This is a genomic window from Thermoleptolyngbya sichuanensis A183, from assembly GCF_013177315.1.
Lineage (GTDB): Bacteria > Cyanobacteriota > Cyanobacteriia > Elainellales > Elainellaceae > Thermoleptolyngbya > Thermoleptolyngbya sichuanensis.
The window spans coordinates 2183362-2414047 of sequence record NZ_CP053661.1 but is presented as its reverse complement, the minus strand read 5'-3'; the positions used below and the strand labels follow the sequence as shown (position 1 = coordinate 2414047).

The 230686-nt window shown below is 56.3% G+C and carries 192 protein-coding genes, 2 tRNA genes, 6 pseudogenes and 1 riboswitch (1 of these 201 cut by a window edge); of the genes and pseudogenes, 99 read left to right on the top strand and 101 right to left on the bottom strand.

All coding sequences use genetic code 11. The features are described 5' to 3' along the window. The first annotated feature begins 409 nt into the window (after positions 1-409). From HPC62_RS10145 to HPC62_RS10125, 5 genes are all read left to right on the top strand, one after another. The gene (locus HPC62_RS10145; RefSeq protein WP_172355338.1) at positions 410-763 is read left to right on the top strand and encodes a hypothetical protein; all 354 of its coding nucleotides are present in this window, start codon (positions 410-412) and stop codon (positions 761-763) included. A gap of 3 nt (positions 764-766) precedes the next feature. Continuing rightward, the gene (locus HPC62_RS10140) at positions 767-1432 is read left to right on the top strand and encodes a class I SAM-dependent methyltransferase (protein ID WP_172355336.1); all 666 of its coding nucleotides are present in this window, start codon (positions 767-769) and stop codon (positions 1430-1432) included. Between the two features lie 113 nt (positions 1433-1545). Further along, complete coding sequence (locus HPC62_RS10135) at positions 1546-2610, top strand: M42 family metallopeptidase (protein ID WP_172355334.1); 1065 nt, start codon at positions 1546-1548, stop codon at positions 2608-2610. A gap of 165 nt (positions 2611-2775) precedes the next feature. Next, positions 2776-3285: a hypothetical protein gene (locus HPC62_RS10130; protein WP_225906685.1), complete on the top strand. Its 510-nt coding sequence runs from the start codon at positions 2776-2778 to the stop codon at positions 3283-3285. Positions 3286-3586: 301 nt separating this feature from the next. Further along, positions 3587-4030, top strand: coding sequence for a pentapeptide repeat-containing protein (locus tag HPC62_RS10125; RefSeq protein WP_172355332.1), 444 nt, complete (start codon positions 3587-3589; stop codon positions 4028-4030). A 107-nt stretch (positions 4031-4137) separates the two neighbouring features. Here HPC62_RS10125 and HPC62_RS23720 read toward each other — a convergent pair whose 3' ends face one another. Continuing rightward, positions 4138-4566, bottom strand: coding sequence for a hypothetical protein (locus HPC62_RS23720; protein WP_228721744.1), 429 nt, complete (start codon positions 4564-4566; stop codon positions 4138-4140). Positions 4567-4750: 184 nt separating this feature from the next. Here HPC62_RS23720 and dcd point away from each other — a divergent pair, with 184 nt between their 5' ends. Further along, a complete protein-coding gene (gene dcd, locus HPC62_RS10115; RefSeq protein ID WP_068508153.1) occupies positions 4751-5332 on the top strand; it encodes a dCTP deaminase in 582 nt (193 codons plus the stop codon). A gap of 280 nt (positions 5333-5612) precedes the next feature. Then, the gene (locus HPC62_RS10110; RefSeq protein WP_172355330.1) at positions 5613-6272 is read left to right on the top strand and encodes a PPC domain-containing protein; all 660 of its coding nucleotides are present in this window, start codon (positions 5613-5615) and stop codon (positions 6270-6272) included. 123 nt (positions 6273-6395) lie between these two features. Here HPC62_RS10110 and HPC62_RS10105 read toward each other — a convergent pair whose 3' ends face one another. Continuing rightward, positions 6396-7343 carry an NAD-dependent epimerase/dehydratase family protein gene (locus tag HPC62_RS10105; RefSeq protein WP_172355328.1) on the bottom strand — a complete coding sequence of 316 codons (948 nt, stop codon included), beginning with the start codon at positions 7341-7343 and terminating at the stop codon, positions 6396-6398. A 282-nt stretch (positions 7344-7625) separates the two neighbouring features. Continuing rightward, positions 7626-7970: a hypothetical protein gene (locus tag HPC62_RS10100; protein WP_172355326.1), complete on the bottom strand. Its 345-nt coding sequence runs from the start codon at positions 7968-7970 to the stop codon at positions 7626-7628. Between the two features lie 804 nt (positions 7971-8774). On the opposite strand from HPC62_RS10100, the gene typA reads away from it, so the two are divergent. Next, complete coding sequence (gene typA, locus HPC62_RS10095) at positions 8775-10565, top strand: translational GTPase TypA (RefSeq protein ID WP_172355324.1); 1791 nt, start codon at positions 8775-8777, stop codon at positions 10563-10565. Between the two features lie 98 nt (positions 10566-10663). Here the strand turns inward: typA and HPC62_RS10090 are convergent, their stop codons facing one another. From HPC62_RS10090 to HPC62_RS23950, 3 genes are all read right to left on the bottom strand, one after another. Continuing rightward, a complete protein-coding gene (locus HPC62_RS10090) occupies positions 10664-11188 on the bottom strand; it encodes a YHS domain-containing (seleno)protein (protein WP_172355322.1) in 525 nt (174 codons plus the stop codon). 561 nt (positions 11189-11749) lie between these two features. Continuing rightward, positions 11750-12226: a DUF2721 domain-containing protein gene (locus HPC62_RS10085; RefSeq protein ID WP_172355320.1), complete on the bottom strand. Its 477-nt coding sequence runs from the start codon at positions 12224-12226 to the stop codon at positions 11750-11752. A gap of 264 nt (positions 12227-12490) precedes the next feature. Then, positions 12491-13276 (bottom strand): redoxin domain-containing protein, encoded by a 786-nt coding sequence (locus HPC62_RS23950; RefSeq protein ID WP_172355318.1) that lies wholly within the window; start codon positions 13274-13276, stop codon positions 12491-12493. Positions 13277-13415: 139 nt separating this feature from the next. Between HPC62_RS23950 and HPC62_RS10075 the strand changes: the two genes are divergently transcribed. Further along, complete coding sequence (locus tag HPC62_RS10075; RefSeq protein WP_172355316.1) at positions 13416-13847, top strand: GNAT family N-acetyltransferase; 432 nt, start codon at positions 13416-13418, stop codon at positions 13845-13847. Positions 13848-13920: 73 nt separating this feature from the next. On the opposite strand, the gene HPC62_RS10070 is transcribed toward HPC62_RS10075, so the two are convergent. Beyond that, positions 13921-15882: a DNA polymerase III subunit gamma/tau gene (locus tag HPC62_RS10070; protein ID WP_172355314.1), complete on the bottom strand. Its 1962-nt coding sequence runs from the start codon at positions 15880-15882 to the stop codon at positions 13921-13923. 264 nt (positions 15883-16146) lie between these two features. On the opposite strand from HPC62_RS10070, the gene tsaE reads away from it, so the two are divergent. The 6 genes from tsaE to psb35 all read left to right on the top strand — a co-directional run bounded on the left by tsaE (position 16147) and on the right by psb35 (position 23682). Further along, complete coding sequence (gene tsaE / locus HPC62_RS10065; RefSeq protein ID WP_172358884.1) at positions 16147-16620, top strand: tRNA (adenosine(37)-N6)-threonylcarbamoyltransferase complex ATPase subunit type 1 TsaE; 474 nt, start codon at positions 16147-16149, stop codon at positions 16618-16620. 1211 nt (positions 16621-17831) lie between these two features. Further along, positions 17832-17975 (top strand): hypothetical protein, encoded by a 144-nt coding sequence (locus tag HPC62_RS10060; RefSeq protein WP_172355312.1) that lies wholly within the window; start codon positions 17832-17834, stop codon positions 17973-17975. A 175-nt stretch (positions 17976-18150) separates the two neighbouring features. Then, positions 18151-19557, top strand: a complete 1407-nt coding sequence (locus HPC62_RS10055) for a glycoside hydrolase 100 family protein (protein WP_172355310.1) — start codon at positions 18151-18153, stop codon at positions 19555-19557. Positions 19558-19613: 56 nt separating this feature from the next. Next, positions 19614-20087 (top strand): nitrate reductase associated protein, encoded by a 474-nt coding sequence (locus HPC62_RS10050; protein ID WP_172355308.1) that lies wholly within the window; start codon positions 19614-19616, stop codon positions 20085-20087. Positions 20088-20628: 541 nt separating this feature from the next. After that, positions 20629-23226, top strand: a complete 2598-nt coding sequence (locus HPC62_RS10045) for a transglycosylase domain-containing protein (RefSeq protein WP_225910626.1) — start codon at positions 20629-20631, stop codon at positions 23224-23226. 267 nt (positions 23227-23493) lie between these two features. Then, positions 23494-23682, top strand: coding sequence for a photosystem II assembly protein Psb35 (gene psb35, locus HPC62_RS10040; protein WP_172355306.1), 189 nt, complete (start codon positions 23494-23496; stop codon positions 23680-23682). 163 nt (positions 23683-23845) lie between these two features. On the opposite strand, the gene HPC62_RS10035 is transcribed toward psb35, so the two are convergent. Together HPC62_RS10035 and HPC62_RS10030 are read right to left on the bottom strand one after the other, a co-directional pair. Beyond that, positions 23846-24583 (bottom strand): phycobilisome rod-core linker polypeptide, encoded by a 738-nt coding sequence (locus HPC62_RS10035; RefSeq protein WP_172355304.1) that lies wholly within the window; start codon positions 24581-24583, stop codon positions 23846-23848. Positions 24584-24614: 31 nt separating this feature from the next. Further along, positions 24615-25088 carry a globin family protein gene (locus HPC62_RS10030; RefSeq protein ID WP_172355302.1) on the bottom strand — a complete coding sequence of 158 codons (474 nt, stop codon included), beginning with the start codon at positions 25086-25088 and terminating at the stop codon, positions 24615-24617. 320 nt (positions 25089-25408) lie between these two features. Here HPC62_RS10030 and HPC62_RS10025 point away from each other — a divergent pair, with 320 nt between their 5' ends. Next, positions 25409-26314, top strand: a complete 906-nt coding sequence (locus tag HPC62_RS10025; RefSeq protein WP_205370107.1) for a formylglycine-generating enzyme family protein — start codon at positions 25409-25411, stop codon at positions 26312-26314. A gap of 49 nt (positions 26315-26363) precedes the next feature. Here the strand turns inward: HPC62_RS10025 and HPC62_RS10020 are convergent, their stop codons facing one another. Beyond that, positions 26364-27275, bottom strand: coding sequence for an alpha/beta fold hydrolase (locus HPC62_RS10020; protein ID WP_172355300.1), 912 nt, complete (start codon positions 27273-27275; stop codon positions 26364-26366). Positions 27276-27597: 322 nt separating this feature from the next. Here HPC62_RS10020 and HPC62_RS10015 point away from each other — a divergent pair, with 322 nt between their 5' ends. From HPC62_RS10015 to HPC62_RS10005, 3 genes are all read left to right on the top strand, one after another. Then, on the top strand, positions 27598-28908 hold the full coding sequence (locus tag HPC62_RS10015; RefSeq protein ID WP_172355298.1) for a hypothetical protein: 1311 nt from the start codon (positions 27598-27600) through the stop codon (positions 28906-28908). Between the two features lie 238 nt (positions 28909-29146). Next, positions 29147-29731 (top strand): TIGR04376 family protein, encoded by a 585-nt coding sequence (locus HPC62_RS10010; RefSeq protein ID WP_172355296.1) that lies wholly within the window; start codon positions 29147-29149, stop codon positions 29729-29731. A 98-nt stretch (positions 29732-29829) separates the two neighbouring features. Beyond that, positions 29830-30012 carry a hypothetical protein gene (locus HPC62_RS10005; RefSeq protein ID WP_172355294.1) on the top strand — a complete coding sequence of 61 codons (183 nt, stop codon included), beginning with the start codon at positions 29830-29832 and terminating at the stop codon, positions 30010-30012. A 578-nt stretch (positions 30013-30590) separates the two neighbouring features. Here HPC62_RS10005 and HPC62_RS10000 read toward each other — a convergent pair. Then, positions 30591-31542, bottom strand: a pseudogene (locus HPC62_RS10000) (transposase). A 61-nt stretch (positions 31543-31603) separates the two neighbouring features. Beyond that, positions 31604-32224, bottom strand: coding sequence for a helix-turn-helix domain-containing protein (locus tag HPC62_RS09995; RefSeq protein WP_172355292.1), 621 nt, complete (start codon positions 32222-32224; stop codon positions 31604-31606). 1068 nt (positions 32225-33292) lie between these two features. On the opposite strand from HPC62_RS09995, the gene HPC62_RS09990 reads away from it, so the two are divergent. From HPC62_RS09990 to HPC62_RS09975, 4 genes are all read left to right on the top strand, one after another. Beyond that, on the top strand, positions 33293-34783 hold the full coding sequence (locus HPC62_RS09990) for an arylsulfatase (protein ID WP_172355290.1): 1491 nt from the start codon (positions 33293-33295) through the stop codon (positions 34781-34783). A 101-nt stretch (positions 34784-34884) separates the two neighbouring features. Then, the gene (locus HPC62_RS09985; protein ID WP_172355288.1) at positions 34885-35805 is read left to right on the top strand and encodes an HAD family hydrolase; all 921 of its coding nucleotides are present in this window, start codon (positions 34885-34887) and stop codon (positions 35803-35805) included. Positions 35806-35976: 171 nt separating this feature from the next. Then, positions 35977-37016, top strand: a protein-coding gene (locus HPC62_RS09980; protein ID WP_172355286.1) for an ISKra4 family transposase whose coding sequence is annotated in 2 segments (ribosomal slippage) — positions 35977-36109 and positions 36109-37016 — 1041 coding nt in all. Because the reading frame shifts where the segments join, the coding sequence is not laid out codon by codon here. 130 nt (positions 37017-37146) lie between these two features. Then, a complete protein-coding gene (locus tag HPC62_RS09975; protein ID WP_255548818.1) occupies positions 37147-37410 on the top strand; it encodes a DUF29 domain-containing protein in 264 nt (87 codons plus the stop codon). 84 nt (positions 37411-37494) lie between these two features. Here HPC62_RS09975 and HPC62_RS09970 read toward each other — a convergent pair whose 3' ends face one another. Continuing rightward, a complete protein-coding gene (locus HPC62_RS09970; RefSeq protein ID WP_172355284.1) occupies positions 37495-37743 on the bottom strand; it encodes a hypothetical protein in 249 nt (82 codons plus the stop codon). Positions 37744-37931: 188 nt separating this feature from the next. Here HPC62_RS09970 and HPC62_RS09965 point away from each other — a divergent pair, with 188 nt between their 5' ends. From HPC62_RS09965 to HPC62_RS09930, 9 genes are all read left to right on the top strand, one after another. Then, positions 37932-39353 carry a DUF1254 domain-containing protein gene (locus HPC62_RS09965; protein ID WP_172355282.1) on the top strand — a complete coding sequence of 474 codons (1422 nt, stop codon included), beginning with the start codon at positions 37932-37934 and terminating at the stop codon, positions 39351-39353. A gap of 202 nt (positions 39354-39555) precedes the next feature. Further along, complete coding sequence (locus HPC62_RS09960; protein ID WP_172355280.1) at positions 39556-41910, top strand: arylsulfatase; 2355 nt, start codon at positions 39556-39558, stop codon at positions 41908-41910. Between the two features lie 244 nt (positions 41911-42154). Continuing rightward, positions 42155-43831: a SulP family inorganic anion transporter gene (locus HPC62_RS09955; protein ID WP_172355278.1), complete on the top strand. Its 1677-nt coding sequence runs from the start codon at positions 42155-42157 to the stop codon at positions 43829-43831. 378 nt (positions 43832-44209) lie between these two features. After that, positions 44210-45064, top strand: a complete 855-nt coding sequence (locus HPC62_RS09950; protein ID WP_172355276.1) for a bile acid:sodium symporter family protein — start codon at positions 44210-44212, stop codon at positions 45062-45064. A 132-nt stretch (positions 45065-45196) separates the two neighbouring features. After that, on the top strand, positions 45197-45478 hold the full coding sequence (locus HPC62_RS23110; RefSeq protein WP_205370114.1) for an LURP-one-related family protein: 282 nt from the start codon (positions 45197-45199) through the stop codon (positions 45476-45478). A gap of 194 nt (positions 45479-45672) precedes the next feature. Further along, on the top strand, positions 45673-46650 hold the full coding sequence (locus HPC62_RS09940) for a formylglycine-generating enzyme family protein (RefSeq protein WP_172355274.1): 978 nt from the start codon (positions 45673-45675) through the stop codon (positions 46648-46650). Continuing rightward, a complete protein-coding gene (locus tag HPC62_RS23105; RefSeq protein ID WP_205370116.1) occupies positions 46647-47003 on the top strand; it encodes a hypothetical protein in 357 nt (118 codons plus the stop codon). Before HPC62_RS09940 ends, HPC62_RS23105 begins: the two co-directional genes overlap by 4 nt. Next, positions 46979-47344 carry a hypothetical protein gene (locus tag HPC62_RS23100; protein ID WP_205370118.1) on the top strand — a complete coding sequence of 122 codons (366 nt, stop codon included), beginning with the start codon at positions 46979-46981 and terminating at the stop codon, positions 47342-47344. Before HPC62_RS23105 ends, HPC62_RS23100 begins: the two co-directional genes overlap by 25 nt. A gap of 68 nt (positions 47345-47412) precedes the next feature. Continuing rightward, positions 47413-47685, top strand: a complete 273-nt coding sequence (locus HPC62_RS09930; protein ID WP_172355272.1) for a DUF1622 domain-containing protein — start codon at positions 47413-47415, stop codon at positions 47683-47685. Positions 47686-47782: 97 nt separating this feature from the next. Here the strand turns inward: HPC62_RS09930 and HPC62_RS09925 are convergent, their stop codons facing one another. Then, positions 47783-49096, bottom strand: a complete 1314-nt coding sequence (locus tag HPC62_RS09925) for an NF041680 family putative transposase (protein ID WP_172353733.1) — start codon at positions 49094-49096, stop codon at positions 47783-47785. Positions 49097-49405: 309 nt separating this feature from the next. Here HPC62_RS09925 and HPC62_RS09920 point away from each other — a divergent pair, with 309 nt between their 5' ends. From HPC62_RS09920 to HPC62_RS09900, 5 genes are all read left to right on the top strand, one after another. Continuing rightward, on the top strand, positions 49406-49957 hold the full coding sequence (locus HPC62_RS09920) for a DUF2996 domain-containing protein (RefSeq protein WP_172355270.1): 552 nt from the start codon (positions 49406-49408) through the stop codon (positions 49955-49957). Positions 49958-50031: 74 nt separating this feature from the next. Then, on the top strand, positions 50032-52002 hold the full coding sequence (locus HPC62_RS09915; protein ID WP_172355268.1) for a M48 family metalloprotease: 1971 nt from the start codon (positions 50032-50034) through the stop codon (positions 52000-52002). A gap of 61 nt (positions 52003-52063) precedes the next feature. Continuing rightward, positions 52064-52612: a peptide deformylase gene (gene def / locus HPC62_RS09910; RefSeq protein WP_172355266.1), complete on the top strand. Its 549-nt coding sequence runs from the start codon at positions 52064-52066 to the stop codon at positions 52610-52612. A gap of 102 nt (positions 52613-52714) precedes the next feature. Further along, positions 52715-53680: an RnfABCDGE type electron transport complex subunit D gene (locus tag HPC62_RS09905; protein WP_172355264.1), complete on the top strand. Its 966-nt coding sequence runs from the start codon at positions 52715-52717 to the stop codon at positions 53678-53680. 41 nt (positions 53681-53721) lie between these two features. Beyond that, complete coding sequence (locus tag HPC62_RS09900) at positions 53722-55068, top strand: DUF2330 domain-containing protein (protein ID WP_390820253.1); 1347 nt, start codon at positions 53722-53724, stop codon at positions 55066-55068. 286 nt (positions 55069-55354) lie between these two features. Here the strand turns inward: HPC62_RS09900 and HPC62_RS09895 are convergent, their stop codons facing one another. The 4 genes from HPC62_RS09895 to HPC62_RS09880 form a co-directional block, all read right to left on the bottom strand. Continuing rightward, positions 55355-56839, bottom strand: a complete 1485-nt coding sequence (locus HPC62_RS09895) for a TldD/PmbA family protein (RefSeq protein ID WP_172355260.1) — start codon at positions 56837-56839, stop codon at positions 55355-55357. A gap of 66 nt (positions 56840-56905) precedes the next feature. Then, positions 56906-59674, bottom strand: coding sequence for a DUF3536 domain-containing protein (locus HPC62_RS09890; protein WP_172355258.1), 2769 nt, complete (start codon positions 59672-59674; stop codon positions 56906-56908). Between the two features lie 791 nt (positions 59675-60465). Continuing rightward, positions 60466-61413, bottom strand: coding sequence for a ribosome biogenesis GTPase YlqF (gene ylqF, locus HPC62_RS09885; RefSeq protein ID WP_172355256.1), 948 nt, complete (start codon positions 61411-61413; stop codon positions 60466-60468). A 79-nt stretch (positions 61414-61492) separates the two neighbouring features. Beyond that, positions 61493-62743 carry a GAF domain-containing sensor histidine kinase gene (locus HPC62_RS09880; protein ID WP_172355254.1) on the bottom strand — a complete coding sequence of 417 codons (1251 nt, stop codon included), beginning with the start codon at positions 62741-62743 and terminating at the stop codon, positions 61493-61495. 414 nt (positions 62744-63157) lie between these two features. Between HPC62_RS09880 and HPC62_RS24155 the strand changes: the two are divergent. Continuing rightward, a pseudogene (locus HPC62_RS24155) lies at positions 63158-63952 on the top strand (SDR family NAD(P)-dependent oxidoreductase). A 274-nt stretch (positions 63953-64226) separates the two neighbouring features. On the opposite strand, the gene HPC62_RS09870 reads toward HPC62_RS24155, so the two are convergent. Beyond that, positions 64227-65282: an ABC transporter substrate-binding protein gene (locus tag HPC62_RS09870; RefSeq protein ID WP_172355252.1), complete on the bottom strand. Its 1056-nt coding sequence runs from the start codon at positions 65280-65282 to the stop codon at positions 64227-64229. A 439-nt stretch (positions 65283-65721) separates the two neighbouring features. Further along, a complete protein-coding gene (locus HPC62_RS09865) occupies positions 65722-66294 on the bottom strand; it encodes a DUF1802 family protein (RefSeq protein WP_225906687.1) in 573 nt (190 codons plus the stop codon). A 402-nt stretch (positions 66295-66696) separates the two neighbouring features. Between HPC62_RS09865 and HPC62_RS09860 the strand changes: the two genes are divergently transcribed. Beyond that, positions 66697-67149 (top strand): YbjN domain-containing protein, encoded by a 453-nt coding sequence (locus HPC62_RS09860; RefSeq protein WP_172355250.1) that lies wholly within the window; start codon positions 66697-66699, stop codon positions 67147-67149. A 20-nt stretch (positions 67150-67169) separates the two neighbouring features. Next, positions 67170-67967, top strand: coding sequence for a lipoate--protein ligase family protein (locus HPC62_RS09855; protein WP_172355248.1), 798 nt, complete (start codon positions 67170-67172; stop codon positions 67965-67967). A gap of 133 nt (positions 67968-68100) precedes the next feature. Here HPC62_RS09855 and HPC62_RS09850 read toward each other — a convergent pair whose 3' ends face one another. After that, a complete protein-coding gene (locus HPC62_RS09850; RefSeq protein ID WP_172355246.1) occupies positions 68101-68415 on the bottom strand; it encodes a P-II family nitrogen regulator in 315 nt (104 codons plus the stop codon). A 759-nt stretch (positions 68416-69174) separates the two neighbouring features. Between HPC62_RS09850 and HPC62_RS09845 the strand changes: the two genes are divergently transcribed. Continuing rightward, the gene (locus HPC62_RS09845; protein WP_172355244.1) at positions 69175-70326 is read left to right on the top strand and encodes a sodium-dependent bicarbonate transport family permease; all 1152 of its coding nucleotides are present in this window, start codon (positions 69175-69177) and stop codon (positions 70324-70326) included. Positions 70327-70548: 222 nt separating this feature from the next. On the opposite strand, the gene HPC62_RS09840 is transcribed toward HPC62_RS09845, so the two are convergent. From HPC62_RS09840 to cobN, 4 genes are all read right to left on the bottom strand, one after another. After that, positions 70549-70953, bottom strand: a complete 405-nt coding sequence (locus HPC62_RS09840) for a hypothetical protein (protein ID WP_172355242.1) — start codon at positions 70951-70953, stop codon at positions 70549-70551. A 211-nt stretch (positions 70954-71164) separates the two neighbouring features. Then, positions 71165-72048 (bottom strand): IS630 family transposase gene (locus HPC62_RS09835; RefSeq protein ID WP_205370190.1). Its coding sequence is split into 2 segments (ribosomal slippage): positions 71165-71719 and positions 71722-72048, totalling 882 coding nucleotides; the frame shifts between segments, so codons are not numbered across the junction. A 75-nt stretch (positions 72049-72123) separates the two neighbouring features. Beyond that, on the bottom strand, positions 72124-73188 hold the full coding sequence (locus HPC62_RS09830) for a potassium channel family protein (protein ID WP_172355240.1): 1065 nt from the start codon (positions 73186-73188) through the stop codon (positions 72124-72126). A 189-nt stretch (positions 73189-73377) separates the two neighbouring features. Further along, positions 73378-77202 (bottom strand): cobaltochelatase subunit CobN, encoded by a 3825-nt coding sequence (gene cobN / locus HPC62_RS09825; RefSeq protein ID WP_172355238.1) that lies wholly within the window; start codon positions 77200-77202, stop codon positions 73378-73380. A 139-nt stretch (positions 77203-77341) separates the two neighbouring features. On the opposite strand from cobN, the gene HPC62_RS09820 reads away from it, so the two are divergent. Continuing rightward, positions 77342-79111, top strand: a complete 1770-nt coding sequence (locus HPC62_RS09820) for an ATP-binding response regulator (protein ID WP_172355236.1) — start codon at positions 77342-77344, stop codon at positions 79109-79111. Positions 79112-79321: 210 nt separating this feature from the next. On the opposite strand, the gene HPC62_RS09815 is transcribed toward HPC62_RS09820, so the two are convergent. Continuing rightward, complete coding sequence (locus tag HPC62_RS09815; RefSeq protein ID WP_172355234.1) at positions 79322-79528, bottom strand: chlorophyll a/b-binding protein; 207 nt, start codon at positions 79526-79528, stop codon at positions 79322-79324. 173 nt (positions 79529-79701) lie between these two features. On the opposite strand from HPC62_RS09815, the pseudogene HPC62_RS09810 reads away from it, so the two are divergent. The 4 genes and pseudogenes from HPC62_RS09810 (at position 79702) to HPC62_RS09795 (ending at position 83721) form a co-directional block, all read left to right on the top strand. Next, a pseudogene (locus HPC62_RS09810) lies at positions 79702-80265 on the top strand (DinB family protein). 162 nt (positions 80266-80427) lie between these two features. Then, positions 80428-81342, top strand: coding sequence for a hypothetical protein (locus HPC62_RS09805; protein ID WP_172355232.1), 915 nt, complete (start codon positions 80428-80430; stop codon positions 81340-81342). A 142-nt stretch (positions 81343-81484) separates the two neighbouring features. Then, positions 81485-81582, top strand: a riboswitch (TPP riboswitch). 7 nt (positions 81583-81589) lie between these two features. Continuing rightward, positions 81590-82963 carry a phosphomethylpyrimidine synthase gene (thiC, locus tag HPC62_RS09800; RefSeq protein WP_172355230.1) on the top strand — a complete coding sequence of 458 codons (1374 nt, stop codon included), beginning with the start codon at positions 81590-81592 and terminating at the stop codon, positions 82961-82963. An 89-nt stretch (positions 82964-83052) separates the two neighbouring features. Then, positions 83053-83721 (top strand): L,D-transpeptidase, encoded by a 669-nt coding sequence (locus HPC62_RS09795; RefSeq protein WP_225910625.1) that lies wholly within the window; start codon positions 83053-83055, stop codon positions 83719-83721. A gap of 99 nt (positions 83722-83820) precedes the next feature. Here HPC62_RS09795 and HPC62_RS09790 read toward each other — a convergent pair whose 3' ends face one another. After that, positions 83821-84564 carry a Uma2 family endonuclease gene (locus HPC62_RS09790; RefSeq protein WP_172355228.1) on the bottom strand — a complete coding sequence of 248 codons (744 nt, stop codon included), beginning with the start codon at positions 84562-84564 and terminating at the stop codon, positions 83821-83823. A 142-nt stretch (positions 84565-84706) separates the two neighbouring features. Here HPC62_RS09790 and argS point away from each other — a divergent pair, with 142 nt between their 5' ends. After that, positions 84707-86467, top strand: coding sequence for an arginine--tRNA ligase (gene argS / locus HPC62_RS09785; RefSeq protein ID WP_172355226.1), 1761 nt, complete (start codon positions 84707-84709; stop codon positions 86465-86467). A gap of 118 nt (positions 86468-86585) precedes the next feature. Here the strand turns inward: argS and HPC62_RS09780 are convergent, their stop codons facing one another. Further along, entirely contained in the window at positions 86586-88214 is a 1629-nt protein-coding gene (locus HPC62_RS09780) for a TIGR04222 domain-containing membrane protein (RefSeq protein WP_172355224.1), read from the bottom strand. Between the two features lie 379 nt (positions 88215-88593). On the opposite strand from HPC62_RS09780, the gene HPC62_RS09775 reads away from it, so the two are divergent. Both HPC62_RS09775 and HPC62_RS09770 read left to right on the top strand, forming a co-directional pair. Then, entirely contained in the window at positions 88594-89361 is a 768-nt protein-coding gene (locus HPC62_RS09775) for an alpha/beta fold hydrolase (RefSeq protein WP_225906885.1), read from the top strand. Then, on the top strand, positions 89339-91147 hold the full coding sequence (locus HPC62_RS09770; RefSeq protein WP_172355220.1) for a sensor histidine kinase: 1809 nt from the start codon (positions 89339-89341) through the stop codon (positions 91145-91147). Before HPC62_RS09775 ends, HPC62_RS09770 begins: the two co-directional genes overlap by 23 nt. On the opposite strand, the gene HPC62_RS23935 is transcribed toward HPC62_RS09770, so the two are convergent. Next, on the bottom strand, positions 91144-91269 hold the full coding sequence (locus HPC62_RS23935) for a hypothetical protein (RefSeq protein ID WP_255548819.1): 126 nt from the start codon (positions 91267-91269) through the stop codon (positions 91144-91146). The genes HPC62_RS09770 and HPC62_RS23935 overlap by 4 nt on opposite strands. Positions 91270-91382: 113 nt before the next feature. Between HPC62_RS23935 and HPC62_RS09765 the strand changes: the two genes are divergently transcribed. Beyond that, positions 91383-91961: a Uma2 family endonuclease gene (locus tag HPC62_RS09765; protein WP_172355218.1), complete on the top strand. Its 579-nt coding sequence runs from the start codon at positions 91383-91385 to the stop codon at positions 91959-91961. 312 nt (positions 91962-92273) lie between these two features. Here HPC62_RS09765 and HPC62_RS09760 read toward each other — a convergent pair whose 3' ends face one another. Next, positions 92274-93587: an NF041680 family putative transposase gene (locus tag HPC62_RS09760; protein WP_172353244.1), complete on the bottom strand. Its 1314-nt coding sequence runs from the start codon at positions 93585-93587 to the stop codon at positions 92274-92276. 332 nt (positions 93588-93919) lie between these two features. On the opposite strand from HPC62_RS09760, the gene HPC62_RS09755 reads away from it, so the two are divergent. From HPC62_RS09755 to HPC62_RS09740, 4 genes are all read left to right on the top strand, one after another. Beyond that, complete coding sequence (locus HPC62_RS09755) at positions 93920-94819, top strand: transporter substrate-binding domain-containing protein (protein WP_172355216.1); 900 nt, start codon at positions 93920-93922, stop codon at positions 94817-94819. Between the two features lie 193 nt (positions 94820-95012). After that, positions 95013-96710 carry a GH3 auxin-responsive promoter family protein gene (locus tag HPC62_RS09750; RefSeq protein WP_172355214.1) on the top strand — a complete coding sequence of 566 codons (1698 nt, stop codon included), beginning with the start codon at positions 95013-95015 and terminating at the stop codon, positions 96708-96710. 38 nt (positions 96711-96748) lie between these two features. Then, positions 96749-97462, top strand: coding sequence for an aspartyl/asparaginyl beta-hydroxylase domain-containing protein (locus HPC62_RS09745; RefSeq protein ID WP_172355212.1), 714 nt, complete (start codon positions 96749-96751; stop codon positions 97460-97462). 95 nt (positions 97463-97557) lie between these two features. Then, complete coding sequence (locus tag HPC62_RS09740) at positions 97558-99684, top strand: thioredoxin domain-containing protein (RefSeq protein WP_172358879.1); 2127 nt, start codon at positions 97558-97560, stop codon at positions 99682-99684. Between the two features lie 58 nt (positions 99685-99742). On the opposite strand, the gene cobD is transcribed toward HPC62_RS09740, so the two are convergent. From cobD to pilM, 6 genes are all read right to left on the bottom strand, one after another. After that, the gene (gene cobD / locus HPC62_RS09735) at positions 99743-100924 is read right to left on the bottom strand and encodes a threonine-phosphate decarboxylase CobD (protein WP_172358878.1); all 1182 of its coding nucleotides are present in this window, start codon (positions 100922-100924) and stop codon (positions 99743-99745) included. Positions 100925-100971: 47 nt separating this feature from the next. Beyond that, positions 100972-101247: an HU family DNA-binding protein gene (locus HPC62_RS09730; protein WP_068509653.1), complete on the bottom strand. Its 276-nt coding sequence runs from the start codon at positions 101245-101247 to the stop codon at positions 100972-100974. A gap of 360 nt (positions 101248-101607) precedes the next feature. Then, positions 101608-103824: an AMIN domain-containing protein gene (locus HPC62_RS09725; protein ID WP_228721742.1), complete on the bottom strand. Its 2217-nt coding sequence runs from the start codon at positions 103822-103824 to the stop codon at positions 101608-101610. 93 nt (positions 103825-103917) lie between these two features. Beyond that, positions 103918-104739, bottom strand: a complete 822-nt coding sequence (locus HPC62_RS09720; RefSeq protein ID WP_172355210.1) for a pilus assembly protein PilO — start codon at positions 104737-104739, stop codon at positions 103918-103920. Continuing rightward, positions 104736-105551 (bottom strand): PilN domain-containing protein, encoded by an 816-nt coding sequence (locus HPC62_RS09715; protein WP_172355208.1) that lies wholly within the window; start codon positions 105549-105551, stop codon positions 104736-104738. Before HPC62_RS09715 ends, HPC62_RS09720 begins: the two co-directional genes overlap by 4 nt. A 1-nt stretch (position 105552) precedes the next feature. Continuing rightward, the gene (pilM, locus tag HPC62_RS09710) at positions 105553-106608 is read right to left on the bottom strand and encodes a type IV pilus assembly protein PilM (protein ID WP_390820242.1); all 1056 of its coding nucleotides are present in this window, start codon (positions 106606-106608) and stop codon (positions 105553-105555) included. Positions 106609-107510: 902 nt separating this feature from the next. On the opposite strand from pilM, the gene HPC62_RS09705 reads away from it, so the two are divergent. Next, complete coding sequence (locus HPC62_RS09705; RefSeq protein ID WP_225906674.1) at positions 107511-108761, top strand: ABC transporter substrate-binding protein; 1251 nt, start codon at positions 107511-107513, stop codon at positions 108759-108761. Between the two features lie 172 nt (positions 108762-108933). Beyond that, the gene (locus HPC62_RS09700; RefSeq protein ID WP_172355203.1) at positions 108934-109050 is read left to right on the top strand and encodes a photosystem II protein Y; all 117 of its coding nucleotides are present in this window, start codon (positions 108934-108936) and stop codon (positions 109048-109050) included. Between the two features lie 253 nt (positions 109051-109303). Here the strand turns inward: HPC62_RS09700 and HPC62_RS09695 are convergent, their stop codons facing one another. Beyond that, entirely contained in the window at positions 109304-110152 is an 849-nt protein-coding gene (locus HPC62_RS09695; protein ID WP_228721741.1) for a tetratricopeptide repeat protein, read from the bottom strand. A gap of 487 nt (positions 110153-110639) precedes the next feature. Between HPC62_RS09695 and thyX the strand changes: the two genes are divergently transcribed. From thyX to HPC62_RS09680, 3 genes are all read left to right on the top strand, one after another. Then, entirely contained in the window at positions 110640-111365 is a 726-nt protein-coding gene (gene thyX / locus HPC62_RS09690; protein WP_172355202.1) for an FAD-dependent thymidylate synthase, read from the top strand. Positions 111366-111569: 204 nt separating this feature from the next. Further along, complete coding sequence (locus HPC62_RS09685; protein ID WP_068516242.1) at positions 111570-111767, top strand: NAD(P)H dehydrogenase subunit NdhS; 198 nt, start codon at positions 111570-111572, stop codon at positions 111765-111767. Positions 111768-111972: 205 nt separating this feature from the next. Then, entirely contained in the window at positions 111973-112653 is a 681-nt protein-coding gene (locus HPC62_RS09680; protein ID WP_172355197.1) for an HAS-barrel domain-containing protein, read from the top strand. Between the two features lie 16 nt (positions 112654-112669). Here HPC62_RS09680 and HPC62_RS09675 read toward each other — a convergent pair whose 3' ends face one another. The 5 genes from HPC62_RS09675 to HPC62_RS09655 all read right to left on the bottom strand — a co-directional run bounded on the left by HPC62_RS09675 (position 112670) and on the right by HPC62_RS09655 (position 123649). Then, positions 112670-113233 (bottom strand): pilus assembly FimT family protein, encoded by a 564-nt coding sequence (locus tag HPC62_RS09675; protein WP_172355195.1) that lies wholly within the window; start codon positions 113231-113233, stop codon positions 112670-112672. Between the two features lie 68 nt (positions 113234-113301). Further along, entirely contained in the window at positions 113302-114312 is a 1011-nt protein-coding gene (locus HPC62_RS09670) for a PilW family protein (protein WP_172355193.1), read from the bottom strand. Between the two features lie 188 nt (positions 114313-114500). After that, positions 114501-115304 (bottom strand): type II secretion system protein, encoded by an 804-nt coding sequence (locus HPC62_RS09665; protein WP_172355191.1) that lies wholly within the window; start codon positions 115302-115304, stop codon positions 114501-114503. Positions 115305-115321: 17 nt separating this feature from the next. Then, entirely contained in the window at positions 115322-120244 is a 4923-nt protein-coding gene (hpsA, locus tag HPC62_RS09660; protein WP_172355189.1) for a hormogonium polysaccharide biosynthesis protein HpsA, read from the bottom strand. A gap of 1257 nt (positions 120245-121501) precedes the next feature. Further along, complete coding sequence (locus HPC62_RS09655) at positions 121502-123649, bottom strand: NAD(P)/FAD-dependent oxidoreductase (RefSeq protein ID WP_225910624.1); 2148 nt, start codon at positions 123647-123649, stop codon at positions 121502-121504. A gap of 341 nt (positions 123650-123990) precedes the next feature. Between HPC62_RS09655 and HPC62_RS09650 the strand changes: the two genes are divergently transcribed. Continuing rightward, the gene (locus HPC62_RS09650; RefSeq protein WP_172355187.1) at positions 123991-124224 is read left to right on the top strand and encodes a hypothetical protein; all 234 of its coding nucleotides are present in this window, start codon (positions 123991-123993) and stop codon (positions 124222-124224) included. 204 nt (positions 124225-124428) lie between these two features. Continuing rightward, positions 124429-125025: a DNA starvation/stationary phase protection protein Dps gene (dps, locus tag HPC62_RS09645; RefSeq protein ID WP_172355185.1), complete on the top strand. Its 597-nt coding sequence runs from the start codon at positions 124429-124431 to the stop codon at positions 125023-125025. 42 nt (positions 125026-125067) lie between these two features. Here dps and lysS read toward each other — a convergent pair whose 3' ends face one another. From lysS to HPC62_RS09610, 7 genes are all read right to left on the bottom strand, one after another. Next, positions 125068-126576, bottom strand: coding sequence for a lysine--tRNA ligase (lysS, locus tag HPC62_RS09640; protein ID WP_172355183.1), 1509 nt, complete (start codon positions 126574-126576; stop codon positions 125068-125070). Between the two features lie 81 nt (positions 126577-126657). Then, a complete protein-coding gene (locus tag HPC62_RS09635; RefSeq protein ID WP_205371462.1) occupies positions 126658-127464 on the bottom strand; it encodes an ABC transporter permease in 807 nt (268 codons plus the stop codon). A gap of 348 nt (positions 127465-127812) precedes the next feature. Continuing rightward, positions 127813-128394 carry a thylakoid membrane photosystem I accumulation factor gene (locus HPC62_RS09630; RefSeq protein WP_172358875.1) on the bottom strand — a complete coding sequence of 194 codons (582 nt, stop codon included), beginning with the start codon at positions 128392-128394 and terminating at the stop codon, positions 127813-127815. 157 nt (positions 128395-128551) lie between these two features. Continuing rightward, entirely contained in the window at positions 128552-129145 is a 594-nt protein-coding gene (locus HPC62_RS09625) for a hypothetical protein (protein WP_172355179.1), read from the bottom strand. 69 nt (positions 129146-129214) lie between these two features. Then, a complete protein-coding gene (locus tag HPC62_RS09620) occupies positions 129215-131197 on the bottom strand; it encodes a DUF3685 domain-containing protein (RefSeq protein WP_172355177.1) in 1983 nt (660 codons plus the stop codon). Positions 131198-131321: 124 nt separating this feature from the next. Further along, entirely contained in the window at positions 131322-131813 is a 492-nt protein-coding gene (pgsA, locus tag HPC62_RS09615) for a CDP-diacylglycerol--glycerol-3-phosphate 3-phosphatidyltransferase (RefSeq protein WP_172355175.1), read from the bottom strand. Between the two features lie 125 nt (positions 131814-131938). Beyond that, positions 131939-132999, bottom strand: a protein-coding gene (locus tag HPC62_RS09610; RefSeq protein WP_172354997.1) for an ISKra4 family transposase whose coding sequence is annotated in 2 segments (ribosomal slippage) — positions 131939-132843 and positions 132843-132999 — 1062 coding nt in all. Because the reading frame shifts where the segments join, the coding sequence is not laid out codon by codon here. 590 nt (positions 133000-133589) lie between these two features. On the opposite strand from HPC62_RS09610, the gene HPC62_RS09605 reads away from it, so the two are divergent. Together HPC62_RS09605 and HPC62_RS09600 are read left to right on the top strand one after the other, a co-directional pair. After that, positions 133590-134102: a hypothetical protein gene (locus tag HPC62_RS09605; RefSeq protein ID WP_172355173.1), complete on the top strand. Its 513-nt coding sequence runs from the start codon at positions 133590-133592 to the stop codon at positions 134100-134102. 171 nt (positions 134103-134273) lie between these two features. Next, positions 134274-134906: a DNA-3-methyladenine glycosylase family protein gene (locus HPC62_RS09600; protein WP_172355171.1), complete on the top strand. Its 633-nt coding sequence runs from the start codon at positions 134274-134276 to the stop codon at positions 134904-134906. 147 nt (positions 134907-135053) lie between these two features. On the opposite strand, the gene HPC62_RS09595 is transcribed toward HPC62_RS09600, so the two are convergent. After that, positions 135054-135410, bottom strand: coding sequence for a Spx/MgsR family RNA polymerase-binding regulatory protein (locus tag HPC62_RS09595; protein ID WP_172355169.1), 357 nt, complete (start codon positions 135408-135410; stop codon positions 135054-135056). 140 nt (positions 135411-135550) lie between these two features. Between HPC62_RS09595 and HPC62_RS09590 the strand changes: the two genes are divergently transcribed. Further along, a protein-coding gene (locus tag HPC62_RS09590) for an IS630 family transposase (RefSeq protein ID WP_205370793.1) occupies positions 135551-136410 on the top strand; the annotation gives its coding sequence in 2 pieces (ribosomal slippage) (positions 135551-135853 and positions 135856-136410; 858 coding nt in all). Positions 136411-136616: 206 nt separating this feature from the next. Here the strand turns inward: HPC62_RS09590 and HPC62_RS09585 are convergent. Together HPC62_RS09585 and HPC62_RS09580 are read right to left on the bottom strand one after the other, a co-directional pair. Beyond that, on the bottom strand, positions 136617-137804 hold the full coding sequence (locus tag HPC62_RS09585) for a transposase (protein ID WP_172354921.1): 1188 nt from the start codon (positions 137802-137804) through the stop codon (positions 136617-136619). 234 nt (positions 137805-138038) lie between these two features. Beyond that, positions 138039-138200: pseudogene (locus HPC62_RS09580) on the bottom strand (ISKra4 family transposase); the annotation flags it as partial. Positions 138201-138289: 89 nt separating this feature from the next. On the opposite strand from HPC62_RS09580, the gene HPC62_RS09575 reads away from it, so the two are divergent. Continuing rightward, on the top strand, positions 138290-139603 hold the full coding sequence (locus tag HPC62_RS09575; RefSeq protein WP_172353733.1) for an NF041680 family putative transposase: 1314 nt from the start codon (positions 138290-138292) through the stop codon (positions 139601-139603). Between the two features lie 272 nt (positions 139604-139875). Here the strand turns inward: HPC62_RS09575 and HPC62_RS24290 are convergent. Beyond that, positions 139876-141533, bottom strand: a pseudogene (locus HPC62_RS24290) (ABC transporter permease subunit). A gap of 412 nt (positions 141534-141945) precedes the next feature. Here HPC62_RS24290 and HPC62_RS09560 point away from each other — a divergent pair. After that, on the top strand, positions 141946-142734 hold the full coding sequence (locus HPC62_RS09560; protein WP_172355163.1) for an amino acid ABC transporter ATP-binding protein: 789 nt from the start codon (positions 141946-141948) through the stop codon (positions 142732-142734). Positions 142735-142901: 167 nt separating this feature from the next. Beyond that, positions 142902-143951, top strand: a complete 1050-nt coding sequence (locus HPC62_RS09555; RefSeq protein ID WP_172355161.1) for a cysteine hydrolase family protein — start codon at positions 142902-142904, stop codon at positions 143949-143951. A 37-nt stretch (positions 143952-143988) separates the two neighbouring features. Here HPC62_RS09555 and HPC62_RS09550 read toward each other — a convergent pair whose 3' ends face one another. From HPC62_RS09550 to HPC62_RS09535, 4 genes are all read right to left on the bottom strand, one after another. Continuing rightward, positions 143989-144654 (bottom strand): shikimate kinase, encoded by a 666-nt coding sequence (locus HPC62_RS09550; protein ID WP_172355159.1) that lies wholly within the window; start codon positions 144652-144654, stop codon positions 143989-143991. Positions 144655-144729: 75 nt separating this feature from the next. Next, complete coding sequence (locus tag HPC62_RS09545) at positions 144730-146202, bottom strand: LapA family protein (RefSeq protein ID WP_172355157.1); 1473 nt, start codon at positions 146200-146202, stop codon at positions 144730-144732. A gap of 92 nt (positions 146203-146294) precedes the next feature. Beyond that, positions 146295-147569, bottom strand: coding sequence for a histidine--tRNA ligase (gene hisS / locus HPC62_RS09540; RefSeq protein WP_172355155.1), 1275 nt, complete (start codon positions 147567-147569; stop codon positions 146295-146297). A gap of 263 nt (positions 147570-147832) precedes the next feature. Further along, a complete protein-coding gene (locus HPC62_RS09535; RefSeq protein WP_172355153.1) occupies positions 147833-151516 on the bottom strand; it encodes a GUN4 domain-containing protein in 3684 nt (1227 codons plus the stop codon). A 574-nt stretch (positions 151517-152090) separates the two neighbouring features. Between HPC62_RS09535 and HPC62_RS09530 the strand changes: the two genes are divergently transcribed. Further along, positions 152091-153665, top strand: a complete 1575-nt coding sequence (locus HPC62_RS09530; RefSeq protein ID WP_172355151.1) for a B12-binding domain-containing radical SAM protein — start codon at positions 152091-152093, stop codon at positions 153663-153665. Between the two features lie 72 nt (positions 153666-153737). On the opposite strand, the gene HPC62_RS09525 is transcribed toward HPC62_RS09530, so the two are convergent. The 4 genes from HPC62_RS09525 to fraC form a co-directional block, all read right to left on the bottom strand. Next, the gene (locus HPC62_RS09525; RefSeq protein ID WP_172355149.1) at positions 153738-154781 is read right to left on the bottom strand and encodes a DUF1611 domain-containing protein; all 1044 of its coding nucleotides are present in this window, start codon (positions 154779-154781) and stop codon (positions 153738-153740) included. A 199-nt stretch (positions 154782-154980) separates the two neighbouring features. Continuing rightward, positions 154981-156255, bottom strand: coding sequence for a sensor histidine kinase (locus tag HPC62_RS09520; protein WP_172355147.1), 1275 nt, complete (start codon positions 156253-156255; stop codon positions 154981-154983). A 178-nt stretch (positions 156256-156433) separates the two neighbouring features. After that, positions 156434-157315: a peptidoglycan editing factor PgeF gene (gene pgeF / locus HPC62_RS09515; RefSeq protein ID WP_172355145.1), complete on the bottom strand. Its 882-nt coding sequence runs from the start codon at positions 157313-157315 to the stop codon at positions 156434-156436. Positions 157316-157379: 64 nt separating this feature from the next. Next, positions 157380-157967: a filament integrity protein FraC gene (gene fraC, locus HPC62_RS09510; protein WP_172355143.1), complete on the bottom strand. Its 588-nt coding sequence runs from the start codon at positions 157965-157967 to the stop codon at positions 157380-157382. A 203-nt stretch (positions 157968-158170) separates the two neighbouring features. Between fraC and HPC62_RS09505 the strand changes: the two genes are divergently transcribed. Continuing rightward, positions 158171-159304, top strand: coding sequence for a cob(I)yrinic acid a,c-diamide adenosyltransferase (locus tag HPC62_RS09505; protein WP_172355141.1), 1134 nt, complete (start codon positions 158171-158173; stop codon positions 159302-159304). Between the two features lie 553 nt (positions 159305-159857). Here the strand turns inward: HPC62_RS09505 and HPC62_RS09500 are convergent. After that, entirely contained in the window at positions 159858-161171 is a 1314-nt protein-coding gene (locus HPC62_RS09500; protein WP_172353244.1) for an NF041680 family putative transposase, read from the bottom strand. A gap of 458 nt (positions 161172-161629) precedes the next feature. Here HPC62_RS09500 and HPC62_RS09495 point away from each other — a divergent pair, with 458 nt between their 5' ends. After that, on the top strand, positions 161630-161929 hold the full coding sequence (locus tag HPC62_RS09495) for a hypothetical protein (RefSeq protein WP_172355139.1): 300 nt from the start codon (positions 161630-161632) through the stop codon (positions 161927-161929). On the opposite strand, the gene HPC62_RS09490 is transcribed toward HPC62_RS09495, so the two are convergent. After that, positions 161926-163641 (bottom strand): ShlB/FhaC/HecB family hemolysin secretion/activation protein, encoded by a 1716-nt coding sequence (locus tag HPC62_RS09490; RefSeq protein ID WP_172355137.1) that lies wholly within the window; start codon positions 163639-163641, stop codon positions 161926-161928. The genes HPC62_RS09495 and HPC62_RS09490 overlap by 4 nt on opposite strands. Positions 163642-163886: 245 nt before the next feature. Continuing rightward, on the bottom strand, positions 163887-165074 hold the full coding sequence (locus tag HPC62_RS09485; RefSeq protein ID WP_172355135.1) for a DNA double-strand break repair nuclease NurA: 1188 nt from the start codon (positions 165072-165074) through the stop codon (positions 163887-163889). Positions 165075-165731: 657 nt separating this feature from the next. Between HPC62_RS09485 and HPC62_RS09480 the strand changes: the two genes are divergently transcribed. Beyond that, complete coding sequence (locus HPC62_RS09480) at positions 165732-165950, top strand: hypothetical protein (RefSeq protein WP_172355133.1); 219 nt, start codon at positions 165732-165734, stop codon at positions 165948-165950. Between the two features lie 59 nt (positions 165951-166009). On the opposite strand, the gene HPC62_RS09475 is transcribed toward HPC62_RS09480, so the two are convergent. The 6 genes from HPC62_RS09475 to HPC62_RS09450 all read right to left on the bottom strand — a co-directional run bounded on the left by HPC62_RS09475 (position 166010) and on the right by HPC62_RS09450 (position 169929). Next, the gene (locus HPC62_RS09475) at positions 166010-166789 is read right to left on the bottom strand and encodes a dienelactone hydrolase family protein (RefSeq protein WP_172355131.1); all 780 of its coding nucleotides are present in this window, start codon (positions 166787-166789) and stop codon (positions 166010-166012) included. A 135-nt stretch (positions 166790-166924) separates the two neighbouring features. Then, complete coding sequence (locus tag HPC62_RS23705; RefSeq protein ID WP_228721739.1) at positions 166925-167506, bottom strand: hypothetical protein; 582 nt, start codon at positions 167504-167506, stop codon at positions 166925-166927. Positions 167507-167798: 292 nt separating this feature from the next. Beyond that, on the bottom strand, positions 167799-168818 hold the full coding sequence (locus tag HPC62_RS09465; RefSeq protein WP_216655348.1) for a DMT family transporter: 1020 nt from the start codon (positions 168816-168818) through the stop codon (positions 167799-167801). 111 nt (positions 168819-168929) lie between these two features. Next, on the bottom strand, positions 168930-169250 hold the full coding sequence (locus tag HPC62_RS09460) for a DUF6464 family protein (protein ID WP_216655393.1): 321 nt from the start codon (positions 169248-169250) through the stop codon (positions 168930-168932). Between the two features lie 51 nt (positions 169251-169301). Next, positions 169302-169496 carry a hypothetical protein gene (locus HPC62_RS09455; RefSeq protein WP_172355127.1) on the bottom strand — a complete coding sequence of 65 codons (195 nt, stop codon included), beginning with the start codon at positions 169494-169496 and terminating at the stop codon, positions 169302-169304. Positions 169497-169704: 208 nt separating this feature from the next. After that, positions 169705-169929 carry a Calvin cycle protein CP12 gene (locus HPC62_RS09450; RefSeq protein WP_172355125.1) on the bottom strand — a complete coding sequence of 75 codons (225 nt, stop codon included), beginning with the start codon at positions 169927-169929 and terminating at the stop codon, positions 169705-169707. Positions 169930-170385: 456 nt separating this feature from the next. Between HPC62_RS09450 and HPC62_RS09445 the strand changes: the two genes are divergently transcribed. After that, the gene (locus HPC62_RS09445; protein WP_172358872.1) at positions 170386-171621 is read left to right on the top strand and encodes an FIST signal transduction protein; all 1236 of its coding nucleotides are present in this window, start codon (positions 170386-170388) and stop codon (positions 171619-171621) included. A gap of 121 nt (positions 171622-171742) precedes the next feature. Here HPC62_RS09445 and pyrF read toward each other — a convergent pair whose 3' ends face one another. Continuing rightward, on the bottom strand, positions 171743-172555 hold the full coding sequence (pyrF, locus tag HPC62_RS09440) for an orotidine-5'-phosphate decarboxylase (protein WP_172355123.1): 813 nt from the start codon (positions 172553-172555) through the stop codon (positions 171743-171745). A gap of 164 nt (positions 172556-172719) precedes the next feature. On the opposite strand from pyrF, the gene HPC62_RS09435 reads away from it, so the two are divergent. Together HPC62_RS09435 and HPC62_RS09430 are read left to right on the top strand one after the other, a co-directional pair. Further along, complete coding sequence (locus HPC62_RS09435) at positions 172720-174417, top strand: SulP family inorganic anion transporter (RefSeq protein ID WP_228721738.1); 1698 nt, start codon at positions 172720-172722, stop codon at positions 174415-174417. 234 nt (positions 174418-174651) lie between these two features. Further along, complete coding sequence (locus tag HPC62_RS09430) at positions 174652-176043, top strand: malic enzyme-like NAD(P)-binding protein (RefSeq protein WP_172355121.1); 1392 nt, start codon at positions 174652-174654, stop codon at positions 176041-176043. 143 nt (positions 176044-176186) lie between these two features. Here HPC62_RS09430 and HPC62_RS09425 read toward each other — a convergent pair. After that, positions 176187-176258: transfer RNA gene (locus HPC62_RS09425), tRNA-Lys, on the bottom strand. A gap of 46 nt (positions 176259-176304) precedes the next feature. Here HPC62_RS09425 and HPC62_RS09420 point away from each other — a divergent pair. Next, complete coding sequence (locus HPC62_RS09420; RefSeq protein WP_390820356.1) at positions 176305-177540, top strand: anion transporter; 1236 nt, start codon at positions 176305-176307, stop codon at positions 177538-177540. Between the two features lie 78 nt (positions 177541-177618). Here HPC62_RS09420 and gatA read toward each other — a convergent pair whose 3' ends face one another. Further along, positions 177619-179076: an Asp-tRNA(Asn)/Glu-tRNA(Gln) amidotransferase subunit GatA gene (gene gatA / locus HPC62_RS09415; RefSeq protein WP_172355117.1), complete on the bottom strand. Its 1458-nt coding sequence runs from the start codon at positions 179074-179076 to the stop codon at positions 177619-177621. A gap of 465 nt (positions 179077-179541) precedes the next feature. Between gatA and HPC62_RS09410 the strand changes: the two genes are divergently transcribed. Further along, positions 179542-180879 (top strand): serine hydrolase, encoded by a 1338-nt coding sequence (locus HPC62_RS09410; RefSeq protein WP_172355115.1) that lies wholly within the window; start codon positions 179542-179544, stop codon positions 180877-180879. Further along, positions 180879-181772: a carbohydrate ABC transporter permease gene (locus tag HPC62_RS09405; RefSeq protein WP_172355113.1), complete on the top strand. Its 894-nt coding sequence runs from the start codon at positions 180879-180881 to the stop codon at positions 181770-181772. The genes HPC62_RS09410 and HPC62_RS09405 overlap by 1 nt, the downstream gene beginning before the upstream one ends. 274 nt (positions 181773-182046) lie before the next feature. On the opposite strand, the gene HPC62_RS09400 is transcribed toward HPC62_RS09405, so the two are convergent. Beyond that, positions 182047-183051, bottom strand: a complete 1005-nt coding sequence (locus tag HPC62_RS09400) for a hypothetical protein (protein WP_172355111.1) — start codon at positions 183049-183051, stop codon at positions 182047-182049. A gap of 431 nt (positions 183052-183482) precedes the next feature. Between HPC62_RS09400 and HPC62_RS09395 the strand changes: the two genes are divergently transcribed. Beyond that, positions 183483-184550: a pentapeptide repeat-containing protein gene (locus tag HPC62_RS09395; RefSeq protein ID WP_172355109.1), complete on the top strand. Its 1068-nt coding sequence runs from the start codon at positions 183483-183485 to the stop codon at positions 184548-184550. A 654-nt stretch (positions 184551-185204) separates the two neighbouring features. Next, a complete protein-coding gene (locus tag HPC62_RS09390) occupies positions 185205-188021 on the top strand; it encodes a calcium-binding protein (RefSeq protein WP_172355107.1) in 2817 nt (938 codons plus the stop codon). A gap of 67 nt (positions 188022-188088) precedes the next feature. Here HPC62_RS09390 and HPC62_RS09385 read toward each other — a convergent pair whose 3' ends face one another. Together HPC62_RS09385 and HPC62_RS09380 are read right to left on the bottom strand one after the other, a co-directional pair. Next, the gene (locus HPC62_RS09385; protein ID WP_172355105.1) at positions 188089-188772 is read right to left on the bottom strand and encodes a DUF4126 domain-containing protein; all 684 of its coding nucleotides are present in this window, start codon (positions 188770-188772) and stop codon (positions 188089-188091) included. 16 nt (positions 188773-188788) lie between these two features. Then, a complete protein-coding gene (locus HPC62_RS09380; protein ID WP_172355103.1) occupies positions 188789-190279 on the bottom strand; it encodes a sodium:solute symporter family transporter in 1491 nt (496 codons plus the stop codon). A 542-nt stretch (positions 190280-190821) separates the two neighbouring features. Between HPC62_RS09380 and HPC62_RS09375 the strand changes: the two genes are divergently transcribed. Continuing rightward, entirely contained in the window at positions 190822-191559 is a 738-nt protein-coding gene (locus HPC62_RS09375) for a Uma2 family endonuclease (protein WP_172355101.1), read from the top strand. Positions 191560-191613: 54 nt separating this feature from the next. On the opposite strand, the gene HPC62_RS09370 is transcribed toward HPC62_RS09375, so the two are convergent. Then, positions 191614-191784 (bottom strand): hypothetical protein, encoded by a 171-nt coding sequence (locus HPC62_RS09370; protein ID WP_172355099.1) that lies wholly within the window; start codon positions 191782-191784, stop codon positions 191614-191616. A gap of 349 nt (positions 191785-192133) precedes the next feature. Here HPC62_RS09370 and HPC62_RS09365 point away from each other — a divergent pair, with 349 nt between their 5' ends. Further along, entirely contained in the window at positions 192134-192430 is a 297-nt protein-coding gene (locus tag HPC62_RS09365; protein WP_172355097.1) for a YkvA family protein, read from the top strand. Positions 192431-192743: 313 nt separating this feature from the next. Here the strand turns inward: HPC62_RS09365 and HPC62_RS09360 are convergent, their stop codons facing one another. From HPC62_RS09360 to mgtE, 8 genes and pseudogenes are all read right to left on the bottom strand, one after another. After that, on the bottom strand, positions 192744-193406 hold the full coding sequence (locus HPC62_RS09360; protein ID WP_172355095.1) for a Na(+)/H(+) antiporter subunit B: 663 nt from the start codon (positions 193404-193406) through the stop codon (positions 192744-192746). Next, positions 193403-194059: a DUF4040 domain-containing protein gene (locus HPC62_RS09355; RefSeq protein WP_172358870.1), complete on the bottom strand. Its 657-nt coding sequence runs from the start codon at positions 194057-194059 to the stop codon at positions 193403-193405. Before HPC62_RS09355 ends, HPC62_RS09360 begins: the two co-directional genes overlap by 4 nt. A gap of 89 nt (positions 194060-194148) precedes the next feature. Then, positions 194149-194424: pseudogene (locus tag HPC62_RS09350) on the bottom strand (monovalent cation/H(+) antiporter subunit G); the annotation flags it as partial. 248 nt (positions 194425-194672) lie between these two features. Next, the gene (locus HPC62_RS09345) at positions 194673-194936 is read right to left on the bottom strand and encodes a hypothetical protein (protein ID WP_172355091.1); all 264 of its coding nucleotides are present in this window, start codon (positions 194934-194936) and stop codon (positions 194673-194675) included. Then, positions 194933-195331 (bottom strand): Na+/H+ antiporter subunit E, encoded by a 399-nt coding sequence (locus HPC62_RS09340; RefSeq protein ID WP_172355089.1) that lies wholly within the window; start codon positions 195329-195331, stop codon positions 194933-194935. Before HPC62_RS09340 ends, HPC62_RS09345 begins: the two co-directional genes overlap by 4 nt. Next, on the bottom strand, positions 195316-196773 hold the full coding sequence (locus tag HPC62_RS09335; protein WP_172358869.1) for a cation:proton antiporter: 1458 nt from the start codon (positions 196771-196773) through the stop codon (positions 195316-195318). The genes HPC62_RS09340 and HPC62_RS09335 overlap by 16 nt, the downstream gene beginning before the upstream one ends. 98 nt (positions 196774-196871) lie before the next feature. Beyond that, the gene (locus HPC62_RS09330; protein ID WP_172355087.1) at positions 196872-197219 is read right to left on the bottom strand and encodes a cation:proton antiporter subunit C; all 348 of its coding nucleotides are present in this window, start codon (positions 197217-197219) and stop codon (positions 196872-196874) included. Positions 197220-197491: 272 nt separating this feature from the next. Next, entirely contained in the window at positions 197492-198874 is a 1383-nt protein-coding gene (gene mgtE, locus HPC62_RS09325; RefSeq protein ID WP_172355085.1) for a magnesium transporter, read from the bottom strand. Positions 198875-199131: 257 nt separating this feature from the next. Here mgtE and HPC62_RS09320 point away from each other — a divergent pair. Both HPC62_RS09320 and HPC62_RS09315 read left to right on the top strand, forming a co-directional pair. Then, positions 199132-199208 (top strand) — tRNA-Met (locus HPC62_RS09320). Positions 199209-199554: 346 nt separating this feature from the next. After that, the gene (locus HPC62_RS09315; RefSeq protein ID WP_172355083.1) at positions 199555-201120 is read left to right on the top strand and encodes a slr1306 family protein; all 1566 of its coding nucleotides are present in this window, start codon (positions 199555-199557) and stop codon (positions 201118-201120) included. Positions 201121-201144: 24 nt separating this feature from the next. Here the strand turns inward: HPC62_RS09315 and HPC62_RS09310 are convergent, their stop codons facing one another. The 3 genes from HPC62_RS09310 to HPC62_RS09300 all read right to left on the bottom strand — a co-directional run bounded on the left by HPC62_RS09310 (position 201145) and on the right by HPC62_RS09300 (position 205407). Then, positions 201145-202695 carry an anthranilate synthase component I family protein gene (locus HPC62_RS09310; protein WP_172355081.1) on the bottom strand — a complete coding sequence of 517 codons (1551 nt, stop codon included), beginning with the start codon at positions 202693-202695 and terminating at the stop codon, positions 201145-201147. 244 nt (positions 202696-202939) lie between these two features. Then, complete coding sequence (gene psaD, locus HPC62_RS09305) at positions 202940-203368, bottom strand: photosystem I reaction center subunit II PsaD (protein ID WP_172355079.1); 429 nt, start codon at positions 203366-203368, stop codon at positions 202940-202942. A gap of 332 nt (positions 203369-203700) precedes the next feature. Then, a complete protein-coding gene (locus HPC62_RS09300; protein ID WP_172355077.1) occupies positions 203701-205407 on the bottom strand; it encodes a DUF6930 domain-containing protein in 1707 nt (568 codons plus the stop codon). Between the two features lie 297 nt (positions 205408-205704). Between HPC62_RS09300 and HPC62_RS09295 the strand changes: the two genes are divergently transcribed. The 6 genes from HPC62_RS09295 to HPC62_RS09270 all read left to right on the top strand — a co-directional run bounded on the left by HPC62_RS09295 (position 205705) and on the right by HPC62_RS09270 (position 210580). Then, entirely contained in the window at positions 205705-206061 is a 357-nt protein-coding gene (locus HPC62_RS09295) for a HesB/IscA family protein (protein ID WP_068516864.1), read from the top strand. Between the two features lie 116 nt (positions 206062-206177). Then, entirely contained in the window at positions 206178-206603 is a 426-nt protein-coding gene (locus HPC62_RS09290) for a tetratricopeptide repeat protein (protein ID WP_172355075.1), read from the top strand. A gap of 266 nt (positions 206604-206869) precedes the next feature. Beyond that, positions 206870-207055 (top strand): hypothetical protein, encoded by a 186-nt coding sequence (locus HPC62_RS09285; RefSeq protein ID WP_172355073.1) that lies wholly within the window; start codon positions 206870-206872, stop codon positions 207053-207055. A 469-nt stretch (positions 207056-207524) separates the two neighbouring features. Next, positions 207525-207779, top strand: coding sequence for a hypothetical protein (locus tag HPC62_RS09280; RefSeq protein ID WP_172353192.1), 255 nt, complete (start codon positions 207525-207527; stop codon positions 207777-207779). Positions 207780-208049: 270 nt separating this feature from the next. Further along, on the top strand, positions 208050-209810 hold the full coding sequence (locus tag HPC62_RS09275) for a GGDEF domain-containing protein (RefSeq protein ID WP_172355071.1): 1761 nt from the start codon (positions 208050-208052) through the stop codon (positions 209808-209810). 230 nt (positions 209811-210040) lie between these two features. After that, entirely contained in the window at positions 210041-210580 is a 540-nt protein-coding gene (locus tag HPC62_RS09270; protein WP_172355069.1) for a DoxX family protein, read from the top strand. A 190-nt stretch (positions 210581-210770) separates the two neighbouring features. Here the strand turns inward: HPC62_RS09270 and HPC62_RS09265 are convergent, their stop codons facing one another. The 5 genes from HPC62_RS09265 to HPC62_RS09245 all read right to left on the bottom strand — a co-directional run bounded on the left by HPC62_RS09265 (position 210771) and on the right by HPC62_RS09245 (position 215870). Further along, on the bottom strand, positions 210771-211406 hold the full coding sequence (locus tag HPC62_RS09265; protein ID WP_172355067.1) for a DUF3318 domain-containing protein: 636 nt from the start codon (positions 211404-211406) through the stop codon (positions 210771-210773). A gap of 321 nt (positions 211407-211727) precedes the next feature. Beyond that, positions 211728-212441, bottom strand: coding sequence for a rhomboid family intramembrane serine protease (locus HPC62_RS09260; protein ID WP_172355065.1), 714 nt, complete (start codon positions 212439-212441; stop codon positions 211728-211730). A gap of 303 nt (positions 212442-212744) precedes the next feature. Beyond that, the gene (petE, locus tag HPC62_RS09255; RefSeq protein ID WP_172355063.1) at positions 212745-213164 is read right to left on the bottom strand and encodes a plastocyanin; all 420 of its coding nucleotides are present in this window, start codon (positions 213162-213164) and stop codon (positions 212745-212747) included. A 226-nt stretch (positions 213165-213390) separates the two neighbouring features. Further along, a complete protein-coding gene (locus HPC62_RS09250) occupies positions 213391-214293 on the bottom strand; it encodes a cell division protein FtsX (RefSeq protein ID WP_172355061.1) in 903 nt (300 codons plus the stop codon). Between the two features lie 167 nt (positions 214294-214460). Further along, positions 214461-215870 (bottom strand): amidohydrolase, encoded by a 1410-nt coding sequence (locus tag HPC62_RS09245; protein WP_225906673.1) that lies wholly within the window; start codon positions 215868-215870, stop codon positions 214461-214463. Positions 215871-216682: 812 nt separating this feature from the next. Here HPC62_RS09245 and HPC62_RS09240 point away from each other — a divergent pair. The 5 genes from HPC62_RS09240 (at position 216683) to HPC62_RS23930 (ending at position 219673) form a co-directional block, all read left to right on the top strand. After that, complete coding sequence (locus tag HPC62_RS09240; protein ID WP_172355057.1) at positions 216683-217066, top strand: RidA family protein; 384 nt, start codon at positions 216683-216685, stop codon at positions 217064-217066. Between the two features lie 253 nt (positions 217067-217319). Continuing rightward, the gene (locus tag HPC62_RS09235; protein ID WP_172355055.1) at positions 217320-218075 is read left to right on the top strand and encodes a cysteine hydrolase family protein; all 756 of its coding nucleotides are present in this window, start codon (positions 217320-217322) and stop codon (positions 218073-218075) included. A gap of 56 nt (positions 218076-218131) precedes the next feature. Beyond that, on the top strand, positions 218132-218587 hold the full coding sequence (locus HPC62_RS09230; protein WP_172355053.1) for a cupin domain-containing protein: 456 nt from the start codon (positions 218132-218134) through the stop codon (positions 218585-218587). A gap of 353 nt (positions 218588-218940) precedes the next feature. Beyond that, entirely contained in the window at positions 218941-219237 is a 297-nt protein-coding gene (locus HPC62_RS09225) for a hypothetical protein (protein WP_225910623.1), read from the top strand. A gap of 313 nt (positions 219238-219550) precedes the next feature. Continuing rightward, positions 219551-219673: a hypothetical protein gene (locus HPC62_RS23930; RefSeq protein ID WP_267313435.1), complete on the top strand. Its 123-nt coding sequence runs from the start codon at positions 219551-219553 to the stop codon at positions 219671-219673. Between the two features lie 406 nt (positions 219674-220079). Here HPC62_RS23930 and HPC62_RS09215 read toward each other — a convergent pair whose 3' ends face one another. After that, positions 220080-220292, bottom strand: coding sequence for a hypothetical protein (locus HPC62_RS09215; RefSeq protein ID WP_172355051.1), 213 nt, complete (start codon positions 220290-220292; stop codon positions 220080-220082). 470 nt (positions 220293-220762) lie between these two features. Here HPC62_RS09215 and HPC62_RS24150 point away from each other — a divergent pair, with 470 nt between their 5' ends. The 3 genes from HPC62_RS24150 (at position 220763) to HPC62_RS09200 (ending at position 222355) form a co-directional block, all read left to right on the top strand. Further along, entirely contained in the window at positions 220763-221023 is a 261-nt protein-coding gene (locus HPC62_RS24150) for an element excision factor XisH family protein (RefSeq protein WP_225906671.1), read from the top strand. Beyond that, the gene (locus HPC62_RS09205) at positions 221011-221355 is read left to right on the top strand and encodes a XisI protein (RefSeq protein ID WP_172355049.1); all 345 of its coding nucleotides are present in this window, start codon (positions 221011-221013) and stop codon (positions 221353-221355) included. Before HPC62_RS24150 ends, HPC62_RS09205 begins: the two co-directional genes overlap by 13 nt. A gap of 247 nt (positions 221356-221602) precedes the next feature. Further along, on the top strand, positions 221603-222355 hold the full coding sequence (locus HPC62_RS09200; RefSeq protein ID WP_172355047.1) for a SinI family restriction endonuclease: 753 nt from the start codon (positions 221603-221605) through the stop codon (positions 222353-222355). On the opposite strand, the gene HPC62_RS09195 is transcribed toward HPC62_RS09200, so the two are convergent. Next, the gene (locus HPC62_RS09195; RefSeq protein WP_172355045.1) at positions 222347-223774 is read right to left on the bottom strand and encodes a DNA cytosine methyltransferase; all 1428 of its coding nucleotides are present in this window, start codon (positions 223772-223774) and stop codon (positions 222347-222349) included. The two genes, HPC62_RS09200 and HPC62_RS09195, sit on opposite strands and share 9 nt — an antisense overlap. Positions 223775-224089: 315 nt before the next feature. Beyond that, the gene (locus HPC62_RS09190) at positions 224090-224287 is read right to left on the bottom strand and encodes a hypothetical protein (RefSeq protein WP_172355043.1); all 198 of its coding nucleotides are present in this window, start codon (positions 224285-224287) and stop codon (positions 224090-224092) included. Positions 224288-224464: 177 nt separating this feature from the next. Here HPC62_RS09190 and asnS point away from each other — a divergent pair, with 177 nt between their 5' ends. Both asnS and HPC62_RS23925 read left to right on the top strand, forming a co-directional pair. Then, the gene (asnS, locus tag HPC62_RS09185) at positions 224465-225853 is read left to right on the top strand and encodes an asparagine--tRNA ligase (protein WP_172355041.1); all 1389 of its coding nucleotides are present in this window, start codon (positions 224465-224467) and stop codon (positions 225851-225853) included. Next, positions 225810-225938 carry a hypothetical protein gene (locus HPC62_RS23925; RefSeq protein ID WP_255548802.1) on the top strand — a complete coding sequence of 43 codons (129 nt, stop codon included), beginning with the start codon at positions 225810-225812 and terminating at the stop codon, positions 225936-225938. Before asnS ends, HPC62_RS23925 begins: the two co-directional genes overlap by 44 nt. A gap of 54 nt (positions 225939-225992) precedes the next feature. On the opposite strand, the gene HPC62_RS09180 is transcribed toward HPC62_RS23925, so the two are convergent. From HPC62_RS09180 to HPC62_RS09160, 5 genes are all read right to left on the bottom strand, one after another. Then, entirely contained in the window at positions 225993-226694 is a 702-nt protein-coding gene (locus HPC62_RS09180; RefSeq protein WP_172355039.1) for a cysteine hydrolase family protein, read from the bottom strand. 52 nt (positions 226695-226746) lie between these two features. Then, positions 226747-228294 carry an ABC transporter ATP-binding protein gene (locus tag HPC62_RS09175; protein WP_172355037.1) on the bottom strand — a complete coding sequence of 516 codons (1548 nt, stop codon included), beginning with the start codon at positions 228292-228294 and terminating at the stop codon, positions 226747-226749. A 130-nt stretch (positions 228295-228424) separates the two neighbouring features. Next, entirely contained in the window at positions 228425-229108 is a 684-nt protein-coding gene (gene biuH / locus HPC62_RS09170) for a biuret amidohydrolase (RefSeq protein ID WP_172358867.1), read from the bottom strand. Between the two features lie 15 nt (positions 229109-229123). Further along, entirely contained in the window at positions 229124-230056 is a 933-nt protein-coding gene (locus HPC62_RS09165) for an ABC transporter permease (RefSeq protein ID WP_172355035.1), read from the bottom strand. 361 nt (positions 230057-230417) lie between these two features. Then, a protein-coding gene (locus HPC62_RS09160; protein ID WP_172355033.1) for an ABC transporter permease crosses the window boundary here: on the bottom strand, positions 230418-230686 show its end. It continues 850 nt past the right edge of the window; the window shows 269 of its 1119 coding nt (coding positions 851-1119); its start codon lies beyond the right edge, outside the window — the gene reads right to left on this strand; the stop codon is at positions 230418-230420.

Below are 230686 nucleotides of genomic sequence, written 5' to 3'. Positions count from 1 at the left end.
CCCTTTGTTAGGTAGAGGAGAGGGCTGTGATTTCAGCAAATCTAGTAAATTTTGCATTGATCAAGGAATACTTTTCACCTGATTTCATCTGAAACTGGGCGACGCGGCAGCAGCGCTCAAATCAGAGACAAAAAGTTGCTGAATTCTGTACAGCAAAACCATTTTGTTCAGAAAGGGGCATGGTAGAATGCGCCAATAATTCGTTATGTTAATTTCTTTATCAACAGCCGCCGCACTCGGCACAGTCTGCTGCTCACTGCGTCTAGCGTCAGGGCATTGCGTTCTGGATTGTCCGGTAAAGTGTAACGTTCCGCAAGTCCTGCTAGGCGACTGCCCTTGCTGTCGTTTGACGGTTGACCGAATGAGTTTGCTATCATTTTTTAATTGCACTTGCGTGTCCGAGGTTACTATGGCTCGCTATACCCAGTTGTTCACGATTGCAACGCCGCTCGATCGCTTTCGGCAGTTGCTGGAGGACGTGCTCCAATCCTGCAACTGCGCGGTGATCTACGACGGTGAGGACTACATGGTGGCCCGCGAGAAACCCGGTGGCGTTACCTATGCCCAACTCGTTACGGTGGAGGTGCTGATCGATAAAACGGCGATCGCCACCCCCAAGGACGAAGTCCGCATGAATGTGGTAGTCAAAAACGAAGAACTGCCGCTCAAAAGCGATAATCACTGCTGGCGCATGTTTAGCTTGGTGAACCGTGCCGTTGCCGAGAATAATCACTGGAATCTGCTGAGCAGCACGGCGGGGTAAGGTTTGGCAACGATCCTGCGAGATCTGAGCTATCGCCATCAGTGGCTCTACGACAGCATTTCCCGTCTGGCGGCCGTGGCAGTGGGCGGCGAGGGCCGGTTTCGGCAGCTTGCGCTGGCGGGGCTAACTTTTGACAAAAGCACGCAGGTTCTCGATCTCTGCTGTGGTAGCGGGCAGACGACTCGATTTCTCCTAGAGCGATTTCCGCAGTCCGCTGATGAGCAAGCTCTGCCGGTTACCGGGCTGGATGCGTCTCCACTGTCCATTCGCCGCGCCCAGCAGAATGTTCCCCAGGCAACCTTCGTAGAGGCCTGGGCAGAAGACATGCCCTTTCCCGATGCTCAGTTTGACTTTGTTCACACCAGCGCCGCCCTGCACGAAATGCAGCCCGACCAACTTCGGCAAATCCTCAAAGAATGCTATCGCGTGCTAAAACCCGGTGGCATTTTTGCAGCCATTGATGTGCATAAGCCAACAAATCCGCTCTACATGCCGGGTCTAGCCGTCTTTTTCTGGCTATTTGAAACCGAAACCGCCTGGCAATTCATTCAAACCGATCTGCCCCAACTGCTGTCAGAGGTGGGCTTCCAGACGGTCACTCAGACGCTCCATGCAGGTGGGAGTTTGCAGGTTTTGCGGGGCGTGAAGCGCGGAGGCGGTTCGGAGTAAGAACGAAGAACGAAAAACGAAGAACGAAAAACGAAAAACGAAACTTCTTCTCTCTTCGTTCTTCTGTTTTCGTTCTTCCCTCTTCCCCTTCGCACACCGATCGCTCCCAAACCATGCCCTACGACGATCTGTTTCAGCAAATTTCCGATCTCGTCATGTGCCACTCGCCGAGCGGGGTAGAGGGCGAGGTGGATGCGTATTTGCTGGAGCGGTTTCGGGGGCTGGGCCTGGAGGCGTGGCTGGATGAAGCGGGCAATGCGATCGCCAAGATTCCGGGCCGCAACTCTGGAAAACAACCGGACGATGCGGCGCGTCCGGGGATTGCGATTACTGGCCACAAGGACGAAATTGGCGGCATTGTGAAATCGATCGGCGAGGCGGGGCGCGTGCAGGTGCGAAAGCTGGGCGGGGCGTTTCCCTGGGTCTATGGCGAGGGCGTGGTGGACTTGCTGGGCGATCGCACGACGCTGAGCGGCATCCTGAGCTTTGGGTCGCGCCATGTCTCGCACGAGTCGCCCCAAAAGGCGCAGCAAGAGGATCAGCCCGTGCGCTGGGAAGATGCCTGGGTCGAAACCAAGTGCAGCTTGCAGGAGTTGGAGGCAGCGGGTATTCGTCCGGGTACGCGCATGGTCGTGGGCAAGCACCGCAAGCGCCCTTTTCGGCTGGGCGACTATATCGCCAGCTATACGCTGGATAACAAAGCCTCGGTCGCCATTTTGCTAGAGCTAGCCAGGGTGCTGAAGGAACCCGCCCTGGACACCTATTTGGTCGCCTCTGCCAAAGAAGAAGTGGGCGCGGTCGGGGCGCTCTATTTCAGCCGGAATCGATCGCTGGCAGCGCTGATTGCCCTGGAGATTTGCCCGCTGTCTTCGGAATACCCGATCGCCGATGGAGAAGCGCCAGTGCTACTGTCGCAAGACGGCTACGGTCTCTACGACGAAGGGCTGAACCAGGAATTGCGCCAGTCCGCAGAGCAGGCGGGCGTTCCGCTCCAGCTTGCCGCCATCAGCGGATTTGGCAGCGATGCCTCAATTGCCATGAAAATGGGGCACGCCGCCCGCGCTGCCTGCCTCAGCTTTCCTACCCAAAACACGCACGGCTATGAGATTGCTCACTTGGGGGCGATCGCCAACTGTGTTCCCGTTTTGCAAGCCTACTGCGAGACAGACTGGCCATGAGGTGCTGCAAAAGGCGCTGCAAAGGCAGCCTTGGATTAAAGGAGCTTAAGGGAAGTCAAGAATACTCGGCTTTGGTAGACTCAATCGGGCGCAAACTAACGTAACTTGGACATTACTTGACATCAGCAGGTTTTCCACAGATCTTCCACCGCTTTCCCAAAACCCATGACGCAACCCCCTGCCCCCCAAACTGCAATAGCCCCTCCTTCCCCAGATTCAGATGCACCCCCCTCGCCATCGCCAGGATTTCCGCTTCGGCGCTGGCTCAAAAAGCTGCGCGGCGGGCTGGTGTTTGGGATTGGCTATATGCTGTCGCCACTCTCCTGGTGGAATGATCTGGTGTTTAACCTGCCCGTGGCCTATGGGTTTGGGTATGTGGTCAGCCGCTTTGCGCCAGAGACACTAATCCCCTGCACCATCGCCGGATACTGGCTCTCCAACGTGCTGGGCATTTTGATGATGCAGTGGGGAGTGCTAGACGTGGTGCAAAATCAGCCCCAGCCGCGACATCTCAAACGAGAACTGCTGGCCAGCCTGGCAACTTCCACAGTCTATACCGTGGTGATTTTGGCGCTGGTGCAGTTCAACGTGCTGCAACTGCCGGAGCTAATTGCCGACGATGGCTCGATTAACCTGCGGCCGCTGATGAGCTGGTTGGATTCGGTGTGGAGTTAGCGAACACTTCGGGATTGCGGTCGGGATTGCGGGGACTGTCTTGCTGCGATCGCCGCTCTCGTGTGCGGCCCGCTGATGCAGACAAAGCTTATGCAGGCAAAGCTAGTGCAGGCAAAGTTTGTGCAGCCCGCTAGTGCTGTCCAATTGTGCGGTCAGCGCAGGGTTCTGCCTATTGAGAGAGCAAAACCCCCGATCGCATCATCCACCCGCATGAGGGCAGTTTCGGTTGCCAGTGACATCGTAGAAGTAGGGGTGTATTACTCGACTTTTACGTATTGTCTATCGTCTTGGGAGGTCACTGATGACCCGCAACAAGCGCAACCGTTGGCTGGCGATCGCCCTCGTCTCCACGCCATTGCTAATCGCAACCCCTGCACAGGCCGAAAACCCGGATCACGTCCTCCAACTGCTGTCTACCGGAGCCTGTGCCCGCTGCGACCTACAGGGGGCTGATTTGCAAGGGGCCCATCTCATTGGAGCCGACCTGCGCGGAGCCAATTTGCAGAGCGCAAACCTGCAAAGTGCCAATCTGGAAGGGGCGGATCTAGAAGGCGCAAACCTGACCTCGGCAAACCTGACGGATGCCTATGCCACCAACGCCAGCTTTATCAAGGCCAACCTGACCAACGCCAACCTGACCAACGCAACGGTTTTCCACGCCCAAACAACGGGGGCAACGCTGCGAGGCATTAACCTGGCGGGTGCGGAGACTGCGGGCAGCAATCTGAGCGTCGGCGGTGACTAAACCTCTGTTCTCGCAACAAAACGCAGCCCAGCGCCAAACGCGCTGAATCTAACGCGCTAAATCCAACGCGCTGAGCCAAACACGCTGCATCCTAAAATAACCCGAACCTATCGCCTTAGCACCGACGTAACAATCACCGTCAGCGTTGCTGAGGCGATTAGCGTAAAGGCAAGCTGCACAACCCACTGGGTTGCCCGCTGATAGTCATTGAAGCGATCGTTGAAGCGCTCTTGCTCGTTATCCAGTTTCGTAAAGCCCTTGGACAACTGTTCAACATCCGTTGAGAGCGTATCCACCCGCGTCGAAAGCGTATCCACCCGCGTCGAGAGCGTATCCACCCGCGTCGAGAGCGTATCGACCTGGGTAGACAGCGTATCCACCTGCGTCGAGAGCGTATCCACCCGATTGGTCAGCGAGTTGAACTGGGTTGACATCCCAATGACCCCGGTCGAGAGCTGCTCTAGCTGGGCTAAGACCTGCTGCTCAAAATTGCTGCTGTTTTCGGATTGGTCTGGATGATCTGGATTAGTCGTCATGCCACTATCCTACCAAGCTGTTCTGCCTAGTGAAGGTGCTTCGAGTCGTCTCAAGGTTCCAAAAACTCCCAAAAATATCCTGAAGCGAGAGTGGGTACGACGCTAGATGTGGGATGATCTTGATTTACTTACGCTACGGGTTGTTTTATCAGGAGTTATTCTCCAAAGGACTGGGCAAGTGACAATGATTAAGAACGACACCTGGATTAAAGAACAAGCCGCCGCTGGGATGATTAAACCCTTCGAGCCAAAACTCGTGCGATCGCTCGACGGGTTTCCGGTTATCTCCTACGGCCTCAGCAGCTTTGGCTATGACGTGCGGCTCTCGCCCGTTGAGTTTCGCATTTTCCGCCACGTGCCGGGCACGGTGGTCGATCCCAAGCATTTCAACCCCGCCAATCTAGAAAGTACCGAGCTACACGAAGACGAGTCTGGCCAATATTTCGTGCTGCCGGCCCACAGCTATGGGCTGGGCGTGGCGCTAGAGCGGCTGGAAGTGCCCGACTATATCACCGTTATCTGCATGGGCAAAAGCACCTACGCCCGCTGCGGCATCATCGCCAACATCACGCCTGCCGAAGCCTCCTGGCGCGGACACTTAACCTTAGAATTTTCCAATTCTTCCAGCGCCGACTGCCGCATCTATGCTAATGAAGGCGTGGTGCAGCTTCTCTTTTTGGAAGGGGAACCCTGTGCTGTGAGTTATGAGACGCGACAAGGGAAATATCAAGATCAGTCTGAGGTGGTGACGCTGGCGCGAGTATAGGTTCCTGCTCTGCTCGTCCTGCGTGTTGCTTTTTTAACCCTTTCTGCCAAGATTTGTCAGGAAATCCCACCGCCGGGGCTGAAGTCTATGAGAGTCAATATGCAAAGTCTATTGGCAAATTTGCAAGATCATTAACAAGGTCAGTCAAGAGACACGGCGTTTCAGGAATCAGGGCCATGCCTTTGCCATCGGTGTCTTGTATGTGTCTTGTAGATGCCTTGTACGTGGCTTGTAGATGATCGAGCAGTCAAGTAACCCAGTCGAGGATATTGTGAGAACCATGCTAAAACGATTTGAAAAAGCGAGTGTGGTGTTGGCAACGGTGTTGGTTTTGGGCGGTGGGTCTTGGGTGGCGACGACTCGCCCGGCCGCTGCACAGGTGCTATTTGAGGAGCGGGGCAGCTTGGCCCCAATGCAGAATGAATACACCTTTGCGGGCAAGGCCGGCGACACGGTGACGATCTCTATGACCAGCACCGACTTTGACACATTTTTGGTGTTGCAGTCGCCCTCAGGGCAAGAAATCGCTAGCAACGATGACTACGCCCGCAGCCTGAATTCAACAATTGTGATTACGCTGCCTTCTAACGGCACGTACAAGGTGCTGGCTCGCTCCTTTTCGGGGCAGGGCGGCAATTATCTGGTGACAGTGCGCCCCGCAACGCCCTATGACCGGGCCTATTCTCGCGCGACCGAGGTGTATCGGACAGGGGACATGAACGCAGCGCTAACTGCGTTTAACGAAGCGATTCGTCTGGATTCCAGTCGTCCCGAAGCCTACCTCGATCGTGCTGATGTGCATTATGTCCAAGGCAACCTGAACGGCACGCGGGCAGATTATCAGCGGGCGATCGCCCTCTATGAGCAGCAGGGCAACAGCGATATGGCTCAGATGCTCCGCGAACAGTTGACCTATCTGGACGAGGTTCCCCCGCAGTAGGAACTTGCCCAGTTCGATAGGGTTCCTTTCGATGGGTTTCCTAAGGTTTTGCGATGACTTCTCGTGGGCACAACTCGCGAGAAGTCATTCAACTGAACCAGCCCCGACTCAGTAACCCTGACCCTAATAAAGCGCCTGAATCCACTCCCACTCTCGCGCCAGCCCTTCTTTTAGAGAAACCTGGGGGGCGTAGCCAAGGAGTTGCTTTGCCTTGGACACGTCGGCGGCGGTGTGGCGGGCATCTCCGGCGGCGTTGCCAACGTGCTTGCGGCGCAATGGTTTTCCAGTGATTTGGTCGATGGTGTCTAGCACGTCCGTCAGCACGACTCGGCTCCCGCCGCCGATGTTGAAGGTTTCGCCGATAGCAGCCTCTACGCTGGCAGCAGCTAGATTAGCGGCGATCGCATCGCTGACAAAGGTAAAATCCCGCGTCTGCTGCCCGTCGCCATAGATTGAAATCTCGCGGTCTTCCAGCACCGCCTTAAAAAACTTGTGAAACGCCATATCGCTGCGCTGGCGCGGCCCGTAGACTGTGAAATAGCGCAAAATGCTGACGGGCACATTGAAATTTTGATAATAAAGCTGACACAGATGTTCGCCTGCCAGTTTGGTAATGCCGTAGGGCGAAACAGGCTGTGGACAGAGCGTTTCAGCCGTCGGCAGGGTTTCTGCATTGCCATAGATCGAAGACGACGAAGCAAATACCAGCCGCTTTAAGCTGGGAGCTTGCTTAGCGGCCTCTAGCAAAATCTGCGTGGCGTTGACATTGCGCTCGGTATACAGGCGGAAGCCCTCGCCCCAGCTTGCCCGCACGCCGGCCTGTGCCGCCTGATGAAACACCACATCCACGCCTTCAAGCAGCATGATCCAATTCAGCGTTTGGATGTCGGCTTCGATCAGGTGGAAGTTGGGGTTTTGCTCCGCCGTGGCGATGTTCTTGCGCTTGAGCGCCGGGTCATAGTAGTCGTTAAATTCGTCGATGCCAATCACGCGATCGCCCCGATTGAGCAGCGCCTCCGTCAAATGCGACCCAATGAACCCCGCCGCCCCCGTCACCACACACGTCGCCATACCTGTTGCCCACTCCTCTGGAATCGCCTGCTGTGCTAACCCTGCGCTGCCGTTTCAACGGGCGATGCGCTTTCCGGCAAATCCAGATTCTACACCCCAGCCAGAGGTCTGGAAAGGGCACAGTGTGACGGTTTTGCCGTGACGGTTTTGCCGTGATGGTTTTCCAGCGACGGTTTCACTGCAACGGTTTTCCAGCGGCGGTTTTCCTAGCGCAAATTTCCCAAACTCGCGGTCAGGCTTGTTTCAGACTTATTTCAGACTTATTTCAGACTTGTTTCAACCTTATTGGGGCGGACGGTTTAGCAGCGCCTCAAACTCTTGCTGCATCGCCTGCACGTCGGCAACCCTGGCCACCAGGACGTTTTCTCTGCCCGCATCTTCGAGCCGCTGCCGCCAGTGGCGCACCTGTTCGCCATTGTTCAGCCAAAAGTTCACCACGCTGTCTACCACAGCATCCAGGTTCCAGCCTCGCTTTCGGGGCACCGTTTCCACGGATTCCAGAAATGCATCCAGCGTGCAGCGATAGGCTCCCAGATACTCTGCGCCCCGATGGGCAGGGGTGCTGTGCTGATGGCTAAAAAACGACAGAATGGGCGAAATGCCCACCAGTTCAAACGAGTAGTTCATAGCTGACTCTTACCGCTGGTTTAATCTCAGTGCTGATTGGTGAGGCGCGTTGATAGGCGCGTTTTTCAAAAAGGTGACGCAAACCGTAGATTGCTGAAGGGCTAAGTAAATGGAGAAAAAAGTATCAGAGACAACCCCGTGAGCAGCTTCAGCAAGAAGCGCGATCGCCCAGTTGGTATGGGATGTAACTGTTTGAAACCCCCCGTAACAACATCTTAAGCATGGGATTTTAATGGCTCTATCTGAGAATCGGAAGGCCCTAGCCGAGCAAGTTCAAAAAACTTTGAAATTCAGCGCTTCGACCTGAAACGCCATTCGGCTGTGGCCCGCGAAAAAGGCGAACGTCCGGCGTGTTGGGGATATTTTGCGGGCCGCTTTTGGGGAACTGGTTGTGCCTTGGGTGAGATTGGGCAATCTCAGCACAGCGGGGCAAGCGGATTGGGTAACGAATAAGCTAGAATCATTACGGCTTCTTTACACGGAATCTGGTGCTTCGGCAAGAAAGAATTTCTTAAGAGGTAGGGGCTAGAGACTGGAGCTAAGAGGCTAGAGCTTGGAGGCTAGAGCTTGGAGGCTAGAGCTTGGAGGCTAGAGCTTGGAGGCGATCGCCCCTGGCACCGCGTCCAGAACTTTTCCAGCAGCGTTCACCAGGCTTCTGTACCGACGGTTCCCTATAAAGGATTCCACAAAGATTCCTAAATCCTGCCCGCTGCTCTTTGCTAAACCACCCAGAGAGTGCTGGCACTGCCAGGTTTCAACCCACCCTATTCACGCATTATTCACTTTCAACCGGGACTTCTCCTTATGACACTGCCGATTCGCAATGTTGCCATCATTGCCCACGTTGACCACGGCAAGACCACGCTGGTAGACGCGCTGCTGAAACAGTCCGGCACCTTTCGAGAAGGCGAAGAAGTCCCTGACTGCGTGATGGACTCCAACGCCCTGGAGCGTGAGCGCGGCATCACCATCCTGGCGAAAAACACCGCTGTCCGCTACAAAGACACGCTGATCAACATTGTGGACACGCCTGGCCACGCTGACTTTGGGGGCGAGGTGGAGCGAGTGCTGGGCATGGTCGATGGCTGCGTGCTGATTGTAGACGCGAACGAAGGCCCGATGCCCCAAACCCGCTTTGTGCTGAAAAAGGCGCTAGAAAAGGGGCTACGTCCGGTGGTCGTGGTGAACAAAATCGACCGTCCCCAGGCAGATCCCTTCGGGGCGATCGACAAAGTGCTGGATCTCTTCCTGGAACTGGGCGCAGACGACGACCAGTGCGAGTTTCCCTATCTGTTTGCGTCGGGCCTGAGCGGCTTTGCCAAGAAGGATCTGGACGACGACAGCACTGATATGAAGCCCTTGTTTGAGGCAATTTTGGAGCATGTGCCCGCGCCCGTTGGCGACCCGGCTAAGCCGCTCCAGCTTCAGGTAACGACGCTCGACTACTCCGAGTATCTCGGTCGTATCGTTATTGGCCGCATCCACAACGGCACGATTCAGGCGGGGCAGCAGGCTGCGCTGGTGACGGAAACGGGGGCGGTGGTCAAGGCAAAAATCAGCAAGCTGCTGGGCTTTGAGGGGCTGAAGCGGGTAGAGCTAGAAAGTGCCACGGCGGGCAATATTGTCGCAGTGGCGGGCTTTGCCGATGCCAACATTGGCGAAACCATCACCGACCCCGAAAATCCCCAGGCGCTGCCGCTGATCAAAGTCGATGAACCGACGCTGCAAATGACCTTCTGGGTCAACGATTCTCCCTTTGCGGGCAAGGAAGGCAAGCTGGTTACGTCTCGCCAAGTGCGCGATCGCCTCATGCGCGAGCTAGAAACCAACGTCGCCCTGCGCGTCGAAGAAACCGACTCGCCCGACAAGTTTGCTGTGTCGGGTCGGGGTGAAATGCACTTGGGCATTTTGATCGAAACAATGCGCCGCGAAGGCTACGAGTTTCAGGTGTCTCAGCCGCAGGTCATCTATCGAGAAGTAAACGGGCAACCCTGCGAGCCGTTTGAACTGCTGGTGCTGGACGTGCCGGAAGAGAGCGTCGGCGGCTGCATCGAGCGGCTGGGTCAGCGGCGTGGCGAAATGCAGGATATGCGCGTCGGCGGCAACGGCCGCACGCAGTTGGAGTTCGTGATTCCGGCACGGGGGCTGATCGGCTTCCGGGGCGAGTTTATGCGGCTGACTCGCGGCGAAGGCATCATGAGCCACAGCTTTTTGGACTATCGCCCCCTGTCGGGTGAGGTGGAAACCCGTCGAAACGGCGTGCTGATTTCCTTTGAAGAGGGCGTGGCCACCTTCTACGCCATGAAAAATGCCGAAGACCGGGGTGTGTTCTTTATCACGCCAGGGACAAAGGTCTACAAAGGAATGATCATCGGCGAACACAATCGCCCCCAAGACCTGGAGCTAAACGTCTGCAAGACCAAGCAGTTGACCAACCACCGAGCATCGGGCGGCGACGAACTCGTGCAGCTTCAGGCCCCGGTGGAAATGAGCCTGGAGCGGGCGCTGGAATACATCGGCCCGGATGAACTGTTGGAGGTTACGCCAGAGTCGATTCGCCTGCGTAAGATGGTGAAAAAACTGGCAAAACGTTAGGATTCTCTGGAATTCTCGACCTCTTCCTTCGGAAACATAGCCAAAAGCGGGGTGAATTAGATTTCAACTCACCCCGCTTTTGTTTTTACCTGTCGAGATTACCGCTTGAGTGTCTCGTTGTCCAAAATCCCCGGCCAGTTGGCGTTGGCTTGAATGATCTTCGTCTCGGTGTCTTGCTGCCACTCCCGTTGGGCATCGGCGCTGTAGTTTAGATACAGCTTGCCGCCTCGCACTTCCCATGCTGTTGGAATTGTAGTTGCCAAGACACCACCTGCCGCAGCTTTGGCGCAATAGCCGCCGTATTGCGGGGCATATTGTCTAGGATTTTGAGCAAACAGGTCGCGGTTGGCGGCGCTAGAAAATAGCCACGTTGTGCCGTTCCATTGCAAGGAATAGGCGGTGCTGCCTTCGACTACGGCGCTTTGGGTGAAATAGGCAACAACGTCTTGACCATCCAACGCGACACCATTTTCGGTGTAGACGGCGGGATGGCGAGTCGCAGCGACTTGGGCGATCGCCTCAGGTTGCACCACATCAGCCACTACCGACCGATTCAGTTGATGTCCTAGGCTCACAACTGTAAGACCAGCGATCGCGAGAATTGCTAGATGCTTAGATTTCATGAATTCAACTATCCTTGAATAGATTGCAGAGTCGGGAACCAATGTGTTCTGGATGAACGTTAGAGATCTTGAATCAGAAGTGTTGAATCTTGATGGTAAAACTTTACAAAAAGCACTCTCAAGAGGCGGATTATTGAGAATGGAAGCAATAAGTAGGTCATTACAGGCAGAATTATAGATCTTTTGTACTGGATTCAGCTATGAACTTGCCCTGCTAACATTGCGTTCAACACTTCTGATCTTGAATCATTAAGTAATCGGTTTTCAGGGCGCTACATTAAGAGCTAATTTATGAAGCAAATCTTGAGAAGCCTGAAACTCCTGGCATGTGTGGCTTTGAGGTCATGTTTGCCCAGGAAAAGCGGTTTCTCGGAAATCCTTGATTAACAAGGCTTTCAGGCTCCTTTACAAATTAGCTCTAAGTTCATAAACCGTTTCAAACTCAAGGTCAGCGTAGCGGGCTGATTCTGGTATTAAGTGAGAGTTTGCTGAGAACCGTATAAAGAACAAGTAAGAAAGTATTTCCAAATCTGAAAGTGCTTTTAGGACTCCTGAAAATGCTCATCTTTCGAGTGAGGAAATGCGTCCAATCTCATAGCAAACGGCTCGATGGGATAGGCGGACTTCTCGAATAATTAAAAATACTCCTAGAACCAAGGTTCCGGTTCCCAAGAGAAATAATCCTAGCGTTAGAGTGGCGATCGCCGCTGCATTAGACGCAACCGCAAGGGCGATCGCTAACATGCTGATCAGAAATATTAAAACAGCGCTGTAAATAACAATCACCGTTTTTTGCAAAAGACGATGGTGCTGCGTCAGCAGGGGAATTTGGCGATCGATTTCCTGGAGTCGTTCGGCATAGAAATAGTCCTCTTTGGAACGCAGCAAATTGAGGCGCTCTAAGGCGAGCGATCGCATTGACTGACTAATGGCGGAGTAGCGCATCAACACAGCATTTTGAATCAGCGCACAGGCAGTGACTAAAACCACGGGGGCAATGATCAATTGAATGGTTTGGGCAACCTGCTGGGCGTTCATTTCAACCCCTCTAGTCCACTACTTTAAGCGAGAGAAATTATGCAGAATCACTCTCTTTTTGCACATTTCGAGCCGTGTCGCCAAAGCGGCCTTTGATTAACTCAAACCTGGTTGCCTGACACAAGTCCCGAAAGCCCAGAAAATTCGTTGTCTTGGGATCGAAGCGCATAGCTCCTGAGTTGGAGCCGGAGGGCTTGGTCAGAGGAGCTTTTGGGCCAGCGTCCCCTACGAGAAATCGGGGGTTTCCAGAGATGTGTCAGGCAGTCAGAACTCAAACTGCACCGCTGTTCCTGCCGTCAGGGTGCGATACCCTTCGCCAGGAATGGCTGTGAAGTTAAAAAACATGTCTTGTTCCCCGTCTTCCCTGGCGATCATGCCATTGCCCGATCGCAGGTCAAACCAGCGCACCACGCCACGCAACACGGGCAGCCCACTTTCTCCCAGGGTCGGCGTTCCGTTTGCCCAGGTCTGCTGCGGAATGCGAATCTGCTTTACCTCTGGCGCATCGTAGGCTTCGTAGGCATAGTCTACGCGGGTCTGCATGATGGCGCGGAGATCTTGCCGCAGTTTCTCTAGCGTGGGCCGTCCCACAAAAAACCAGCCATTGTAGAGGCTGTGAATCGTCAGGTCGGGACGCAGCACGAAGGTATAGGGCTGTGGACGGTAGGCATATTCGCCTTCGGTTTCGTCCAAAATATTGATTTGCCGCAAGAGCGATCGCCCTTTGTCGCAGAGAAACGGCCACTGCGCCCCCAGCCCTGCCCGAAACGCCGCCTGCACAATGGGCGGATCAACCGACACTGTGGCTAGCTTGCAATAATTCACTGCCAATTCGCTTTGAAACTGTACCAGTTGCGGAAGCTGCTGGCGATCGCGCGGGCAAAAAAAACCCCGATAGAACACCAAAATCAGCGGATAGCCGTCCGCAAAGCCCAGGTAGTGATCGACCAGCGCAGGCTGCGTCAGGCTAGAGAGGGTAATCGGTTCGCCGTTTTGGTTGGGCAGGGTTACGTCGGGAAAGCGATCGCCCACGGTTAGGGTGGTGGTCATGGCTGCGGCCCACGGCAGAGGGAACCTTCATGCTGACATGCCGCTCCAGCCCTAGAATGAGGAAATCCTGAGCGTTTTTCCTAAAGCTCAAAAGCCTGCCGGGAACAGCGCTATACCGATCGAAAACTGCTTCAGAAATATGCCCAACATTGCGATCGCCACCTCTGAGCTTGACCTGTTGCGCTGTTTTCCCGTGCTGTTAGAACTGCGGCCGCATTTAGTCGAAGCTGAATTTGTAGCGCAGGTACGGCGACAGGCACAGCACGGCTTTCGGATCGGCTATCTGAGCGAAGAGGATGCCGTAAAAGCCGTTGCCGGATTCCGCCTGACGGAATCGCTGTTTGCCGGGCCGTTTCTCTATGTGGATGACCTGATCACCACCGAGTCGGCCCGCTCCAAAGGCTATGGGGAGGCGCTGTTTGGCTGGCTGGTAGACTATGCCCGCGCCCACGGCTGCCGCTCGATAGAGCTAGATTCGGGGGTACAGCGGTTTGCAGCCCATCGGTTTTACTTGCGCCAGCGGATGGCGATCGCCGCTCACCATTTTTCTCTGCCGCTGACCCAGCGTTAACCTAGCGTTAACCCAGCGCTACCAAAGTCAGCCCATTGCCGAAGCAACGGGCGATCGCCCGCCCCAAAACCTGCTAAAACGGCACATCCTCCTCCTCTTCTGCGGCATCTGCGTCTCCAGAATCGGTGTTTGCGTTGGGCAACTCTCCGTCTAGATTGACCAATTGCCCATTAAACATCTGTGCCAGGCTCTTGGCCGCCCGCAGCACCTCGTCCTCGGCTTCCCAAGCTGGAATGGGTGGCGGCAGGGGTGAAATTTCGGGAAAGGGGTGGGATGGGGCGATCGCCGGAGTGGCGCGATCGGGTTCGGCAGCAGCGGGCGGCGGAGCAATTGGAGCAGTTGGGGCAGTTGGCGATTGCGGTGGCGCGGCTGGCACGGGTGGCACACTAGCAGGCGCTTTAGCAGGCGCACTGGCAGACCCACTGGCGGGCGCACCTGCAGAATTGGACGCTGCCATAGCCTCACCACCTGCGGCCACCTCCAGCGTCACGCGGATGGCTTCGTTCTGAAGCTTGGCAAAGGCTGCTTCGATATTGGGCAGCTTGCTCTTGGCCATGTTGAACAAAGGCTGCGAGTTCACGCCGATTCGCGCCGTCTGCCCGTCAAACCCCAGCAGGCGACACTGCTGCCGCAGCAGGATCGCAGTCGAAGGAGGGTGCATCAGGCTGAGAACGTCTTGCCAGATTTGGGCCAGGGCGACGGGTGGAGAAGCAGGAGGATTAGAGGGTTGGGGAGGTGGAGCGGGGAGATCCGCGGGTGAGGACGGGGCGGGCGCGGGGGCAGGCGGGGGAGCAGCGGCCGCGGGCGAAACGGCTGTCGGGGCTGGGCTGGGGGCGATCGCGGCAGGCGCAGGCACGGGTGTGGGAGGAGTCGGCGCGGGGGCAGGTGCGGGGGCAGGCGCAGCGATGACCTTGGGCACTATGCTTCCCGCCGACGGCAGCGACACCGCCGACGGCAGCAGTCCCATCAGCGCGACTTCAAGCCACAGGCGCGGCTGGCTGCTCTGGCGCAGGCGCGGCTCGTTTTCCTGCAAGCGCTGCTGCCCCTGTTGCAGCATCTCGATGGGCAGCGATGCGACAAACTCGCACATTTCTGCCCAGGTGTTGGGCGTGATGGCAACCAGGTCGCTGCGGCTGGGCGCGGTTTTGGCAATCAGCAGGTCGCGGTAGAAACTGGTCAGGTTTTGCAGCACGACAAGCGGTTCCCGTCCCCGATCCATTAGGCGGCGGGCGCTGTCGAGGACGGGGGCGGGCTGGTCAGCGGCGATCGCCCTCACCAGATCCAGCAAATCCCGCTCTGGCACAGCACCGACCAGATCCCACACTTTTTCCGTGGAGATTTCGCCCTCTAGCAGGCTGAGCTGGTCGAGTAAGCTCTCCGCATCGCGCAGCCCGCCCTGGGAGATTTGCGCCACCAGATGCAGCGCCTCTGGCGTGATGGGGATAGACTCGGCGCGGGCGATCGCCCCCAGATGCGTCACCATTGCCTCCAGCGGAATACGGCGAAAGTCAAACCGCTGGCAGCGCGAAATAATCGTCGGCAGCACCCGCTGTGGGTCGGTCGTCGCCAACACAAACACCACATGGGGCGGCGGCTCCTCCAGCGTCTTCAGCAGAGCATTAAACGCCGCATTGCTGAGCATATGACATTCATCGACAACATACACCTTGTAGCGACACTGGACTGGGGCAAACTGGGCCCGCTCAATCAGTTCACGAATGTTGTCTACGCCTGTATTGCTGGCGGCATCGATTTCGATCACGTCTAGCGCAGTGCCCTGAGCCACCATGCGGCAGACCTCACACTGACCGCAGGGCTTTTCGGTGGGCTGCCCGGCTTGCAGGCAGTTCAGCGATTTTGCCAAAATCCGGGCGCTGGAGGTTTTGCCTGTGCCGCGTGCCCCAGTGAACAGGTACGCCGGGGCGATCTTTTGCTGACGCAGGGCGTTGGTCAGCGTGGCGGCGATCGCCTCCTGGCCCACCAGTTCCGAAAAGGTCTGGGGACGATATTTGTGGTGCAGCGGTTCGTAGGTCACGGCGGCAAGGGGTGAACGCTCTTACTATTCTAAGGAGTCTGATCTAAACAGTCTGAGTTCTGAACAGTCTGAGTTCTAAACAGTCTGAGTTCTAGAGCCGCCGCAAGGCGGAGAATCCATGTTGACCTGTACCTCGCATAATGGGTTGCAGGCGCTAGCAAATCCTGAAGTTCCTAATATTTCTTGCCGTAATATTTCTTGCCGTAATATTTCCTGCTGTATTTATAGCCGCTGCGGTTCACCATGTCTGCTCAACTGTTGCCTTTGACCCTCGACCTGCCCGATGCTGCCGCTACCCAGCGCTTGGGAGAGCTTTTGGGGCGATCGCTCCCAGCGGGTAGCATTTTGCTGTTGGAAGGCGACCTCGGCGCAGGCAAAACCACGCTCGTCCAGGGCATTGGGCTTGGTTTAGGCATTTCAGACCCCATCGTCAGCCCCACGTTTACCCTCGTGAACGAATATACCGAGGGGCGCATCCCGCTCTATCACATGGATCTGTATCGACTGGAGCCAGCGGAAACAGAAGCGCTGTATCTAGACCAGTATTGGGCGGGGCAAGATTTGCCACTAGGCATTGTTGCCATTGAATGGGCCGAGCGCCTGATTGCTGTGCCTACGCCAAGTCTCCATCTGGCGCTCCAGACCTCGGCCTCCGCCAAACGGCGGGCCCGCCTCACTTCTGCTGGAGAATTTAACTGGGCGGCCTACCTGGGAAATCTACCAGCGCAATTTGCTTGAGCCATACGTCCAGACTCCATGACAGATGGATAAAGCTTTTATAGAAGGTTCCAGTTTTGTATTGGTTTTGTGACCTTAGCGCTTCATTCAGTCAAAAGGGCTACTAAAATATTACTTTAGATATATCGGAATTTTGCGTAGGGCTTTTCTCAGGGAAAACCCTACGATGCACTTCGCCTGATGATTCCTAGTTTGCCCTTTTGGGGATGACGAGTTCGATATATCCGCCGTTTGGCCGATGTCTATCGGGTTCTCAAAGGGGGAAATGGGGAATGGGTGGAGTGATTCACTAAGCCTGTGCGCCAACGGAGTCTGTGTGGGCATCTGAATGGCGGTCTGAACTGGCGCTATGTGTGAGTTTCAGCCTGTCCATCTTGACGCTGGCATACTTCTAGACCACGGTTTCGGGTGCATCTCTCGGCTCCTAAGAAAACTTACTTATGCTATCTCTGTAAAGTTGACGCTAAGATCGCCGCAAAAGAGCGATTGCAGTGTTCGAGTTTGCCAGGTCAGTAGCGTTGGTTCAGTATGGGGTCAAGCTTTGGCAATAACCTGCCAGGGTTAGCCCTTTGCTGAAGGTGGGTTTGATAGCAGTGCAAGGCATATTGCGCGATCGCCCAGTGTCCAGAAGCAGACTTCGAAGAATTCTCTGAATTCTCTCAAGGCTGTTTCTGTCAACGGAGAGTTGGGTAGCAATGAGCCGCGTCACGCTTTCAGACCAAAAATCTTGAAGCCCTTTACCAATTGCTAGGGCACGTTAAACGCTGTAGAGTTGCTGACTGAGGCAACCGCCTTCAAGCTAAATCGAATGGTCGTTTTTGTAGATCCACTGCGCGGCTACAGAATCGTCCTTTGTTATAGGCTTTTCGGCACTGCTGAAATCTGAGGCCAGCTTCTTTCCTGGCGGAACACGTTTTTAGGGGCGCACATTTCTAATGGGGATGTGTTCCTTTTCACAAGGGCGTGCTTCCGTAGGTTTATGTTTTCGTAAGCACGTTTTCCCAAACGTGTTTTCGCAAACATCTAACATTCGCCTGTCGCTCCTGGAAATCTCGTTGCTTTTATAGCGCTCCAAAGCCAAAGGGTTGTTTGTTTACAGTTTACAAGCGCCCCGGCAGCTTGCTGTTTCTGAACTTTTGGATCACCGGGTCTGTCTGCTTGGGACAGGAGTTGGGCGAGATTCGAGTTCGGAGGGTCAGGCAAGACTGCTTTTGCTGAATGCTTTGGGGGCGATCGCCCGGAAATGGGCCACGCCTCACTGCATCTGGCTAGGCACGTCGGGGGATGCTTTTGGTGATCAAATTCCTGTGGAATGGAAAAAGCGCCTCAATCCCCTCAACCCTGCCCACATTTAGAGCCTGTAGAAGAGCCGGTAGAACCTGAGGAACTGAGGTTCAGGGCGCGTCCTCCGCGCTTCCGGGACTGGTCTTGGCTCTGCATCTTTTTCAGTTAACTGGCTAGTTAATGATCTGCATCGTTTACTGAGTTCACCCTTCTAAATCCTTGTTTAAGCCACTTACAGGTTAGGCAATGAAGACTACGACAAATCTTGTAACAGAAGCCTGGCAACTCCTGGAGCGGTCGATTGTGTATTACGGCGATCGCCCCGTCGGCACCGTAGCAGCTTGTGACCCCAGCGTCGAAGCCCTGAACTACGATCAGTGCTTCGTGCGGGATTTTGTGTCCTCAGCGCTAGTGTTTCTCACCCACGGCCGCCCCGAAATTGTCCGAAACTTTTTGGTGGAGACTCTGGCACTCCAGAGCGGCGAGAAGCAGATGGACTACTTCTACGCTGGCCGGGGATTGATGCCCGCCAGTTTCAAAGTTGTCAGTGCCGAAGGCAAGCAATACCTGGTGGCAGATTTCGGTGAACACGCCATTGGCCGCGTCACGCCTGTCGATTCCTGCCTCTGGTGGATTATTCTGCTGCGGGCCTATGTCAAGGCAACGGGCGACCTGGATCTGGCCCACCAGCCAGAGTTTCAGCAGGGCATCCTGTGGATTCTCAAGCTCTGCATGGCCGATCGCTTCGACATGTATCCCACCATGCTTGTCCCCGACGGTGCGTTCATGATCGACCGCCGCATGGGCGTAGATGGGCATCCGCTAGAAATCCAAACCCTGTTCTATGCGGCGCTGATGTCGGCCCGGGAACTGCTGGCTCCGGGCCCGCGCAACGATATCCACATCCAGATCATCAACCAGCGCCTCAGCATTTTGAACTACCATATGCGCCAGTATTACTGGCTGGATGCGCGGCGGTTGAACACGATCTATCGCTACCACGGCGAAGAATTTGGCGAGGGCGCAGTCAACAAGTTCAATATCTATCCCGATTCAATTCCTGAATGGACATTTGACTGGATGCCCGATGAAGGCGGCTACCTGGCGGGCAACCTGGGCCCAGCCCGGCTAGACTTTCGCTTTTTTGCCTTGGGCAACCTGATGGCCGTCGTATCGTCGCTGACCAATGCCGAAGAGTCGCAGCAGGTGATGAACCTGATCGAGCAGCGCTGGGATGACCTGGTGGGGCAGATGCCCATGAAGATTTGCTATCCCGCCGTCGTGGATCAAGAGTGGAAAATTCTAACGGGCTGCGACCCGAAGAATGTGCCCTGGTCGTATCACAATGGCGGCAGTTGGCCGATGCTGCTGTGGCTGATGGCGGCGGCCTGCCAAAAAACGGGACGGACGGATCTGTGTCGCCGAGCCATGGCTATTGCCGAACGCCGCCTCAGTGAAGACGAGTGGCCAGAATACTATGACGGCAAGGCCGGACGCTACGTGGGCAAGGCCTCACGTAAGTATCAGACCTGGACGATTGCAGGCTATCTGCTGGCGCAAGATTTTCTGGACAACCCCAGCCATCTTGATCTAATCTGCTTTGACGAAGATCCGCAGTTTTTCGACTGGATGTATCGTCTGCAAGAGTTCTAGCCGGCCCCAAGGCGGCGGCTTTATGCAGCTACAGACCTGACAAGGGGGCTATACGGTTGAGCCAGGTTTTCCAATTTGAGCAGGATTTTGCCGATTCGCTGCGGTGCGTGCCCATGCGCGTCCGTTATAACCTCGACACTTGTGGGATAAAGCTGAAGCTGACCCATTGGCACGCGCTGCCTTGGGGCGATCGCCAACTGCTGCTCGACTTGCCCTGCCAAAGCGAGGCAGACATCGCCGCCTATCGCCAGCGAGTGTATGACCTGGTGGCTGCCCAAGGGGGCGATCGCCCAGCCGATTTGCCCCTCGATCCGCAGCCCGCCTGGCTCAATGCACACCAAATTCCCGACTCGGTGCAGCAGCAGGGGCAGCGCGTGGGTGTGTGCCTCACTACTGAACAGTGGAGCCGCCTCGATCCGCTCCAGCGATTTGCGTTGATCAAGCTTAGCCAGTCTAGCCATGAACATCAAAATTTTCTGCCTGCGCTGCGAGAATTTGGCGTGCTACAGAGTGCTGGGTCAGAGGCGTAGCGGTTGATTGAGGGCGATCGCTGGGCAAAGACTGGGGCGATCGCTGGGGCAAGTACTGGGACGAGTTTCTTGTAAATCCACTGTTGCATAACTGTCACAAAGGTTCATAGAACCCGATTTTTAGGTTAAGCTTTTGTTTGATTCATTTCTTTGGTTCGATAGATTGAAGTTGTTCTATTGCTGATAGCAAAGCAATAGCCAGTTTTCCAAGCTTGACTGCGCCCTACGGGCTAGTTTTTATCGTTAATCGATAGATCTGGACTTATGGGTCATCTCAGGCGCGATCGCAGACGGTTGGCGCTTATGTAGGTAACAATGTCATAGCAGCGTCATAGCAGTTCGCAATGTTATAGCAGTTCATAGCAGCAGGTTACGGCGTTGGGGTATAGCGGTGGCGGGGGCAACAATCTCAGGATTTGTGGTTTTGCAAATCTTCCGGGTCTGATCCAGCGCCACGATTGCAACTAGAGCAGTTCGATGAGTCCAAATCGGTCTTTTCTAACTTCGCTCTGTCTGTGCGGTTTCAGTGGGGAGAGTTAGCGTGACAGGTTTCTTTGATCGAGTTCAGGGCTGGGTCAAGCCAGAGGGCGACGCGCTACACAGCGGCAAGGACGACCGTCTGGCTCAAACCTCAAGCGGCTTGGGTGTCCCGTTTGCAGACGACACTTCGACGCAGGACACGCCAGCCGATCTGCCTGTAGAAGCTTCCACTCAGGCTCCTGTGGATGTGGCAGTGCCCGTTTCTCCGCCCCAGCCCGACCCGGCACTGGTGGAATGGTCAAAACCCAACCCCGATCTGGAGCCGCCTAAGCGATCGCCCCGTCGGTTCTATCAGGCCTGGTATGCCTGGGTGGTGATGGCTGCCCTGGCGGGTGCGGGCGGTTTTGGCATGGCGGCCATCGATACGGTGCGCCAGATCCAGAGCGAGCTACCCGACCCGGAAGACGCGCTGACCTATACCCGCGATGGCTCGATGACCATCAAGGCGGCAGACGGCACGGTGCTGCAACAGCTTGGGCCCGCAACGCGAGAAGCGCTCTCACTCGACCAGATCCCAGACACGATGATAAACGCCTTCATCGCTGCTGAGGACAAAAAGTTTTATGAACACAGTGGCGTGGACTATCGGGCGATCGCCCGGGCAGCCTTGGCAAACCTGTCGGCCGGCGAAGTGGTCGAAGGGGCTAGCACCATCACCCAGCAGGTGACGCGGATCGTCTTTCTGGGGCAGGAGCGCACCCTCGACCGCAAGCTGCGGGAGGCGCTGATGGCGCACAAAATGGAAAATGAGCTAACCAAGGATCAAATCCTGGAGCGCTACCTGAACTTGGTCTATCTGGGGTCAGGCGCGTATGGCGTGGGCGATGCCGCCTGGATTTATTTCAGCAAGCCGATTGGCGAGCTTTCTTTGTCTGAAACGGCCATGATTGCTGGGCTGGCCCCCGCCCCTAGCGAATACTCGCCGCTGGTGAACCCAGATCTGGCCCGCAGCCGCCGCGATATTGTTCTGGAGCGAATGTATGAGTCCGGATTCATCACCGCCGCAGAACTGGCGGAGGCAAAAGCAGCAGAAATTGAGCTAGCGCCCAGCCAGCCCCGTAACCTCATCAGCCAAACGCCCCACTTTACCTCCTACATCCTCCAGCAAGAACTGCCTCAGCGCGTTAGCCCGGAGGTGTTGGAAGTGGGCGGATTGACCATCGAGACGACGCTGAATCCCAGGTGGCAAGCTATTGCTCAGGAAACGGTCGCCAAAGCCGTCGAGCGCTATGGACGATGGGAGCGGTTTTCTGAAGCGGCTTTGGTGTCTATCGACCCCCGCACAGGCGAAATCAAGGCGCTGGTGGGCGGAAAGGATTTGATCGCGGGTCAGTTTAACCGGGCAACTCAGGCGCAGCGCCAGCCCGGATCGACCTTCAAGGCTTTTGTGTATACAGCGGCGATCGCCGCTGGATTCTCTCCGTACAAAAACTATCTAGACTCTAAGTTGGTTGTCGATGGTTATGAAGTCAAAAACTACAGCGAGAGACATGCGGGCGACGTATCTATGCGGGATGCGCTAGCCCGCTCAATCAATGTGGTTGCAGTCAAGGTAATGCTGGATGTAGGCTTCAACCCGGTGATAGAAACCGCCAAACGCATGGGCATTCAGTCTAAGCTGATTCCTGCCTACTCGCTGGCACTGGGCACGCTGGAGGTCAACCTGCTGGAACTCACCAGCGCCTACGGCACTCTCGCTGCTCAAGGGAAGCACATCGAGCCACACGGCATCACGCGCATCATCGACCGCTTTGGCAACGTGATTTATGAGGCAAACTTCACGCCAGAGCAGGCTGTAGATACCGACAGCGCCAATATCATGACCTGGATGCTGCGGGGCGTGGTGAATGGTGGCACAGGCGGCAACGCTGCATTGCAGGGTAGGCCCGTCGCTGGCAAAACGGGAACCACCGATGCTAAGCGCGACCTCTGGTTCATCGGCTATATTCCTCAACTGGTGACGGGGGTATGGCTGGGAAATGACAACAACCGCCCGACGGCAGGAGCCAGCAGCACGGCCGCCCTCGTATGGCGCAACTATATGGCGCAGGCAACCGAGGGAATGCCGGTCGAGTCGTTCCCGCAGCCCAACCTGCGCGGCGATCGCAAAGGTTCCATCAAGGCAGAGCGAATTCGCCCCCGGAGAATGTTCGTTGGCCCGACAACTGGAGGCGACGCGGAGGGAGAATCTTCTGGTTCTGGCAGCCGCTCTCGCCGTCGATCCGAGGAAGCAGCACCCGCGCGATCGCCCAGTTCTCCTGCGGCTCGCGAAGCCTCCCCAGATACTCGTTCCGAGCCTCGCAAGATTCGCAATAGTGACCCTGTGCAGGCAGCCCCATCGTCCCCTGAAGAGCCACCTGCTCGTCCACAGCCTCCAGCACCCCCTGTCGAGCCAGAGCCGCGTCCCGCAGAGCCGCGTCCTGAACCCGTGCGGGTCGAGCGTCCCCAACCAGAACCCGTGGAAGCTCGTCCAGCGCCGCCGCCACCGCCGCCACCGCCTGAGCGTCCTGCCCCGCCCCCTCGCCTGGAGCGGCCTCGCTCCGAGCCTGCGGCCCCAGCCCCGGCCCCGGCAGAAGCGCCCCCTCCTGCAACAGAGTAATTCCTGAAGGAACCTACACCTTGCAGCTAGTTGCGGCAAAGCACCCGATGCGGCTGTTCACAGGGCTGTTCCCGATCGGCCCTTGCCCAAAAATATTGGTGTGAGGGGTCGATTCTACGGAATGATGATTTTAGGAATAGGACTGACGCAGTTGGACGATTTCTTGCGGGCTGCGCCTGCGAGAAATCGTCCAAAACCCAGAAGACTTATTGCAAGTGCGTAAGTCCTGAGGAATCTGAAATTCTGAAATATTTGGAGCTTAGGGTTATGGTTCTGTTGATGGATGTAGCCGCAGGCGGCGGTTTTCCAGTTTGGTTTACGGCGGTCTACGTGGTGGGGTTTATTGCGGCCGTCACCATCGGCTCGATCGCCTGGTATAACTCGAAGCGGCCGCCGGGTTGGGAAGCCAAGGAGCGTCCAGACATCGTTCCGAAGATCGACGAAGACCCCAAGTAGACGCGGAAAAAGTAAGGAGTTGCTTAGTAAGGATTGCTTAGAAGGATTGCTGAGTTCAATCGGCAATCCGATAAAAAGTCCGATAAAAAATGGGATACAACGGCATTACCGCTATACCCCACTGCATAGTAGCTGCTCTAGGGAAAGGCTGAAGGGCCAGATCTCAACTCAGGATTGCCCGCTGGAGGGCTTTTCTTTGCTGCGGCGAGAGAGAAGCAACCAGTTCCCGAACCGTAGCCGTGTCTAGTTCCTGATTGTCTCCTCTAAGCAGCGCCAAGAAGGAGTCTGGCAAATGGTCGGCAATTCCTGGGAGCGGCGGCTCTAGGGCTTCGTCGGCCTCTGGGTGGCGGCATACGCCTGTGTCGCAGTTCAGCCCTAGCTCGTGCCAGATCAGGGTTGGCACGGCGTTGCCCCGTCGCCCTGCGTATTCCTGGTTTAGCACATGGGTTTCCAGGTAGGCTTTGGGCGATTCGTAGCACGACTGGGCGCGGGCATGGGGAATCGTGAACCCACCAAACGCCTTGCGATATTCTTCTGAGTCGAGCAGGGTCGAAATTAGCCCTGCTGCGCCCTGTCGGGCCAGAACGTTGCCATAGTGCTGCATTTCTTCATGGTTGAGGAGTGCCCGCCCCAAGAAATGCTTCAGACAGCGCTCTATAAATTTGTAGTTAGACGTATTGAAGTAAAAGGCGTTGAGATATACCTCGGACTGTCCCAGTTCGCGCAGAAACCGCCGTACCCCGATCCGGTTGGCCAGAAAGTCTTTTTCCAACCGTCCTAAAATTCGCCGCTCATAGCTGTAGGGCTGGCGTTCGAGGACTTGCCGATAGATTTGCTGGAGGGCGGCTTCGCGCTCGGTCTGAGAGGAATTGGGATGAATCGAAATGGGTGTGTGTTGCATATCGACCTCTGGAATGACCGCTAGACGTAGGCTAGGCGTGGGATTGTAGCGCTAGAACAACGCTATCCAAATACGGAGAAATGAGTGTGTTGGCGGCGGGCGAGAGGTTGGCGGCGATCGCCTCCTGGAGATAGCGATAGGCCGTGGCGCAGTGGCTATGGCGCTTGTGGGCCATCAGGATGGTGTCGAGCCAAGACATCATCTGCTCTTTGAAAAATGTCTCGTCATCTCGCAGCACCGAGAGGGCAATGTAGCGAACGACTTCGGTCATGTCATATAAACAGCGCTGTCCATGCTGCTGGATTAGCTCTGGATGCACCTGCGCCAGCTTCTTGAGCGCCTGGTGAATCATTGGCGTGCTGCGATCGCGCAATTGCTGATATGCATCTAGCCGGGTCTGATAGGTTTGCACGTAGGCACTCAGGATTTGCAGTCCTTGCTGATCCAGATAAGCGCCATCAGCGTTTCGCAAACTTCGGTCTAGGGTGTGGCTAAGGGTGAGCATAGGACAAAGACCATGCGATGGAGACGAGTGGGAAAAGGCGGATGGCGATCGCCCTGCACCCTCTCAACCGCTGCGGCGCTGAGCAACTTGCCATCCTTAGGATCAGATTGCCCACTCCGCAAAATAGCCCCCCATAAAGATGTATTTCTTAATACATCCTGGGGCGGGTTCAACGGTTTGGGGGCGGGATTGCTCTGGAAATCTGAATGCGGGTCTGGTTTGCCAATGCGCGGCTGGGAGAGCCGGAGAGCGGTTCGATCGTGCCGTATTTCGATCGCGCCGTATGATGAGGGGTGTAAAGCAATTAACCCCAGTCATCGATGTTCAATCAGAGTACACCGGAACTAACGCCGGTGGAGTTTGAAGTGCTAACCCTATTGCCGACGGGCGAAGTGGGCGATCGCCGCATGGGTCGAGCCAAGCTCTGGAAAGAATCTCTGGCTGCGGGCGTAGCGTTGGAGATGGTGATCTTGCCAGGAGGCCCGTTTACGATGGGCGCACCTAGAGAAGAGGAGGGCTGGCATCCCTCGCAAGGACCCCAGCGATCGGTTACGCTGCGGCCTTTTTCCTTGAGCAAGTATCCTGTGACACAGGCCCAATGGCGAGCAGTGGCGGCGCTGCCCGTGGTGGGGCGATCGCTCGACCCAGACCCCGCCCATTTCAAAGGCGATCACCATCCGGTGGAGCAGGTGTCGTGGCTGGAGGCGGTGGAATTTTGCGATCGCCTCACCGCGCACACGGGCCGTCCCTACCGCTTGCCCAGCGAGGCCGAGTGGGAATACGCCTGTCGCGGCGGCACAGAGACCCCCTTTCACGTCGGCGAAACCCTGACCACCGACCTGGCAAATTACTCCGGGGTGGACTGGGAGTATCAGGGGCGACTGTGCAACCGGGGCAGCTACGGGCGGGGCCCCCAGGGCGAAGACCGCCGCGAGACCGTGCCTGTGGGCTATTTTGCCCATGCCAATGCCTTTGGACTCTGCGACCTGCATGGCAATGTGCGTGAGTGGTGTCAGGATACCTGGCATGACACCTACGCCGATGCGCCGACAGACGGAACCGCGTGGGAAACAGGCGGCGACCCCAAACGGCGCATACTGCGAGGCGGCTCCTGGAACGTGGGGCCCCGCAGTTGTCGGTCTGCTTTTCGGTCGCGGGCTGAGGGCGATTGCGGCCTGTATGACATTGGCTTTCGGGTCGCCTGCGGCTGGGACGGATTTGCTTGAGGTTTTCCTGAGGTTTTCCTGAGCTTCTACATCCCGGCAAGTCGCAAGCCTACGCGGGATACGGCTGCCGCAAAAAGTTGAGCAGTTCGCGGTTGACTGTCTGGGGCACTTCCTGCTGAATCCAGTGGCCACAGTCGGCGATGCGAGTCAGGCGCAGCGGTGCTTTGACCAGCGCATCCAGGTTTTCCAAAAGAGATTGGCCCAGGAAATGGTCATCTTCGCCCCAGAGGACGAGGGTGGGCACGGTGACGGGCAGGGGCGATCGCCCCCATTCGCGCATCAGCCGTCGGGGCGACAGCAGTTGTCGATAGTAATTGATCGCTGCCGTCAGCACGCCTGGTTTCTCTAGCGCCGCCTGATAAATGTCCATATCTCGACGGCTAAAGGCTCCCTTGCGGATGCAGAATTCCTGCATAGCCGTCGTCACAAAGTTTCGCAGGTTTTGGCGAATTAGCCATTCCGGCAGCCCCGGCACCTGAAACGCCAGCATATACCAACTCCGCCGCAGTTGGTCGAGATTGCTCGACATCTCCTGCATCAAACGGTGGGGATGGGGCGCGTTTAGAATCGCCAGCCGATGCAGCCGCTGGGGAACGGTCTGCGCCAAGTGCCAGGCGATCGCCCCGCCCCAGTCGTGCCCAACGATATGCGCCTTCAGATAGCCCAGGTTCTCAATAATGCCCTGGATGTCGGCGCTGAGGGTATCCAGGTCGTAGCCCGCGCTGGGCTTGTCGGAATCGTTGTAGCCGCGCAGATCCGGCACGACGACTTTGAAATGTTTTGCCAGCGCTGGAATTTGGTGCCGCCAGGAATACCAGAACTCAGGAAACCCGTGCAGCAAGACTACCAGTTCGCCCTCTCCCTGCGTCACGCAGTGCAGACGGATGCGGTTTGTTTCAATAAAGCAGTGCTGCCAGCCATTGGTTTCGGGCGATCGCGGAGAGGAAAAATCGAGGGTCATGGAACGCTGCGTAGCGGAGATTACAAAAAGTACCTATTTTTTTAATTTTATGTCTGGAGGCGGAGGATGGGCCGACCGTGAATTTTCCCAGCCCTTCTTTAAGATTGGCAAACCTCTAAAAAGCGTTCCGTTTTGACGGGTTATTGCTACATTGAATAGCTATTGAATAGTCATTCCGCAGCCATTCCGAGTAGCCATCACGGCGGGGCTTGCTGTGCTATCGCTCAAGGGATTGCTCAGGCTCGGTTCATCAGGTTTCATTGCTCGAATTGCTCCAGTCGTCTTTACGCCAGTCGTCATCAGTCGTCATTTTGATTTCGCCATGTCTCAACCCACGTCTGCCCAGTCCCCTGCGCTAGAATCCCGGAATTCTCAAGAGCTTGCCGATCGAGAATCGAGGGCGATCGCCACGACTCGCGTTTCCGGCGCGTCGAGCGTCGCCACGGAGGCCGACCGCTTTTCCATCGAGCAATATGCCGACCAACTGATGGACGAGCTGTTTAGCGACTTACATGAAGCGCTAGAGCAGGGCAGACCCGTTTCGACGGAACTACCGGAAGAACTAGCCGCCAGCCGCACTCCCACCCCGGTCAGCGTCACGGATGTTACGATTCCGCCTGTGCTGGCCACCGTCTCCCAGGCACAGCGGCAAGACGGCTCAACCAACGTGCCCGATGCTGGCGTGACTCGCGATCCAACCTTTGTGCCAGAGCTAAACCCAGAACCCGCGCTGATTCCTCAGTTTGATCAGAGTTCTGGGCAGAGTTCTGTTCAGAGTTCTGGGCAGGTGGCCGTGGATAGCAGCCCAGAAGATGAGTTGGTCGCCGCAGCGCTCATGCCAAGACCCACTGGCGTAAAGCACAAATCGCTGGATGGGCTGCTGGCGCTGTTGGTCTGCGGATCTTTGGCGGCGGCCGTGGCGCTGTGGTATGCAATGCAGGGGCGCTGGCAGCAGGCGAATGCTCCCGACACGGCCGGCTCATCTGAGGTCGCCACCCAGCCAGCCTCGCCCGAAAACCGCGAATTTTTGGACTACATTCAGCGATCGCTCAGGGTATTGGAACAACGGTCGGCCCGTCGTCAAGCGGAAACCGCTGGCACAGAGGGCAACTTGCCGAGCGTGGCGGTGGCGGGCAATCCAGCCGCGACCAACTCAGCCCCCACCGACCCGCTGATTGTCCCGGTTTACCGGCCGCCCGCAGACATGGCGCTTCCCGGTCGCAGCGGCGGCAACAGTAGTGGCAGCAGCGGTGGCAGCAGTGGTGGCAATGGATTCCCCAGTCTGCCAGGGTTCAACCTGCCGGGGCGATCGCCCGCCGTTTCCACTGTCCCGTTGCCCACTACTGCGCCAGCCGCCCCATCTGCTGCCTCATCGACCGACAGCACGACCGATACACCCGCCGCCGCCCCCAATATCGCCGCCGTCTCGACCCATACCCTCGTTGGTGTTCTAGAACTCAGCGATCCGGCCCGTTCCGCTGCCCTGTTTGAAATCAACGGCACGACCCATCGCGTGCAGGTGGGCGAACCGATTGGAGCTAGCGGCTGGACGCTTGTTTCCGTGAAGGGCAATGAGGTGATGGTGCGACGCAACGGCGACGTGCGATCCATCTACACTGGACAGCAGTTCTGATCCCTTGATAGGGTTTGGGTGCGGTGTTTTGATGCCGAAGGCCTGTTGCTTACAAAATCGCTGCACGCGATCACGGTGTGAAATCGCTGCACGAGATCACGGTGCAAAATCACGGTGCAAAATCACGGTGCGAAGTCGCAGTGCGAAATCACAGTGCAAAATCGCTGCACGAGATCACGGTGCAAAATCACGGTGCGATCGCCCCAACCCTGCCCTATCCGCTCCATAGGAGTGTTCCATGAGCCTTTTTGACGACCTCAGCACGTTTCTAGAAGCCCGCCTGGACGAGTTTTTGCGCGATAACCCGCACCTGGAACTCCAGGCCATCGAGGACAACCTGCGGGATCAGGAAGAAGAAGCGATTCGCTTACTAGGTGACTTGCGGCTCAAGGAAAGTCGGCTCCAGCAGGAAATCTTGAACACGGCACAGGAAGTGCAACTCTGGCACACCCGCGTCGAAAAAGCAAAGGAAAAGGGGCGCATGGATCTGGCCCAGCCCGCCGAAGAACACGAAGCCACGCTGCTGCGCCAGGGAAATCAGCTTTGGGGACAAATGGAAGCCCTGCGCCAGCGGATTCAGGAAACCATCGACCTCCAGCGACAGATTCAGCAAAAGCGCAAGGAAGTATCGGCCCAGGCGGCCCAGGCAAGAGCCACCCGCACCACAACCTCGGTTGACCAGCAGTGGCAAACTGCTGGCTGGCAAAACTACAACGCCTCCCCCCCCGGTTCGTCCTCTCCCCAAGACCTGGAAAAAGCCTTTCGCCAATGGGAGATGGATGAAGAAATCGAAGAGTTGAAACGAAATATGGGCAAGGGCTAAGATGCTGAAATCAGAATCTTAACCTGTAAAAAAGTGAATATTTGGGCTGAGTCGTTCGATTTGCAGCCTAAACTGGAATCTACAGAGCGCTAGATGCCATGCCAGTGAATCTTCCTGCTATTCCTGCCAAGTTCCGCCTCCGCACAGCGCTCGTGGTTCCCTTTGTGTTGGAAATTGCGGCAGCAGTTGGGCTGGTGGGCTACCTGTCGTTTTTGGCGGCACGGCGGGCCGTAAATGACCTGACCTCCCAGCTTCGCACGGGCCTCTCTTCCCAGATTTAGCGCGAGCTAGAGAGCTACTTTACAGCGCCGCACGACATCAATCAGCTCAATGCGGCCGCGTTTACCCAGGGCAGCCTGGATTTCCAAAATCCCCAAAACATTGCCCAAATGCACCAGCAGGTGAGAATTTCGCCCTATATTTTGGCACCTATTGCGGCACAGAGCAGGGGGAATTTCTGGGGGCAGGGCGCTCGGAGGTCGGCAGTAAGGAGATTCGGCTCTGGCTGACCAATATGGCTACGCGGGGTCGTTTTCTCTCCTATGAGCTAGATAGTCGGGGAAATCGTCTGGCTTTCCTCACGGAGGATGGGGAATACGATCCGCGATCGCGCCCGTGGTATCAAGATGCACTTAAGACAAGAGGGGGCTGCTTGGAGCGAGATCTATTTAGACTTTGCAACTTTCTTGCCCGTGTTGACGGCTAGCCTTCCGGTATACAGCGAGGAGGGAACTGTCTTGGGGGTCTGTGCCACCGATGTGCAGCTTCCGGTAGAGTTTCGCCAGTTTCTCTCTAGCCTGAGAACTGGGCACTGGTCTTATGGGGAGATGCATTCAAACCCTCTCATGCAAAGGATTTGCTAGGTTGATAGGGGGCGGGGGCAGAGGCCTATCGCCATCGCCGGAGTCGTCTTTTTCCCTAATCCCCAATGCGGTCTCACCCAATTATGGATGATCCGCTGGATCTCCAAAACACGCTGTAATCCTTCCCGAGTCTTAGCGTAGAGATTCTGACGCCGACGATAGGCACTGCACCGTCGCCTCAAAGCCGCATTCTGAGCCTCATTATGATTGGCATGCACCTCTGCCCTAGGGCTAATGGCCGTAAAGGGATGCTCCGAGTTTACCCAGACCACCCGTCGCTGGCCTTGAGAACCTTTGATTTTCATCGCCACTTCGAGTCCTGCCCGCCAGACTTTTCGCGTGCGATAACTCGGACAATTGCGGAGCGCCAGATAGACGCTGGTCAAATCCTATAACACCTTGGCATAGCGCCGTTCACCGACGGTGAACCACCGAATGTAAGGACACGCTTGTGCCCACTGCCAAGCCTGCTGCGTCCCCCGTTGAAATAGCAGTTCGTCTTTGTGACCAGCCTGGGCCGAGACCCAGTAGCGACTGCTGCATTCGATAAAGTGAATCGTCCAACCCTCCGAGCTAGAGGGGGGGAAGGTTCTCGCCGACGCGAGTGTACACTTCATCCCCTTCTAGCGTCACCTCTCGTTCTGCTGGTGCCGGAGGTGACCAGGCGTCCGCCTGAACGGCCAGGCGGTCTTCCCACCGCAAAATCGTTGAGTGCGACTTGCCAAAAAGTCGACCTGCCGCGCGCACACCCAGGCCTTCGGTTCGACTATTCAGGGCTGTGGCCACGATTACACTGGGCGTTCGGAGGCGTGCCATCGGAGTGCCCGTGCGCTCGTTAAATTGCTTGCCGCACTCTCGACACCGATAGCGCTGCATCAGCATCCCGTTAGGGCGGGATTCACGTCCATTTTTCACGGTCTGTTGGCTCTGGCAGTGGGGACAGTCCATAGCGTGGGGGGGTAATTGCACTACAACCAGTTTACCTATCATCGCCTAGCAGACCAGTGCTCTATAGAAGCCCCTTCAACGTCTCCGATGGTGACTCGCCAAACATCTGCCGATAGTCACGAGAAAAATGACCCATGTGCCAAAAGCCATAACGGTTAGCGATTCCCAGCACAGTAGCTTGCGTGGGGTCGCTGGCTTTGAGGGCTCGGCGCACCTCATTTAGCCGCACGCTTTTAAGGTAGGCCATGGGGCTGAGGCCAAAAATTTCTTGAAAGCCGTAGGAGAGAGTACTTTTACTAGTTTTAACGGCTTTGCAAATCGCCTCTAGGGTAATGGGCTCATCAAGGTGGGCCAGCATATAGGCTTCGGCCTCTTGCACTAGGGTGGCTCGGCGAAAGGGGTGAGTGCAGAGGCGGGGGTAACTTTCGGTGCTAAAGCAGTTGACTAACAGGGGCAGCAGATCGCCCAAAAGGAGGGGATACGAACGCGCTAAAAAATCCGGGTTTTTAACTGCCAGGTAAAAGATTTGGTTGAGGTAGTCATGCAGATTGCCGAGCCGTTGGTCTTCAATTTGAATAACGTTTTGCCGAAAAAATTTGGTGTCTACATTGTCACGATCTACATCGTGTAGATACTGTTGCAAATGCAAACGGGCTAGGGCAGAAGTGTTGAATTGAGACATAAAACTTTACATTCAATCCTACGAACCTCCTACGAGTATCTCTGGCAGCAGATCGTAGCTCCAATGGACAATCGAACAACGACGACTCAATTCAAGTTGCAAATAGCGCAACTTATCGAGTAATTGATGACCATAGATAATTGATGACCATAGAACTCTGGAAGTTCTATCAATTGCAGAATCAGATAGGCAATCAACCCTTCAAAGCGTCCGGATTCTAGCTGGGTTAAGGAAAGTCCCTCGGCGTAAAAGGCTTGGCTAAAGGCATCAACATCCCGAAACTGACGATACAGGATAGAACTAGGGTGCTCTAAAGTACTCAACGCGTTGGGCCTATGGACTCAAAAACTGTGGTGTTAAGCATCGACTGATCGATTGCAGAGAGCAAACAGATCTCCCTCGGTTCACTGTGTATTAATCCACTGCATTAATCCACGCTTTGAAAATAACTACTAGGTTGGAATTTTTGAATGGTTGCAGATTTTGAAACCGATTATATTGCCTACATTTCTTCTATTATCAGCCCTGAATCTAAAATTTTCCTTTTGATCAACAGCAGGGGTCAGGTTAAACCTTGTCCAAGTCCAGACATAGAGTTTTGTCGGTTACGGAAACTTCACGTCTGGACTTGGTACAGCAACCCCCACATAGCCTAAGAGCAAAGGCACTGCCATGAGCTACACGATCAATTTTGTCGGCCTGGGGGCTACCGGGACGAGCGCCCCTGACTGCCCTCGCAGGAGTATTGCCTGGCCCCCTGACAGCCACTCTCATCAGCAATGTGCTGGCCCTTGAGGTTCACAGGCGCGATCGCCAAAGACCGTCCCCGAAGGCGATCGCCATTTCATAGGCTGGCGCTTTGTAAACAACTGTCGGGTTGGAATTTTGGGATATTCGCGAAAGGTGGAGAGCCTTATATTGGCACTGACATTGCGTCTCCAATACCAATTCTGCATCTAAAATCGCCGCTATTTCGGCAATGGCAAGTCTTACTTAAAAGCTTGCTTAGAGGCTTGCTTAGATCAGTCCCTGTCTGCTCTTAAAACACTTCATAAAGGGATAAAACCCATGCCCAACGGTAAACCCAACATTCTCATTCTTTGGGGTGACGATATCGGCTGGTGGAACATCAGCTACAACAGCCGGGGCCAGATGGGCTACCGCACCCCCAATATCGATCGCATCGCCAACGAAGGGGTAGCCTTCACCGACTACTACGGTCAACAGATCTGCACCGCTGGTCGGGCCGCCTTTATCTGCGGCCAAAACCCCATTCGCACCGGCCTCACCAAGGTAGGCATGCCGGGGGCCGATGTGGGTCTGCAAAAAGAAGACCCTACGATCGCCGAGCTGCTTAAGCCCTTAGGCTACACCACCGGCCAGTTTGGCAAAAACCACCTAGGCGACAGGGATGAATTTTTGCCCACCCTGCACGGCTTTGACGAGTTCTTTGGCAACCTCTACCACCTCAACGCCGAGGAAGAACCCGAAGACCCTGACTATCCCAAAGACCCGGCCTTTAAGCAGCGGTTTGGCCCGCGTGGGGTGCTGCACTGCCTGGCCGATGGCAAGGGCGGACAGACCATCGAAGACACCGGCCCGCTGACCAAAAGGCGCATGGAAACCATCGATGACGAGGTGACAGAGCGCGCCCTCGGCTTTATCGATAAGGCCCACCAAGACGGCAAGCCTTTCTTTGTGTGGTACAACACCACGGCCATGCACTTTCGCACCCACGTAGCCGATAAGAACAAGGGCAAGAGCGGCCAGGGCGACTATAACGATGCCATGGTGGCTCACGACAAGCACATCGGCGAAATGCTCGACAAGCTCGACGAGCTAGGCATTGCCGACGACACCATCGTCATGTACTCCACCGACAACGGTGTACACTATAACACCTGGCCTGATGCAGGCATCACCCCTTTCCGCAGCGAAAAAAACACCAACTGGGAAGGCGGCTGGCGGGTTCCGACCTTTTTCTGCTGGCCCGGTCACATCCCCGCCGGTTCAGTGGTGAATGGCATTGTCTCGCACCAAGATATTTTGCCGACCCTACTGGCGGCGGCAGGAGAACCTGACATTAAAGAAAAACTGCTGAATGGCCACACCATTGGCGATCGCACCTATAAGGTCCACCTCGACGGCTTCAACATGCTGCCCTACCTGTGTAGAGAGGTGGAGGAAAGCCACCGCAAATCTTTCTTCTACATCAGCGACGACGGCGACATTCTGGCGATTCGCGTTGGCGACTGGAAGACGGTGCTGATGGAGCAGCGGGCCAAGACTTTGCAATGCTGGTTTGAGCCTTTTGTGAAACTACGGGCACCCAAGATATTCAACCTGCGCCGCGACCCCTTTGAGCGGGCCGACGAGAACTCAAACACCTACTGGGATTGGGTGATCTCCCACACCTATTTAATTTACTGGATGCAGGCAGCAGTGGCGCAGCAGATCGAGGCGTTTACGCAATTTCCGCCCCGGCAAAAGCCCGCCTCGTTCAACCTGGATGCGGTGATGCGACAGCTAGAAGAAGCAGGCAGCAGCCGTTACCACTAGGCTGAAGAGACCCTTAAACTCCCCCCCGTTAAAGCTCCGAGGGGTTTTCAAAACCCCTCGGAGCTAAACCGCCGAGTACCCTACATCTACATATGTTTTCCATGACCGACCCCCTACCCGCTTGGAATGATGGGGCTGCCAAGCAGGCAATTCTCGACTTTGTGGCGCAAGTTACCACGGCCCACAGCCTCACTTTTGTGCCCCCCACCGATCGCATTGCCGTCTTCGACAACGACGGCACCCTTTGGTGCGAGTACCCGATGTACGTGCAGGCGTTTTTTGTCTTTGATCGCATCAAAGCCCTGGCCCCCCAGCACCCCGAGTGGCACACCCAGGAACCCTTTGCCTCGGTGCTGAAGGGTGACCTAGAGGCGGCCCTAGCGGGGGGGGAGCACGCGCTGGTGGAGCTGGTAATGGCCACCCACGCGGGCATGACCACCGACGAGTTTACGGCAATCGTCACTGATTGGCTGGCGACAGCAACGCACCCTACCACGCAAAGGCCGTTTACCGAGATGGTGTATCAGCCGATGGTGGAACTGCTGGACTATTTGCGATCGCACGACTTCAAAATCTTCATCGTCTCTGGCGGCGGCATTGAATTCATGCGTCCGTGGACAGAGCAGGTCTACGGCGTTCCCCCCGAGCAGGTGATTGGCAGCAGCATTAAAACAAAGTTCGAGATACGCGACGGACAGCCTGTGATTGTGCGCCTGCCGGAACTGCTTTTCTTGGACGACAAAGAAGGTAAACCAGCCGCGATTCAGCACTACATCGGGCGGCGACCGATCGCTGCCTTTGGCAACTCCGACGGCGACCTGCAAATGTTGCAGTGGACAAGCGCCGGAGTTGGGGCCAGCCTAGGGCTGATTGTGCGTCATACCGACGGCGATCGCGAGTTTGCCTACGACAAATCTGCTATGTGCAGTTTGGATGTCGCCCTAGCCGAGGCATCCCAACGGGGCTGGGTCGTAGTGGATATGAAGAACGATTGGACGCGGATATTTGCCTTTGAGTCGTAACGGGTACAGTGAAAAGAGCGACAGGAAAGTAGGTAGGTTCATGCAAACCACGACACTCTATGACCAGGATTTCTATGGGAGCATCCCACTTTCGCGAAAACAGTGCGAAGGGTGAGAATGGGAGGGTAGCCCCAGGGATGACTCACCAGGACACCTGAAGACCAAAAGCGATTGGAAGCTTGTACAGCAGAGATCGCCGAGATTTTGTATCGCAATAGCAACCGAGAGGGGCTCGATAGTCTAGAAGGCATCGAGCAGACTGTACGACGGCAAATGCTAGAGGAGGTGAGCCCTCGAGTTGCCCTTTTTTTGTCAACCAGAAAGCCTACCCCGCCCGAGGCCGGGTTCGCCGATTGAAGAGTTTAGTAGGGGTCCTTGAGATTCGTCAAAGTCAGGCAGAACGGTTAGGCGTAAAGGCTTACAGCCGTCTCAGTGGTGGCCTAGAGAAAGCCAACCTACGCTTAAGTGCCAACGAATCGTTTCAAGATGCAGAGGATGACATCGTAGCCCTGACCGGGATGCGGGTCGGGCACTCGACCCAACAACGTCTGGTGGGGCGTCAGTCGTTCGAGTCTGCCGAGGCTAAACAAGGCGTCAGTGAGGTCAGCATTGATGGCGGCAAAGTCCGTCTGCGTGACCTGCTAGAGTCCGATAGCCCGTGGCGAGACTACAAAGCGGTGCGGGTGGAGGGGATTTATTACAACGCCTTCTTCCAAGACAATGACAGCTTGATTGATTATCTCAGCGCTCAACGCTTGCTCTCCCCACTGGTCTGTCTGGGCGATGGTCACGCTGGGGTGTGGAATCTGTTTGCTCAACTCACCACCGTTGAGACCCGTTGGGAAATCCTCGATTGGTACCATCTCAAAGAAAACCTCTACAAAGTCGGTGGGTCGCTCAAGCGCTTAGCAGCGGCGGAAATGCTGTTATGGCAAGGTCAAGTGGAAGCCGCCAGGGCCCTCTTTGCCGACTGTCGGCGCAAGCAAGCCCGCAATTTTGAAGCCTATCTGAGCACCCATCGCTCTCGCATCGTGAATTATGGGTTCTACCAGGCTGAGCAACTCTGTTCTATTGGATCAGGAGCCGTAGAATCGGCTGTCAAACAGATTGGGCGACGCCTCCAAATTTCGGGTGCTCGCTGGAATACGGCCTCCGTTAATGCCATGTTGAGTCTGCGCTGTGCCTACCTCAATGGACAGCTCGCCAGTTGACTGTTTCATCGAAAGTGGGATGCTCCTATTTCTATGCCTGGCCTCAATGCCAAATAGATCTGCTGCAAGCCCAGCAGTGGAACTAGGTGGACATTGAAAACTTAAAAACTTAATCGAGGAGCTGGATGCGTTGGGCAAGCAGCAGCGCCAGGAGTTACGCAACCGTCTAGGGGTGCTGCTGGGGCATCTTCTTAAGAGCTGCCATCAACCTGAGGCTCGTTCCAAAAGTTGGTCTTACATCATCATAGATATGCGGGAGCGTATCCATGACCACCTGGCTGAAAATCCCAGCTTGAAACCTTACTTACCTGAAGCCATCACCAAAGCATACCAGGATGGATTGAACCTAATAGGGCAAGAAACACCACTCAATCCTAGACAACTCTCTCAATAGCTCCCTCAACTCTGTCCTTTCTCACCCGCTAGGGTCTCGTAGGAAACCCGGCAATCGCGAGAGATCGAATAGGGCCTTGGGCCTCTAGGATGCAGGCATAGGTAACAAAATTCTTGAATTTTTCGTCCAGGGAAAAGCTTGACAAGACGACTTGGCAAAGGTAACTTGAACCTCAGCAAAGGCAGCTAACATCAGATCAAAGTGCAGGCGATTGCAGCTCAGTTGCGTCATCTGCACCTTGGCGGAGACCTGTACCTGCTCGGTCAGGTGAGCGATATCGCTGAACTGGCGATGGTAGATGAGGCTACCTTTACCCTTGACTAGGGGCTTCATGTTAGCGATCAGGCTTAAGATAAGTTTTCAAATTAAACAATCTTAAAGCTAAAGCTCTTGACCTCACTGATCAAAAAGCAGTTTTGGAATACTTCTAGGCTTAACCCCTTCAGATAATCATTCTTACTGAGTGACTCCTCTGTTAGTCAGCTGCCATGCGAACTGATTACCAGCGTTAGGAGAACCCCATGCAGAACCTAACAACCCAGGCGCAAATACTACCCACGACTGGCAGCATCGATACCTCCATTGGGCGGTTGGCCTTTGAAGGGGGATATCCAACTTTTGAGAGCGTCGTCAAACTCTATGACGAACTCGACTTTCAGCGGGCGGTGCAGACCTACCTCTGGGCCATTCCCTTGGTCAGCTTCGCGGCTTGGCAGGAGGCTTACGAGACGGTGTTTGGTCAGCAGGATGGAGATCTGGTGCTGACCACTAGCTTCCGCGATAAACTCGGCCTCCTCACTGCCAATGCCACAACGCCCTACGTCATCGGTTTCCTCAACCTGCAACGGACGGGGCCCTTAGTGATCGATTATCCAAAAGGGCAGACCGCAGGCGGCATTCTGGATTTCTGGCAGCGTCCCATTACTGATATGGGGCTGACGGGGCCTGACCGAGGTACAGGCGGCAAGTACCTTGTGATTGCTGCCGGACAGGAGGTTCCCCAGGACGCCGAGGGCTATTGGGTGGTACAGTCACCGACCAACAATCTCTTCCATGCCTTTCGGGTGCTGTCCACCGAACCTCAGGAAGCCGAGGCGCTAACCGCTAGTTATCAGGTGTACTCCTATGCCCAGCGAGAAAACCCTCGCAAAACGCAGATTATCCCAGCAGCGGACAAACCCTGGAGTGGCTGGCCCGCTAGCAATATGGACTATTGGCGACTGCTGGCTAAAATGCTGAACGAAGAGCCGGTGCATGAGCGCGATCGCATGATGGTAGCCATGCTTAAACCCCTGGGCATTGAAAAGGGTCGGCCCTTCCAGCCCGATGCCCGTCAGCAGAAAATTCTGGAACAGGCGGCGATCGTCGGAGAGGCGACAGCCCGTTGCTTGAGCTATGCCAAGCGCCAGCCGGAAGCACACATCTGGCCCGGTACACAGTGGAAGAACGCAGTGCTACTGGAAGCAAATCAGGAAACGGAAAACCATACGGCTCTGGATGAACGCATAGCCTGGTTCTACGAGGCAGTGACTCTGACTGCCGGGATGACAACTAAGACCCCCGGCATGGGTCAGCAGTACATTGGCATCCAGAAAGACAAGGATGGTGATTGGCTCCAGGGCGACAACAACTACAGTCTGCGCGTTCCGCCCCATGTGCCCGTCAAACAATTCTGGTCAATCACGCTCTACGACACTGAAACCCGTTGTTTTATCGACACCCCACACAATATTGCCGGAGTAGATTCGCGCGGAGATTTAATTCAGAATGCCGATGGTTCCATAGATCTCTATTTTGGTCCCACCGCCCCACTGGGCCAGGAAACCAACTGGGCACCCACGGTACCGGGTCGGGGCTGGTTTGCCTACTTCCGGTTTTATGCGCCAACCGAACCCTACTTCGATCGCACCTGGTCACTTTCAGACATCGAAAAAGTAATCTAATCGAGCAAGGCGTTATGCAAGAGATTATTCAAGTCCTTGCCAACCTCAACACTCTGGTGTTTGTGGTGAGTAGTATGTCCTCTTTGGGGCTGAGTCTGGCGATTCAATAAACCTAGACCGTCAATTGCTAGCTCGGTTCGGGCTGGCGACCAACCATGATTTAACAGCAAACTCAACTAACTGCATATCAGGAGAAACATTCATGGCTCTCAAGGAATACAAATCTGGTACTGCTTTCCCCGGTGTGATTGGTCGCACTGCCGATGTGTCTACCCCCGCCTGGCCCCAGCCCAACCGGGCGAGAGATGGTGCGCCTAACGTGCTGTTCATTGTGCTGGATGACGTCGGCTTTGGCCAACTGGGCTGCTACGGTAGCCCAATCGCCACCCCTAATCTAGATGCCCTAGCGAGCGACGGGCTGCGCTACAACAACATGCACACCACGGCCCTGTGCTCGCCCTCCCGCTCCTGCATGTTGACCGGGCGCAACCACCACTCCAACGGCCTAGCCTGTATTACGGAGGGATCGACGGGCTATCCCGGTTCTAATGGCAACATTCCCTTTGAGAACGGGTTTCTGTCCGAAATTTTGCTGCAAAATGGCTACAACACCTATGCCGTTGGTAAGTGGCACCTGACCCCCGTTGAGCAGTGCAGCGCAGCGGGTCCTTACGATCGCTGGCCCCTAGGTCGCGGCTTTGAGCGCTTTTATGGCTTTTTAGGCGGCGACACCAACCAGTACTATCCTGAACTGGTACGCGACAACAGCCAAACTGAGCCCGAAAAAACGCCAGAAGAAGGCTATCACCTAACAGTAGACCTGGTAGAAAAAGCGAAGCGCATGATCGCAGATGCTAAGCAGGTGGCACCTAACAAGCCCTTCTTTATGTATTTCTGCACCGGAGCCATGCATGCACCGCACCACGTTCCTAAGGAGTGGGCTGATAAGTATAAGGGGCAGTTTGACGATGGTTGGGATGCCTACCGGGAAAAGACCTTTGCCAAGCAAAAAGAAATGGGAATTATTCCCCAAAACACGGTACTTTCCCGCCATGACCCCGATGTGCAGGATTGGAACTCCCTTTCGAATGGCGAACGCAAACTCTATGCCCGCATGATGGAGGTGTTTGCCGGATTTCTAGAGCACACGGATCACTACATTGGCGAATTGATCCAGTTTCTCAAGGATCTGGGGGAATACGAGAACACCCTGATTATGGTGATTTCAGATAATGGAGCCAGTGCCGAGGGTGGCCCGACGGGTTCAGTGAACGAAAATAAGTTTTTTAACAATGTGCCAGAGAACCTGGAGCAAAATCTGGCGGCGATCGATGACATCGGTGGCCCCAAGTTTTTCAACCATTACCCCTGGGGCTGGACTCACGCCGGCAATACGCCTTTCCGTCGCTGGAAGCGGGAAACCTACCGGGGTGGCACCAGCGATCCATTTATTGTGTGCTGGCCCAAAGGTATCAAAGCTAAAGGGGAGATTCGTTCTCAATATGCTCACGTGATCGATATGGTGCCCACCGTCCTCGATGCCCTGGGCATTGAGGCTCCCACGGTGATCAAGGGGGTGACCCAGTCGCCCATTGAGGGCTTTAGTCTGGCCTCATCCTTCGACGATGCCAGCGCCCCTTCTAAACACCTCACTCAGTACTTTGAGATGATGGGGCACCGATCGCTCTATCACGAGGGTTGGCGGGCCGTGTGCCCCTGGCCCGGCACCTCATTTGTAGAAGCGGGTATGGGCTTTGGTGCCCCAATCTCCTACGACAAGCTGGTTGAGCTAGATGCCCACGGTTGGGAACTGTACAACCTGACTGAAGACTTTGCGGAAACCAATAACTTGGCGGAGACCGAGCGCGATCGCCTGATTGCCATGATCGGCATGTGGTATGTGGAAGCCGGCAAATACAACGTTCTGCCAATCGATAGTCGCGGCACTCAGCGATTTATGGAAGAGCGTCCCCAAATCGCCGCCGATCGCAAAAAGTACGTTTACTATCCTGGCACTCAAGTTGTTCCCAGTAACGTTGCTCCCAGGGTGTTGAACTGTGCACACTCAATTTCCGTTGACGCAGTGGTACCAGAAGGGGGTGCCGAAGGGGTGCTTTTTAGTATGGGTGGCAATGACGGGGGCTTTTCGTTTTATGTGCAAAACGGCAAGTTGACCTATGGCTACAACTATGTGACTGAGAGTTATTTCAAGGTGGAGTCATCCCAACCGTTGCCTAGTGGTCGCCACATATTTAGTTTCCAATTTACTCCCACAGGCCCTGTCGATATAGCTCGCGGCAAAGGCACTCCAGCCAACATTGAACTGTTTGTGGATGGACAATTGGTGGGCACAGGCGAGCTGCCGGTGACGATTCCCCTATCGCTGGGGCTGGGTGCCGGTGTTGCTGTTGGAGCTGATCCAGGCTCTCCAACAATGCCTGACTATCAGCCACCTTTCAAGTTTACTGGACAGATCAATAAGGCATTGGTAGATGTCACGGGTGAAGCAGTTGAGAACCTGGAGGAGAAGATGCGAATGTATCTGGCTCGGCAGTAAGGAAAATCTCTCCCCGACACGGAGAGGAGAACTTGTTAACGCCTCCTTCCTGAGGGGGAAGGAGGTGAGGTTAGGTCTGAAATGATCTCAGCCAACTACCACCTAGGTAAATTGGCACTTTCTGAATATTGTGTGACTGATTTGAGTATAGATAATAAGGCCGCAGTTGGAAGAACGACTATGAGGCACTGGTACTTGCTGTACTGCTCTTCCAAGCTACTCCATAGGAGAAAGTAGGACAATCATGCAGCTTTTTCATGGCTTGCGGGGCGTCAAGCAAGCCGACCTACCCACCGAGATTTTGGCCGGGGTGACCCTGGCGGCATTGATGGTTCCGCTCAACATTGGCTATGCCCAAGTGGCGGGGCTACCGGCCACGGCGGGGCTATACTCGGCGATTTTGCCGATGGTTGCCTTTGCTATTTTCTGCACCTCCCGCCAGTTGGTCGCCAGCCCCGATGCGGCTCTGTCGGCGTTGCTCGGGGCCACCCTGGCTGGGCTAGCGGCACCCGATGATCCTCGCTACCTACAACTGGCCTTTGCCATCACCCTGCTTTGCGCCCTGGTCTTTTTTCTGTTTTGGTACTTTAGGCTGGGCTTTTTGGCCAACTTTCTCTCGAAGGCGGTGCTGGCGGGTTTTATTACCGGCCTGGGCATTGAGGTGCTGACCAGCCAGGTCAAAAAGATTATGGGCATCTCCGTAGAGGCGGAGGGCTGGTTTCGCGAAGTCGTTGAGATCATTGGCAAGGTGGTGGAGGCCAACCTCTACACCGTGGTGATCGGGGTGGGCAGCATTGTGATCATTCGGCTGCTAAAGCGGTTCGCCCCCCAGATTCCTGGTGCCTTGGTGGCCCTAGTGATCATGACGGCACTGGTGTCCGGGCTCAACCTCGATCGACAGGGGGTAAGCGTGCTGGGGCAAATTCCTGCTGGGCTGCCCAGCCTAACCTTTCCCCAGGTCACGCTGGGTGATTGGGGTAGCCTGTTGCCTGGAGCCTTGGCCATGTGCGCCATTACCCTGGCGGAGGGGTTACTCTTGGGGCGCAGCTATGCCCAACGGCGGGGCTACCCCATTGATGCCGACCAGGAGATGTTTGCTTTTGGGGCGGCCAACCTGGCCTCAGGGCTAACCGGCGGGTTCACTGCTGGAACTAGTGCCTCCCGTACGGCGGCGATGGATAGCAGCGGCTCCCGCAGCCAGGTGCCCAGCTTGGTGGGGGCGAGCGTGGTGGCGCTGGTGCTGCTGTTTTTTACAAACCAGCTGGCGCTGCTGCCCAATGCGGCTCTGGCGGGCATTGTGGCTAATGCGGTGCTGGGGCTGATAGAGGTGGGTGAACTAAAGACGCTATTTAGGGTGCGGCGATCGGAGTTTTGGGTGGCGATCGCCTGTCTGCTAAGCGTTTTGGTACTCGGGCCGCTGAAGGCGGTAGCGATCGCCTTTTTGCTGTCGATGATTGACCTCCTGGGGCGCGCCTCTAAGCCCCCCACTGCCTTGCTGGCCGGGACTCCGGGCAAAGCCCGCTTTGTCGCCGCCGCCCGCTACCCTGCGGCTACGCGCACCCCTGGGCTTCTGATCTACCGCTTTAGCGCTCCCCTGATTTTCGCCAATGCGGAGTTCTTTAAGACGCAGGTCGCTGACCTAGTCGCCACCGCTGAGCCGCCCGTGCAGTGGTTTGTGCTCGATGCCGAGGCCATCACCGATATCGATGTCACCGGGGCCGAGGCGCTGGAACAGGCGATCGCATCCCTAGAGCAGCGCCAGGTTGGCTTTGCCATGACCCGGGTGAGCCAACCCCTTCGGCAACTACTGACGACCTACGATCTGCTGCCCCATCCAATTTCCCCAGGCCGACTCTATGACACCAATCGCCAGGTCACCGAAGCATTTTTGCAACGGCCCCTGGCCCCAGAGGTGGTGTGACTGGCCATGCTCTGCGTCTCCCATGCCGCCGCCCGATGGCTCTCCCGTTGTCGTAACTTTTCTCCTAGTGTGATCTAGCCCCCTATCGTCGATGAAACCTCTTGAACCCCACACCTCTTGCTGCACCCTGGCCGATATTAAGCCCCTTCGACTCCTTATTTTGCTGGCAAGTGTGGCGGCCTTTGCCGCTAGCCTGCCCCAACAACCCGTCGAAGTGGGAGTGATGACTCCGGTGTATCGCATGGCCCCAAGGCATTTACGGCTGGTAAGGAGATGTTTAGTCCAGAAGAACCCTCCCTTGGCCAGTAATGCTGTGCTTTAGCCCGCAGGTGATCTGCTCTGTGCCACCCAATCCACTACCCATGCGTGAGAAACACGATGCAAGACGTGATTCAAGTTTTGGCCAATCTCAGCACCCTGGTGTTTGTGATCAGCAGCATGCTCTCTCTCGGGCTCAGCCTTACAGTGCCGCAAATTCTCGCCCCCCTCAAGGATGTGGGCCTGGTGCTGCGGATGCTGCTGGCCAACTTTGTGCTGGTGCCCCTGGTCGCCTACCTGCTCAAAACGTTGATTCCCCTGGATGACTCCCTGGCGATCGGGCTGATTTTGCTGGCCACTGCTGCTGGTGCGCCCTTTTTGCCTAAGCTGGCCCAGGCATCCAAAGGCAACGTGCCCCTAAGTGTGGGAATGATGGTGCTGCTGATGGTGGTGACGGTGATCTATGTGCCGGTGGTGCTGCCGCTGCTGCTGCCGGGCGTGCAGGTTAACCCGGCAGAAATAGCCCGATCGCTTGTTATCCTCATGCTGATTCCCCTGGCGATTGGACTATTTGTGAATGCTCGCTACGAGGCGATCGCCCACTCGCTGCAACCCCAGATGTCCCAGGCCTCTAGCACCAGTTTGCTGGCTGTTTTTGTGCTGATGCTGGTGCTGAATGTTGACAGCGTGCTGGGGGCCATTGGCAGCGGCGCAATTTTAGCAGCGGTGCTCTTGATTGCTGCTTCTTTAGCCATGGGCTACGCCTTGGGAGGGAAATCCTTCGAGGTCAAATCTGTTGTTGGCCTCGGCACCGCCCAACGCAACATTGCTGCAGCACTGGTGGTCGCCAACGGCAACTTTGCCGACGACCCCAACGTACTGACCACGATTTTGGTCGGTGCCCTGCTGATGCTGGTCATTCTCATGTTCCTAGCCGGAGAAATTGGCAAACGCAGGCCCAATCTCACAGCCTAGCCCCTTGACCTCCCATAGGGGCCCCTTATCTTTAACAAAGAAGCCCACCAAAACCGTCGTGAAGAGCACCAGCAAGACCACAGCTTTGGCAAGCGCAACAGCGGCAATACCGTCTACAAAACGAGGGAAAAAATGATTGCCATCGGCGATGATTTTTTCATCGAAAATTCGGACGGCGATCGCGTGTTTAAAGTCAACGGCAAAGCCCTGCGCGTGCGAGAAACCCTAATCTTTGAAGATTTCCACGGCAACGAACTGTGCAAGCTCCAAGAACGCCTAGTGCGAGTCAAGGACTCTATGGCCATTGAATCTCCAAAGGGCGACAAACTGGCCATGGTGAAAAAGGCGCTGATTGCTCCCCTGCAGGATCGCTGGGTGGTTAAAATTGGCGATGTCCCCGACCTGGAGGTATAGGGTAATATTTGGGGTCACGCGTACGGCATCGCAGCCGGACGCAACAAACTGGCGGAAGTCTCTAACCGCTGGTTTCGTCTGCGCGATACCGACGGTGTTGAAATCGAACCCGGTCAAAATGATGTGCCAATGCTGACGATTGCCGTTGCCATCGACATAATGGCTCACGAGTCCTAAAAACTGGAGAACATACCATGCCCCCGCTGCCCGAAGCTCTCACTAAACCACCCGGTCGCCCCCCCGCCAAAGACATGGTGTGGATACCGGGCGGCACCTTCACCATGGGATCTGACCACCACTACGCCGAAGAAGCCCCGGCCCACTCCGTCACCGTAGACGGCTTTTGGATGGATAAGTACCTGGTCACCAACGCCCAGTTTCAAAAGTTTGTCAAAGCCACGGGCCACGTCACCTTAGCTGAGCGTCCGGCTAATCCCGACCACTACCCCGGTGCTAAAACCGAGCTACTGCAACCCTCCTCCTGTGTGTTCGTCAAGCCCGATCGCCCCGTAGACAAAGGCAGCCACTACAACTGGTGGGCCTATATTGCTGGAGCCAACTGGCGGCACCCCGAAGGCCCCGGCAGCACCATCAAAGGGCGCGAAAATCATCCTGTAGTGCATGTCGCCTACGAAGATGTCGCTGCCTACGCCCAGTGGATTGGCAAAGATATTCCCACCGAGGCCGAGTGGGAGTTTGCCGCCTGGGGCGGGCGCGAAAACGCCGAGTTTGCCTGGGGCGACGAGCTACACCCCAACGGCAAAATGATGGCCAATACCTGGCAGGGCGAGTTTCCCTGGCAAAACCTGAAGACTGATGGCTACGAAGGCACTTCGCCAGTCGGGGTGTTTCCACCCAACGGCTATGGCCTCTACGACATCATCGGCAACACCTGGGAATGGACCGCCGACTGGTATCAGGAGCACAATCAGATCAAACAAGACGCCTGCTGTGGCGAACGGGTCAACCCGCGCGGCGGCAACCTTGAGGCCAGCTACGACCCGCAGACTCCCGAGATCAAAATTCCCCGCAAGGTGATCAAGGGTGGATCGTTTTTGTGTGCCCCCAGCTACTGCCGCCGCTACCGCCCCCCCGCCCGCATGGCCCAGCCAGTGGATACCTCCACCTGCCATTTGAGCTTTCGGCTGATCGTGCGACCGAGCACACCATGACCCTAGATACCCCCTTTCCCCAACGCGCCCGGCTTACCGCGCCGAAGGCCGCCGCCATTGCGGACATTATGTTTTCGGTGTTATTTATCGCCAGTTTGGTGCTCTTTTTGGTGGCCCTCCCCGCCACCATGGATAGCGCAGCGGTGTTTGATGCCTATCGGCAATCGCTGATTGTGGGGCTAAACCTGATACCCTTTGCAGGCATTGCCTTTCTGTGGTTTATGGGGGTGGTGCGCGATCGCCTAGGCAGCAACGAAGACCAGTTCTTTGCCATAGTGTTTCTTAGCAGTGGGCTGTTATTTATTGCCATGCTGTTTAATTTATTGCCATGCTGTTTACCAGTGCAGCGGTGACCGGCAGCCTGCTAACGCTCTACGCCAACGAGCCTAACCCGCAGATTGCGGCTAGCTACTATGCGATTGGTCGCGCCTTTGCCCATGAGATCATGATTAACTACGCCGTTAGGGTGGCCGGGGTGTTTATGATTTCCACCGCGACTCTGTTTTTGCACACCCAGATAGGACCCTGCTGGATGTCGTTTTTGGGCTATGGCCTGGCGCCAGCCATGCTGTTTCGGGTGAGCTACATTGATCGCTTGGGCTGGGTGGTGCTGTTTTTGCCCCTGTGGATACTGCTGATCAGCGTCTACGTGCTGATCGACAACTATCGCCGCCAGGTAAAGGCTACGCTCTGAGCGTGGCCCCAGGCCCCATTCTAGAATGCTAAAGCTGACGGAGAAATAGACTGGAATCTTTAGAACCCGTGATCAACCAAGTAGCGGGGTTGTTAGCGCTGATTTTGGAGGGCGTCTCGGTATTCTGCATTTTGGTAGGTTTGCTGTCTACCCTGCAACTGGCGGCCAAGCAGCGCTGGGGGCGATCGCCGCTGATTCAGCGCACCCCCTGTGATCCAGAATTGTCTCTGTCCAAAGTCAGTCTCAATTTTGACCTGTGGCTGTCGTTAACCTTAGAGTTTCAACTGGGGGCCGACATTGCCCATACCACCGTTGCTCCCTCCCACTTTAGTTTGGACTAACTGGCATCACAATAATGCTCAACAGGATGCCATAAAGAATCTGCTCAACCGTTCATAACAGTTGAACTTAAGGAATTGGATACAATCCTGCTCGCAGTTAAGCTGCTGTTGCAACCGGACTGTTCAGGGATTGTTCGGATGTCTTGCGTTTCGAGGCTCGTTTTTTGACCATCGGATAGCAGGGACGAGGAGTTGGCTTGTGCCCCTTGCCTCGTCCTGGCGATTTACCACGAGGTTTAGGCGCAGGAGCAGGGGTGCCAATCACTGCCAAAATGCCTGCAAACGCTTGTGCGACCCGACCCGGAGTCAACGTTTCTTGCGGTGCCTGCCAGGGCAAGGGGTGGTCAGTACAGTCCTTTCGCGCTAACCACAACTGCCAACTGAGCAACGGCATCAGGCTGCTCCACTGTTCGGTTGCCGATACAGAACTGAACTGGGGATGTGTCCAATATAGCCTCTGCTTGGCAAAGCGATACCAGTGTTCAATGGCAAAGCGACGGAGGTAGTGCAACCACAGGGTTTCTAACGGAGGCATCTGCTCACCCAGCCAAACTAACCACAAAGGAGCCAAGCGTCGCGTGCTGCTCTGTGTCTCCAGCACCTCCACGCGCAACACTTCCATTGCCCGTTTGGGGGATTTGCGGAAATGGTATGCACTCCAACGACTGACCCGCACTCGTCCCCAGTTGGGATCATCGACTTCAACGGTTTCGACCGGGACACTCCAAGTGTCAGGGTCATTGAGTTTCATCTTATGTCCATGCTTGGCAGGTGCGCCTCGCCCTCGATACGCTGGGGGCGCGCCATAGACACATCGATTGGATGTAACCCGCAGCAGCAAGTCTGCCTCAATCCCTGCCGTTTGGTTGACAAAACTGGCATTGCCGTACCCTCGGTCGTAGATCGCCAACGGACGCACCGCTAACTGCCGAGTCACTTGTTTGAGTTGGAATGCCGCTTTACTGGCGGGTGTTTCAAAGCTGGTGATGCGCTCATGCCGCAATGGTAATGCCCAACTGCCCCTGTCTTCAGCAATCCAGGCTAAGGTACTGTAGTTTTGTCCGGCTATCGGGGCATGTCCTGTTCTGCCTGATAAGGTGCGGTCTTTCAAACGCCTGGCAGCAGGACGGTTCCACCGACTCGCATCACCTGCCAACAACGGTTGCTGCTGAGTCGGTATCTGCTGCACCAACAGCTTCAGCACCTTTGATCGGGGTAGGCGGCTATCGCGCAACGCTTCATAGGTGCTCGACCACTGGCGACGAAAGACAGGACTCTGCGATAGCCTCACAAACGACACGATGCACGCACTCACTAACACGGCATCCATCAGATCAAACAGGGCATCTCTGGCGTTTCCCAAGCTGGCATACAACGTTTGGCGAAATTGCTGAAGTTCGTTGAAAATCATGGGGTCAATGTTGGTTGTACTTCATTGACCTTACGGCAGTCGGTGCTTCTCATTGACTGCCTTCCTCTTCACCATTAGTCCAAACTAAAGCGGAAGCTGACAGAACCAAAGCGCTGAGGGCGAACGGCCTGCGGCTCACTGGACGCAGACAACCTTTGCGACTCAGCCAATCAGCTTGGAGCGTTCCGGTGCAACGCGGTTGTTAGGCTACGGCTACTTCTGACGGCAGTTGGGCCGGGCGAACCGTTTCTGAATCGGTGACAACCCGGTACTATGGGAGTAATTTATGACGACTGATTGCAGATAGCCATGCCAGACGAAGCGACCAATCCTCCGGCTGAAGCCGCATCGACACCGACCGAGGCGCAACCCGCCTCCGACGCGCCCGCAGCGACCCCCGATGAAAAGAAGCCCCCCCGCGCACCCAAAGCGCAATCTGGGGATGGCGAAGCGCCCGCGGCCAAGCCCAAGAAAGAAAAGCCACCTGCGCTAGAAGACAAGCCCTTTGCAGACTTCATCACGCAGGACTATATGCCCAGCCTAAAAAAGGCAATGGCCGCCACAGGGTTTGACGACCTGGATCTGACATTTGAGAAGCTGCCGCTGCCGATCAAGGGCATGGAGGAACTCGGCGCTTGCTGGCAGGTGCAGGGCAAGTTTCAAGGTGGGCAGCACCAGTTTTTGGTGGGCTTTGTCAAGGAAGATATCCAAGGGCAAAAGGTCTTTAGCTGCGCTGGGAATGGCGCAAGCCCTAGCCTGCTAGAGTCGTTTATGATTGACGAACGCAAGGTAACGCTGGACTTGATGGTGCTCTACACGTTGCAGCGGCTAAACGGGCAGAAGTGGCTGGTAGGCAACTAGCGTCAGCCCTGGCCCCCGCGTCGGCGCTACCCAGCAATGTTCCTGACTTGTAGAATGCTGAGGAGGCGATCGCCATGTCCTCTCTTCTCCATCGTCTTTGGTTATGCAGCCTTTTGGCGATCCCGCTGTCCCTAGCAGAAGCGCTGGTGGAGGGGGCGATCGCCGCCCAGCCCAATGCGCCCGGTGCGTTGGGGCCAGTTGCGTCCGTTTCAGTCGCGCCTGTTTCAGAGGTTGTAGCGTCCGACGGTATCTCAGCGCCCGATTGGCTAGGGTCGCCCGTCACCGAAGCCTCGGCAGATCCTCCGTCGATGTTGCCCGTGGCCTCAGCAGACCTCGCCAATGCCTCATCGGCTTGGGTGCTAGAAGAATTTGGAGCAACCGCCGAAATTTCTCCCATTGCTGAAGTTCTGCTGGGAGCGGTGGATGAGCCTGCTGTGGCGGGAGAACGGGTTGACCCGATAGAGGCGAACCCAGGCCCTGCGCCAACCCTGAACACAGCCGATGAGCCATCTGCGGAGCCGCACCCTGAACTGGATACGCTGACGGAGCGAGTCGAGCCAGTCGTCACGGAGCCAGTCGTCACGGAGCCAGTCGTTACGGAGCCAGTCGCCGGGCCAGTCGCCGAGCCAGTCATTGCGCCAGCGATCGCCGCACCGGAACCCAGTGCTGCCCCGATCGACCCGGCGGTAGCGCTGGAACTGCTGCGAGAGGGGGATGCGCTGTGGCAGATGGGCCTGCGGCGCGAGGCGGAAGCCCGCTATCGGCTGGCAAAAGCGCCGTTTGATGAAGTGGATGTCGTCGAAGTGCCCCCGCTGGTCACCGAGCCAGAGGCGTTGCCGCCCGAAGGACAGGTCTACTGGCGCGAGGCAGAGGCGGGGCGATCGCAGAATTCTCGTCCGCGCATGGAGTCTGCCCTGCGGCTCTTGACTCAGCAGTATCCAGAGTTCATGTTGGGGCATCTGCGCTATGCCGAGGTGCTGGCGGCAGGCGATCGCTCGAACGAGGCGCTGGCGGTGCTGGAGCGGGCAGTGGGGCTATATCCCGACTCGGCAGAACTGGTGCAGGCACGGGTGGGGGCCCTGGCAACCAACGGGCAACTGGTGGAAGCGGCGATCGCGGCGCGGCAGTTTGCCCTGATGTATCCCGATGACCCGGCGGCGGCGGCGTTTGAAGCGCTGGCGGCTCAGCACGCCAGAACCTTCCGCAATCGGCTGGAGCGCGATTTGCGAGCCGGGGCGATCGCCAACTTGCTGACTGGGGCGCTGGGCTTTGCGCTGACGGGCAACCTGTTTGGCCCCATCTCTTCAATTCAGACCGGAATCGCGCTGCTGCGGGGCGAAGAGAACGTGGGAGAGGCGATCGCCCGTCGTGCCGCCCGCCAGTTGCCGCTCATTCAGGATGAAGCGGTGAATGCCTACGTCAACAACATTGGGCAGCGCCTCGCCGCGATGACGGGGCGGTCGGAATTTGAGTACGAGTTTTTCATTATCCGCGATCGCAGCCTCAACGCCTTTGCACTGCCGGGCGGCAAAATCTTCATCAACGCAGGCGCAATCCTGAAAGCCCGATCAGAAGCAGAGCTAGCCGGACTGATCGCCCACGAACTCGCCCACACCTCCCTCTCGCATGGCTTCCAGCTTGCGGTCGATGCCAACACCCTAGGCAACGCCTTCCAGCTCATTCCCTATGGCGGCTATGCGGCAAACCTGCTCTATTTCAACTACAGCCGCGACATGGAGCGCCAGGCCGATGCCTTTGGGACGCGACTGCTGTCCTCGGCAGGCTACGCAGCGGACGGGCTGCACGGGCTGATGGTAACGCTGGCAAAACAAGAGCGGCAAGTCGCCCCCTTTGAGTGGCTTTCTACCCACCCCGATACCCATGAGCGACAGCGCAACATCGAGCGACAAATCCGCCAGAACGGATATAACCGCTACGCCTACGAGGGCATCGATCGCCACGCCGCCATGCGCCTGCGGGTGCAGACCGAACTGGGGCTGACGCGCCTCCGCAAGCCCACCGCCGAGCGCCGTCCCAATCGCTAGCCTCAGCCTAGAGCAGGCAGCCCCGACACCCCAGTTTGCAAGTTTGTAACCCTCACCCGACATGACCCAAACTCACCCCTCCTCAAACTCCCGCCGCTTAGAAATCTTGCAGTTGGGCAATCCCAGGTTGAGAGACACAGCGCAGGCGATCGCCTCTTCCAGTGATCCTGCCCTGCAAGCCCTCATCGATCAGCTCTTGGTCACGATGCACGCATCAAACGGCGTGGGCATCGCTGCGCCCCAAGTCGGTCAGCCCATTTGTCTGGTCATCGTCGCGTCGCGCCCAAACCCGCGCTACCCCGATGCGCCAGAGATGGAGCCTGTGCCTATGCTGAACCCGCGCCTGCTGAGCCATTCCGACGAAACGGTAAAAGGCTGGGAGGGCTGCCTCAGCGTGCCAGGGATTCGCGGCCTCGTGCCCCGCTATCGAGAAATCGAGGTGGAATATGGCGATCGCCACGGCAATCTGCGCCGTCAGGTCTTTACCGATTTCGTCGCCCGCATTGTCCAGCACGAAGTCGATCACTTAAATGGTCTGGTGTTTGTCGATCGCGTGGAAACGACCCGTGACCTGATCACCGAGCAAGAATACCAAAAGCTGCTGTCGTAGGGAAACGCTGTAACTTACCTGCGGTTACAAAATCTGAAACAGACGATTAGCCGATGTAGCAGCGCGACATAATAGCTGCCAACGTTGCGGCGAAACCGAACGATGGTACAGGACGCGAGGCTTTATCAAATTGGCTTTTTGGCGCTGTTTTTGCTGTTGGGGGCGGGCACGCGGGACTGGTCGCTGAACCCGGTTGTGGTGCTGTCGGCGATCGCCACTTGCCTCATCACCCAGGCACTTTGCGGAGCCGTATTTTATCCATCAGATTCATTAGATCCAGAGACAGAAGATCCAGAAACAGAAGATCCAGCGACAGAAACAGCAAATCACGCAAATCACACAGGCGACTTCTGGGGGGCGATCGCCCTGCGGTGTCGCAATCCCAAAATTCTCTCCAGTCTGCCCAGTGCGCTGGTGACGGGGCTGGGAATGAGCCTGCTGCTGCGAGTCGATCATCCGCTGACAATGGCGCTGGCGGTGATAGGGGCGATCGCCAGCAAGTTTGTGCTGCGGCTACGGGGCGGGCATGTGTTTAATCCCGGCAATTTTGGCATTGTCATGGCGCTGCTGTGGTCGGGTGATGCGTGGGTTTCGCCGGGGCAGTGGGGCGAAAGCGGCTGGTATGGACTGCTGTTTTTGGGGGCGGGTGGGCTGGTGCTGCAAAAGGTGGGGCGCTGGGACACGTCGGCAGCGTTTCTCGGCAGCTATGCGGTGCTGGAGGCAGTGCGGAACCTGTGGCTGGGCTGGACGTGGGACGTATGGGCGCATCGGCTGATGAGCGGCTCGCTGCTGGTCTTTGCGCTGTTTATGATTACCGACCCGCGCACAATTCCCAATTCCCGCACCGGACGGCTGATCTGGGCAGGGGCGATCGCGCTTCTTACCTTTATATTGCGGAATGTCTTCTTTCTCTCCACGGCTCCCTTTTGGGCCCTGTTTGCCCTGGCTCCGCTGAGTCTGCTGCTGGACTGGCTGCTGCCTGCCGCCCGGTTCGAGTGGTCGCAGTCGGCGCTGCGGCTCCCGTTTTCTCCCCGACTTGCATCTCGACAAAAATACGTTCCTGAATAGGTGGTTCTATGAAATCTCTGCTTAAACATTCACTGAACTCTTTGCGGTCTTTTCGAGTGTGGGCGATCGCCCTCATAGCATTCTTGCTCACGTTCACAGTTTCATCCAAAGCACTGGCATTTTGCGGGTTTTATGTGGCAAAAGCCGATGCGAAGCTGTATAACCAGGCTTCTCAGGTGGCGATCGCCCGCAGTGGAAATCGCACGGTTCTCACGATGGCCAATGACTACCAGGGTGATGTCAAAAACTTTGCAATGGTTGTTCCAGTTCCCGTGATCTTGCAGCGCGAACAGGTGCAAATAGCCGATTCACGGATCATCGAGCGGCTCGATTCGTTTAGCGCACCGAGATTGGTGGAATACTTTGACCCTGATCCGTGCGCTCCGCCCATCTTCTGGAACCGCCCAATGGCCGCTCCGGCGATGGAAAGCGCCGCTCCTGGTCGGGCTGGACGCAGCAATCAGGCGCTAGGGGTGACGATAGAAGAACGGTTCACCGTCGGCGAGTACGATATTTTGATTCTCAGCGCCCGCGAGTCTGATGGATTGGAAACCTGGTTGGTGCAAAATGGCTACCGCATTCCCCAGGGTGCGCGAGACCTGCTGCGTCCCTACATTCGCCAGCAGATGAAGTTCTTTGTAGCAAAGGTGAATCTGGAGGAATACGAAAATTCGGGCTATCAGGCGTTGCGACCCCTGCAAATGACCTACGAATCGCCCCGATTTATGCTGCCGCTGCGGTTGGGCATGGTCAACGCAGAAAGTTCTCAGGATTTGCTGGTCTACATTTTGTCGCCGGAAGGGCAGGCAGAAGTCAGCAACTATCGCACGGTGAAGGTGCCGTCGGATGCAGAAATTCCGGTATACGTGAAGGACGAGTTTAGCGCCTTTTACAAAGCCATGTTCCAGACCAGCTACACTCGCGAGGGGCGCAATGTGGCGTTTTTGGAATATGCCTGGGATATGGGAAGCTGCGACCCCTGCTCGGCGGAGCCGCTGTCGCCAGAGGAACTGCGGCAGGCGGGGGTGTTTTGGACGCGCCCGGAGATGCCCAATAACGTATTCATCACGCGGCTGCATGTGCGCTATACCCGCGATAAGTTTCCGGAAGACCTGATTTTTCAGCAGACCAACAACCGCAGCCTATTTCAGGGGCGCTATATCCTACGGCATCCCTATACGGGCGAGATGGCGTGTGAGGCAGGGCGGCAATATCGGCGATCGCTCCGGCAGCGCTTCGAGCAAGAAGCCCAAACCCTGGCCCGACTCACGGGTTGGAATATCCGCGACATCCGCGATAAGTTACCCCAGATTCGGGCTGAGCAATTTCCGGCGTTGCCGTTGGTCGCACGATTGCAACAGTTGATGGGGCGAGTGATGGAGAGATAAGTAGGTAGACATTAATAAATATAAAACCCAAAGACCCTGCGTCGCCCGCTGCGCGGGCGGCGCAGGGTTCAGGATCTGTTTTTTAATCTGGTCTATCTACTTAGAAAAGTACGGATGAAGTGGTAAGGGGATGAGTCGGATCGGGTAGGCTTAGTCGCGATCCAATTAAATTACTCTAAGTTACTCTCAAGTGGCTCTCAAGTTACTCTCCTGATCGCCTCATCCCATCACCAGCCCGCACCCGCACTCTTATTTGAGCTACTTTGAGTATTTAAGCTACTTTGAGCTACCGTCCTCCGACCGTAATCGCATCGACCTTTAGGTGAGGCTGTCCGACGGTGACGTAGATGCCGCCGCTGATGGAGCCGCAGAAGCCCGCCGCCAGCCCCAAATCTTGGGAACACATGGAGATGCGCTGCATGATTTCTACCGCTTCACCAATCAGAGTTGCGCCCTTGAGGGGCTTGGTGATTTTGCCGTTTTCAATCAGATAGGCTTCGTCTACCGCAAAGTTAAACTGACCCGTTGCACCGACGCTGCCGCCGCCCATTTTTTTACAGTAAATCCCTTTGTCGATGGAAGCGAAGAGGTCGTCGAGAGAGTACGGCCCCGGCGCGATGTAGGTATTCCGCATTCGGCTGGCGGCGGCGTAGGTGTAGTTTTGGCGGCGGCCGCTGCCCGTGCGCGGGTGGCCGGTTCGCATAAACCCAGCGCGATCGCTCAGGAAGTTTTTCAGAATGCCGTTTTCGATCAGCAATGTGCGCTGAGCAGGCATCCCCTCATCGTCCATGTCGATCGTGCCAAAGGCGTTGGGCGATCGCCCTTCGTCCCAGGCGGTCAGCGCTTCATGGGCAATCTTCTCCCCTTTTTTGTCGATAAAGGGCGTAGTCTTGCGCTCGATCTGCGTCGTCTCTAGCAGGTGGCCGCAGGCTTCGTGGAAGATCACGCCGCCAAAGTGATTCGCCATCACCACCGGGTACGTGCCAGACTCGACATAATCGGCGTAGAGCATTTTTCCGGCAGACTCCGCCACTTCTTCGGCGGTGCTGTCCATATCCCAGGTGCGGAGAAAATCGGGCTGGCTGGTGCTGCCGATGCGCTGCCCGATGGAGGCACGGTGGTCGCCATCGGCGCAGAGCAGGCTAAACCCGGTGGATTGCGTCAGGCGAATATCTCGCGCAAAGGTGCCGTCGCTAGCGGCCACCAGCACTTCCTGCCAGTCGCGGAAGTAGGAGGCGCGGCGCGACTGGACATGGCTGGCTTTTTTGCCGAGGCGATCGCTCGCTGCCAGCAAAATTTCGCCCATCTCGCGAATCGAGCTACACTGCTCCAGCCAGGCTTCCTTGCCCTTGCGCGTACCATAGTCCCGCAGCGGCTCTAGCACCACTTCCGGGATGAACGCATTGCCGCTGGGCAGTTCTAGCCCCATGATGGACAACGCCTTTTCTAGCGCCAGCTTTAGCCCGCTAAAGGTCAGATCATTGGTGCTAACGTAGCAGTCGGCCTTGCCGCGAAACACGCGCACACCCGCGCCCGTGGTCAAGCTGGGCGAAATGCTGGTGATGGTATCGTCTTCGGCCAGGCAGTTAATATAGTTAACCCGTTCCAGGAAGAACTCGACAAAATCGGCTCCGGCCGCCCGACCCAGCCCCAGCAGCGTAGACAGCGGCGCATCCCACGACTCATCAAAGCGATCGCGCGGCGCGGCATAGCTGAGATGGGGCAGTTTCGCAGGGGTAAGCAGCGTATCGGGCAGGCTGGTCAATAGCATTAGGTGGTCCTCTCAGGGCGCAGCAGTCGGCGTTTCTCACAGTTTAGCAAGGAAGCCTGGGGAGCGTTATGCCAACGTCCCCAGCGGAACTTCAATACGCAGTGCCTTGCCCAGCGACAGCAGCGGTTGAAGCAGCGCCAGTTCAGCTTTGGCAGATGCATCAGAGTGTTGCTGTGCGACAGACCAGCGGGGCAGGAGGTAGCGGTGGAGCGATCGCCAGTACAACTCCTGCACTCGATCCAGCGCCAGTCCCAGATGAAGCTGTTCGCCGATGGCCAGCAGTTGCTCAATCCAGACCAGCGTTGGCTCCAGGGTGTCCAGTTCCGATTCGTTGAGAGCTTGCCACAGCAGCCGCAGGATCAGCCGCTCCAGGATTTGCTTGGCTGGGGTCACAGTCAGATGGCAGTGGAGTTGGTTGGCTTCGGCGGCGATCGCCTCTAGTTCCGACAAATAGCTGTCGCACAATTCGGGATTGGTGGGGGGCAAATCAGAGGTTTCGCGCTCTAGAGCTTGCAGGGAGTGGGTCAGCCGATGGGCGATCGCAATTTCGGCGGCCACTTGCAGTTCACGGGGCGGCTCCAGCGCATCCCGATGAAACGCCCGCAGCACGCCGTAGTTGTCCCGATAGACCTGGGTATACAGCTGATCCAGGCGGGTCAGGGTTTCCTGACTGAGCAGGTGCATCAGCCGATGACGCTCCTCAGCAAACAGATCTTGCAGGCTAAAGGAGCGATTCCCGCAGAGATCGCTTTGCGAGTCACCAAAGGTGCGCGTCATCGCCAAAATCACCTGCGCCGCACTGGCCAGGGACAGCGCCTCAAACAACTCATCCCGCAATTGCAAATAGGCGCGACGACCGCTGGCGGGCCGAATGCAGCAGTGAAAATCCCAGCCGCCCAGATGTAGCACCGCAAACTCCAGATTCACCACCTCGCGGGTGATCTCGGAGGTCAACTGCACCTGCCCCAAGGCTAGCGTCAGCGATCCCATGCGGCGAAGCTGATAGTCTAACCGCTGGACGCTATAGCAATAGAGACGCTGCTCCTGGGAATAGCTGTGGAAAAGGGAACTGATGGCATAGTGCGCGGCCACCTGCTCTGGCGTGATGCGGGCAGGCGCAACCAGTTGGCGATAGAGTTCCGCGCCGTTGCCAAACTGTTCCACATTGCTGGGGATCGCCGCCAGACGACGGACAAACTCTGGTTCCAGGCGAACTGCGGCAAGGTCTTCTGCCAGTTCCAGGGCGCGGGCAGCGTAGCGCAAAATCTGCGTCCCCTCCGGCCGCGACACCTCTTCAAAAAACCAGCCACAACTGGTGTACATTAGCAGGGCGTGGCGCTGCATTTCCAACAGCTTCAGCGCTTCGACCCGTTCGGACGGCATCAGATCGTGGCTTTGGTAAGCTGCGAAAAACGCATCGAGAACGGTATCAGAACGCTCGCCCAACACAGCGACATAGCCATCCCGCGCCGCCCAAGGATCGTGGAAAAACGAACCACCGGACTGTTCGTAAATTGCAATTAGCTGATCCCGCAGCCAGTCCAGCGCATCCCGCAGCGGCCGCCGCCATTTCTGATGCCACTCGCCGCCCCCACCACAGCCGCAGTCGTCTTGCCAGCGATCGACTCCGTGGGAACAACTCCACGCCGTCACGGGCTTCAGTTCCACTTCCCAAGTGGGCGGGTGCAGGCTGAGGTAGTGGGCAAAATTTGTCACCAGCCAGCCTCGCTGCGGAAACTCGTGGGTAAAGGCGTAGGCCAGCGCCTTTTCCGTGCCGCCTTTGTGGTGGCCAAAGGTTTCGCCGTCGGTGGCCACCGAGATCAACTGAGCAGGACGATGATCCCCGCGCACCGCCTGCCCGATGCGTCCCACAAAATGCTCGGAACTGCTCAGCACGTCGCTGAAGCCCATGTCGCGAGAAATGGGGCCATCGTAAAAGAAAATGTCGATGTAGGGCGTAGCAGCTCGGTTCGGGGCGGCTCCAGTTTCACCCAGCCCATCTTGCCCCAGGGTGCCGTCGCGCTGGAAATGGGGCGAATTCAAAAAGCAGCGATAGGGGCGCACGGGGTCGATCTGGCTGCCGCCGACTTCAATCCAGTGGGGATCGCGCTCGTCGGGCGTGGGCAGGGGACGGCAGCGCTGGGCCTGCGACGGAGCCAGGATAATGAAGCGAATGCCCTCTCCTGCCAGGATTCGCAGCGTCGAGTAGTCTACTGCTGTTTCTGCCAGCCACATGCCTTCGGGATCGCGCCCAAATCTGGCTTTGAAGTCTGCCTTGCCCCAGCGAATCTGGGTGCGCTTGTCGCGGTCGTTGGCCAGGGGCAGGATGATGTGGTTATAGACCTGGGCGATCGCATTTCCGTGGCCTCCCAGGCGATCGCAGCTTTTGCGGTCTGCGTCTAGAATGCGCTGGTAGACTTCAGGATCGGCATGTTCCAGCCAGCTCATCAGCGTCGGGCCAATGTTGAAGCTGAGGTACTCGTAGTTGTTGACGATCCCCAGCAGGTCGCCCTGGTCGCTTAGGACGCGGGCAAAGGCGTTAGGGCGATAGCACTCGTAGTGGATGCGCTCATTCCAGTCGTGATAAGGGGAGGCGCTGGGCTGCCGCTCGATAGCGTTCAGGTAGGGATTTTCGCGGGGCGGCTGGTAGAAATGCCCGTGGACGGTAACGTAAATCCCTGTTGCCGAACGCTCTCCCTGGGTATCGCAGGCAGGTGGGTCGGTGTGCAACTGCTGATTGAGCGCGGGATCGGCTAGGTCATTGAGTCGTAAACTATCGGTCTGAAACGCCAAAGCAGACCATTCGGAGCGAGAATCGTGGCGAGAAAAAGTCATGCAACGTGTCCAAAATCTACAGAACCCAAATACATCGCGGTTTGCTCAGGGATATTGCAAAGGGGCTGCAATGCTGGGCGATCGCCCATTGATTTGGGGGGTGAGGCTGGGGATCGGCTTCTAGCTAACAATTTGGTCAGTCATTTAGCCAATTATCCAGTCTGCAAAAGCTCAAAAATCAGGCATCGAACGAACTGATTAAGTCGATCAGATTTATCAGATCAGATTTAGTCGATCATCAGATTTATCAGATTTAGTCGATCAGATGATTGCTCAAATCATCTGATTAAAACCTGCTGATTAAAATCTGGTCACAATCCGGGGATCATCAAGAAACCTGTTAGAAACCTGTGGACAGTCGGGGCAATCTTTCAAAGTAATTTTTTCGGGGCAGTTTCAGGGCAGTTTCAGGGCAGTTTCAGGGCACTTTCAGGGCAGTTTCAGGGCACTTTCAGGGCACTTGCAGGGCACTTGTCACAGCAGTCTTTGAAAAATTCCTGAAGCGGCAAAGGGGCGATCGCGCTTGAGTCCTATATAAGTCCTTACACTACACTTGAGGCCTTATGAGTCTTTCAGTTAAGACTGCCTTGCAGGGTTCCACATTTACGATATATATCGCGAGTTTTTATACTCTGCATGGGATAACGCAATGTTTTCAAACTAAGTTCATGTTTTGTAATAAGAGCGATCGCCCGACTGCGCTGCAAAACGCTCAGTTTGTGTCTTTACCGATTCAGATTTTTAGGAAAAAGTAAACTCGCTTTATATTTCCTTACAAGGATCTCTGGGGGCTACTGTGCTCCAGAGTGTTCTCCGCTCTTTTCTTCAGCCCTTTCTTCAGCCCTTTCGTCAGGATTGCCCTGTCCCTCCGCTGCGATCGCTGCTGGCGGCAACTCCAGCGGCACGGCTCCCAGCAGCCCCTTGCGAAAATCATTCAGCAATTGTCGCGCGGCTCGCTCTACGTCATTCTGATAGCGATGCTCGGCCAGTTGCGCCAGGTAGGTTTCGCCTGTGACTCCAGACGGCGACAGCCCATAGCGAGTTTCCAGACCGCTGCCGATAAGAGTGGGCGCGGCTTCGGACAATTCTTTCCATAAGTCCACAAAGGCGGCGGCGACTCGCTGGTTGTCGTAAGCAGCTTCGCCAATGTCGTCGCAGATGGCCAGCTTCAGGGCGGCTTGCTGGTTCGTTAGCTTGGAGGGCAAAATTCCCGGCGCGTCCAGCAGTTCCAGCTCGTCGGAAATGCGAATCCACCGAAGCTGGCGCGTTACGCCGGGACGACGGGCACTCTCTACTACGCGCCGCTTCAGCAGTCGGTTGATCAGCGCCGACTTGCCCACGTTGGGAAAGCCGATGACCACCGCCCGCACCGGCCGAGGCAACATGCCGCGATCACGCCGTCGCTGGTTCATTTTTGCGCCCAAAGCCTGCGCCGCCCTAGACACTGCCTCCACGCCCTTGCCGTGGTTCGCGTCGGTAAAATACGCCGTGTCATCTTGCTTCTGAAACCAAGTACGCCAGTCCTGCTGCACCCCAGCGGGGATCATGTCCATGCGGTTCAGCACCAGCACCCGCTCTTTGTTGCCCAACCACTGCCCTATCTGCGGATGGCGCGTCGCTATTGGAATTCGCGCATCCCGCACCTCCAGCACAACATCGACTTTTTTAAGCTGTTCCAGAAGCGATCGCTCGGCTTTTGCAATATGACCGGGATACCACTGGATGGGGGGCGTGGACATGGGAAGAGGGAAGAGGGAAAAAGGAAGAACGAAAAAGGAAGAGGGAAAAATGAAGAACGAAGGGGGAAAAACGTAAGGCTTAGATTAGCAGGTGAAGGGTGACTGTGGTGCCCTCTGTGGCGGTGGATTGAATGGACAGGCTGCCGCCGTGGGCATCGATGATGCGTTTGACGAGGGCGAGGCCGAGGCCGGTGCCACCTGCTTTGGTGGAGTAGAAGGGGCGCGTCAGCTTGGGCAGGTCTTCGGGGGGAATTGGCGGGCCGCCGTTGTGGATGGATAGGCAGAGTCTCTGGGGCGACTGGGGTGTGTCGGCATCGGGCAACAGGGTGCAGCGAATGCGATCGCCCTCCATCACGGCTTCACAGGCGTTTCGCAGCAGGTTCAGGCAGACTTGCTTGAGCTTGTTGCGATCGCCCACCACGGGCGGCAGGTTTGGGGCGATCGCCAGTTCGATGATGCGTCCCTGCCCAATCGGCGTTTCCTGCACCTGCGTCACCACGTCTTGCAGCAGCGCCGCCAGGTTTACGGACTCTGTCTGCATGGCCCGCTGCGGCTTGGAAAACTGGAGAATCTCGTTTAGCAAGTCTTCCAAACGATTCGCTTCTTCGCTGGCCAGCGTCAGCCGCAGTTGGTCTGGCCCTGCCAGAGCCAGTCGTCCAAAGGCCTTTAAACCCATTTTTACTGTGGTTAGTGGGTTGCGAATTTCGTGGACGATCATAGCGGCAAATTCACCGATGGCGGCTAGCCGCTCTTGCTCGATGAGCTTTGCCTGGGCGGCGCGGAGTTCTTGGGTGCGCTTGAACACCTCTGCCTCCAGCAGTTCGTTAAACCGCTGCTGCTCCTGATAGAGGCGATAGTGGGCGATCGCCATCGCTGCCCGCTCAGCAAACAGTTCCACCGTCCGCACTTCTTCTTCTGCAAACCTGCGCGGCGAATAGCTAAAGGAACAAACCGTGCCAAGGATGTCGCCGTGGGGGGTGCGGAGAGGAACGCCGAGATAGCAGAGATAGCCGTCGGGAATTTCGCCTGCTTCGGGATTAAGGCGCGTGTCTTCTACCACAAGCGATCGCCCAGTGTCCACCACCGTTCCCGTTACTGTTCCGTGGAGCGTATAGAGCGTGTGATCTTCTTCGCCATCAGAGCTTGCAATGACGCGATCAAAGCCATTTCCTTCGCAGAGCGTAATCACAGTTACATCCATTCGGAGCAAGTGACAAACGCTAGACGCGATTCGTTCCAAATAGCGGTTCAGATCTCCAACATAGTCCAGCAGAGACGACAGCGCCTCAATCACCTGCTGGTCTCGTTGCCACCGAGCGCGGGATTGCATGAATCTGCTTGAGTGAGCGGATCGACGACTTGGACGATCTGCATGATCAGCGTGCTGTGGAATGAACGGTTCTTGCGGTTGACCCTGGACTGTCATGGATTGAAGCTCAAGATATTATGGCAGATTCGGTTGCGCTCCTTCTCGACTGCTCAGCAATAGTTCATCAACAGTGAATCAGTAACAGTGAGTCAGTAACAGTGAATCAGTAGTTCGTGGGTCTAGTCTGTCCTGCAATACCCCTGCGTTTAACTCAAGGTTCTGTCTACAGTCTGTCTACAGAAGTAGAAAAAACTCACCAGAATGCCTCTTTCGAGGATGGTCAGGGGGAGGCATTGCGTAACAAGATCTTGCTGTGAGGCAACAAAAACTCCATCAATCACAAGTATTTCTTAATAATCTCCTTGGGAGGCAGCCATGAAATTGGACGGAAAGGTTGCGCTGGTGACGGGCAGCACCACAGGCATCGGACAGGCGATCGCCCTTCGTCTGGCGGCTGATGGCGCTAGTGTGGTGATTGACCATCGCGCCGATCCAGAGGGCGCAGCCGAAACGCTGGGCAAGGTTGAGGCAGCAGGCGGCCGATGTTTTCAATATGGCTGCTCGGTCGAAGGGAAAATCGTGCAGGCTGACGTGAGCGACGTGGAGCAGGTGCGCCGGATGGTGGCAGAGTCCGTCGCTCACTTTGGTCGCCTGGATATTCTGGTCAACAATGCAGGCATCCAGAAGAAAGCATCATTTTGGGAAGTCACTGAGGAAGATTACGACCAGGTGATGGATGTGAACTTGAAGGGTGCTTTCTTTTCGGCGCAGGCTTTTGTCATCACTGCATGGCAGCCAAACACCCCGGCAAGATTATCAACATTAGCTCGGTGCATGAGGAACTGTCGTTTCCCGATTTTGCGTCCTATTGCGCCAGCAAGGGCGGCATGAAGATGATGACCTGCACGCTGGCAACGGAACTTGCGCCGCTGGGGATTACGATTAACAATGTCGCACCGGGGGCGATCGCCCCCGACAAAAACACCAGCCTGCAAGACGACTCAGACGAATCCAAAGAATTCCTCAAAAAAAATCCCCCTCCAGCGCATGGGCAATCCGGAGGAGGTTGCGTCTTTGGTTTCGTTTCTCTGTTCTGCCGAAGCAGACTACATTACGGGTTCTACGTTCCTGGTCGATGGCGGTCTGATGTGGACGTACCAAGAGCCGTAGCTGCTACCCATTTACGATTCTGGATTTTTACGATTCTGGATTGGCGATTTTGGATTGCCAGTCGGCATTTGCAGGGCTTTCAGCAATTTCGTTTGACTGAGGAATGCGGTACTGAGGATTGCAGTTGGGTGTATCCCACTTTTACAACCCTCACCCTATATCCCTCTCCCAAAGCGGGAGAGGGACTTCCAATCCGGCTCCCCTTCTCCTGCTCTGGGAGGAGGGGCTGGGGGATGACGGCAAACTTGCAGAACTAGGATGCGCCCAATGCAGTTTAGCTGCGAATCTCGTTCCAAAGCTGAACCCACTGGTCGTAGTTCTTTACGCTCTGCCACATGTTGATCTGCGAATGCAGCGACAGATCATCCATGAATAGCTCGTGCGCCTTTTCGGGGCCCACGGCCTCCGCGCCCAGCGTCGTTGCGCCAGAGTAGCCCGTCACGTCCATCACGCCCTTTTGCCCGTCGCCACTGAGGATAAAGTCAATCCACTGATAGGCTGCTTCGGGGTTCTTGGAATTTTTGGAAATCATCCAGGAATCTGTCCAGCCTGTCAGCTTGCCCTGGGGACTGACGGAGCCGATGGGATAGCCCTCGTTGCTGAGTTGGGTATAGGTCAGCGGCCAGGCGTGAGCCATTACGATTTCGCCCGACTGAAACAGGTTGGCCAGTTCGCCTGCTGTCGTCCAGAATTTGCGGATGTGTGGACGCAGTTCCAATAGCTTGGCTTTCACTTCGGCAAGATCTGCGTCGGTGAGATCATAGGGGTCAGATTTGCCCAGCCACAGCGCCACGTCGGCAATGGTCATGGGGTTGTCGGGCAGGGCAATTTTGCCAGAATATTTATCGTCAAATAAGATATCCCAGGACTTCGGCGCGGGTTTTACTTGCTTAGTGTTGTAAACCAGCACGTTGGGCCCCCAGGCAAAGGTTACGCCGTAGGGCTTGCCGCCGAAGGTGTTCCACTTGCCGTCCTGAAATGACTCGAATACGGCACTGTAATTTTGCAGCTTGCTGGTGTCGATGGGGCGCACCAGGCCTGCCTTGTAGAGCCGCTCGGTGATGTCGCCCGACGCAGAAACGAGGTCATAGTTTTTGCCGCCGCCTGCGCGGAACTTGGCGAACATCTCGTCGCTCGACCCGGCGTAGGTGGCTTTGATGGTGCAGCCTGTTTCTTGTTCAAAAATATCGGCAAAGGAAGAATCGGTATAGCCTTCCCAGACGATTGCCGTAAGGGTGCAGCCTGCGGCTTGGGCAGGTTGGGGCGCGGTCCACAACGGGATGAGTCCGAGCAGCCCAATCAAAACTGCGGTGAAGATGCGATGCAGCATGTTAGTAATCTCTTAGTTATGCCTCTAGCGGGGTTTCACAAGGTTCAGACTAGGCAAGAATGACCCGCCAGGGTGTGTTTCGCGGCACAGAACGGCTGCGCCAGCCCAATCTATTGCAGTAGCCAACCCCATGTAGCCAACTCCATAGTGTATCGCTGGGGCTTGGGGCGTGTGGGGACTGTGCAGCATTCTGTAAGAATTGGGCGGCTTGGATGGGGAAACTGGTCTGAATTGGTGAATGGGAGGGTAATTGGAGGGTGAGGAGAATCTTTCAGGTTTGTGTCACTACAAATCCAGTCAAATCTGGCACGGACAGTATCTCGACTGCATCGCCAAAACCGAGGTCGGAGGGGGTTTGGGGGACGCGCTTCGTCCCCCAAGCGGGGGTTTGGGGGGAAGCTCCCCCCAAGGCTTACTGGCTTGGCATCCGGAGCCTTCTCTACTGACCCAAAACCACCCGCTCAATCTCCTTAACACGGCTGTCGTATTGCTCCTGCGTCAGGACGGGCGCATCTGCAAAGGGATTGTCCACATACCCCGCAGGAAGTTCCACATCAATCCAGGATTTGCAGCCGCCGTAGGACTCTTGATAAGGCAACGTGAGAGATTCTGGGAACCGATGCACGCGCAGCAGCAGGACGTAGAGCGGCTGCTGAGGCTTCCATTTCAGCCGTTCTGTAGCTAGGGCGTTTGTCCAAATGTGAAACGGCAGCAGCGCCTCAACGGTTTCTGCGGTGGTGATTTGAAAGATGTGGGTGATGTCGGCCCAGGCGCAGAGGGTTACGGTGTTGGGATGCCAGCCGGAGGGGACGGGCTGCACTCGGTCGGCGTAGGGCGGCTTGAGCAGGTGTGGCTGCTGGTGTTCGTAGGTGGGGTAGAGCAGCACGCGGGACTGTGCCACGCTGAACCGACCGCCTGTTTCCCGGATGCCGCCTTTTCGCAACAGCAGAATAGTGTCGCCGCTGAGCAGGGCTTCGAGGGCGATCGCCCATTCCTTGAGCGCTGCAACCAACGATCTGGCATTCTCTGAAGAAGAGTCTGAAGAAAAGTCTGAAGAAGAGTCTGGACGTTGGGATGTGGAATTTTGGGGGACGTTCAGGCGGGTCATCGGCAGCACAGCGAGTGAGGACGGGAGGTGGCGTTGTGCCTAATCTAGCGCGTTGGGCGAGGCAGTGCGTCATGAAGTCCTGGGGCGATCGCCCGCTTTAGCCGCTTTAGAAAGAAACTTGGTAGAAACATGCAGGATTGCACCCTGAGCGGCTAAAGTTGTGAGTAGCCTTGCAAATCAGGCTGTAACCTAGGTTACACCCGAAGGTATTTCCTGGTTCTGCAATTTTCTTCGGCTATTTGTGTTCGTCTACGGTTATCCCCAATCCCCCAACCATTTGTCCACTCACTGAGCGACCTGCTTCCTATGGAACCTGAATCCAGCCAAGCTTTGACAGAAGAAATTATCGAAGCAACCAGCCATCTGGATGTCGTTGAAACTGTGATTTCCAGCCTGCAAGAAGACCAGAGCGCGATGGTCAGCCGATCTGACCAGGGCAATCTGTGGAAGTTCAAATATGGCAGTGTGGAAGTGTTTGTGCAGCTAACGGGCGAAACGGATGACGACATGCTGATCGTTTGGTCGCCAGTGCTGAGTTTGCCCGCCAAAAACGAGCTAGAACTCATGCGAAAGCTGCTGGAACTGAACTGGACGAGTACCTTCGAGTCTCACTTCGCCATCATGGATGGCAAGGTGATCGTCGCGGCGCAGCGCACGGTTGCGGAATTGTCCCCCGGTGAGGTGTCGCGCAACATTACGATGGTCGCTTCCGTCGCCGACAGCTACGACGAGATCCTTCAGGCCGAGTTTGGCGCTTGAACCTGGGCGGTTCCCCCGCCATGAACGCAAACGATGACGATTCTCGTTCTGTCTGGCGGCTTATTCCGCCGATGACCGCAGATGGCGCGACGCAAATGGCCGTCGATCGCTGGCTATTCGAGCAACACGCCCAGGGTTTGCATCCGCCGACGCTGCGGTTTTATACCTGGGAACCAGTCGCCCTTTCCCTTGGCTATCATCAGCGTCAGATTCCTGAACACTGGCGATCGCTCACTTACCAGAATCAGCCCATCGATCTGGTGCGTCGTCCTAGCGGCGGCCGTGCGGTGCTGCATCAGGGCGACCTAACCTATGCCGTCATCACGTCGGGGCTGGGGCCCAGCCGCAACGCCGCTTATGAGAAGATCTGCACGTTTTTAATCGAAGGCTGGCGATCGCTCGGCGTATCGCTCCACTACGGCACAGCCGGCCGCGGCTATATCCACAACCCCAACTGCTTTGGCACAGCGACTCGCGCGGATCTAGTCACCGACAGTGGCCACAAACTCATCGGCAGCGCCCAACTGCGGCGCGGCGAGTGCATTTTGCAACATGGCTCTATGCGCCTTTGCCCCGACTCCGATCTGTCTTATCAGGTCTTTGGCACAGCACCAGCAACGGATGGGGTGATCCAATCGGCCATCGGTGATCCGCCTGACCTCGCCACTATCATCACCACTCTGGCAACCGCAGCAGAACAGTGCTTTGGCATTTGCTTCGCTGCACAGCCCATCACCAATGCCGAATGGCGGCAAATCGACGCACTGCAAATTGATGCTCTGAGCAATACCCGTCAGAATTTTCACCAAAGCCTGTAGGCTTGCGACTTCAATAAGCCTGCTATTTACAAGCTTGCTACGGAGAGGCGATCGCCCCTGGAATGACCCAGAAAGAGCGATCGCCCTGACTGCCCTCGCCATGCGAGAACTGAGGCCGTCCCTAGATCCGGTACTAGAACTTGTGCGCGTGCAATACCTCCGCATCACAGAGATAAGCAATGCCTGAATAATCGTCAAAAAACTTCGTTGCAATGGTATCTGCGATGTTGAGAGCCATATCCCGACTGGCAGTGAGTACTTCGATCTTGATATTCGAGTAAACATCGCTAACGGTCGGCTGCCCTGACGAGCGCACGTTGCGACTGCCTTTCCCGCCAGCAGGCATCACCGTATAGCCAGCAGCCCCGGCTTCATCGATGATCTGGGTGATTTGTTTCAACAACAATTTTTCTGTAACAATGACGAGTTTGCTGGCTTTCTGAGTCATGTTTGGTCGCCTCCTAAAACGTCCTGCTGCAAAAATCCAAGGAATAAATCTATGATTTAGTCTTGTACCATATCACTGAGTTTATGGTGCGAGACTCACTTTGTTGAGAAGGATTGCCTCAGATTAGCGGAAACGTTTCATAAACAACGCTTATTCCTGGGGTATTCCGGAGGGCGATCGCCACGAGTCAGCCCCAGACAGCGCAAGCTTTCGCGCCCAGTTGCTGTCTCGGTCGAGATGAGCCAAACAACTTTGGGAACTCCATGAACTTAGGACTTACGCAGTTAGACAATTTCTCGCGGGCTGTGCCCGCGAGAAATCGTCCAAGACCCAGAAAGTTTAATCGCAAGTTCGTAAATCCTAGAACTATTAGGAAAAATCTATGATCTCGATTCACATTAACTAGATCTATATCAGAAAGCAGCAAGCAAAAGGAAAACTTATCGCATGGATTTGACATCGTAGTTCAAATCTACGTCGCAGGGGTGCAAAAATTTATTCATCTCAGGATAGACTTGAGTCCATGAAGATTTGAGTCTTAATAGACCTAAGTCTATGAAAGGTTATTCGGAACCGCGATCGCCTTTCAGATCTTTCAGAGAGCGCCCCCTCTCTCAACACCTTATCAGCAGGTTCTTGCGTAACGCCTTCGCTAGTAGGGGTGAAGCGCTTCACTCTTAAGCTCTTCGACTCTGTTAAATAAAGGCTCACCTGTCATACATCATCGCTCCTCGCCAGAGGAGACGGAAGGAGGTACCCGTGGATTTCTTATCCGGTTTCTTAATGCGTTTTATGGGACAGTTGCAGTCCCCGACACTCGGTTTTCTGATTGGCGGCATGGTTATTGCTTCCCTCGGTAGCCAACTGCAAATTCCAGATGCAATTTATAAATTCATTGTCTTCATGCTGCTCATGAAAGTGGGTCTGAGCGGCGGCATCGCAATCCGCAATGCCAATCTGTCGGAGATGCTGCTACCTGCACTGTTCGCTGCGGTCATGGGCATTCTTATCGTATTTATCGGGCGCTACACGCTCGCCAGAATGCCAAATGTTAAAGTTGTAGATGCTGTTGCTACTGCAGGCTTATTCGGTGCTGTGAGTGGTTCGACCCTCGCCGCCGCCCTGACGCTGCTAGAAGAGCAAGGCATTGAGTACGAAGCTTGGGCAGGGGCTCTCTATCCTTTTATGGATATCCCCGCGCTCGTGACGGCAATCGTTGTAGCCAGCATCTATCTCAGCAAGCGGAAGCGCGATAAGTATTATTTCAATGAGGAGTACGTTAGCAAGCAGTCCGTGGCTGTCGGTGGGTATACCGACGAAATCAGCGGCCCTGCAAGCAGGTATCCTGGTGGGTCGGGCATTACCGCAGCCGGGTATCCGAAAGATCCGGACACTACCCCAGGCAAGCGAGTTAGAATTTGGCCCATCGTGAAGGAAAGTCTTCAAGGTTCGGCGCTCTCGGCGCTGTTGCTCGGTATCGCTTTGGGCATCCTAACCCGTCCAGACAGCGTCTTTGAAAGTTTCTACGAGCCTCTCTTTCGGGGTCTGCTTTCTATTCTGATGCTGGTTATGGGAATGGAGGCCTGGTCCCGGCTTGGCGAACTGCGTAAGGTGGCTCAGTGGTACGCTGTCTATGCTGTAATAGCTCCACTGGTGCATGGGCTGATCGCCTTTGGTCTTGGCATGATTGCTCACTTTGTAACAGGGTTTAGCCTCGGCGGTGTTGTGATCCTGGCCGTCATTGCCTGCTCCAGTTCGGACATTTCGGGACCGCCCACCCTGCGAGCCGGTATCCCCTCAGCCAACCCTTCTGCCTACATCGGCGCGTCTACAGCCGTTGGAACACCAGTGGCGATCGCCCTTGGCATACCGCTTTACATTGGTCTTGCCCAGGCATTCATGGGTGGCTAATTCCTGCCGAATCGTGGTCTGCCGGTGTTCGTTGGACCCGGCGACCAACGCAGCGGCTATGCAGAGGTCTGCATTTTCTAGTCAATTTTGATGTACCAGCATCTTTCGGCGATCGCCCTTCATCTCCCTGCACCCGCACCTCTGGGCGATCGCCCCCGGATACCTTTTGGGACGTTGCACACTCACCCAAGTCTGTCGCGACTCAACCTTTGCGTCCGGTTGTCATAGCGTGTAGGGGCGCGACCACAGAAAATACCGGCGGGCGGGCGATAACTCAACTGATCCATTCTGCAAATCCAATCTCGTCCAACCACCCATACGACCGTCCAGGGTGCAATGCAAAAGGACGCGATCACTGAACAAAGCCTGGAGAAAATCCAGGACATCTTCGGTCACAATCTCATCTCTCTGCGGCTCTGAAAGCTTCTTGTCATAAGGATTGAAATGACTGTGCGTAATCTTCTCGATCAAAACTGTCGCCTCGTCGCCGTCGTCATAGACGAAAACTCTGCCGACAGCGGGCTGGGCCGCAGGGAAAGTAGCTATCGGCTGCGGCGGAGAGTCGAACTGAATCTCCCAACCAGCGAACTCGCGCTTCAAAGCTGGAATGAGGCGATCGCGAATCATGCGAGGGTTAAAAATATTACTAAGTAGATAGACCAGATTAAAAAACAGATCCTGAACCCTGTGCCGCCCGCTGCGCGGGCGGCACAGGTTCTTTGGGTTTTATATTTATTAATGTCCCACCTACTTAGACGGAAAGTTTCTAGATAGCTGCCCATCTAGGGGTGTTATACGAAAACCGTCGGGTTAATTCCAGATTTTAGGTGATATAGCCCTACGCAGTCACGTTAGGGCATTCTCTAAAAGCAGCATCCACACAATCGCGAAAGTTATCAAACTCATCCCAGCGTTGCCGCATCCAATTCTTCAGCACAAACCACCAATGCTCAATCTCGTTCAAGTCTGGGGAATAAGGGGGTAAATACCAAATCTCACACCCTGCTTGAGCCACGATCTCTTCAATGGTTTGAGAATGATGGAAACTGGCATTGTCAATCACAATCACATCTCCCGCTCGCAGTTGGGGGACTAAGCACTCCTCCAACCCCCTCTCCACTAAATCCCGGTTGCACGAGCCAGCAAAGGTCATTGGCGCAAAGAGGCTGTTCTCTCGTAAGGCCGCAATCCAACTGACTCGTTCGGTGCGTTTTCCTGATTTAAGCCCATAGAAGCGGTCTCCAACCTCGCAGTAGCCGTAGGGATACACGTCTCGATGATCAATGCCTGCTTCATCGACATAGACAACCTGATGTGGCAGCTTACTCCTCAAGCGCTCTTGAAACTCCTGTCGCTTCAGGTCGTCTCGTTCCCGATAGCCATAGGTCTTTTTTTTCGACTAAACCCAATCTTTCGCAAGGCTCGACTGATGTCCTGCTGTGTCACATTATCCCCCCACAGGGTTGCCAGTCTCGCTTGGGTCTGATCCCCATGCTGCTTGACAAACTCACGAAAGCGCGACCAGTCGGTAATCTTATGCCGATTTCCTCGCTGAAACCCAGTCATCGCTCGGCAATCTCCCGTTTCTTTTTCCCGTTTCAACCACAGGTCTAAGGTATTGCGACTGATGTTGAACATTCGACAGACATCAACTTTGCGGTGACCTTGTTTCACGGCTTCAATCGCTTTGCAACGCAAGTCGTAGCTGTAGGGGGCGGGCATAGGTGTTCCTAAACTCTCCTGATGGCTCTATGATAACGTCCTAACCCAAATACGTAGTGCTATACCATTCGTCTACTAAAGCTTTGCACCACGATAGCGAATTTGCCGTTTGAGCGACAGTTCTTCGGCCAGCTTGGGCATGTCGCCCCTGTGCCCCATCACAATCACCGTGTCATCCTCATGCAGCACAACGGTGGAACCAGGATTCATAATCAAGGTTCCGTCTGCTCGTCGCAGGGCCACAATCAGATAGGTGCGGCCGACCTGCCCGCGCCCCCGCACTTCTAGGTCTTTTACAAAGCTGCCAATTAGAGCCGAACCACGAGACACCCGCAACTCGTCGAGCTGCATGTCCAGATTTCCCAGCAATTCATTCAGTGTACTACTGCCGTCGTTGTGGTTCAGCAAGTCAAGGGAGGCCGGGTGCGTAATCATTTGGGACATTCGCATCGCGCAGATGGTGGCGGGCAGCACGACATGGTTTGCGCCCGCAAGCCGGAGTTTGCGCTCGGTGCTAGGATATTCCCCCCGCGCCAAAATGGACAGGGCCGGGTTCATGCCCCGCGATGTCAGCGTGATAAACACATTTGCCGCATCGTCTGGCAGGACGGTCGCCAAGTATCTGGCTCGCCGAATCCCTGCTAGCTCTAGCACTTCTTCATCCGTTGCGTTGCCGCTGATCACCAGATAGCTCATTTCCTGGGCCTCAACCACGCGGCCGGCATCGTTATCAACAATGACGAAGGGCTTTTGCTTGTCTTTCAGCTCCCGCGCCAGGATTTGCCCCATGCGCCCAAAGCCGCAAATAATCGTGTGATTTTCCAGGGTTTCAATGGCTTTTAGCATCCGTCTGACTCCCAGCGCCCGATTGATTTCTCCCTCAGTAATCATCTGCACAATTCCTCCCACGGCGTAGACTGCTGAGGAAGTGCCGCCAATAATGACCAGCATGGTAAATAGGCGCAGGGTTGGCGTTGTAATCGGATTCACTTCGCCAAAGCCAACGCCAAAGACCGTGATGACAACCTGATAAATCGCGTCTAGAAACGTCCAGCCCGCAACCATATATCCGGCCGTGGCCACGATGATGGTGATCAGGAACAAAACCGCGCCCGTGAGAACCCGGCGGAAGGGAGTCATGCGTTTAGGGAGGGCTGGCAAAAGATTAGAGATCTTGCCTGTATAGTAGCGCTTTCAAATCGGCTCAAAGCGTAATGCACATGGCAACGCCAAAGAACCGTATATGAATTTTCCTTTGCGAGATCTCTGTGTTCGAGAGATTTGCAGGTTGGGAGGCTTGCAGGTTGGGGGGCTTATGGGTTGGGAGACTTACAGGCGAGATTCGATGTGGGCCTCGGCCTGGAGGGCGATCGCCCTCAGTCGATTTAGCACATCCCCCGGAGCCTGCGCCCATAGCCCCCGCTGGTGCGCCTCCAGCAGCCGCTCGGCCATGTCGCGCAGGGCCCAAGGATTTTTGTCCTGCACAAACGCCTGCACTGTTTCATCCAGCACGTAGGCTTGTGCCACGCCTTCATACATATAGTCCGCCACGCAGCGGGTCGTCGCGTCGTAGGCAAACAGATAATCCACCGTCGCCGCCATCTCAAACGCGCCTTTATAGCCGTGCCGCATTACGCCCTCGATCCACTTGGGGTTAATCACGCGAGAGCGATAGACGCGGGCGATTTCTTCCTGCAAAGTGCGGATTTTGGGCGCTTCGGGTAGGGCATGGTCGCCAAAATAGATCTGCGGGGTTTGCCCCGTGAGGGCGCGGGTGGCCACCGTCATGCCGCCCTGAAACTGGTAATAGTCGTCTGAATCGAGCAGGTCATGTTCGCGGTTGTCCTGGTTGTGCAGCACGATTTGCAGGGATTTCAGGCGCGACTCAAGGGCTTCCGGCGCGGCGCGTCCCTCGCCCTGCCCCGTGTAGGCATAGCTGCTCCAATTGATATAGGCGCGGGCCAGGTCGGCGTCGGTCGTCCAGTTTTGCGCGTCGATTAGGCCCTGTAGCCCCGCGCCGTAGGCTCCTGGCTTGGAGCCAAAAATTCGGTAGCGCGATCGCCCTTCTGCCTGTTCTGGGGTCAGCCCCGCCGCCTGCCACTGGGTCGCCTCCTGTCGCACCCGCGCCGCTAGGGGATTGTCTGCGGGCGGCTCATCCAGTTGGGACACCGCCGTTACCGCTTGGTGAAACAGGTCGATTAGATTGGGAAAGGCATCGCGAAAAAAGCCGGAAATTCGCAGCGTTACATCCACCCGCGGCCGACCTAGCAGAGACACAGGCAGAATTTCAAAATCCACCACGCGCCGCGACGCGCCATCCCACACGGGCCGCACGCCCAGCAGCGCCAGCGCTTCCGCCAGGTCGTCGCCACCCGTCCGCATGGTCGCCGTGCCCCACATCGACAGCCCCAGCGTTTGTGGATAGTCGCCGTGTTCCTGGGTATAGCGTTCCACCAGCGCCTCTGCTGCTCTGCGGCCGACATCCCAGGCGCTTTCCGTCGGAATGGCGCGGATATCCACCGAGTAGAAATTGCGCCCCGTCGGCAGCACTTCAGGTCGCCCCCGCGTCGGCGCACCAGAAGCCCCACTAGGCACATAGCACCCGTCCAGCCCACGCAACAGGTGGATGAGTTCCTGGGGAGTGGCGCGGAGGGCGGGCAAGAGGTCTGGGGGGAGGGGATGCCTAGCTTCGTGATCTGTGTGCTCTGTGACTGGATGACCTGGATGTTGCTCCCCGATTTGATTTCCAACTTGATCTCCAAGGTCTCCAATGGCTCGTTCAACCTGGGCGGCGGCTTCTTGCTCGATCAGGTCGATCAGGTCGGCGGCGTTGCGGAGGGTGGCGGGGTTCGCAGCGAGTTTGGGGGCGGTGAGCGTCCGGTGGATTTGGTCTGGCGTGAGGGGCTGGGCGGGGTCGGCAGTGAGCGGATCGAGGTCGAGATGCCAGCGCACGGCGATCGCCCTTGTCAACCCGACGTATCCCGGTGTGGGATGGCGGGCGATCGCCACAACCAGATCTCGCAACTGCCGTCCGCTGGGGCATTGTCCTAGAATATGCAGCCCGTCGCGGATCTGGGCCTCTTTGAGTTCGCACAGATAGGTGTCGAGGTTGGGCAGGAGCGCCTCAATTTCCCTAGAATCGGCAGAGTCAGCCGTTAGCCCCAAATCCTGCAAAACCTGGGTTTGCTGGAACAGGGCTAGGAGGCGATCGCGGATAACAGGTAGCCGCGACGGGTCAAGGCTTTGCGCCTCGTAGTATTCATCCACCAGCGCCTCAAGCTGCTGGAGCGGGCCGTAAAGTTCGGCGCGGGTGAGGGGCGGCGTGAGGTGGTCAATAATCACCGCCTGGGCGCGGCGCTTTGCCTGGGAGCCTTCGCCCGGATCGTTGACGATAAAGGGATAGAGATGGGGCAGCGGGCCCAGGGCAATTTCGGGATAGCAGGTGGCCGATAGCGCCACGCTCTTGCCGGGTAGCCACTCCAGGTTGCCGTGCTTGCCCACATGAACGACGGCATGGGCCCCAAAGTGCGATCGCACCCAGTGATAAAACGCCAGGTACGCATGGGTTGGCTCCAGGTCTGGCGCGTGGTAGTTCAAGCTGGGGTCGAGGTCATAACCGCGACTGGGCTGGATGCCGATAAAAACATTGCCAAGCTGGATGCCGGGAATGGGAACGCCGTCCTGAGACTCCTGACACCACCCATCTCCCCAGCGATCGCCCAGTTGCGTTTGCACTGTCGGCGGCAGGGTTTGAAAATAGGCCCAGTAGTCGCTCAGGGAGAGGGATTGGGCGATAGGGCGGTGCTGGGCTTCGGGGTCGTTGGTGGGGCCGGCGGTGAGGCGGTGGATCAGGTCGTCGCCCGTGGCGGGAATATCGCTCAGGGTGTAGCCCGCTTGCTTCAGGGCCTTCAGGATTTCGACAGTGCTGGCGGGGGTGTCGAGGCCAACGCCGTTGGCAAGGCGGCCGTTGCGGGTGGGATAGTTGGCCAAGATCAGCGCAATGCGGCGCTCTGCGGGGGGCGTTTGGCGAAGGCGCACCCAGGCGGCGGCCAGATCGGCGACAAACTGGAGGCGATCGCCCACCGCTGCATACTCCACCACATCGGTTTCCAGCCCGTCATGTCGTGTCTGCACAGTTTTGAACGACACGGCCCGGCTGATAATCCGCCCATCCACCTCCGGCAACGCCACATTCATCGCTACGTCGCGCGGCGACAGCCCCCGGCTTTGAGCCTGCCACTGCTCCCGCGTGCCGCCGCTGAGAATGACCTGAAGCACGGGCGCATCCAGCCGGGTCCACAGGCTCACATCCGGCGCGTCGTCCTCCAGTCGTGCCAGCGAAAAGCTCGTCGTATTCAGCACCACCTGCACGGCTTCTTCGTCCTTGGGCTGGAGCAGCGTCAGCAGTTCCGCCTGCACGTCTGGATCGCGCAGCGAGGAGACAAATACCGGAATCGGCTGCATTCCTCGCGCCGCCAGCAGTTCGCACAGCGCCTCGATGGGCTGCGTGTTTCCTGCCAAGTAGTGGGCGCGGTAGAACAGGAGGGCGACGTTTGGGGCAGGCTGGGGGTTGGACGCTTGCCTGGGCGGTTTGCAAATGCCTGAAGCAGCGTACACGCCAATCTTAGGAACAGGCTGGGGAGGCGGTGGACTAAAGGACTGGCCAAAGCACTCGTCCGCCAGAAATAGCAGGGCATTGACCCAGTTTTCGCGGCCGCCTTCAGTGAGGTATCGCCAGAGACGGTGGACGGCAGCGAGGGGGGCGGTAGAGTGGCTGAGCAGATCAGGATCGGGGCGATCGTCTCCGGGCAGCACAAACAAGGTTGCGCCCGTTTGGGCAGCGGTTTGCTTTAGCACTTCTAGCCCGTAAGGCCAGTAGGCGCGGCCACCCAGCAGGCGCAGAATAATGACCTGGGCCTGGCTGAGGACTTCTTCGGCGTAGGTGTCAATGCTGAGCTGCTGCTGAAGCTGGAGGAGGCTGGCAACGCGCAGGGCCGGAACGCCAGCAGGCAGGTGGGGCAGGGCGTGGGCAAGGCTCTGGATATCCGTGTCGGCGGCAGTCAGGAAAACGATAGGCGCGGGCGTTTGCTCCAGAAAAATCACGCCCTCGGTGTCGGGATTCCAGCCTCCAGGGCTGGCGGCTAGTCGATGCATCGTATTGTTGAAAATCTATGCTCTGGGGTGAACATCTTTCAAAATCCTTATGCCTCCCAGCGCCAGGTAGACTCGCAGGATACCATAATGAACGGTTGTTAAACTCCTAGTCCAGAGTCCTCCTGTCTAGCGTTCCATCGTGCCCCCTGCATCTCATCTCCAGGCAGCGGAGAGAGACTGGTTTCCGTCGCTGCTGCACTCATCCCATATGCCCACGCCCGAACCGTCGGTTGATTCTCTGATTTTGCCGCTGGCAGTACTGCATCAGCTTCAGGATTTGCTTCAACAGATGGCGCTGTGGGTCCAGTCTTCTGGCGATGGGGCGCTGCTGTTGGGGGCGACGACGCTGCCGCTGGCAGTACAGACGCAACTGCCGGATGGCAAGCAGTTTATGGTGCTGGTGTCGCGCCCCTTTAGCGTGCTGCTGAGCGGCTGGCAGTCTGAGGGGACTAATGTGCCCGGACAGGCTGGTGATTTGGATGCTGCCGAGGAATCGCAGCGGGTGGATTTGACCTTTGATCCGGGGGCGATCGCCACCTTTTTGCAATCCCTGATGGAACTGTGTCAGACCGAGGCAGACCTAATGGCGGCGCTACAGGCGGCGGGCGATCGCCTCCAGCCCAACGATCCCCTCGCCCAGACGGAATTTACCCGGCGACTGGTAGCTCTGCTCACGAATCCTGAACTGTCGATAGAACCAGAGCGCTCGTCGCTAGAGCAGCAGGTCGTCGCCCGCACCCACGACTTGCAGGAGGCGGTGCTGGCAGCCCAGACCGCGAATCGCGCCAAGAGTGAGTTTCTGGCCGCAGTTAGCCATGAATTGCGAACCCCGCTAACCACCATTATTGGTATGTCTGCCACGCTGCTGCGCTGGTCTCTGGGGGAACTCAGTCCGCGTCAGCGCAGCTTTTTGCAGACGATTCATGACAGCGGGCAGCACTTGCTAGAACTCATCAACGACATCCTCGACCTGTCGCAGGTGGAGTCGGGGCGGGCCGTGCTAAAGCTGAGTCCATTTTCGCTGACGATGATGGCTCAGCAGAGCATGAAAACAGTCGAAGAAACTGCCCTGAAGCAGGGCGTAGAGCTGGCGCTGGATCTGCGAATTGACCCTAGCCGCGATCGCTTCGTCGCCGATCCGCATCGGGTCAAGCAGATTTTGCTGAATCTGCTCAGCAACGCCGTGAAGTTCACCGCAGCAGGCGGCAAGGTGACGCTGCGAGTGATGGCCGATCCTCAATACGCCATATTCCAGGTGATCGACACGGGCATCGGCATTCCCGAACAGCAGCGCCCCTTGCTCTTCCAGAAATTTCAGCAGCTTGATAGCTCCTACCAGCGGCTCTATCAGGGCACAGGCTTGGGGCTAGCGCTAACCAAGCAACTTGTGGATCTGCACGGTGGGCGGATTATGGTCGATTCTACGGTGGGCGTGGGGTCGGTGTTTACGGTTCAGCTTCCGGCCCGCTCAAAAGACGATGCAGCGGAGGCAACTGCGCCCATTCCGGCCTTGGATGGGCTGGGGCGCACCATTTTGGGACGGGTGGTGCTGGTGGAAAATGATGAGCTAACGGCCAACATCATCTGCGACATGCTGACGGCGGCAGGATATCAGGTGGTGTGGGTTCTAGAAGGCTCCACCGCCTTTAGCCAGATCGAGCTACTCCAGCCAGATGCGGTCATCGTTGATGTGCAGTCGCCCGAAAATGCGGGCGCGGAGCTAATTCACAACTTGCGCCATAGCCCAATTACCCAGCATTTGAAAGTGATTGCCCTGGCAAGTGATGAAGCTTCACCCTACGCAGCACCCGCGATCGCCGCTGCCGATTCTTGCATCACCAAACCGATTCAGCCGGAGGACGTGCTGCCGAGAGTGCTGTCTCTGGTGGCGATCGCCGAAACCTCTTGACCCGAACGTCCACCTTAACGTTCAAGGATCAGGGATAGGCAGGGTGATCCGGGCAATTCCCAATCCTTGACCCGAACGTCCACCTTAACGTTCAAGGATCAGCAGACCCAGTAGTAATCAAGAGAATCTGCAAAAATGAGCCAGACGGAAATGCCTCGTCTGGCCCACTTCAATTCATCTCTCAGTTCAAAGCAGTTGCCAACCAGAACCTTAGAGGTTTTGCAGGAGGCTGACCAATCCCTGGTGCGTGAGAGCTTCTAGCAGCAGCATCGATACAAAGCCAATCATCGCCAGCCGACCGTTGAGCTTTTCTGCATATTCCGTAAAGCCAGTCCGCGCTTCGCTATCTACATACATCTGCGGCTCAACAGCGTAAATATTTTGTCTGCCCTGCTCTTCGGTAACAACTCCTCTCATGTCAAACCTCCTTAAAACCTTATGTAAATAAATGTAACGCAAAAGTTAACAAATGTAAACTACTCTCAGGTTCGGTTTTCTTGAGTTCTGCAAGAAAGGCGATCGCTCCAGACTCTTGGCAGCCGCTGAGTTCCGCTAGCATAAAGGCGTTCAGGCTTGTGGGAGGGCGCTTTATGATTGATGTGGATTATTGCCAGATGATGGCGAAATACAACCAGTGGATGAACTTCAGGCTGTATGCCCTGTGCGCTGAGATGTCTGATGGCGATCGCCGTCAAGATCGGGGCGCATTTTTCAAGTCTATTCACGGCACGCTGAATCATTTGCTGTATGGCGATCGCGCTTGGCTAGGACGGTTTACCCATCAACCTCTGACGGGTTTGGCAATTGGGCAAGACCTTTATGAGAATTTTGACGAACTGCGACAGGCACGGGAACAGTGCGACAAGGAAATTCTGATCTGGGTTTAGAGGATTACAGCCGACTGGCTGGCACAACCCTTCACATTTCACAGCAAGGCTGATGGCAAAACGCATACGCTGCCGACTTGGACACTAGTGGTGCATCTGTTTAACCATCAAACGCACCACCGAGGACAGATCACTACGCTGCTATCACAGTTGGGCCTTGATCCGGGTGTCACGGATTTGCCCTGGCTGCCAGATCTGGCAACTGCCGTAGGTGCAGATATCGTAGGTGCAGATATCGGAGATCCGTCAGTAGACCCGTCCCTCTAGAACAGTCGCCAAAACAATCGCAAAAACAGTCGCAAAGGCAACGGCCTCAGTCGATATCATTGCCGACTATTGCAAGATAGATGCAGCATTTCATTTCTTGGGATATGGTGTAAGCAAGCCAAAATCCCGATACTGGCGGATTTCCCGACGATACTAAGCGTTATGACTCATCCAGCCCGCGACCCCGCCATTCTGGATGCCGTGGCACTGCTCAACGGCTACGGGTTTGACATGGACGGCTTCGCGGCGGACTATTTGGTGAGCTATTGGGCGGTCAACCACCCGGCACACTGGATTCGGGCAGCCATCGTCGAAGCGCTGTATCAAGGACGCTACCGAGCCGTATCAGTGGGGCAAATCTTGGCCGTGTGGCGGCGGCGGGGACAGCCCATTCCCCACTACACGCCAGATTTTGAACGAGTGGTGAGCGGTCGATTCGGCGGGTTTTCGGCGGCTCCCTCAGCCAGTGCTACTATTTCTCAATCATCGGTTTCTCAATCAACCGCTTCTCAAACGCCTGCTCGCCAAAACCAATCCACCTCCGTATTTTCTTCGGAGTCTGCACTGGATGAACCTGGTTCTGTGGATAGGGCGATCGCCCCACCCAGCGAATCTGAACTCGCAGACGCTGAACTGCCTGCGGATCAGTCTGATCCGAGCGCAGACTCCTCAGGTTCAGACTCTCAATTAGACTCTAGACTAGACCCTCAACCAAACCTCCAATCAGCCCCTCCGTTAGACCCTCAAGAGGCTTCGGAGCCGAGCAATATAGCTGCAACAAACGTAGCTGCGACAACCGAAGACCAGCCAGGCCCAACCGAGAACGAAGACGCTTTCGGCTGGTGGGGGCGGGGCAGCGTGGCCCAGAACCCAATCCATCAGTACGTGCCGATTATTCCCCGCATTGAAGCGTCGGCGTTTTATGCCAAACTGCGGGCCGTTGCCTGTGGCGGAGATGAGGCTGGCGAAGGCGCAGTCCTTGTGGCAGACGGTCAGCGGCTGGCGCAACCTTCCATTTTGCGGAATAGTCCGCTGCTGGACAGCATGGAGCAAGCCCAGTTGGGTGAACAGAACTAGGCGACCAGAACTAGGCGACCAGAACTAGACGCGACCAGGACTAGACGCGACCAGGACTGAACACCTGCGATCGAACGTTTTGCAAAGAATTCCTCTGTTTTGCAATCGGTTTCTTGGATTCTCCTGCCAGGAATGGTATAACAAACGCAGCTAGGGGTGCCTGAGCGATTCAGGCTGAGATTACACCCTGAGAACCTGAGACTGGTTAGCACCAGCGGAGGGAAGCTGTTTATCTGAGGAACTAAATATGAGAGCATCCTGGGTCGCCAAGCGACGCGGACAGAGCAACGTGTCTCAAATGCACTTTGCTCGACAAGGCGTTGTGACGGAAGAAATGCAGTTTGTGGCTGAGCGCGAGCAGTTGCCTGTGGAACTGATTCGCTCGGAAGTGGCGCGGGGACGGCTGATCATCCCTGCCAATGTGAATCATGTGAACCTGGAGCCGATGGGGATTGGCATAGCCACCCGCTGCAAGGTGAATGCAAACATCGGTGCGTCGCCCAATTCTTCGAGCCTACAAGAAGAAGTGGATAAGCTGAAACTGGCGGTGAAATATGGTGCAGATACGGTGATGGACTTGTCTACAGGCGGCGGCGATTTGGACGCGATTCGCTCGGCCATCATTGCTGCATCGCCTGTTCCCATCGGCACAGTGCCGATTTATCAAGCATTGGAAAGCGTCCACGGCAACATCGAAAAGCTGACCCCCGACGACTTTTTGCACGTCATTGAAAAGCACGCGCAGCAGGGTGTGGACTACATGACGATTCATGCGGGAATTTTGATTGAGCATTTGCCGCTGGTGCGCGATCGCCTCACGGGAATCGTCTCTCGCGGCGGCGGCATCATCGCCCGCTGGATGCTGGCCCACCACCAGCAAAACCCGCTTTACACGCACTTCCAAGACATTATCGAGATTTTCAAAAAGTACGATGTGTCATTTAGTCTGGGCGACTCGCTGCGGCCGGGCTGCCTGCACGATGCCTCTGATGCGGCCCAGCTTGCGGAACTGAAAACGCTTGGTCATCTCACGCGCAAAGCATGGGAATCGGACGTGCAGGTGATGGTTGAAGGCCCGGGCCATGTTCCGATGGATCAAATCGAATTTAACGTGAAAAAGCAGATGGAGGAATGCTCCGAAGCACCATTTTACGTATTGGGGCCGCTCGTGACGGATATTGCACCCGGATACGACCACATCACCTCTGCGATTGGGGCGGCGATCGCCGGATGGCACGGCACCGCGATGCTCTGCTACGTCACACCCAAGGAACACCTGGGGCTGCCCAATGCCGAAGACGTGCGAAACGGGCTGATTGCCTACAAAATTGCTGCTCATGCTGCCGATGTCGCCCGCCATCGCCCCCATGCCCGCGATCGCGACGATGAGCTATCTCGCGCCCGCTACCACTTCGACTGGAATCGCCAGTTTGACCTGTCGCTCGATCCAGAACGCGCCCGCGAGTATCACGACGAAACCCTGCCCGCCGATATCTATAAAACTGCTGAGTTTTGCTCGATGTGCGGGCCAAAGTTCTGCCCCATGCAGACCAAGGTGGATGCGGAAGCGCTGACGGAGTTGGAAAAGTTCCTGGCGAAGGAGCCTGCGGTAGGGCGATGAAGGAGACGGAGGGTTGGCGTTGTGTCTCTCCTGCGCCCACCCTCTAGGACTTTCCATCCCCAACCCCTGGGCTATACTAGGCTCAGTTTTTGCGTGGGGAGGCGGTGGTGCTGGTGCGTGGCGTTCGGCGGTTAGCAATACAGTTTGCGGCGGGGCTGGTTTCTCCGGCCATAGTAGGTCTGGTGGGGCTACGTCCGGCGATCGCCAATCCGGGAAGCTTGGTCGAGTGGGGGTCGCTGCGAACTGAACCCGTCGTAGCACCTGTCTCGCCGCCGCCCAGCGCCGTCCCCATCGCGCCCGCCGCCACCTGGCCTGATGTGCCTGCGCTGGGAGCCGCTGAGCCGTTTGTGCCAGAACCAGAAGGGCGATCGCCCGTGTCGCTGGTGGTCGATCTGAGCGATCGCCGCGTCTATGTCTACGAGCAAGAGCAGATTAAAGCTAGCTTTCGCATCGCGGTGGGTCGAGCGGGTTGGGAAACGCCGACCGGTCGCTACGAAGTCATCAGCATGGTGGAACACCCCACCTGGCAGCATCCGTTTACGGGCGAAATCGTGCCGCCAGGACACGGCAACCCGCTGGGAGTCCGCTGGATCGGTTTCTGGACAGACGGCAAAAACACCATCGGCTTTCACGGCACTCCCAACGAGGAAACTATCGGACGCGCTGCCTCCCACGGCTGCATCCGCATGTACAACGATGACGTGGTTGCCCTGTTTGAAATGGTGCAGGTTGGTACGCCAGTCCATGTGGTTCCCTAGTGGGGCTTCCTGGCGCAGCGTTTCCTAAAGCAGCGTTTCCTGAAGCAGTATTTCCTAAAAGTGCATTTCCTAAAAGTAGAGACTCCAGAGACTCCTCTCCTAAAACTGCCCGCTGCGCCGCGCCGCCAACTGCTGCACAAACTCGGCATGGGCGGAAGACTGGATGCCGGTCTGCAATCCCTGCATCACCTGCATCATGTCTCCCCCACAGAGCGCCACCACATCCAACCACAGCCCCGGAAAGATGCGGCTGCGAAGGAAGCCGTCGGCATCGGGCGGCAGCACAAGATATTCGCCTTCGTTCAAATAGAACCAGTCCAGCCCGTTTTCTAAGCTCCGCCACACAATATATTCTTGAACCCCGCTGCGGCGATAGACTTGCTTTTTGGTGTGGAGGTCGATGGAGGCGCTGCTGGCGGCAATCTCGACAATCAGTTCTGGTGCGCCCTCGATATAGTCATCTTCGCTAAGGCGGGACTGCCCACCAGCAGCCGGGTCAATCAGCAGCACAATATCTGGCTGGGGTTCATTGTCTAGGTCGAGCCGCACGGTTGGAGCATCTGCTACTTCTACGGCAGGTGTTGCAAGCCAATAGGTGGAAAGCCAAAGCATCATCTGAGCATGGGGTTTACCATGACTCCTAAAGCGGAGAGCAGCGGGCACGTAGACGACTCCTTCGATTAGTTCGGCTTTTTTGAGATGGGGCATCGCCTCGTAGCGCCGCTCAAACTCGGCCCGCGAGAGGTGGTCGCCGCTTTCCAGGGGCGGCAGTCTGCTGACGGGAGGAGAGGTGGGGCGATTCCCGTAGGGATCGCTTCGCGAATCGCGCTGGGTCTGCGTCATGATTGGGAGAGTTGACGTTTATAATCACTACGGATGAAGCGCATCCTGATAAAGCACGTTCTGAGACGTGGGGTCAGCCGCTTCACCAGAATTCTTCCTATTGTACGGTTGCTGCTCGGTTCCTCTGCCTGCCTAAAACGCCATGAATTCCACCCTTGCACTGTTGAGAAGCCGATTAGAAGCTGCACTGGTTGCGGCGTTTGGGCCGGACTTGGCTGATGCTGACCCGGTTCTGGTGCCTGCCAGCAATCCCAAATTTGGGGACTATCAGGCGAATGGCGCGATGGGACTGGCCAAGAGACTGGGCATGGCTCCGAAGGCGATCGCCTCTCAGCTTCTCGACCATCTGGACGTATCCGACCTATGCGACCCGCCAGAAGTAGCCGGGCCCGGCTTCATCAACCTGCGGCTCAAGCCAGAATACCTAGAAGCGCAACTCAAGGCCATTCAGGCAAACCCGCGCCTGGGCGTTGCGCCCGTGGCCAACCCGAAGCGGGTGATTGTCGATTACCCCAGTCCTAACATTGCCAAGGAGATGCATGTGGGCCACCTGCGCCCCTGCGTCATTGGCGATGCCCTGGCGCGAATTCTGGAGTTTCTCGGCCACGACGTGCTGCGGCTAAGTCACATCGGCGACTGGGGCACGCCCTTTGGAATGCTGATTGCCTATTTGCGCGAGGCCTATCCCGACGCGCTGGCGGGCGGCGAACTCGATCTGGGCGACCTGGCAACGTTTTACCGGGCCGCCAAAAAGCGGTTTGACGAAGACACGGACTTTCAGGAAGCCGCGCGGCTGGCGGTAGTGAAGCTTCAGGCGGGCGATCCAGAAACGATTCAGGCCTGGAAAGTCGTCTGCGATTTGTCGAATCGCACGAATCGCAAAATCTTTGACCTGATGGGTCTGTCGCCCAAGATTCAGGAGCGGGGCGAATCGTTCTACAACCCGCTCTTGCCCGATGTGATTGCAGAACTGGATCGGCTGGGGCTGCTGGTGGAAGACCAGGGCGCGAAGTGCGTGTTTTTAGACGGCTTTACCAACAAAGAGGGGAAGCCGCTGCCGCTGATTGTGCAAAAGTCGGACGGGGGCTATAACTACGCCACGACGGATCTAGCGGCGATTCGCTATCGCGTGACAGAAGACCGGGTGCAGCGGGTAATCTATCCCGTTGGCGCAGAACAAATCAATCACTTTGCCCAGATTTTTCAGGTGGGCAAGCGGGCGGGCTGGATTACCGATGAAACGGAGTTTGTGCATACACCGCTGGGCAATATTTTGGGCGAAGATGGCAAAAAGCTGAAGAGTCGCTCTGGCGAAGCGGCGCGGCTGGTGGACTTGCTGGAAGAGGCGATCGCCCGGGCCCGCGCCGACCTGGAAGCCCGCCTGACCGAAGAAAACCGCACCGAATCCGAGGACTTCATCGTCCATGTGGCCAACGTCGTCGGCATTGGCGCAATCAAATACGCCGACCTCAGCCAGAACCGCACCAGCAGCTACATCTTCAGCTACGACAAGATGCTGGCGCTGCAAGGCAACACCGCCCCCTACATGCTCTATGCCTACGTGCGGGTGCAGGGCATCAGCCGCAAGGGCGGAATCGACTTCGAGGCGCTGGGGGACAATAGCCGGGTCGTGCTGCAAGACGAGGCAGAGTTTGCCCTGGCCAAGTCGCTGCTGCAATTTGACGAAGTGCTGAGCGCAGTGGAGGCCGATCTGCTGCCCAACCGCCTGTGCGAATATCTCTTCGACCTCAGCAAGACCTTTAATCAGTTCTACGACCGCTGCCCCATTTTGCAGGCCGAAGACCCGCAGCGCACCTCGCGGCTGCTCCTGGCAGACCTGACCGCCCGCACGATCAAGCTGGGGCTATCGCTGTTGGGGATTCAAGTTTTGGAGCGGATGTAAAAAACGAAGAGGGAAGAACGAAGAACGGAAACCTGTTCTTCCCCAAGAAACAAGAAAAAAGAACGAAAACCGAAGAAAGATTCTTCCCTTTTCTCTCTTCTCTCTTTCCTCTTCGTTTCTAGCCCCCACAGCCCCCACAGCCCCCACACCCCCCGCAACCCCCCCCACCCCCGCCGCCGCCGTCGCCGCCGCCCCCATCACCACTCCAGCCATCGCTCCCCCAGGAAGACAAATATCCACTGCCACTTCCGGTGCTGGAAACAGGAGAGAGTGCAGCCCGTAAGCTGGCAAACTCTTTGCCGCGTAGTGCGGTGGTTCCGGATAGGGCAATGAGGAACAGAAATTGAGTTTGCTGCACGGCGCTGAGGTCGCGGGTGCGGAGCGTCATGGCGGATTGATGAGTCGCTCGGATCTGTTGCAAAGCGCGATCGCCATACCGACTCGATAGAGGCGGCAGTTGGAATATTGCGATAACAACCAGCCACACCACAATCATCATCAGCAGAAACCCAACGGGCCGCCCCCGCGAAAGGCCGACCAGCACCTTGGCAATGCCCAGCAACAGCGGCAACAGCAGCAGCAGCACGGGATAGAGTCGCGCTTTGGCAGCCTGGGCGGGCGACAGAGCCAGTCCAAGCGCCTGTAGGCGCGATCGCAGGGTTTCGGTCGCCCGCGCATTATTCCGACGGAGGCTCTGTACCGTGGCTTTTGAGCCATTCATGCTTTCCAGAATCGCCCGCTCTAGCGGGTGCTGCGACGGCTCCGGCGCAACCAGCGGCACCAGGAATCCCTCCTGGGCATCGATAGCAGGGAGTTGCGATCGCGCCATGCTTACAATTGCCGTATCAATCGCCCGATCTGCCCCACCCACCAGATAGGCAACGTCGTAGGGATCGAGCGTCGGCAGCGACTGTCCCTCCACGTTGCCAGGTTGTCGGAGCCATCGACGCAGCGCCCATGCCACCAGCAGCGTGCTGCCCAGCACGAAGAGATAAAACTGCAAAAACTCTGGCCCTCGAAGATCTAGCGGGTTGGGAATCGGGGCGATCGCCGCGCAGCTTGTTAGACTCAATGCCAGCACCACCAGGCCACCCAGCACCACCGGAGACTGCTGCACAAACTGCCAACCAGACCGCCAGCCAGACTGCCAGATCGCCGCCCACCGGCCTGCCCAGTCTGGTCGAGGCAGCACCCAATGCTGCTGCACATTGACCCGGCGGAATTGCAAATCTCGCCCAAACCGCAGGCTCGGATCGGGCCAGATGTCTGGGGGCGGTGCTTCCCCAAACCAGGCTTCGTAGCTCTGCAAGGTTTTGCGATACCAGTCGTTAAATTTGTGGTGTTCGGTCTGGCCGCCCTGGGTTGGCTCGTGGTGCAGCGGCATTTGCAGCACCTGTGGACAAAACACCTCCCAGTAGGAGCGGCTGTAGGTGAGATGCTGATGCCATGCCTGGTCTACCTGATCCGACGGCGTGACGGGATGCCCTGCACAGACTGCCAAAAACGCAAACTTTTTGTATTCCTCAATCACTCGCTGGGTATAGTTCAGAGACCAACAATTGTCGCGAGCAAGGCGCTGGCTAAAGCTGAGCGCTGCGCCGGGCTGGTCGAGCGAAAAGGCTTGCAGTCGGTCGTAGAGGGCTTGCTGTTGGGGCGTTGTCGAGTGGAGGGCGATCGCCCCCCGACCAGACCGGAGGGCGGCGCTAGAGAGATTTGAGGCATGGGGAAGATCCGGAGTAGGACTCATAGGCACCTAATCTAGGGAGTGTAGAAGAGGAGTGCAGAAAGGGTTCCCGATTGCTTTCGCTCTATTAAATTTTTCAGACGCGATTTGCCCGAAGAGATTTAGAATCTCTATCACTCAAGACTTGATATAAATACAGGCTGCACTGCTAGGCTTACGAAAATCGACCTTAAAGAATAAAGAATCGGTCTATCACCAGCTATCAATTTCAGCTATCAATTTCAACTACCCATTTCAGCTACCCATTTCAAAAATGACAAACCAACAGACAAACCAACTGATACCAAACGATTTTCCCGCCGACCCCCAACTTTCCCACCAGCGTCCCCAATCCATCCTTACTCGCAACAATGTCACTGTTTCAGGACAGGGCACTCAGCCGATGCTGTTTGCCCACGGCTTTGGCTGCGACCAAAATATGTGGCGACTCGTTACGCCAGCCTTCGCTGCCGACTATCAAATTGTGTTGTTTGACTATGTGGGGTCGGGCAAGTCGGACTTGCGAGCCTACGACCCAGAGCGCTACAGCCGCTTGGAGGGCTATGCTCAGGATGTCTTAGAGATTTGTGAAGCGCTGGATCTACAGAATGTCATGTTTGTAGGGCATTCGGTGAGCAGCGTGATTGGAATGCTGGCGGCGATGCAAGCCCCCCAGCGGTTTGAGCGGCTCATCCTGGTGGGGCCGTCGCCCTGCTACCTCAACGATCCGCCGGACTACTGTGGCGGTTTTGAGCGAGAGGATATTCTGGGATTGATGGATCTGATGGATAAGAATTATCTCGGATGGGCCAGCTTTTTGGCTCCCGTTATCATGAAAAACGAACAGCGTCCCTCACTCTCAAAGGAACTGGAAGAGAGCTTTTGCTCAACAGACCCAGTGATTGCACGGCGCTTTGCCGAGGCAACGTTTTTATCAGATTATCGGGGGATTCTGGCTGACATGACCGTACCTTCGCTGATCTTGCAGTGTGCCGAAGATGCGATCGCCCCTACAGAAGTCGGCCACTATCTCCATCGCCATCTCCCCCACAGCACCCTCAAGCTCATGCAGGCAACGGGTCACTGTCCCCACATGAGCCATCCCGACGAAACCATCCAGCTAATCCAAGATTATCTTTCCGCCGCTCATGTCATCAGAGCCGCACAATAAACCGCAGAATGAACCGCAGACCGCATCACCTGTCGAACGGTGTGCCTGCCATCTAGATGAATTGCTGGACACCGCGCCATGCGGTTTCCTGGCATTCACCGACGACGGCACAATCACCCTGACGAATGCTACCCTGCTGGAACTGCTGCAATGCGGTCTGGACGAGGTGAAAGGGCAGCGCCTAGAAGCCTTGCTGCCAACCGCTAGCCGCATTTTCTACCAAACTCATTTTTTTCCGCTGCTCAAGCTGCAAGGCAAGGTTGAAGAAATCTATCTTCCAGTTCGCTCTAGAACGGGGGAAAGCCTGCCGATGCTGGTGAATGCGACCCGCCATCAGCGCCAGGGGGAAGTGCTAAATGAGTGCGTTCTGATTCCGATCCAGCAGCGGAGCGAATATGAGGAGGCACTGCTGCAAGCCCGCCGCGATGCCGAAGCTGCCATGCAAGCTCAAATCCAGGCCAACGCCACGCTAGAGCAAACCCGGGCCGCCCTAGAGCAGAAGCAGACGGAGCTAGAAGCCCTGAATGCTCGGCTAGAAGATCTGGTGCAGCAGCGCACGGCCCAGCTAGAACAGGCGCTCGAGTTTGAGGCGCTGCTCAAGCGAATTACGGATCGGGTGCGTGATAGCCTGGATGAGGCGCAGATTTTGCAAACGGCAGTGCAGGAATTAGGGGCAGGGCTGGCGCTGGTGGGGTGCAATGCCGGGCTTTACAATGCGGCGCAAACGCAGGTAACGATTGACTATGAGTATCACCAGGATGGGGCTGTACAGTGTTGTAGGGTCGAGGATTTAACCATCGAATCGGCGACAATGTATGCGGCGATCGCGCAGGGGAACTCTGGCCCCTTTTGCTGTTATTTGCCTGAGTGCCCTCGATATGGAGCGGGCCATTGGGCGATTTTGGCGCGTCCGATTTATGACGATCAGGGCATTCTTGGCGATTTGTGGCTCTTTCGTCCGGCTGAGCAAACCTTCAGCGAGGCGGAGGATCGGCTGGTGCAGCAGGTGGCCAATCACTGTGCGATCGCCCTCCGCCAGTCTCACCTCTACCAAGCTGCTCAGCTTCAACTGCATGAACTGGAGGAGCTAAATCGGCTCAAGGACGATCTGCTGAACACCGTGTCTCATGAAATGCGATCGCCCATGTCCAATATCCTCATGGCAATCCAACTGCTGGAGGTGCATCTAGAACCCCTGGGTGTGTTCGCAGACGAAGCAGGAATCGTGAAGCGCTACTTTCGAGTGCTGCAAGACGAGAGCCAGCGCGAAATTCGGCTAATTAACAATTTGCTAGAGATGGCCCGCATAGAAGCAGGCACCGATCCGCTGAATATCAGCATGATTCCGCTCCAGTTTTTTATTCCCTACATTGCAGAACCCTATGTGGAGCGGGCTAGAAATCAGCAGCAGCAGCTAGAGATTCAGATTGAAGAGTCGCTTCCCTCTTTTTCCAGCGATTTATCGTATTTAGAGCGTATTCTCGGCGAATTGCTGAACAATGCCTGCAAGTACACCCCCGCTGGAGAGTACATTACTCTTTCTGTACAGTCTACGTCTGATGGGCTGCGGATTTGTGTTCGCAACACAGGAGTAGAAATTCCCGCGGCAGAGTGCGATCGCATTTTTGAAAAGTTTCACCGCATTCCTGATCACGACGTTTGGCATCAGGGCGGCACGGGGCTAGGGCTGGCACTGGTTAAGAAACTGGTGGAGCGGTTGGGGGCGACGATTCGCGTTGACAGTCGAGACGGTGCAACCAGTTTCATCGTGGAATTTAGTTACTAGGCGTTGGGCCCATCAGGATTAAGCCAGGGGTTCAGTCCAAATTTGCCAAACTGAGCCAAACTGAAGAAAAAAGCGGGCGATCGCTCGGCTCCATCTCCGCCGAAACTCGATGCAGCCAGCATTCGTTAATCCAAAACTTCTAGTCCCAAAGCCGCAGGCTCAACCCTCCAGCCAACCTCCATTTACCTTGCAGTAGCCCCCAACACTCCTTCCGCAGCGTTCTAGAACAAGCCCTATGATTGCTTCACCCCAGTTCATCAGCCCTGAGGAATATCTCCAACTCGAAGCCCAAAGCGCGATCAAGCACGAGTATCGAGATGGTGAAATCTATGCTATGGCGGGTGCGAACGATGCCCATGTGACGATTGCAGGAAATATTTTTGCGCTATTACGGGGGCACGTGCGCGGGACGGGTTGTCGGGTTTTCATTTCGGATATGAAGGCTCGCATCGAAGCGCGAAATTGTTATTACTATCCCGATGTAATGGTGACCTGCGATCCTCGCGATCAGCAAAATGAGACCTTTAAGCAGTTTCCCAGGCTGATTGTGGAGGTGTTATCAGACTCTACCGAAGCGTTTGATCGGGGCGATAAGTTTGCAGATTATCAACTGTTAGAAAGCCTGGAAGAATATGTTCTGATCAACACGCGCCACCAGCGGGTCGAGTGCTTTCGTCGCAATGAAGCTGGGCTATGGGTGCTGCAATACTACACGCCAGACACCGAGACGTTCCATTTAGAAAGTCTCAACTTTACCGATACGATTTCTGCACTCTATGAAGATGTTGTAATCAGCGCAGGAAAGATCGAGTAAAATTGCATTCAGATAGGCGTTCCAGCTTGATGCGCGATCGCATTCCAGGTCACATCCCAAAAGTGCTACATCCACACTGCGAAGATATATCCAAAATAGGCAAGATAAAGTAAGCCTGTGGTGGCGATCGCCCCTCTGCCCAGCCAGGTTTCATAGCTGTGCGGCCAGCAGAGCCAGCTTGCCTAGGGCTTCTAGGGAGCTTTAGTTTGGACTAACTGGCATCACAATAATGCTCAACAGGATGCCATAAAGAATCTGCTCAACCGTTCATAACAGTTGAACTTAAGGAATTGGATACAATCCTGCTCGCAGTTAAGCTGCTGTTGCAACCGGACTGTTCAGGGATTGTTCGGATGTCTTGCGTTTCGAGGCTCGTTTTTTGACCATCGGATAGCAGGGACGAGGAGTTGGCTTGTGCCCCTTGCCTCGTCCTGGCGATTTACCACGAGGTTTAGGCGCAGGAGCAGGGGTGCCAATCGCTGCCAAAATGCCTGCAAACGCTTGTGCGACCCGACCCGGAGTCAACGTTTCTTGCGGTGCCTGCCAGGGCAAGGGGTGGTCAGTACAGTCCTTTCGCGCTAACCACAACTGCCAACTGAGCAACGGCATCAGGCTGCTCCACTGTTCGGTTGCCGATACAGAACTGAACTGGGGATGTGTCCAATATAGCCTCTGCTTGGCAAAGCGATACCAGTGTTCAATGGCAAAGCGACGGAGGTAGTGCAACCACAGGGTTTCTAACGGAGGCATCTGCTCACCCAGCCAAACTAACCACAAAGGAGCCAAGCGTCGCGTGCTGCTCTGTGTCTCCAGCACCTCCACGCGCAACACTTCCATTGCCCGTTTGGGGGATTTGCGGAAATGGTATGCACTCCAACGACTGACCCGCACTCGTCCCCAGTTGGGATCATCGACTTCAACGGTTTCGACCGGGACACTCCAAGTGTCAGGGTCATTGAGTTTCATCTTATGTCCATGCTTGGCAGGTGCGCCTCGCCCTCGATACGCTGGGGGCGCGCCATAGACACATCGATTGGATGTAACCCGCAGCAGCAAGTCTGCCTCAATCCCTGCCGTTTGGTTGACAAAACTGGCATTGCCGTACCCTCGGTCGTAGATCGCCAACGGACGCACCGCTAACTGCCGAGTCACTTGTTTGAGTTGGAATGCCGCTTTACTGGCGGGTGTTTCAAAGCTGGTGATGCGCTCATGCCGCAATGGTAATGCCCAACTGCCCCTGTCTTCAGCAATCCAGGCTAAGGTACTGTAGTTTTGTCCGGCTATCGGGGCATGTCCTGTTCTGCCTGATAAGGTGCGGTCTTTCAAACGCCTGGCAGCAGGACGGTTCCACCGACTCGCATCACCTGCCAACAACGGTTGCTGCTGAGTCGGTATCTGCTGCACCAACAGCTTCAGCACCTTTGATCGGGGTAGGCGGCTATCGCGCAACGCTTCATAGGTGCTCGACCACTGGCGACGAAAGACAGGACTCTGCGATAGCCTCACAAACGACACGATGCACGCACTCACTAACACGGCATCCATCAGATCAAACAGGGCATCTCTGGCGTTTCCCAAGCTGGCATACAACGTTTGGCGAAATTGCTGAAGTTCGTTGAAAATCATGGGGTCAATGTTGGTTGTACTTCATTGACCTTACGGCAGTCGGTGCTTCTCATTGACTGCCTTCCTCTTCACCATTAGTCCAAACTAAAGTAAAAAATGTTGGCAGTTTTGCTAACCTGTGCAGAATCCATTCCACAATTAATTCACTCATTCCACAATTAATTCACTGAAGTGAATTATCACAATTTGGGCAGGGTTGGGCAGGGTCACAATTTGGGCACGGCGCGAGATCTCCGTTCCGCAATCTCCAACCCAAAATCCAAAACCCAAAATCCCCAATCCAAAATCCCCAATCCCGCTTGTAGTCCCCAGCGCCAGGAGACGTTGTTGCGATGGTTTTTCCTGATTTCGTCCGATTCCCCCGATTCGTGCGATCGCTCTTTTTTATCCTGCTGGGTCTAACGTTCACGGTTGCGATCGCCGCCTGTAGCGCCCCCACGCCGCAAGCCGTTGCACCGGGTTCGACGATGCGCGTTGCAGTTGTGCCCAACTATCCACCGTTCGCTTCTAAAACGGCGGATGGCCAGCTCCAGGGCTTTGAGATTGACTTGATGAATGCCTTTGCTGAAGCCACCCAAACCCAGATGGAATATGTGCCGCTGTCGTTCTTCGACGATGTGATGCGGGAGCTGTATGGCAACGAGGTCGATATGGCGATCGCCGCCATCACCATCACCCCCGAACGGCAGCGCGTCGCCGATTTTTCGCGCCCCTATTTCAAATCTGGCATGGCGATCGCCGTCCGCGACAGTGAAACCAGCATCACCAACCTGGACAGTTTGGCAGGCAAGCGCATCGGGGTTGAAACGGGAACCGTTCAAGCCAGCATTGCCCGCACCATCCCCAACGCCACCGTCATCGGCTATGACAGCAGCAAAACCGCCTGGAATGAACTGCTGCAAGGCAAAGTGGATGCCGTCATCAGCGGCGAAACCGCCGCCTCCTACGCCATCCAAACCGGCAGCGTGCGGGGTATGAAGCTTGCAGGCGAACCCTTTACTGACGAATTCTTGGGAATCGCCATGCCCAAAAACTCGCCCAACCGAGAGTTTGTCAACAGCGGCCTCGCCTCCCTGATCGACAGCGGCAAATACGCCGAACTCTATCGCAAATGGTTTGACCGAGAGCCGCGCCCGCTGCCTGAGAAAATTGAAGGCGTTGGCTCGGACGGCATACCCGATTTTCCCTCGCCTCGCCGCCCCGCCCGCTGGACGCTTCCCAAAGCGGCCTAATCACCCGTTTGCATGAATCGCCACTGTGTTCCAATCCATAGAATCTGACCATTCAAATCTGGATGGTGCAACGCCCACTTTTGTGGCTCTACCCAAAGTGGAACAGTTGTGTCAATTTCCAAGTCTTGTGAATGATAGATTGGCCTGCATCCTGCGGGATGAATACTTGTAACGTGGTGTGAGTTGCGAATTCATGGGGAGTCTTTTGCTTTCACTGGTGAAGGCTGCTGCGCGTCGGAAGAAAAATCGGTTTGTCCAGCAAACCAAGAATGTCGCAGCAGTTCAAGAGAAGTTTTTACTGGACTTATTGCGCTGCTATCAAAACACGGAACTAGGGCAGCACTTGGGGTTGGCAAGTATCAAAAGCGTAGAGCAGTTTCGACAGCAGGTGCCGATCTCGCCCTACACAGTCTATGAACCCTACGCTCAGCGCGTTGCCCAGGGCATTCCCAACGTCCTGACCCCCGACCCGGTGGTGTACATCAACATGACCAGCGGCACTACGGGACGGCAAAAGCTGATTCCGGCGACGAAGCGATCTCGCCGAATGCTCTCGAAGGCAAACCAGGTCAGCACTGGCTTTATGGTAGCCGCAGCGGAAGAACGCGGGCTACCGCTGGGCAAAATGCTGATGACCAGTTCGGCGCGGATATTCGGCACCACCGAAGGCGGTATTCCCTACGGCCCCATCAGTGCAGGCACCGTGATTCATAGCGGCTGGCTGTACAAGCAGATTTTTGCCCATCCCTATGAAACGCTGTTCATCGGCGACAGCACAGCACGGCATTATGTCTGTCTATTATTTGCGCTGCGGGATGCCAACCTGTCGCTGCTGGGGGCGACGTTCCCGGTGACGGCGCTGCAACTGTGCGACTATCTGGAGTGCTACGGCGCAGAGTTGGTTGAAGATTTGGATCAAGGGGCGATCGCCCCCTGGCTAGATCTAGAACCGCATCTCCGTGCCAAACTAGAACGCCAGCTCAAGCCCGCCCCCAAACGCGCTGCCCAACTGCGAGCCATCCTCAAAACCCACGGCACGCTCACGCCCAAACTTGCCTGGCCCAGGCTTTCCCTGATTGTCACTGCACGCGGCGGCACCTCCAGCTTCTACCTGGAGCGCTTCCCCCACTACTTCGGCAATACGCCCGTCTTTGGCGGCATCTATTCCTCCGCCGAAGCCACCTACGGCGTGTATCACGACATCGACCGCGATGGCACCGTCCTGGCTATCGAAAGCGGCTTTTTTGAATTTCTCCCCGAAGATCAGTGGGACTTGGAAAATCCTCAAACCCTACTGCCCCATGAGGTGCTGCTGGGCAAGCGCTATCGCATCGTCGTCACCAATTACAACGGGCTATACCGCTACGACAATGGCGATGTTGTAGAAATTCTCGGCTTCTACAACCAGGCTCCAATCGTCATCTTTCGCCATCGGTTGGGCGGGCTGCTGTCTTCCACGACCGAAAAAACAACCGAGTTTCACGCGATCCAGGTGATACAAGCCCTCCAGCACGAATTCGACCTGTCGCTGGCAAACTTCTGCATCACGCTATCCAAGCATGAAGTGCCACCCCACTATCTGGTCAACGTAGAACTGGCACCGGGGCAGACCCTCGCCGATCCAGAGCGATTCTTGCAGCGGTTCGACGAAATCTTAAAAGAGGTGCATCTGTCCTATGCCAAAAAGCGGGCAGATGTAGTGCCGCCGCCGCGCTTGCGGATCTTGGCACCGGGCAGCTTTGAAACGCTGCGTCAGCGCTTGCTCCAGCGGGGGATTCCCGAAGCCCATCTCAAGTTTCCCCACATCACCGAAGACCGCCAATATTTGGCAGGATTAACTGTAGAGCGCGAAATCCGCATGGCGGAAGAACGGGTTGGACTTAGAGGATAGCTACGGAGTCAGTCACAAAGGAAATATTAACCAGCACTATGGGAAACACGCTAACGGAAGTCGTCAAATTTATCGAGAGCAAGGTTCCGGAGTATTCGATCGTCGGCGAGTCGGTGTTCTTTAGCAAAGAGCAGTTTCCCTGGGCCGAGCGCCTGGAGGCAAACTGGCAGGTGATCCGCAAAGAACTGGATCAGGTGATGGAATATGCTGACGCACTGCCCAACTTTCAGGACATTTCGCCCCGGCAGCACCGCATCGCCAACGACGACCGCTGGAAGACCTTTTTCTTTTGGGCGTTTGGCTTTCGTTCGGAGCCAAACTGCAAGCGCTGCCCAGAAACCGTGAAGCTGCTGGAAACTATTCCAGGGCTAAAGGTCGCCTTCTTTTCGATCCTCGCGCCAGGGAAGCACATCCCGCTGCACCGGGGCAAGCATAAGGGACTGATCCGATATCACCTGGCGCTGAAGGTGCCCGAACCCCGCGAGAACTGCCGCATTGAAATCAATGGGCAAACCGCCTATTGGGAAGAAGGCAAGAGTCTGATTTTCGATGACACCTACTATCACCAGGTGTGGAACGACACGGATGACTATCGCGTGGTGCTGTTTCTCGACATTGCCCGCCCGCTACGTTTCCCGATGTCTCTGGTGAATTGGACGGTGAACAGTATTCTCGGCTATACGCCCGTTATTCAGGTGGCGCGGGGCAACCATCAGACCTGGGAGAAGCAGTTTGAGGAGATGTTGAAGTAAAAGAGAAGAGGGAAGAACGAAGAGGGAAAAGGGAAGAGGGTGGGATGATGGGGGGAGGGGAATCGACGACCCCGGTGTTCTAATACTCCCAATTTCTGATGAACCGACTTGCAAACGCCCAAAGCCTGTATCTGCGGAAGCACGCGGAGAATCCGATTGACTGGTGGCCGTGGTGCGACGAGGCGATCGCCTTGGCGCGGCGGGAGAGTTTGCCGATTTTTTTGTCGATTGGCTACTCAAGTTGTCACTGGTGTACGGTGATGGAGGGCGAGGCGTTTTCTAACCTGGAAATTGCCGACTATATAAATGCCCACTACGTTGCCATCAAGGTCGATCGGGAAGAGCGGCCAGACGTAGACAGCATCTACATGCAGGCGCTGCAAATGATGACCGGGGCGGGCGGCTGGCCGCTGAATGTGTTTCTCGATCCAGAAACGCTGCTGCCGTTTTATGGTGGGACTTATTTTCCAGTGAATCCGCGCTATGGGCGGCCGGGCTTTTTGCGGGTGTTGCAGGAGTTGAAGCGGATCTATGAGAGCGATCGCCCCCGTCTGCAATCCGTTCAGGCAGAGATTCAGGCGCGATTTCAGCAGACGGCAGCCCTGTCAGCGGTGGAGTCGCTGGACGATGTGCTGTTGCAAAAGGGCTTGCAATACTGCGCGGGCATCCTGTCGGCCAGAGACATGGGCCCCAGTTTTCCGATGATTCCCTACGCAGAGGCGGCGCTGCGGGGCATCCGGTTTGCCGACTCGGAACTGCTGGACGATGCAACCGTCCGCTATGATGCGCGGGAACAGTGCCGCCAGCGGGGGCTAGATCTGGCGCTGGGGGGCATTTTTGACCATGTGGCGGGTGGTTTTCATCGCTACACTGTAGACCCGACCTGGACTGTGCCCCACTTTGAAAAGATGCTCTACGACAATGGGCAAATTGTGGAGTATCTGGCGAACCTGTGGGCGGCGGGAATGCAGGAACCGGCCTTTGAACGGGCGATCGCCCTCACGGTGCAGTGGCTCCAGCGGGAAATGACCGCACCGGAGGGCTACTTCTACGCCGCGCAGGATGCCGATAGCTTTGTGAACGCAGACGATGGCGAACCGGAGGAGGGCGCGTTTTATGTGTGGCGCTATGCCGACCTGGAAACGCATCTCTCCGAACCTGCGCTGCAAGCCCTGACGGAACACTTCACGATCACGCCAGCGGGCAACTTTGAAGGGAAAATCGTGCTTCAGCGGCGGCAGCCGGGAAATCTACCCAATTCGGTCGAGGAATCCCTGGCGGCGCTGTTTGCGGTTCGCTACGGCAGCGCTCCGGGCGTTGCCCCCTTTCCGCCCGCCCGCAATAACAACGAAGCCAGAACCCACGCCTGGCCGGGCCGCATTCCCGCCGTCACCGACACCAAAATGATCGTCGCCTGGAATAGCCTGATGATTTCCGGGCTGGCCCGGGCGGCAGCGGTGCTTCAGCGAGAAGACTACTTTCACCTGGCCAACCGTGCTGCAGACTTTATCTGGCAGCATCAAATTGTCGGCGATCGCCTGCATCGGCTGAATTATGACGGCGCAGTGAGCGTGCTGGCCCAGTCCGAAGACTATGCCCTGCTGATCAAAGCGCTGCTGGATCTGGATCAGGCGGCGTTGGCACTAGCCTCGCGGAGCGATATCGCCCTTGCGCCCATTGCCTCCGGCGACCTGCCCCTCCATTTCCTCGATCGCGCCCTGACGCTGCAAGCCGAATTTGACGCATACCTGGGCAGCGACGAAGGCGGCTATTACAACACCGATGCCCGTGCGGATCTGATCCTCCGCGAACGCAGCTACGATGACAGCGCCGTGCCCGCGGCCAATGGCGTGGCGATCGCCAACCTGATCCGCTTGTTTCTCCGTGCCGGACGGCTGGACTATCTGGACAAAGCCCAGCACGCGCTCCAGAGTTTCGGCAGCGTCATGGAAAAAACGCCGCAGATCTGCCCCAGCCTGTTCATCGCGCTGGACTGGCTGCAAACCTATACGCTGGTCAAAACATCGGGCGATCGCCTCCCGTTCCTGCTGAGCCAGTACCATCCCACAACCATGTTCGCCGCAGAATCAAGCCTCCCCGCCGAGTCCATCGGCCTCGTTTGCCAGGGACTTAGCTGCAATGAGCCAGCCCGCAGTGTGGCCCAACTGCTGGAGCAGCTTTGGCAAAGTGAAAAACGGGGAGGGGAAAAGAGGGAAAAATGAAGAACGAAGAGAGAAGAGAGAAGAGAGAAGAGAGAAGAACATTTTCATTTTTCGTTCTTCATTCTTCGTTCTTCTCTCTTCCTTTTACCTCACTTCCCAGGGCTTCCAGCAATCGCTGATTCTCCGCCTTTGTCCGCACGGCAACGCGAAAGAAGCGATCGCCCAGTTCGGGAAAGCTGGTGCAGTGGCGAATCAAAATCTGGTGGTGCTGGAGCAGGTGGGCTTGCAAGTCAGTGGCAGAGATATCGGTTTGCACTAGAAGATAGTTGGCGGCACTAGGGAGGGGATGCAGACCCGGCAGAGCCGCGAGTCCGTCGAAAAGCTGCTGACGGGCAGGGGGCAGCCAACTCCAGGTGCGCTGCTGAAAGACTGTGTCGGTCAGGGCGGCGATCGCCGCTACAGAGGCCAGAGAATTCACACTCCAGGGATCGCGCCACTGCTGCCAACGCTGCAATCGGTCGGGATGGGCGATCGCATAGCCCAGGCGCAGCCCCGGCAGGCTATAAAACTTCGTGAGCGATCGCACGATCACTAAATTTGGATATTGCTCTACCCACGCCAGCAGGCTGGTTTGGGACTGTGCTTCCGGCGGCAAGAAGTCCATAAAAGCTTCGTCCAGCACCACCAGCGGCGACTCGTCCAGCAGCGCCCGGATAATTTCGCGGGATAGCAGGGTTCCGGTGGGGTTGTGGGGGCTGTTGAGCAGCCAGCCGGATTGAGGGTGGGGGCTTAGAGGCGTGGGGATGGCTTGCTCTAAGGCTCCATCCATCGTCAGGCGATCTACCGTCAGGCGATCTACCGTCAGGCGATCCACCGCTAGAGGGATTTTCTCCACGTTGGCCCCAAAGGCCCGCAGGGCGCGGAGATAGTCGCCAAAGGCAGGTGTAAGCAGCCGCACGGTGTCCAATGTGGCAAGATCGCGGGCGGCCCAGGTGAGCAGTTCGGCGGCTCCGTTTCCGGGCAAGATCCAGTCGGGGGAAAGATGGTGGAACGCGGCGATCGCCCGTCGCAGATCCGCATAGCTGGGGTCAGGATAGTGGCGCAGATCGCCCAGGTGAGCCTGGATCGCGGCGATCGCCGACGGGGGCGGCCCCAGCGGATTGATACTGGCCGAAAAGTCCAAAATTAAATGGGGAGAACAACCCGCCAGAGCCGCAGCCCAGGCAATGTTCCCCCCATGTGCAGGTTGGGCAGCCCCAGCGTGTTGAGAATCTGAGCGCTGCGAGTTGGATGGTGGCAGGTTGAGGTCTTGCCAGTCTTGCAACGAATTTTGCACGAGGCCGCTTGCTATTTTGCCACCAGGTCTTTGAACAGTTTGCCCGCCGAAAAGGCAGGCACTTTGGTCGCAGGAATTTTCATCGCCTCTCCCGTTTTGGGGTTGCGGCCTTCCCGCTCCTTGCGCTCACGGGGTTCAAAAGACCCAAACCCCACCAGCGTCACCTTCTCACCCTTCGACACCGCTTCCATGATCGAATCAATCGCGGCAGACAGCACTGCGTCGGCCTGTTTCTTCGTCACGTTTGCCTTTTCGGCTACGGCATCAACCAATTCACCTTTATTCATGAGAATCTCCTTCGATTAGATTATCCAGGATTCAAAATCTCTCAAATCTCGCAGATGCAGCTAGAGCAGTTGCAATCTGAACAACTCTCATCTGGAGATCGAGCAGCTAGACGTAGATAGACTTCATCGGCTTCAGGAAAAATCGCTGAAACCCTTGTCATCTCGAATTTTCAATGCCCTATTCTAAGGGCAACTCAGGGGTTCTGGATCGTTGAAACCTTTAATTTATGTGGATTTGAAGGATTTTTTTTTGGGTTTTTCATCCCGCAAATCGCTCGAAAGGCAGTCAAACTAATCCTGGAGGCGGGTTAGGGAACCGATGCACCCCCTCCAAACAAGCTGAAAACTCGGTATTCACCGCTAGCGTCTCCCCCGCTCCAAAATCTGCTGGACATCGCGGCTGGGCACGTAGCGATAGCCAAAGGTGGAGGTATCTGAGTCGTCGATAATCTGCGGCGTAAGCATCACGATCACTTCCTGCCGCTGATTCGTCCGCTGAGTCCGGCGGAACAGCGCACCCAAAATGGGGATATCGCCCAAGATGGGGACTTTCGTCACTTCAGCGCGATCGCTGTCTTGAATAATCCCCGACAAGATTAAGGTCTGCCCATCTCGCACCCGCACCAAGCCAGAAGACAGTCGCCGAATGGCCAGCAGCGTCACTCGCAGCACAGAATCCTGAATCTCGAAGGTTTCCACACGAGAAGGAGACGAAATCGTTGGACCAACCGAAAGGGTCACAAAGCCGTTGTCGTCAATCCCCTCTACACGCACGTTCAAAATCAGACCCGCAGGAGTAGTTTCTACCGTAATAGTCTGAGTGCGCTGGTTGCCCGTTCCCTCTGTCTCAATCTCAAAGTTCGTCACCACATCTTCCGTCAGTTGAACCTGCGCCTCTTGACCTTCTTGAACCACTAGCGTTGGATCGGTCAAAATCTTGGCATTGCCGCTGGTAACTGCAAAGCGCAGCTGGGCCAAGAAGTTTCGCGTGAAGTTAAACGCATTAGTGGGTTGGCCTACAATCAGTCCCCCCAACCCACCAATTTCAGTGACCGGACTCAAAATGCTTCCCGGTGTTCTGCCAGTATTCGGCCCACCAGAGCCAAAGTTGATAACCACTTGCCCACCGTCTTGAATGACGCGAGTATCATCGATACCAAAGGAGAAGCTGGTTCCAGCCCGATCGATTCCTAGCAGGTTCACGTCAATCACGCGGACATTAATCGCAACCTGGCGTTGACGAACATCAAGCTGGGAGAGTTGGGCCGTCGCAATCTCGATTTGCCGGGGCGTGCCCACCAGGGTAATGGAGCGCGTCCGCTCGTCGCCAATCACCTGTAGCCCGCGTAGCAGCGGCGTTGCGTCTCGATAATCTACCCGCTGCACTTCAATGCGATCTTCCTCGGTTGTTTGCACCTGAGTAGGCCCAGCAGCGGCCCCAGCGCCGATGTCGCTACCCTGCACGGGAACTGCCAGGGCGGTGACCACCTGACGACGACGGCTGACAGCGGTTTCTGCGCCCAAGCCCACCAGGAAATTCAGCGCAGCGCCGACGCTGGCCTGGTTGAGCCGGAGGGTTCGCGACACAACAGAGCGAGCGGAGTTGGGCAGGCGTGTGCCAACGAAGATGGTTCGTCCAACTAAATTGGCATCCAGCCCGCTAATTCGCAGCACGTAGTTAAACACGTTCTGCACGGGTTCGTTTTCGATGTCTAGCGAAATGCGAGCATCGGCGGCAGCAGAGGTCTCTTGGGCCGACTGGGCATCTACTCCTTCAGTTTGGGATGGTCGATCCAAATATGCTACGTTTAGCCCCGCAGCACGACCCAGCAGCGACAGCACATCCCGTACGGGCGCATCCCGCAGCACCAGGCGCGGCACGATCTCTGAAGTGCCCAGATCGATAACCGTGGGCGAAACATCGGTCGTAGCGACGGCAATATCCCCCACGGGTGGAGCCACTGCACGCGGCAGCAGCGGCGGCACCTGCCCTGGGAATGCGCCGGACGGGCTGACCGGGGTGCCATTGATTGAAACCTGCGGGTTGGGTACGAGTACCTGAGATGGCGGAATGGCGGGGTTAGACGGGAAGGTGCTTCCGCCGGGGAGTGTTGGTGGAGGAACTTGGGCAGAGGGGAAACTGGGCTGGCTAGGCAGGCTGCCGACACCTGTGCCGTCAGCAGTTAGGCTAAATACAATGGCGGTGCCGTCTTGCCGCACCTGGTTGGCTGGGGGAGCCGCCGTACCCATGACCGCGACGCGCACGCTGTTGGGATCGAGTTGCGTCACCATGACGGAGCTAATGCCAGGGGCGGGGTTGTTTTGCAAATAGCCATTGCCTTCGGGGAGACGCAGTTGAGCATTGGTGATATCGGCAACGAGGGTGTTGCCGCGATTGACGGCAAAGACTTGGGGGCGATCGCCATTTCGCGTTTGCAGCACCAACTCCATCCCAACGGCGGTTTGAAATACCTGTACACCCGTAATTTGGGTTGCAGCGGCTTGGGCTGGCTGGCTTGCCATCAGCACCACTGCACCACTCGTCACCAATCCAGCCAATCCAAGATGCGGTTTCACAGGTCACTCCTCCTTAACAAGCAGGCGAATTCTAAAGGATTAAGTCTTTGAGACAACAAAAGCAGGCATCAGCAGGGGGTAGTCCAGCAAACGCTACTGCGGGGGCGCGTTTGGGTCGGCAGCAGGCGCATTTGGATCAGCAGGCGGCGCAGGCGGGGCAGGCGGCTGGATCGGGGCGGGCATGAGCGCCTGCACCTGGAAACTGGTTCTCAGCCGAGGCTCCGTATCCTGATTCGGCAGCGGCCGTCCCTGCTGATTGAGCCGCAGCGTGGGCGGGTCAGTTGGGGTAGAGCTGAAGTTCCGCAGCACAAGCAGCGGCTGCAAGCGCTCAATGTTACGAATCACCGACTGCGCCTGAGCAAAGCTGCCCTCCATCTCCACGTTGTAGAGACGCTGGCGCAGCTTGTTGTTGACTGCAACGCCCAGAGAACCATCGGTCACCAGATCGCTGGGCTGACCGTCCGGCCCAGCCGGGGGTGGCACTAGCTCAAACTTTGACAGGGTGGCTCGACGATCGGGATCGGTAATGCGGGCATTTGCCGCCTGTACCCGCTCGTTCACGTCAATCAGCAGCGTATCCAGCCCTTCTTCATCAGCAAACAGCGCCAGCACATCAGCCCGGAGTTGCTCTGCCTCGGCTAGCTTGGCGCGGGCTTCTTCAATTTGCTGCTGCGCCTGCCCCTGGTTCACCAACTGCTGTTCTTTGGCGGCGATGTCTGCCCGCAGGGCTGCATTCTCTTCCCACTTGGGCAGCACAGCGTTAAACAGCAAGTAGCCAGCGCCCAGTAGCCCCGCTAGCGCCAGCAAAATCCCATTCACGCGGGGCGTGAGCCGCATCCCAAAGACAACGGGATAGCTCGGCTCTTCTAAAGCGCCGTACTCTTCTCCAGGAATGTAATCTCCACCCACGGTCATGGCGTTACAACCCCCAATTTGCGAAGCTGATCAATCCGAGCGGGCAAGCCCACCGATAGCGTGTTTTCCATATCTTGGAGCAGTTCAGAAGAAGGACGGGGCGTGAGTCCAGCGGTGATTTTGTACTGAACGACCTTAGGTAGCTGTACTTCCAATCCGTCAGGGCGATCGCCCTCACCCACAAACTCTGTCTGAATCGGGCTATCCACGAGCCGCGCATCCACTAGCCTCACCTCGCGGCTGTCCAAGAACGGCGACTGCTGAAGCAGCAGCATAAAGTCATTGGCTTCAGCAAAGGTGCGGGCGTTCCCCGAAATTTCCAATCGAGAAGGCGGCACCTCTGGGGGCGGCGGGGCGGGCTGGCTGGGGTCAGCGGGTGGGGGCGGCGGCGGAACAGCCTCCGGAGCCAACTGTGTCACGTTGGTCAACTGCACGCCCGCCGGAACCCGGCTGCGAATATCTTGCAAAATTGCCGACCAGGGGATAATCCGGTCAAAGACCTGAGCCAACGCTTGGTTCTCGGCATTCAGTTGTGCAACCTGAGCTTCGACATTCTGCACCTCCTGCATCGCCTGTTGCAGCGTTGCAAGCTGACTATCCAATTCTGCCTGTCGAGCCGTCAGCGAGGCCGTCTGGCTTTGCAAAAAGAGCCAGAACCCGCCCACCAACGCCGGAAGCAGCACCCCGATCGCCGCCCCCACATACATCGGACGCGGATCGTCCTGCACAACGGCCCTGCGGGCAGCAACCCCACCCCCATCCGTCGGGCGCTCTATGCGGTCATTGAGAAAATTGACATCCAGACTATACATCTCACCACGCCTCCCGTAAGCCCAAGCCCAACACCACTCCTAGTCCCGGACGCTGCAACTCAGGAATTTCCTGATCGACCTCCAGCGACAGCGCCGAAATCGGATCGACCTGGCTGGCGGGCAGGCTGAGCCGCTGCGAGAAAAACTCGTCAAGCTGCCCAATTGCCCCGCCCGGCCCCGCCAGCAGCAGTTGAGCCACTTCCAGGTTGTCGCCTTGATTCAGATAAAAGTCGATGGAGCGGCGCAACTCGTCCGCCAGTTCGCCCAACACGCGCAGCATCGCCGCCGTGCCAGGATTGGTTCCGGGTGCCTTGGGAGTGCCCATGCTGTCCATCGGCGCGATTGGCACCGTCATCCCCTGGAGCAATTCCGTGTTGCGCGAGGGGGGCAGGTTCATGGCGCGGCTCAGGGCAGATTGGATTTGGTAAGTGCCGATGGGAACCGTGCGGGAAAATTGGGGAACGCCATCCACCACAATGGAGATTTCAGTATTTTCAAATTCAATATCGACAATGGCCGCCGCCTCTTGGGGCGTGAACTGGCGCAACTGCTCTCGGATTGTGCGAATTAGCGCAAAGCTGCTGATTTCCAAAACATCTACGTCTAGCCCCGCCTGCTGAAACGTTGTCAAGTACGAGTCGGTCACTTCCTTGCGGGTGGCCACCAGCAGCACCTGCACCTTTTCGATGCCGTCTTCGTCTACAAAAAAGCCGAGCTTTTGATAGTCCACATCTGCTTCCTCACGGGGGAAGGGCAGGTATAGCCCAGCTTCCTGGTTCAGCACCATTTCGCGTAGTTCCCGGTCATCTAGCTCAGCGGGAACCGGAATGATGCGGGTTACGGTGTCTCGGCCACCCGGAATCGCGGTTGCGGCGTTTTTGACCTTGAGCTTGCTCTCACTCAGCACGGACTGAATGATTTCAGACATCGCGGCAGTGTCCAGGATTTGCCCTTCCTGGTAGATCCCCTCTGGCACCTCGGCCGAGGCCAGCGTGGTGAGCTGAAAGCCTTGCCCCTTTCGTTTCAGCCGGGCGACGTTGACACGCTCAGGGGTCAATTCAATGCCGACACCCTTTGTTTTTTTTGAAAATAATCCCTTGACGTTGCTAAACACAGTTTTAGGAATGAGGGTGGAGAGGGTCAGTATGGAAAGTGCCTGCAAACTTAGACCGTATCAAACTGCAAAACTGTGTCCGAAAACGAACACAACCCGGACTATTAACTGAGACTAAGTTTGGAGATCCTGAACACACATGCTACCCAATTTAATTCAGAATCATGCAGCCGAACACAAGAATATAGGCCTTCAAGCTAAAAAACCGCAAAGATCGCCGATCAAGCCAGAGAAATGGGTCTAAATACTCTAAGCACATCTCTCCTACAGCTTGCCCTCCATCGTTCAAACAGCAACGACCCACACAAACCGACACCCTGAATTGTCGAATCGGCTAACCTAAACCGACCTGCTGAACGAAATTTTTGAACCAAGCTGGCGATCGCCCGACAAAGGACACCAACCCGCCTCCCAAATCAACAGAGGAGAAATCTCCTGATGTAGCTACACTTAGCCAGCAATGGTACACGCAATTTAGAAAAATGGCACAGTTTATCTACAATTTGTGGAAAACTTGCGGAAACCCCAGGCTATATTTTGAGCAAAGGGTTAGGAAAAAACTGCCAGAACGCTTTCAGAGGGCTGTTTCTTGGGGTTCTTTGCGCGATTTTTGCTGGGTTGGCAGGGGCGGCGGGGTAGATTCGGTATGCGGCGACGGGCGCCTTTGGCGCTCGCGCTCCCGCTCGCTCACCCTGCGATGGGCGATCGCCCAGGAACTTTGCTACGGTAGCGCAATCTACGATAGGGTGAGCAATGCAGCAATCGAAACCTGCTCTAAACCACTGCCCTGAATGACCATGTACCTACGACACCCCTGGCGAAAACCCTGGAAATCTTTGAGCCTGATGACCCTGTTTGGACTGGTTTTGACCTGGGTCATTAGCTGTAGCCCCGGCGCACCGCCAACCGCGCGATCGCCCGAAGTCGAGTTTTGGACCATGCAGCTCCAGCCGCAGTTCACCGACTACTTCAATGAATTGATTGCCCGGTTTGAGCAAGAAAACCCCGGCGTTAAGGTCAAGTGGGTAGACGTGCCCTGGGGCGACATGCAGAGCAAAATTCTAACGGCCGTTTCCGCAGGCACTGCACCCGACGTGGTTAACCTCAACCCCGACTTTGCAGCCCAGCTAGCCGGACGCAACGCCTGGATGGCGCTCGATGACCAGGTGCCCGCCGAAGCCCGTCAGCAATATCTGCCCAAGATTTGGCAGGCGAACACGCTCGATGGCAAAACCTTTGGGCTGCCCTGGTATCTCACCACCAGCATCGCCATTTACAACCGGGATTTGCTCAATCAGGCCGGCGTGCAGCAGCCTCCGGCAAACTTTGCAGAACTGGCCCAGGTGGCTCGCCAAGTCAGAGAGCGCACAGGCAAGTACGCCACTTTTGTTACCTTTGTACCGACTGATTCAGCAGAAGTTCTGCAATCGCTGATTCAGATGGGCGTGTCGCTGATAGACGACAGCGGCAAGGCGGCGTTCAATACGCCCGAAGGACGCGCCGCCTTCCAGTATTGGGTGGACTTATATAAGGAAGGTCTGCTGCCCCAAGAAGTGCTAACCCAGGGACACCGCCGCGCCATTGAGCTATATCAGGCTGGGGAAATCGCCATCTTAAACTCCGGCCCGCAGTTTTTGAAGACTGTGGAAACCAATGCACCGGCGATCGCCCAAGTCTCCGCTGTTGCGCCCCAAATCACCGGAGACACAGGCAAAACCAACGTCGCTGTGATGAACCTCGTCGTTCCCCGCAGCACCGATGTCCCCGAAGCTGCCGTCAAGTTTGCCCTATTTGTCACCAATCCCGAAAACCAGCTTGCCTTTGCCAAAGCTGCGAACGTGCTGCCCTCTACGACGACCTCGCTGACCGATCCCTACTTCAGCACTGCCGCTGAAACGCCCGCCTCTACGCTCGACACCGCCCGCGCCGTCAGTGCCCGCCAGATGCAGTCTGCCGAAGTGCTGCTGCCCCGCATGGAGGATATCAAGGAACTGCAAAAGATTATCTACGACCAGCTTCAAGCCGCCATGCTGGGCGAAAAATCGGTCGATCAGGCCGTCAGCGATGCGGCCGCGACCTGGGATGCACGGTCATAAGGGGTGGCGATCCAGGAATAAACTGCGGGCAATGGGCACTCAGGAATGGTCGAAGTTCTTAACATTTCGCAATCAAAACCTCGCCCAAACCCTAGCAATCTGCGTCAGTTCATCGCAAAATAGAAATCAAAGATGAGAGCCTTTCACAAAACTTATAGAGGAGGATATCGACATGGACTGGCGTGTTCTGATTGTGTTGTTGCCCGTGATTCTTGCTGGTAGCTGGGCGGTTTACAACATTGGCCAAGCTGCCCTCCGCCAAGTCAAAGCGTTCATGGCCAGCAAGTAAGCTTTGGCAAGTGAGCTTCAGACATAGGTTTCTGCTAGGAACCCATCTACACTTCGCTCTAAGCTTTGCTCAATTCTTTGAATCACCCATTACTTTGAATCACCCATCAGAAGAGGTGGCTGCAAATTCTGAGGCAGTTGCCTCTTTTGTTTGTTTTTTCGCCTCTTTTGTGTATCGTCTAGCTTGAATCGCTAATCAAAAATCGCTAATCCAAAATTACCAATCCAAAATCCAAAATCGGAAATCTCCCCTGCTAACGCGTCACCTGCTGAAGTAGCTGGGCTGCGCTGTTGGCCCACTGAGCGTTGCCCTGAGAACTGTAGAGATCGCGGGCGTGCTGCAAGACGCGCTGGGCTTCGGCGTAGTTTTGCTGCTGAAGAAACACCAGGCCTGCGCCATAGTAGGCATTGGCGTAGGTCGCATTGGCATCGGTCGAGCGTCGGAAGGCATTGAGGGCGCTGCCGAGGTCGCCCTGCTGCATGAGGACGGAACCCAGGCTGTAATAAGCTTCGGCGTAGCGGGGGTTGATGGCGATCGCCCGCTGAAAGGCCTGGGCTGCCAGCGCCAACTGCCGCTGATCTTGATACGTCAGCCCCAGGTAGTAGGACGGTTCTGGCGCAGTGGGCGTAAGCTGGGCGGCCCGCTGAAAGCTGGCGATCGCCGCTGCTGCATTGCCCCGTCGCCGCTGCACCAGTCCCAGGTTGTAATACGCCAGCCCCAGATTTGGATCAAGCTGCACCGCCCGCTGGAGATACTGATTGGCAATATCGAGATTGTTGCCCTCCAGCAGCGCTGCACCCAGGTTTGCAAAGGCCAGCGCAAAGCCAGGATCGGCCTGGGCAGCGCGATAAAACGACTCCGCCGACGCTTGAAGCTGTCCCGTTTGTCGCAGCGCCAGGCCCAGGTTATAGTGCGCGGGAGCCAGTTGCGGATTGACCTGCACGGCCTGCCGAAAGGCGGCGATCGCCCCTTCCACCTGCCCCGCCTGAATCAGTTGCAGTCCCCGGTTTAGCTCCGCGACCCCTGCTTCGGCTTGCGCGACGCGCTGCGGGATTTGCTGCGGAGCTTGAATGGAGCGCTGCGTAGGGCGCAGTTGTGCCACGGTCCCTGTGGGTGTTGCGGATGTTGCACTTGTGAATGCCGGATCTGGTGATTCCAAACCTCTAGACACTGCACCCATAGATGCTGCACCCATAGATGCTGCACCTGTAGATGCTGCACCCATAGATGCTGCACCAGATGCTGCACCCAGCCACAGCAAGCTGCCTAGAAAACAACCGATTGAGCCACAGGAAACACGCATAGTTAAAACTCTAAACAGAAAGCAGAAGGCACCCTAAAGGTTTTATCTCAAATCGTTCCGCCCAAAGGTATAGGCTTAGACCATACAAAGGAGATGTTCTCAGGATCACAAATAGGAGGGAACAGCCTTCATTAACCACGCTTTGGACTCAGCCTAAAAGGGCTAAAACCATCTTTTGGGTTAATCAAGCAGCACCCAGACAAAGCTTAAATCTTGACGGGGAACGCCCCTGAGCAGCCTAGTGCGATCGCCTATAATGCAGTTTTGATCAAGCATACACGCGCTCATGGATAAATATTTTCGGATCGAGCTGCTGGAGCAAACCCCCAACCCCCAGCGCCTCATCTGGCGGTCGGCTCACCAATGCGTTTGCGAGGGCCCGGCCATCGATGACCCCGCGCCCGACGAAGAAAAAGCTGGGGAATATGCCGTGAAGCACCTGCTGGCGGGCGATCGCGGCCACTGGAGTCCGTTTGAAGCGCCGCAGATTTCGCTGAACGTCATCGGGTTTAATCATCGCACAATGCAGCAAATTACCCGCCACCGCGTCGGCGTGCATTTTTCGGTACAAAGCCTCCGCTATACCAGCGTCCGGTTTTGCGAGTTTGCCCAAAATCCTACCGTAGAAGACCTGGAATCGCTCGTGTATTTTCGTCCGGTTGGTGAGTATCGCGATCGCCAGGGCAAGCGCTACACCTACACCGAGGGCGATCGCCAGGCCGACATGGCTCTGGCCACCCAAATGCTCCAGCACTACGCCCGCAAGATAGATGCAGGCTATTCCGAAGAACATGCTGCGGGGCTACTGCCGATGGACACGCGCCAGCACTGGGTCATGAGCTTCAACGTGCGATCGCTCTGTCATCTGCTCGACCTGCGCTCCAAAGCCGATGCCCAACTCGAAATTCGCCAGCTCTGCGAACTGGTCTGGCCCCATTTTGAAGCCTGGGTTCCGGCGATTGCCCACTGGTACAAAACCAACCGCTGGGGCAAAGCCAAGCTCTCACCCTGAGGATTTCCTAATCGCAACGATTACGATTTCAAACTACGTTTGAGGGACAGAATCCTTTACCCTGAGTATCAGATGGTTCACTTGAAGAGTATCCGCCGTAAACTGCTAACGGGTGTCTAACGGTTGCCTCATGGTTCCTAACCGTTTCCTAATCGTTGGCAGTTTGCCCACTGTATCGCGTTTGACTGGGGATTTTTTACGATGCTGATTTTGCCAGGTTCTGCGGTTCGCGTAACAAATGTGGATGACACTTACTATGGCTTTCAAGGCTTGGTGCAGCGCATCAGCGACGGCAAAGCAGCAGTGCTGTTTGAAGGCGGAAACTGGGACAAGCTCATCACCTTCCGCCTGTCGGAACTGGAGCTCGTAGACGCAACAGCAGGCCGCAAAAAAGGGAAATAGGCGCAACGTTCTAGATAGGATTTTGCACAGAAACAGTTCAGATAATGAGGCGGACGCTGCTCAAATCCTGGACAAACTTGTACAAACTCGCCCAAAAAAGTGCATTTGTACGCTAGTTGCGGTATGAATGAGAAAGATTCTGGATTCAAGTTTGAAACTTAAGTCCAGAGCGTTCGTTCATGCTTGAACCCTGGATGGTTGACCGATGCGCCTGCCGCTGCCGGATGCTGCTCACCAAACGCGATCGCCCGATTACCTGGCCGAAGTCATCGAAACTGCTACCACGGAGTTTCTGGCCCAATGCCTGGAGCCGGATGATTTGAACTTTGCCGTGATGCCGCCCTTCGGCAGTTGGGTCAAGTCCAGCGACGAAGAATCGGGCAACCAAATCTATGCGGTGGTCTATCACGCCACCACCAGTCCCATCGATTCTGTCCACCGAGCGCGGGCGCTAGGCCTGTCGCTCGCCGACCTGCGAGAGCAGCAGCCGCAAATCTTTGCCATGCTGAAAACGGAGTTTCGGGCGGCGATCGTTGGCTTTCGTCCCCGCGCTTCCGGTCGCAATGGCAAGACCCGCCTCAGCGAGACGGTCTATCAGCACTTGCCGCCACGCCCGCCCCAGATTCACCAAGCGGTCTATGCCTGCACGCCAGCAGAAATCATCCACTTCAGCGAACAGTTCGACTTTTTGCGGACGCTGCTGCAAGTGAGCAATGCCCCCGTCGAAGCGCTGATCGCCGCCGCCATCCGCGATATTTACCAACTGCGAAAGGGCGATCGCCCCTGGCTGGTGCAAGCCGGCCGCAGCCTCAGCCAAATCTTAAAAGACGACTACGATCGCCTGCGGATTATCCTCAGCCAGATCTATCTGCAACCCGCAGAGTAACGGGATGACAGGCTCATTAAGAGCAGACATTTTCGCCCTGATTGGCCGTCCGCATTGCGCCCAATAGCGTCTCAATCACCACACAACGCCGTACCCCTCCGGTCGCGGGCACCGACAGCGTAATCACAATCGGCAAGTTGGTGGCAGGCGTAATGTCCTGAGGGCCAGCAATGGGACCACCCGTAATCCCAAACGTAATGGTAGTTGCAGCAGTAGAGGTAACCGTCATCCCCACGCTACCCTGGCCAATCCTCCGGACTTCGCTCAACACATTAATGGTCGGGTTTGCCCCTGTATTCAGGGTCACCTGCTGAGGATAGCGCGTCCGAATGGCTTCGTCCTGCGCCTGACGGAGAGCTTGCAGCACGTCATTAGTGGCGTTGCCCAATCGCTGACGATTCAGCAGGGCCACCCAACTCGGAGCTGCGATCGCCGCCAAAACAGATATCAGCACCACCACCACGATGACTTCGGTCAGAGTAAACCCTGCTGCTGCTTGATTATCAGATTTATCGGGTTTATCTAATCCAACTTGGGCTGAGGGCGATCGCCCAAAAGACCGCTGCAAAAACCAATTCATCACGCGCCTCCTGAGACTGGGATACCGCTCACACTGAACCGAACTGAGAAAGCAGAACAAACCTTGCGCTAGGGCCCCGCACCAGACGGATTCCGCTCCAGCACAGCACGACCCAACACGCGCGTTTGCAATGTCGTTGTAAACTCGCGGTCTGAATTAATGCCTGGTCGCCCGAAGGCATTCCCCCGAATAAACAGCGAAACGTCTCGGAATTGGCTAGTCAACGTTTCATTCGTCACACAGGCATACAGCCCGCCCCGGTAGGTTGTAGCCGCCGTTTCTGGAGAAATGTTGTATCCAGTTGGACAGTTCGGCGCAGGCACACCCAGCGCATTCGCCGCTTGCCCGTCATCCACAAAATCCACCAGAACGGCCCAATTGCCCCCAAGTGCTTCTCCAGTAGCAGGCTGCCACGAAGCAAACGCGCCACTGGCTGGAGCCGTATAGCCCCCTGTTTTACTCCAGTTCGCACCCGAACCTGTAAACTCCGGCAGCACATACCGCACAATTCGCGCCCGCCCCCGCCAAATTCCTGTGTTGCTCGTCGTCAGTGCATACACAATCAGAGAGTAGGAACTACCCGTAACGCAGGGCACTGGATAATTGCCTGCCACAACCTGGGTGGTTCGGCAGCGCTCCCGCAGCGCGTTGGGCAGGGGATCTTGCTTCCAAAAGCCGATAACGGGTGTGCTATTGGCAGGCAGTACGCCATTCAGCGCATTTTGCAATCCAGGGCAGCCCGGCTCCGGAGGCACAGCAGCCGGATTGGCCGCGATACCCGTGCCCAAACAGCGTCCTCGATAGACAAACGTCGCCTCGCGCAGTTCCGCAGAAATGTAATCCAGGGCTTGCTGCATTTCTCGCTGGGTTTCCGAGCGAGATGCCTCGCGCTGATCAGCGGTCAGCAACTCTACCACCAGATACATCAGCCCCGAAACGATAATGCTGCTGATAATCGCGACAACGAGCAGTTCTGAGATCGTGAAACCTGCTGTCGAAGCCCCTGGAGAACTTCGCCGCCGCTTCAACAACTCCCTAATCCCTGCTGCCAGACGATCCCCCATCCCCGTTTTAGCCATAGTCGCTGCTCTTCTCAAGATGTTCTCCAGATACTTGCCGGATGTTCGCGATAAGTCGCGCGGCATTCACGTAAACTTCGATTCACCTTCAATTCAGTAGACGGATTAATCGACTCGATGAACTAGCCAAATCTCATCACCAGGTTCACATCTCCCAAAGTAGCCCTTGCAGTGAGCCATGCCATGCATCAGGGACAAGGCGTGCCGCCCTGCTGGTGAAGCTGACAAAGCGTCGTCCCCTGATCGCTCCAGGTCATGCGCGGATACAGCGCCACCAGCGGACGTACTCGCTGACTGCCCGTGCCAGAGGTGATGTTGAGCGCCGCAGGCTGTACCGGAGTCGTCATGCTGCCAAAGTTGTCTCGAGCAATTGCTGAGTAGACACGAACGCCCAGAATGAAGCTGTTTTGCCTTGTGCCGCCGGGAGCGGTGTCATTTGGGCTGACGCTACGAAATACCTGCATATAAAACTCAGGCGCACAGGGGTCGCCGTTCACCGTAATGCCGTCGATGTCTATCGGGATAGCCTGGAGTACGCCTACCCCCGTGCCAGTGTATTGATTGGCTAAGCCCGTATTGACGCATTTCCGCACACCCGCAACCCCTGTTGGCGGGCCAACGTTTGCGCCGTTTGTGAATGCCCCTGCTGAGGTAGGCAGATTTGTGGCATTGTGTCGGCCGCTGGCAACCAGCGCCTGGATGCGATCGATCTCGTCTTGGGCAATCTGAAACGCCTGCTCAGCGCGACGGTTCTGCGCCCGCGAGGCAGACGCAATGAACAACGGCGGCAAGATCAGCGTCGCGGTTACGGCAATAATCGCGATGCCGACCAGACATTCCAGCAAAGTCACGCCTGCCTCGGACGAGCGGTTCGAGCCGGACAAGGACTGAAGCCGTCGGACGCACTGGCTCAACGCCTTGGCAAAAACGCGGCTCGTTGCATTTGTTCTCTCAGAGTCGAGCGTTGGAGAGTTCGCAGTTGAGAATTTCATGGTGATTGACCTCTCAATTACGCAGGACACGGACGACGGTTAGCAGCGGGCAACGCGCCCTGAATTGCGCCGCAAAGCTGCTGAATATAAGGGTCATTGGCAGGCGGTTCGCTGTAGAACTCGCTGCGGATTGAGCGAACGGTGACAAATCGCTGGGCGATTGGCCCCGCTGGCGCAAGCTGTAGACCCACGTCATACCCCCAGCGTCGCAGCGGCGGCACGTAATAGCGAATTGCCTCATTGACCACTGGGTTTGTCCCCACTTCCCAAGCATCCTGGTCAAAGGGAGCCGTCGCTTGCTGACTAAAGCTCAGTTGGAGTAGCGAACCCGAAATGAACAGGGGCGAGTTGTTTGTCCAGTCCTCATTAAATCGAGGGAAGTTGTGCAATCCGCCGTAGGACTGGTTTGCGCGAGAGGGAACTAGACCACTGATGATGATGGAATTCACCCGCGTATTTGGCAACGCTGGAATCAGAGGACGGTTATCCGTAATTGGATAGTAGGCTCCCAGGTAGCGAGGGTTCGCAGTGACCCCCAGAACAGCACGGAGAGGGACTCCCTGCGGATGAACAATGATGGGAGAGTCACCTTCTTGGGGCTTTAGCGTCGCTGTTGCCAGCGTTCTGAACATGCTGTCCGCGTAATTGGTTCGCATCCAGCGTGCGGTCGGGTTACCGTTCTGATCTCGAACAACGTCGAGCGTATTTGGTGCGGCAGCAGTCGTGCCCGTGGCAAACGCAGCAGAGGCAGGTCCTGCATCGCTGGGGCGCGAGAAATTTAGATAGGTCGTGCGATTGCCATTTCCCTGACAGCCGTATCGAGCAGAGGTTGCACCCACTCTTGCACCATTGCGCGCATCAGCCAAGGTTGCAGCTTGCCCGACCCCAACGGTCAAGAAGACATCCTGCATACTGCCGTCGCAGGAGTTATCTGACAGAATCGTGATCGCGTCTGCCAGAACCTCGCTGGGTCGCCACAAATCCCCGGCACGGGCAAAGTTGGTATCAATTTGAGCCAGGGTGCGGTTGTGGAAGTTGGCGTATCGCTGCTGTGCGTCGTAAGTCAACAGGTTCGTAAACTCTTGAAGTTCAGTTCCAGCAGCATTTTGGTGCAGGTTGAAGTTGCCCTGGATGTAAACTGGGTTATCAGAGATAAAGGACAAGCCACGCCCGTTATCTCCGGGACGATCAAGCCGAGAGCCGTTCTTGAGACGGAACCCGTTTGGACGACGATCCGGGTCGGGGTAGTAGTCCACCGGTTTCGGCGTCACACCGTTGTTTTCATTTAAAGGCGGGTCAGTTGATCTGAACGCATCCACATTCCCTGTGTTCATCCGACAAGTTGCGTCTGTTCGTAGGTTCTGTTCAGAGTCGCAGCTTGGCCAGTCTGCCGGAGATGGACGGACAATCGTTGCTTCAGAGACAGCATCTTCGCGGAAGGCGTAGACAATCCCTGTGACAGGTAGCCAGCGATCGCTCGTCAGTCCGTTTGTAGCCCGACGCAGCAAATCCAGATTCACGTCTAGCACGCGCACGCTGAGCAGTTCACGGCCGTTCATCAAGGCAGCATCTTTGAAGCCAACGCGGCGGAAAGTGCCGTTGGTGGGGCTACCTCCCAAGCTATAGCGAGAGCAATTCTCTGTGATACAAACCTTAATCAGAGTGTCGCGGTTGTTGTTTGGCGTTGATTCGGCCGTGCTGCCCGCAGGAGCCGCCGTCAGGTTTTCAAACGGCAGCACCCAGCTTGCAGCAGGACGAGGCAGCAGGCGCACTGCTTCCGGACGCACCGGCTGATAGGTGACACTGGCATTGCGAGCTAGCAGATAGGCATCGTTTGCCGCATCAGCCTGGTCACGGGCAACAGTGCCGCCACCGTTGGCCAGTGGGCCTGCGGCATCCGGGTGAGCGCCTGTGCCGGTATCCAGCGCACCCCCCAGCGTGGGAAACAGGTTGTAGAGCGAAGGATAGAAGGGGCGATTAGAGCAGAGATACTTGATGGAATCACCAGAGTTGACACCATTGTTGGCCCACATCTCGCGGCAAGTTTTGCCATCGCCATAGAAGCCTGCAACCTGCACCGCTCCTCCAGGCGCACGGGAAGCGTAGGTTTCCGCCGAGTCAGCCAGGTTATCGTAACCAAAGAAACCCCACTGGCGATCGCGCGCGACCTGCTCTTTGGAAATAATCATCTGAGCCAGTCGGATGTAGTTGTTCATCTGGTCAGCCGTCAGGGTTCCGCCGCCATTGGGGAAGCTGTAAGGCGTTCCAGATGCAACAATCTGATCGCGCCACTGCTGCATCAGGGCAATGATGGTTTCGGGCGATCGCGGACGTTCAATAGCACCTCGATCCTTCACCATGATGCCAAAGTCGTTGCTATTGGCTGCCGAAAGCGGGCCAAAGGGGCTGACTCCGCGATCGAGGGCGCGAATGACACCCCGAAGCCCTGCGTAGAACTGGGCAGACAAGGCTGGATTGGTGAAGGCCGTGTTTTCTTCTGCCTGAGTTGCATAGGCATTCCCCAGAGGTACTCCCGCCGCATTCGGATCAAATTTTTCCAAATAGTCCAGCTGATAGGCCAGCATCCCCATCGTGCAGGCAGAGGTATACAGCGTAGACTTATCTGCTGGGCTGAGGTTCGCGAAGGACGTACCTGCTGCCATCCGAGCAATGACCCGACGCAGGATTGAGAAGTCGCCCCACATCGAGAACCAGGGGTAGGGGTGAACCTGCTGATCTTGAACAGGCGTGAAGGATGGTGCGCCGCCGCGCGGATCGCCCGCAAAGTTGGCTAGGTTTTGCAGCGCCAGCATGGTTGGCGTATTTAGCGCACTGAATGCATTGGCAGGCGGGAGGTTGTATTCCCAGCCATTGGTTCCACGTCCCCGCAAAAAGTCAGAAATAACTGAACCTGGGGTGTTATACGGCGCTGAGAATCCGGCTTCTATATTGAGCGCCAGATTCTCGAAGGTGGCGCTGCGGTCGAGCGTGCCTGCCGTGCCAGGGTGAACCGTGAGGGCAAGACAGGCCGCAGGGCGATCGCGGTCGGCGGAGGTTTCTGCTGCGTTCCGATGGTAGATCGCGGCCCCCTGTACAGCGGGAAGGCTGTCGTAGAGCGATCGCCGCTGCCGAGCTTCATTACAACGGTTTGCATTGTTCGTCAAGCAACCTGGCCAGGGCTTCAGGGGTTCATGAATCGCCGTGTCTCTGGGGAACGGGCCACCCCAGCCTGCGGCATCCCCCAGTTCCAAGCGCTGCCCGACGATGATCCGCATTCCTTCATTGCGGGCGCGGCGTTCCCAATAGCCATCTAGACCCACCGCACTTTCATCCTGCCCAACGCCGGGCGTATTGCCGACGAGTCGAGTTTGGGTGGTGGGAATTTGCTCCCCAATCAGACCTGGGATTGAAGTCGCCGGGTCGTCTTCGCGTCCGCCATAGGTCGGCTTGGGCCCATAGCGGTCATCGGCGCGATAGGAATCATCCACATAAGGCGGGTTTTCCTGCGGCGGCTGAATCAATCGTCCCTGACCATTTCGATTGAGGACTGTACCTGCCCAGCCAGGACGCGAAGCCGTGGGGTTTGCCAAGCCCCGTGAGGCAGACCGAGCCTCAGTCTGCAAGATAACCGGGTCTAGCGCGTAGTCTACGGGTGTGTTATTTCCCAAGTTGACCGAGTGGGTCCCTGGGGTGAGGTTTGCGTTGCTGGGGTTAATCCCATAGCCTTCATAAAGCTCAAACGTTGAGTTGTCGTCATTAAGGCTGCTGTTGTTGTTCAGCTTCGCAGCTAGGAATTGCCCTCGAAAATCGATTTGCCCCGCAGCGTTTTTGGTTTCCACTGTACTCACCTCCGAGGCATCGGCGCTGTAGAGGCATGAAAACCGAGAGCTAATCATGTAGCTCCGGAAACTACCGTTGCCAATGATGATGTTGCCCTCGGAGTGCATCGCGCCGTTCCAGTTAAACGCAGGACCAGGGAAGATCTCCAAGTCATTGCGGAACCAAGCTCCCCATTTGTTGCCCTGCTCCACTGTGCGGTCTTGCTGAAACTCCAGCGCTGCCACAGGTCGGTTGGGCGTATTGGGCTGGACATATACGTCAACCTGGAAGTTTTTCCGCAGCAAGGAGGTATTGTTGCCATCTGGTAGCCAGCCCCGTCCCACACCGTCAGCAGTTGCGGCGACGGCTCCGGTAGAGCAGGCGTTATTTTGAGAACTGTTGTTGCTCAGGGGGCCGTTGCGAACCTCTTGGCGACGTGCCCGCCCTGGGTTTGTGCCACTGCCGCGAATCGCAGTGTCACTGGTGTCTTGAATATTGTTCAGGTCGGTTTTGTAGAGAATTGAGTAGGCAACCGTTGCGTCATTCGTGCCGTCGCCATCGGTGTCGGTTGGATAGCGCCACGCATTGTCCACAAGGCCGTCTCCGTCCAGGTCAATGCGCGTTTCACCCGGCAGTGTGTAGGGGTCAAAGGTAGGATTCGCCAAACTGGAAGGATGGCGAGGAACGGTGACAGTTGTTCCAGGAACGGCTGTACCTGTGTTTAGCATCATCCCCAGCAGCCAAGTTTCCGATGGAATACCACTGGGGAAGCGGGGGTCGCGGCGGGGGTCAAACAAATACTCTAGCTTTGCCTTGGCACGGTCAATCGTGGGTGTGGCGGTGTTATAAACGACGCGCTGCTGCCGTTCTCCAATTGTTTGCACCGTGCGCGTGTAGGTGCGGTAGCCAATCGAGCCAACCGTCAACAGCACCACCAGCAGCAGCAGAATAGTGGTTGGCAACACAAAGCCAGCCTTGGCTGAAGCGCGATTTAAGCTGAGCCAGTTGTGAAATAGCCAGAGGACACTGCGCCGGATGCCTCGCTGGATGCGCTGGGTGACGGCACGATGAACCTGATTCAAGCCGCTGTGGATGGCCCTGGTGAACTTGCGGGTTGACATAGCTGCCTTCCTCTTACCTTCCTTGTGGGACGGGTTGGTAGATAAACGTTGGGATTTACGAAACGAGATTGACTGCGCCTAAAGCCGAGGACGACAGGAACAGAGACGCTGCCGTGGAGAAATCGGATGAGGGAAGCAATTCAGGGAAACACTCTGGGGGAGACACGCTCTCTAGGAAGCGCTGACGCTGACTCTGGGGACACGCTGGATGCTGGGAAAAGCTGAATGGGCGATCGCCCCTGACCACACCCCAAGCCCAAAGCGGTAGCTTAGAAAACAACTCAAGAAACCACAGTGTTAACAATTGAACCGCGCAAAATCAACAGGGAAAACACGAAAATTTGCCAATGCAGGCACGAATGACCATCAGTACAGATCTCTAAAGCCAGTTATGAATAACACCAGGCATCAGTGATATCAGAGTTTAATATATCAAATCAACAGTGTTAAGGAATGTGGCCGCAGAAACCTCCAAACTTGTCTGGGCAGCTTGCACAAGTCAATTGCACTGATTGCACAAGCCAATTGCAAAGCGAAACTGCACGAGTAGAGCTTGCAAGTAAGGCTTGTTTAGTGGGCTTTAGGGAACAGAAGCAGAACTTGTTTCAAACTTCTTTTGAAAATGCCAAGATACCAAATGCAGGTCGCGCAATTTCCCTTTCGCAAGAGGTTTGGGACTGCATTTGAGCTAGCTTAGCAAGCAAAAGAGTACCCTCCTAAGGGTAAAAAACGATCAGTCTGGGAAGGGAAATTTGAGAGCCGCTCAGCTTGCTAGGCAGTGTCTTAAAACTTTCTAGGTCGTTGATTGCCTTGAGTCGATCCCCTTAGAGCTAATTTACTGGTTGCCTGACACAAGTCCCGAAAGCCCAGAAAATTCGTTGTCTTGGGATCGAAGCCCATAGCTCCTGAGTTGGAGCCGGAGGGCTTGGTCAGAGGAGCTTTTGGGCCAGCGTCCCCTACGAGAAATCAGGGGTTTCCAGAGATGTGTCAGGCAGTCAGGCTAATTTATGAAGCAAATCTTAAGAAGCCTGAAACTCTTGGCATGTGTGGCTTTGAGGTCATGTTTGCCCAGGAAAAGCGGTTTCTCGGAAATCCTTGATTAACAAGGCTTTCAGGCTCCTTTACAAATTAGCTCTTAAATCCCCTTTAATAAGGGAGACTTCTGGAGCGGTTCGGCTCGGTTCCTCCCCTTTTTTAAGGGGGGTTAAGGGGGGATCAAAGGGCTTCAAAACATGCCCTTGACTACCGAAACAGTATCTAGGATCTCGGCTCCACTGGCGTTTTGAGAGAAAGCGGGAGGGCACTGGATGCGGACGCAGCAGTGCTAGAAGGCGGCGGGGGTTGCCCCATCCCATAGGTGAGTGCGTAGCTCCGGGCAAGGAGCCATAGCCACAGCGACGGATAGCGTGGCTCAAGCCAGGGCTGGATCTGGCGGGCAAACCCTGGTAGCCATTGAAACAGCCAGCTCAGGAGTGCAGCTAGCGTAAAGCTGAGATAGCTGCCGACCCAGCGCAGCAGGTCTGCCGGGCCTGCTAATTCCCAAATCCACAGCAGCAGTGCGGGATTAGTGCGAGCTGCTTTAAGCGCCATGCGGTTAAATGGCACCCAACCCGCACGGTCTTTGATAAAGCGATCGCTCACTTGGGGATCTTCGTCTGCCAGGATGCCAAAGAACGTGTTGAGCATGGCGTTGACCCGTTGCGGCGCGACCCATTTCCCGGTCGGCACCATCATGCCTTTGGAAAATAGCCAGGTGACGGCGATGTTGCTCTGGAAGGCGCGAATTTGCTCTAAATGGCGGGCTTGCAGCAGATCATGGCGCAGGGCAGTGTCGAGCAAGTCCGTGAGCCGGGGCAAGTTTCGCACGAGCGATCCAAAGCCCGTGAACACCAGCGGCGACTGGAGCGATGCCGCATCGCCAATGGCAATCAGGCGGTCGAAGGCCACGCGGCGATCGCTCTTGATCCCGCTGAAATGTCCTGGAATGTAGCCAAACGTAGCCTTACGCCAGGTCAGCTTATCCAGATCACAGCGGCGATACTCTGGCAGGATGGCGAAGAAATCCTCATACATTTCCAGCAGAGAGCCGGGGTTGTCGGGATGCACCTGGTGGTAGTGGAACAGATAGAAAGTCAGTTCTTCCCCGCGCCCCGGAAACAGTTCCCAAATCAACTGTCGCCCGCGGGAAATGTCGCCGTGGCTAAACAGCACATCGCCATAGCGGGCATCCCATACGCCTGGTTCAAAGCCGCGCTCGACCACCGCGCCCACCGTGGGACATACGCTGTCAAACGTGCGATCGCCATTCAGTTGCCACGCAATGGGGGAAGCCGTGCCCATTGCGTCCACCAGCAGCCGCCCAGTCGCCGTGCGGGATGTGCCCGTTGGCAACTGCTTTACATAAACCGTCACGCCACCAAGCGCAACGTCCACGCGCTCAAACTCGGTTTCATCCCAGATCTCGCCGCCCGCCGTCCGCAGCTTGTCGCCACAGATCTTTAGCAGCTTTTCTGCATCAATACCCACATTCAAAACCGTTGGCGTATGCAGCACGGGCGCTTTTGCCTGGGGCGGATTGTTGGCATCAAAGAACTTGCTGAAGCCGTCTATATACTCCCGCGCAATTACGCTCTCAAACTCCGCAGGTGTGAACAGTTCCAGGTCAATCAGGCTTTGAAACTCGGCCCGCGAAATATTCCACTCGCGGTTCATCCGGCCAAAGGGCAGCCGCTCGACCAGCAGCACCCGATAGCCGCGTCGCGCCATCACCGCCGCATGAATAATGCCCAGCGCTCCGCCGATGTAAATCAGGTCGTAGGCAGGTTGCGTCCCTGTATCTGCGACCGCTTCGACCGCTTCGACTGCTTCCACCGCAAACACAACCTGCTTGGGCTGCTGGGGATTTCGCACGCTCTCGCGCCAGCGCTGTTCCCACCAGTAGACCCGGTTCAAGTCGTACTCCCCGTTCGGAATGCGCTGAAAGTATTTCACCGTCTGGGGATAGTAGGGCGCTAGGGCCTCAAAGATAGATTGATGAGACAGGTCAACCTGCGGCGGCGCGGGGTAGCGCCGGGGAAACTGGGCCCGGAGCGCCTGGGTCAACTGCTGCAAAACGGTGCTCTCGTCAGGAAAGGGGCGATCGCCCCAGCGAAACACCTTGAGATACGTTGTGCGCTGCACCGACCAGACAAACCCAGACAGCACTGGCGCGTCGAGGAAGTCATCTCCCAAGTTGCCGCTGGAACCGCTTCTGGCGACAGTTTCCGCCGTGATCAGGAAACCATCGGGGGTAGCAGAGGTATTGCCGACGGCGGGCTGAAACTGGTGCTGAAGCCAGCGACGCACGGCATCCAGGTCAGGCGTAGGCACCTCTAAGTAAAGTAGCTCTGTTAAAGAATCTTTCATCCGATGACGTTGATAACGGCTGGCGAATTCACTGGGCAAGCTCACTGGACAAGCTCACTGGGCGAATTCACTGGGCAAGTTCATTGGGCGAATTCACTGGGCAAGTTCATTAAGGAGGCAGAGTTGACAGAATTGAAAATTGCGCTACACTTCACCAATACAATCAGAACGCTTGAAGAAAGTTTAAGACTTCTCATTTTACCTTTTGACCTGCCGGCCATTTAAGGCTTCACGTCATCCAGCTTGTAAGCTCTGAGAACCTCAAGTCTGAGAACCTCAAGCCTGAGAACTTCAAGCCTGAGAGCGTGTCTTGTGATTACCTGGGGCATTTCTGCCTGACTATGAATTATCCCATTCCGAGTAGTTCTCAAGAAGTCGTTGCCCTCCGCCAGCAGCCCGTAGACGATGAGCTGATTGCCGCGGCGATCGCCGGAGTCATCTACGTCGCGCGATCGCAGGGACAAACGCTGCAAGATCTCACCGCCGAGGTTATGGCGGACGATCGCCTGCTGGATGCCGATTTGCGGCGTTGGCTCAGCGATATCGTCTCGCAGGCGTGGGATCAGCTTGCCTAGCGCCCAGAGGTGCGTCGTTTATCGACCCTGTGCTTTACGTAATAATCATTCTGTTGTGCAGAAGCATTTTGTTTTACAGGCTGTTTACAAGCTCTGTTCGTAACCCCTGTTTGTAACAACATCCTGTTTGTAACAACATTCTGTTTGTAACCAGAGGGAATACGCTATGCTGAGTGCTTGAACCTCTAGCCAGGATGCAGGCTCATGGGCAGCAACGGTCGCAGCACAAATGGCAAAAGCCAACCGCTTTACGCAACCCGGATTGACCTTTCCTCCGAACTTCGCACAAAAGTCATTGCTATTTTGAACCACTCCCTTGCCTCGACGCTGGATTTGAAAACCCAGGTCAAGCAGGCTCACTGGAACGTCAAGGGATTACAGTTCTACCAACTGCACCAGCTATTCGACGAGATGGCTTCGGAGCTAGAAGAGTATGTGGACATGGTGGCAGAGCGCGTCACGGCGCTGGGCGGGCTAGCCGTTGGGACTGCTCGCACTGCGGCATCTCAGTCTATTCTGCCAGAGTATCCCTTCGACATTTTGGACGGCAAAGATCACGTCATCGCTTTGGCAGAGCGCTATGCTGCCTATGGAAAGCTGGTGCGCGAGTCCATCGACGCGACCGATGACCTGGGTGATGCCGATACGGCTGACCTATACACCGAGATCTCGCGGGATATCGACAAGCGCCTTTGGTTCCTAGAAGCGCACCTACAAACTTCGGTGGAGGAAGGGGTGGCCGCCGCTGTGTCCGAAGTCGCAGAACCGAAAGCCAAGAAAACGGCGAAACGGGCAAAGTGAGCAACTGTTCGGATGAGTCTTAACTTGCCCATTACTCCTCCATTACTCCTCTCTTGCCTCCGGCTTTAGCAGGGGGAAGGCAATCACGTCGCGGATACTGGCAGAATCAGTCAGCAGCATGACAAGGCGGTCGATGCCTGTGCCCATGCCCATCGTGGGTGGCAGCCCATACTCCAGCGCCATCAGAAAGTCTTCGTCTACACCGTGGGCTTCCAGGTCGCCTGCGGCCTTGCGAGCCGCCTGGGCTTCGAGGCGCTGACGCTGATCCACCGGATCGGTTAGCTCAGAGTAGCCATTTGCCGTTTCGCGCCCTACGATGAATAGCTCGAATCGCTCCACCAGACCGGGTTTGCTGCGGTGCGCCTTAGCCAGGGGTGAGTTCTCGACTGGGTAATCTGTAACAAAGGTGGGCTGAATCAGTGTCGCCTCGACCTTTTGCTCAAAGGCTTCTATCAGCAGGCGACCGATCGAGTCGCACTTGTCTAAATCTTTGAGACCAGCGGCGATCGCCCCTTCTTTTGCCTCCTCCAGCGTCGTGAACTGGGTAAAATCCAGCCCCGTGTGTTCCTGCACTAGCTCGTGCATCGTGACTCTGCGCCAGGGCGGGGTCAGGTCAATGGCTTGTCCCTGGTAGGTGATTTTCAAATCATCGAGAACTGACTTGGCAGCGGCGACGATCATCTCCTCCGTCAGCGTCATCATCTGCTCGTAATCGCCGTAGGCCTGGTATACCTCGATGGAGGTGAATTCCGGGTTGTGCCGGGTCGAAACGCCTTCGTTGCGGAAGATGCGCCCGATTTCAAACACCTTCTCAAAGCCGCCCACCACCAGCCGCTTCAGATGCAACTCGGTGGCAATGCGGAGATACAAATCCATCTCCAGCGTGTTGTGGTAGGTAATGAACGGCCGCGCTTCGGCTCCCCCCGCCTCCGATTGCAGCACGGGTGTTTCAATTTCGATAAAGCCCCGGTCGGTGAGAAAGCGACGGATGGCAGTGGTGATGAGCGATCGCCGTCGAAATGTCTCCCGCACCTCTGGATTTACGATCAAATCCACATAGCGCTGACGGTAGCGCTTTTCCACATCCGTCAGCCCGTGCCACTTGTCGGGCAGGGGTTGCAGCGACTTGGTGAGGATGGAATAGCGCTGCACGTTAATCGACAACTCGCCCTTCTCGGTGCGTTTGATGGTGCCCGTTGCGCCCAGGATATCCCCCGCATCGGTCAACGTTTTCAGATGGTCAAACGCCTGCGGGTCGAGGTCTGCCATGCCCGCTTCGATGGTCTTTTTGTCGAGATAAAGCTGAATGGTGCCCGTTTCGTCTTGCAGCGTGAAAAAAGCCAGTTTGCCAAAGACGCGACGATTCATCACGCGCCCCGCCACCGACACGACGACCTCTACCTCTTCCCCTGCCGCCAGATCCGCATATTTCTCCTGCAACTCCGCAGCGTGGTGCGTGACATCCCAGCGATAGCCATAGGGATTGAAGCCTAGTTCGCGGAGTTGGGTGGCTTTTTCGAGGCGGGCAGCGCGGAGATCGTCGGACGACATTAGATTCAGAAGATTAGATTAGAAGTTTAGAGATGTATCGGGTTAAAGGGGACTCAGTGTCCAGCCTGGGGCTTCTGGGCGCTAGTCTCGCTGGTGGGAGAACTGGTATGCGCCGACGGCAGAGAGGGCGATCGCCACCGTCAGCAGCACTGGAATACTGTACCAGGGAAACTGGCTCAGCGGCAGATAGGCGGCAGCGCGGAGTCCAGTGCTTGTGTAGGTCAGCGGCAGCAGGTAAACGATAAATTTGAGGATTGCAGGCAGGGTTTGCGGGTCAAAAAAAGTCGCGCCCAGAAACGACATGGGCACAATCAGAAAATTATTCAACAGCCCCACACCCTCCAGCGACTTCACATTCAGCCCCACAATCACGCCCAGCCCAGAAAACACGGCGCAGTTCAGCACCAGCACCAGCAAAAACAGCGGACTGATGAAGCCCAGGTTGCGGGTAAACAGCAGCGCAATCAGAATCACTGAAGCCGAGGTCATCAGCCCCCGCAGCACGCCCGCCATCATCTTGCCCAGGAACAGCGCCAGGGGATGCACAGGCAGCAGCAGGATTTCTTCAAAGGTTTTGCTATAGAGCCGCTCGCCGCAGATGGAAAATGTCGTGCCGCCGAAGCTGATGGTCATGGAGGACAGGGCGACCATTCCCGGCAGGATGAAGTCTAGGTAGGTATTGCCGACGGGAGGCTTCATCGCCGAGTCGAGGGCGCTGCCCAGCCCCAGCCCAAAGGCGAGAATGTAGATCAGCGGCGAAACCAAGCCCGATGCGGCGACCTGGGCGATTCGGACTCGCAAGTCAAGCCAATCGCCCCAAAAGACGGTCAGTGCATCTTGCAGGATGTTACTGATAAGAGACGTTTTGCGAATTTGCCCAAATTCCAGCGAAGGTTGCGCGGTCACGGCAGCGTGGGTAAATGTTACCCCTAAATTTTACATTTCTTAGGACTTTCCGATCTGATTAGGACTTATGCAGTTGAACAATTTCTCGCAGGCTGCGCCCACCAGAAATTGTCCAAAATTCAGAAAGCTTATTGCAAGTGCGTAAGTCCTGCTGATTTTGGATGTTGGATTGGCGATTTTGGTTTGGCGATTTTGGATTGGCGATTTTGGTTTGTCAATCCGAGCCGCTGTAGCGCTTTCAGCAATTTGATCAGGAGGTTCGGGAGCCAATCGTGCTTCTCGTCAGGGCAGCGACGGCAGGCTGCTATTCGCCTTCTGTGCCCGTCTTAGCTACTGAGGAACCAGCTCAGTGTTGATTTCGTTGACGATTCGGCGCTTTAGCTCGACGGATTCTGAGCGCGGCAGCAGGTCGAAGACTTCCCGCAGCACGTCGTCAATGCGCTCGTAGGGAATGACTCCCGATTCATTCAGCACGACCTTGCCTGCCTTGTCGAACACGACTGTTTGGGGCGCATAGCCCGTTAGGTAATAGCCAGGTTCGCTGGGGTCATATTGGTCTTTGACAGGAATGGAGTCGATGCTGATGGGCAGGATGTCGGCGGCGCGCCCGTAGAAGGCATCGAGTTGGGAAATGACGGGGGCAAACTGCTTGCAGTCGGCGCTGTCGTCTACGTATAGCACCAGGATAGCGGGCGTATGGGTGCGGAGCGAGTCAGACAGCTTGAGGCTGGGCGGCACTAGGGAGCCGTTGCCTGCGTAGAGCGGAAAGATGTTGCCGTCGTAGTGATCATCTGTGAGGCTGGCGATCGCCGGATTGCCGCCCAGCAGCATACTAGCCAACACCAGAACGAGCAAGAGCGATCGCTTTGCCCACACAAGCTTCCGAAGTTGAGCGATCGCCGGATGCATCATTATGTTTTTCAAACCGCTTCTAAAACCCATCGCACGTTTAACGTCTTTTAACGTCCCGAAATATCCTGTCCTATTGTGACATCGAGTGACGTTCCGTGACGCTGCGGCGGGGGCGTGGCGTGTCCGGGGTGATGCATTTGGAGCGCGATCGCCATGCTTACCCACCGGACTGCTGTTCTTGAAAGCTCTGGATTACCTGTTGCAGCGTCGGCTGATTTTTCTCGAAATCAGCAGGCGGTGTCCAGGCGAGGATCTGGGCAAAGCGGGTCGGCGTTTCCACCACCGTATGCAGATACAGCACGTCAATGTTGTTGAGCGAGCCGCGCACCTGATACTGCACGGCCGGGTTGCCGCCCACCTGGGAAACGGGCGTGGGGCCACTGACTTCGGATTTTTCCAGTCGCCGCGTCAGGTAGCCGCGCGTGATTTCTGCATAGGTCTCGCGCTGCATTCCGCGAAACTCTGCCTTGGGCTGAGTCAGCACGATCAGATACATCTGCTCTGCCCGGTTCGACGCTTCCAACTGGGCGCGATCGTTCAGTTCGTCGTCTTTGACCCAACCCGACGGTAGCGTTATCGCAATCTGCCCGTCCTCGGAAATCAGCCGAGCCTGGGTCGGCAACGGTAAATTCGCTGGGGGCGGCGGCAGCGTCAGCACGATTTCCTCTGGCTGCGGCTCTTGTTCTGAAGGGGTGGGCGCAGGAACCAGGGTTGCGGCGATCGCCAGCCCGCCCAGCAACGCCAGCGGCACGCTTCCTTTTACCCATCTTGGAATATCTTTCAAATGCGTTATGTCCTCATCTCGCTTAAACTCGCCAAGCTAGCGTCCCCGGCTCCGTCCATACCGTCGCTCTTGGCGATCATAGCGCCCATCCTGCACAACGTTGTTCACGCCTTTGATGATGCCGCGCCCGATCAGCCCGATGCCGCGCCCGATCACCTCCGTCAGCACGTAAATCACGCCGCTGCCCAGCACAGAGATAACCGAACGCAGCCGAGGGGCGATCGCATCCCGCGTTTCCAGAGCCAGCGTGACCGCATAGGGCAGGCCCGACAGTTGTTCTAGCTCGTCGCGGCGGGGCGCGTAGATTGATTCCTGCTCAATGCCCCGCAGCCGCAGCACAAACAGACGGTATTGACTTTCAAAAATATCCTTCGGTTCTGCAAAATAGCGCTGCATCCGATAGCGCCAAGACAGGTCATTGCGAAACCGCTCAATGCCCCGACTCGACAGCAGCCGACGGTCATAAAACGACTGCTTGATGTCTTCTACATCGGCAAAGCGATTGAGCAACGGCTGCACGACAGCGTTGGCAATCTGAATCATCGTGTGGCTGAGCAGCAGCCCAGCCCGCCGCACCGCTTCGGGATTTCCGGCTGCGTAGGGCACACCGTCGATCACCAGCGGAGCCTGCACCAGCAAGTGCGCCAACAGGTCGCTGAATAGCGGAATCTTGCTGAGAATATCCGCCTGCACAATTGCCTGGTCGGCTAGCAGGTAGGGCGCAATTTCCACCTCCTGACCCGACAGCGCCAGCGTGCGATAGCGGCCAAAAAACTCCACCGTCGTCGCCTGCCACAAATCCGCCAGCAGTTGGGGCTGCATGTCTGACAATCGCTGCTCTGGTACTTCTGCCACCCGCAGGTCATCCAGCAGGTCGTCTAGCTTGCGTAGCACCAGTCCAAACAACTCGCGCTTGCGATCGCTCCGCAAAATGTCTGTTTCCAGGGGCAAATCGGTGAGGTTGTCCAGATTGCCTTCCAGCGTTGCCAGCACCCGGTTAAATAGAACTGCCCGCATTTCACGAGAGGCTTGGGCCGTGGCCGTAGTCAGCGCGGGCTGGGGTGTGGCTGCCAAAGCCGTGGGGCGATTTCCCTCAGGAACCGATTGACCCACAGACGCACCAGATACAGGCTGGGGGCGGCCAGGGCGCGACGAAGATGCTGGACGGGCGATTCCCGTAGGGGTCGCTTCGCGAATCGCCGCTGGTGTGGCAGGGACGCTGAGGCTGGGCACGGGGTCTGGAGACACAGCATCCAGGGGGGTAGGAACCGTGGGCAGCGAAGGCTCCGAGACGGTTTCCAGCAGTTCCGGCGTGGCCAGCATCCGCAGCACAATCCACCGAGCCGCCCGTAGCTCTCGCCTGCGCCCCAACAATACCTGTCGCTGCAAAAAGGACAGGCGACGACTGCGGAGTTGGGCAGTGATCAGGGCGATCGCCTGATCGATCTGCTCTAGCCCCGACTGGCGCAGCGTCCGCTTTAGATAGCTGGCTTGGGACACGCGACGCGACAGCACCGGCCCGCGAGCCGCCGTTGCGCCACCACCCGCCAGCCCAGAGGAGGCCATCCAGTAGGGTTCCCCCGCGGCCACTTGCCGCAGGCATTTGGCGATCGCCCCGGGTTCCGCCCCCTTCAGGCAAAAGCCCTGCGCCCCCGCCCGCCGCACCGCATCCACCAAAATCGGCTCCGCTGTGGAACCCAGCACCAGCACCGGGATTTGCGGAAACATCGCCCGCAACTGCTGACACAGCGCCAATCCCTGCACTCGCGCTGGATTCGTGCGCCCCAGTTCCAAGTCCAGCAGCACCAGATCCACCGTTTCGCCCTGGCTTGTGCCCGTGTCCAAGCGCGTGCGAATCAGCAACGGCGCGTCTTCTCCACTGCCAGACTCAATCCCCACGCGAAACTCAGGAAACTGCTCCAACCACAGCCGCAACCCACCGCGAAACACCGCATCGTCGCTAATCAACGCAAGCTGGAGCGGGCGGGTGAAAAACACATCGGCAGAGCGCGAGGTCATGGGCGGGGCGAGAGGATGGGGGAAGCTTAATAAACTTTAAGGCATAGTTTAGGCGATCGCCCTACCGAGTTTCAGTTCGGCAGAGACAAGTTCGGGATTAAGGCTCATCCGCTCTCTCAAGCCCTCACCGCACATAAATTGCGCCAGACACCAGCGTCAGCCCGACGGACAGCCAAAAGGCGATCGCCGCTGCGGGGGTATCCATCGTCGGCGGACAGATTAGGAGGGCGATCGCCGCAATCTGGCTGACGGTTTTTAGCTTGCCCCAGACATTTGCGCCAGAGATGGTGGTTTGGCTGACGCGCCATCCGGCGATCGCCAGTTCTCGCGCCAAAATCAGAAACACCGCCCAGGCAGGAACCTGCCCAAGCTGGATTAGCATCAGCAGCGGAGCCAGCACCAGCAGCTTGTCTACCAGCGGATCGAGAAATTTGCCCAAATCCGTTACCTGGTTCAGCTTGCGGGCCAGATAGCCGTCTAGCCAGTCGGTTCCCGCCGCAACCAGAAAAATCGCCAGGGCAATCCAGCGCGATCGCCCGGTGGGATTTTGCAGCAGCACCAGCAGCAGCGGCACGCCCAGCAGCCGAGAAACGGTGATCCAGGTGGGGAGGTTCATGGTGATGCAGGGAATGATTTACGGAGTAACTTCACCAAGTGTCAGTCTTTCACAAAAGTGCCAACAGATATCGGAGCCACTGCGACGAGAAGCTGTGGAATGGGTGCATCCCAGTCTTACAAGACTCAGGATGAGAATTGACCATTGAGATAAGCGCAGCGATGGCGAAGGACTTGTGGAACGTTGTCTTCCTTCCACTGAGCGCCTGAAATTTTCACCCGCCTACCAATTTGCTTGATAGTCGACTCCACGGCACCCGAGCCAATTGAAATCCCCTCAGCTTGGTAGTAGCTGTAGTTAACGATACGGAGCCGATGCTTAGCCAGATAGCCGATAAACTGGTCTACCCGCTCATGGGACCAGTCGTCGAATAGCCTAACCGCCCCATCCACATCCCCTTGCCACAAGCAGGCTTCGACGGCATCAAGACGCTGTTGAGACCCACCCACGTTACCCAAATTCTCCATCAGGTGGTACCAGTCCAAGATCTCAAGGCGCTCGCTGCGATGCCCGATCTGTGAAAACAGGTTCCAGATGCCGTCGTGACCATCCCCAAGACAAACGAGGGGATGCGCTAAGGGCTGCTGGTTGAGCCAGTTGACCAAGCTGTCGTTGTCTTTGTAGAAGGCGCTAATGCTGCACTGATGCAGGTTTACCCCCTTGTAATCGCGCCACTGGCAGGGCTGCCCCTGAGGAGTCCGCAGACGGACTTTGCCCCCGTCTAAGCTCATTTCCTTAACCCCGCTGTCCACCGCTGGTGGCTCTAGGTCTTGACGATGCACCAGCCGTTGCTGGGTACTCCCTGACACGCACACCCCGGTGAGCACAGCGATATCGTCGGCAGCTCGCGCATAGGCTTCGTTGGCACTCAGCAGCAAGCAGCACGTCTCAACCTGAGGACTCCACTGGGTGCGGGCCTTGACCTTAAGCCGCTGGCTCTGGCGCTGACTCAGACTTAAGCGTCCGACGATACTCTGGATGTGCCGCTTTCGCCCAGAGCTTGTGCCGCTGCTTGTGCAGATAAAAAATTTCCGATCTCAGGCCCCACATACTCCAGTGGGTGGTCACGAACGGCGACTTCGATCCCGGCCAATGTTTTGACTTGTTCAGGGTCTGTCTCGTCGTAAAGCAACTCCGCTAACGCCAGTGCATGGGCTTTGATTTGGGCTTCCTTGGTGGCATCCATCGCTTCAACTATCCTTAGAGCAACTGCTCTGAGCCTACGGCGTCTGCCCTTAATCTGCACTAAGCACTTCTACTCATTGCATAACTGGGATGCACCCTGTGGAATCGTAGTTTCTTCTGATTGGGAATCATAGATTCTTCCTGATATAGCTGGGTTGTGCAAGTTTGCCCTCATCCCCCAGCCCCTTCTCCCTTTTTAGGAGAAGGGGAGCCGGATTGGAAGTCCTTCTCCCGCTTTGGGAGAGGAATTTAGGGTGAGGGTTACAAAAGTGGGATACACCCTCGTCCAAAACCCAAAGAACTTATCGCAAGTGTATAAGCTGGTTGCCTGACATAAGTCTCGAAAGCCCAGAAAATACATTGATTTAGAGATTTAGAACCGAAACTAATCTCCTTGAGCTAGAGATGGAAGGCTTGGCTGAAGGGGTCTTCAGACTGATACTTGCCACGAGAAATTAAGGGTTTCCCGCGATTTGTCAGGCAGTCAGGTGTCAGGAAGCTAGCACATTATCTGTCCGAAATCAAAAGCCTTGTGTTTGTAGCTTTCTCAGAAGCTATTAGCCCAACCCTTACTTTCCAGGAGTGCAACCTATGTCAGATAAAGAGTTGGTTCAGAAATCAAATGTCTTAATTAAAGTAGGCGGATTGTTAGGAGCCTTAGCTGTTGTAACCACATCTTTAGCGACTATCGTTAAAGACAGCAGCACTATCTGGGAGAAACTGCCTTTTGAAGCAGTGCCCGAAACAAAAAGCTCTTTGAGCTTGTCATCTCCGAATCCACAACTGAATCAGCCACAGAATAAAGAAAATGTATCCAAAACGCCATTCCCTTCAGAGAGGTACGAGTATGAGGAAGATGGCAAAACAAGGGCATTCTTTCGTGTTTCTGATGTGGTCTGGAAAGAAGAAAATGAGTTTGGTAAAGAGATTAATACCTTCAAAGAGATTGCGCGAGACTCAGATTTCATTACTCTTTATGACAAGAGTAGAGATATGAGAGTAAAGATACCTATTGAAGGCGGTCAAGTTTTAATCACATGGCCAGAAAGAAACTGGGTTGATTTGCAGTATCGTTACGTAGCGAAGAAATCCAGTACGAATTAGCTGTAGGGCACCTCAATTAATTTCCGGGCACCTCGATTAATTGCCTGATTGAGAATTTTAGGAGCCTGGAAACCTTGTTTTTTCGTAGCTATTCTCAAGAGGATCTGAATTTTTCGAGGTGCCCTTTCCTTATTGAGAATTCGAGGAGGGATAATCCAAAGAGGAATATAGATGGACTATTCAAGGGCGATCGCCCATTTGCAAGCGGCTGATCCCATCCTGGCAGCGACAATCGAGCGCAGCGGCCCCTGCACCCTCTGGCACGATCGGCAGACAGGCGATTTGCTGGAATCTCTAGCGGAATCCATCATTTACCAGCAGCTTTCCGGCAAAGCCGCAGGCACCATTCACCGCCGCTTTTTGGCACTCTATCCCCACACGCCGCACCCCACGGCTGCCGAAATTCTGGCTACGCCGGACGAGGTGTTGCGGGGTGCGGGGCTATCTCGCGCCAAGACGCTGTACGTCAAAGACCTGGCGCAAAAAGTGCTGGACGGGCTGCCCAGCCTAGAGGATCTGGAGCAACTGGAGGCTGATGCAATTATCCGCACGCTGACCCAAGTCAAGGGCATTGGCAAATGGACTGCGGAAATGCTGTTGATCTTTCGGCTGCACCGCTGGGACGTGCTGCCTGTAGACGACTTGGGCATTCGCAACGGAATGCGCTTGCTCTACAGCCTGCCCGACCTGCCCAACAAGAACACCATGCTGCAAATCGCCGAACCGTGGCGACCCTACCGCACGATCGCCGCTTGGTATCTGTGGCGCAGCGTGGATATCAAAGCGATGGGAAAAGAGGGGTAACGGGGTGTGGAGATGAAGAAGCACAGAGCGGGAGAGGGACTTCAACCCTCTCTTGCTCTCCTTCTCCCAAGTCGGGAGAAGGGGGCAGGGGATGAGGGCAGATTGAAAGTTGCACATCGCGTCTCGTAACGTTCTTCCATCACGCTCCTACACGCCCAGCGTCTCCTTCACCACGGCCTCCGCCGCCTTGAATCCCACCATCACGGCCTTGCCGTCTTTCACAAACAGCGGTCGCTTTAGCAGCATGGCATCTGCGGCAAAGGCTTTGGCCCAGTCTGCGTCGTCCCAGGTGTCTTTTTTCTCGCCCAGCGCCCGGTAGGACTGCCCTGAAGTGTTTCGCATCGGCTTTGACCCCAATGTCGCGATCCAGTCCTCAATTTGCGCTTGGGTGGGTGGGGTTTCTTTGGTGTTGATGAACTCGTACTCGACTGCGTTGCGATCGAGCCAGGCGATCGCCTTTTTGCAAGTTCCGCAGTTAGGAATTCCGTAGACCTGGAGTGCCATTGCTGATTGACTTTCTGAGTGCCTTTGGTATCGATTTTAGATTTTGGATTTTATAGCACTACGTATTTGGGTTAGGACGTTATCATAGAGCCATCAGGAGAGTTTAGGAACACCTATGCCCGCCCCCTTACAGCTACGACTTGCGTTGCAAAGCGATTGAAGCCGTGAAACAAGGTCACCGCAAAGTTGATGTCTGTCGAATGTTCAACATCAGTCGCAATACCTTAGACCTGTGGTTGAAACGGGAAAAAGAAACGGGAGATTGCCGAGCGATGACTGGGTTTCAGCGAGGAAATCGGCATAAGATTACCGACTGGTCGCGCTTTCGTGAGTTTGTCAAGCAGCATGGGGATCAGACCCAAGCGAGACTGGCAACCCTGTGGGGGGATAATGTGACACAGCAGGACATCAGTCGAGCCTTGCGAAAGATTGGGTTTAGTCGAAAAAAAAGACCTATGGCTATCGGGAACGAGACGACCTGAAGCGACAAGAGTTTCAAGAGCGCTTGAGGAGTAAGCTGCCGCATCAGGTTGTCTATGTCGATGAAGCAGGCATTGATCATCGAGACGTTTATCCCTACGGCTACTGCGAGGTTGGAGACCGCTTCTATGGGCTTAAATCAGGAAAACGCACCGAACGAGTCAGTTGGATTGCGGCCTTACGAGAGAACAGCCTCTTTGCGCCAATGACCTTTGCTGGCTCGTGCAACCGGGATTTAGTGGAGAGGGGGTTGGAGGAGTGCTTAGTCCCCCAACTGCGAGCGGGAGATGTGATTGTGATTGACAATGCCAGTTTCCATCATTCTCAAACCATTGAAGAGATCGTGGCTCAAGCAGGGTGTGAGATTTGGTATTTACCCCCTTATTCCCCAGACTTGAACGAGATTGAGCATTGGTGGTTTGTGCTGAAGAATTGGATGCGGCAACGCTGGGATGAGTTTGATAACTTTCGCGATTGTGTTGATGCTGCTTTTAGAGAATGCCCTAACGTGACTGCGTAGGGCTATATCAAACTCGTGAGCTAGAGTCTGAATTAGGCGTTGGCGATAACGTGGTGAAGAACTGGGTGCAGACCGGAAAGTTAATCCCCGATCACACCATTCCTATTGGGAATCAAATTTATTACTATTTCAGGAAGGATCATTTAGATGACATTCGGAAACAGTTCAACATTACACCTGTAACCCTGACTGCCTGACACATCTTTTTATGCGGACTGCCCGGGTGTCGGCTGGCAGCACAAGGATTGAATTCTAGAAAACCAAATGCGGTCATAATAGTGGGCTTCAGCTTTTTTAGAGGCAAAACAGGGTTCAGGGTCAACGGTAAATAGGGCAATCAGCTGAAGCAGTGTTCGCCCTTTATTGACGGCACCCTTGAGCCAGCGCAAACCTATGTTGAGATAGCTAATCCCTCGCCTCCAGTGCGGGTCAACCTGGCAGCGTAGCCCATCGAGTTGCACCGCCATGCCCTGGGTCGTGCCATCAAGGATAGCGATCGCCGCGACCAGATAGAGGCGTTCGAGAGCCGGAGCGGAGCGGATGCCGGAAGCTTCTAACTCAAAGACACCAGATTTAGAATCGAGGAAAAGCTCCTCGACTCGAAAGCGGAGAGCATATTGCCACAGGGTATTGAGGGAGGGAGACTCATCAGTGATGACCGCCCAGGGTTCCTCGACGCCTTTGACATGAGCCAGCACCAAATTGCAGCGCCAGCGCCCCTCGCTCCAGATTCCCACCCCTTCATAGAGTCGAGCTTCACCTTTGGGAGGCCACAGATAGCCTACCTTAACAGGATGACGGCGCGGACCCTGCACCACTACGTCACTGGGCAAGCGTAAACAATAGTGCCAGCGACTTTGGCTTAGCCACTCCAGCAGGTCATGGTTAGCAAACCCGCGGTCGGCTAACACCATCACATCGGGGTACGACTGCAACAGCCGATGGGCTAACCGCAGCATGGGGAGGTATCGCTTCGTGCTGACGGTGGCACTGGGATGCTCCAAAACCCGCCACAGCAGCGGCACCGCTCGTCCGCAACAGGTAACCGTCAGGTGAATCCTGCAGTAGCGATTCCACAACACCGTCGTATCGAGCGCCAGGTAAAGCCGCCGACCTTGCCAGCGATGGATGGCGGCTAGCACCAGCGGCACGTACAGACTTTTGACCCGCACCCGGCGATTGCCTAGGAAGCGCTGCCACCGGCGTTCAGTGCTTTGCGCCTGACGGGCCCGACTGGGCACATAGGCTTCCCACTGCGGCAGGCTCAACCGACCGCTGCACACCAGGGCCGTCACCATCCACGCCAGCGCTTTGAGGTGGCGCAGGTCGCGGGCATTACTGGATTGACGCAATAACGACAGCACTTGATCATAGAGGCAGGTGGTGGCTGGCATGATACAGACCCTGAGATGACGCAAATTTCAGCGTCTCATGTCAGCTCACCTTTTCCCTCTGTTGACGAGGTCTCAACTCTTTCAACCACTTGTGTCAGGCAGTCAGGTCCATAGCTCCTGAGTTGGAGCCGGAGGGCTTGGTCAGAGGAGCTTTTGGGCCAGCGTCCCCTACGAGAAATCAGGGGTTTCCAGAGATGTGTCAGGCAGTCAGGCATCCCACTTTCGATGAAACAGTCAACTGGCGAGCTGTCCATTGAGGTAGGCACAGCGCAGACTCAACATGGCATTAACGGAGGCCGTATTCCAGCGAGCACCCGAAATTTGGAGGCGTCGCCCAATCTGTTTGACAGCCGATTCTACGGCTCCTGATCCAATAGAACAGAGTTGCTCAGCCTCTTTAGTTTGGACTAATGGTGAAGAGGAAGGCAGTCAATGAGAAGCACCGACTGCCGTAAGGTCAATGAAGTACAACCAACATTGACCCCATGATTTTCAACGAACTTCAGCAATTTCGCCAAACGTTGTATGCCAGCTTGGGAAACGCCAGAGATGCCCTGTTTGATCTGATGGATGCCGTGTTAGTGAGTGCGTGCATCGTGTCGTTTGTGAGGCTATCGCAGAGTCCTGTCTTTCGTCGCCAGTGGTCGAGCACCTATGAAGCGTTGCGCGATAGCCGCCTACCCCGATCAAAGGTGCTGAAGCTGTTGGTGCAGCAGATACCGACTCAGCAGCAACCGTTGTTGGCAGGTGATGCGAGTCGGTGGAACCGTCCTGCTGCCAGGCGTTTGAAAGACCGCACCTTATCAGGCAGAACAGGACATGCCCCGATAGCCGGACAAAACTACAGTACCTTAGCCTGGATTGCTGAAGACAGGGGCAGTTGGGCATTACCATTGCGGCATGAGCGCATCACCAGCTTTGAAACACCCGCCAGTAAAGCGGCATTCCAACTCAAACAAGTGACTCGGCAGTTAGCGGTGCGTCCGTTGGCGATCTACGACCGAGGGTACGGCAATGCCAGTTTTGTCAACCAAACGGCAGGGATTGAGGCAGACTTGCTGCTGCGGGTTACATCCAATCGATGTGTCTATGGCGCGCCCCCAGCGTATCGAGGGCGAGGCGCACCTGCCAAGCATGGACATAAGATGAAACTCAATGACCCTGACACTTGGAGTGTCCCGGTCGAAACCGTTGAAGTCGATGATCCCAACTGGGGACGAGTGCGGGTCAGTCGTTGGAGTGCATACCATTTCCGCAAATCCCCCAAACGGGCAATGGAAGTGTTGCGCGTGGAGGTGCTGGAGACACAGAGCAGCACGCGACGCTTGGCTCCTTTGTGGTTAGTTTGGCTGGGTGAGCAGATGCCTCCGTTAGAAACCCTGTGGTTGCACTACCTCCGTCGCTTTGCCATTGAACACTGGTATCGCTTTGCCAAGCAGAGGCTATATTGGACACATCCCCAGTTCAGTTCTGTATCGGCAACCGAACAGTGGAGCAGCCTGATGCCGTTGCTCAGTTGGCAGTTGTGGTTAGCGCGAAAGGACTGTACTGACCACCCCTTGCCCTGGCAGGCACCGCAAGAAACGTTGACTCCGGGTCGGGTCGCACAAGCGTTTGCAGGCATTTTGGCAGTGATTGGCACCCCTGCTCCTGCGCCTAAACCTCGTGGTAAATCGCCAGGACGAGGCAAGGGGCACAAGCCAACTCCTCGTCCCTGCTATCCGATGGTCAAAAAACGAGCCTCGAAACGCAAGACATCCGAACAATCCCTGAACAGTCCGGTTGCAACAGCAGCTTAACTGCGAGCAGGATTGTATCCAATTCCTTAAGTTCAACTGTTATGAACGGTTGAGCAGATTCTTTATGGCATCCTGTTGAGCATTATTGTGATGCCAGTTAGTCCAAACTAAAGTTTTTAAGCTCATGCAAAAAATGTTGAAACTTTTGGGATCTACGCAGTCGGACAATTTCTCGCGGGCGCAGCCCGCGAGAAATTGTCCAAAATCCAGAGAGCTGATCGCAAGTGCGTAAGTCCTGACTTTCCCAAAGACACCGCGAGGCTCAGCTTTCTCTAGCTTTCCTGTTCGTGAACTCGCAATGCCTGTCGCTTCAGCTTTTCCACCGGGTTCATCCAGCGCTCCAAAAAGCTGAAGAACTGAGACGAGAGGAGCGTCAGCAGCAGATAGACCAGCGCCACTGCAAAGTAAATTTCAAACGCCCGATAGGTCTGCGCCACGACCAACTGCCCCCGCCGCAGCAGTTCCTCAAAGCCAATCACCGCTACCAGGCTCGTGTCCTTGAGGCGGCTGATAAATTCATTGCCCAAGGGCGGAATCATCCGGCGAAACGCCTGCGGAAACACCACATAGCGCAGGGTTTGCAGGGGCCCTAGTCCCAAAGATTGCGAGGCTTCTCGCTGCCCCAGTTCGATCGACTGGATGCCCGCTCGCACGATTTCGGCAATGTAGGCGGCTCCGTTGAGGCTGAGCGCGAAGATTGCCGCAGTCCACTGGTTGAACTTTAGCCCGATGCCCATGCCTTGCAGCAGGCTGGGCAGCCCGAAATAAATCATGAACAACTGCGCCAGTAGTGGCGTGCCCCGGAAAAAGTCGATATAGGCGATCGCCCCCAGCCTCACCAAGCGCGACGGCGACAGCCGCAGGATCGCCAGCACCGACCCCAGCACCAGCCCCAGCAAGATCGAGACGATGGTGAGTTGGAGGGTGGTAATAGCTCCGAGGTAGAGGCTGGGGAGCGCGTTGAGAATGACTTCGAGCGATCGCTGCACGGTGTTTCCTAAAAACGAGTAAACCGATAATTGTGAATCTAGCTGTGAATCTAGCTGTGAAGCTAACTGTGAATCGCAGACGCGATCGGCCCACGATTCACCTGGAGCGACTAAATCGGTGCGGCTTCGGGCAACACCGGCGGTTCGCCATCAAACCATTTTTGGTAAATCTCTTTGTATTTGCCGTTGGCGATGATGGTTTGCAATCCCGCGTTGATTTTTGCTAGGTTGGGCGACCCCTTGGGCGTGGCGATGCCGTAGAACTCTTCGGTGAGCAGTTCGCCGACGACCTTCACACCACGCACGCCGCCGCTCTTGATGGCGTAGAGAATGGCCGGCGCGTCGCTAATGGTGGCATCGACGTTGCCGTTCGACAGTTCTTGCAGGGCAATTGGCGTGCTGTCGAAGGTGCGGACTTCGCTTGCGCCAGACTTGCGGGCTTCGGCCTCGCCCGTTGTGCCAATTTGGGCAGAGATTTTCTTGCCGCTCAAGGAATCAAAGCCCGTGATGTCGGTGTTGCCGTCCTGAACGGCGATCGCCAGCCCTGCTTTGAAATACGGCCGAGAGAAGTCCACCACTTCGGCCCGCTCTTTGGTGATGGTCATGGTGCTGATGGTGGCATCAATCGTGCCCGCCTGGAGCGCCGGAATAATGCCGTCAAAGGGCAGACCTTCCATGTTCATCGTGAAGCCGCCCGCCTCGGCCACGGCATTCATCAGGTCAATGTCAAAACCCTCAAACTGGCCCGCGCCCGTTTGGGATTGGAATGGCGGAAAGGTGGGATCGAGCGCCACCTTCAGCGGAGCCGCGTCGGCGGTTGACGGAGAGCCGCTGTCGGCGGTTGGCGCACTGCCCCCGCAGGCCGCAAACAGCACCACACAGACTAGGCTCAGCAGCCCTAGCACCAGCGCCCGCCAGCGAATACGAGTAAATCTCAGCATGAAAATCGAACGCTCCTAAACTTGCCTAAAGTTACTAGCCTAAAGTTACTAAACGTTACAGGATTCCCAAAAATAGGATTCCAAAAATTACAAAATCCCAATGGGATAGGCGGATTGTCGTTTGCCTTGAGAGACTGAAATTGTACAGGCGATCGCCCATTTCTCGCGCAAAGATGGTACAGATCGTTAAACAATTTGCTCAAAAGATTTAGCCAGAAACATAACCAAATCAGACCCAAATCAGACCTAAATCAGACCTAAAAATAGCCGACCGTAGCCGTCGCATCTCCGTAGAAGCGATCGCCTGTGCTAAAACTGCATCGTCTGCTGACCGCGGGCGAAATTCCGTTGCCTATAGCACTATTTCTGCCCCTTTTGGTTACTTCTCCTGCTATCCCAGCCTGCACCGCCCATGAACGACCGTCTGATTTCGCCCAACGCCACCGCCACGCCTGCGATTGAGTTTGCTCAGGTGGAAAAACGTTTTGGACAATTGAAGGTGCTGCGCGGCATCAGCGGCCATATCAACCCCGGCGAAGTCGTGGCGGTGATTGGCTCGTCGGGCTGCGGCAAAAGCACGCTGCTGCGGTGTTTTAACCATCTGGAAACGATCAACAGTGGGCGGCTGGTGGTGAACGGAATTGACCTGTCGGCGGGCAGTGTCCTCAGCGCAGCCGATCTGCGCCTGCTCCATGCCCAGGTGGGGATGGTGTTTCAGCAGTTCAACCTGTTTCCCCACATGACGGTGCTGGATAACCTGACGCTGGCTCCGCGCAAGGTGCTGGGCCTGTCTGATAAAGAGGCGCGGCAGACGGCGCGGATCTTGCTGGAAAAAGTGGGCCTGGGCGAAAAGGCCGAGGTCTATCCCGAAATGCTCTCTGGCGGGCAAAAGCAGCGCGTGGCGATCGCCCGTGCCCTCTGTATGAAGCCCAAGATCATGCTATTTGACGAACCGACCAGCGCCCTCGACCCAGAACTGGTGGGCGAAGTGCTGCTTACCATGCAGCAACTCGCCGAAGAGGGGATGACGATGGTGATTGTGACCCACGAGATGCAGTTTGCCCGCGAAGTGGCCGATCGCGTCTTGTTTCTCAACCAGGGCCAGGTCGAAGAAGAAGGCCCGGCGCGGCAGGTGCTAGATTCGCCCCAGAGCGATCGCCTGCGGGCGTTTCTCAGCCGGATGTCGTTTGCCCGCGTGTGAGGGTTTCGCGTGATAATTTGCGTGATAAAGTGACGGTATGAGGGCAGAGGATCGCTATGTATCGCTGTATACGGCGATCACTTTATGGTGAATCTGCTGTGAATATGCCTATGGTGAATCTGCTCTCGTGCCAACGCTTCGATCCGCCCCTTTCTCCGCCCTTGTCTATGCCCTCCCCCCTTCCTGTTCCCACCTTTTTCGACCCGCAGCGCGTGGGCGAGGTCTGGCGCGTCCCTTACGAAACGCGGGCGGCCCAGGCAGCGCTGTGGGCAAAGGAGCATGAATTAACGCCAGCGGTGATGGATGAGAAGCGGGTGTGTCTGCTGGCGATCGACGTGCAGAATACGTTCTGCATTCCCGACTATGAACTGTTTGTGGGGGGGCGATCGGGACGGGGCGCGGTGGACGATAACGTGCGGCTGTGTGAGTTTATCTATCGCAACCTGGGCAGCATTACGGCGATCGCCGCCACGATGGACACCCACACCGCAACCCAGATTTTCCACGCGGTGTTCTGGATCAACGAGGCTGGGGAACATCCGCCTGCGATGACGATGATTTCGCTGGAGGATGTAGAAACGGGCGTGTGGCGTGTGAATCCGGCGATCGCCCCTAATATCGCCTACGGCACCGCAGACAGCCTGCAAGCCTACGCCCTCTACTACGTCCGCAAGCTGAGCCAGGATGGCAAATACCCGCTCACCATTTGGCCCTACCACTCCATGCTGGGTGGCATTGGGCACGCGCTGGTGTCGGCGGTGGAGGAGGCCTGCTTTTTTCACAGCATCGCCCGTCAGGCGCAGACCTTGTTTGAACTCAAAGGCGATCATCCACTGACGGAAAACTACTCGGTGCTAAAGCCCGAAGTGACCGAGGATGCCCAACAGCGGGCGATTCCCGCAGGGGTCGCTTCGCGAATCGCCCAAAAGAACTTGCCGCTGATTTCTATGCTGCTGGACTTCGACGCAGTGCTGATTGCCGGACAGGCCAAGAGCCACTGCGTTGCCTGGACGATCGACGACCTGCTGACGGAAATCCAGGCGATTCACCCCAAGCTAACGAACCGAATTTATCTGCTGGAAGATTGCAGTTCGCCCGTCGTCGTTCCTGGCGTGGTGGACTTTACCGACGCGGCCGATGCTGCCTACGAGCGCTTTGCCGCCGCAGGAATGCATCGCGTGAAGTCTACTGAGCCAATGGCAAGCTGGCTTCAGTAAGGGAAAATATTTCAGAGGGAGATCGGGCAGGGCGGGTCTATTCTGCTTCGGCTTCGGGGTCTTCGGCTTCAGGACGAATGGCCCGGGCGATCGCCTCTAGCACTCGTGCCGTCACGAATTCGGGCGACTCGCGGCCGCGAAGCTGGACGTGGACATCTGCCTGGGCGTAGAGCGGGCGGCGCTGATCCAGCAACTCCTGAATGCGCTGGCGCGGGTCGGGGTCTTGCAGCAGCGGGCGCGTGGTGCTGTGGCGCAGGCGGTAATAAAGCTGATCAGCGGGCACATCCAGCCAGATAACGATGCCGTGGTGTAGGTAGCTCCAGTTTTGGGGACGCAGCACCGCACCGCCGCCTGTGGCGATCGCCAGACTGCCGTAGGCATAGGACGACAGCTCCGCCAAAATTTGCGTTTCTAGATCGCGAAATCCTGCTTCGCCGCGCTCGGCAAACACCTGCGCTACGGTCTGATGCGTCGCAGTCTCGATGAGCGTGTCGGTGTCAAAAAACTGGTAGCCCAGCTTTTGCGCCACCAAGCGGCCGACGGTCGTTTTGCCACAGCCCATCATCCCCACCAGATAGAGGTTTGTGCGCCGCAGCCGCCGCACCGTCGTTTCGGCATCGGCGGGAACGGTGTGATCGGTGGACAGGTGAAGCAGCAGGGATTCCGATTCGGTGGGTTTGCCGTTGGGCGGCGTGTCGTTCATGGCGTGAAAAGGGCGGCGAGAAGTCGGTGAAGATGACCCACAAAAATTCCAGCAGCGACTCTGTAAACATTAATCTTATCCCAACCGCAGTGGTGGGTTGCCCTCTGGCGATCGCCCCGATCCCCCAGAGCGAGGAGGAGGATTGTCTCCGTCGTCATTCTCTTCGTCCTCGTCATCGTCCCAATCATCCCAAATTTCTCGATCCAGCGACCCTTGCCCTGCCCCAGGCTCATCTGCCCCGTCGTCCCAGCTTTCGTCGTCCCACACTTCGCCGCCATCGCTGCGGTCATAGTCGTCGTCGGGGGCAATGGGGCGATCGCCATCGTCGTCCCAGTCTGCGTCATCCTCCGCCATGACCGGGGCGATCGGCTCTTGGTTTGGGTCGCTGGGAGGCGCAACGACCCGAAAGTCTGCCTCGTAAATCGAACCGGGCTTTGTAGATTCCCCGCTGGGTGAATGGGGTGGATTGGCGGTTGCAGAATCGGCTGGGCGATCGGTCGAGGGGTCAGCCGACGTTGCCGCAGGAGTCTGTAATGAAGCCTCTCCAGCGGAACTCTGGGCGGAACTTTGGGCGGAACTCTGGGCAGAACTCTGGGCAGAACTCTGGGCCGACTCGTCTGGCGGAGCCTTGATGTTGTCGGTGGGGGTGTCTGGCTGGGCGCGGCGATAGCTAAAGGAGTAGACCGTGCCTGATCGATAGCCGGTCTCTGGCTCTCGGTTAATCTCCACAATGGGGCGGCGAGGTTCGGCGGGCGGCTCCTCTGGCGAAGGCGACGAGGCGGGCTGGGCGGGCGGCTCTTCCTCCCAGTCGTCCCAGACCTCGCGCTCCTCTTCTGGCTCCTCGTCCAGGTAGGGACGATATTGATAGCCAGCGGAGTCGTCGGCCTCTGGCGGCTCCTCGACAACTTCGTAGGGGCGATATTGATAGGCCGACTCTGCCGCTGCTTCTGCCTCGTAGGGGCGATATTGATAGGCCGATTCTGCTGCTTCGTAGGGGCGATCGCGATACGCGGGGTCTGGCTCGATGGGCGGCGCAATTTCCCGATAGGGTACGTCCTGAATCACCGTGCGGCTGCCTGCCGTGGAAGCACGCGGTGCGTCTTCCCAGTCGTCCCATTCGTTGCTAGGGCGGGGATTTTCCCAGTCATCTTCGGCCGCGGCCCAGGCGGCTTCTCGCGGACGGGGCGCATTGCCTGCTCGATCGACGGGTTCCGGGTCAAGCGGCTTTGTCCAGCCGCCAGTCCAGGGGGGCGGGGTCCAGGGTTCGCCCTGCGTGCTGGAGGGTCTGCGGCTGGGGCGGCGGGCCTTGCGACGGGGCGATTCATGCAAGGATCGCTTCGCGAATCGCCCGTTCGCCAAAAACCGAATCAGCGTGGCCACCAAGACCGTTGTGATGGCCCCCGCCAGCACCGCCCCCACCAGCCACACTGCCAGCGGCAGCGCCACCGTCTGCATCCCCAAAAACGTCAGCGCCACCGAAGGCGAGAGGTTTTGCAGCACTACGATGGCGAGTAGGGCAATGAAAAGGAAAAGCAGAATCGGACGCATGGGCAGGAGAGGAGGGGTTGGGGGTCAGGGAGAACCGGGGTAGAGGGTTGGCAGATTCATCATAGCGAGTGTGTGGGCGAGGCTTTTGGGTTTTAGCGTTTTCCGAGCTGCTGGCGCAGCAGGTCAGCCCTGGAAGCAAGGTCGGCCTGGGCGATCGCCTCTTGCTCTCCCGATGCCAGCCATTTCACCTGCACCATGCCGGTTTCTGCCTCTTCGTCGCCCAGAATCAGGCAGGCAGCCGCACCGCTGCGGTCGGCCCGCTTCATCTGCTTGCCAAAGGCGCTGCCGCTCAGGTCGAGATCGACCGAAAAGCCCAGTCGACGCAGCGTTTGGGCAATCTGGAGCGACTGGGCTTCGGGGCGATCGCCCTTAGACACCACATAAAAATCGACGCTGACTTCGGTCGCCGGATGCAGTTTTTGCAGCAGCAGCACCAGCCGCTCCATGCCCAGCCCCCAGCCGACCGCGGGCGTTTCGGGGCCGCCCAGTTCTGCCACCAGCCCGTCGTAGCGGCCGCCCCCGCAGACCGTCGCCTGTGCGCCCAGGTCTGCCGACTGAATCTCAAACGCGGTGTGGGTGTAATAGTCTAGCCCGCGCACCAGACGGGGATTCACCTGGTAGGCAATGCCCAGGTCAGTGAGGCGCTGCTGCACCGCCTCGAACCGCTGCTGCGACTCGGCGCTCAGGTAGTCGAGAATGCTGGGTGCGTCCTGGACGATTTCCTTGGTGCGGGCATCTTTGCTGTCCAAGATTCGCATTGGGTTGCGCGTCAGCCGATCCTGAGAATCGGGATCTAGCTCGGCTTTGAACGGCGTGAAATAGTCCACTAGGGCGGCGCGATACTGCTGACGGTCAGCGGGCGTGCCCACCGAGTTCAAATCCATCGTCAGCGTTTTCAGCCCCAGATGTTGCAGCAAGTCCGTCGCCAGGGCAATCACCTCGGCATCGGCGCGGGGATCGGCGCTGCCCATGACTTCTACATCCAGTTGGTGAAACTGGCGCTGTCGCCCGGCCTGGGGCCGCTCGTAGCGAAACACGGGGCCGACGCACCAAAGCCGCTGGGCGTTGCCCGCTGCATACAGCTTGTGTTCGATGAGCGATCGCACCAGGCCCGCCGTCATCTCTGGGCGCAGGGTAATAGAGCGATCGCCCCGATCGGTGAAGGTATACATTTCCTTGCCCACGACATCGGTGGCTTCGCCAATCCCGCGTTCAAATAGTTCGGTTTGCTCAAAAATCGGCGTGCGGATTTCGCGATAGCCCGCATTGCCCAGGATTTGTCGGGCTGCCGCCTCAATCTGCTGCCAGTAGCCCACTTCCTCCGGCAAAATGTCTCGCGTGCCCCGAATCGCCTGAATTGCGCTCATGCCCTTTGTTCTGAATTCTGAATAAAACGGGATAAAACATGCAAGACTTACGCACTTGCGATAAGTTTTCTGGGTTTTAGACGATTTCTCGCGGGTGCAGCCCGCGAGAAATCGTCCAACTGCGTAAGTCCTAACGTGCTGCTTCAGTGGATGGCTGGAACGTGCAGCTTGCCAGTTCCCAACTTCCAAACATCACAGTGTAGCAGGGTTCAGGGTTTGATCGGGCAGACCCTGAACTGGCAGGGCAGGGATGCCCCTGGTTTTTAGCGAATGTTGCAGTCCGACAGTCGCCCCATCAGTGCCGCCAGCATTTGGATTTCGTCCTCGCCCCCAAAATCGCGCATCTTGCCCAGGGAACCAGAGCGGAACCCAGACCACAGACCCAGCTTCCAATACCACAGCGCGGGCAGATGTCCCGGTGGCGCGTGCAGACCAAAGGTCAGTTGTCTGTAGGGCTTGAACATCGCGTAGGAGCCGCCCACCCCTTTCCAGGCCCAATCCACCAGCACCGCAAAGTCCAGCGCTCGCCGCGCGTGGGGCAGTTCAACACCCAGTCCTTGATAGATGCGCTCCTGCGTCGTAAAGCCAAAATGTCCGTTGCTATACTTCTGCCACAGGCCGTTGATCGTGTTCAAATCCACACAGGGAAACCGGGCCAGGGAGTCTGGGTTGAGCCAGTCCTGCTTTTGGCGACCTGCGGCTAAGAGCATCAGGTGACAGGTGTATCTATCTGCTTCGAGCCAGAGTCGTTCCTGCAATAGCCCTTGCAGCCGGGTGTAGTCGATGCCGCACTCGGAGGGCAGCAGGTCGGCTGGAGCCTGGACGGGCTGGGGCGCTGGAGCCATGCCGCCCCCTGTTATGATTCCTGGCGGTGGGTCGATGGCGGTGATAACCTGGCCCGGCGGCATGGGGACTCCGCCATTGCCCCAGGCTGGGATGCCTGCGGGCGGCATTGCGTTGTCGGGATGATGGGGTGCGGAACCGTCTGCAATGGGAGTGCCTGCAATGGGGGCATCTGCAATGGGGCGATCGCCATTCCCAGACCCTCCCGGGGAAACCAGACCCGGCGGCACTCCGGCTGACCATCCTTCGGGCAGCGGCAGTTCTCCCAAGTCCTCTGGTTCATCCTCTGGATAGTCGGCTGGCGGGGCGGGCGTGTCCACGCTGCCATCGATGCTATTCACCAGATCGGGCGGTGGCGGCGGGGTGTGGGTGGCAATGTCCTCCAGCCAATCATCAGGGGTGGCGGGTGCGGCTGCGGATTCCGTTGCAAGATCAGGTGCAGGATCGGCAACCGACGGTTTAGAGGCAGCAGGCTCCGGGGCAGCAGGCTCAGGCGATCCCGCTGGCGGCGAGACGGATTCTGGCGGCAACGGCGCTTCGGGGGCTGGGGGGGCTTGTCCTAGCCCTTCGACCACAAACGCCTCGACCTGAAGCTGGGGTTCCGGCAGGTCAGACAACGGCGCTTCGGGGGCTGGCGGCGGAGACGGCAGGGGCAGCGGCGCACTGCCATTTTCCGCAGGTGTGGCTGCGGGTGAGGAGTCTGGGGCAGGTTGGGATTCGGCAGCGGGCGGGGGCGGGTCGCTGGCTGTGGTTTCGGTGAATTCCGGCGGGAGGGGAGGCGCTGCGGTTGTCGCCGCCTCTGCGCTTGCGCCTGCGCCATTGTCAGCCGTCGTGTCAGCCGTCGCCTTGGAAGTCGCGTCGGTGGGCAAGTCTTCTGGTGAGGTTTCCCAGGGGTCGGGCAGCAGGGGGGATGGAGGCGGGGCCGTCGCAGGCTTTGTGGATGAATTAGCAGACGGAGCAGCGGGAACGACGGCGGGTGGCGTGGTAAACGCTGGTGAGGGCGGGGGCGGCGGGGCGATTCGCGCAGTGCCCCCTGCGGGAGTCTCCCCCAAATTCGTCCCTAGGTTCGTCCCCAGGTTCGTCCCCAAATTCAGTGGTTCTGGGGCAGCCGAACCGGGCTGCGGCACAAAGCTCTGGGGCGGCGCGGGCTGGCCCGTGGGCGGGGGCAGCGGCACGGATGGGGCAGGTGCAGCGGCGGGCGGGGGACTGGCAGCATTGCTTCCGGCCGGCGATGCAGGCGGCACACCCGCGGCGAAAGTTTGGGGCTGCTCTTCTGCCTGGGCGCGGCGCTGGGCTTCGGCCAGGGCCGTTAGCTTGCGCTGAATCGCGGCAATTTCCTCATCCGTCAGCATGAGAGACTCCTGAATCAGTTTTAGTTCAGATAGGCTCGACTCGTTTAAGGGACACTCTAGCCTAAGGCGCTGGGCCATCGCCTGCTCGTAGCGTTTCAGATTTTGCTGGTGCTGCTGCTGGCGCTGGTGGAGCAGCGCGGCCTGCTCTAGGGCTTCCACGTCTGCATCGCTAAGCTGGAGGCGCGTTTGCAAGGTCTGGAGGCGATCGCGCTCGGATTTTCGCAGGGTCGGCTCCTGGGCGATCGCCTGCAAAAACGCCGCTTGATATTGCTGCCGCCGCGCCTCTCGTTCGGCCCGTTCCTTCTGCAACCGAGCCTGCACGCGCTGTTCCACCGAGTCGATTTGCACCTGGCGCAGGTCGAGCGTGTGTTGCAGCTTGTCGAGCTTGAGCCGATCGGCGGGGCCAAGGGTTTCGCTAGCCCGCAGCGCCGCTTCGTATTCCTGTTCATAGCGCAACAGGTTGTGGCGATCGCGCTCGCGGCGTTCCTGAATTTGCTGCTGCACGCGCCGTTCGATGGCGGCCACGTCTGCGTCGACCAGTCCCCACACAGATTGCTGCTGTCGCAGGCGATCGCGCACCGCGTCACTGGGCGGGTCGGCTTGCAGCAGCGCCTTGGTCAGGGCTTGCTCATACTGAATCAGATGGGTGCGGTAGGCGGCTTCGCGCTCGGCGTAGGGCTGCATCAGCGCCTCGTGGATCGGCTCCACTTCCTCATCCGACAGTTCCAACACCTGCTGCAATTCCCTCAGCCGACCCAGTTGTGTTGGAGACAGCGGATACGCCTGGGCCAGTTCGGCGCTGAGCGTCTGGCGATAGTCTTGCAGGCGCTCGGCGTGTTCTCGGAAAGGCTGCATCAGTTCTGCCTCGACGCTGAGCGCATCGGCATCCGACAGCCCAAACTGCGATCGCTGCCGTTTTAAAATCGCCACGGATGCGGGAGTCAGTCGTCCGTCGGGGTCAAGCTGCCGCTGCACTGCTTCCCGATAGCGCTGGCGGGGGTCTTGGGGGAAAACGCGGGTGAGGGCGATCGCCCCGTCCTCATCCCGCAGCGCAATCAGTTCCGGCTGCATCGTCGGCAAAACCAGGCGCACGCGATCGCTCGTGTAGGTGTGCAACTCCTTCACCGACACCTGGCCGTCGTGATCCTGATCCGCCGCGCCCGTTGTCATCCCCTCTACTAGATGATGCGTATACAGCGACAGATCCGGATCGCAGTCATCCAGCACCACAGGCGCATCATCTGCCGCCAGCAAAATCGCCCGCCCCTGCGCTCCCAACTGATGCCCAATGCTAAAGGAGCCATTGGCCCGTGCCGCCACGGCCGGGTCTACCTGAGCGTTAAAGCCACAGTCTAGAATCATCACCTGCTGGCGCGAGCGGCTGCTGCCCGACAGATCGCGCACCAGCCCCACAGGCAGGGCGGTTGCTTTGACTAGTTGTCCGTCTGAGTTGCGGCGGGTGGAACGGGTCGCGAAGTAGGCCCGCCCCAAATCGTCGCGCAGCCCCCGCCCCGAAAAGTACATCACCGCCAGATCGTGGGCGCTGCACTTGCGAAAAAACTCCTCAATGCGTTCCTCTAGCTCCATGCGGTCGGGGTCAAACACCTGCGGGGCTTCATCAAAGCCGCCGATTTCTGGATGCAGCAAAACCTCCCGCAGCGCGTTGACATCGTTTCGGGCGCTCGGAGATGGGCGGACGGCATCCTGATTTTGGTAGTTGCTGACCCCAATCAGCAGGGCATATTTCCCCATAGTGAACGCCTGAGCCAGCAGTAGAATCTGGTGCGGCTGGGAAGGTCACCCGATTCCGGAGCAACCTGCTCCGGGTTGACAGTTCCAGAAAAATGGGCAAGCCGGGTGATGACTCGTCTTTCCTCATTTTCAGAACGCTTAACTTCAAGAATACGGTGATTTTTTCAAAATAGCGCACTTGTACGGTTGCAATGGGCACAACTGGGTACAGTTGGGGGGCGTTTTGGGGACACCCGGCCCCAGTTGGCAGAAACTTAGGGAACGGGAGGGCAGAGCGTAACGGAAGTTAACGAGAAATGAAACGAATAGTGAATAGATAATCCCTAATGTTATGAATCGGCGTAGGTTAAGGGGACATGAAATAGCCCCTGGCAAGCCAGTTAGGATCGGTCAATGCGACAGGTTCATGGGACAGGTCAATGGGACAGGCAAAATCGATGACTCTCTTTTCAGCCTGTTCAGCGGTGATTTCAATGGTGATTTGAGCAGTGACCGTTACCCCAACCCCTAACGTCTCAATTCCCAATTCCTAACGCCTTGCCATCACGGATTCTCCTCGCTCCCTGGAGTGCCTATGAATGTGCTGTTGCTCTGGCCCGTGATGCCCAATTCCTTCTGGTCGTATCAGGAAACGCTGGATCTAGCGGGACTGCGATCGACCAATCCGCCCCTGGGCCTAATTACGGTGGCGGCGATGCTGCCTGAAGACTGGAACCTGCGCTTTGCCGATCGCAATGTCTGCCCCGAAACCGAGGCCGACTGGGACTGGTGTGATCTGGTCATGATCTCGGCAATGGTGATTCAAAAAGCAGACTTTCAAGCGCTGATTCGCAAGGGCGTAGCGCTGGGTAAGAAAGTGGCAGTGGGCGGCCCATACCCGACCTCTTATCCAGACGTGGCCCAGGAAGCAGGGGCCCACTATCTGATTCTGGACGAGGGAGAATGCACGATTCCTCTGTTTCTGGAGGCGATCGCCCGCCACGAACCCAGCGGCATCTTTCGCTCTGCTGAAAAGCCGGATGTCACGCAAACGCCGATTCCCCGGTTTGACCTGCTGAATCTAGAAGCTTACCTGGCGATTACTGTGCAGTTTTCACGCGGCTGCCCCTTCCAGTGCGAATTCTGCGACATCATTAACCTCTACGGCCGTAAGCCCCGCACCAAAACGCCAGAGCAAATGCTGGCTGAGTTCGATCGCCTCTATGAATTGGGCTGGCGGCGCTATGTGTTTGTGGTAGACGACAACTTTATCGGCAACAAGCGCAATGCCAAGGTGTTCCTGCGGGCGCTAATTCCCTGGATGGAGGCGCACCAGTATCCGTTTATCTTACTGACCGAAGCCTCGCTGAACCTGGCAGAAGATGACGAATTGCTAGAACTCATGGTGAAAGCAGGTTTTACGATCGTCTTCATGGGCATTGAAACGCCCGATACCGAGAGCTTGGTGGGCATTAATAAACTGCAAAACACGCGCCAATCGCTGATCGATGCTTGCCACAAGGTCACACGGGCCGGGCTGCAAATCATGGCAGGCTTCATCATCGGCTTTGATGGCGAACGGCCGGGGGCGGGGCGGCGCGTGCGTGAGTTTATTCAGGAAACCGGAATTCCTCAGGCGCAATTTAGCATCTTGCAGGCGCTCCGCAATACCGCCCTGTGGAACCGACTCCAGCAGGAGGGACGGCTCACCGATGGTCTGGGAACCTTCCATCAGGGCACGATTATGAACTTTGTGCCGACGCGCCCCGTGGAAGAGATTGCTCGCGAGTATATCGACGCTTTCTGGCATATCTATGACCCGATGAATTTCCTGAAGCGCACCTTTCGCCATTTCCGCATGATGAATGGCTGGCGGGCTAAGAGCGATCGCCCCTTCACCCGCACCGAGTGGCAACTCTTCAGCGCGATTTGCTGGCGACAGGGCGTGCTGCGCTCCACGCGATTTCGGTTTTGGGGGCAACTGCTGGCGATCGCCCTCACCCGGCCGCGCCTGCTCTACGACTATCTCGTTGCCCTTAGCACCGGCGAGCATTTCTTCCAGTTTCGCCATGTGGTGAAAGCGCAGCTTGAGGAACAGCTAGCGGCCCTGGCAGCCGCGCAGTCTGTGCAAGCCGCGGCCGAGCGGCAGGTGGCCGAGGTGACGGGGTAATGCCAGATAATACCAGGTAATGTCAGGTAATATTAGATGATATCAGGTGATGACAGGTAATATCAGGCAATATCAATCCAGCACCACCTCCAAGATTCCCTCTGCGCCAAAGCGGATTACGTCCGTGCAGGGCAGTCCGGTTTCGTCCTGGGTCTGGGCGATCGCCCGCTGTGCGGCTGCTTCGTCTAGGTGAAAGGTGTTGAGGGCGATCGCCACCACCTTGGTCGGGGCGAAGGTGCCGCCTGCATGGACGATGGTTTCATAGACCTGGATAACTTCCGGCAACGGCGGAATGTGGAAACCAGGAAAGCTGCGGATTTCGGTTTGGCCCGCGCGGTGAACCAGGACGAGGTGGGTGGGCTGGCTGCCGCGCATCAGAGGCAGCGTGGCCGTGGAGGCGGGATTCATCAGGGAACCCTGGCCCTCGATGTGCAGAATGTCTTGGTTGGGCGCATTCCGCAGCACGGCTTGCTCGACGGCTCCAGCGGCAAAGTCAATCCGCACCGCGTCCAGCGGAATGCCGTCGTGCCCCAGCATTAGCCCCGTTTGCCCGGTGGCGATGAAGCGCGATCGCAGCCCCCGCGCCCGACAGGCCCGGTCTAGCTCCAGGCTGGCAGACATTTTGCCCACGCTCATATCCGTGCCCACCGTCAGCACTCGCTTGCAGGAGAGCGATCGCGCTTTGCCGCCGCCCACGGTCAGCCCTGGGGGTTCCTGCCGCACGTCCCAAATCCACTGTCCGTCGCGCACCAGATCCCGCAAGTCGGGAGCCGTCGCCATTGGCGTGTGCAGCCCGTTGACCACCGACAATCCTGCCGCCACGCCGTCCTTCACCTCTTGCCACCAGGCATCGGGCAGCGCCCCACCCGACGGCGCAATGCCAATGGTCAGCACGGTTGGGGAATAGGCCAGCGCCTCGCGCACCGAGGCCACAATCGGCACATCGCGGGGAATCCCAGTTATTTCGAGGAGCGATCGCCCCACCGCCGCTTGGTCAATCACCGCCACAATTGGAATGTCGCTATAGCGCAATAGAGACAGCCCTGTTTTGCCGTGGGAACCCTGCGTTCCCTCATGCAGCAGAATGGCAACCCGACTCTCAGCCGTCAGCATCATGGAATTTACTCAAGGGGTTTAGCAACTCAATTCGGACTAACGCAGTGGGATGATTTCTCGCAAGATGATTTCTCGCAAACTGGGCCCGCAAGAAATCATCCAAAACCCAGAACATTCATCGCAAGCGCGTCAGTCCTATACATATATCCATAATCAGGGGTCGGGAAGGCAATTATGGTAGCGCTTTTGTCTCACGCGCTCACCTGCCGCGTTCCAAGCCTGACTCTGATTCACGCTCCCCAGAGGTTTGAACCCCCCGGAGGGTGAAATAGAGCGTGCTGCCCTGCCCAGGTTGGCTCTCTGCCCAGATTTTGCCGCCGTGGCGCAAGACAATCCGCTGCACCAGCGCCAGCCCAATGCCCATGCCCTCAAACTCTTGCTCCGGATGCAGCCGCTGGAATGCGCCAAAGATCTGATCAGTGAATTCGGGCGGAAAGCCCACGCCGTTGTCGCGGACGAACAGCGTGTGGTCGGGCAGGCAGCCGATTTCGACGCGGGGCTGGGGCATAGGGCGGCTGAACTTGACGGCATTGTCGATCAGGTTGGCGAACACCTGCTGGAGCAGGGTCGCGTCGCCCGACACCGTTGGCAAATCTCTAATCACAAATTCGACGGGGGAACCGGGCTGTTCGTTGGACGTGGCCAGGGCGATCGCCCGATCGACCAGGGGACGGAGCGGCACTGGGCGCTGCACGAGCGATCGCCGGGTAACTCGCGACAGATTGAGCAGCCCGTCAATCAGCAGGCCCATCTTGCGGCTGCTGTTGCGAATGGTGTCCAGATAGTGAGTCACTTTGGGGTCATCCAGCCAGCCGTTGGCCGCTAGGCGATCGCCCAAGACCGCTACAAAGCCCGAAATATGGCGCAGGGGGGCCCGCAAATCGTGCGACACCGAGTAGGAAAAGGACTCTAGCTCGCGGTTGATCGCCTCTAGCTGCTCGGTGCGCTGCATTAATTCCTGCCGGGCCAGCACTAGGTCTGCGACTTGATCACGCTGCGATTCGCAAAGCGATCCCTGCGGACATTGTCCCTGTTGCGCTGCGCGGCACTGCTCGGTGAGGTCGATCAGCGTGCAAACTGCCGCTGACGGAGAGGCGCTTGGGGGCAGGGGCTGGATGCTCAGCCTGAGCCAGGTCACAGACCCTCCGAAAGCACTATTCTGCCAAGCCTGGGGTATCCCCACCACCGCTTGCAGGGTCGCTCCAGTGGCGATCGCCTGCTGAACCAACTGCGCCACCGATAGCTTCGACCCCGTTTCACAAATCCAGCCTTCAGTCAGGCACTCGAGCGGGCTATCCGGCGGCAAATCGCCCGTCAGCCCCAAGAGCGATCGCCCTATCTGGTTACAGAACTGTACCTCAACCCGCCGTCCACAGACCACCACCCCGACGCTTACTGCGTCCAGAATCGATCCCTGCTGCTCCCAACTGTCCACAACGCTGCTGACTCTATCGATCGGCTCCACCCTACTCATTGACGCTGATTAACCATCACTCACACACCAGGCGAAACATGGGAGACGAAACACGGGGCATCCGCCACCAGAAAATTCTCTGCCCAATGCTTCTTACTCAGAATTCCCACAAAGGTTACTTTTCTCAACACTGACGCACCTTGCCTGATGCTCTGCTGTTCACCAGCTTGCCCAACACTTACCGACTCACAATTCCCGACCACTGCACCTGCTTGCGCCGCTCTCGCCGATAGGAGAAGAAATGCTCCGGTGTTTGATAGGTGCAGTAGGGGGCGATCGCCACCTGCTCTGGCAGCAGACCCAGATTCAGCAGTTGCAACTGGTTGACCCGGCGCACGTCCAGCCGCACCCGGCCGGGCTGTGGGTCGGGATGTAGCGGCGAAAGGGGCAGCGACCCCAGCGTTTCCAGAATGGCCTCAGCAACGCCATCGGGCAGTCGCGGTTTAGCCGGATCGGGCACATCGCTTGACGGTGCTTGTGGGTCGAGCAGGGTAGCGTCCTGTCGCCATCGTCCGGCAAATTCCGGCAATACGGTCGCGCCCACTTCGGCGGCAACGGTCGTCGAAACCTGGTACACCGCGCCGGCGATCGCCGGCCCCAGCGCCACCCGCAGGTCTGCTAACCGACTGCCCCGCTCCTGCAACCGGGCGATCGCCACGGGCACAATCTCCAGCGCTGTGCCCCGCCAGCCCGCATGAACCGCCGCCACCTGCCCCGTCGAAACATCCGCAATCAGCGCAGGCACACAGTCTGCCGAACAGACCCACGCCGCCTCCAGCGCTTCATCCGTCACGCCGCCATCGGCCGGCGGCCAGCCCGATTCATCTGCCGCGCCCAGACCTGCGGACGCTTCTGCCCAAATCTCTGCCGCGCTCAACACCCGATTGCCATGCACCTGCTTTACTCGCAGCGGCCGTGCCTCCGGCTTCAGCGCCGGGGTTAGGTATTCTGGGCCACACGGCGCAAACTGCCGGGTAAAAAAACCGTGATCAAACCCGTCCAGCAAACTACAGGTCAGGTAAGACGCGCCGCGCCAGTCACGCCATTGCCAGTCGTACATCAGAACCCTGGGGAACAAGAGGATAGACCTTGATGGTATAGCACTTGTTAGCACCAGGTGTGGATCAGCCGACCCGCAGAATTACCTCATCCACAATTCTGCGGGCAAATAGCACTGCCAAAATTGCTGTGTAGCTGAAGGCGTTTGCCGCCAAGAGGGTATTGGATAGGTTGGTGGGGGGTTTTTTATCGCGGTCTTTGTCTCGCAGCAGCCCTTGCCCCGAACGGTAGCGGGGACTGGAGGCTTCTCGGAGGGCGGCCCATTCGGCAGGGGAGAGCAGGAGCCATTCCAGCGCCGACAGCCCCAGTAGCTTGACCGCAAAGCTGGCAAAGAACGTCAGAAAACCTGCCAGGATAGCAGGAAACGCCGCATCGGCAGACCACTGGTCAAAAAAAATAAAGCCCAGCAACTGCTGCTTGAGCAGCGGCGACAGCAGGGGTTGGACGCTGAAAAACACAAACCATCCTGCGATCGCCGTCAACAGGTTCAGCGTTGCGGCAATTTGCACCGACTGCTGCGGCGAAATGCCGTTGGTCTGCTTGGGCGGCAGGGTGAGCTGCACGGCAAAGACGTGGGATTCAATGGCGATCGCCATCAGCAAAAACAAAATTTGAAAGGCGATCGCCCGCAGGGGCAAGACAGATGCGAACATTACCTGCTTATATAGATTAAGGAGTTGTTCGGAGGCGCTACTGGTAGCGTGCCTGCCCAGACAATGCCTAATCCCAGAGTCCCCTAAGGAAGATTCTGAGGAAAAAGCCTGTAATTCTCAAGACCGAGTGTAGCGTTTGGTAGGATGATTGCTTCCGGTGATTTCGCGTTCGGTGATTCTGCGTTCAAAACTATCTTAGAGCCATGACAAGAGCGGGTGTTGGCATTCGGACGGCGCAGCAGCGCAGCGAGCGCATCCTGGGGCAAATTCACGTCTACGACGGCGCGGGCAAAGGCAAGTCGCAGGCCGCGCTGGGCGTGGTGTTGCGCTCGATTGGGCTGGGCATTCGCACGTCGGCGCAAACCCGGGTGCTGCTGCTGCGGTTCCTCAAAGGGCCGGGGCGCACCTACGATGAAGATGCCGCTATCGAAGCGCTCCAGCGGGGCTTTCCCCATCTGATTGATCAGGTGCGGACGGGGCGGGCAGAGTTCTTTGGCCCCGACAATATCACCCGATTCGACAAGCAGGAGGCACAGCGCGGCTGGGATGTGGCCAAGGGGGCGATCGCCTCTGGGCTATATTCTGTCGTCGTGCTAGACGAGCTTAACCCTGTGCTGGATCTGGGGCTGCTGTCGATTGATGACGTGGTTCGCACGCTGAAAAATAAGCCCGAAGATCTGGAAATCATCGCCACCGGGCGCGGCGCACCCCCGCCCCTCCTGGATATTGCCGACCTGCACTCAGAAATGAAGCCCCACTTTCATCCCAACGCCGCCACCCACGGCATCGAGGGCATCGAGATTTACACGGGGGCAGGCAAGGGCAAGTCCACTAGCGCCCTGGGCAAGGCGCTCCAAGCAATCGGGCGCGGGATCAGCCAAGACAAGTCGCATCGCGTGCTGATCATGCAGTGGCTCAAAGGCGGCGCAGGCTATACCGAAGATGCGGCGATCGCCGCGCTGCACCAGAGCTATCCCAACCTAGTAGATCATCAGCGCTGCGGCCGCGATGCCATCGTCTGGCGCGGACAGCAGCAGGAGCTAGACTACGTGGAAGCCGAACGGGGCTGGGAAATTGCGCGGGCGGCGATCGCCTCTGGGCTTTACAAAACCATCATTCTCGACGAGCTAAACCCCACAGTAGATCTAGAGCTATTGCCCCAGCAGCCGATTATCCAGGCGCTCCTGCGAAAACCCCGCGATACGGAAGTGATCATTACCGGCCGCTGCAAAAATCCTCCGGCCTATTTCGACTTAGCCAGCATCCACTCCGAGGTCTTTTGCCACAAGCACTACGCCGAAAAGGGCATCGACTTGAAGCGCGGGGTTGACTTTTAGAGAATTTAGAGGCTGCTGTTTTGCCGAACGCAGGCTGAGAAACCGGGCGATCGCCCTCATCTGGCAGCACCGACATCTTTGGGCGATCGCCCCCCGGATACCTTTTAGGGCATTGCACACTGGCCCAAGTCTGTCGCTACTCAACCTTTGCGGCTGACCCAAAAGCGGTTGGGAGTGTTCGGCTTGACCAGACCTCGAAGAACCGAGCCTTCGCAATTTGGGGGGCGAATCGCCTACCTACCGATAAGCTGACAGAACCAGGGCACTGAGGGCTAAGAGCTAATTTGTAAAGGAGCCTGAAAGCCTTGTTAATCAAGGATTTCCGAGAAACCGCTTTTCCTGGGCAAACATGACCTCAAAGCCACACATGCCAAGAGTTTCAGGCTTCTTAAGATTTGCTTCATAAATTAGCTCTAACTATTAATAGACTGAATTTTTCCCTTTAGTTTGGACTAACTGGCATCACAATAATGCTCAACAGGATGCCATAAAGAATCTGCTCAACCGTTCATAACAGTTGAACTTAAGGAATTGGATACAATCCTGCTCGCAGTTAAGCTGCTGTTGCAACCGGACTGTTCAGGGATTGTTCGGATGTCTTGCGTTTCGAGGCTCGTTTTTTGACCATCGGATAGCAGGGACGAGGAGTTGGCTTGTGCCCCTTGCCTCGTCCTGGCGATTTACCACGAGGTTTAGGCGCAGGAGCAGGGGTGCCAATCGCTGCCAAAATGCCTGCAAACGCTTGTGCGACCCGACCCGGAGTCAACGTTTCTTGCGGTGCCTGCCAGGGCAAGGGGTGGTCAGTACAGTCCTTTCGCGCTAACCACAACTGCCAACTGAGCAACGGCATCAGGCTGCTCCACTGTTCGGTTGCCGATACAGAACTGAACTGGGGATGTGTCCAATATAGCCTCTGCTTGGCAAAGCGATACCAGTGTTCAATGGCAAAGCGACGGAGGTAGTGCAACCACAGGGTTTCTAACGGAGGCATCTGCTCACCCAGCCAAACTAACCACAAAGGAGCCAAGCGTCGCGTGCTGCTCTGTGTCTCCAGCACCTCCACGCGCAACACTTCCATTGCCCGTTTGGGGGATTTGCGGAAATGGTATGCACTCCAACGACTGACCCGCACTCGTCCCCAGTTGGGATCATCGACTTCAACGGTTTCGACCGGGACACTCCAAGTGTCAGGGTCATTGAGTTTCATCTTATGTCCATGCTTGGCAGGTGCGCCTCGCCCTCGATACGCTGGGGGCGCGCCATAGACACATCGATTGGATGTAACCCGCAGCAGCAAGTCTGCCTCAATCCCTGCCGTTTGGTTGACAAAACTGGCATTGCCGTACCCTCGGTCGTAGATCGCCAACGGACGCACCGCTAACTGCCGAGTCACTTGTTTGAGTTGGAATGCCGCTTTACTGGCGGGTGTTTCAAAGCTGGTGATGCGCTCATGCCGCAATGGTAATGCCCAACTGCCCCTGTCTTCAGCAATCCAGGCTAAGGTACTGTAGTTTTGTCCGGCTATCGGGGCATGTCCTGTTCTGCCTGATAAGGTGCGGTCTTTCAAACGCCTGGCAGCAGGACGGTTCCACCGACTCGCATCACCTGCCAACAACGGTTGCTGCTGAGTCGGTATCTGCTGCACCAACAGCTTCAGCACCTTTGATCGGGGTAGGCGGCTATCGCGCAACGCTTCATAGGTGCTCGACCACTGGCGACGAAAGACAGGACTCTGCGATAGCCTCACAAACGACACGATGCACGCACTCACTAACACGGCATCCATCAGATCAAACAGGGCATCTCTGGCGTTTCCCAAGCTGGCATACAACGTTTGGCGAAATTGCTGAAGTTCGTTGAAAATCATGGGGTCAATGTTGGTTGTACTTCATTGACCTTACGGCAGTCGGTGCTTCTCATTGACTGCCTTCCTCTTCACCATTAGTCCAAACTAAAGTTTTCCGTCTAAGGTCCCGCAGAGGGTAGATAGGCAGAACAATTCGGCATAACACCCTAAATACGCTACTTATGCAGATTTTTTCTGTATAAAACGCTGCTCAGACGAAATAGCAGGAATTATTCCGCATAATTTCAGATCCCTCAGGGAGTCGAGCAAGTGTACTATCGGGCGCAAGGTACATCTACTTATCTCTATGCAGTCACCTCCTGAAAAATTGCTGGATCAGGTGCGAGATGCTTTGGGAGCATGTCACCAGAAGGGATTGAAATGACCGTCCGGCAGAAGATTCAAGCGCATGTGAGTCCAGAGTTGGAAAAATTTTTATTGGATCGCTTACAGCAACAACCGCAGGACGACCCCGAAGGTTGAAAAGCACATTGGGAGAGTTAGAGATTACCAGCAAACAAGCCGAAAAGTTGAAGGTGTTGCCGCATCGCCAAATCAGCCCACATTTAGAGAACTGTTGTTTACCTCTGAGTGCGACGGTTTCTTACGAGCAGGCAGAACGGGATCTGGCTTACCTGACTGGAATTCGGGTTCCTGCCAAAACTCAACAACGCATCGTACATCGTCAGACATTTGATTTACCAGAGGTTGAACAACCGATTGAGGAGTTGAGTGTGGATGGCGGTAAAGTCAGAGTGAGAACACCTTTGGGTCATTAGAACCGATAGTCTACGGAAAAGTAGAACCCGCGATCCTGGGCGTTTTCGCCTGCGCCGTCAAACTCGGTGATGGGAATGGCGAAGTCCAGCCGCAGGTTGAGCCGGGGCAGTGCTTCCCACAGCAGCCCCACGCCTGCCCCGACGAGAAACGGGCTGTCGTCGCCGTCGCCATTCACCCAAACGGTTCCCGCATCCACAAACGGCGCGACCTGAAACACCGATTCGCCCGCTTCGTTGCGCCCCAGCGTGATGCGATCTTCCACCGAGACGCGAAAGCCGCTGTCGCCCAGCAGCGCATTTTGCCGATAGCCCCGCAGGGATTGTCCGCCGCCGATCGCCAACTGTTGCGAGGCCGGGAGGCGATCGCCCGAAAGCTGTACATCCGCCTGCACAATCAGCACGTTCCCCGGCTGCAAAATCTGCACCCGCTGCGCCCGTCCCAGCCAATAGACAAACAAACTGTCGCGATCGCCCCCCACATCCGCATCCAGCAGCCCCACGCCCACATTCAGCGTCGATTGCAGCGCCCAGGCCCCCGACGCATCCCGCCGCACAAAATCCTGCCCAAAGGCAATCAGGCTGGTGGATTCACTCTTGAGCAAAAAATTGTCAAAAAAGCGATTGTCGCTAAAAAACGAGCTGCCATCCCGGTGCAGCAGACTCAGCGACAGAGCAAATTCTTCGCGGGGCGTTTTGAACAAGGGCTGGCGAAAGCTGAGTTCATATTCATCGGCGCTGCCGCTGAGGTCGAGGTTTACAAATTCTGGGTCAGTGATGCGATATTCGCTGGGGGCGTAGCGCAGTTGCACCGTGCCGTCCATCGGGTTGAGCGATAGGCGATAGGCAAAGTCGAAGCTGCTCGATCCACCCGTGGTGCTGCGGTAGTAGGTTCCCGAAAGCTCGTCGCCCCAGCCCGTCAGGTTGCGGGCCACCAGCTCCATACCCAGCCGCTCGGAGCCAACGCCAGGGGGCGAATAGTTGTCTACGCTGACAAAGCCAGTGACGGGGCGCGCCTCCGTCACGCGCACCACCAGAATACTCTGACCTAGCCCGCTGCCCGCCCGCAGGCTGGCCTCAACGGTTTCAAACAGCGGATTCAGCCGTAGAAGCCGCAGTTGGTCTTCCAGTCGCGCCTGATTCAGCGGCGTGGTTGCCCCCAGCAAGATGCGGCTCCGCACATAGTCCGGATGGAGACGATTGGTTCCTTCGACCTCAATGCGCTCCAGGCTGCCCTCCACAATGCGGTATTGCACCACGCCATCGGCCACAAGCTGGTCGCCCAGAATGGCCCGCGAGGTCAGGTAGCCCTGGTCGAGATAAAGCTGGGTCAACTGATCGGCAACCTCGCGCAGATCGGCCAGGGTGAGCGATCGCCCTTCGTAGGGCTGCACAATTGGCGCAAAGTCTGCTTCGGTAAACACCATACTGCCCAGCACCTCAATTTGCCGAATGGGGATTTGCACTGCTTCATCCGTCGGCAGCGGTTGGGGAAACCCATCGGGAGGCGACAGGATAGGGGCTTGCGCTTCGGGCGACAGGGGAACGGCTGGTAGGGTCGGCGCGGGCAGGCGATTGCGCTCTGGCTGGGTCGGCGCAAACTGGGGCGGAACCGCCTGGGCCAGAGCGATCGCCCCACCTGACATCCCGCCCCACCGGAACCCCAGCAGCACCCAAACGCCAGCAGCAGCAATGGTCTGCCCAATCTTCTGCATGAATGGCTCTCCTCACGGTGGCTCTCCGCCAGTGTGTACGCTGGAGAGTCCCGACCTCATAGATACCCCTATTGCGGGCCGTTTAGGGATAATCTCTAGAAAATTTTATTGATCCTGAATGTCCGATAGGACTTACGCAGTTGAACGATTTCTCGCAGGCTGCGTCCGCGAGAAATCGTTCAGAACTTGGAAAACTTGTCGCAAGTGCGTAACTCCTGTCCTAAATAGGCTGCGGTCTGGTGGGGCTAGCGCCGCCGGGCCTTGCTTACCATCTTGCGAGAAAAGCGCAGGTCTAGCCCCTGCTTGTCGGCCCATTCTTGCAAAAGGCGAAAGAACAACTGGCGATCGCCCACTTGCAGCACCGCAGTCTGATCCGCCGTTTCGATGGCGTAGGGATAGCCGCCGCCCGCAATCACCTCCGCCCGCACCCAGTCAATCACAGTGTCCGCCAAGCCCGCCTCCACCACCCACAGCGGGAGTTCCAGCCGAGCCGGGTAGGTGTCGCGGGTGGTCTTTAAATACGTAAAGGCAATCCGGCGGCGATGGTGGCCATAGCGACTTAAAATGCCCGGCCGCTCGCAGAGAAACAGCGGCGTGCGATCGCCCCAGCGCATCAGCGCGTTCAAAATCTGCGCGTCGTGAATCGCGTCGGCTGGCTCCAGGTCATACAACAGCCGCAGCATCCGCACTAGGTCATCGGCATAGGACGTGTCGATATAGGCCACCAAGGGCACTCGCTGAGCTTCGCTGGCGTGCAGCAGCGGCAGCAGACAATCTACATAAAACTGCTGGTTTGCCTCGTCAAACGGTTCTGCAAAGCTGGCCACCATCGACCCGTCCAGAAACACCAGCGTTTTCTCGGAGAGGTTCTGTAATTGCTCTTTTCGGCCCTGGATATACTCCGTCAGCCGCCGCGTTTCAAGCTGAAATCGACGCATATTCACCCGCCGATCCACTGGGTCGCCCTTGCCGCCCTCGCGCAAATCCTGCGGGGTCATTAGGTCTACCGCCACGTCCTTTTCGTAGGCTCCGCTGGGACGGTGATGATTTTCATACCAGCCAATTTGCACCAGCGCCACAGGAATCGACAGGTCTTTGCCGGGGTAAATCTGCGACCCATCAACGGCAAAGGTGGTGACATTCAGCAGGCGATCGCGGGCCCAGGCCAAGCTCTGTTCTCGGTTGTCCCACTGGAGTTGGCAGGGCAACACGCACTGCGGCGCATGGGCCAGGCTCTCGATCGGTCGTGCGCCCAAGTCATCGCCCGGATATTGGGCCAGCAAGTGCGATCGCCCCTCGTCGGAAAGCTGAGAAAACTGGCGCAGCGCCGCCCAGTAGCTCTGCAACCGCTGCACTGCTGACCGATCAAACGCGGTGAACTGCTCCCGTCGAGCATCCAGCAGTTGCAAAATCTGGGAAGGCTTGAGCGTCATAGCGAACCTGCATGGATTGAACTGAGTAATACCTAAATACTAGTCTCAAATCGCGACTTCAGGTCGCCACTTTATCAATCCCTCACGCCATTCAGGCTCGGCAAAGTTCAATGATTTCTAGTAAACTCAGCCGATGAAAGTTGATAGAAAATAACCCAAAATCCCAGAAATTCGTCGTAATTGCGTAGCTACTGATTAAGAGCTAATTTGTAAAGGAGCCTGAAAGCCTTGTTAATCAAGGATTTCCGAGAAACCGCTTTTCCTGGGCAAACATGACCTCAAAGCCACACATGCCAAGAGTTTCAGGCTTCTTAAGATTTGCTTCATAAATTAGCTCTAAAATCTTTCACTCCAAATACTGATACCTGCGTATTCCACGGAGAAAAGCTTGTCTGCAAAGAAAAAATCGTTGAAACTACGGAGTCCTAAAGATTAAAAAAATATAAAGAATAGGATCATTCAGGAACGTCTCTGCTCAGGTTCTCGGAACGCCCGCCGCAAAACCACGGACATGCAAAATCCAAAGAACCTTTTTTGTTCTAAGGCCGCGCAACAGTTGCCAAATCTCACTGACATGGAACGCTGAGTCATCCGCATATCCCCTCAGCTGTAGGTTCATCCAAACTTAGTCCAAACCTAGATGGAGTCAAGACTCACATGATTGGTAGTACCGTGAATATTGCAGACGTGTTTCGCTTCGCGGAGGACCGGGGCTGCACCCTCCGCATTAGCATGATGGACAATCGCCTTCTGTATTGGGTCGAAAGTCGATACTTTATCGGTCGTCCCTACAGCCAAATGAACGATTTGGTGGAGTTTCTTGAAACGCTGCCACCGGTCATGCCCGGAGAAGCAGCCGCCAACTTCAGCCTTTAGCAGCAGAAGCGCTGGCGTTTCCGATGACTCGATCCAGAGTAGCGGTTCGGAATCGCAGCCTACAAAGCGCTATCGGTGTCGCTGTCGGTCTGAAGCTGTTGAAAAAGCTGCTGGACTTTTTCCCAAGCATCAGCAGCCGCTTCGGGCCGATAGTCGGGCCGGCGATCGCAGAAGAAGCCGTGCCCCGCACCGTCATAGCGAAAGACGCGATGCGCGATGTAGTTTTCCTGGAGGGTCGATTCGATTTGATCTACCTGCTCTTGGGGAATGCTGGCATCCTCTTTGCCAAAGAATAGATAGATCGTGCCGTTGATATCTGGCGTGTAGCTGACGGTGGGAATGCCATTGCCAGGACACCAGGTGGTGATGCCCGCCCCGTAGAAAGATGCAGTAGCCACGACTTCTGGCAGCGTCGCCGCCAGATACGCCACATGCCCGCCAAAGCAAAAGCCGATGCAGCCAACACCGCCGGGTTTGACCTGGGGCAGCGCGTGCAAAAAGGCGATCGCCGCCTGGATATCACTCAACAGGTCTTCTCGCTTCGTCTGCTCTTTGTAAACCCGTCCCTGCTTCACGTCTTCTGGCGTGTAGCCCGCCTCGAACCCCGGCGCAAGTCGCTGATAAATGGCAGGGGCGATCGCCACATAGCCCAGCCCTGCAACGCGCTCTGTCACGTCGCGGATATGCTCATTCACCCCAAAAATCTCCTGAATCACCACCACCGCCGGAAACGGCCCGTCGCCCGCAGGCATCGCCAGATAAGCATCAATCTGCAAATCGCCGTTGGGAACCTGCACCCATTGCGTCGGGCTAGAGAGGAGTGGTGTCTGGCGGGGCATGGTGAGTCAACCTGATGATGAATCGGGGCTTGATTTCAGATTGGGACTTGAATCAATCTTCAGGACAGCTTTATCCTAACTCTCCAGCTTACTATAGACGATATATCCCCTCAAAACTTCCCATACAGAAGAAGATCAATAGAACAAAAAGCTCCTCAGCAAGACAACCTCGATAAATAGCAAAACAACACCCAACAATAAGAAAATTGAGAGTTCCATCCTCTTGGAAAACTTTCGGGTAAACGCCTTTGTTGCAGATAGGGCAAAAATGGGAAAGCAGATGAGAAGACTCCGAGACATCGTACTCATAGCCATCATCTTTTCAGCGATTTCGGCAGTTTTAGGCAGCTTTTCATAGACAATGAGCGATGCATATCGATAGTAGTCAACATCGCCCAGGGGAGTAATTTCCAGGCTGTTGTCGATCAGCGCTCGAACCGTCTCTATATCTGGAAAGTCTCTAATAATCTCCTCTAGCACTCCCTCTCCAAACAGGTAGTACAGCGGATAGATGACCGTTTCTGAGAGCCGATGAACGATGATGCCCAACACGTAGGACAGAATCAAAAAAAGGGTCAGCATTCCAAGGCCAATCTTGTCATTATCCAGGCTTAAGGATTCTGGTGAGAATAGAAACAGCAGAGAAATGCCGATTAAAAATCCTGGAATGACATAGACCAGTGTATCGAATAGATTGGACGGTAAAATGCTGTTCACGTCGCGACTGCCTGACACATCTCTGGAAACCCCTGATTTCTCGTAGGGGACGCTGGCCCAAAAGCTCCTCTGACCAAGCCCTCCGGCTCCAACTCAGGAGCTATGGGCTTCGATCCCAAGACAACGAATTTTCTGGGCTTTCGGGACTTGTGTCAGGCAACCAGGTTCACGTCGCTTTGCTGGTTTAACTTGTAAGGCTTCAGGTGAAAGTATAGCGATGGCTTTCGACGATTTTCTAAATCGTAACTTATGTTTTTCTTTTGGAAAGAACTAAAGCAAAAACTTCGCGATCTTACTTGGTAATGGACAGATAAATGCCTGTCAGCACGACCGCAAAGGCGATCGCATCCATCAGGCTAATGGTCTGCGAAAACGCCACCAGCGCCAGCCCTGCGGAAATCATCGGCACCGCCAGCAGCACCACCGACACCACGCCCGCCGAAAACCGCTTGAGGCTGTAGGTAATCAGCCCGTGGCCACCCATTTGCGTCATCAGCGCCAGCCCCACGACGGCCGCCGCGCTCGTTCCGCTTGGGGGCAGGGGCGATTCGCCTTGGAGCAGCACAGTGGGCAGCAGCAGCAGACTGCCAATCGCGCATTCGCCCATTGCCAGCAGGGGTACCGAAAAGCGCGATCGCAACTGTTCCATAATCAAAATTTCGGTGGCAAACAGCAGCGCCACGCCCAGGGCCGCCGCATCCCCCCACAGGCTGTTGTCGCCGCCGCCAAAGTCGTCGATGCCAATGGCGATCGCCCCGACCACCGCCACCATCATGCCAATCAAAAATCGCCTGCTAAACCGCCGCCCCAGCACCAGCCATGCGCCCAGCGTGGTGAACAGCGGCATCATGTGGGTAAACAGCGAGGCTTTGGCAACGCTGGTCTGGGTAAACGACCAGGCCAGCAGCACCAGCGACAGCGCAAAGCAAACGCCCGCCGCCAGCAGCAGCAGCCCGTCCAAAACTTTTGGTGGATTGGTCTTACGAAGCTCCAGAATCAAATCGGGCTGGCGCACTGCCTGAATCCCGTTTAGCCCAGCAAAGACGATCGCCGCGATGATCAGACGATTGAGGGCGATCGCGTTGGGACTCATCTCGCGCCCCGCCGCCACAAAAAAGATAGAGCCAATGGAAATACCAAATAGGGCCAGCCCCAGCGCTGCGGCCGCCTGCCAGTCTGCGGGGCTGCTTTGTCCGGTCTGGCCCGCCGAAGACTCGGCCGCGGCCTGCCATTCCAGATCCGTCGAGCCAACTGCCGAACCTGCCGCCAAATCGGTCATTTGCGGCTCCAGATTTTGTTCTGCGTTACTCAAAGTTGCCCGACCGCCTGCTGCCTACCTGAACCTTACGTTTGACTTCTGCACTATAACTTCTGCAACTTCTGCACTATAGAGCAATTCGCCTCAGGAAATTGTGCGCGTTGCTCAGGAATCGAGCATCACCGACTCATCGGGAATCACCGGGTCGTATTGTCGGCAGCCTTCGCAGGGGCCCGACGGGTTGATGGCGCAGCGGAGGTAGCGCGATCGCGCGTTGTAGCGACAGGTAAAGTCTCCAATCAGCAGCCCGATGCCTTCGATGTAGCGCAGGTCTGGCGTGGGCTGGAGGGAGGGGAGTCCTCGATGGGCGATCGCCTCTAGCGCATGGCGCAGTCGCTCTTGAGCCTGGGCATCGGCTTGTCGCATGATCCAGAGCGACACCAGTGAGGGGGTGAGTCCAATCATCAAAATGAGCAGCGCAACCATCACAGCACAGCGTTTGAAAAAACCGAGTGGTAAAACCGAGTTTTCTTCATGCTAATGCCAGATGGGGCAAAAGGCAGAGGGCAGAAACAGCAATGGACAGAGAGAATTGAGCGGGCGATCGCTCTCCATCTCTCTGCCCATCACCAAAGCTTGCGGAATCACAAGCCATAGCCAGGCGACTTCAATCCAAAGTAGCCTGCCTCTTGGTACATAGAGCCAACTCAATGGCTCCGCCCAAGAGGACATTTGAAAAGTCCTACGATTTGTAGCAAAGCGTGTAAGATTCCCCCGAATCCCCCCTTTTAAGGGGGATCTTAAGGAAAAAGGGGGACTCTAAGGCAGTTTCCCCCCTTTTTAAGGGGGTGCTAAGGGGGGATCTCTGAATGCTTAACATTACAGGCGATACCCTTTCAAACACCCTCTAAGGAAACCCTCTATTATTCGATTGATTCGACTAGTTGTCGTAGACGCGGCACTCTGCGGCTTCGGGGTTGTCGTCGCAGTATTGCTCCAGCGAAGTCTTCTCTACTTCCTTGTCGCGCTGGTGGGAGGCTTCTGCCTGAAGTTCCTCAACTGCATCCCATGCGGCAGCACACTCGGCAGATCCGTCGCCCTTGAGTTCACAGACTTTGCGAGCTTCTTGGCGCTCTTGTTGAATTTTGGCTTGGATATCGCTCATAGATTTCAGTGGCTCTAAAGTTGCAAATTTGATTCTAAGGTTCGAGCTTCAAGCTCTACTAACAAGCTCTACTAAGGAGCATAGGAAACATCTAATCTGAGAGGCATCTAATCTGAGACGGATCTGAGCAGCAGCGCTCAGAACAGGCATCTCGGTAGAAGGCATCCAGACAGATCGTGCGAGGAACCTCTCGGTAGCAGGCCGGTATCCTTTTTCTTAGAGTACCCTGAGGACGGGAGCCGTCAAGAGAATGGCGGGAATGTCTTAAGGTCTTAAGGCAAGGGGTCTGTCTACCTAAAGCTGGAATCAAACAGGTTTTTGTCTCGTCTCCATGCTAGCAAGCGATCGCCCTTTCCCGTGGGTCGAGATATCCCGACTGTCCCATTCGGCACTACCATTTTTCTATGAGTAGCTAGTTGTCACTGATACGAGGGGGAACTGCCCGTGGCTGACACGATGCGATGGGTCAATGCATTATCCACGCGCCCGTCTCTAGAAGCGGCAGTGCGAGAAGTGGTAGCGCGATCGCAAGCGCAGTTGGGTTCCCCTGCCGATCTGGGATTGGTCTTCATCTCATCCACCTTTGCCAGCGAATATCCCCGCCTGTTGCCCCTACTCAGTGAGGTGCTGGATCTGCCTGTGCTGGTGGGCTGTGGCGGCGGCGGCATTGTGGGAATGGCCGGCCCCGACTCGATCCAGGAAATTCAGGAAATCGAAGGCGAAACCGCCCTCAGCCTCACCCTCGCCCGCCTCCCAGGGGTCAAGCTCCACGCCTTTCACCTGTCTGCGGAAGACTTGCCCGACCTGGATAGCCCGCCTGATGCCTGGGCTGAGTTGGTCGGCGTTGATCCAGCCGAACGTCCCAACTTTATCCTGATGGCGGAACCTGTGTTTTCTAGCATTAACGACCTGCTGCAAGGGCTGGACTATGCCTATCCGGGCGCAATCAAAGTGGGGGGTCTGACGGACGGCAGCGGGATGGGGCATGGCAACCTGTTTTGCAACGGCAAGCTCTACCGAGACGGCGTGGTAGGCGTGGCGCTGAGCGGCAACCTGGTGATGGAAACCATTGTGGCGCAGGGCTGTCGGCCCATTGGCCAGCCGTTTCGCGTGGTGGAGGGCGATCGCAATATTATGATTAAGATTGCGCCAGAAGCCGCCCAACCTGGTTCCACCCCCGACAGCACGCCGCTAGAGGCGCTGCAAGAGCTACTGCAAGACCTCAGCGAAGAAGACCGGGAGCTGGCCCAGCATTCGCTGTTTGTCGGCATTGCCCAGAGTGAGTTCAAGCAGCAGCTCGAGCAGGGCGATTTTCTGATTCGCAATTTGCTGGGGGTCGATCCCCGCGCTGGAGCAGTGGCCATTGGCGATCGCGTCCGTCCGGGCCAGCGCATCCAGTTTCACCTGCGCGATGCCGATGCCTCGGCGACAGACCTGGAAACCCTGCTGCGCCGCTACCAGGCCCAGTCTGGGCAAACGTCTGCTGCCGGAGCGCTAATGTTCTCCTGCTTGGGGCGCGGCGAAGGGCTGTATGGCAAGCCGAACTTCGACTCCGCTCTGTTCCGACGCTACATCACCCAAGCGCCGGTCAGCGGCTTTTTCTGCAATGGCGAAATTGGCCCCGTCGGCAGCACAACATTTCTGCACGGCTATACATCGGTGTTTTGCATTTGCCGTGCCCGGCAGGCGTGAGGGGGAGGGGGTTGGAAGGTGGTGGGGATAGCGTAGTGCAGATTTTGGGTTTTGGATTTTGGATTGCTGGTCGATAGCGTTACTTAAGCGCTATTCAGGAGAACTGGAGCAGGCGGCTTTGTCAGGCCGCTGCCTCCTCACAAATCCGCGCAAACGCTTCTGCTGGATTGGGGGCAGCGGTGATTGGGCGACCGATCACCAGATAACTTGCGCCCGCCCGAAGCGCTTCGGCAGGAGTCATGACGCGGCGCTGGTCGTTGGCGCTGGCCCAAGTGGGGCGCACGCCGGGGCAGACCAGCAGGAAGCGATCGCCACAGACCTGGCGCAGGTGGGCGGCTTCCTGGGGTGAACAGACCACGCCGGATAGTCCGCTGTCTTGCGCCAGTAGCGCCATCTGGAGGGCAAAGTCGGGCAGTTCCAGGGGAACCTTTAGCTCGAAGGCGAGGGTGCGGGGCGAAATGCTGGTCAGCACCGTCACGGCGATGACCCTGGGGGGCGGGCTGCCCGCAGCGGCGGCTCCGTCTTGGGCGGCGGCGTTGGCGGCGACGAGGGCCTCTTTGCCTGCCGTGGCGTGAACGGTAAGCAGGTCCACGCCATAGCGTCCGGCGGCGCGACAGGCTCCGGCCATGGTGTTGGGAATGTCGTGAAATTTGAGGTCAAGAAAAATTCGCTTCTGCCGCGCCTTCAGTTCTGCCAGGATGGTCGCGCCTGTGCTGACGAAGAGTTCCAACCCGACTTTCCAAAAGCGGACTGCGGAGATCTGGTCTACAAGGGCGATCGCCTCTTCTAGCGTCGGTGCATCCAGCGGCACAATTATTCGATCCTGGTGATCCCGGCGATCCCCGGCAATCTGATCGGCAATCTGAGCTTTGAAGCTTTGATCCTGGGAGCTTTGATCCTGGGAGTTTTGAAAGGGGTCTTGAGAGCTTGCCATAGCGCCTGGGTTGAATCAGTAGGTAAATGCTTAACAGATGAATGAAGTATGGATAAATGAAGTGAAGACATCTTGAAAGAAACGCCTGAACCAGATTTCCAGCCGTATCCTGCGAAGCTAGGGCCTATCGCAACATCTAGGCCATATCCTGGAGGCTTGCCATTGTGACTGCCATCAACTCCTGGCTCAGACAGTTTACTCATGTTCTGAAACCCCCGGATCTCAATTTTCGTAATTTTCGAGATGACTTTTGGGGCGGACTCACCGCAGCGATCGTGGCGTTGCCGCTGGCGCTGGCGTTTGGCGTATCGTCCGGGGCGGGAGCGGTTACGGGACTCTACGGCGCAATCTTCGTCGGCATTTTCGCGGCGTTGTTTGGCGGCACGCCCGCTCAGGTGTCTGGCCCAACTGGGCCAATGACGGTGGTGATGGCAACGATTTTCACGGTACTGATTGGCCGGTATCCCGAAACCGGCCTAGCGCTTTCGTTTACCGTCATTGCGCTGGGGGGGCTGTTCCAGATTCTCTTTGGGGTGCTGCGTCTGGGAACGTACATCACGCTCATGCCCTACACGGTCATTTCTGGCTTTATGTCGGGTATCGGGGTCATTATTATCTTCCTCCAGATTGGGCCGTTGTTTGGCTACAAAGGGTCGAGTGGAGTTGTGGATTCTCTGCGGAACCTGCCGACGTATCTGACGCATCCCAACGGGTTCGCGCTGGGGCTGGGGCTGATGACGCTGGCGATCGTGTTTAACTGGCCGCGTCGGCTGAATCGTGTCATTCCTTCCCCCCTTCTGGCGCTGGTGGTTGGCACGCTCATTTCACTGGCTTTTGGCGAGGGTGCAAACCTGACGCGGATTGGAGCCATTCCCACGACACTGCCGCAGCCGCACTGGCCGGCGTTTGAGTGGGAGGCGCTGCGCGTGATGACGGGCTACGGGCTGATGCTGGCGACGCTAGGATCGATCGACTCGCTGCTGACTTCTCTCGTTGCCGACAACATCACCCGGACACAGCACGATTCCAACCAGGAATTGATCGGCCAGGGCATCGGCAATTTGCTGTCGGGCATTTTTTGGGGATTGCCGGGGGCCGGGGCAACGATGCGGACGGTTGTGAATGTGCAGGCGGGCGGCAAAACGCGGCTATCGGGCATGATTCACGGTGTTTTGCTGCTGCTGGTGATGCTGGGGCTGGGCAGGCTGACGGAGCCGATTCCCAATGCAGTGCTGGCGGGGATCTTGATCAAAGTCGGGATTGACATCATCGACTGGAGCTTTTTGCGGCGGGCGCATCGGCTGTCGCTGAAGGCAACGGGGCTGATGTATAGCGTGCTGTTTCTGACGGTGTTTGTAGACCTGATTACGGCGGTGGCGGTGGGCGTGTTTTTCGCCAATTTGCTGACCGTAAAAAGCCTGAGCGACTTGCAGAGCAAGCGCGTCCGTGCGATTATTCATCCGACAGACGAAGCGCTGGCTCCAGAAGAACAGGCCTTGTTGGAAGCTGGTCAGGGTCGGATCATGCTGTTTCAACTCAGCGGGCCCATGAGCTTTGGTGCGGCAAAGGCAATTTCGCAGCAGATGACGCTGGTGCAAGAGTACGACGTGCTGATTCTGGATCTGACGGAAGTGCCGCGATTGGGGGTGACGGCGGCGCTGGCGATCGAGGGTATGGTGCAAGAAGCACATCGACATCAGCGGGAGGTGTTTTTGGTGGGCGTGGAGGGCAGCGTGCGCGATCGCCTCCAGCGGCTCAACCTGCTGAACGCCATGGACGAAAATCATGTGTTTCCTACGCGCCTGTCTGCGCTGCAACGGGCGATCGCCCTAGTTGCCCCCGAAGCAGGAATTAGAGGTTAGAAGTTAGAAATTCGGTTCGGGTTCCGGTCTTTAGCACCATTAGCACCAACGGTTGGCCGTCTGGCCCGACCGAACCTGAAACCTGATCGATTGTTCACTCTGGCACAATTGCAGTCTGGCGACTCCCTTACGCTAGGGACGATCCGTAGCGGTAAGATCATCACTGCACTGCGGACGGGGAAAACATTCAGCGTCCCCAAAATCCAAAACCCAAAATCCAAAATCGAGAATCCTATGGTCAGCCTCACTCCTAATCCCAGCTTCAGCCTCATGGTGCGCGTGCAGTTGCCCAACCAGGCGGGAATGCTGGCCTACGTCACCATGGCCATTGGCGAGGCGGGCGGCAATATTGACCAGATCGAGGTGATCGAGCGGACGCTGAAAACCATCATCCGCGACATCACGATTGAAGCGTCGAGCGTGGAACATGCCGAGGCAATCGTCACCGCGCTGAAGGGGCTGGAGCATATCAAGGTGCTGAACGTGTCGGATCGCACGTTTAACCTGCATCGGGGCGGCAAGATCAGCGTCCAGAGCAAGATTTCTCTAAAAAACCAGAGCGACCTAGCGATGGCCTACACGCCGGGGGTGGGGCGCATCTGCACGGCGATCGCCGAAGATCCATCCAAGGTCTATTCCCTAACGATCAAAAGCAACACTGTGGCAATCGTCACCGACGGAAGCGCCGTGCTGGGCTTGGGCAATCTTGGCCCCGCCGGAGCGCTGCCCGTGATGGAGGGCAAAGCCATGCTGTTTAAGGAATTTGGCGGCATTGATGCTTTCCCGATTTGCCTGTCCACCCAAGACACCGACGAGATTGTGCAAACGGTGAAAAATATCGCCCCTGTGTTTGGCGGTGTAAACCTGGAAGACATCAGCGCCCCCCGCTGCTTTGAAATCGAGGCGCGGCTCCAGCGAGAACTGGACATTCCCATTTTTCACGATGACCAGCACGGCACGGCCATTGTCTCGCTGGCAGCGCTCTACAATGCGCTGAAGCTGGTGAATAAGTCGATGGGGTCGGTGCGGATTGTGATCAATGGCGCAGGGGCAGCGGGGCTGGCGATCGCCCGACTGTTGCAAAAAGCAGGAGCCACCCAGATCGTGATTTGCGACTCGCGGGGCATCCTCAGCCACGGCCGCAGCGACCTGACCGACCAAAAGAAAGAATTTGCCATAGACCAGAGCGGCTCCCTGGCAGATGCAATGGTGGGCGCGGATGTATTCATGGGCGTGAGTGCGCCGGGGGTGGTGACGGTGGACATGGTGAAGTCGATGGCGACAGATCCAATTGTGTTTGCCATGGCCAATCCAATTCCTGAAATTCAGCCCGAACTCGTGACCGATGATGTGGCGGTGATGGCGACGGGCCGCAGCGACTATCCCAACCAGATCAACAATGTGCTGGCGTTTCCTGGCATCTTTCGCGGCGCGTTGGACTGTGGTGCAAAGACCATGACCACAACCATGTTCCTAGAGGCCGCAGGGGCGATCGCCTCGCTCATTACCGCCGCCGACCTCAACCGCGAGTACATCGTGCCGTCGGTGTTTGACGAGCGTGTGGCGACCGCTGTCTCTGCTGCGGTTCAGCGGGCCGCCCGCGCCGACGGGGTCGCGACCCGCTAAGCTGGCGATCGCGAAGGGGATTGCTTGGGGAAGGGATCGACAAACCCCCAACCGCCGCAGCTAGGCCTCGTCACTAGGTCTTTCAGCTTAGGTCTTTCAACTAGGGCCATTTACATGGCCATGTAATATGGTGACCTGGGATATGGGTGACCTGGGATTCGAACCCAGAACCAGCGGATTAAGAGTCCGATGCGCTACCGTTGCGCTAGTCACCCTGGACTTACCATTATATCACCTGAATTTTGGGCATCAAAACCAGTGCTGTACCTTGGCATCGAGTTTCGCGCCCTCGCCAACTGGCTGCCCGTTGCCCAGGCGGTGGTGATCGGGCTGACCTACGTGGGACTGGCCTTGGGGTCGGTGCCAGGGCTGCGGATGAACCGGGCCACAATGGCGATCGCCGGAACAGCCGCCCTCATTGCCCTAGGCACACTGTCCCTACAGGAGGCCTGGCAGGCCATCGACCCGACAACCATCGTGTTTCTGCTCAGCACGATGATTGTCAACGCCTACCTCAGGTACGCCGGATTTTTTCAACTGGCGCTGCTGTATCTCATCCGCCTCACGAGTAGCCCCTTTGGACTGCTGGTAGCACTGACGCTGGGCTGCGGGGCGTTGTCGGCGGTGTTTCTGAACGACACGATCGCCCTAGTGTTTACGCCGCTCACCGTCAGCCTGGCCCAAACCCTGTCGCTCAACCCAATTCCCTACCTGCTGGCCCTAGCGGCGGCCACCAATATCGGCTCCGTCGCCACGCTCAACGGCAACCCGCAGAATATTCTAGTTGGCTCCTTTTCGGGCATCGCCTACGCCGAGTTTGCGCGGGTGATGATCCCCATCGCTCTGATAGGCCTGCTGCTGCAAATTGGGTTGCTGGGGTGGATGTATCCAGAGGTGCGATCGCTCAAACCGCGCCCCTACGTGCCCACCTTTCGCCCCCGCGCCTATGGCCCGCTGCTGCGAAAGACGCTGATGGTGAGTAGCCTAATGCTGGCCGCCTTTGTGGTGGGATTGCCGCTGGCGGAGTCGGCCCTGGTGGCGGCGGGTGTGCTGCTGATTACGCGCCGCATCAAGCCCCAGCGTGTGTTGCAGGATGTGGACTGGGGGCTGCTGGTGATCTTTTCGGGACTGTTTGTATTGACGCGCAGCCTGCAATCCTTCAACCTGCTGTCGGGGCTGCTCCCCTGGATTGCCCATCCGGTAGGTCTGGTCAGCGTCACTACCATCTTGTCAAACCTGATTTCTAATGTGCCTGCGGTGTTGTTGCTGCAATCGCTGATTGCCCGCGAGGATAGCCAATCCTGGCTGCTGCTGGCGGTTAGCTCCACGCTGGCAGGCAATCTGACGCTGTTTGGCGCAGTGGCCAACCTGATCACAGCCGAAGCCGCTGCCAGCCAGGGCTTTTCGCTATCATTTTGGACGCATCTGCGGTTTGGGCTGCCGCTGACGCTGGCCACCTTGGCGATCGCCACCGCCTGGGTTCTCTGGCAAGGCTGATCAAGAGTCCGGCCTAAAAACTGCCAGCCTGAGCGAGTAGCCCAACTCAGCAACTCCAATCCCTAACAATTCTAATCCCTAAATCACTGGCGCTTTCTTGTGCCACTCCGTTGCCTGCTCATAGGCGTAGGCCACGCTCAGCAAAATATCTTCCCGCAGCACATTACCGATCATCTGTAGACCAATCGGCAAGCCCTGGTCGTCAAAGCCGCAGGGCAGACTGAGGGCAGGCAATCCCGCCAGGTTCACTGGAATCGTCATCAGGTCAGACAGGTACATGCTGAGCGGGTCGTCGGTCTTTTCGCCCGCCTTGAAGGCCGTCGTTGGCGAGGTAGGGCACACCAGCACATCTACTTTCTGAAAGGCGCGTTCAAAGTCTTGCTTGATTAGCGTCCGCACCTTTTGCGCCTTGAGGTAGTAGGCATCGTAATAGCCCGCCGACAGCGCGTAGGTGCCGATCATAATTCGCCGCTTCACCTCTGCGCCAAAGCCCTCGGCGCGGGTCTTAGCGTACATATCCAGCAGATTTTCGGGATTGTCGGCGCGGAAGCCATACTTCACGCCGTCGTAGCGGGCCAGGTTGGCGGAGGCTTCGGAGGGGGCAATGATGTAGTAGGTGGGCAGCCCGTAGCGAAACTGGGGACAGTTGATCACCTGGATTTCGGCTCCGAGTTCCTGCAAGGTTTCGACTGCTGTGGTGACGGCCGCTTCTACGGTTGAGTCCAGCCCTTCGCCGAAGGTTTCTTGAATCACGCCAATCCGCAGCTTGCCGCGCGGCTTGAAATCGGGCTTGAGGGCGGCGGCATAGTCAGGGATTTCGACCTTGAGGCTCGTGGCGTCCTGCGGGTCATGTCCGGCGATCGCCCTCAGCAAGATCGCCGCGTCTTCCACCGTTCGGGCAAAGGGGCCAATCTGATCCAACGACGAGGCGTAGGCCACCAGCCCATAGCGCGACACTAATCCATAGGTTGGCTTCATGCCTACGACACCGCAGAGAGACGCAGGCTGGCGGATCGAACCGCCCGTATCTGATCCCAGCGCCACAACACACTGCCCCGCGGCCACCGCTGCGGCAGAACCGCCCGAAGAGCCACCCGGTACGCGCTCCAAATCCCACGGATTTGCCGTCACCTGATAGGCAGAGGTTTCCGTCGAACTGCCCATCGCAAACTCGTCCATATTCGTTTTGCCCACCATCACTGCGCCTGCATCGAACAAGCGCTGCGTCACGGTGGACTCGTAGGGCGGCACAAAGTTTTCCAGAATGCGGGAGCCGCAGGTGGTGCGAATGCCCTGGGTACACAGATTGTCCTTGATGCCGATGGGAATGCCTGCCAGCGGCCCGATTGCTTCCCCGGCGGCGATTTTGGCATCCACCTGCTGCGCCTGGGCGATCGCCCGGTCGGCCGTCACGCTGATAAAGCTGTGCAGTTTGGGTTCCAGGGCTTGAACCCGCTCTAGGGCTTCGGTAGCAATTTCGACGGCCGAGCGCTCTTTGCAGACGAGCTGTTGATGCAACTCACGGATGGATGCCATTGGAAAACCTCAAAATGAAACGGAAACGTGATGCGTAGACGGCAATCGGAGCAGATGGCAAAAAACTCCAACCCTCACTCTAGACGATTTCCAGACGCTTTTTGGCGATCGCCCCGTCCAAGCTGCGCCCCCTGACCCCCTGTGGCTTTGCGCCTTCTATCTCCCGAAGCCCCAATGTCTATCTACCGAAGCGTTCCGGTTTAATCGGCAAGCCATATACTTGAGCTGGTTTAGCAGTTAGCCGACTGCGCCTTGGGTAACCTTTTCCGCCACAGTGTCTTGCCAGATTGCGTCACACTGCACCATTTAAATATGAAGAATGGTCTTATTATTTAACTTTAATTAAGTTCAGTTGCAGGGTTGCACTTGCTCAAGCTTGAACTTCAAGGTTGAGCTTCAAGGTTGCATTCCTATCAGTACGCCTAGTTAGTAAGCATCTGGTCTTCCGTGGGGAGGGGTGAGTCCGTGGTCGCAATCATGAAATCAGTGGCGCAGCGCGGGTGGTGGTATGCCCTCGTTGCACCCATCAGCGCAGTCGGAGTAATGGCAGGAGCCGTCCTGGTTCATTCTTATCCAGCCCTGACACCAGTGCTGGAGCGTCCCTACAAAGAGGGAGAATCTCTCATTTCTGAAGCCAAGTCGCTGGCAGAGCTATACGAACTCCGCAATCGCCTCCAGCAAGACATCGAAAACCAGCCGCCGACCCTGGTCTCCGTGGCCACTAGAGCAAATTCTGTCCCAACTGCCTTGCTAGAAAAGCTGCAAGCGGTCGAAATTCGTATTGGGGTCGAAGAATCTGCCAAAGTAAGCTGGGAGCAAGCCATCCGCACGGCAAACCAGGCAGTTGAACTGAAGCAGCAGCCTGACCAAACCGAGGAAACCATTGCCAAGCGCTATCAGCTCTGGAAATCCGCAACCGATTCGCTGCGGGAAGTGTCCGCCGATTCGTTTGTGGGGGAACAGGCTGCCAAGAAGCTGAAGGAATATGAGGGCATCTTGAGCGTGGTCGCCTATGAATACGATACTGCCCGCTCTGGATTCCTGAAGGCGATCGCCGACAGTACGGGCATGGGCAGTCAGGTTCACGTCACGGTCTGCTCGCTAGAGCGCGAATGTCGCCGCTATCAGGGCAAAGAGCCACCCGCCAGCCCCGCCAGCCTGATCAAAGTGCCGCTGGCGATCGCCACAATGGACAAGCTGACCCGCGAAAAGATCGACCCCGACACGCCGATTTTCATCGACCCTAGCAACTACACCGAAGACGCAGCCAAGATTTGGGTCGGCACTGAATATCCCATCCGCAAAGTGCTGCTGCAAACGATCACCCACAGCAGCAACATCGCCACGAATCAACTGATCGACTACGTGGGCTGGGACGCAATTAACCAAACCCTGCGCGATCGCGGCTATCAGTACACTCGCATCAGCACCAAGCTCACAGGAAACTCCATCAGTCCTACGGATAATGTCGGCGGCGTGCCCAACGAAATCAACATGGACGAACTCACTGACATGATGGTGAGCATCTATAACAATGAAGTTCCCGGTGCAGACCTGATTTTGGAAGGACTGGTAAACCAGTACGATTGGGAATTGGGCTATGAGGCCATTCGGCGACCCGCCGTGTGGATTGGCGAAAAAACGGGGCAAAACTCCAGCGTGCTGGGCACGACCGTCGGCGTGAACATCAAGGGCAAACGCTACGTGATTTCGGTCGCCATTAACTACACCGCCAGCGAACCCGCCGTGAAGCAGGTGATCTCTGGCATTGTGAAGCATTTAATAGACCACAACGGCTTCTGATGTCCCCAAGGTTTCAAAGACCCGGTGGGGGCGATCGCCCTTCGCAGGATACCCTCACCGCCTGGCTGTTTCTCGCCCCAGCCCTGGCGTTTTTGGGCGTTTTTGTATTTTTCCCGATTGCCTATCTCGCCTATCTCAGCCTGACCCAGGGCAGCTTCACCCGCAGCGGCATCCACTGGGTAGGGCTACAAAACTATACACGGTTGCTGGCTACGCCCGATTTTTGGCAAGTGCTGGGAAATACGCTCTACTTCACCGCGGCCACAGTGCTGCCCAGCCTAGTCTTGCCGCTTGGATTGGCTGTGTTGCTGAATCGAGCCGTGAAGTTTCGGGACTGGCTGCGAGCGGCATATTTCATCCCTTCGATTACGTCTCTGGTGGCCGTGGGTCTGGGCTGGCGCTGGCTATTCCAAACCGATGGCCCCGTCAATGCGGCGCTGGGCTGGCTGGGGATTACCCCAATTCCGTGGCTAGGCAGCACCACTTGGGCCATGCCCGTGCTAATTTTGTTCAGCATTTGGAAGCAGCTTGGATTTAACCTCGTCGTTTTTTTAGCGGGGCTGCAAACCATTCCCCAAAGCCGCTACGAAGCCGCCGAGCTAGACGGAGCCAATGACTGGCAGCAGTTTTGGCACATTACACTTCCGGGACTGCGGCCCACCCTGGTTTTTGCAATCGTCACAACGACCCTCTTCACGCTCCGCAGCTTCGAGCAGCCCTACGTGATCACAGGCGGCGGCCCGCTGAATACCACGAACCTGCTGGTCTATTACGTCTATACCGAAGCCTTCGCCCAGTTTGATTTTGGCTATGCGGCGGCGGCGGCGACCCTGCTGCTGCTAATCACGCTGCTGCTGATTTATCTCCAGTTCAATTTCCAGTTTAAAGGGTGACTGCGCGATCGCCCAATCACGCCCAATCACGCCCAATCACGCCTGGTACTCTGGGTCATCGATGTCCTGTGCAGCAGTTCTATGCAGCAGTTCTACGCAGCAACAGGCCATGAATTGTTCAGCAGCACCGCCATCCTTCGTCAGAACCTTCGTCAGAATATTCATCAGAACAACTGACTGATATTTTCGTAAAGATCGGCGATCGCACAAGAAAATCCAATGCTGCCAACAAAAACGACAGGAAAGCATCGAAATATCGAACCTACACCTAACCTTAGAAAGTCAAAAGGCGATCAATTAGGGGAGCTTTGTTCTCTCTTTTAGGGGCTCTTATTCCCAATTCGTTTGCCCAAGCGCGAAGAAGGTCTTTTGTCGCCTGCTCTAGGTCGGCTTTTAGCTGGGCAGCGGGCACAGAACTGGGGTCTTGGCGGAATTGTTTGAGCCTAGCTGCAAGTTCGCTGAAATCGACTTTATTAGTAGAACTAGCAGTAGAACGCGAAGTGGCAGGACGGTGCTTGAGGCTTTCTACGCTCCGGGCAAGGTTGGAAATTTCATCAGTAAGATGGTTGAGCCGTCTTTCCAAGAGATCTAGCTTATTTTCCAGGAGGGCGATCGCCCCTCCACCCCCATTCCCTGCACCCGCCAAACTCGACAGCCGAGACAGCGTTTGATCCAGCTTTCGATCCAGCGTTTGATTCAGCTTTTGATCGAGCATAGAACTGAGCGATCGCGTCAACGTTTCCAACATCAGCTCGGACACTAATCCTTCAGACACCGATCCTTCAGACGCAGAGCCGATTGGCTGGGGCGCAGAACTGGGCTGCATGGGGGCAGATTCTTCGGGTGCGGTCGCTGCCTGGAGGGGCGAGGCAGGGTTATCGGCGGAGGTGTCTAGAGAAGTTTCTAGAGAAGTGTTCAGAGAAGCATCTAGCAACATAGCGAATTCAGCTTGCGTCGTCTTCACCTCTTCATCGCTCAGGTCAAACACCCACGCCCACAGCATTTCAATGCCTATCTCCTCCGCGACCTTAACCCAATCGGCTCCGTAAATCGCTTCGTATTCCTTTTCATCGCCGAGGCTATCGGTGCGGCGCACCACAATGGGGATCAGGTTGCTCTTGTGATTCTCCAGGCTCCAGCGCAACTCCGCATAGCGTTCGGGAGAAATCTCCGGCTGCGATCGCACGCCCACGGTGTAGGTATAGACCTGTCCGTGGCTGAGGGGCTGAATTTTCAAGCTTTCGCGAATCAGCCTGCGACGCTCGTGATAGTCGGCCATAGTGTTGTAATGGGTGGTGTGATGGAGGATGTGATAAGGGGAGGTGATGGGGGGATAGGATGAGTTGCCCCGTTCGTGTTCTAGCGTGAATGATTCGCGCCATAGGTGCAAGCGGGCGATTCCTCATCGGTTAGGCTAGAGGTGTTTGGCCAACTTGCTAGAGCGTGTTTTAAAACCCTTTGATCCCCCCTTAGCCCCCCTTAACGATCCCCCCTTAGCCCCCCTTAACAAGGGGGGAACTGGATCAATTTGATCCCCCCTTAGCCTCCCTTAACAAGGGGGGAACTGGGCCAAACCGCTCCGGAGATCCCCCTTTTCAAGGGGGATTTAGGGGGATCAACTCAGGGCAATCACCGACCTAGAAAGTTTTAAAACAATGCCTAGGGTTCTAGAGTTCCGTGCTAAAGCCGATTTCTCTTCTTTTTCCTGCTATGGATCGAAAAGATGTCATGGCGCTGCTCACGATCGCCGTCTTTTTGGGATCGCTGGCCACCGCCGTAGGATTGGTTCGTATGGGCAATGCCGCAAAAGCTGGGCGAGTCAATCAGCTCTTGCGGACGAAAGCCTGCGTCAGTTGCGACTTGGAGCGCGTCAGGCTGAATAATGCAGAACTCGATGAAGTAGACCTGCAATATGCCAACCTCCAAAACGTACTGATGCGCGGAGCAGACCTGAAGCGGGCAAACTTGAGCAGTGCCAACCTGACCGGAGCCGCCCTAGACAGAGCCGACCTGCGGAAGACACTCCTGACCGATGCAACGTTAGGTGGGGCAGTTTTGGCAGAGGCGCGGCTGGAGGAAGCCGATCTGCGGCGGGCCTATCTAGGGGATGCAGACCTAGAGCGGGCCCAGCTTAATGCGGCCTATCTGGGGGAAACAATTTTTAGTCGGGCAAATCTGCAGGCAGCCACGCTCAATCGAGCCTACTTGGTGGGTGCAAACCTGGGCGAAGCGAACCTGACGGGCGTGGATGCGCGAAATGCCGATCTGCGGCGAGTTTATCTGGGCAATGCGCGGCTCAAGGATGCGAGGCTTCGCAACGCCAACTTGTCGCGGGCAAACCTGACCCGCACCGACATGCGCCGCGCCAAGCTGCAACAGACTACGCTCAACGATACCGACCTAACGGCTGCCAACTTGAGTGAGGCAAACCTAGCGGGAGCCAGTCTGCTGCGGGCCAACCTGGGGCGGGCCCAACTGCCAGGGGCAAACCTGCAACGCGCCAACCTGCAATCGGTGAACCTGCGACGATCGAACCTGACAGGCGCAAACCTGACCGATGCGAACCTGTCCGGAGCTAGCCTGAACGGGGCAAAGCTAGACGGCGCGACGCTCTGCCGCACAACGATGCCCGATGGGGCGATCGCCCACGATGATTGCCCCGTTCCCCTCGATCCGTTTGCTCCCAATTCACCAGCCACTCCCGAAGCGCCTGCCGCCAGCGCTTCGCCAACAGGAGCCGCGCCCGCTGAAACTCCCTTGCCTACGCCCGCGCCCTGATTCGGAGTTTGTAAGTCGCATTTTGGGATCGCATTTCCCCCATCAGGCTCCTCCGTCATCTCTCCGTAATCTTTATGACTGAGCGCAATTCGTAGGCTTGGCTTCATCAAGCTGGGATGATTTTGCGAATCATCCAGGAAATTTTCGAGAAATCGGGCGAATCCGCATTTGGGCGATCGCCCTCGTCTGCGTGGTTTGACGCAGAAAATGGGATGCCTTCGCCAAAGAGTAATGCGGTTCTGTAGGCTCACCGGGTTCAAAAGGTAAAGCACGGATGAGGTTAGCAACCTACAGACACGGAGATTAGCAGGTATAAAGCCTACTTGAAGTGTCGCGCAGCGTGTTGAAACCATTTCCTGGAAGGGGGTTGGGCGATCGCCCCCAGCATTTTGGGTGAAAAATCCAGTTCCCAAAGTTTTCGGAGGTCTTTGTCTAAAGCATCACTGCACACTTTGTATTGTCAGGGGTTCTCATCTCCGGTATTTTGCCGAATTTATGCAGTTCTCCGGTCGTCTGCCCGGATTTCGGCAGGGGGGATAGTACTAGAGATTGGCTCTCAGGGGTCAGCGGGGTGGGAGGGGTGATGGGTCAAGACCCGCCTCCTGTCGCATCCGCTTGCAGCCAGCTTTACGACAGTCTGGGAGGATTGCATTCATGCCAACGGCACGTTTGAATGAGCAGCGGTTAACCACAGGGCGATCCATAGGGCAACCCACAGGGCGATCGCTCGGCATCGGTCTGACGAGCATCAACGACTTTTCGCCCCAGCTTCCGTTTCTTGACCTGTTCAAAACAGCCCGCGCCTGGATTCCGCAAACCAGCCAGGTCTGGAATACCGGCGAGGCGGTGCAAAATCTGGATGCCCACGGCTGGCCCACCCGTCTGCCCACTGCCGCCAAAGGCACGACGTACACCAAGCTCAGCACGCTGCTGCTGCGCGACATCCCCGGAGCCTATCGCCCCGGCCGCTATGTGGTGATGTATGACGGGCAGGGCACGCTGGAATACGGTTTTAACGCCGCAAAACTGGAGAACCTGTCCCGGCCCGGCCGCGACGTGATCCAGGTTGATCCCGCCAAAGACGCGGGCATTCTGCTCTCGATCACCGCGACCGACCCGCAGAAAACGGGCGACTATCTGCGAAACATCCGCGTCTATCACGAAGACGACCTGCCGCTGGTGGCGCAAGGCTCAGTCTTCAATCCCACGTTTCAGGAGCGGATTCGCAACTTTGGCACACTGCGGTTCATGGACTGGATGGAGACCAATGATTCCACCCAGCGCGAATGGCGCGATCGCCCCAAACCGACCGACGCAAGCTGGGCCTGGAAAGGCGCGTCGGTAGAAACAATGGTGGCCCTGGCAAATGAGATGCAGGTATCGCCCTGGTTCAACATGCCGCACCAGGCAACGGATGAATACATTGCCAACTTTGCCGCCTACGTTCGCGACCACCTCGACCCCAACCTGCGGGTGTATGTGGAATTTTCCAACGAGGTGTGGAATTGGCAGTTTGACCAGGCGCACTATGCCCAGGCGCAGGCCGAGGCCCGCTGGGGCAAAGACGTGCAGGGCGGCTGGATGCAGTGGTATGGCATGAGGGCGGCGCAGACCGCCAAAATCTGGAAGGAAACCTTTGCAGAAAAGAGCGGTGGCAATCGCCTTGCAGCGCAAGATCGCGTCATCGCTGTGCTGGCTACGCAAACGGGCTGGAAGGGGCTAGAAACCTATGCGCTAAACACGCCCGCCTGGGTTGCCGAGGGCAACGAACCCGCCTGGAAAGCCGTCGATGCCTACGCCGTTACAGGCTACTTTGGCAACAACCTGGGCAGCCCCACCCACGCCGACACGGTGCGCGCCTGGCTTTCGGAACCCGACGGCGGCTTTGCCAAAGCCTTTCAGCACCTCCGCGAGGGCGGTCTGCTGGGCGACAGCAAAGATTCCGTCAAAGACACGATCGCCCTATTCAAGTACCACGCCGACATCGCCCAGCGCCACAACTTGCAGCTCGTCGCCTACGAGGGCGGGCAGCACATCGTCGGCACGTCGGGCATCGAAAACGACGCGCAGTTGACCGAGTTTTTCATCGCGCTCAACCGTCGCCCCGAAATGGCGGAACTCTATCAACAACTGCTCGACGGCTGGAAAGAGGCAGGCGGCACGCTGTTCAACCATTTTGTGGATATTGCCCGGCCCAGCAAATGGGGCAGTTGGGGCATGATGGAAAGCCTCGACCAGACCGATGCGCCCAAGTACACCGCCCTGCAAGCCTTCATGAGCGCCAATCCTCGCTGGTGGGCAGAACCAGACTTGGGCGCTGTGCCGCCAGATCCCCCCCGCCCGTCTGACCCGCTGAACCTAGCGGGAACCGATGGCAACGATCGGTTAATCGGTGGCGCGGGCAGCGACACCCTGATGGGCGGCGCCGGCAATGACACGCTGATGGGGCACGACGGGGGCGATCGCCTCGACGGGGGCCCTGGGGCCGATGAGCTAGTCGGCGGCAGGGGCAACGATACTTACGTGATAGACCATGTGGGCGATCGCGTGATTGAGCGAGCCGACGGCGGCATCGACACGGTAGAGGCCAGCATCAGCTACACTCTACCCGACCATATAGAAAACCTGACGCTGAAGGGCACAGCGCCAGAGGGCATTGGCAATTTGCTCCGTAACGGGATATTGGGCAATTTCCGCAGCAACACGCTGGCGGGCATGGGCGGCCACGACCGGATACGCGGCTTCGACGGGCATGACTGGCTGGATGGGGGCAGCGGCAACGACACGCTGGAGGGCGGTCGCGGCAACGATACCTATGTCGTAGCCAGCCTCGGCGATGGGGTCATTGAACTGCTCAGGGCGGGAGCTGATACGGTGATTGCCTTGATCAGCTGGGTGCTGGGCGATTCTTTAGAAAACCTCACCCTCCGCGGCGATGCCCTCACGGGGCGCGGCAATGGGCTGAGCAATCTGATCATTGGCAATGGAGCCGATAATCTGCTCTGGGGCGGCGGCGGCGACACCCTACGCGGCGAGGGTGGTAATGACACGCTCAAAGGCGAAGCCGGAAATGACGTGCTAGTCGGCGATGGGGGGAACGACCTGCTGGTGGGTGGCGTGGGCCGTGACACGCTGACTGGCGGCACAGGGCGCGATTCCTTTGACCTCTCGACCACGCGCAGCGGCGGACTGGACACGCTGATCGACTTTCGCCCCGGTGAGGATGTGCTGCTGGTTCCCGCTGCGGAGTTTGGTCTGGCAGATTTGGCAGGGACATTGCCTACAACACTGCCTACAACACTCCTGCGCCAGGGCACGCGGGCAGTGCGAGAGGGCGATCGCTTCATTTATGACCGCAGCACGGGCAACCTGTTCTTTGACCCCGACGGCAGCGGCAGCGCTCCCCAGGTGCAAATTGCTCAGCTACCCGCAGGCGTGGCGATCGCCGCAGCAAATATTCTGGTGTTCTAGGCTGGCGCAACTGCGGACGCTGAGGCAGACGCTCAGGTAGAAGTTCAAGTAGAAGCTCAGTAGAAGTTCAGACAGGGGGAGATGGCGGGGGTGGCGCAGCGGCGGCAGGCGCGGGTGATTCCGCTACGGGCTGTCCCAGCAGTCCAGTTCGGACTCGCAACCACAGCCGCCCCAATAGCCCCAACAGACCCAGGAGGAAGCCAATCGCTGCGCCAGGAAGGGCGATCGCCAGCACCGACAGCACCACCGCAATCAGGATTTCCAGCGACGTAATCAAAAAATTCGCCAGTCCGCCTGTGAAGATTGTGGTCAACTGCCGCGAAAACCCCGACAGCCCCCGCATTGCGCCCGCCGCGCCGCCCCCCGCCAAAATCGCCAAACTCCACCGCAAAAACGGGTCTAGCCCGCTGGAGAACGCCGCCGTCAGCAGCGTCCCCGCAATAATCGACGCGGGAAACGCAACCAAATCCAGCAGCGTATCCAGCCACGGCACAAAGTAGGCAATCACCTCCACCAGCACCGCCACGCCCAGCGTGAGCAGCGCCGGGAACGAGTCTACCCACTGCAAATCGGGCGCAACCGGGAAATGCCCAAACAGCGCCGCCATGCTCAGCACCAAAAACGGAACCAGCAGCCGAAAACCAGCAGCCGCGCTGAGGCCGATGCCGATGCAGAGGTCAATGATTAGGTTCCAGTCCATGTTAGGGAAGGGGAGAGAGGGGAAGGCGGCGACGAGGGTTGGAGTTGGCATTCCGTCGCCCCGCTGCTTACTTTCCGATGCTAATCTGATCGGGTGCAGGAGCGGCGTAGGCGCGGCTACGATCGCCCAGGGTGGCAAAGTCAAATTGCTGGCGGCGGTTGGCGATCGCACTTCCGACGAGAGCAATCCCAGCAGAAACGGCGATCGCCACGGCAAAGCTCACCAGCAGGTCGCCCGCAAAGGGTAGGCCGTTCCAGGGTGAAAAATCGGGCTTGGGGAAGAACAGGGCCCCTGCGCCAATGCCCGCGAGAGCGCTGAAAAAGGCAGTTTGCCCAGTCAGACGACGGGAGTAAAGTCCCCAAATCACCGGAAACACAGCCCCAGCGCAGACCAGATCCGCCAGCAGAAATAGGTACAGCACGTCGAAGCCCCGTGCCGCAATGGCGATCGCGGGCAGCCCCACCGCCACCGTTAGCAGCCGCGAAGCCCGCAGCAGCCCGCTGGTCTGCATTTGCGGAAACAGGCGGATCAGGTCAATGGTAAACACGCTGGCAATGCCATTCAGCAGCGACGACAGTGTACTCATCACCAGCGCCAGCGCCAGCACCAGCACCAGCACCGTGAACCACAGCGGCAAAGCAAGCTGCTGCAACAGAGAAAAGAAAGCGCGATCGTCCGTGAAGCCCAAACTGGCCGCCAGCAGCCCCAGCGCCCCCGCTATCATCAACAGCGGCAGCGTAATCACCGCGGACCCCAGAAACGCCTGCTGTACGGTCTTGTCGGTGCGGCTGGCGTAGACCCGCTGCCAGTTTGCCTGGTTAAACACCTCAGCAGCGACAATTGCCAGCACCAGCGTTGCGCCAAACTTGATGCCGTCCACGTTGCCCAGCGAGAGCAGTTGGGGCGCATTCAGCCGCACGGGTTGCAGTGCCGCTTCCCAGCCGCCCATTGCCGCCAGCGCTACGAGAAAGCTGACCAGCAGCAGCGGCACCATCACCGCAAACTGAATCGCGTCGGTGAAGATGGTCGCGCCCAAGCCGCCGTAGGTGGTGTAGAGAAACGTTGCGGCAATAACCACCAGCGCCGTCCAGCCGAGGGGCACGTCTGCCAGGATTTGCACCGCTTTGGCGATCGCCGTCAGTTCCGCCGCCAGGTAGATAAACATATAAAACACAATCACCCCCAGCGCCAGCAGATACATCGCATTGCCGAAGCGACACAGCACAAACTCGTTGAGGGAGTGGCCCTGGGGCAAGATCCGGCGCAGGCGCGGGCCAATTTGGGTGAACAGCGCCAGGGGAGCCGCCGACCCCAGACAGTAGCCCACAATGCCCGCAATGCCGCTGCTGGCCCCCACCTGGGGCGGGCTAAACAAAATCCACACACCCAGCGCCGACGCAACGACGGTGGCAAAGGACATCCACGGGCCAAACCGATTTCGGCTGACCATGTAATCTTCCAAATTCATCGTCTGCTGGCTGGCCCGCACCAGCCCCAGCAGGGCAAACCCGCCCGCCGTTGCCAGCGTCACCAACAGCGCCACAGATTGAACCGACATGCTCAAACCCTCCTCTGGGAATTGTTCGGTAAAGTCGCTAGAGGCTGGTTTGGTCTTGGGGATTGTCGCAGCTTGTTCGCAAGCGAGTGTCGCTGAATCTAGTCCGCCCTTACAGGTTTTTGCCAGGATTTACGCAAGCCCTCGTGAATGCAACTCGGATGCTTTTGCGAATCGGCTGGACTGACGCTGAAGACGCGATCGCGAACGGTGACGTGAACAGATTGGAGGACAGCTTGGGGTAGGGTAGAGGGCGATCGCCCCTACCTATTTCACTTCCGTAATTTCACTTCCCTATTCTGCTAGTTCTGCCAACCCTTCGGATGTCGTCGATGCAAGCCTCGCTTCCCTCCGCTGGCATAACCCAGTCTCAGGTTCCAAGGGTGTAATCTCAGCCTGCTCTGTCTTGATTCATGTCTTGATTCAGACAGGGCAAGCACCCCTAGCTTGAGAAGTATTCTACCATTGAGCAACTGTTTCCCAGCCGCTAGAATCAAGTCACCGACTCTCAAGCCCCTCGCGCTGTTGCTCTCACTCCGGCTGCCATGCTCAAGTTCTACGACCCGCGCCTCTGTCTGCCCTCGTCCGAAGAACTGCCCGACTCCGACGAAACGCCCGTGGATAACGAACTCCAGGATCTGATGCCCGGTTTGTTGAAAGCAATCCTGGCCCAGATCTGGGCCGATCGGCAGGACTGGTTTTTTGGCGTAGACATGGGCATCTACTACGACCCAGAGGAGCCAGCCATCGTCCCCGACGGCTTTTTGAGCCTGGGCGTAGAGCGGATTGTAGACGAAGAATTGCGCCTTAGCTATGTGCTGTGGGAGGAGCAGAACATCGTTCCAGTGCTGGTGCTGGAGGTTGTCTCGCGCAGGTATCGGGGCGAATACAACAGCAAAAAAGCCTTCTATGCTGAGATGGGCGTGAAATACTACGCCGTTTATTCCACGCGCCGCCGCCGCAAACCGCCGCTAGAAATCTACCGCCTGCAAGACGGTGTGTACACGCTCCAGCGCGACAATCCACTGTGGATGCCGGAAATTGGGCTGGGGCTGGGGCGCGATCGCGGCACATACCTGGGCATCACGCGGGAATGGCTGTACTGGTATTCTGAAGCGGGCGATCGCTACCCCACGCCCGAAGAACGCGCAGCCCAAGCAGAACAGCGGCTCCAAGACGCGGCCGCAGAACTCGCTGCCGAGCGCCAGCGTACCCAGAGACTCCTGGAGCAACTGCGGCAGCGCGGCATCGACCCGACGGAGCTACTGGAAGGACTGGAATAGGAGCGATCGCCCGCTAGCATTGTTCAGCTTACGGTCCTGATTTGCGAATCAGGCTCAGCGGCTGAGCCACTGCCAGTGCTGATAGTTGGGATGCAAATGGCGCGGCAAGGCAGGATGGCGGATGGAGCCTAGCTCATGGCGATCGCCCACGGTCAGGGGCAGGCGATCTCGAAGTGAAGGATCAGAAGCAAGCAAACTGGAGCAGTCAGATTTTAGATTTCGCATTGCGAACCTCCTGGTAAATCAACGATCAGGAGGCACATCCAAACCTGTCACCATGCTTGATGCAGCCAAATTATAGGCAACTTGGACAGCAAGGGCATGTGCGAATCTTTTTTTGTGCCTTGGGGGGCAGCCGTTTCAGCGTTCAAACAGGCTGAAAAATTGGCTCTTCTCTAATCATATCGAACAAACTTTCATTTTGTAGCATAAGATACTGAAATCTGGAGCGCATCCTCCTGGAGAGCTAGACCAAGGGTGGGTGGGGTTCCTATCCCAACGCAGACGGTTTTTCCCACTCTACAGCGCAGGCACAATCTCGCAGAATGAAGATGTTGAGTAAAGGACATTCCCGATGGCGTTCTCCCTGCAAAGCCTCTACGACTGGTATCGCGATGTCATTCGCAATCCCAAATACCGCTGGTGGATTATCTTAGGCACGATTGCATATATCGTTATGCCATTCGATATCGCGCCCGATTTCATTCCCGTCATTGGTCAAATTGATGATGCGATTATTATCACGCTGCTGTTCACAGAAGTTTCTCAACTGCTAATCGAGCGCGTGAAAAACAAGAAAGAAGTGGTGGATTCTGAGCAGGTTACGTCTGCGGACACGCCTGTCGATGTGCAAGCAGTTTCCATCGATTAAGGTTTCAGGTGACTGGGGTTTCAGGTGACTGGGGTTTCAGGTGACTGGGGTTTCAGGTGACTAAGGTCTCAGAAGCCGCATCGTCTGCATTGACCCAGTGTGTTCCTCAAAAGTGGGCGATCGCCCTTTCCCAAAGTGGCCAGTGTCGAGCCGCGCTTCGGCAATGAAGGAGTCACGGGTGGGGGTTGAGCCAAAAATTCGGACTAGAGTTGTGGCAGAGAGTCGATTCTGAACTTGGGATCGGCTCTCTGCGTGTGTTGTCAGGCTCATCTTGCTGGACTGCGAATCCCCTGCGTTCAGCCCTACGCTTTGACTACAGCAACCCTCGATAGCGGATAAACACGAGGATCACCGCCCAGGAACCCAGCGCCACCTTTAGCGCCACCAAAATATTCAGAATGGGAATCACGCCGCCGCTGACTAGGCTGCCCAGTTCGCCGTGCGGCAGTTCGAGGCCCACCAGCGTCATCACGGCTAGCACGATAAAAATCATCACCGAGACTTTTTCCCAGCGGGCGGTGTGCCAGCGCTGATAGATGCCCTGCATCAGTTCGGAAGAGGATGTGATCGCCACCAGTCCAATAGCCGTGCCGCCTGCCACGCCAGCCGCAAAGCCACCGCCAGGGCTAAGGTGTCCGCGAATCGCCAGTTCAATGCCCACCAGCGCCGCGATTGTTGCGCCCAGCCGTGCCAGCACGATGGAGGGTTCGTCTGTAAAGCGGCGAAACTTGGCCGAAGGCTTTTCGTTTGCCAGCAAGAAGTAGGCTCCCATGATGGCAATAGTGAACACCACGACTTCAAAAATGGTGTCGTAGAGCCGATTGCGAAAAATGATGCCCGTGACGGCGTTGGGCACGCCGCTATCTTGCACGATAGCTTCAACAATGGAGAAATCCAGTTCACTAGGGGCAGGCTGGGGCATCAGCAGGATTTTCAAAAAAATGGCAACGCCTGCCAGCAGATAAATCCAGATCATGGGTGCTTTGCTCCGGGAGTGGGTGGGCCAACGTAGGCGATCGCCGGGGAAGAGGGCAACTCGGCTTGCAAGATGTCGTAGATGCGGCGGAGGCGCGTGGCAGTCTGGTAAGTCGCCTTCACGGCTACATCGTGTGGGGTAGAGGGGTCGTCTGCCTCAAGCTGAGTGCAGGTGAGATGCACCTCCTTTTCGAGGAGCGCCTGCTGCAAATCTTCTGGGCTGAGATAGGGAATTAGCTCCAGTCGCAGGTGATACTTACCAAACGTTAGCCGGAGGTCGTTGATGAGCGACTTGAGAGGAGAGTCCGAGGTTGCTGGCGTGGATTGCCCCAAAGGCAGGCTAGCGTCCTCGGAAAGCAGGTTGAGGGCGATCGCTTCGTCCTTTAGCACGCCCAGCCGCAGCACCATCGAGGAACGCACCGCTACCGCGTAAAGCGTTACCGCTAGCATCGTGCCCACCATTGCCTCCGTCAGTGCCACGTCTGCTGCGCCCAGCAGCGTGTATACCAACGCCGCCACTGCGCCCAGGATGCCGCGAATCACTAGCGCATGGTAGGGATTCACCTGAAACACCAGCATGGCAGCGGACAGAGGCAGAAGCGCCGTAATTGCGTACACGTATTCGTCGTGTGGCCCGAATATGCTGTGTGGCATCATACGTCCCCCTGGTCAGTCTGCGGTTCACTGGTGATGCTGCTAAACGGCTCTACAGCCTCTCCCCAGCGTTCTTTGGCAGGCAGGTCGCTGGCGCAATAGGCCAGCACATAGCCTAGCATGGTGTTCCACAGCGCCAATGAGAAGATAGCCAGCAGCAGCAGCGGCCACTCGCGAGGAATTTTCAGCAGTAGCCCGAAGACGATGCTGAGAGATCCCAGGGTGTCGGCAATCGAGAGGCTGTGCAGTTTGTAGAGAACTGAGCGATCGCCCACCAGCGGCCAGGTTCCCCAAAACCAAAACACCAGCCCCAGCGCGATGCAGCCATAACTCAAAAGGTCTATTAAGGTATTCACAACTGGCATAGTGATCATGGTGGGTTTCTAATCTGTTGAAAGGCGGTTTTAGAGGATGTTTGAAAAGTCCTACTGTTTGTAGCAAAGTGTGCAAGATCTCTCTAAATCCCCCTTGAAAAGGGGAACTTTAAGGCGGTTTCCCCCTTTTTAAGGGGGGCTAGGGGGATCTCTGAGTGCTTAACATCACAGGCGATACCTTTTCAAACACCCTCTTAGACAAAAGTTCTACAGATCTACACAAGTTTTCCTCTAGTTTTCTAGAGAGTTTGTGACAGGTCATTGAGCCGTTTGATGACGTGAGCCAGCAGCATCAAGCCTGCATTGCCAACACTCAGAATCAGCACACCCACTACGCCGATCATCCAGTCGTCTTGCAAGATCGACACAATCAAAATCATGATTGAGGTTTTGGTGGCAATGCTGGCAAAAGCTAACATTTTTTGCCAGATATTATCGTCTTGCCATGCTTCATAAAGTGGAATCAGCAACGCCACCAACATGATCAGGAGAATGAGCTTCATGATGGCCCCCCTCGCGTCACGCGATGCACTTCGAACCAGCCCGCTTCGTGATATTTCAGCACAATAGTTTTGGGTGTGAACGTGATCAGAAATATATCCAGAAAAAGCAAGTGGGGCGATCGCCGAGGCTGCACATGCTGCAAAACAATTTCCTCCCGTTTGTGGGGACGGAGAATCATTTCAAGGGCTTCGGCATAGGCTTGAGGAATAGAGGCAAACACCTTGAACAACACCCTCAGCCATTCGCTGAGGCGGTCGTTTCGGCCAGTATCGCCCCGGGGCAACAGCAGCGCCACGGTTACGCCGATCACGATATTTGCCAAGCTCAAATTTGCGGTGAGCAAGAACCAAATTGTGAGCCGTAAGATAAGCTGCCGAGCTAGTTTGCCACCCATGCAAAGACCATCCAGAAGACGAGGATTAACATTAAGCTCATGCCGCCGATTAAATGCTCGAACTTTTCAGCCGTGCGGGGAAGTTTGACATTGGCTTGCCGGAAGATCAGCTTGTGGGCAATCCAGGCAATTCCAATAATGAGCAGCGGCTTCACGACATTTTCGACCGTATATGCTTCGTAGTAGACTGCGTTAGCCAGCACCAATCCACCCAGCAGCACCAGCATCGCCGCCCAAAATCCGGGCTTGAGTGGCTGGCTCTGCGAGTCTGGTGGAAATTGGCGATGGGGCAGGAAGATAAACTTTGCAAAGGCGATCGCCGTTCCGACGGCTGCCAGATTCATGCCAACAACCTGCCACGGCAGTAGGCTCTTCATCGTCAGCACTTTTGCGCCAAAGCCCGACAGCAGCGGAAAGCCAGAGATCGAGAAACTGGCGATCGCCAGCGCAATCCACAGCGACCTGCGAATTGGCACTTGCTGTAGCTCTTTGAAACTGCGACTGGGCAGGTTGCCTGCCAGCAGGAATAAGGACGACTTGACCATTCCGTGCGTCAGCGCGTAGAAGCCACCCACCTCCGGAGCCGCCAGCACAAAGCCCAACTGTGAGATGGTGCTAAATGCCAGCAGCCGCTTGGTGTCTTTTTCAAAGACGGCATAGGCCACGCCCAACAGCGCCGTCCCCACGCCAAACACCCGCACCATCGGATCAATTTCTGGCAGCAGCAGGGCGCAGCGCATCAGGGGATAGATGCCGGCCTTGACTACCACACCCGACAGCAGCGCCGACACGGGCGACTCCGATTCCGAATGAGTGAGCGGCAGCCATAGCCCTGCAACAAACACACCGCCCTTGACCAACAACCCTAGAAAAATCAGGGCGATCGCCTCCAAGGGCGCACGGCTCAACCCCACATAGGCAAAGGAGTGATTCGCTTGGTAGACCAGCACCGCCCCCATCAGATAAAACAGCATCGCCGTATTGCTGACAAAGAGGTAGCGCAGACCCACCCAAATCGAGCAATCGCTCCGGGGATAGGCAACCAGCAAAAATGCCGCAATGCTGATCACCTCCAGCGCCACGTAGAGGCTCATAAAATCGGCACAGGCAAACGCTGCGTTGACACTGCCGTGCAAAATCGTGAGCTGGGTATAAAAAAACGCCGACTTGCCCGTATCCCAGCAGTAGAGAATCACTGCCGCCGTCACCAGAGCATTTGTGAAAATGAAAAAGCCGCTTAGCGGATCGAGCAGCAGCGTCACGCCAAACCGATCCAGCAGCCCCAAACTGAGGGGCACCTCGCGCAGAAACAGCAGCGTGGCATAAACCGCCGAGGCGAGTGCCGCCGCCAGCGCCAGAGGACGGGCCAGACGGGGTATCAGGTACACTGCAAAGCCAGCAAACAGCGGCAATGCCACCCAACCAATGGTCAAACGACTCATCGTGGTGTTGCTAATGCTCAGATCTGTGGCAATCGGGCTGCTAAACGAAAACCCGCTCATCCACCCATTGAACCCTTCTAGGAGGCCGACGAAGTTGGTCATGGCGTGTTCTCCCTTTCAATCTCGTTGGCCTCCAAGATGGGGTTGTCTCGTGCCAGTTTCATGATGCCGACCAACATCAGCGCTTGAATGGAGAACCCAATCACAATCGCAGTCAAAATCACGGCCTGGGGCACGGGGTCGGCATAGGCAATCCCTGCTGCGTTGTCCAGTGCCTCGGTCAGAATCGGCGTTTTCAAGCCCTCTCGCGAAGCAATCAGCACGTAATAGGCAATTACGCCCGTACTCATCACGTCCATCGAGATGATTTTCATCACGAGGTTCTTTTTGAAGACGATGCCAAAGAACCCGCACAGAATGGTGGCGATCACAAAGGCCTCTAACACAGCATCCTCCTTGCCCAAACTAAGACCGACCCCAGGCCCCGCCGTAGCCCAATCCCTTCGGCGATCGCCTCGACCAGTCCTGTATGGCGTGAGCCAAAACTATAGACTTAATTCAATCATCAAATACCCGTTGATAGCAATCATACTATGATTCTCGGATTGGTTTGCCGTGTTTGAGGATATGAACTTTTGACGAAGGCAAAACAGTCTAGCCAGAGCAATCTAGCCAGAGTATTAGTCAAAGGGCTAGTCGAAGGGGTAACTGGAGATGGCTAGCCAATGTTCAGCAACAGCTTGGCAATGTTGAGGTAGATCAAAATCCCCAGGATATCGGCAACTGTGGTGATGAACGGCGATGCCATAAATGCTGGGTCAAAGCCCATTTTGTGGAACAGGTAGGGCAGGAGCGTGCCGACAGTGGCAGCCAGTGCGGCGATCGCAATCAAACTCAGTCCCACGGTCAGCCCAATCTCCACCTTGCCCACAAACACCATCGCAATGCCCAATACCAGCACTGCTAGCACAATCCCCAGCGCGGCCCCAGCAAACAGTTCTCGCAAAATCACCCGTGCAGGTTTCTTGTTTCGCAGCTCGTCGGTACTCAGCCCGCGAATCAGCACGGTTGAAGACTGCGCCCCGATATTGCCGCCCGTGTCGATCAGCAGCGGCGTGAAGAAGGCGAGTTCTACCACGCTGTCCAGCACCTCTTCGTACTGCGACATGATGAACACCGTGGCGATGTTCGTCACCACCAACACCAGCAGCCAAGGCACCCGCCTTTTCAAAATTGACCAGAAACCGCTGTCGAAATAGCTCTCGCCCTCAGCCCGCACGCCGCCGATGGCGTAGATATCTTCGGTCGCTTCCTCTTCCAAGATGTCGATTACGTCATCAACCGTGACCACGCCTAGCAGAATGCCTTCCTGATCCACAATTGGCAGCGCCAGCAGGTCATAGCGCTGAATCAGCCGTGCCACCTCCTCTTGGTCTACATCGGCCCGCGCAAAAATCACATCACGCTCCATCACGTCTTCTACCCGCTGATCTGGCGATGCCAGAATCAGATCGCGCAGGGATACGGTGCCCAGCAGTCGCTTGACTGGGTCGGTGACATAGACGTAGTAGGCGACTTCCTTGTCGCGGGCCAGTTCCCGAATGCGCTCCTGGGCCTGGCTCACGGTCATATCTGCCCGCACCGAAATAAATTCGGGGGTCATCACCCGGCCGGCAGTGTCGGGTTTATAGCCCAGCAGCAGCGCGGTGGCCTGGCGTTCGCTGGGGTCGAGTTGGGCTAGTACCCGCCGCACCAGGTTTGCGGGCATTTCGTCGAACAGGTTGGCCCGATCGTCTGGAGCCATGCTCTCTACGATGTCGATCGCTTCTTGATCGCGAAACTCTTCTAAAAGAGATTGCTGAACATCGCTGTCGAGATATTCATAAACGGCGATCGCCTCTGATTTACTCAACAGGCGAAACGCAAGCATTTGCATCGGCCTCGATAATCCCTGAATCGCTTCGGCAATATCGACAGGAGGAACCGGAACCAGCAGCATTTTTGCGCCTTCGTAGTTTTTTTGCTCCAGCAGTAGTTGGAGCTGATCGCGAACAATGTCACGCAGCTCGCTGCTGGAGGTCGGGTTGGCGGCTTGAGTCATTGCCTTTGTCCTCCTTAGCTTATAAACATCAACAGGTGAAAACCAACAAGACGAGTGGGCTGGTCGAATTAGATGCGGTCGAATCAGGTGCGATCGCCCTCTCCGTTACACTCCCACATTGTTCAACAAATGTTCAACAAAAGCCCCACCCTGACTAGGTTAGTCAAGCGTTGCAGCAAGTTTTCTAAGCGTTTTTCAAGAGTTTTCCGAAAAACCTGGCCATACCCGCCAATCTTTCGCTATACTTGAAAAGGCAACGCGGGATAGAGCAGCCTGGTAGCTCGTCGGGCTCATAACCCGAAGGTCAGTGGTTCAAATCCACTTCCCGCCACCAAATTTGATCCCTGTAATGGGTTTCTAGGTCAGGAGGAGTCAGTGTGAAAGCTGGCTTCTCTTTTTTTCGGATGCTTTTTCGGATGCAAAAATAATCATCTGTTTTGATCAGGACTTCCGCACTTGCGATCAGCTCCTTGGGGTTTGGACAATTTCTTACGGCTGCGCCCGCGAGATGCGCCCGCGAGAAATTGTCCAACTGCGTAAGTCCTATTCATGACGCAATTTTCCTGCTTTTTGCGATTTTCAGGGGAAAACTGCCTGGTTTTGTAGAGGACTCCGCACTCCCAGCGCCTTCAGCCAGCCCGGTAGAATAGAACAGGTGATGCGAAAGCGGTGAAACGAGCATGGTTCCTAAGATTCGGCGACCGTTGGTGGTGGGGAGTGTGGGGCTGACGGCGAGTGCCTGGTTGCTGCAACTGGGGCATCCCACCGGGGCGCACTGGGGCGAAACGATTGTTTGGGGGGCGATCGCCCTGGGGGGTGGCCTGTGGTGGTTCAGACAACAGCAGCCCGCGCCAGAGTTGGACACCACGGCTCCGCTAGATCGCACCACCGTTGAGCAAGTGCTGAAGGCGCTGGAGCCGCTGCTGGATCAGCTAGAGCGAGAATCGGCAACGACCTCTAGCAGCCCGACCGACAGCACCGTTGCGCTGTCGCTACAACCCGGTCCGCGCGATATTGCTCCGCAACACTGGCGCGATCGCCTCGCCCTCCTCAAAACCGAGCTAGACCGTGACGCGCTGAATGTTGCCCTGATCGGCGGCAAGTCCGTTGGCAAAACCACGCTTGCCGAGCGCCTCACTGCCGACTGGCTGCCCAATATGCCCCAAACGGTGACGCTGACCGATACGCCCGCGCTGTTTGATGAGCTAGATGCCGCATCAGAGGTTGCCCTGGCTGCGGCGGCCGATCTGGTGGTCTTCGTCACAGCAGGCGACATCACGGATTCAGAATTTCAAGTATTGAAGGAACTGTCGCGCCAGCAGCAGCGCATCGTGCTGGCGTTTAACAAGCAGGATCAATACCTACCGGGCGATCGCCCGCTGATTCTCCAGCAAATTCGGGAGCGGCTGCTGGGGCAGGTTCCGGTGCAGGAAGTGGTTGCCATTACCGCTGCGCCTGCACCATTAAAAGTGCGTCAGCACCAGGCCGACGGCACGATTCAGGAAACGCTAGAGCAGCCTGCGCCCGATGTCTCCGCGCTGACTGAGCGGCTGACGGGAATCGTCTCAGTGGCGGGGCCGCAGTTGGTGCTGAACACGGTTCTGCGTTGCGCCGCTGCGCTGAAGGCCGAGATTTTGGCAGCGCTGAACCAGTTGCGCCGCGATCGCGCGATGCCCTTGATCGAACAGGCACAGTGGATTGCGGGCGCGGCCGCCTTTGCCACGCCGATGCCCAGCCTAGATTTGCTGGCAACGGGCGCGATTAACGCACAGATGGTGATGGACTTGGGCAAGGTCTATCAGCAGGCGTTTTCGGCAGAGCAGGCGAAGGCGATCGCCACCACGATGGCCGAAGTGATGCTGAAGCTAGGGCTGGTAGAAGTGTCTACCCAGGCGATCGCCCCCCTGCTGAAGAGCCATCTGGCCACCTTTGCTGTAGGCGGGGCGCTGCAAGGCGTGAGTGCGGCGTATCTGACCCGCGTCGCTGGCCTCAGCTTAGTCGCCTACTTTGAAGAGCAAAGTTCCACGGCGGCCCCGGCGGGCGAATTTGCCCTGAAGCGCGATCGCCTGATTCAGGCCATCAAGGCCGTGTTTCAAAACAACCAGCGCACGGACTTTTTGCAAACCCTGGTGCAGCAAGCCGCCAAACAGCTTGCCCCCGCCACCGCGCAGCCCGTCGCGCTGCCCACACCCTTGGCCGCCCCTGTTGCTGAACCCATCAGCACCCAGGCGCAAGGGATTAACTAGCAGGACTGACCCAATCTCGATTGCCTAGCCCTGTCGCAAGCAGCGGATTGCCTCTAGCATTCCCCGCGCCTTGTTCAGGGTTTCTTGATATTCCTTTTCGGGGTCAGAGTCGGCGACGAGGCCTGCGCCTGCCTGCACGCTGACGGTCGAGGAGCCGTCGGGCTGATTGCGAACAACCATTGTGCGGATGGCGATCGCCGTATTCAGTTGCCCCTCAAAGTCATAATAGCCGTAGGCTCCGGAGTAGACCCCGCGACGGTTGCCCTCCAGTTCATGGATAATTTCCATTGCGCGAATCTTGGGTGCGCCGCTGACGGTGCCCGCCGGAAAGCAAGCCTTCAGCAGTTCCCACGCGGTTTTTCCGGGCGCGAGGCAGCCTACCACGTTGCTGACGATATGCATGACGTGGGAATAGCGCTCGATCACCATGAGTTCATCCACGCGCACTGTGCCGCTACTGCACACGCGCCCCAGATCGTTGCGCCCCAGGTCTACTAGCATGACGTGTTCGGCAATTTCCTTCGGGTCTTGCAGCAGATCTTCGGCAAACGCATGATCTTCGGCGGGAGTTTTGCCGCGCGGCCGGGTTCCTGCGATGGGGCGCACCGTGGCAATTCTTCCACCCTCGCCGTTTTCTGCCTTCACCATGACCTCTGGGCTAGAACCAATAATTTGCCAGGTGGGGAAGTGGAAATAGGCCATGTAGGGCGAAGGGTTGATCAGCCGCAGCGAGCGATAGAGCGAGAAGGAATCGCCACGATACTGCGTCGAAAGCCGCTGGGAAATCACCACCTGGAAGATGTCTCCCGCGCGGATGTAGTCCTTTGCTTTGACCACATTGGCGCAGAATTGCTCCTTCGTCGTGTTGCTGCGGTAGTCGGGCGGCAAAGATCCTGCGTCTGCCTTTGCGCCAGCGTCTTTTCTCGGTGGGGTCCATTCCAAAATCGTGTCTTTGCCTGCCAGCGGCAGTTGCAGCTTTTCTACCATCTGCCGGACGCGATCGCCCGCCTGCTCATAGGCCGCTTGCAAATCAGTGGCCGGGTCGCGCAAATCGGCATAGGCGATCGCCCAAATCTTGCGCTGCACTTGGTCAAACACCAGCAGGTGATCGATCTGCATCCACAGCCCGTCCGGCGTGTCGTCTTCCTGGGCAGCAAACACAGGCACCCGTGGCTCGATCCAGTGGATTAGCTCGTAGCCCCAAAAGCCAAACAACCCGCCAATGCCCGGCGGAAGCTGCGGCAGCGTCACTGGGTGATAGGGTTCCAGACAGGCCGACAGCGCTTCAAACGGATCGCCCTCAAAGACAACCTGAGCGCCATCTCGATGGGTTTGCACAGTACGAGACCCCCGCGCCTCCAGCACCCACTGCGGGTCGCAGCCCACAAAGCTATAGCGCCCGACGCGATCGCCCCCTTCCACCGACTCTAGCAAGAAGCTGTAGGGCTGCCCCGCACACACCTTAAACCACGCCGACACGGGCGTATCCAGATCGGCGACCCACTCCTGATACACCGGGACAAAGTTGCCCTGAGCGGCGAGTTCGGTGAAGTGCTGAAAATCAGGGAGGATCATTGGGAAAGGAGTGATAAGGGGTTGGGTGAGGAGATTAGAAGCCGGTGAGAGGGCAAGTATGGGGGTGAAGGCGGAACTTCCCCCTGCCGACCACTCCCTAACCTCTGACCCCCCATTCTAAGAGGAAACCCGCAAAAAAAGAGGGCAGACCTGAGCCTGCCCCGTCGCGAAAACCTATAGAGATTAGACAGAAATTAAACCAAGAAGTTTAGACCAGAAATGAGGACAGACCAAGGGCGATCGCCTAGGGATCGAAGGTATTCCGTCCGCTGAACTTGACCGTGGCAGGGTCGGGGTTGCTGCCAATGTTCCGCATCACCGTACCCACCTGCTGGCGGCCTTGGTTCACCTTTTCGGGGAACACACCATCGGCCGGATGGAGGTACTGGATCTCACCGTTGGGATAAACACGATAGATCTTGTAGTCCTCGATCCTGGGCTTGAACTTCGTGCGAAGTTGTCCACCTAGCGCGAGGCACTGCTCCTTGCGGGCCAGATAGAGCAGGTTTTCACCCTGGTTCATAATGGCCGCGCCGCCCGTGGGCATTTCAAAGACCTGCTCTTTGGGGCTGGTCCACGTGATGGCGTATTTTTCTTCAGTATCAGCTTTGCTCAGCAGGCCGCCGGTGCTGCCGCCGAATTTGGGCGTTTGTCCAGTAAGCGTCTCTGTCATGAAAAGTATTTCCCTGAACAGTTTTTACGCATCCTATCACTGGGTTTGAACCCCCGAATCAAATTCTTGAGGAACTGTTACAGTTCTTTAGGCAGAAGGGATTCCGAGGCGATGCCCCCATCCACAGGTGGACATTTAGGGGCAACAGGGGCACGCCTGTCAAGCCTGTTGATCTCCTTAGGACTGACGCAGTTGGACGATTTTTTGCGGGCACAGCCCGCAAAAAATCGTCCAAAACCCAGAAAACCTATCGCAAGTGCGTAAGTCCTGCTCCTGTTGAGCCACAGACTTGGCGGGCTAAAGTTTGGCGGGCTTGGGTAGGGTTGCGTGGGCTAAAGCTCGTCAAATGGTCCTGGTAGAAGCTGGAGCGTCCCCAGCCCAACTTCTTCGGAGGAGAGCGATCGCGCTTCAAAAAAGCCCAGCATGTGTTGCAAAGCCGGGTTGCCGCGAGACTTGCCTGTCAGCCCCATTGCCACGACCAGCCCACACTGTCCCTTGGTCTTTTTGCAGCGCTGATCCCACTTGCGCCGCGCTGCGAGGTGAACCGGGTCTCTATCGCGAAACTCGCCCAGCAAATGCATCTTGCCGTCGTTGGTGTGCAAAATGGCGAGGTCGTAGCGGCTCTGGCTGGAGGGGTCTTCGCCAGGGTTGAAGGAAATGCCTTTCACGCCGCCAAACGCTTGAATTTCCGCCAGCAGTTCATTTGCCTTGGGGCGCGAAGTTTGGATCATGATAACGGGAAACTCGCTGGCTTTGGCAGGGAGTGGGGCGGGGCCAGGCTGGTGATGGGACACCCTCAGGCGCAGGGTTTCAATCAGCGTAGTTGGGATTGCCCCCAGACTGTACATCGCATCTTTGGGCACTAGGTCGTCTAGCAAGATGGGCACTGGCTCCGAATCATCCTCCAAGACCCCTAGCGAGTTGAGATAGTTCATATAGTCGGAAGGGTCACTGCCCGACATTTCCGCCAGTTCTGCGGCTAGATCGGGCAAGGTAGACACTTTGACGGATACTTTTGCTTTGGGATTTTTGGGATCGGGCAGACGATAGCTCTTGGTCAACGCCGGAAAGGTTTCTGGGCTGAGTCGATCGAGGTGCTGCCCAAAAAACTTGTGGAGTGCTTGGAGGGTGAGCAAAACGGCGATCGCCTCTTCGTCGTACAGCACCGACCGCATTCCCTCCAGCGGGTGCAGATTGCCGAAGGTCGGAATCATTTCGCTCATCTCCCCCAACGCTTCCAGGCGCAACTCTGCCAGCTCTTCCGGGTGCAACTCGGGGTCATCCCCGTTGTCCAAAAAATCCTCGTCTGTTGGGTCAAAGGTTAGAAAAAGGCAGTCCTGCTGCAAAAAGGCCTGCTGCAAGTCTCGGGGCGAATCTTCGGCAGCAAGCACCTGCTGGCGAAACTGTTTGAGCGATTCAATAGAGCGATACATCAACACGCCAAACTCCATGCCCATCAGCCCCAAGATGGAAATGTAGAGCGCGCCCACATCGCCGTAGTTTAGCTCGACCGCAAAAATCTTCTCCTCATCTAGGTTTTCCCACGGGGCATCCTGCCAGATTTCTGCTGCTGCTCTTAGCACAGCACGGGCATAGTCCGGGGGCAGCGACGGCGGGCGCTGGCGGGCGGCATCCTGCAAGCCGTAGAAGATTTCGTCGATAATCGGCAACTCAGCGACATATTCCACGGCGATATCTAGGCCTTGCAGCACGCCGCGCAGAAAAAACTGAAGCTCGCGATCGCGCACCAAAATGCGCTGGGGTCTTCCGGGTCGAGCGCTACCGCTGTGGGGATTTTCCATCGCTCGCAGCAGGGTTCGCACGATGGCTTCCGAGCCAGTTTCGTTGGGGACAACATCCATTGCCCGCACGACTTCTTCCACCCCATCCACCCAAAGAATGCAGTCCCCTTGCATATCGTCGGCATCAAGGGTTTCGGCAATCTCTGGCATCAGCGTCCGGCGATCGCCCTCCCACACGCTAGAAAGCTGGGGCAATTTTTGCAGCCGTCGCCGAGTGGATGGAGTCAATGGTGTCATAGTCTAACCAGAGCAAGCCCAGTGGGGCTGGGTAGATAAAGCGATTCTGCAAACTGAATACACCGTCTTTGAGAACTTGGCTATTGAAAGCCTGCTCAACGGCATATGCAGCATATCTAGATGCTAAATGATACTAATCCTAGATGATTCGGCAGACCGAAGAACCCAGGTTTTGTTAGCATAAATTCACGCTCGCAGCGCTAAAACCCACCTGTGAGCCGTTTGCGTGTCTTTCCTCAAGTCTTTCTGGAAACGTTTGAGCAGTTCACTTACCCCGCCAAGGAGAGCTTCAAGCCCATGACCACTCAAGCACCACAATCCCAACAGCGCGGTATCTTGATGACCGACGCAGCGCTTCAGCATGTGCTGCAACTGCGCGAAAAGCAGGGCAAGGATCTTTGTCTGCGGGTGGGCGTGCGTCAGGGCGGCTGCTCTGGCATGTCCTACATGATGGATTTTGAAGATCCCAACAACATCCAGCCCACCGACGAAGTGTTTGACTATGACGGGTTTAAGGTCGTTTGCGACCCCAAGAGTATGCTGTATCTCTACGGACTGGTGCTGGACTATAGCGACGCGATGATTGGCGGCGGCTTCCAGTTCACCAATCCCAACGCCAATCAAACCTGCGGCTGTGGGAAGTCGTTCTCCTAAGTAGTTAGTCCAAAAAGACCAGATCTTAAGCCCTGCGCTGCCCGCTGCGTGGGTGACTCAGGGCTTTTGTTTTATGTTTATTTGTGTCCATCTGCTTAGAAACTATCCGTTGAACCATGACCGAACTGACCGTCGAAGAATTGTTTGAGCAGGGGGTGCAGCGCTATCAGGCCGGTGAAAGCCCAGAAGCTCTGATTCCGCTGTTTAAGGAAGTGTGCGATCGCTCGCCCAAGAGTAGCGCCGCTTGGACCTGCCTCTCGTGGCTATACCTGCTGGACAGCAAGCCCACGCCTGCCCAGAAGGCTGCTCAAAAAGCCGTCAAGCTAAACCCCCAAGACCCACAGGCGCGAGTTAATCTGGCGATCGCCATGCTGGAAACCGCCAGCAAGGGCGTGCGAGAGCATGTGGAAATCGCAGGGCAAATCGTGGCGATCGCCCCCGAACTCAAAGAAGAAGTCGAAGGCAACTTTAAAGAAGGGTTAAGCCGCCGCCCCGAATGGAAGAGCCTAAAGCGCGTCCAGTCGTGGTTGTTCGAGGGCTGAGTTACAACGCTTAATAGTTTGAACTGCTGTACTGCCTCCATTTTCTGCCGGGTTAATATTGCTCAACCCGATAGAGAATGGAGGTTTTGCTGTTTTGGATTGGGGCACTTACACAATCATTTAATTATTTAGAAGACGCAATCTTTCCTCAAGACTTTTAACTATGATTCAGCAAGACGGATGATAAGATTTCATGAAATCGGTGATAAGTTTCGGCTATGACTTATCGCCTACAAAGCATATTCATATTCAAGGAGTTGGCAGCTATGTCGCATGACAATGTCGAAGTAAAGCCGGATACTCGCAATCACAAGGGCTTTTTCATCCAGGAAGGTCAATACAAGTTCATGGGGATTGACCAATCGGGTTGGGCACTGATCTGCGTGGATGACGCGACTTGTCACTACGTAGATCCCGACAGCCTGGAATTGGTAGGCAGCGCCGAGCAATAAGTTCTCTGGGTTGATTGAGCAAGGCTTGCCCAAAGCTTGCCTGAGAGAAGGTGAACTGAGAGAAGGCGAAACGGCGTTCTCTCAATCCTTTCTCAAACGCAATCCTCAGCAGGTGTGTTCAACAGCGAATCCCAAGAACGAATCCCAAGAACGAATCCCAAGAACGAATCCCAAGATCAATCCTAACTATTCAATTGTTTTGAGATCCGTGTGAAAACTACAAGTGTGAGGCTCGTCTTGCGGCTCCTAGCCAACTGAGACGAGCCTTCTCCTTTTATGGGTTTTATGGGGGCAGTGGGTTATGGGGTATTGGGGCATTCTAAATTTCAAGCAGCCTGCCGCGTCGGGAGGCTATTCTATGATTTAAGCAAGGATAGTCTTAGCAGACGGAGGGGACAGGATGGTTTGACCTTGCCGTTAACCTGGTTGCTCTGACTGACGTGTTTCGTTGATTTGTTGCCAATTGCCTATGCCACTCGACAATTGCCCAAAATGCCAGCATCGGTTGGGGCCGCCGCTGAAGTCCTCGGGTCGTCAAGTTTGCATGAAATGTGGCTGGTCGGACAAGCCGCGCCAGACCGCCGCACATCCGCAAAAATCTGCGCCGCCGCCGCGTGATCTCACACCAGATGAAATTCACAAAATTTTGTCGCAAGCGGCGGCCGTTTCGCTAAACAATATGAAACCAAAGAGCAAACAAGATCCGACGCTCAAAGACGAATAGTTGGAACAGCGCATTTAGCTTTACTTACAGGCGTGTATCCCTTGGGAGGATACTGATACCCTCTCATTGGAGGATGTTAGAGGGTTGCGATTGGGGCTAGGCTGCTATGGCAAGCGATTGCTATGTCGGTTCTAGGTTTGCGATTAGCCAGGTATCTAGCTCAGTGGACTTTTGAGCGAGTGTTTGAGCGCAGTTTGAGGTTTCGGGTTTGAGTTTGGGCGTTTTTTCTGTCCTCTGCGCTTTGAGCGGCGCAGGCCGTTTGGTGAAAAAGTGAAACCCTTAAAACAACTGGTCAGCATTGAGGAGCGGGCGATCGCTCCCCCAAGCCCCACCGATTTGCTGCTGCGAAGGGCCGTTCAGGCGATTGCCTCCTACTTCCATGTCGAGTGTTTACTGTGGACATCTCTAGAGGGCGAACCGGGTGAGTCTCGCGTGTATGGTTCACCGGGGGCAGGGGCCATGCTCCATGATGTGGAGGTTCAGCCTGCTGGGGTAGAGCCTGCTGCCCCTCATCCCGCCGATTGTGATGCTGATTCTGACACTGAGCAGCCCGCGCAGGATGAGGGGGCGATCGCCTGCTATGTGCCGAGGAACTTTCCAGCATGGCTGATTGACCAACTCGACGCGCCCCGGCTGACCCAGCTAGAGACAGGCGACCTGATCGTGCCCATTTTGGCGCAGGCGTTTGATGTGGATGGATTCACCCCAGAAACCTACAGCGGGACTCGCGGCAATCTGCAACTGCTGCTGCAAGTCCGGCGATCGCCCCAAGACTCGATCCTGTCTGACCCAGCCCAAGACGCAGACCTGAGCAGCACTGCTGCGATCGCCCCACCGCTGGGAGACTCTGCCGATGTCAATCCACTGAAGGGCTGGACGGCTCACGACGTTAGCTTGATCAAGCGGCTGGCCAATGAGCTTGGGTTGACATACAGTTCGCTGCTGTGGCGAGAAAAGTTTGAGCGATCGCAGCGACAGATCGCCCTGATGGGCCGGATTGCCCATCTGCTGAATTCTGGTTTGGAAACAGATGACATTTTGCAGCAAATTGCTGCTGAGTTGGGACAGGGGCTAATGGGCGATCGCTGCTTGGTGATGCGGCTCCAGGCGACAGGCGTTGCGCCAGTGGCTCACTGGGAGCGATCGCAAGTGGTGTTGCCTGCGCTAGAACATCTGGAGCGCAGCGAGGTCTGGCAGCCCGTAATCGACACCTTCCTAGACGGCGGAGCGTCTTACTTGACCGTGCGCCCCGATGCCTCCTCCAGCAGTCTGCAACACTGGCTGCAACAGATGGGCGCAACGTCTGCGCTGCTGATCCCAATCCTGATCCAGTCCGATTTCTTTGGGGCCATCTGCCTGCTGGATTACTTCAAAGTCCGGTGGTATGCGCTGGACGAGGTGCAAACCGTGCGGCAGGTGGGCGACCATACGGCGATCGCCCTCGCCAGCGCCCAGCACCACCACGATTCCCATCGGCAAACTGCGGCGCTGCGGCTGCAAGTCATGGTTCCCCAAACGCCCCTGCGCGATTCGCTGACGCAGTTGCTCAACGCCGAAGCCTTTGATCAGGAGCTTCAACAATTGAGTCGGCCAGCGCTGTGGACGGTGCAGCCGCCCTTTAGCCTGATCATTTGCGATATCGACTATTTCAAGCTGATTAACGAGACCTATGGCTACAGCGTCGGCGACCAAATTTTGAGCCAGCTTGCTCAGCGCCTGCGTCGCCAGTTGCGCCAGGGCACGCTGGCCTATCGCTACGGCGGCGAAGAATTTGCCATTATCCTGCCGCGCACCTCGCTGACCGCCGCGCTAGACGTGGCCGAGCGTCTGCTGAATGCGATTCATGGCCACCCGTTTGACACATCGGCGGGGCCGGTTTCGGTCACCGTTAGTTTTGGTGTGGCGCAGCAAGATCCCAGGGGCGATCGCAACGCCCGCAGCGTGCTGCAACGCGCCGAGAAAGCCTTACAAGATGCAAAACGTCAGGGCCGTGACTGTGCCAAAGGGCTGGAATTTGGGCTGGGTGCTTGAAGCTTAAGGGCTGCCGTTCAGTAGGGCCGCCGTTGAGTCAGTCTGCCGTTCAGTAGGGCCGCATTGCAATGCCGCATTGGAATAGAGTTCATGCAAGATGCAGATTCGAGGTGGGGAAATCTCACCGAGAATTTGCATTTGGGAACTGGTCTTGACTATTAATTTTCGTTATATTACTTAATGAAGATATGTATCCGCTTTAATCTCGTTTACCTCCAGTCGCACCCCCTATGAATATAATCCAGCGTGCCACCGGGCTATTGTCCGCCGTCCTTCGTCCAAACCTCACGCCGAACTATCCCTCACAACTTGCCTGGACAGTGCTTCGTGTGATTGCTGGTGTGGTGATGATCCATAACGGACTCGATAAGCTGTCCGACATTCCCAGCTTCGCAGAAGCCTATGTCAAGGTGATTGGGCTGCCATTCCCGATTTTCTTCAGCTACCTTGCCGCCTACACCGAACTGCTGGCATCGCCGCTGGTGGCCTTGGGCCTGTTCACTCGCCCTGCTGCGCTCGGTCTGTTCTCGACGATGCTGGTTGCCATGTATCACCATGTCAAGGTGGCAGGCCTAAGCATTCCCTACCTGGAACTCTCGACGCTCTATGCAGCCGTGTTCCTGTTCTTCACTATCAACGGTGCGGGGCTGTTTTCGGTGGATGCGTTGCTGTCGGGCTGGCTGACGGCAATGTGGGGCGGCACTCCGGCCAAGTCCATTGCAGACCTAGAAAATGCGTACCAGCTTTCTGAAACGGCCTCTGGAAAATAAGGCTGCCGTTAAGCACTCAGACGTTAAGTACGTCAGAAAGTTCTGCCAGAAAGGTCTGCCCGAACAGAGAAAGCGAAAAGATGCGATCGCACTCATGAAAGGCGATCGCATCTTTTACAAGTTTTTTAACAAGTTTCTTACGGGTCAACCTAAAGCGGGTCAAACTGAAGCCGTCAAGCGTCGCAAGTCCTTAATACGCTTCTCCCTTCGAGCGAGCTTTTGCCTTAGCAGCACTCTTCTTCAGCGCGTCTAGACGCAGTTCATAGCGACGGCGCTCCTTTTTGTTCTTGCTTTGCTCCACCAAAATCTTGAGCGCACTGCCTAGGCTCTTGTAGGCATTGGGCAGAGAATAGCCAAAGCGCGTCGCCAGGGCGATCGCCTTTTCATCCGCTTCAATTGCCTCTCGCAGCGTCTTCTCGCCATTGTTGCGGGCATAGAGCCGCCAGCCCGACACGCCGCACAGCCCTAGCGCCAGCAGCAACAGCAGCCCATCTTGAACCCACAGCTCGCCGACCGCACCACCCAGGCCGATGGCCAAAGCCGCCATTTCCCAGCCATCCTTAGGAATAGTGTCGTTTTGGATGCGGGCCACCTCATGCCAGAACAGCAGGTTCCGCTGATCTAGCGCCAGCGCATCCCACTTCGCCAGATCGACTTGAACCTCGACCTGATCTTTGCCAATCTCCTCGCTAGTGATCAGCGGCGGATTGACTCCAGGCGACGCTTCGATCGTTACCCAGCTCCGCAACTCAGGCGGCAGCAGCGATTTCAGTCGGCGCAGTTCGCTTAAATCGGCTCTGGCAGAAGCAGTTGCGTAAGAGGTCATAGGACTTGTCTGGACTTGTCTAAGGAGTATGGTCTAAAGAATATGGTCTAGTTTCTTCTACAGGAAAACCGGGAATCGCCAAGTACGCCACGAATCTGCCGTCACCCAATCCCCCGCAATTCTAAGACAGCACCTTCGTAAAGGTACTTTCATGCAGTATAGCGATCGCCCGCTCCAAATACATAGCCGGATCTCCGAACTTCAATCAGGCGACCAAGCACCCCCAAAAACCTCACTCTCCCCTCTTCGTTCTTCGCTCTTCGTTCTTCGCTCTTCCCTCTTCCCTCTTCTCCCTCTATCCTAGCTCGACCCACACGCGCCTCAACGAAACTCGCGAGTGCCATCACTAAACAGCCCCAGCAGCGGCCCCAAAATCATGCCAAAAACAAAGCCGCCCGCGTGGGCCCAGTAGGCAATGCCGCCCGTTTCCGCCGCCGTGGTCACACTTAGGCTGGCCAGACCAGAGAACGCCTGCATCACAAACCAAAAGCCCAGGAACAGCAGTGCCGGGATTCGGAAGGGAATCAAGATAATCCCTAGGGGCACCAGCGTTAGAATTCGCGCCTTAGGAAATCTCAAGATGTATGCTCCCATCACTCCGGCGATCGCCCCACTCGCGCCCAGCGAGGGAATCTCTGATCCCGACGCAACAAACCATTGGCACAACGCCGCCAGCGCCCCGCAGGCCAGATAAAAAATCAAGAACTTGCCATGCCCCAGCTTGTCTTCAATGTTATTACCGAAGATCCACAAGTAGAGCATATTGCCCGCCAGGTGCAAAAAGCCGCCGTGGAGAAACTGGGAGGTAAACAGCGTCACCCATTCTGGAACCGGGGTAAGAGATTCCACCCCTGCGCCACCTCCAAAACTTGCCGTAAGCTGGCGAGGCACCACTGCCCAAGTTTGTAGAAACCGCTCTAGCTCTGGCTGCGACAGCGAAATCTCATACAAAAAGACCAGAACGTTCGCAATAATCAACCCGTAGGTGACATAGGGGGTGATTCGGGTTGGATTTTCGTCGTTTAAGGGAACCACAGGGAATTTTTCCGGCTAACTTACACCGAGTACTCTACTATAGGGACGCTCAGGGGGGAATATCTATTGCGAACGATATTGCTTAAGGTGCATCAAAACTTGCCGGAGTATTCTCTCCAACAGTTAAAGAACAATTAAGGCTTGTGCCCCAAGAAAGGTCGATGACAACCATCAACCAAGCTGGACTCACAAGCCCTAATTCTGAATCAAGTTTGACTAGACTTTGACTAAAGCAAGCCATGTGTAGACGTGCGTCAAGCGCCACACATTTTGGAGCTACGGGTTGAAGCTACGGGAAGGGAACTAGCCTTCAACCGTGATCTTGCCCACCATGCCAGCCCCCCGGTGAGGAGCGCAATAATAGGTGTAGGTTCCGGCAGGGAAGTCGCTAGAGAAAGTAATCTCGTAGGACTCGCCAGGAGAGAACATTAGCTGATTGTGGCTTAGTTTATCGGCCAAATCTTTGCTAGCGCCGGGAACTTGCTTCTCATCAAACAGAATGTTATGGGGAGGGAGCTTGTTATTCACCCACTTCACGGTATCGCCAGGATGAACGGTGATATTGGCAGGCTCAAACTGGAGCAAGCCGCTATCGGCTCCCATCTTGACGGTGAAGGTTTCAGCCGCAGCGGGAGATACCACTGCTACAAAGCTACCAACCATCAGCACAAGCGCGAAGAGGGCAAGACTTAGACTCCGTGAAATTTGAGCAATCAACTTCATGGTGACCTCGAAAATTTAAGTGTTAAGTCATGACCCACATAGCATTCTAGCCTGAAGCCGTCATCCTGAAGCAATCATAAAGCCCGTTCAAAAACAAAAATCCGTCGCTAGTTTGAGCCTGTGTGGCAATTGCTGCTTCAGGCGATACGGGAATCTGGATTGCTTCGTAGACGGATTTGGGATAGTAGATTTGGGATAACCGTAGCGGCTAGACGCGGAAGGGTGCTTAGCGGGTGGCGAAACGGCGCACCGCAAACAGGCTGCCGAGCAGTCCAACGGAGCTGCCCAGAGCCAGCAATGCTAGCGGCAAGATAAGCGCTTTTTCTGGGCTGAGGCGGAGTCCTTCGGTCAAAAACTGAATAAAGTCTGCCTGTTGGCTGAGCAGTTCATGGATAAAGCCCTGAACGCCTGAAATGAGTCCCCAGGAGGCGATCGCCCCCACCACGCCAAACGCTAGGCCCTGCAAAATAAACGGCAGATAGATCCAGGCAGACGTTGCCCCAACTAACTGCATGACCTCAATCTCGCGGCGGCGAGCCATGACAATCAGACGAATCGTAGTGGTTAGAACGGCGATCGCCGTCAGCGTCAGCACAGTAATAATTCCCGCGCTGATCCAGCCCAAGCCCTGATGCAGTTGAGCAATCCGGCGCACTGCCTCATCGACATACTGCACTGCATCCACCCCCGGCGTTTTCTCTAGCCGCTGCGCCAAGGCTGCCACACTCTCAGAACTCCGCGCCCGCACCTTTAGCTCGTCCACCAGCGGGTTGCCATTTAGCTGCTGCGTCGCGCCGCGAATATCGGAGATGCCCAACTCCTTCACCAACTGCTCCCAGGCTTCCTCCTTAGACACAGCCACCACCTCTGCCACCTCTGGCATTGCCTGCACCTGGGGCGCAAGCGTGCTGGCCTGAACTCCCGACTGGAGGAATACAGACACCTGAAGCTGGCTGCCAAACTGATTGAGCAACCCTTCCAGTTGCCAGGATGCCTGCAAGCTGATGCCAAATAGGAACAGCAACACGGTCATGGTGCTGATAGCGGCCCAGTTCATCCAGCCGCCCCGCCGTAGCCCCAGCAGCGTCTCTCGCAGCAGATAATCCGATTTGGTGAAAAAGCCTAGCATGACGAAATCCCAGGATGTTGCACAAACTCCGATTCAGAAACTTTAGCGCAACAAGCGTGGGATGACGTGTCAAGTTCTGTGATCGGCGGGCGGGCGTGATGGAGGGTCGAAGCAGGGTCTATCAGCCTGTCTCATCCCGCCATCACTGTCCCGCCATCACCCTGCGCTCAGTCCCCCTGCAATCCCATTACGCTGCGATACCGTGCCTCCAGCGCATCCCGCGTTGGGGACTGCCGATCGACAGCCCACTGGCTCCGGGCAAAGAGTTCCTGACGAAGCTGGTGGACATTGACCGTCGTCATGTTGCCGTCAGCAATTACCTGGCGGCCGCCCACCCAGGCGCTATGAACAGCCTGCACCGGGCGACCCAGCACCAGCAGCCCGATGGGGTCGGTGCGCGGCAACAGCGACAGACTGGTGAGGTCATACAGCACCAAATCTGCCAGCTTTCCTACGTCCAGGGAGCCGATCTGGTCTTGCATTCCCAGCCCGGTTGCGCCGCCCAAGGCGGCCATGCTGACGGCCTGACGGGGTGTAATCCAGTGGCGATAGTCAAAGTCGGTGACGTTGTGCAAGATGGAGCCGATTTTGATTGCTTCGAGCAAGTCCTGGGAGTCGTTGCTGGCGGAGCCGTCGCAGCCAAAAGTAACGTTCACCCCGGCCTGCCGATATTTCAAGATTGGCGCAATGCCGCTCCCCAGGCGCAGGTTGCTGAGGGGATTGTGGACAACGGTGGATTGTGTGGCGGCGAGAAGCTGGATGTCGTGGTCGTTGAGCCAGACGCAGTGGGCCAGGGAGGTGCGTGGCCCCAAGAACTCCAGCCGTTTCAGATATTCCACTGCCGTACAGCCGTATTTTTCTTCTGCCAGCAGCTTCTGGGCTTTGCTCTCTAGCAGGTGGGTGTGGCGGCAGAGTCCGTGGCGATCGCTCAGTTCATTGCACCCAGCAAACAGTTCGTCAGAGCAAAGCTGGGGCCCGGTCGGAGCCATCACAATATAGATACCGTCATCGGGACGATGAAACTGGGCGATCGCCTCGCTCATCATCTCTAGCGTTTCTTGGGCTGTGCGGGCATACGGCTCGTAGACCTGGACAGTTCCTCCCGTAGGAATGCTAGAGGGCAGCGACTGATCCTGAATCAGCGGCGCAACAAATGCGCGAATGCCCGCTTCGCGATAGCCCTTCACCGCCGCGCCAATGGTTTCCAGTTCTTGACCCGGCATGATGGTCAGATGATCGACAACGGTGGTGCCCCCAGAGAGCAGGGTTTCCACCGCCGTACCAATGGCGCTCAGGTAGACTTGCTCTGGATCGGCGGGCGCAAAGTCGTAGAGTTCCGCCAGCCATAGCTCCAAGGGATAAGGCAAAATTGCCCCCCGCTGCCACAGTTCCGAGGAGTGGGTATGGGCATTGACAAACCCTGGCAACAGGAGCTTGTCGCGTCCATCCACAACGATTCCCACAGGGTCAAGCTGGGGAGCAATATTCGCAATTCTCCCGCCCTCAATTTGCACATCTACCGTGTCATAGCCCGTTTCACTTGCAATCCATGCCTGCCGAATCGTATAGCCTGTCAATGGTTTAACCCTCAGAATCGCTCTATAACAAAATCCTTGCGCTGGGTGCATCCCACTTTTGTAACCCTCACCCTAAATCCCTCTCCTAAAGCGGGAGAGGGACTTCCAATCCGGCTCCCCTTCTCCGTTTTTGGGAGAAGGGACTGGGGGATGAGGGCAAACTTACAGAACTAGGATGCGCCCCTTGCGCTTGCCTTAGGGTGTGCTTTGCAAAGCTAAAGCCTAAGAGGGTGTTTGAAAAGGTATCGCCTGTAATGTTAAGCACTCAGAGCTCCCCCCTAGAACCCCTTAAAAGGGGGGAAACCGCCTCAAAGTCCCCCTTTTTAAGGGGGATCTTGCACGCTTTGCTACAAACAGTAGGACTTTTCAAACATCCTCTAACAGCCCTTAAAGCCTAACAGCACAATTAGCAAACTGCCGCAACCCTCCTGGGGGGTATCACAAATGGCGTTGAAATAGCATTCACAAAAGCATCCAAGACGTTTCAAAAATGCTGTCCCTGCACAGCAGGATTATGACATTTCTTGACTGCTATCCGCACGCGAGTTCCGTAAAGTACCTATTTCAAGGGATGCTCGTTTTGCGATAGAGTGACCGGATGTTTGTAGGGGAATACAGTTACTTTTAAGTTCCAACTTTCAAGTTGCAAATGGGTATAAACCGTTCAAAATATCCAGTGCTTTGAGTAATTGGTGATTAAAACTAGATTCAGGTCAGATTTAAGTCGGATTTAAGTCAGATTTAATGAATTCTCTGAATTACTGCCTACAAAACTACATTCTGTTTGTCTTTTCATCTACCTGTTCCCAACTATGCTTCAGTACATCACCCTCGACGGTCTACCCTGTGTTGCGCCCTATTGCCATGCGGTACGGGCAGGAGATTTTCTGTTTGTGACGGGGCAACTCGCGGAAGACCCCAAAACTGGCGAGGTCGTGCGTGGCCCCATTGAGGAGCAAGCAGTGCGGGTGATGGAAAATCTGAAGATGGTGCTGGAGGCTTCGGGTAGCAGCTTTAGTCAGGTGGTGATGGCGCGGATTTTTGTCACCGATTTTCGCTTCTACGACGCAGTTAACGATATCTACAAGTCGTACTTTGAATCAGGACGGCTGCCAGGACGCACCACGGTCGGCGTGTCGGCGCTGGCAGATTTTGGCGATGTCGAAATTGATTTGATTGCCTACTGCGGAGAGTAGGCTTTAGGGGCTGAGGATCAGGGATTGGCTCTGGGAACAAAGCCAAGAGAGCCTGTCCCTGGTTTCGCAGTGCAAAATTCCCAATCCCAATCTGAAACTGGCAATCTAGAAATCTAAAATCAGCGTGGCACATTAAGCTTTGTGGTGCAAATCTGCCAATCGCAGAAGTGTCGGTGAATACTGAAGGCGATCGCCTTTTATCGTAGGACTAGTCGATACTGGCTTGTCATAACAACTTTGGACGAGGTTTCCTATGCGATCGCTTGGCACGCCGCCCAACGCTTGGCTTGTCGATGCCCACAATGCTGACCTGACGCGCCCGCCGCTCCCCCCCCGCCCGATCTCGCTCAAAGCAGACACCAAAACGCTGCGGGTCGATCTGGCAAAAGCGGCCATGCTGGTCATCGACATGCAAAACGACTTTTGCCATCCCGACGGCTGGCTAGCACACATCGGCGTAGACGTAACCCCCGCCCGCGCCCCCATCGGCCCGCTGCAAGGCCTACTACCCGTGCTGCGTGGGTTGGACGTGCCTATCCTCTGGATCAACTGGGGCAACCGACCCGACCTGCTCAACATCAGCGCCGGACTGCGCCACGTTTACAACAGTTCCGGCGATGGCGTGGGTCTGGGCGACCCCCTGCCCAAAAACGGCGCACCCGTCCTGCAAAAAGATAGCTGGGCCGCCGCCGTCGTAGACGAACTGGAACAACTGCCGCAAGATATCAAAGTCGATAAGTATCGCATGAGCGGCTTTTGGGACACGCCGCTCGACAGCATTTTGCGAAACCTGGGGCGGACGACCCTGTTCTTTGGCGGAGTCAACGCCGATCAGTGCGTCATGGCCACGCTGCAAGATGCCAACTTTCTTGGCTACGATTGCATTTTGGTTAGCGATTGCACAGCCACCACGTCGCCTGAATACTGCTGGCAAGCCACGGTCTACAACGTGAATCAGTGCTTCGGTTTTGTTACTCACTCTCACGCAATTCTGGATGCCATGAAGTGAGTGATGGAGCAAAAACGAAAAACGAAATTCTTTCCTTTTTCCCTCTTCCCTCCCCCATGACTACCGAAACCTGCGTCATTCCAGTGATCAGAACGCCCAAGGACTATCAGGCGTTTCGCATTAGTCCACAGGATACAAATCGACTGGCGATCGTATTTGACCCCATCAGCGCAAATATGTCGCTGACCTATTGCGTGGAAATTTTTGACGTGGGCGGAAAAACGCCACCCAATCGGCATCAGCTTGCTGTGGAAATGTTTTTTGTATTGAAGGGCCAGGGGCGAGCCACTTGCGACGGCAAGACGGTCGATATTTCAGCAGGAGACAGCATTCTGGTTCCCGCAACGGGCACGCATGAAATTGAAAACACCGGGCCAGGGCGGCTGTATGCACTCTGCATCATGGTGCCCAATGAAGACTTTGCCGAACTGATTCGCAGCGGCATCCCCGCAGAACTAGACGAGGAAGACCTGGCGGTGCTGCGCCGATCAGACGGGCTGCGGGTAGGCTAGGGCCGACATTGCGGTGCGAGCCTTGGCAGGGAAATCTTGCCTCCCAAGCAGCGACAAACCCCTTCACACTCCGTAGCAAAATTTTGCTTGCGCCGATCAGGGGTATCCACTACAATCGTCCATCAAGCTGTAATTTTTCCAAGACGCAGCTTGCTTCACTCCCCGAAAATTTGGCCGGTTCGTCGTTTACGGCATTGGTAGATGTTGGCGCACCTACCAACGCCTGACCCCAGGACAGAGTGAGCTGTCTCAGGGCTTTGCCTATTGTATGGCCGCCTTGAAACCTGCTTTGCGTCGTTTGGGCGGCCATCTTTTCGGGGTTTCCCTACCTCGTTTCCTGGAGGAAACCCCAAATGCTGACAATTCAATACACCTGGTCGTCCCCATTCTCGGAGGCGACCCAGTTTTCGCTGCCCCCGCTCACCTGCGAACTGCCCCACCGTCGCCGCCTGCGCCACTGCATCATCGGCCTGCCCGAAGACGCACAGATGGCGATTGACCGGCTCCACCTGCTGCGCTATGCCGAACGCTTCGAGTGGACGCACGCCCTGGATTTCCCACCCCACGGCATCGTCCTCGACGGTCGCCCCGGTGAAGTGCTGCGCTACCTCCATCGTGAAATCTGCAGCAACCCTAGCGCAAACGAGTAAGAACAGATAAGGAGGATTTTGGGTTTTGGATTTTAGCAGGGCATCCCCCTGGTTGACTGACAAAAGTTGTCTATAAGCTGCTGAACAGCTTGTGGTGCTGTAGTTTCAGAGAACTGAGGAGAGAGAGGGGAGCCAGCGTTCTAAGCTTAGATACCACTCAAAAGCATAGATGTTGTGAACTCCCCTCTCTACAATGCCTTGAACACTTGGCTGGGTCAATCGGTACCCTGAGCGCATCGTGGGCATCTGACGACCTGCCTGTGGATGGTCATCGCCTTACTCCAGCGCGGAGAGGTCAACCTGACGCGGTGGCTTGCCCTATGTCCCCTGTCGAGGAGTGCAGGCACAAAGCAAACAACGACGGCTAAGCCGCTGGCTGCACAACAGTCGTCTGAACGTCCATCGCCTGTACAAGCCGTTGATTGAGGCGGCGTAAATCAAGCTCTGCTTCCCTCCTGGCTTTCGTTCCAGCTTTAACCTGTTTTGTCAGTCAAACAGGGGCATCCCCTCAATCCAAAATCCAAAATCCCCACTCCAAAACTCAACCCGTCCAAACACCCCCAAAGCCCTCTTCTGCACTCACCCATCCAACGGACTCTTTCCCCCCGTCCACCCCGATTCAGTGTACGGGTATAAATTCCTCACGGTCTTTGCCGTGATTCTGAAAACATACGGAAAATGTCGGTTTAATTGCCCTGGGGCGGATATTATACGGCAAGTTTCGGTTTAATTCCCCAACATCCGGAATTAGCCCGACGGTTTCCGTATAACACCCCCAGATGGGCAGTTATCCAGAAACTTTCCGTCTAATAATATTGTTAGCCCTCAGCGCCCTGGTTCTGTCAGCTTCCGGTGGGGGTCAGCGATTCGCCCCCCAAATTGCGAAGGTTCAGTTCTTCGAGGTCTGGGTCAAGCTGCACACTCCCAGCCGCTTTCGGGTCGGCCGCAGAGGTGGAGTAGCGATAGACTTCGGTCGGTGTGCGATTAGAACTGGCGGGTATATACTTGACGGTAAAGGCACGGTGGAGTAGCGATAGACTTCGGTCAGTGTGCAATGCCCCAAAAGGTATCCGGGGGGCGATCGCCCAAAGATGTCGGTACTGCCAGATGAGGGCGATCGCTCAGTGCTAACAACCCCAATGCACACCGGCCGCCAATCAGTTATCGGTTGGAGTCCGAGATTGTCTGCGGCGGGTGATTGGGAACGTTAGCCTGCTGAGTCAACAATAAGGCCACAACCAAAAGCATACCCGTTAGTAGCCAGAACACAGTAGGCAAGAAAACAGCGTGGTAAGGTTACATCTCAAAACTGCTAGTACGGCTACAGTTAGGGATGACAAGATAAAGCTGAGGTGTACAAGATCTCTAAATGTGCATCAATTTAAAGCTGGTGGGTACAATTGCTGTAGGTGAAAGTGCTGAAAACCTGACTGCCTGACACATCTCTGGAAACCCCTGATTTCTTGTAGGGGACGCTGGCCCAAAAGCTCCTCTGACCAAGCCCTCCGGCTCCAACTCAGGAGCTATGGGCTTCGATCCCAAGACAACGAATTTTCTGGGCTTTCGGGACTTGTGTCAGGCAACCAGGGCTCTCGGTCAGTATGACATATACCGCTATCTTTTAGAGGAAATAGCCCCAGACCGTAAGTTGTACGTTGCCGTCAACAAAGTTGCATACAATACCTTTTTTGCTCAGGATGTGACTCAACTCATTCTCAATAAACATCGACTTCCCGTCATTGTTGTAGATATAGAAACGGAGGAAATTTTGCAATGGATAAATTAACGAAGTATCCAAAGTTAATTAAGCGCATTTTGACTGAATACGTGGAGCTGAGTAAACGTCACCCTAACCCAGACATTGAAACGTTTTTGATTGTAGATGAGGCTAAAGCCCACTATATCTGGATGAACCTTGGTTGGCAGAATGGGGAACGTATTACTGGGATGACGGTCTATGTTCGGATTCGGGATGGTAAATTCTGGATCGAAGAGGATTGGACTGAAAACGGTATTGCGACTGATTTAATTCGTGAAGGTGTTCCCAAAGAGGATATTGTACTGGCATTCCATGAGCCTAAGATGAGACAGTATACGGAGTTTGCTGTAGCGTCGTAGTAGTGGCGCAGGCTAACACTGCGTGGCAGCGGACGGGCGAAAGCTGCCGGTGCTAAGTCAAGCCTATCTGCCGCCGCTGCACTTCACCGTTAGACGGCTTTAACCCTCGGCTGAGGCAGTAGCCGATACCTTGCCTGTTCGAGGACAACCGTTTAAGCTTTGAGGAGCAAATCCAGGAAAATCACTGTGACGTACAATTGTGGACATTTCTGTTGCATGATTTGTATGTTCAGAGGAAAAATATTAGATGTCTGTTAACTTCGATAGCATTATCAGCACTTCAAGTTCTGAAGGAGACTTTTTAAAGATTTTTGAAGATGCATTCTCTCAAGAGAATCAGCTATTGCTTGAAGCGCACCGAACAATTCTCACAGCGTGCTACAGAAATCCAGGACTTTCCCCAACCCTAAAAGCTAATACACCAGAAACGTTAGCCAAAGCTTGGTTGAAAAAGTATAACGATAGTTATGAAAATCGAATTTCAAGGCGAATCTCACAACTCTCAGGCACAGTTGCCGATCCAATTGTCAGTATAATTATAAACGCTCGGTTGATAGGACTAACAACGGAACATCTTGAGCAAATCAAATATGCCCATAGGCTATCAATGTCTGCTGAAAATATTCAAGGATTACTACTGGAGGAGTTTCTGGCTGAGCAACTTGCTGATTATGGTTGGTATTGTTGTTGGGGAGAATCTGTTCGGCACGTAGATTTTTGTAATGTCGATGGCTCTCTCTTACAGGTCAAAAATCGTAGCAACTCGGAAAACAGTTCATCTTCTAGAGTAAGAATTAATCAGCCCATTGAGAAATGGTATCGGGTTGATGCCAGAACAGGCTCGTATCGATGGTCTTATTTCAACGACAAGTACAATACGAATCGCTTTTCAGAAGAAAACTTCGTTATCTTTGTCCAGCAGGTTCTAACCCGCAATCCAGATGCCTTAGCCATTGAGATAAACAATCCTTGGAAGGATTTGTCAGATTCATCAAACTAAGTTGAGGGATAGTTGTTTTGCTGAGGATTCTTCAAAACAACCCATATTCTTCATCCAACTGACATCATCGGTTTTATGATAGCGAGAATACGGAAAATCTGGATATGTAATAAGCTGTTCACCCCTTAGATGAGATAGCAACATCCTAGCGATCGCTCTTCCTAGAGAGCAGGGTACAGCATTGCCAACTTGCCGATATTGCTCAAGTAAGGTACCTGCAATAATCCAATCGTCTGGAAATTCTTGAATACGCTTATATTCTTCAATACTAAGGGGTCTATCCTCTTCTGGATGGGCTAGATCCGTTGCAGGCATTGCTGGATGAGTGACTAAGGTAGGGGCAGGTTTATCCCACGCTAGCCTACGATAAAAACCTGTTTTTCCCCCTCCTGCATGATAAGAAGCTCCTAGCGCCTCTTGATGTAACTCTTCTGGTAAGTCCCGCCAGTATTGTCCAGGTTTCAGGAGCCTGTAATACTTAAGCCGTTTTTCAGGAAACTTGACAAAATGATGTCCATCTTTGGGAAGACCTTCTAAGGCTTCTCGTAAACTTTTCCAGGTTGGCAGCCCATATAGACCCTTTTCTGAATGAGTAGGTGTGAGGTAGGGAAGTTTTTCTCCATCACGACTACAAGCAATGACAACCCTTTCCCGCTGCTGTGGTGATCCAAAATTAGCAGCATTGTACAAATTAAAGGAAATACTGTACCCAGCCTCTCTGAGCCGTTGAGTAATAAACAGCAAGGCACCACCTCTTTGCTCATCCTGAGACAAGGGTGGGAAATTTTTTCCTCGCATTTCGTGAGGTCTATGCTTCAACGGAGCAGATAATAATCCTCGAACATTTTCAATGACTGCAAATCTCGGTTTAAGCTCAGTAATTAAATCAATAAATGTCAAGAAAACATTACCTCGTTCATCATTAAATCCTTGGCGCTTTCCCGCACTGCTAAAGGCTTGGCACGGTGGTCCGCCAACGATGACATCAATCTCATCGGTTGAACTAAGTCCTGCTTTTTCTCGAATTTCTGTAGCTGAGTAATCCCGAATATCCCCAATCAATGCCATATCGGGTCGATTGATCTCAATTGTTTTTCGAGCGGCTGCATCAATTTCACAAGCAAGTAGCACCTGAATACCTTCTTTTTCTAGTCCCAAGTCCAAACCCATGCAACCAGAAAAAAAACTCAAGGCTTTTAGCTCAGGTTTGCTGAACGAGCGTCGCCCATGATCAGGGACTTTTAAGCTAACATCTTCTCCTTTAATACGGTAGTTCTGAACAGACTCTGATGCCACAATCCACCGACTACTAATCCTCTCCCCGCTGATCTCGCCATACCTGAGTAGCTGACGCACATATTGCTCCGAGCAGTTTAAGATTTCAGAGGTTTCTTTTACAGAGAGGTATTGAGTAGCCATGCTTTCGGGAGCGAAACTAAAACTAGGTACCCATGCTACTTGGATGGTAGCATGCTTGCAAGTGTTGTGAACAAATGTTCTTATCTCGACGTTTTGTCTAAGGTTGGCGTCAGCTGTCAAACACTGCGTTGGTGCGGACGGTACAGAGGTTATTGGTGAGAGTTCAAGATTATCTGCTGCCGCACAACTTCACCGTTAGCCCTCAGCGCCTTGGTTCTGTCAGCTTCCGGTGGGGTCAGCGATTCGCCCCCCAAATTGCGAAGGTTCAGTTCTTCGAGATCTGGGTCAAGCCGTACACTCCCAGCCGCTTTCGGGTCAGCCGCAGAGGTGGAGTAGCGACAGACTCAGGCCAGTGTGTAATGCCCCAAAAGGTATCCGGGGGGCGATCGCCGAAAGATGTCGGTGCTGCCAGATGAGGGCGATCGCCCAAAGGTGCAGGTGTTGGGAGATGAAGGGCGATCGCCCAGAAGTGTCGGTGTTGGGATTGCAATTGTCAGAGGGGCAATCCCACAAGTTTTATGCAGTGCTACGAAGCTGCTGCTCTGTAGCAAATGGTCTTTTTTGGGTTAGGAAGGTGGGATTAGGCGATAAACGTGGTGAAAGAGTGGGAGCGATCGCCCCAAACCCGCTATTTTTAATGAAGGGCTTTCCGGCTCTCACTCCCATCTCCTGACCCCTGATCTTTGAAATATGCCGAACCGCATTCTTGACCTCCTCCGCCAGGGCCAGCCCAACGATGCCGTGAGCGTGCGCGGCTGGGTGCGGACGAAACGTGAACAAAAGGAGTTCACCTTTATCGAGGTGAACGATGGCTCCTCGATGGCGGGGCTGCAAGTGGTGGCAAATCAAGACATGCCGGGATATGCCGAGGCGATCGCCCGCATCAACACGGGTGCAGCGGTGGAAATTTCCGGTGTGCTGGTGGAGTCGCCTGCCAAGGGGCAGCGGATTGAGCTGCGGGCGGAATCGGTTACGGTCTACGGCGAGGCAGACCCGGAAACCTACCCGCTGCAAAAGAAGCGGCACTCGTTTGAGTTTTTGCGGACGATTGCCCACCTGCGATCGCGCACCAATACTCTCGGCGCAGTTTTCCGCGTCCGCAACGCTGCTGCTCAGGCGGTGCATCATTTTTTCCAAGAGCGGGGGTTTCTCTGGGTGCATACGCCGATTATCACCGCGAGCGACTGTGAGGGCGCGGGAGAGTTATTCACCGTCACGAATCTGGATTTGAAAAATCCGCCCAAGACGAAAGAAGGCGAGGTTGATTTTGGGCAAGATTTCTTTGGCAAACGCGCCTATCTCACTGTCTCCGGCCAGCTAGAGGCGGAAATCATGGCGATGGCGTTTTCCAATGTCTATACTTTTGGCCCCACGTTTCGCGCCGAAAATTCCAACACGTCACGCCATTTGGCGGAGTTCTGGATGATTGAGCCAGAGATGGCGTTTTGCGATTTGCTGGGCAATATGGAACTGGCCGAGTCCTTCCTGAAGTCCGTGTTCAAGCATGTGCTAGAGACATGCCCAGAAGATATGGCGTTCTTTAATGAGCGCATTGAAAACACAGTGCTGGAAACGGCCGAGAATATTATTAACAGCGAGTTTGCACGGATCACCTACACAGAGGCGATCGCCCTTCTGGAAAAGAGCGATCGCACCTTTGAGTACCCTGTTTCCTGGGGACTGGACTTGCAATCGGAACATGAGCGTTACCTAGCAGAGGAATTGTTTAAGAAACCGCTGATCGTCACAGATTATCCAGTCGAGATCAAGGCTTTTTACATGCGGCTGAACGACGATGAGAAAACGGTTCGCGCAATGGATGTGCTTGCGCCACGTATTGGAGAAATCATCGGTGGATCACAGCGCGAGGAACGCCTGGATGTCTTGGAAAAACGCATTCAAGACTTAGGAATGCCCATCGAAGATCTCTGGTGGTATCTCGATCTACGACGGTTTGGCACGGTGCCCCATGCGGGCTTTGGGCTTGGGTTCGAGCGTCTGGTGCAATTCATGACGGGAATGCAAAATATCCGCGATGTCATCCCCTTCCCCCGAACGCCGCTCAGCGCTGAATTTTAGGCAGCAAGCGGGTCTGCGAACCGACGTGCGAACCGACGTGCGAACCGACGCGCCAGCCGAAAAGAAAAACCGCCTGCGGGGCTGAATTCACAGGCGGCCATGCAGAGGTTCTCTGCCCGATTTAGGGTGAAGCGGTAGCTCAGACAGGAGAAGCCTCTGACGCTCGGAATGCGGCGAATGTGTCCAGCACGTTTGCTGAGGGAGCCGTCCAGCCGACGATGCCGCCCTGCGCCCGCACCATTTCCAGAGTCGCCTGCTTAAATTCTGGAAAATAGCTCTCGGTGCAATCTTCCACCATCAGGCATTCATAGCCGCGATCGTTGGCTTCGCGCATCGTCGTCTGCACGCACACCTCAGTGGTCACGCCCGTCATCAATAAGTGGGTGATGCCGCGCTCTGCCAAAATTGCGCCCAGCGGTGTCGCGTAAAATGCGCCTTTTCCTGGCTTAGAGATGACGATTTCACCCGGCAGCGGAGCCAAATCGGGAATAATGCCGTTTCCCGGTTCCCCCAGCACGAGAATTCGCCCCATCGGGCCCTCGTCGCCAATTTTCAGTGAGCCTTTGCCCCGATTGAGCTTGGCAGGCGGGCAGTCGGATAGATCGGGCTGATGGCACTCGATCGTGTGGATTACAGGCAAACCCAGTGTCCGAAACGCTGCCAGCAGTTCCTTCAGCGCTGGAACGATTGCCTGGAGTCGCGTTACGTCATTACCTAGCGCATCGCCAAAGCCGCCTGGTTCCATAAAGTCACGCTGCATGTCGATGATGACCAGTGCCAGTTTGCTCAGGTCGTCTGGCAGGGTGTATTCGTAAGGAAGCGCTGTGATGGTTAGATCCATGACTGGTGTTCTCCGGCAGGTCGGTTTTGGGTTTTGAATTTTGGATGCGTGGCTAATGGCCGGCCATGCTGGTGCCGATCGCCCCAAAGTCTGCTTCACTCGTTGGACTGTCGTATACAAACTTGCCGCCGCTGATGACGATGAGGCGATCGCTCAATTTCAGCAGTTCATCCAGATCCTCACTGACCAGCAGCACCGCCACGCCACGGTTTCGGGCATCTACGATCTGAGTGTGGATGAAGTCCACCGCGTTAAAATCCAGACCAAAGCAGGGGTTTGCCGCAATTAGCAGCTTGATGTGATCGGCAGACAATTCTCGTGCCAAAACCACACGCTGCACGTTTCCGCCAGAGAGATTGCCGACGGGCGTTTCGGGTGATGGCGTTTTGACGGAAAACTGGTGAATCAGCCCCACTGCCATGTTCCTAATCGCGTTCAAGATCAGCATGATTCCTTTTGCCTGGGGTGGGCGATCGAACGTTCGCAGAGCCATGTTTTCCGCGACGCTCATATGTGGAACGCAGGCGTTCTTTAGAGGTTCCTCCGGCAAGGCAAAAACCTTGTGTTTGAACATTTCAGCACGGGTCGCGCTGTAGGGTTCACCGTTGACCCAAATCTTGCCAGACGTGGGTTCGCGCTGTCCTGCCAGCACTTCTACTAGTTCCCGCTGACCGTTCCCCGAAATGCCTGCAATGCCGACGATCTCGCCGCTATGAACGGTTAAGTTTATGCCTGAAACGGCCTCTACGCCGTTGTCTTTGTTGGCGTGCAGATCCCGCACTTCCAGCACAGAGACTTTTTCCAAGTCGTCAACTTTGTTAACAGGTGTTGGCTCTTTTTTCTCGCCCATCATCATTTCTGCCATCTCTGGCACGGTCAGATCCTTCACCAGGCCGCTGCCTGCAAACTTGCCCTTGCGTAGGACTGTAATCTCGTCGGTAAAGGCCATCACCTCACGGAATTTGTGCGAAATCATCAGCACGCTCAGCTTGCCATCGGTGACCTGTTCGCGCAGCAGACCCAGGACTTCGTCCGCCTCGGCAGGGGTCAGCACCGAAGTCGGCTCATCTAGAATCAGGATGCGGCTCTTCAGGTAAAGCTGCTTGAGAATTTCCAGTTTTTGTTTTTGTCCGGCGGCAAGTTGGGCGATCGGCACGTCGATCGGCACGCGGAAGGGCGAAGCATCCATAAAGGCTTGAAGCTCCTCTAGTTCATCCTTCCAGTTGATTAGCGCCTTGCTTTCGTAGCGAGACAGAACCAGGTTTTCGGCGACCGTCATGGCAGGAACGGAGGTGAAATGCTGATACACCATGCCGATGCCGTAGTGGTGTGCATCGCGGGGATTGGCGATTTTTACCGGGTTGCTGTCGATCAGCACGGCCCCAGAGGTGGGGGAATAAAAGCCCATGATGCACTTGACCAGGGTGCTTTTGCCCGCGCCGTTTTCGCCCAGCAGCGCGTGAAAGCTGCCAGGTTTTAGGTGCAGCGATACGTTATCCAGCGCGATGAGTGTGCCAAAGTGCTTGGACATGCCTGTGACCTGGAGATCGGGTGGACGCTCGACTTGGAGGGTTGGGCTGGTTGTGGCGATGGAAGTCATGAGGGGTGATGGAGTTAGAGGTTAACCAAGGTCGAAGATAGGGCTGTTTGAGATGCGATATGCAGAGCAAATGTATTGATTAATGAATCTACCAATGAATCTACTGATGAATCTGCTGATGATTCAGACGTTATGGAGCGATCGCCTCGATGAAGGAACGTGAATCGGATACTGCGCCGAACACGCCGCCCTGCATTTTGATCATCTTGAGGGCGGCCAGATGATTGCCATAATCCGTTGCAGCAGTACAGTCCGAGAGAAGCAGACACTCATAGCCGCGATCGTTTGCATCCCGCATGGTGGTATGCACACAGACATCAGTGGTGACTCCGACAAGGATGATATTTTGAATACGATTGCGCTGTAGCACAAGATCTAGATCGGTTGCGTAGAAGGAACCCTTGCCGGGTTTGTCGATTACCACTTCGCCAGGTAGTGGGGCCAGTTCGGGGATGATTTCCCAGCCGGGTTCGCCGCGCACCAGAATCTTGCCGCAGGGCCCCGGATCGCCAATGCCTGCCCCAATTTGGCGCGATCGCCACTGTTTGTTTTCTGGCAAATCCGACAGGTCAGGGCGATGTCCCTCGCGGGTGTGCATGACGTGATAGCCCTGCGCCCGTGCGGCCGCCAGCACGGACTGAATTGGCTCGATCGGCGCACGAGTCAGCGACAGGTCATAGCCCATCTTGTCTACATAGCCGCCTGGGCCACAAAAGTCGATCTGCATATCAATTACCAGCACAGCCGTATTGCCGGGATGCAGTTCGCCGTTAAATGGGTAGGGATAGGGATCGGCCTCTACAAATCGTCCCATCATCAACCTCCTGAATCAGCTATCGGTTCCAAGCGCACCGGGAACGCCGTTGAGCGTGCGCTTGGGCGAGCAGGTAAAAATCATGATCAGCAGCGTCAGCACGTAGGGCGCAGCGTTGAACAAGTAATAGCCTTCCTTAATGCCAACGGATTGCAGGGCGGGGCCGAGGGCCTGTGCGCCGCCGAAAAGCAGCGATGCCCAGAGGCACATAATCGGGTTCCAGCGGGCAAAGATGACTAGCGCCACTGCCATCAATCCCTGACCACTGGAGATACGCTCTGTCCATAGGCCGGGATAATACAGCGACAGGGCCGCGCCGCCGATGCCCGCTAGGAAACTTCCGGCAATGACGCTGAGCATCCGCACTTTGAAAATCGACACGCCCATTGCACGAGCGGCTTCGGGGCTGTCGCCTACGGCGCGGACGAAGAGTCCCCAGCGGGTGGAACGGAAAAACCAGGCCATCAGAGGGGCGATCGCCAGCCCTATTAAAAACAGCGGACTGATTTGCAGCGCGGCTTGCAGGGCGGGAACCTGGCTCCAGTTACCCAGGTCAATCGTCGGCAGTTGGGGAGCCTTGGGCTGAATAAAAGGCTTGCCAAAAAAGAACGCCACACCGCTGCCAAAAATAATCATGGCGATGCCCACCGCCACATCATTGACGCGAAACTGCTGCGATAGCCAGCCGTGAATTGCGCCGAGGGCGGCTCCGGCGATACCCGCCGCAATTACACCCAGCCACGGCGACCCGGTAAGATAAGAAATCGCATAGGCAGCCATCGCGCCCGTCAGCAGCGTCCCTTCCAGACCCAGGTTGATTTTGCCGCTCTTTTCCGTCAGGCACTCGCCCAGGCTAACGAACAGAAAGGGTGTGCCGCCGCGCATGGTTCCCGCAATGATTGCTAGGGGAACACCAAGCCAGCCAATTGCTTGTGAGGGTTCTGACATAGGGGTAATGATGAGGGATGAATCAGAGATTTCTAGTGGGTGAAATGACCTTGTGAAACAGAAGTGTTGAACGCAATGTTAGCAGGGCAAGTTCATAGCTGAATCCAGTACAAAAGATCTATAATTCTGCCTGTAATGACCTACTTATTGCTTCCATTCTCAATAATCCGCCTCTTGAGAGTGCTTTTTGTAAAGTTTTACCATCAAGATTCAACACTTCTGCTTGTGAAATCAAGGAAGAGATGCTTGGAAGACGAATGGTAGGAACGAATAAGGAACGTTAGAGTGATACAGAGATGAACCTACTTTGCTCAATAAAGCACCCATTCATGCCTCATCCTTCTGCCTTCATCCTTCCTCATCACACCGTCATAACTGGTTCCTGCCCCGGACTCGGCGGCGGCGGCGCGGGGGGTTCGATAACGATGGGCTTTTCTTTGAAGAGGCCGAACTTGCCGTAGAGCGAGTCGCTATAGAGCACCATCAAGAAGACGAGTCCCTGGAAGATCAGCACGGTGGCATCGGGCAGTCCGTGGGCCCGCTGGAGGATGCCGCCGCTGGCGAGGATGCCGCCGACGAGCAGGGAGATCAGCACAGCGGCGAGGGGGTTGTGGCGGGCGGCAAAGGCGA

Bases quoted from the DNA above. Each gene is read 5' to 3' on its own strand.
- HPC62_RS09175 (WP_172355037.1), bottom strand. From the start codon at position 228,294: ATGACTTCCATCGCCACAACCAGCCCAACCCTCCAAGTCGAGCGTCCA.
- HPC62_RS09390 (WP_172355107.1), top strand. From the start codon at position 185,205: ATGCCAACGGCACGTTTGAATGAGCAGCGGTTAACCACAGGGCGATCC.
- HPC62_RS09705 (WP_225906674.1), top strand. From the start codon at position 107,511: ATGACCCTGTTTGGACTGGTTTTGACCTGGGTCATTAGCTGTAGCCCC.
- HPC62_RS09505 (WP_172355141.1), top strand. From the start codon at position 158,171: ATGACAAGAGCGGGTGTTGGCATTCGGACGGCGCAGCAGCGCAGCGAG.
- HPC62_RS09370 (WP_172355099.1), bottom strand. From the start codon at position 191,784: ATGCGAAATCTAAAATCTGACTGCTCCAGTTTGCTTGCTTCTGATCCT.
- def (WP_172355266.1), top strand. From the start codon at position 52,064: ATGACCCAAACTCACCCCTCCTCAAACTCCCGCCGCTTAGAAATCTTG.
- HPC62_RS09355 (WP_172358870.1), bottom strand. From the start codon at position 194,059: ATGCCACACAGCATATTCGGGCCACACGACGAATACGTGTACGCAATT.
- pgeF (WP_172355145.1), bottom strand. From the start codon at position 157,315: ATGTACGACTGGCAATGGCGTGACTGGCGCGGCGCGTCTTACCTGACC.
- HPC62_RS09955 (WP_172355278.1), top strand. From the start codon at position 42,155: ATGCAGCTTTTTCATGGCTTGCGGGGCGTCAAGCAAGCCGACCTACCC.
- HPC62_RS09765 (WP_172355218.1), top strand. From the start codon at position 91,383: ATGATTGCTTCACCCCAGTTCATCAGCCCTGAGGAATATCTCCAACTC.
- HPC62_RS09965 (WP_172355282.1), top strand. From the start codon at position 37,932: ATGCAGAACCTAACAACCCAGGCGCAAATACTACCCACGACTGGCAGC.
- pyrF (WP_172355123.1), bottom strand. From the start codon at position 172,555: ATGGCAAGCTCTCAAGACCCCTTTCAAAACTCCCAGGATCAAAGCTCC.
- HPC62_RS09755 (WP_172355216.1), top strand. From the start codon at position 93,920: ATGGTTTTTCCTGATTTCGTCCGATTCCCCCGATTCGTGCGATCGCTC.
- HPC62_RS09815 (WP_172355234.1), bottom strand. From the start codon at position 79,528: ATGAGAGGAGTTGTTACCGAAGAGCAGGGCAGACAAAATATTTACGCT.
- HPC62_RS09365 (WP_172355097.1), top strand. From the start codon at position 192,134: ATGGCGTTCTCCCTGCAAAGCCTCTACGACTGGTATCGCGATGTCATT.
- HPC62_RS09680 (WP_172355197.1), top strand. From the start codon at position 111,973: ATGCGCCTGCCGCTGCCGGATGCTGCTCACCAAACGCGATCGCCCGAT.
- ylqF (WP_172355256.1), bottom strand. From the start codon at position 61,413: ATGTCCACGCCCCCCATCCAGTGGTATCCCGGTCATATTGCAAAAGCC.
- HPC62_RS09360 (WP_172355095.1), bottom strand. From the start codon at position 193,406: ATGATCTGGATTTATCTGCTGGCAGGCGTTGCCATTTTTTTGAAAATC.
- HPC62_RS09990 (WP_172355290.1), top strand. From the start codon at position 33,293: ATGCCCAACGGTAAACCCAACATTCTCATTCTTTGGGGTGACGATATC.
- thyX (WP_172355202.1), top strand. From the start codon at position 110,640: ATGGATAAATATTTTCGGATCGAGCTGCTGGAGCAAACCCCCAACCCC.
- HPC62_RS09500 (WP_172353244.1), bottom strand. From the start codon at position 161,171: ATGATTTTCAACGAACTTCAGCAATTTCGCCAAACGTTGTATGCCAGC.
- HPC62_RS09405 (WP_172355113.1), top strand. From the start codon at position 180,879: ATGTCCCCAAGGTTTCAAAGACCCGGTGGGGGCGATCGCCCTTCGCAG.
- psb35 (WP_172355306.1), top strand. From the start codon at position 23,494: ATGGTTCTGTTGATGGATGTAGCCGCAGGCGGCGGTTTTCCAGTTTGG.
- HPC62_RS09940 (WP_172355274.1), top strand. From the start codon at position 45,673: ATGCCCCCGCTGCCCGAAGCTCTCACTAAACCACCCGGTCGCCCCCCC.
- HPC62_RS23925 (WP_255548802.1), top strand. From the start codon at position 225,810: ATGTCATCCCCTTCCCCCGAACGCCGCTCAGCGCTGAATTTTAGGCAG.
- HPC62_RS09375 (WP_172355101.1), top strand. From the start codon at position 190,822: ATGCTCAAGTTCTACGACCCGCGCCTCTGTCTGCCCTCGTCCGAAGAA.
- HPC62_RS09770 (WP_172355220.1), top strand. From the start codon at position 89,339: ATGTCATCAGAGCCGCACAATAAACCGCAGAATGAACCGCAGACCGCA.
- HPC62_RS09960 (WP_172355280.1), top strand. From the start codon at position 39,556: ATGGCTCTCAAGGAATACAAATCTGGTACTGCTTTCCCCGGTGTGATT.
- HPC62_RS09665 (WP_172355191.1), bottom strand. From the start codon at position 115,304: ATGAAATTCTCAACTGCGAACTCTCCAACGCTCGACTCTGAGAGAACA.
- dps (WP_172355185.1), top strand. From the start codon at position 124,429: ATGGGCAGCAACGGTCGCAGCACAAATGGCAAAAGCCAACCGCTTTAC.
- HPC62_RS09490 (WP_172355137.1), bottom strand. From the start codon at position 163,641: ATGCAGAAGATTGGGCAGACCATTGCTGCTGCTGGCGTTTGGGTGCTG.
- argS (WP_172355226.1), top strand. From the start codon at position 84,707: ATGAATTCCACCCTTGCACTGTTGAGAAGCCGATTAGAAGCTGCACTG.
- HPC62_RS10145 (WP_172355338.1), top strand. From the start codon at position 410: ATGGCTCGCTATACCCAGTTGTTCACGATTGCAACGCCGCTCGATCGC.
- HPC62_RS10015 (WP_172355298.1), top strand. From the start codon at position 27,598: ATGTCTCAACCCACGTCTGCCCAGTCCCCTGCGCTAGAATCCCGGAAT.
- HPC62_RS09290 (WP_172355075.1), top strand. From the start codon at position 206,178: ATGACCGAACTGACCGTCGAAGAATTGTTTGAGCAGGGGGTGCAGCGC.
- HPC62_RS09165 (WP_172355035.1), bottom strand. From the start codon at position 230,056: ATGTCAGAACCCTCACAAGCAATTGGCTGGCTTGGTGTTCCCCTAGCA.
- HPC62_RS09225 (WP_225910623.1), top strand. From the start codon at position 218,941: ATGCTGACAATTCAATACACCTGGTCGTCCCCATTCTCGGAGGCGACC.
- HPC62_RS09870 (WP_172355252.1), bottom strand. From the start codon at position 65,282: ATGCTGCATCGCATCTTCACCGCAGTTTTGATTGGGCTGCTCGGACTC.
- HPC62_RS10030 (WP_172355302.1), bottom strand. From the start codon at position 25,088: ATGCTCACCCTTAGCCACACCCTAGACCGAAGTTTGCGAAACGCTGAT.
- dcd (WP_068508153.1), top strand. From the start codon at position 4,751: ATGATTAAGAACGACACCTGGATTAAAGAACAAGCCGCCGCTGGGATG.
- HPC62_RS09585 (WP_172354921.1), bottom strand. From the start codon at position 137,804: ATGCCAGCCACCACCTGCCTCTATGATCAAGTGCTGTCGTTATTGCGT.
- thiC (WP_172355230.1), top strand. From the start codon at position 81,590: ATGAGAGCATCCTGGGTCGCCAAGCGACGCGGACAGAGCAACGTGTCT.
- HPC62_RS09295 (WP_068516864.1), top strand. From the start codon at position 205,705: ATGACCACTCAAGCACCACAATCCCAACAGCGCGGTATCTTGATGACC.
- HPC62_RS09450 (WP_172355125.1), bottom strand. From the start codon at position 169,929: ATGAGCGATATCCAAGCCAAAATTCAACAAGAGCGCCAAGAAGCTCGC.
- HPC62_RS09525 (WP_172355149.1), bottom strand. From the start codon at position 154,781: ATGATGCTGACGGCTGAGAGTCGGGTTGCCATTCTGCTGCATGAGGGA.
- HPC62_RS09195 (WP_172355045.1), bottom strand. From the start codon at position 223,774: ATGGCTACTCAATACCTCTCTGTAAAAGAAACCTCTGAAATCTTAAAC.
- HPC62_RS09485 (WP_172355135.1), bottom strand. From the start codon at position 165,074: ATGACGCTCAAGCCTTCCCAGATTTTGCAACTGCTGGATGCTCGACGG.
- HPC62_RS10085 (WP_172355320.1), bottom strand. From the start codon at position 12,226: ATGAACGCCCAGCAGGTTGCCCAAACCATTCAATTGATCATTGCCCCC.
- HPC62_RS09995 (WP_172355292.1), bottom strand. From the start codon at position 32,224: ATGTCTCAATTCAACACTTCTGCCCTAGCCCGTTTGCATTTGCAACAG.
- HPC62_RS09315 (WP_172355083.1), top strand. From the start codon at position 199,555: ATGGTTCCTAAGATTCGGCGACCGTTGGTGGTGGGGAGTGTGGGGCTG.
- HPC62_RS09340 (WP_172355089.1), bottom strand. From the start codon at position 195,331: ATGGGTGGCAAACTAGCTCGGCAGCTTATCTTACGGCTCACAATTTGG.
- HPC62_RS09230 (WP_172355053.1), top strand. From the start codon at position 218,132: ATGACTACCGAAACCTGCGTCATTCCAGTGATCAGAACGCCCAAGGAC.
- petE (WP_172355063.1), bottom strand. From the start codon at position 213,164: ATGAAGTTGATTGCTCAAATTTCACGGAGTCTAAGTCTTGCCCTCTTC.
- HPC62_RS10135 (WP_172355334.1), top strand. From the start codon at position 1,546: ATGCCCTACGACGATCTGTTTCAGCAAATTTCCGATCTCGTCATGTGC.
- HPC62_RS09880 (WP_172355254.1), bottom strand. From the start codon at position 62,743: ATGCAATCCCGCGCTCGGTGGCAACGAGACCAGCAGGTGATTGAGGCG.
- HPC62_RS09920 (WP_172355270.1), top strand. From the start codon at position 49,406: ATGCCAGACGAAGCGACCAATCCTCCGGCTGAAGCCGCATCGACACCG.
- HPC62_RS10100 (WP_172355326.1), bottom strand. From the start codon at position 7,970: ATGAACTACTCGTTTGAACTGGTGGGCATTTCGCCCATTCTGTCGTTT.
- HPC62_RS10130 (WP_225906685.1), top strand. From the start codon at position 2,776: ATGACGCAACCCCCTGCCCCCCAAACTGCAATAGCCCCTCCTTCCCCA.
- HPC62_RS09760 (WP_172353244.1), bottom strand. From the start codon at position 93,587: ATGATTTTCAACGAACTTCAGCAATTTCGCCAAACGTTGTATGCCAGC.
- HPC62_RS09300 (WP_172355077.1), bottom strand. From the start codon at position 205,407: ATGACACCATTGACTCCATCCACTCGGCGACGGCTGCAAAAATTGCCC.
- HPC62_RS09830 (WP_172355240.1), bottom strand. From the start codon at position 73,188: ATGACTCCCTTCCGCCGGGTTCTCACGGGCGCGGTTTTGTTCCTGATC.
- HPC62_RS09600 (WP_172355171.1), top strand. From the start codon at position 134,274: ATGGACTATTCAAGGGCGATCGCCCATTTGCAAGCGGCTGATCCCATC.
- HPC62_RS09345 (WP_172355091.1), bottom strand. From the start codon at position 194,936: ATGAAGCTCATTCTCCTGATCATGTTGGTGGCGTTGCTGATTCCACTT.
- HPC62_RS09460 (WP_216655393.1), bottom strand. From the start codon at position 169,250: ATGGTTGCGCTGCTCATTTTGATGATTGGACTCACCCCCTCACTGGTG.
- HPC62_RS23100 (WP_205370118.1), top strand. From the start codon at position 46,979: ATGCTGTTTACCAGTGCAGCGGTGACCGGCAGCCTGCTAACGCTCTAC.
- HPC62_RS09855 (WP_172355248.1), top strand. From the start codon at position 67,170: ATGAACGCAAACGATGACGATTCTCGTTCTGTCTGGCGGCTTATTCCG.
- HPC62_RS24150 (WP_225906671.1), top strand. From the start codon at position 220,763: ATGGGCTTCGATCCCAAGACAACGAATTTTCTGGGCTTTCGGGACTTG.
- HPC62_RS09380 (WP_172355103.1), bottom strand. From the start codon at position 190,279: ATGTCGGTTCAATCTGTGGCGCTGTTGGTGACGCTGGCAACGGCGGGC.
- HPC62_RS09310 (WP_172355081.1), bottom strand. From the start codon at position 202,695: ATGATCCTCCCTGATTTTCAGCACTTCACCGAACTCGCCGCTCAGGGC.
- HPC62_RS09840 (WP_172355242.1), bottom strand. From the start codon at position 70,953: ATGATTCGCGATCGCCTCATTCCAGCTTTGAAGCGCGAGTTCGCTGGT.
- HPC62_RS09895 (WP_172355260.1), bottom strand. From the start codon at position 56,839: ATGCTATTGACCAGCCTGCCCGATACGCTGCTTACCCCTGCGAAACTG.
- biuH (WP_172358867.1), bottom strand. From the start codon at position 229,108: ATGGGACGATTTGTAGAGGCCGATCCCTATCCCTACCCATTTAACGGC.
- HPC62_RS09575 (WP_172353733.1), top strand. From the start codon at position 138,290: ATGATTTTCAACGAACTTCAGCAATTTCGCCAAACGTTGTATGCCAGC.
- HPC62_RS23105 (WP_205370116.1), top strand. From the start codon at position 46,647: ATGACCCTAGATACCCCCTTTCCCCAACGCGCCCGGCTTACCGCGCCG.
- HPC62_RS09905 (WP_172355264.1), top strand. From the start codon at position 52,715: ATGGTACAGGACGCGAGGCTTTATCAAATTGGCTTTTTGGCGCTGTTT.
- HPC62_RS09445 (WP_172358872.1), top strand. From the start codon at position 170,386: ATGCGATGGGTCAATGCATTATCCACGCGCCCGTCTCTAGAAGCGGCA.
- HPC62_RS09745 (WP_172355212.1), top strand. From the start codon at position 96,749: ATGGGAAACACGCTAACGGAAGTCGTCAAATTTATCGAGAGCAAGGTT.
- HPC62_RS10055 (WP_172355310.1), top strand. From the start codon at position 18,151: ATGAAGACTACGACAAATCTTGTAACAGAAGCCTGGCAACTCCTGGAG.
- HPC62_RS09530 (WP_172355151.1), top strand. From the start codon at position 152,091: ATGAATGTGCTGTTGCTCTGGCCCGTGATGCCCAATTCCTTCTGGTCG.
- HPC62_RS23110 (WP_205370114.1), top strand. From the start codon at position 45,197: ATGATTGCCATCGGCGATGATTTTTTCATCGAAAATTCGGACGGCGAT.
- HPC62_RS09850 (WP_172355246.1), bottom strand. From the start codon at position 68,415: ATGACTCAGAAAGCCAGCAAACTCGTCATTGTTACAGAAAAATTGTTG.
- psaD (WP_172355079.1), bottom strand. From the start codon at position 203,368: ATGACAGAGACGCTTACTGGACAAACGCCCAAATTCGGCGGCAGCACC.
- HPC62_RS09480 (WP_172355133.1), top strand. From the start codon at position 165,732: ATGATTGGTAGTACCGTGAATATTGCAGACGTGTTTCGCTTCGCGGAG.
- HPC62_RS09775 (WP_225906885.1), top strand. From the start codon at position 88,594: ATGCTGTTTGCCCACGGCTTTGGCTGCGACCAAAATATGTGGCGACTC.
- HPC62_RS09720 (WP_172355210.1), bottom strand. From the start codon at position 104,739: ATGACCGTGGGTGGAGATTACATTCCTGGAGAAGAGTACGGCGCTTTA.
- HPC62_RS09200 (WP_172355047.1), top strand. From the start codon at position 221,603: ATGTCTGTTAACTTCGATAGCATTATCAGCACTTCAAGTTCTGAAGGA.
- HPC62_RS09240 (WP_172355057.1), top strand. From the start codon at position 216,683: ATGCTTCAGTACATCACCCTCGACGGTCTACCCTGTGTTGCGCCCTAT.
- HPC62_RS09545 (WP_172355157.1), bottom strand. From the start codon at position 146,202: ATGCGTCCGATTCTGCTTTTCCTTTTCATTGCCCTACTCGCCATCGTA.
- HPC62_RS09985 (WP_172355288.1), top strand. From the start codon at position 34,885: ATGACCGACCCCCTACCCGCTTGGAATGATGGGGCTGCCAAGCAGGCA.
- HPC62_RS09560 (WP_172355163.1), top strand. From the start codon at position 141,946: ATGAACGACCGTCTGATTTCGCCCAACGCCACCGCCACGCCTGCGATT.
- HPC62_RS10125 (WP_172355332.1), top strand. From the start codon at position 3,587: ATGACCCGCAACAAGCGCAACCGTTGGCTGGCGATCGCCCTCGTCTCC.
- cobN (WP_172355238.1), bottom strand. From the start codon at position 77,202: ATGCATCGACTAGCCGCCAGCCCTGGAGGCTGGAATCCCGACACCGAG.
- HPC62_RS09430 (WP_172355121.1), top strand. From the start codon at position 174,652: ATGGTCAGCCTCACTCCTAATCCCAGCTTCAGCCTCATGGTGCGCGTG.
- HPC62_RS09595 (WP_172355169.1), bottom strand. From the start codon at position 135,410: ATGGCACTCCAGGTCTACGGAATTCCTAACTGCGGAACTTGCAAAAAG.
- HPC62_RS09395 (WP_172355109.1), top strand. From the start codon at position 183,483: ATGGATCGAAAAGATGTCATGGCGCTGCTCACGATCGCCGTCTTTTTG.
- HPC62_RS09790 (WP_172355228.1), bottom strand. From the start codon at position 84,564: ATGACGCAGACCCAGCGCGATTCGCGAAGCGATCCCTACGGGAATCGC.
- HPC62_RS09400 (WP_172355111.1), bottom strand. From the start codon at position 183,051: ATGGCCGACTATCACGAGCGTCGCAGGCTGATTCGCGAAAGCTTGAAA.
- HPC62_RS09270 (WP_172355069.1), top strand. From the start codon at position 210,041: ATGAATATAATCCAGCGTGCCACCGGGCTATTGTCCGCCGTCCTTCGT.
- HPC62_RS10110 (WP_172355330.1), top strand. From the start codon at position 5,613: ATGCTAAAACGATTTGAAAAAGCGAGTGTGGTGTTGGCAACGGTGTTG.
- HPC62_RS09950 (WP_172355276.1), top strand. From the start codon at position 44,210: ATGCAAGACGTGATTCAAGTTTTGGCCAATCTCAGCACCCTGGTGTTT.
- HPC62_RS09715 (WP_172355208.1), bottom strand. From the start codon at position 105,551: ATGTATAGTCTGGATGTCAATTTTCTCAATGACCGCATAGAGCGCCCG.
- HPC62_RS09455 (WP_172355127.1), bottom strand. From the start codon at position 169,496: ATGTCCTCTTGGGCGGAGCCATTGAGTTGGCTCTATGTACCAAGAGGC.
- typA (WP_172355324.1), top strand. From the start codon at position 8,775: ATGACACTGCCGATTCGCAATGTTGCCATCATTGCCCACGTTGACCAC.
- gatA (WP_172355117.1), bottom strand. From the start codon at position 179,076: ATGGCATCCATCCGTGAGTTGCATCAACAGCTCGTCTGCAAAGAGCGC.
- HPC62_RS10025 (WP_205370107.1), top strand. From the start codon at position 25,409: ATGTTCAATCAGAGTACACCGGAACTAACGCCGGTGGAGTTTGAAGTG.
- hisS (WP_172355155.1), bottom strand. From the start codon at position 147,569: ATGAGCGCAATTCAGGCGATTCGGGGCACGCGAGACATTTTGCCGGAG.
- HPC62_RS23935 (WP_255548819.1), bottom strand. From the start codon at position 91,269: ATGCTGGCTGCATCGAGTTTCGGCGGAGATGGAGCCGAGCGATCGCCC.
- HPC62_RS09730 (WP_068509653.1), bottom strand. From the start codon at position 101,247: ATGAATAAAGGTGAATTGGTTGATGCCGTAGCCGAAAAGGCAAACGTG.
- HPC62_RS09780 (WP_172355224.1), bottom strand. From the start codon at position 88,214: ATGAGTCCTACTCCGGATCTTCCCCATGCCTCAAATCTCTCTAGCGCC.
- HPC62_RS09630 (WP_172358875.1), bottom strand. From the start codon at position 128,394: ATGATGCATCCGGCGATCGCTCAACTTCGGAAGCTTGTGTGGGCAAAG.
- HPC62_RS10075 (WP_172355316.1), top strand. From the start codon at position 13,416: ATGCCCAACATTGCGATCGCCACCTCTGAGCTTGACCTGTTGCGCTGT.
- lysS (WP_172355183.1), bottom strand. From the start codon at position 126,576: ATGTCGTCCGACGATCTCCGCGCTGCCCGCCTCGAAAAAGCCACCCAA.
- HPC62_RS10090 (WP_172355322.1), bottom strand. From the start codon at position 11,188: ATGAAATCTAAGCATCTAGCAATTCTCGCGATCGCTGGTCTTACAGTT.
- HPC62_RS09860 (WP_172355250.1), top strand. From the start codon at position 66,697: ATGGAACCTGAATCCAGCCAAGCTTTGACAGAAGAAATTATCGAAGCA.
- asnS (WP_172355041.1), top strand. From the start codon at position 224,465: ATGCCGAACCGCATTCTTGACCTCCTCCGCCAGGGCCAGCCCAACGAT.
- hpsA (WP_172355189.1), bottom strand. From the start codon at position 120,244: ATGTCAACCCGCAAGTTCACCAGGGCCATCCACAGCGGCTTGAATCAG.
- HPC62_RS09605 (WP_172355173.1), top strand. From the start codon at position 133,590: ATGTCAGATAAAGAGTTGGTTCAGAAATCAAATGTCTTAATTAAAGTA.
- HPC62_RS09750 (WP_172355214.1), top strand. From the start codon at position 95,013: ATGGGGAGTCTTTTGCTTTCACTGGTGAAGGCTGCTGCGCGTCGGAAG.
- HPC62_RS09265 (WP_172355067.1), bottom strand. From the start codon at position 211,406: ATGACCTCTTACGCAACTGCTTCTGCCAGAGCCGATTTAAGCGAACTG.
- HPC62_RS09180 (WP_172355039.1), bottom strand. From the start codon at position 226,694: ATGGATCTAACCATCACAGCGCTTCCTTACGAATACACCCTGCCAGAC.
- HPC62_RS09235 (WP_172355055.1), top strand. From the start codon at position 217,320: ATGCGATCGCTTGGCACGCCGCCCAACGCTTGGCTTGTCGATGCCCAC.
- HPC62_RS09700 (WP_172355203.1), top strand. From the start codon at position 108,934: ATGGACTGGCGTGTTCTGATTGTGTTGTTGCCCGTGATTCTTGCTGGT.
- HPC62_RS23950 (WP_172355318.1), bottom strand. From the start codon at position 13,276: ATGACCACCACCCTAACCGTGGGCGATCGCTTTCCCGACGTAACCCTG.
- HPC62_RS09805 (WP_172355232.1), top strand. From the start codon at position 80,428: ATGACTCATCCAGCCCGCGACCCCGCCATTCTGGATGCCGTGGCACTG.
- HPC62_RS09335 (WP_172358869.1), bottom strand. From the start codon at position 196,773: ATGAGTCGTTTGACCATTGGTTGGGTGGCATTGCCGCTGTTTGCTGGC.
- HPC62_RS09385 (WP_172355105.1), bottom strand. From the start codon at position 188,772: ATGCCAACTCCAACCCTCGTCGCCGCCTTCCCCTCTCTCCCCTTCCCT.
- HPC62_RS09650 (WP_172355187.1), top strand. From the start codon at position 123,991: ATGAATTATCCCATTCCGAGTAGTTCTCAAGAAGTCGTTGCCCTCCGC.
- HPC62_RS09670 (WP_172355193.1), bottom strand. From the start codon at position 114,312: ATGGCTAAAACGGGGATGGGGGATCGTCTGGCAGCAGGGATTAGGGAG.
- HPC62_RS23720 (WP_228721744.1), bottom strand. From the start codon at position 4,566: ATGACGACTAATCCAGATCATCCAGACCAATCCGAAAACAGCAGCAAT.
- pgsA (WP_172355175.1), bottom strand. From the start codon at position 131,813: ATGAACCTCCCCACCTGGATCACCGTTTCTCGGCTGCTGGGCGTGCCG.
- HPC62_RS09205 (WP_172355049.1), top strand. From the start codon at position 221,011: ATGGATAAATTAACGAAGTATCCAAAGTTAATTAAGCGCATTTTGACT.
- HPC62_RS10010 (WP_172355296.1), top strand. From the start codon at position 29,147: ATGAGCCTTTTTGACGACCTCAGCACGTTTCTAGAAGCCCGCCTGGAC.
- HPC62_RS09675 (WP_172355195.1), bottom strand. From the start codon at position 113,233: ATGAATTGGTTTTTGCAGCGGTCTTTTGGGCGATCGCCCTCAGCCCAA.
- HPC62_RS09915 (WP_172355268.1), top strand. From the start codon at position 50,032: ATGTCCTCTCTTCTCCATCGTCTTTGGTTATGCAGCCTTTTGGCGATC.
- HPC62_RS10005 (WP_172355294.1), top strand. From the start codon at position 29,830: ATGCCAGTGAATCTTCCTGCTATTCCTGCCAAGTTCCGCCTCCGCACA.
- fraC (WP_172355143.1), bottom strand. From the start codon at position 157,967: ATGTTCGCATCTGTCTTGCCCCTGCGGGCGATCGCCTTTCAAATTTTG.
- HPC62_RS09555 (WP_172355161.1), top strand. From the start codon at position 142,902: ATGCCCTCCCCCCTTCCTGTTCCCACCTTTTTCGACCCGCAGCGCGTG.
- HPC62_RS09890 (WP_172355258.1), bottom strand. From the start codon at position 59,674: ATGACTTTTTCTCGCCACGATTCTCGCTCCGAATGGTCTGCTTTGGCG.
- HPC62_RS10035 (WP_172355304.1), bottom strand. From the start codon at position 24,583: ATGCAACACACACCCATTTCGATTCATCCCAATTCCTCTCAGACCGAG.
- HPC62_RS09280 (WP_172353192.1), top strand. From the start codon at position 207,525: ATGCCACTCGACAATTGCCCAAAATGCCAGCATCGGTTGGGGCCGCCG.
- HPC62_RS09520 (WP_172355147.1), bottom strand. From the start codon at position 156,255: ATGAGTAGGGTGGAGCCGATCGATAGAGTCAGCAGCGTTGTGGACAGT.
- HPC62_RS09250 (WP_172355061.1), bottom strand. From the start codon at position 214,293: ATGCTAGGCTTTTTCACCAAATCGGATTATCTGCTGCGAGAGACGCTG.
- HPC62_RS09535 (WP_172355153.1), bottom strand. From the start codon at position 151,516: ATGGGGAAATATGCCCTGCTGATTGGGGTCAGCAACTACCAAAATCAG.
- HPC62_RS09925 (WP_172353733.1), bottom strand. From the start codon at position 49,096: ATGATTTTCAACGAACTTCAGCAATTTCGCCAAACGTTGTATGCCAGC.
- HPC62_RS09475 (WP_172355131.1), bottom strand. From the start codon at position 166,789: ATGCCCCGCCAGACACCACTCCTCTCTAGCCCGACGCAATGGGTGCAG.
- HPC62_RS09285 (WP_172355073.1), top strand. From the start codon at position 206,870: ATGTCGCATGACAATGTCGAAGTAAAGCCGGATACTCGCAATCACAAG.
- HPC62_RS09655 (WP_225910624.1), bottom strand. From the start codon at position 123,649: ATGAAAGATTCTTTAACAGAGCTACTTTACTTAGAGGTGCCTACGCCT.
- HPC62_RS10105 (WP_172355328.1), bottom strand. From the start codon at position 7,343: ATGGCGACGTGTGTGGTGACGGGGGCGGCGGGGTTCATTGGGTCGCAT.
- HPC62_RS09620 (WP_172355177.1), bottom strand. From the start codon at position 131,197: ATGACCTCGCGCTCTGCCGATGTGTTTTTCACCCGCCCGCTCCAGCTT.
- HPC62_RS09970 (WP_172355284.1), bottom strand. From the start codon at position 37,743: ATGAAGCCCCTAGTCAAGGGTAAAGGTAGCCTCATCTACCATCGCCAG.
- HPC62_RS09550 (WP_172355159.1), bottom strand. From the start codon at position 144,654: ATGAACGACACGCCGCCCAACGGCAAACCCACCGAATCGGAATCCCTG.
- mgtE (WP_172355085.1), bottom strand. From the start codon at position 198,874: ATGACTCAAGCCGCCAACCCGACCTCCAGCAGCGAGCTGCGTGACATT.
- HPC62_RS10020 (WP_172355300.1), bottom strand. From the start codon at position 27,275: ATGACCCTCGATTTTTCCTCTCCGCGATCGCCCGAAACCAATGGCTGG.